Source organism: Marinactinospora rubrisoli (genome assembly GCF_042664915.1).
GTDB classification, from domain to species: Bacteria; Actinomycetota; Actinomycetes; order Streptosporangiales; family Streptosporangiaceae; genus Marinitenerispora; species Marinitenerispora rubrisoli.
On the sequence record NZ_JBHTBH010000001.1, the window covers coordinates 55,338 to 283,214 of the forward strand.

202 protein-coding genes, 1 tRNA gene and 2 pseudogenes (2 of these 205 running past the window's edge) are annotated in these 227,877 nt (G+C 71.6%); 110 read left to right on the forward strand and 95 right to left on the reverse strand.

All coding sequences use genetic code 11. The features are described from left to right. Window positions 1–122: the final stretch of an AfsR/SARP family transcriptional regulator gene (locus ACFQRF_RS00285; protein WP_379867946.1), read on the forward strand. 2,968 nt of this gene lie to the left of the window's left edge; only the last 122 of its 3,090 coding nucleotides appear in the window; its start codon lies beyond the left edge, outside the window; the stop codon is at window positions 120–122. A 25-nt stretch (window positions 123–147) separates the two neighbouring features. On the opposite strand, the gene ACFQRF_RS00290 is transcribed toward ACFQRF_RS00285, so the two are convergent. Beyond that, the gene (locus ACFQRF_RS00290; RefSeq protein ID WP_379867947.1) at window positions 148–795 is read right to left on the reverse strand and encodes a TetR/AcrR family transcriptional regulator; all 648 of its coding nucleotides are present in this window, start codon (window positions 793–795) and stop codon (window positions 148–150) included. Between the two features lie 486 nt (window positions 796–1,281). Here ACFQRF_RS00290 and ACFQRF_RS00295 point away from each other — a divergent pair, with 486 nt between their 5' ends. The 5 genes from ACFQRF_RS00295 to ACFQRF_RS00315 all read left to right on the forward strand — a co-directional run bounded on the left by ACFQRF_RS00295 (window position 1,282) and on the right by ACFQRF_RS00315 (window position 7,048). Further along, complete coding sequence (locus tag ACFQRF_RS00295; protein ID WP_379867948.1) at window positions 1,282–2,205, forward strand: LysR family transcriptional regulator; 924 nt, start codon at window positions 1,282–1,284, stop codon at window positions 2,203–2,205. Between the two features lie 158 nt (window positions 2,206–2,363). Next, window positions 2,364–3,626, forward strand: a complete 1,263-nt coding sequence (locus tag ACFQRF_RS00300) for a CaiB/BaiF CoA transferase family protein (RefSeq protein ID WP_379867949.1) — start codon at window positions 2,364–2,366, stop codon at window positions 3,624–3,626. Continuing rightward, window positions 3,598–4,512 carry an HpcH/HpaI aldolase/citrate lyase family protein gene (locus ACFQRF_RS00305; RefSeq protein WP_379867950.1) on the forward strand — a complete coding sequence of 305 codons (915 nt, stop codon included), beginning with the start codon at window positions 3,598–3,600 and terminating at the stop codon, window positions 4,510–4,512. Before ACFQRF_RS00300 ends, ACFQRF_RS00305 begins: the two co-directional genes overlap by 29 nt. A gap of 210 nt (window positions 4,513–4,722) precedes the next feature. Beyond that, on the forward strand, window positions 4,723–6,066 hold the full coding sequence (locus ACFQRF_RS00310; protein WP_379867951.1) for a CitMHS family transporter: 1,344 nt from the start codon (window positions 4,723–4,725) through the stop codon (window positions 6,064–6,066). Between the two features lie 85 nt (window positions 6,067–6,151). Beyond that, on the forward strand, window positions 6,152–7,048 hold the full coding sequence (locus ACFQRF_RS00315) for a phosphorothioated DNA-binding restriction endonuclease (protein WP_379867952.1): 897 nt from the start codon (window positions 6,152–6,154) through the stop codon (window positions 7,046–7,048). Window positions 7,049–7,068: 20 nt separating this feature from the next. Here the strand turns inward: ACFQRF_RS00315 and ACFQRF_RS00320 are convergent, their stop codons facing one another. Beyond that, entirely contained in the window at window positions 7,069–8,064 is a 996-nt protein-coding gene (locus ACFQRF_RS00320) for a glutathione S-transferase family protein (protein WP_379867953.1), read from the reverse strand. Beyond that, window positions 8,061–8,588 (reverse strand): MarR family winged helix-turn-helix transcriptional regulator, encoded by a 528-nt coding sequence (locus tag ACFQRF_RS00325; RefSeq protein WP_379867954.1) that lies wholly within the window; start codon window positions 8,586–8,588, stop codon window positions 8,061–8,063. The genes ACFQRF_RS00320 and ACFQRF_RS00325 overlap by 4 nt, the downstream gene beginning before the upstream one ends. 115 nt (window positions 8,589–8,703) lie before the next feature. Between ACFQRF_RS00325 and ACFQRF_RS00330 the strand changes: the two genes are divergently transcribed. Both ACFQRF_RS00330 and ACFQRF_RS00335 read left to right on the forward strand, forming a co-directional pair. After that, the gene (locus tag ACFQRF_RS00330) at window positions 8,704–9,363 is read left to right on the forward strand and encodes a GNAT family N-acetyltransferase (protein ID WP_379867955.1); all 660 of its coding nucleotides are present in this window, start codon (window positions 8,704–8,706) and stop codon (window positions 9,361–9,363) included. Window positions 9,364–9,465: 102 nt separating this feature from the next. Beyond that, window positions 9,466–10,227, forward strand: a complete 762-nt coding sequence (locus ACFQRF_RS00335) for an SAM-dependent methyltransferase (protein ID WP_379867956.1) — start codon at window positions 9,466–9,468, stop codon at window positions 10,225–10,227. A gap of 79 nt (window positions 10,228–10,306) precedes the next feature. Here the strand turns inward: ACFQRF_RS00335 and ACFQRF_RS00340 are convergent, their stop codons facing one another. Beyond that, window positions 10,307–10,591 carry a hypothetical protein gene (locus ACFQRF_RS00340; RefSeq protein WP_379867957.1) on the reverse strand — a complete coding sequence of 95 codons (285 nt, stop codon included), beginning with the start codon at window positions 10,589–10,591 and terminating at the stop codon, window positions 10,307–10,309. A gap of 670 nt (window positions 10,592–11,261) precedes the next feature. Between ACFQRF_RS00340 and ACFQRF_RS00345 the strand changes: the two genes are divergently transcribed. From ACFQRF_RS00345 to ACFQRF_RS00375, 7 genes are all read left to right on the forward strand, one after another. After that, the gene (locus ACFQRF_RS00345; RefSeq protein WP_379867958.1) at window positions 11,262–12,473 is read left to right on the forward strand and encodes an ROK family protein; all 1,212 of its coding nucleotides are present in this window, start codon (window positions 11,262–11,264) and stop codon (window positions 12,471–12,473) included. Continuing rightward, complete coding sequence (locus tag ACFQRF_RS00350) at window positions 12,470–13,369, forward strand: carbohydrate ABC transporter permease (RefSeq protein ID WP_379867959.1); 900 nt, start codon at window positions 12,470–12,472, stop codon at window positions 13,367–13,369. Before ACFQRF_RS00345 ends, ACFQRF_RS00350 begins: the two co-directional genes overlap by 4 nt. After that, window positions 13,366–14,298: a carbohydrate ABC transporter permease gene (locus ACFQRF_RS00355; RefSeq protein WP_379867960.1), complete on the forward strand. Its 933-nt coding sequence runs from the start codon at window positions 13,366–13,368 to the stop codon at window positions 14,296–14,298. The genes ACFQRF_RS00350 and ACFQRF_RS00355 overlap by 4 nt, the downstream gene beginning before the upstream one ends. Before the next feature lie 70 nt (window positions 14,299–14,368). Then, window positions 14,369–15,736: an ABC transporter substrate-binding protein gene (locus tag ACFQRF_RS00360; protein ID WP_379867961.1), complete on the forward strand. Its 1,368-nt coding sequence runs from the start codon at window positions 14,369–14,371 to the stop codon at window positions 15,734–15,736. A 320-nt stretch (window positions 15,737–16,056) separates the two neighbouring features. Beyond that, window positions 16,057–18,108 (forward strand): glycoside hydrolase, encoded by a 2,052-nt coding sequence (locus tag ACFQRF_RS00365; protein WP_379867962.1) that lies wholly within the window; start codon window positions 16,057–16,059, stop codon window positions 18,106–18,108. A 2-nt stretch (window positions 18,109–18,110) separates the two neighbouring features. After that, a complete protein-coding gene (locus ACFQRF_RS00370; RefSeq protein ID WP_379867963.1) occupies window positions 18,111–19,862 on the forward strand; it encodes a glycoside hydrolase family 35 protein in 1,752 nt (583 codons plus the stop codon). Between the two features lie 270 nt (window positions 19,863–20,132). After that, a complete protein-coding gene (locus ACFQRF_RS00375) occupies window positions 20,133–20,363 on the forward strand; it encodes a response regulator transcription factor (RefSeq protein ID WP_379867964.1) in 231 nt (76 codons plus the stop codon). A 50-nt stretch (window positions 20,364–20,413) separates the two neighbouring features. On the opposite strand, the gene ACFQRF_RS00380 is transcribed toward ACFQRF_RS00375, so the two are convergent. Next, entirely contained in the window at window positions 20,414–20,815 is a 402-nt protein-coding gene (locus ACFQRF_RS00380) for a VOC family protein (protein ID WP_379867965.1), read from the reverse strand. A 188-nt stretch (window positions 20,816–21,003) separates the two neighbouring features. Here ACFQRF_RS00380 and ACFQRF_RS00385 point away from each other — a divergent pair, with 188 nt between their 5' ends. After that, complete coding sequence (locus ACFQRF_RS00385) at window positions 21,004–22,260, forward strand: right-handed parallel beta-helix repeat-containing protein (protein WP_379867966.1); 1,257 nt, start codon at window positions 21,004–21,006, stop codon at window positions 22,258–22,260. Window positions 22,261–23,071: 811 nt separating this feature from the next. Here the strand turns inward: ACFQRF_RS00385 and ACFQRF_RS00390 are convergent. Together ACFQRF_RS00390 and ACFQRF_RS00395 are read right to left on the reverse strand one after the other, a co-directional pair. Continuing rightward, a complete protein-coding gene (locus ACFQRF_RS00390) occupies window positions 23,072–23,602 on the reverse strand; it encodes a hypothetical protein (RefSeq protein WP_379867967.1) in 531 nt (176 codons plus the stop codon). Between the two features lie 1,074 nt (window positions 23,603–24,676). Next, a complete protein-coding gene (locus ACFQRF_RS00395; RefSeq protein ID WP_379867968.1) occupies window positions 24,677–25,555 on the reverse strand; it encodes a helix-turn-helix transcriptional regulator in 879 nt (292 codons plus the stop codon). Between the two features lie 234 nt (window positions 25,556–25,789). Between ACFQRF_RS00395 and ACFQRF_RS00400 the strand changes: the two genes are divergently transcribed. After that, on the forward strand, window positions 25,790–26,560 hold the full coding sequence (locus ACFQRF_RS00400) for an SDR family NAD(P)-dependent oxidoreductase (RefSeq protein ID WP_379867969.1): 771 nt from the start codon (window positions 25,790–25,792) through the stop codon (window positions 26,558–26,560). A gap of 62 nt (window positions 26,561–26,622) precedes the next feature. After that, window positions 26,623–27,285, forward strand: a complete 663-nt coding sequence (locus ACFQRF_RS00405; RefSeq protein ID WP_379867970.1) for a class I SAM-dependent methyltransferase — start codon at window positions 26,623–26,625, stop codon at window positions 27,283–27,285. Between the two features lie 345 nt (window positions 27,286–27,630). On the opposite strand, the gene ACFQRF_RS00410 is transcribed toward ACFQRF_RS00405, so the two are convergent. From ACFQRF_RS00410 to ACFQRF_RS00425, 4 genes are all read right to left on the reverse strand, one after another. Continuing rightward, entirely contained in the window at window positions 27,631–28,470 is an 840-nt protein-coding gene (locus ACFQRF_RS00410) for a hypothetical protein (RefSeq protein WP_379867971.1), read from the reverse strand. Further along, window positions 28,467–33,110, reverse strand: a complete 4,644-nt coding sequence (locus ACFQRF_RS00415) for an AAA domain-containing protein (protein ID WP_379867972.1) — start codon at window positions 33,108–33,110, stop codon at window positions 28,467–28,469. Before ACFQRF_RS00415 ends, ACFQRF_RS00410 begins: the two co-directional genes overlap by 4 nt. A 1,004-nt stretch (window positions 33,111–34,114) precedes the next feature. After that, a tRNA-Pro gene (locus ACFQRF_RS00420) sits at window positions 34,115–34,188 on the reverse strand. Between the two features lie 64 nt (window positions 34,189–34,252). Further along, window positions 34,253–35,179, reverse strand: a complete 927-nt coding sequence (locus tag ACFQRF_RS00425) for a metallophosphoesterase (RefSeq protein WP_379867973.1) — start codon at window positions 35,177–35,179, stop codon at window positions 34,253–34,255. 194 nt (window positions 35,180–35,373) lie between these two features. On the opposite strand from ACFQRF_RS00425, the gene ACFQRF_RS00430 reads away from it, so the two are divergent. Further along, window positions 35,374–35,829, forward strand: coding sequence for a GatB/YqeY domain-containing protein (locus ACFQRF_RS00430; RefSeq protein WP_379867974.1), 456 nt, complete (start codon window positions 35,374–35,376; stop codon window positions 35,827–35,829). Window positions 35,830–36,019: 190 nt separating this feature from the next. Here ACFQRF_RS00430 and ACFQRF_RS00435 read toward each other — a convergent pair whose 3' ends face one another. Then, window positions 36,020–38,416 (reverse strand): penicillin-binding protein, encoded by a 2,397-nt coding sequence (locus ACFQRF_RS00435; RefSeq protein WP_379868967.1) that lies wholly within the window; start codon window positions 38,414–38,416, stop codon window positions 36,020–36,022. Window positions 38,417–38,893: 477 nt separating this feature from the next. On the opposite strand from ACFQRF_RS00435, the gene ACFQRF_RS00440 reads away from it, so the two are divergent. Further along, window positions 38,894–39,205 carry a WhiB family transcriptional regulator gene (locus ACFQRF_RS00440; protein ID WP_379868968.1) on the forward strand — a complete coding sequence of 104 codons (312 nt, stop codon included), beginning with the start codon at window positions 38,894–38,896 and terminating at the stop codon, window positions 39,203–39,205. A 63-nt stretch (window positions 39,206–39,268) separates the two neighbouring features. On the opposite strand, the gene bagB is transcribed toward ACFQRF_RS00440, so the two are convergent. Further along, window positions 39,269–40,471, reverse strand: a complete 1,203-nt coding sequence (gene bagB, locus ACFQRF_RS00445) for an ATPase BagB (RefSeq protein ID WP_379867975.1) — start codon at window positions 40,469–40,471, stop codon at window positions 39,269–39,271. After that, window positions 40,468–41,496, reverse strand: coding sequence for an ATPase BagA (gene bagA, locus ACFQRF_RS00450; RefSeq protein WP_379867976.1), 1,029 nt, complete (start codon window positions 41,494–41,496; stop codon window positions 40,468–40,470). The genes bagB and bagA overlap by 4 nt, the downstream gene beginning before the upstream one ends. Before the next feature lie 120 nt (window positions 41,497–41,616). Here bagA and ACFQRF_RS00455 point away from each other — a divergent pair, with 120 nt between their 5' ends. The 5 genes and pseudogenes from ACFQRF_RS00455 to ACFQRF_RS27725 form a co-directional block, all read left to right on the forward strand. Continuing rightward, window positions 41,617–41,787 (forward strand): DUF4177 domain-containing protein, encoded by a 171-nt coding sequence (locus ACFQRF_RS00455; RefSeq protein WP_017595461.1) that lies wholly within the window; start codon window positions 41,617–41,619, stop codon window positions 41,785–41,787. A gap of 3 nt (window positions 41,788–41,790) precedes the next feature. After that, entirely contained in the window at window positions 41,791–42,252 is a 462-nt protein-coding gene (locus tag ACFQRF_RS00460) for a RidA family protein (RefSeq protein ID WP_379867977.1), read from the forward strand. A gap of 99 nt (window positions 42,253–42,351) precedes the next feature. Then, on the forward strand, window positions 42,352–43,197 hold the full coding sequence (locus ACFQRF_RS00465; protein ID WP_379867978.1) for an NUDIX hydrolase: 846 nt from the start codon (window positions 42,352–42,354) through the stop codon (window positions 43,195–43,197). 51 nt (window positions 43,198–43,248) lie between these two features. Then, window positions 43,249–44,055, forward strand: coding sequence for an MBL fold metallo-hydrolase (locus ACFQRF_RS00470; RefSeq protein WP_379867979.1), 807 nt, complete (start codon window positions 43,249–43,251; stop codon window positions 44,053–44,055). Window positions 44,056–44,169: 114 nt separating this feature from the next. Continuing rightward, window positions 44,170–44,346, forward strand: a pseudogene (locus ACFQRF_RS27725) (IS982 family transposase); the annotation flags it as partial. 131 nt (window positions 44,347–44,477) lie between these two features. On the opposite strand, the gene ACFQRF_RS00475 reads toward ACFQRF_RS27725, so the two are convergent. Beyond that, window positions 44,478–45,161 carry a Crp/Fnr family transcriptional regulator gene (locus ACFQRF_RS00475; RefSeq protein WP_379867980.1) on the reverse strand — a complete coding sequence of 228 codons (684 nt, stop codon included), beginning with the start codon at window positions 45,159–45,161 and terminating at the stop codon, window positions 44,478–44,480. Window positions 45,162–45,540: 379 nt separating this feature from the next. Here ACFQRF_RS00475 and nth point away from each other — a divergent pair, with 379 nt between their 5' ends. The 3 genes from nth (at window position 45,541) to ACFQRF_RS00490 (ending at window position 48,061) form a co-directional block, all read left to right on the forward strand. Continuing rightward, window positions 45,541–46,197, forward strand: a complete 657-nt coding sequence (nth, locus tag ACFQRF_RS00480; protein ID WP_379868969.1) for an endonuclease III — start codon at window positions 45,541–45,543, stop codon at window positions 46,195–46,197. A 62-nt stretch (window positions 46,198–46,259) separates the two neighbouring features. Further along, window positions 46,260–46,865: an NUDIX hydrolase gene (locus ACFQRF_RS00485; protein WP_379867981.1), complete on the forward strand. Its 606-nt coding sequence runs from the start codon at window positions 46,260–46,262 to the stop codon at window positions 46,863–46,865. 17 nt (window positions 46,866–46,882) lie between these two features. Next, window positions 46,883–48,061, forward strand: coding sequence for a MarP family serine protease (locus ACFQRF_RS00490; RefSeq protein ID WP_379868971.1), 1,179 nt, complete (start codon window positions 46,883–46,885; stop codon window positions 48,059–48,061). 56 nt (window positions 48,062–48,117) lie between these two features. Here the strand turns inward: ACFQRF_RS00490 and ACFQRF_RS00495 are convergent, their stop codons facing one another. The 3 genes from ACFQRF_RS00495 to ACFQRF_RS00505 all read right to left on the reverse strand — a co-directional run bounded on the left by ACFQRF_RS00495 (window position 48,118) and on the right by ACFQRF_RS00505 (window position 50,110). After that, complete coding sequence (locus ACFQRF_RS00495) at window positions 48,118–48,663, reverse strand: CGNR zinc finger domain-containing protein (protein ID WP_379867982.1); 546 nt, start codon at window positions 48,661–48,663, stop codon at window positions 48,118–48,120. 514 nt (window positions 48,664–49,177) lie between these two features. Continuing rightward, on the reverse strand, window positions 49,178–49,744 hold the full coding sequence (locus tag ACFQRF_RS00500) for an ATP-binding protein (protein ID WP_379867983.1): 567 nt from the start codon (window positions 49,742–49,744) through the stop codon (window positions 49,178–49,180). A gap of 18 nt (window positions 49,745–49,762) precedes the next feature. Continuing rightward, window positions 49,763–50,110, reverse strand: coding sequence for an STAS domain-containing protein (locus ACFQRF_RS00505; RefSeq protein WP_379867984.1), 348 nt, complete (start codon window positions 50,108–50,110; stop codon window positions 49,763–49,765). A gap of 223 nt (window positions 50,111–50,333) precedes the next feature. On the opposite strand from ACFQRF_RS00505, the gene ACFQRF_RS00510 reads away from it, so the two are divergent. Next, complete coding sequence (locus ACFQRF_RS00510) at window positions 50,334–52,631, forward strand: DEAD/DEAH box helicase (protein WP_379867985.1); 2,298 nt, start codon at window positions 50,334–50,336, stop codon at window positions 52,629–52,631. A gap of 1,523 nt (window positions 52,632–54,154) precedes the next feature. Here the strand turns inward: ACFQRF_RS00510 and ACFQRF_RS00515 are convergent. From ACFQRF_RS00515 to ACFQRF_RS00555, 9 genes and pseudogenes are all read right to left on the reverse strand, one after another. Further along, window positions 54,155–54,790: a hypothetical protein gene (locus ACFQRF_RS00515; RefSeq protein ID WP_379867986.1), complete on the reverse strand. Its 636-nt coding sequence runs from the start codon at window positions 54,788–54,790 to the stop codon at window positions 54,155–54,157. Between the two features lie 69 nt (window positions 54,791–54,859). Then, window positions 54,860–55,192: pseudogene (locus tag ACFQRF_RS00520) on the reverse strand (Rv3654c family TadE-like protein); the annotation flags it as partial. A 46-nt stretch (window positions 55,193–55,238) separates the two neighbouring features. Beyond that, on the reverse strand, window positions 55,239–55,577 hold the full coding sequence (locus tag ACFQRF_RS00525) for a TadE family type IV pilus minor pilin (protein ID WP_379867987.1): 339 nt from the start codon (window positions 55,575–55,577) through the stop codon (window positions 55,239–55,241). 50 nt (window positions 55,578–55,627) lie between these two features. Beyond that, entirely contained in the window at window positions 55,628–55,882 is a 255-nt protein-coding gene (locus ACFQRF_RS00530) for a DUF4244 domain-containing protein (RefSeq protein ID WP_379867988.1), read from the reverse strand. Window positions 55,883–56,288: 406 nt separating this feature from the next. Continuing rightward, window positions 56,289–57,044 carry a type II secretion system F family protein gene (locus tag ACFQRF_RS00535; protein ID WP_379867989.1) on the reverse strand — a complete coding sequence of 252 codons (756 nt, stop codon included), beginning with the start codon at window positions 57,042–57,044 and terminating at the stop codon, window positions 56,289–56,291. A gap of 885 nt (window positions 57,045–57,929) precedes the next feature. Continuing rightward, window positions 57,930–58,694, reverse strand: a complete 765-nt coding sequence (locus ACFQRF_RS00540; RefSeq protein WP_379867990.1) for a type II secretion system F family protein — start codon at window positions 58,692–58,694, stop codon at window positions 57,930–57,932. Further along, the gene (locus tag ACFQRF_RS00545) at window positions 58,691–59,914 is read right to left on the reverse strand and encodes a TadA family conjugal transfer-associated ATPase (RefSeq protein WP_379867991.1); all 1,224 of its coding nucleotides are present in this window, start codon (window positions 59,912–59,914) and stop codon (window positions 58,691–58,693) included. Before ACFQRF_RS00545 ends, ACFQRF_RS00540 begins: the two co-directional genes overlap by 4 nt. Beyond that, complete coding sequence (gene ssd, locus ACFQRF_RS00550; RefSeq protein WP_379867992.1) at window positions 59,911–61,032, reverse strand: septum site-determining protein Ssd; 1,122 nt, start codon at window positions 61,030–61,032, stop codon at window positions 59,911–59,913. Before ssd ends, ACFQRF_RS00545 begins: the two co-directional genes overlap by 4 nt. Before the next feature lie 1,148 nt (window positions 61,033–62,180). Then, the gene (locus ACFQRF_RS00555; protein ID WP_379868973.1) at window positions 62,181–62,990 is read right to left on the reverse strand and encodes a Fic family protein; all 810 of its coding nucleotides are present in this window, start codon (window positions 62,988–62,990) and stop codon (window positions 62,181–62,183) included. 127 nt (window positions 62,991–63,117) lie between these two features. Here ACFQRF_RS00555 and acs point away from each other — a divergent pair, with 127 nt between their 5' ends. The 6 genes from acs (at window position 63,118) to ACFQRF_RS00585 (ending at window position 71,375) form a co-directional block, all read left to right on the forward strand. After that, window positions 63,118–65,106, forward strand: coding sequence for an acetate--CoA ligase (gene acs, locus ACFQRF_RS00560; protein ID WP_379867993.1), 1,989 nt, complete (start codon window positions 63,118–63,120; stop codon window positions 65,104–65,106). A 611-nt stretch (window positions 65,107–65,717) separates the two neighbouring features. Further along, window positions 65,718–66,167, forward strand: a complete 450-nt coding sequence (locus tag ACFQRF_RS00565; protein ID WP_379867994.1) for a phage holin family protein — start codon at window positions 65,718–65,720, stop codon at window positions 66,165–66,167. Between the two features lie 31 nt (window positions 66,168–66,198). Beyond that, window positions 66,199–67,110, forward strand: a complete 912-nt coding sequence (locus tag ACFQRF_RS00570) for an alpha/beta fold hydrolase (protein WP_379867995.1) — start codon at window positions 66,199–66,201, stop codon at window positions 67,108–67,110. Between the two features lie 39 nt (window positions 67,111–67,149). Next, the gene (locus ACFQRF_RS00575) at window positions 67,150–67,653 is read left to right on the forward strand and encodes a DUF309 domain-containing protein (RefSeq protein ID WP_379867996.1); all 504 of its coding nucleotides are present in this window, start codon (window positions 67,150–67,152) and stop codon (window positions 67,651–67,653) included. 643 nt (window positions 67,654–68,296) lie between these two features. Continuing rightward, window positions 68,297–70,642 (forward strand): sodium-translocating pyrophosphatase, encoded by a 2,346-nt coding sequence (locus ACFQRF_RS00580; RefSeq protein ID WP_379868974.1) that lies wholly within the window; start codon window positions 68,297–68,299, stop codon window positions 70,640–70,642. Between the two features lie 241 nt (window positions 70,643–70,883). Beyond that, window positions 70,884–71,375 (forward strand): SixA phosphatase family protein, encoded by a 492-nt coding sequence (locus ACFQRF_RS00585; protein ID WP_379867997.1) that lies wholly within the window; start codon window positions 70,884–70,886, stop codon window positions 71,373–71,375. Between the two features lie 20 nt (window positions 71,376–71,395). Here ACFQRF_RS00585 and serB read toward each other — a convergent pair whose 3' ends face one another. The 4 genes from serB to ACFQRF_RS00605 form a co-directional block, all read right to left on the reverse strand. Beyond that, window positions 71,396–72,622 carry a phosphoserine phosphatase SerB gene (gene serB / locus ACFQRF_RS00590; protein ID WP_379867998.1) on the reverse strand — a complete coding sequence of 409 codons (1,227 nt, stop codon included), beginning with the start codon at window positions 72,620–72,622 and terminating at the stop codon, window positions 71,396–71,398. A 111-nt stretch (window positions 72,623–72,733) separates the two neighbouring features. Continuing rightward, window positions 72,734–73,369, reverse strand: a complete 636-nt coding sequence (locus tag ACFQRF_RS00595) for a DUF1707 SHOCT-like domain-containing protein (protein ID WP_379868976.1) — start codon at window positions 73,367–73,369, stop codon at window positions 72,734–72,736. A gap of 63 nt (window positions 73,370–73,432) precedes the next feature. Further along, window positions 73,433–74,065 carry a DUF1707 SHOCT-like domain-containing protein gene (locus ACFQRF_RS00600; RefSeq protein WP_379867999.1) on the reverse strand — a complete coding sequence of 211 codons (633 nt, stop codon included), beginning with the start codon at window positions 74,063–74,065 and terminating at the stop codon, window positions 73,433–73,435. Between the two features lie 134 nt (window positions 74,066–74,199). Continuing rightward, a complete protein-coding gene (locus tag ACFQRF_RS00605; protein WP_379868000.1) occupies window positions 74,200–74,976 on the reverse strand; it encodes a hypothetical protein in 777 nt (258 codons plus the stop codon). Window positions 74,977–75,051: 75 nt separating this feature from the next. Between ACFQRF_RS00605 and ACFQRF_RS00610 the strand changes: the two genes are divergently transcribed. Further along, window positions 75,052–75,837 carry an ABC transporter ATP-binding protein gene (locus ACFQRF_RS00610; protein ID WP_379868001.1) on the forward strand — a complete coding sequence of 262 codons (786 nt, stop codon included), beginning with the start codon at window positions 75,052–75,054 and terminating at the stop codon, window positions 75,835–75,837. 299 nt (window positions 75,838–76,136) lie between these two features. Further along, window positions 76,137–77,171 (forward strand): SPFH domain-containing protein, encoded by a 1,035-nt coding sequence (locus ACFQRF_RS00615; protein ID WP_379868978.1) that lies wholly within the window; start codon window positions 76,137–76,139, stop codon window positions 77,169–77,171. Between the two features lie 520 nt (window positions 77,172–77,691). Here the strand turns inward: ACFQRF_RS00615 and ACFQRF_RS00620 are convergent. After that, window positions 77,692–78,072, reverse strand: coding sequence for an ATP-binding protein (locus tag ACFQRF_RS00620; RefSeq protein WP_379868002.1), 381 nt, complete (start codon window positions 78,070–78,072; stop codon window positions 77,692–77,694). Window positions 78,073–78,419: 347 nt separating this feature from the next. On the opposite strand from ACFQRF_RS00620, the gene ACFQRF_RS00625 reads away from it, so the two are divergent. Continuing rightward, a complete protein-coding gene (locus ACFQRF_RS00625; protein WP_379868003.1) occupies window positions 78,420–78,704 on the forward strand; it encodes a DUF397 domain-containing protein in 285 nt (94 codons plus the stop codon). Window positions 78,705–78,891: 187 nt separating this feature from the next. Here the strand turns inward: ACFQRF_RS00625 and ACFQRF_RS00630 are convergent, their stop codons facing one another. After that, entirely contained in the window at window positions 78,892–80,586 is a 1,695-nt protein-coding gene (locus tag ACFQRF_RS00630) for a TIGR04141 family sporadically distributed protein (protein ID WP_379868004.1), read from the reverse strand. A gap of 238 nt (window positions 80,587–80,824) precedes the next feature. Between ACFQRF_RS00630 and ACFQRF_RS00635 the strand changes: the two genes are divergently transcribed. The 5 genes from ACFQRF_RS00635 to ACFQRF_RS00655 all read left to right on the forward strand — a co-directional run bounded on the left by ACFQRF_RS00635 (window position 80,825) and on the right by ACFQRF_RS00655 (window position 90,662). Then, window positions 80,825–82,600 carry an N-6 DNA methylase gene (locus ACFQRF_RS00635; protein WP_379868005.1) on the forward strand — a complete coding sequence of 592 codons (1,776 nt, stop codon included), beginning with the start codon at window positions 80,825–80,827 and terminating at the stop codon, window positions 82,598–82,600. Window positions 82,601–82,623: 23 nt separating this feature from the next. Beyond that, window positions 82,624–84,570 carry a type I restriction-modification system subunit M gene (locus ACFQRF_RS00640; protein WP_379868006.1) on the forward strand — a complete coding sequence of 649 codons (1,947 nt, stop codon included), beginning with the start codon at window positions 82,624–82,626 and terminating at the stop codon, window positions 84,568–84,570. Beyond that, on the forward strand, window positions 84,567–85,880 hold the full coding sequence (locus ACFQRF_RS00645; protein ID WP_379868007.1) for a restriction endonuclease subunit S: 1,314 nt from the start codon (window positions 84,567–84,569) through the stop codon (window positions 85,878–85,880). The genes ACFQRF_RS00640 and ACFQRF_RS00645 overlap by 4 nt, the downstream gene beginning before the upstream one ends. After that, complete coding sequence (locus ACFQRF_RS00650; RefSeq protein ID WP_379868008.1) at window positions 85,877–89,020, forward strand: type I restriction endonuclease subunit R; 3,144 nt, start codon at window positions 85,877–85,879, stop codon at window positions 89,018–89,020. The genes ACFQRF_RS00645 and ACFQRF_RS00650 overlap by 4 nt, the downstream gene beginning before the upstream one ends. 67 nt (window positions 89,021–89,087) lie before the next feature. Continuing rightward, window positions 89,088–90,662, forward strand: a complete 1,575-nt coding sequence (locus ACFQRF_RS00655) for a protein kinase domain-containing protein (RefSeq protein WP_379868009.1) — start codon at window positions 89,088–89,090, stop codon at window positions 90,660–90,662. A gap of 45 nt (window positions 90,663–90,707) precedes the next feature. Here the strand turns inward: ACFQRF_RS00655 and ACFQRF_RS00660 are convergent, their stop codons facing one another. From ACFQRF_RS00660 to ACFQRF_RS00670, 3 genes are all read right to left on the reverse strand, one after another. Further along, a complete protein-coding gene (locus ACFQRF_RS00660) occupies window positions 90,708–91,865 on the reverse strand; it encodes a restriction endonuclease subunit S domain-containing protein (RefSeq protein WP_379868010.1) in 1,158 nt (385 codons plus the stop codon). Window positions 91,866–91,930: 65 nt separating this feature from the next. After that, a complete protein-coding gene (locus ACFQRF_RS00665) occupies window positions 91,931–93,085 on the reverse strand; it encodes an N-6 DNA methylase (RefSeq protein ID WP_379868011.1) in 1,155 nt (384 codons plus the stop codon). A gap of 325 nt (window positions 93,086–93,410) precedes the next feature. Then, window positions 93,411–93,596 (reverse strand): hypothetical protein, encoded by a 186-nt coding sequence (locus ACFQRF_RS00670; RefSeq protein ID WP_379868012.1) that lies wholly within the window; start codon window positions 93,594–93,596, stop codon window positions 93,411–93,413. Between the two features lie 352 nt (window positions 93,597–93,948). Here ACFQRF_RS00670 and ACFQRF_RS00675 point away from each other — a divergent pair, with 352 nt between their 5' ends. Beyond that, window positions 93,949–94,713: a sulfite exporter TauE/SafE family protein gene (locus ACFQRF_RS00675; RefSeq protein ID WP_379868013.1), complete on the forward strand. Its 765-nt coding sequence runs from the start codon at window positions 93,949–93,951 to the stop codon at window positions 94,711–94,713. Between the two features lie 429 nt (window positions 94,714–95,142). Here the strand turns inward: ACFQRF_RS00675 and ACFQRF_RS00680 are convergent, their stop codons facing one another. From ACFQRF_RS00680 to ACFQRF_RS00690, 3 genes are all read right to left on the reverse strand, one after another. Continuing rightward, window positions 95,143–95,769 carry an HD domain-containing protein gene (locus ACFQRF_RS00680; protein ID WP_379868014.1) on the reverse strand — a complete coding sequence of 209 codons (627 nt, stop codon included), beginning with the start codon at window positions 95,767–95,769 and terminating at the stop codon, window positions 95,143–95,145. 575 nt (window positions 95,770–96,344) lie between these two features. Continuing rightward, entirely contained in the window at window positions 96,345–97,220 is an 876-nt protein-coding gene (locus ACFQRF_RS00685) for an alpha/beta hydrolase (protein ID WP_379868015.1), read from the reverse strand. 442 nt (window positions 97,221–97,662) lie between these two features. Next, the gene (locus ACFQRF_RS00690; RefSeq protein WP_379868980.1) at window positions 97,663–98,217 is read right to left on the reverse strand and encodes a TetR/AcrR family transcriptional regulator; all 555 of its coding nucleotides are present in this window, start codon (window positions 98,215–98,217) and stop codon (window positions 97,663–97,665) included. Between the two features lie 418 nt (window positions 98,218–98,635). Here ACFQRF_RS00690 and ACFQRF_RS00695 point away from each other — a divergent pair, with 418 nt between their 5' ends. From ACFQRF_RS00695 to ACFQRF_RS00720, 6 genes are all read left to right on the forward strand, one after another. Then, window positions 98,636–100,114 (forward strand): aldehyde dehydrogenase (NADP(+)), encoded by a 1,479-nt coding sequence (locus tag ACFQRF_RS00695; RefSeq protein ID WP_379868016.1) that lies wholly within the window; start codon window positions 98,636–98,638, stop codon window positions 100,112–100,114. A gap of 124 nt (window positions 100,115–100,238) precedes the next feature. Then, window positions 100,239–101,312 carry an adenosine deaminase gene (gene add / locus ACFQRF_RS00700; RefSeq protein WP_379868017.1) on the forward strand — a complete coding sequence of 358 codons (1,074 nt, stop codon included), beginning with the start codon at window positions 100,239–100,241 and terminating at the stop codon, window positions 101,310–101,312. Window positions 101,313–101,511: 199 nt separating this feature from the next. Beyond that, entirely contained in the window at window positions 101,512–101,967 is a 456-nt protein-coding gene (locus tag ACFQRF_RS00705; RefSeq protein WP_379868018.1) for a Fur family transcriptional regulator, read from the forward strand. Window positions 101,968–102,066: 99 nt separating this feature from the next. Further along, window positions 102,067–103,521, forward strand: a complete 1,455-nt coding sequence (locus ACFQRF_RS00710) for a catalase (protein ID WP_379868019.1) — start codon at window positions 102,067–102,069, stop codon at window positions 103,519–103,521. Between the two features lie 611 nt (window positions 103,522–104,132). Beyond that, on the forward strand, window positions 104,133–105,167 hold the full coding sequence (locus ACFQRF_RS00715; RefSeq protein WP_379868020.1) for a chaplin family protein: 1,035 nt from the start codon (window positions 104,133–104,135) through the stop codon (window positions 105,165–105,167). A 182-nt stretch (window positions 105,168–105,349) separates the two neighbouring features. Continuing rightward, window positions 105,350–106,171 carry an SURF1 family cytochrome oxidase biogenesis protein gene (locus ACFQRF_RS00720; protein WP_379868021.1) on the forward strand — a complete coding sequence of 274 codons (822 nt, stop codon included), beginning with the start codon at window positions 105,350–105,352 and terminating at the stop codon, window positions 106,169–106,171. Window positions 106,172–106,190: 19 nt separating this feature from the next. On the opposite strand, the gene ACFQRF_RS00725 is transcribed toward ACFQRF_RS00720, so the two are convergent. Continuing rightward, window positions 106,191–106,583 carry a YybH family protein gene (locus tag ACFQRF_RS00725; protein WP_379868022.1) on the reverse strand — a complete coding sequence of 131 codons (393 nt, stop codon included), beginning with the start codon at window positions 106,581–106,583 and terminating at the stop codon, window positions 106,191–106,193. Between the two features lie 64 nt (window positions 106,584–106,647). On the opposite strand from ACFQRF_RS00725, the gene ACFQRF_RS00730 reads away from it, so the two are divergent. Together ACFQRF_RS00730 and ACFQRF_RS00735 are read left to right on the forward strand one after the other, a co-directional pair. Next, a complete protein-coding gene (locus tag ACFQRF_RS00730) occupies window positions 106,648–107,022 on the forward strand; it encodes a winged helix-turn-helix transcriptional regulator (protein ID WP_379868023.1) in 375 nt (124 codons plus the stop codon). 42 nt (window positions 107,023–107,064) lie between these two features. Beyond that, the gene (locus tag ACFQRF_RS00735; protein WP_379868024.1) at window positions 107,065–107,910 is read left to right on the forward strand and encodes a class I SAM-dependent methyltransferase; all 846 of its coding nucleotides are present in this window, start codon (window positions 107,065–107,067) and stop codon (window positions 107,908–107,910) included. A gap of 42 nt (window positions 107,911–107,952) precedes the next feature. On the opposite strand, the gene ACFQRF_RS00740 is transcribed toward ACFQRF_RS00735, so the two are convergent. The 4 genes from ACFQRF_RS00740 to ACFQRF_RS00755 form a co-directional block, all read right to left on the reverse strand. Continuing rightward, the gene (locus ACFQRF_RS00740) at window positions 107,953–108,732 is read right to left on the reverse strand and encodes an ArsR/SmtB family transcription factor (protein ID WP_379868025.1); all 780 of its coding nucleotides are present in this window, start codon (window positions 108,730–108,732) and stop codon (window positions 107,953–107,955) included. A gap of 119 nt (window positions 108,733–108,851) precedes the next feature. Then, complete coding sequence (locus ACFQRF_RS00745; RefSeq protein WP_379868026.1) at window positions 108,852–109,328, reverse strand: Clp protease N-terminal domain-containing protein; 477 nt, start codon at window positions 109,326–109,328, stop codon at window positions 108,852–108,854. 120 nt (window positions 109,329–109,448) lie between these two features. After that, the gene (locus ACFQRF_RS00750) at window positions 109,449–110,552 is read right to left on the reverse strand and encodes a hypothetical protein (RefSeq protein ID WP_379868027.1); all 1,104 of its coding nucleotides are present in this window, start codon (window positions 110,550–110,552) and stop codon (window positions 109,449–109,451) included. Window positions 110,553–110,718: 166 nt separating this feature from the next. Next, the gene (locus ACFQRF_RS00755; RefSeq protein WP_379868028.1) at window positions 110,719–111,423 is read right to left on the reverse strand and encodes a class I SAM-dependent methyltransferase; all 705 of its coding nucleotides are present in this window, start codon (window positions 111,421–111,423) and stop codon (window positions 110,719–110,721) included. A 113-nt stretch (window positions 111,424–111,536) separates the two neighbouring features. On the opposite strand from ACFQRF_RS00755, the gene ACFQRF_RS00760 reads away from it, so the two are divergent. The 9 genes from ACFQRF_RS00760 to ACFQRF_RS00800 all read left to right on the forward strand — a co-directional run bounded on the left by ACFQRF_RS00760 (window position 111,537) and on the right by ACFQRF_RS00800 (window position 121,440). Then, the gene (locus ACFQRF_RS00760; RefSeq protein ID WP_379868029.1) at window positions 111,537–112,478 is read left to right on the forward strand and encodes an SDR family NAD(P)-dependent oxidoreductase; all 942 of its coding nucleotides are present in this window, start codon (window positions 111,537–111,539) and stop codon (window positions 112,476–112,478) included. A 105-nt stretch (window positions 112,479–112,583) separates the two neighbouring features. Then, window positions 112,584–112,847 carry a phosphoribosyl-ATP diphosphatase gene (locus tag ACFQRF_RS00765; protein ID WP_465262326.1) on the forward strand — a complete coding sequence of 88 codons (264 nt, stop codon included), beginning with the start codon at window positions 112,584–112,586 and terminating at the stop codon, window positions 112,845–112,847. An 84-nt stretch (window positions 112,848–112,931) separates the two neighbouring features. Next, entirely contained in the window at window positions 112,932–113,786 is an 855-nt protein-coding gene (gene hisG / locus ACFQRF_RS00770) for an ATP phosphoribosyltransferase (protein WP_379868031.1), read from the forward strand. Between the two features lie 309 nt (window positions 113,787–114,095). Then, a complete protein-coding gene (locus ACFQRF_RS00775; RefSeq protein ID WP_379868032.1) occupies window positions 114,096–115,115 on the forward strand; it encodes a LacI family DNA-binding transcriptional regulator in 1,020 nt (339 codons plus the stop codon). Between the two features lie 7 nt (window positions 115,116–115,122). Further along, complete coding sequence (locus ACFQRF_RS00780) at window positions 115,123–116,115, forward strand: 2-hydroxyacid dehydrogenase (protein ID WP_379868033.1); 993 nt, start codon at window positions 115,123–115,125, stop codon at window positions 116,113–116,115. Then, window positions 116,112–117,329 (forward strand): D-mannonate dehydratase ManD, encoded by a 1,218-nt coding sequence (manD, locus tag ACFQRF_RS00785; RefSeq protein ID WP_379868034.1) that lies wholly within the window; start codon window positions 116,112–116,114, stop codon window positions 117,327–117,329. The genes ACFQRF_RS00780 and manD overlap by 4 nt, the downstream gene beginning before the upstream one ends. A 4-nt stretch (window positions 117,330–117,333) precedes the next feature. Beyond that, complete coding sequence (locus ACFQRF_RS00790) at window positions 117,334–118,866, forward strand: mannitol dehydrogenase family protein (protein ID WP_379868035.1); 1,533 nt, start codon at window positions 117,334–117,336, stop codon at window positions 118,864–118,866. 92 nt (window positions 118,867–118,958) lie between these two features. Then, window positions 118,959–120,017, forward strand: coding sequence for an NAD(P)-dependent alcohol dehydrogenase (locus ACFQRF_RS00795; RefSeq protein WP_379868036.1), 1,059 nt, complete (start codon window positions 118,959–118,961; stop codon window positions 120,015–120,017). 55 nt (window positions 120,018–120,072) lie between these two features. Further along, the gene (locus ACFQRF_RS00800) at window positions 120,073–121,440 is read left to right on the forward strand and encodes an MFS transporter (RefSeq protein ID WP_379868037.1); all 1,368 of its coding nucleotides are present in this window, start codon (window positions 120,073–120,075) and stop codon (window positions 121,438–121,440) included. 25 nt (window positions 121,441–121,465) lie between these two features. Here the strand turns inward: ACFQRF_RS00800 and ACFQRF_RS00805 are convergent, their stop codons facing one another. Then, window positions 121,466–122,113 carry a response regulator gene (locus tag ACFQRF_RS00805; RefSeq protein WP_379868038.1) on the reverse strand — a complete coding sequence of 216 codons (648 nt, stop codon included), beginning with the start codon at window positions 122,111–122,113 and terminating at the stop codon, window positions 121,466–121,468. Beyond that, a complete protein-coding gene (locus tag ACFQRF_RS00810) occupies window positions 122,110–123,378 on the reverse strand; it encodes a sensor histidine kinase (protein WP_379868039.1) in 1,269 nt (422 codons plus the stop codon). Before ACFQRF_RS00810 ends, ACFQRF_RS00805 begins: the two co-directional genes overlap by 4 nt. Before the next feature lie 304 nt (window positions 123,379–123,682). Between ACFQRF_RS00810 and ACFQRF_RS00815 the strand changes: the two genes are divergently transcribed. Then, window positions 123,683–124,450 carry an ABC transporter ATP-binding protein gene (locus ACFQRF_RS00815; protein ID WP_379868040.1) on the forward strand — a complete coding sequence of 256 codons (768 nt, stop codon included), beginning with the start codon at window positions 123,683–123,685 and terminating at the stop codon, window positions 124,448–124,450. A gap of 6 nt (window positions 124,451–124,456) precedes the next feature. Next, entirely contained in the window at window positions 124,457–126,955 is a 2,499-nt protein-coding gene (locus ACFQRF_RS00820) for an ABC transporter permease (RefSeq protein WP_379868041.1), read from the forward strand. Between the two features lie 104 nt (window positions 126,956–127,059). On the opposite strand, the gene ACFQRF_RS00825 is transcribed toward ACFQRF_RS00820, so the two are convergent. Genes ACFQRF_RS00825 through ACFQRF_RS00840 form a run of 4 tightly spaced genes read right to left on the reverse strand, consistent with a single transcriptional unit; the run spans window position 127,060 to window position 131,288 of the window. Continuing rightward, the gene (locus tag ACFQRF_RS00825) at window positions 127,060–127,950 is read right to left on the reverse strand and encodes a carbohydrate ABC transporter permease (protein ID WP_379868042.1); all 891 of its coding nucleotides are present in this window, start codon (window positions 127,948–127,950) and stop codon (window positions 127,060–127,062) included. Beyond that, complete coding sequence (locus ACFQRF_RS00830) at window positions 127,947–128,879, reverse strand: carbohydrate ABC transporter permease (protein WP_379868043.1); 933 nt, start codon at window positions 128,877–128,879, stop codon at window positions 127,947–127,949. The genes ACFQRF_RS00825 and ACFQRF_RS00830 overlap by 4 nt, the downstream gene beginning before the upstream one ends. Next, entirely contained in the window at window positions 128,876–130,243 is a 1,368-nt protein-coding gene (locus tag ACFQRF_RS00835; RefSeq protein ID WP_379868044.1) for an ABC transporter substrate-binding protein, read from the reverse strand. The genes ACFQRF_RS00830 and ACFQRF_RS00835 overlap by 4 nt, the downstream gene beginning before the upstream one ends. Before the next feature lie 37 nt (window positions 130,244–130,280). Next, window positions 130,281–131,288 (reverse strand): zinc-dependent alcohol dehydrogenase family protein, encoded by a 1,008-nt coding sequence (locus tag ACFQRF_RS00840; RefSeq protein ID WP_379868045.1) that lies wholly within the window; start codon window positions 131,286–131,288, stop codon window positions 130,281–130,283. Window positions 131,289–131,527: 239 nt separating this feature from the next. On the opposite strand from ACFQRF_RS00840, the gene ACFQRF_RS00845 reads away from it, so the two are divergent. The 3 genes from ACFQRF_RS00845 (at window position 131,528) to ACFQRF_RS00855 (ending at window position 134,872) form a co-directional block, all read left to right on the forward strand. Next, window positions 131,528–132,442 (forward strand): sugar-binding transcriptional regulator, encoded by a 915-nt coding sequence (locus tag ACFQRF_RS00845; protein ID WP_379868982.1) that lies wholly within the window; start codon window positions 131,528–131,530, stop codon window positions 132,440–132,442. A 189-nt stretch (window positions 132,443–132,631) separates the two neighbouring features. Beyond that, window positions 132,632–134,032, forward strand: coding sequence for a xylulokinase (gene xylB, locus ACFQRF_RS00850; protein WP_379868046.1), 1,401 nt, complete (start codon window positions 132,632–132,634; stop codon window positions 134,030–134,032). A gap of 165 nt (window positions 134,033–134,197) precedes the next feature. Continuing rightward, complete coding sequence (locus tag ACFQRF_RS00855) at window positions 134,198–134,872, forward strand: spermine/spermidine synthase domain-containing protein (protein WP_379868047.1); 675 nt, start codon at window positions 134,198–134,200, stop codon at window positions 134,870–134,872. A 121-nt stretch (window positions 134,873–134,993) separates the two neighbouring features. Here the strand turns inward: ACFQRF_RS00855 and trxA are convergent, their stop codons facing one another. Then, window positions 134,994–135,377, reverse strand: coding sequence for a thioredoxin (trxA, locus tag ACFQRF_RS00860; RefSeq protein ID WP_379868048.1), 384 nt, complete (start codon window positions 135,375–135,377; stop codon window positions 134,994–134,996). Between the two features lie 203 nt (window positions 135,378–135,580). Between trxA and ACFQRF_RS00865 the strand changes: the two genes are divergently transcribed. The 3 genes from ACFQRF_RS00865 (at window position 135,581) to ACFQRF_RS00875 (ending at window position 136,841) form a co-directional block, all read left to right on the forward strand. Beyond that, window positions 135,581–135,970, forward strand: coding sequence for a YidH family protein (locus ACFQRF_RS00865; protein WP_379868049.1), 390 nt, complete (start codon window positions 135,581–135,583; stop codon window positions 135,968–135,970). Continuing rightward, window positions 135,967–136,338 (forward strand): DUF202 domain-containing protein, encoded by a 372-nt coding sequence (locus tag ACFQRF_RS00870; protein ID WP_379868050.1) that lies wholly within the window; start codon window positions 135,967–135,969, stop codon window positions 136,336–136,338. The genes ACFQRF_RS00865 and ACFQRF_RS00870 overlap by 4 nt, the downstream gene beginning before the upstream one ends. 140 nt (window positions 136,339–136,478) lie before the next feature. Next, window positions 136,479–136,841 carry a DUF3817 domain-containing protein gene (locus ACFQRF_RS00875; protein ID WP_379868051.1) on the forward strand — a complete coding sequence of 121 codons (363 nt, stop codon included), beginning with the start codon at window positions 136,479–136,481 and terminating at the stop codon, window positions 136,839–136,841. Here the strand turns inward: ACFQRF_RS00875 and ACFQRF_RS00880 are convergent. The 3 genes from ACFQRF_RS00880 to ACFQRF_RS00890 all read right to left on the reverse strand — a co-directional run bounded on the left by ACFQRF_RS00880 (window position 136,814) and on the right by ACFQRF_RS00890 (window position 140,017). Further along, window positions 136,814–137,680, reverse strand: coding sequence for an SURF1 family protein (locus ACFQRF_RS00880; protein ID WP_379868052.1), 867 nt, complete (start codon window positions 137,678–137,680; stop codon window positions 136,814–136,816). The genes ACFQRF_RS00875 and ACFQRF_RS00880 overlap by 28 nt on opposite strands. A gap of 338 nt (window positions 137,681–138,018) precedes the next feature. Then, window positions 138,019–139,251 carry a tyrosine-type recombinase/integrase gene (locus ACFQRF_RS00885; protein WP_379868053.1) on the reverse strand — a complete coding sequence of 411 codons (1,233 nt, stop codon included), beginning with the start codon at window positions 139,249–139,251 and terminating at the stop codon, window positions 138,019–138,021. Window positions 139,252–139,315: 64 nt separating this feature from the next. After that, window positions 139,316–140,017 carry a helix-turn-helix domain-containing protein gene (locus ACFQRF_RS00890; RefSeq protein ID WP_379868054.1) on the reverse strand — a complete coding sequence of 234 codons (702 nt, stop codon included), beginning with the start codon at window positions 140,015–140,017 and terminating at the stop codon, window positions 139,316–139,318. A gap of 119 nt (window positions 140,018–140,136) precedes the next feature. On the opposite strand from ACFQRF_RS00890, the gene ACFQRF_RS00895 reads away from it, so the two are divergent. From ACFQRF_RS00895 to ACFQRF_RS00905, 3 genes are all read left to right on the forward strand, one after another. Beyond that, a complete protein-coding gene (locus ACFQRF_RS00895) occupies window positions 140,137–140,334 on the forward strand; it encodes a helix-turn-helix domain-containing protein (RefSeq protein ID WP_379868055.1) in 198 nt (65 codons plus the stop codon). 84 nt (window positions 140,335–140,418) lie between these two features. Then, window positions 140,419–141,237, forward strand: coding sequence for a bifunctional DNA primase/polymerase (locus tag ACFQRF_RS00900; protein WP_379868056.1), 819 nt, complete (start codon window positions 140,419–140,421; stop codon window positions 141,235–141,237). Then, on the forward strand, window positions 141,230–142,642 hold the full coding sequence (locus ACFQRF_RS00905) for a DUF3631 domain-containing protein (protein WP_379868057.1): 1,413 nt from the start codon (window positions 141,230–141,232) through the stop codon (window positions 142,640–142,642). Before ACFQRF_RS00900 ends, ACFQRF_RS00905 begins: the two co-directional genes overlap by 8 nt. Before the next feature lie 361 nt (window positions 142,643–143,003). Here the strand turns inward: ACFQRF_RS00905 and ACFQRF_RS00910 are convergent, their stop codons facing one another. After that, window positions 143,004–143,225 carry a hypothetical protein gene (locus tag ACFQRF_RS00910; RefSeq protein ID WP_379868058.1) on the reverse strand — a complete coding sequence of 74 codons (222 nt, stop codon included), beginning with the start codon at window positions 143,223–143,225 and terminating at the stop codon, window positions 143,004–143,006. 408 nt (window positions 143,226–143,633) lie between these two features. On the opposite strand from ACFQRF_RS00910, the gene ACFQRF_RS00915 reads away from it, so the two are divergent. The 8 genes from ACFQRF_RS00915 (at window position 143,634) to ACFQRF_RS00950 (ending at window position 151,012) form a co-directional block, all read left to right on the forward strand. Next, window positions 143,634–144,818 (forward strand): helix-turn-helix transcriptional regulator, encoded by a 1,185-nt coding sequence (locus ACFQRF_RS00915; RefSeq protein WP_379868983.1) that lies wholly within the window; start codon window positions 143,634–143,636, stop codon window positions 144,816–144,818. A gap of 875 nt (window positions 144,819–145,693) precedes the next feature. Continuing rightward, window positions 145,694–146,596 (forward strand): ArsR/SmtB family transcription factor, encoded by a 903-nt coding sequence (locus tag ACFQRF_RS00920; protein WP_379868059.1) that lies wholly within the window; start codon window positions 145,694–145,696, stop codon window positions 146,594–146,596. 191 nt (window positions 146,597–146,787) lie between these two features. Then, entirely contained in the window at window positions 146,788–147,555 is a 768-nt protein-coding gene (locus ACFQRF_RS00925) for an alpha/beta fold hydrolase (RefSeq protein ID WP_379868060.1), read from the forward strand. A gap of 202 nt (window positions 147,556–147,757) precedes the next feature. Then, window positions 147,758–148,363, forward strand: coding sequence for a FluC/FEX family fluoride channel (locus ACFQRF_RS00930; RefSeq protein WP_379868061.1), 606 nt, complete (start codon window positions 147,758–147,760; stop codon window positions 148,361–148,363). Then, a complete protein-coding gene (gene crcB / locus ACFQRF_RS00935; protein WP_379868062.1) occupies window positions 148,360–148,725 on the forward strand; it encodes a fluoride efflux transporter CrcB in 366 nt (121 codons plus the stop codon). The genes ACFQRF_RS00930 and crcB overlap by 4 nt, the downstream gene beginning before the upstream one ends. 194 nt (window positions 148,726–148,919) lie before the next feature. After that, window positions 148,920–149,807 carry an ABC transporter ATP-binding protein gene (locus ACFQRF_RS00940; protein ID WP_379868985.1) on the forward strand — a complete coding sequence of 296 codons (888 nt, stop codon included), beginning with the start codon at window positions 148,920–148,922 and terminating at the stop codon, window positions 149,805–149,807. Then, window positions 149,804–150,655 (forward strand): ABC transporter permease, encoded by an 852-nt coding sequence (locus tag ACFQRF_RS00945; protein WP_379868063.1) that lies wholly within the window; start codon window positions 149,804–149,806, stop codon window positions 150,653–150,655. Before ACFQRF_RS00940 ends, ACFQRF_RS00945 begins: the two co-directional genes overlap by 4 nt. Window positions 150,656–150,733: 78 nt before the next feature. Continuing rightward, window positions 150,734–151,012, forward strand: a complete 279-nt coding sequence (locus ACFQRF_RS00950) for a helix-turn-helix transcriptional regulator (RefSeq protein WP_379868064.1) — start codon at window positions 150,734–150,736, stop codon at window positions 151,010–151,012. Window positions 151,013–151,050: 38 nt separating this feature from the next. On the opposite strand, the gene ACFQRF_RS00955 is transcribed toward ACFQRF_RS00950, so the two are convergent. Further along, entirely contained in the window at window positions 151,051–151,698 is a 648-nt protein-coding gene (locus ACFQRF_RS00955) for a class II aldolase/adducin family protein (RefSeq protein ID WP_379868065.1), read from the reverse strand. Between the two features lie 297 nt (window positions 151,699–151,995). On the opposite strand from ACFQRF_RS00955, the gene ACFQRF_RS00960 reads away from it, so the two are divergent. From ACFQRF_RS00960 to ACFQRF_RS00985, 6 genes are all read left to right on the forward strand, one after another. Continuing rightward, window positions 151,996–153,522, forward strand: a complete 1,527-nt coding sequence (locus ACFQRF_RS00960) for an aldehyde dehydrogenase family protein (protein WP_379868066.1) — start codon at window positions 151,996–151,998, stop codon at window positions 153,520–153,522. Between the two features lie 100 nt (window positions 153,523–153,622). Further along, entirely contained in the window at window positions 153,623–155,194 is a 1,572-nt protein-coding gene (locus tag ACFQRF_RS00965) for a GMC family oxidoreductase (protein ID WP_379868067.1), read from the forward strand. A gap of 68 nt (window positions 155,195–155,262) precedes the next feature. Further along, window positions 155,263–156,408: a quaternary amine ABC transporter ATP-binding protein gene (locus tag ACFQRF_RS00970; protein WP_379868068.1), complete on the forward strand. Its 1,146-nt coding sequence runs from the start codon at window positions 155,263–155,265 to the stop codon at window positions 156,406–156,408. Between the two features lies 1 nt (window position 156,409). Next, on the forward strand, window positions 156,410–158,365 hold the full coding sequence (locus ACFQRF_RS00975; protein ID WP_379868069.1) for an ABC transporter permease: 1,956 nt from the start codon (window positions 156,410–156,412) through the stop codon (window positions 158,363–158,365). 4 nt (window positions 158,366–158,369) lie between these two features. Next, a complete protein-coding gene (locus ACFQRF_RS00980) occupies window positions 158,370–159,380 on the forward strand; it encodes an ABC transporter substrate-binding protein (protein ID WP_379868070.1) in 1,011 nt (336 codons plus the stop codon). 198 nt (window positions 159,381–159,578) lie between these two features. Next, on the forward strand, window positions 159,579–160,427 hold the full coding sequence (locus tag ACFQRF_RS00985; protein WP_379868071.1) for a SigB/SigF/SigG family RNA polymerase sigma factor: 849 nt from the start codon (window positions 159,579–159,581) through the stop codon (window positions 160,425–160,427). A gap of 10 nt (window positions 160,428–160,437) precedes the next feature. Here ACFQRF_RS00985 and ACFQRF_RS00990 read toward each other — a convergent pair whose 3' ends face one another. Next, complete coding sequence (locus ACFQRF_RS00990; RefSeq protein WP_379868072.1) at window positions 160,438–160,713, reverse strand: hypothetical protein; 276 nt, start codon at window positions 160,711–160,713, stop codon at window positions 160,438–160,440. Continuing rightward, entirely contained in the window at window positions 160,710–161,807 is a 1,098-nt protein-coding gene (locus ACFQRF_RS00995) for a baeRF2 domain-containing protein (RefSeq protein ID WP_379868073.1), read from the reverse strand. Before ACFQRF_RS00995 ends, ACFQRF_RS00990 begins: the two co-directional genes overlap by 4 nt. 198 nt (window positions 161,808–162,005) lie before the next feature. Here ACFQRF_RS00995 and ACFQRF_RS01000 point away from each other — a divergent pair, with 198 nt between their 5' ends. Then, window positions 162,006–162,191: a hypothetical protein gene (locus tag ACFQRF_RS01000; RefSeq protein ID WP_379868074.1), complete on the forward strand. Its 186-nt coding sequence runs from the start codon at window positions 162,006–162,008 to the stop codon at window positions 162,189–162,191. A 68-nt stretch (window positions 162,192–162,259) separates the two neighbouring features. On the opposite strand, the gene purL is transcribed toward ACFQRF_RS01000, so the two are convergent. The 5 genes from purL to purS all read right to left on the reverse strand — a co-directional run bounded on the left by purL (window position 162,260) and on the right by purS (window position 166,763). Continuing rightward, window positions 162,260–164,557: a phosphoribosylformylglycinamidine synthase subunit PurL gene (purL, locus tag ACFQRF_RS01005; protein ID WP_379868075.1), complete on the reverse strand. Its 2,298-nt coding sequence runs from the start codon at window positions 164,555–164,557 to the stop codon at window positions 162,260–162,262. Between the two features lie 56 nt (window positions 164,558–164,613). Continuing rightward, on the reverse strand, window positions 164,614–165,090 hold the full coding sequence (locus ACFQRF_RS01010; RefSeq protein WP_379868076.1) for a hypothetical protein: 477 nt from the start codon (window positions 165,088–165,090) through the stop codon (window positions 164,614–164,616). Window positions 165,091–165,133: 43 nt separating this feature from the next. Beyond that, window positions 165,134–165,841, reverse strand: a complete 708-nt coding sequence (gene purQ, locus ACFQRF_RS01015; RefSeq protein ID WP_379868077.1) for a phosphoribosylformylglycinamidine synthase subunit PurQ — start codon at window positions 165,839–165,841, stop codon at window positions 165,134–165,136. 157 nt (window positions 165,842–165,998) lie between these two features. Continuing rightward, complete coding sequence (locus ACFQRF_RS01020) at window positions 165,999–166,439, reverse strand: ATP-binding protein (protein ID WP_379868078.1); 441 nt, start codon at window positions 166,437–166,439, stop codon at window positions 165,999–166,001. A gap of 81 nt (window positions 166,440–166,520) precedes the next feature. Beyond that, a complete protein-coding gene (gene purS / locus ACFQRF_RS01025; RefSeq protein WP_379868079.1) occupies window positions 166,521–166,763 on the reverse strand; it encodes a phosphoribosylformylglycinamidine synthase subunit PurS in 243 nt (80 codons plus the stop codon). A 267-nt stretch (window positions 166,764–167,030) separates the two neighbouring features. Between purS and ACFQRF_RS01030 the strand changes: the two genes are divergently transcribed. The 4 genes from ACFQRF_RS01030 (at window position 167,031) to ACFQRF_RS01045 (ending at window position 171,609) form a co-directional block, all read left to right on the forward strand. Beyond that, window positions 167,031–167,630: a sigma-70 family RNA polymerase sigma factor gene (locus ACFQRF_RS01030; RefSeq protein ID WP_379868080.1), complete on the forward strand. Its 600-nt coding sequence runs from the start codon at window positions 167,031–167,033 to the stop codon at window positions 167,628–167,630. Window positions 167,631–168,086: 456 nt separating this feature from the next. Then, window positions 168,087–169,202: a pyruvate dehydrogenase (acetyl-transferring) E1 component subunit alpha gene (gene pdhA, locus ACFQRF_RS01035; protein ID WP_379868081.1), complete on the forward strand. Its 1,116-nt coding sequence runs from the start codon at window positions 168,087–168,089 to the stop codon at window positions 169,200–169,202. Between the two features lie 2 nt (window positions 169,203–169,204). Continuing rightward, window positions 169,205–170,194, forward strand: a complete 990-nt coding sequence (locus tag ACFQRF_RS01040; protein ID WP_379868082.1) for an alpha-ketoacid dehydrogenase subunit beta — start codon at window positions 169,205–169,207, stop codon at window positions 170,192–170,194. Window positions 170,195–170,217: 23 nt separating this feature from the next. Beyond that, window positions 170,218–171,609, forward strand: coding sequence for a dihydrolipoamide acetyltransferase family protein (locus ACFQRF_RS01045; protein ID WP_379868083.1), 1,392 nt, complete (start codon window positions 170,218–170,220; stop codon window positions 171,607–171,609). Between the two features lie 113 nt (window positions 171,610–171,722). Here ACFQRF_RS01045 and ACFQRF_RS01050 read toward each other — a convergent pair whose 3' ends face one another. Then, window positions 171,723–172,097, reverse strand: a complete 375-nt coding sequence (locus ACFQRF_RS01050; RefSeq protein WP_379868084.1) for a hypothetical protein — start codon at window positions 172,095–172,097, stop codon at window positions 171,723–171,725. Window positions 172,098–172,621: 524 nt separating this feature from the next. Here ACFQRF_RS01050 and ACFQRF_RS01055 point away from each other — a divergent pair. Then, window positions 172,622–173,266 carry a GntR family transcriptional regulator gene (locus ACFQRF_RS01055; RefSeq protein ID WP_379868085.1) on the forward strand — a complete coding sequence of 215 codons (645 nt, stop codon included), beginning with the start codon at window positions 172,622–172,624 and terminating at the stop codon, window positions 173,264–173,266. Further along, window positions 173,263–174,663: an MFS transporter gene (locus ACFQRF_RS01060; protein ID WP_379868086.1), complete on the forward strand. Its 1,401-nt coding sequence runs from the start codon at window positions 173,263–173,265 to the stop codon at window positions 174,661–174,663. The genes ACFQRF_RS01055 and ACFQRF_RS01060 overlap by 4 nt, the downstream gene beginning before the upstream one ends. Before the next feature lie 25 nt (window positions 174,664–174,688). Here the strand turns inward: ACFQRF_RS01060 and ACFQRF_RS01065 are convergent, their stop codons facing one another. From ACFQRF_RS01065 to ACFQRF_RS01075, 3 genes are all read right to left on the reverse strand, one after another. After that, window positions 174,689–174,901 (reverse strand): DUF6458 family protein, encoded by a 213-nt coding sequence (locus ACFQRF_RS01065; protein ID WP_379868087.1) that lies wholly within the window; start codon window positions 174,899–174,901, stop codon window positions 174,689–174,691. Between the two features lie 249 nt (window positions 174,902–175,150). Then, a complete protein-coding gene (locus ACFQRF_RS01070) occupies window positions 175,151–176,974 on the reverse strand; it encodes an acyl-CoA dehydrogenase (RefSeq protein ID WP_379868088.1) in 1,824 nt (607 codons plus the stop codon). Window positions 176,975–177,086: 112 nt separating this feature from the next. Continuing rightward, the gene (locus ACFQRF_RS01075; protein ID WP_379868089.1) at window positions 177,087–177,572 is read right to left on the reverse strand and encodes a hypothetical protein; all 486 of its coding nucleotides are present in this window, start codon (window positions 177,570–177,572) and stop codon (window positions 177,087–177,089) included. A gap of 503 nt (window positions 177,573–178,075) precedes the next feature. On the opposite strand from ACFQRF_RS01075, the gene ACFQRF_RS01080 reads away from it, so the two are divergent. Next, on the forward strand, window positions 178,076–179,386 hold the full coding sequence (locus tag ACFQRF_RS01080; RefSeq protein ID WP_379868090.1) for a glycosyltransferase: 1,311 nt from the start codon (window positions 178,076–178,078) through the stop codon (window positions 179,384–179,386). 45 nt (window positions 179,387–179,431) lie between these two features. On the opposite strand, the gene ACFQRF_RS01085 is transcribed toward ACFQRF_RS01080, so the two are convergent. Continuing rightward, window positions 179,432–179,860, reverse strand: coding sequence for a hypothetical protein (locus ACFQRF_RS01085; protein WP_379868091.1), 429 nt, complete (start codon window positions 179,858–179,860; stop codon window positions 179,432–179,434). 28 nt (window positions 179,861–179,888) lie between these two features. Continuing rightward, window positions 179,889–181,007 carry an alpha/beta hydrolase gene (locus tag ACFQRF_RS01090; protein WP_379868986.1) on the reverse strand — a complete coding sequence of 373 codons (1,119 nt, stop codon included), beginning with the start codon at window positions 181,005–181,007 and terminating at the stop codon, window positions 179,889–179,891. A gap of 172 nt (window positions 181,008–181,179) precedes the next feature. On the opposite strand from ACFQRF_RS01090, the gene ACFQRF_RS01095 reads away from it, so the two are divergent. Beyond that, entirely contained in the window at window positions 181,180–181,827 is a 648-nt protein-coding gene (locus tag ACFQRF_RS01095; RefSeq protein ID WP_379868092.1) for a hypothetical protein, read from the forward strand. Window positions 181,828–182,061: 234 nt separating this feature from the next. Here the strand turns inward: ACFQRF_RS01095 and ACFQRF_RS01100 are convergent, their stop codons facing one another. The 7 genes from ACFQRF_RS01100 to dnaK all read right to left on the reverse strand — a co-directional run bounded on the left by ACFQRF_RS01100 (window position 182,062) and on the right by dnaK (window position 191,320). Beyond that, window positions 182,062–182,598 (reverse strand): RloB family protein, encoded by a 537-nt coding sequence (locus tag ACFQRF_RS01100; RefSeq protein ID WP_379868093.1) that lies wholly within the window; start codon window positions 182,596–182,598, stop codon window positions 182,062–182,064. Window positions 182,599–182,654: 56 nt separating this feature from the next. Further along, window positions 182,655–183,908 carry an AAA family ATPase gene (locus tag ACFQRF_RS01105; protein WP_379868094.1) on the reverse strand — a complete coding sequence of 418 codons (1,254 nt, stop codon included), beginning with the start codon at window positions 183,906–183,908 and terminating at the stop codon, window positions 182,655–182,657. 296 nt (window positions 183,909–184,204) lie between these two features. Further along, complete coding sequence (gene clpB, locus ACFQRF_RS01110) at window positions 184,205–186,820, reverse strand: ATP-dependent chaperone ClpB (protein ID WP_379868095.1); 2,616 nt, start codon at window positions 186,818–186,820, stop codon at window positions 184,205–184,207. A gap of 88 nt (window positions 186,821–186,908) precedes the next feature. Beyond that, a complete protein-coding gene (locus tag ACFQRF_RS01115) occupies window positions 186,909–187,328 on the reverse strand; it encodes a heat shock protein transcriptional repressor HspR (RefSeq protein ID WP_379868987.1) in 420 nt (139 codons plus the stop codon). Between the two features lie 5 nt (window positions 187,329–187,333). Then, a complete protein-coding gene (dnaJ, locus tag ACFQRF_RS01120) occupies window positions 187,334–188,482 on the reverse strand; it encodes a molecular chaperone DnaJ (protein ID WP_379868096.1) in 1,149 nt (382 codons plus the stop codon). A 147-nt stretch (window positions 188,483–188,629) separates the two neighbouring features. Next, a complete protein-coding gene (gene grpE, locus ACFQRF_RS01125; protein WP_379868097.1) occupies window positions 188,630–189,424 on the reverse strand; it encodes a nucleotide exchange factor GrpE in 795 nt (264 codons plus the stop codon). A 27-nt stretch (window positions 189,425–189,451) separates the two neighbouring features. Beyond that, on the reverse strand, window positions 189,452–191,320 hold the full coding sequence (dnaK, locus tag ACFQRF_RS01130; protein ID WP_379868098.1) for a molecular chaperone DnaK: 1,869 nt from the start codon (window positions 191,318–191,320) through the stop codon (window positions 189,452–189,454). Window positions 191,321–191,813: 493 nt separating this feature from the next. Here dnaK and ACFQRF_RS01135 point away from each other — a divergent pair, with 493 nt between their 5' ends. Beyond that, complete coding sequence (locus tag ACFQRF_RS01135) at window positions 191,814–193,946, forward strand: (Fe-S)-binding protein (protein WP_379868989.1); 2,133 nt, start codon at window positions 191,814–191,816, stop codon at window positions 193,944–193,946. Between the two features lie 121 nt (window positions 193,947–194,067). On the opposite strand, the gene ACFQRF_RS01140 is transcribed toward ACFQRF_RS01135, so the two are convergent. The 3 genes from ACFQRF_RS01140 to ACFQRF_RS01150 form a co-directional block, all read right to left on the reverse strand. Continuing rightward, complete coding sequence (locus ACFQRF_RS01140; protein WP_379868099.1) at window positions 194,068–194,919, reverse strand: pectate lyase; 852 nt, start codon at window positions 194,917–194,919, stop codon at window positions 194,068–194,070. 469 nt (window positions 194,920–195,388) lie between these two features. After that, window positions 195,389–195,613, reverse strand: a complete 225-nt coding sequence (locus ACFQRF_RS01145; RefSeq protein WP_379868100.1) for a hypothetical protein — start codon at window positions 195,611–195,613, stop codon at window positions 195,389–195,391. Between the two features lie 547 nt (window positions 195,614–196,160). Beyond that, window positions 196,161–196,688: a gamma carbonic anhydrase family protein gene (locus tag ACFQRF_RS01150; protein ID WP_379868101.1), complete on the reverse strand. Its 528-nt coding sequence runs from the start codon at window positions 196,686–196,688 to the stop codon at window positions 196,161–196,163. A 352-nt stretch (window positions 196,689–197,040) separates the two neighbouring features. Here ACFQRF_RS01150 and ACFQRF_RS01155 point away from each other — a divergent pair, with 352 nt between their 5' ends. Together ACFQRF_RS01155 and ACFQRF_RS01160 are read left to right on the forward strand one after the other, a co-directional pair. Further along, window positions 197,041–198,318: a hypothetical protein gene (locus tag ACFQRF_RS01155; RefSeq protein WP_379868102.1), complete on the forward strand. Its 1,278-nt coding sequence runs from the start codon at window positions 197,041–197,043 to the stop codon at window positions 198,316–198,318. Between the two features lie 226 nt (window positions 198,319–198,544). Further along, on the forward strand, window positions 198,545–198,994 hold the full coding sequence (locus ACFQRF_RS01160; protein ID WP_379868103.1) for a GNAT family N-acetyltransferase: 450 nt from the start codon (window positions 198,545–198,547) through the stop codon (window positions 198,992–198,994). A 173-nt stretch (window positions 198,995–199,167) separates the two neighbouring features. Here ACFQRF_RS01160 and ACFQRF_RS01165 read toward each other — a convergent pair whose 3' ends face one another. Next, window positions 199,168–200,736, reverse strand: a complete 1,569-nt coding sequence (locus tag ACFQRF_RS01165) for an MDR family MFS transporter (RefSeq protein WP_379868104.1) — start codon at window positions 200,734–200,736, stop codon at window positions 199,168–199,170. A gap of 208 nt (window positions 200,737–200,944) precedes the next feature. On the opposite strand from ACFQRF_RS01165, the gene ACFQRF_RS01170 reads away from it, so the two are divergent. Together ACFQRF_RS01170 and ACFQRF_RS01175 are read left to right on the forward strand one after the other, a co-directional pair. Continuing rightward, window positions 200,945–201,532, forward strand: coding sequence for a TetR/AcrR family transcriptional regulator (locus ACFQRF_RS01170; protein ID WP_379868105.1), 588 nt, complete (start codon window positions 200,945–200,947; stop codon window positions 201,530–201,532). Between the two features lie 264 nt (window positions 201,533–201,796). Then, window positions 201,797–202,357, forward strand: coding sequence for a C40 family peptidase (locus ACFQRF_RS01175; protein WP_379868106.1), 561 nt, complete (start codon window positions 201,797–201,799; stop codon window positions 202,355–202,357). Here the strand turns inward: ACFQRF_RS01175 and ACFQRF_RS01180 are convergent. After that, window positions 202,317–202,667, reverse strand: coding sequence for a hypothetical protein (locus ACFQRF_RS01180; RefSeq protein ID WP_379868107.1), 351 nt, complete (start codon window positions 202,665–202,667; stop codon window positions 202,317–202,319). The two genes, ACFQRF_RS01175 and ACFQRF_RS01180, sit on opposite strands and share 41 nt — an antisense overlap. 272 nt (window positions 202,668–202,939) lie before the next feature. On the opposite strand from ACFQRF_RS01180, the gene hemC reads away from it, so the two are divergent. The 3 genes from hemC (at window position 202,940) to ACFQRF_RS01195 (ending at window position 205,256) form a co-directional block, all read left to right on the forward strand. Then, window positions 202,940–203,893, forward strand: a complete 954-nt coding sequence (gene hemC, locus ACFQRF_RS01185; RefSeq protein ID WP_379868108.1) for a hydroxymethylbilane synthase — start codon at window positions 202,940–202,942, stop codon at window positions 203,891–203,893. Between the two features lie 106 nt (window positions 203,894–203,999). Continuing rightward, on the forward strand, window positions 204,000–204,308 hold the full coding sequence (locus tag ACFQRF_RS01190) for a DUF6412 domain-containing protein (RefSeq protein WP_379868109.1): 309 nt from the start codon (window positions 204,000–204,002) through the stop codon (window positions 204,306–204,308). Between the two features lie 219 nt (window positions 204,309–204,527). Next, on the forward strand, window positions 204,528–205,256 hold the full coding sequence (locus ACFQRF_RS01195; protein WP_379868110.1) for a YidC/Oxa1 family membrane protein insertase: 729 nt from the start codon (window positions 204,528–204,530) through the stop codon (window positions 205,254–205,256). Between the two features lie 94 nt (window positions 205,257–205,350). On the opposite strand, the gene ACFQRF_RS01200 is transcribed toward ACFQRF_RS01195, so the two are convergent. The 7 genes from ACFQRF_RS01200 to ACFQRF_RS01230 form a co-directional block, all read right to left on the reverse strand. Further along, complete coding sequence (locus ACFQRF_RS01200) at window positions 205,351–206,025, reverse strand: hypothetical protein (RefSeq protein ID WP_379868111.1); 675 nt, start codon at window positions 206,023–206,025, stop codon at window positions 205,351–205,353. Window positions 206,026–206,095: 70 nt separating this feature from the next. Beyond that, window positions 206,096–206,704, reverse strand: a complete 609-nt coding sequence (locus ACFQRF_RS01205) for a hypothetical protein (RefSeq protein ID WP_379868112.1) — start codon at window positions 206,702–206,704, stop codon at window positions 206,096–206,098. 358 nt (window positions 206,705–207,062) lie between these two features. Beyond that, a complete protein-coding gene (locus ACFQRF_RS01210) occupies window positions 207,063–207,434 on the reverse strand; it encodes an STAS domain-containing protein (RefSeq protein WP_379868113.1) in 372 nt (123 codons plus the stop codon). Between the two features lie 374 nt (window positions 207,435–207,808). Continuing rightward, window positions 207,809–208,804, reverse strand: coding sequence for a methylmalonyl Co-A mutase-associated GTPase MeaB (gene meaB / locus ACFQRF_RS01215; RefSeq protein ID WP_379868114.1), 996 nt, complete (start codon window positions 208,802–208,804; stop codon window positions 207,809–207,811). A gap of 25 nt (window positions 208,805–208,829) precedes the next feature. Next, window positions 208,830–211,067 (reverse strand): methylmalonyl-CoA mutase, encoded by a 2,238-nt coding sequence (gene scpA, locus ACFQRF_RS01220; RefSeq protein WP_379868115.1) that lies wholly within the window; start codon window positions 211,065–211,067, stop codon window positions 208,830–208,832. Between the two features lie 37 nt (window positions 211,068–211,104). Next, window positions 211,105–212,991 carry a methylmalonyl-CoA mutase family protein gene (locus ACFQRF_RS01225; protein ID WP_379868116.1) on the reverse strand — a complete coding sequence of 629 codons (1,887 nt, stop codon included), beginning with the start codon at window positions 212,989–212,991 and terminating at the stop codon, window positions 211,105–211,107. Between the two features lie 366 nt (window positions 212,992–213,357). Beyond that, complete coding sequence (locus ACFQRF_RS01230) at window positions 213,358–214,845, reverse strand: hypothetical protein (RefSeq protein ID WP_379868117.1); 1,488 nt, start codon at window positions 214,843–214,845, stop codon at window positions 213,358–213,360. A 169-nt stretch (window positions 214,846–215,014) separates the two neighbouring features. Between ACFQRF_RS01230 and ACFQRF_RS01235 the strand changes: the two genes are divergently transcribed. After that, entirely contained in the window at window positions 215,015–215,497 is a 483-nt protein-coding gene (locus ACFQRF_RS01235; protein ID WP_379868118.1) for a glutathione peroxidase, read from the forward strand. A gap of 39 nt (window positions 215,498–215,536) precedes the next feature. On the opposite strand, the gene ACFQRF_RS01240 is transcribed toward ACFQRF_RS01235, so the two are convergent. Both ACFQRF_RS01240 and dctA read right to left on the reverse strand, forming a co-directional pair. Next, complete coding sequence (locus ACFQRF_RS01240) at window positions 215,537–216,166, reverse strand: YigZ family protein (RefSeq protein WP_379868119.1); 630 nt, start codon at window positions 216,164–216,166, stop codon at window positions 215,537–215,539. Between the two features lie 146 nt (window positions 216,167–216,312). Beyond that, window positions 216,313–217,800, reverse strand: coding sequence for a C4-dicarboxylate transporter DctA (dctA, locus tag ACFQRF_RS01245; RefSeq protein WP_379868120.1), 1,488 nt, complete (start codon window positions 217,798–217,800; stop codon window positions 216,313–216,315). Between the two features lie 237 nt (window positions 217,801–218,037). Here dctA and ACFQRF_RS01250 point away from each other — a divergent pair, with 237 nt between their 5' ends. Together ACFQRF_RS01250 and ACFQRF_RS01255 are read left to right on the forward strand one after the other, a co-directional pair. After that, a complete protein-coding gene (locus ACFQRF_RS01250; RefSeq protein ID WP_379868121.1) occupies window positions 218,038–218,973 on the forward strand; it encodes a TAXI family TRAP transporter solute-binding subunit in 936 nt (311 codons plus the stop codon). A 35-nt stretch (window positions 218,974–219,008) separates the two neighbouring features. Then, window positions 219,009–219,482, forward strand: coding sequence for an NUDIX hydrolase (locus ACFQRF_RS01255; RefSeq protein WP_379868122.1), 474 nt, complete (start codon window positions 219,009–219,011; stop codon window positions 219,480–219,482). Window positions 219,483–219,631: 149 nt separating this feature from the next. On the opposite strand, the gene ACFQRF_RS01260 is transcribed toward ACFQRF_RS01255, so the two are convergent. The 3 genes from ACFQRF_RS01260 to ACFQRF_RS01270 form a co-directional block, all read right to left on the reverse strand. Further along, on the reverse strand, window positions 219,632–221,044 hold the full coding sequence (locus ACFQRF_RS01260; protein WP_379868123.1) for a sensor histidine kinase: 1,413 nt from the start codon (window positions 221,042–221,044) through the stop codon (window positions 219,632–219,634). A gap of 3 nt (window positions 221,045–221,047) precedes the next feature. Continuing rightward, window positions 221,048–221,728 carry a response regulator transcription factor gene (locus ACFQRF_RS01265; RefSeq protein ID WP_379868124.1) on the reverse strand — a complete coding sequence of 227 codons (681 nt, stop codon included), beginning with the start codon at window positions 221,726–221,728 and terminating at the stop codon, window positions 221,048–221,050. A gap of 61 nt (window positions 221,729–221,789) precedes the next feature. After that, window positions 221,790–222,242, reverse strand: coding sequence for an NUDIX domain-containing protein (locus tag ACFQRF_RS01270; RefSeq protein ID WP_379868125.1), 453 nt, complete (start codon window positions 222,240–222,242; stop codon window positions 221,790–221,792). A 235-nt stretch (window positions 222,243–222,477) separates the two neighbouring features. On the opposite strand from ACFQRF_RS01270, the gene ACFQRF_RS01275 reads away from it, so the two are divergent. Continuing rightward, window positions 222,478–223,182 carry a hypothetical protein gene (locus tag ACFQRF_RS01275; RefSeq protein ID WP_379868126.1) on the forward strand — a complete coding sequence of 235 codons (705 nt, stop codon included), beginning with the start codon at window positions 222,478–222,480 and terminating at the stop codon, window positions 223,180–223,182. Window positions 223,183–224,177: 995 nt separating this feature from the next. Here ACFQRF_RS01275 and ACFQRF_RS01280 read toward each other — a convergent pair. Both ACFQRF_RS01280 and ACFQRF_RS01285 read right to left on the reverse strand, forming a co-directional pair. Beyond that, the gene (locus tag ACFQRF_RS01280) at window positions 224,178–224,447 is read right to left on the reverse strand and encodes a DUF6504 family protein (protein ID WP_379868127.1); all 270 of its coding nucleotides are present in this window, start codon (window positions 224,445–224,447) and stop codon (window positions 224,178–224,180) included. Window positions 224,448–224,953: 506 nt separating this feature from the next. Next, complete coding sequence (locus ACFQRF_RS01285) at window positions 224,954–225,439, reverse strand: hypothetical protein (protein WP_379868128.1); 486 nt, start codon at window positions 225,437–225,439, stop codon at window positions 224,954–224,956. 177 nt (window positions 225,440–225,616) lie between these two features. Between ACFQRF_RS01285 and ACFQRF_RS01290 the strand changes: the two genes are divergently transcribed. The 3 genes from ACFQRF_RS01290 to ACFQRF_RS01300 form a co-directional block, all read left to right on the forward strand. Beyond that, window positions 225,617–226,255 (forward strand): TetR/AcrR family transcriptional regulator, encoded by a 639-nt coding sequence (locus tag ACFQRF_RS01290; RefSeq protein WP_379868129.1) that lies wholly within the window; start codon window positions 225,617–225,619, stop codon window positions 226,253–226,255. 205 nt (window positions 226,256–226,460) lie between these two features. Beyond that, window positions 226,461–227,570 carry a DUF418 domain-containing protein gene (locus ACFQRF_RS01295; RefSeq protein WP_379868130.1) on the forward strand — a complete coding sequence of 370 codons (1,110 nt, stop codon included), beginning with the start codon at window positions 226,461–226,463 and terminating at the stop codon, window positions 227,568–227,570. A gap of 211 nt (window positions 227,571–227,781) precedes the next feature. Beyond that, a protein-coding gene (locus ACFQRF_RS01300; RefSeq protein WP_379868131.1) for an RNHCP domain-containing protein crosses the window boundary here: on the forward strand, window positions 227,782–227,877 show its start. It continues 279 nt past the right edge of the window; only the first 96 of its 375 coding nucleotides appear in the window; it begins with the start codon at window positions 227,782–227,784; the stop codon falls past the right edge of the window.

The following is a 227,877-nucleotide window of genomic DNA, read 5'->3' on the forward strand; positions in this document are numbered from 1 at the left end:
CCCAGTTGCCCGCGGAGGTCGTCGACCCCGATGACGCCGCGATGATGCTCGCCGCCGCCACCAAGATCTTCGCCGAACTCGGGGTACCGGAGACTCCGGGGCCCGCCTCCGTGCGGGAGTGAGCGCTACGCCCCGGTGGCACGTGGCTCACGCGGCCGGGACGGGTGGCCGCAGGCCGAAGCTGCGGAAGACCACCTCCAGCATGGCCTGCAGCACGAGTTCCTCCCGTTCGGGCCGGTCGGTCTCGCGGTAGAGGCTCTGCAGCCGCGAGACCACCGCCATCGTCAGGAACTCCGCCGTGGACCAGGGGTCGGCCAGCGGCGCCGTCACCCGCCCGGCCGCCACCTCGCGTTCGTAGACGCCGACCAGCGCCGAGGTCCAGTTGTCCACGAGCTCCTGGTTCCACTGCCGGTTGAAGTCGCGATCGATGTCGGACAGGTCCAGCCCGGTCAGGTAGATCGCGCGCCGGTCCCGCCAGAACTGCACCAGCATGCTCAGCGACCGCTGGAGGTAACGGGCGAGGTCCTCGTTGTCGGCGAGCGGCTGGGCGCCGAAGCGGAGTTCGGCGCTGCGCTGGGTGATCAGCGTCTTGAGCATGTCCTCCTTGGTGGGGAAATAGCGGTACAGCCCCGAGCGCGCGATCCCGGCCCGGGCGGCCACCTCCTCCATGTCGAGGGCGTGCAGGTTGCTGTTCTCCCGGATCGCCTCCTCGGCGGCGTCCAGGATCCGTTTGCGGGTCCGCTCGCGCTTCGGCGGTTGCTGGCCGTGCGGTTGGCGGTGGGTGGAATCGGTCATGGTCGTCTCCGGAGAAACGGGGGCCGGCTGCCGCTGATCGTCGGCAGCGTAGGCAGTGCGGAACGTCACAGCCCTCACTCACAATAGAAATAAGACACGGTGTCTGTTATTTTGAAGCACGGAGTTCCGCACTCGTAGCGCGCAGTGACGAACGGGGCGTGCGCTGCGGTCGGATCCCGAAGAACGTGGTGGCCCCGGCTTCCTGCCGGGGAATTCGCGTCCTTCCCCTCAAAAATGGCTCGGCGGCGCGACACACCCTCCCTGACCGTCCCTCCCGGCGGTTCATCCCGCGTCGCCGAGCCTGTGTACCCATTCTGCTCGGCCCGGTACCGGGCTCCACCTCATGTCATGGCGGACGGGGCCCGCCATGACACAGGCCCCGCACCCTAGCGGTGCGGGGCCTGAACCTTGGGTCTGCCCGGCAGTTCCCATGGTGCCCGGCCGCGCACCGGACCCTTCTCGCCACTGTATCTATGCTGTTCGGCCATGGATCTGTCCCTCCGTCAGCTCTCGGCCTTCGTCGCGGTGGCCCGTTGCGGCAGTTTCACCGCCGCCGCACAGGAGCGGCACATCGCGCAGTCGTCGCTGAGCCGCACCGTCGCCGAGATCGAACGGCTGCTCGGAGCCAAACTCTTCCAGCGAGACACCCGGAACGTCCAGCTCACACCGGAGGGGGCCGAACTCCTCGACGTCGCAGAGGACATCCTCGCGGCGCACCGGGCCGGCATGACGCGGATGGCGCGGTTCGTCAGCGGCGAGCGCGGGGTGGTGACGGTCGCGACACTGCCGTCGGTGGCCGCGGTACTGCTGCCCACCGTCATCGCCACGTTCCGTGCGCACCGGCCCGGCATCGGGGTGCGCATCATCGACACGCACGCCGGCTCGGTGGTCGACCGGATGGCCGACGGCGAGGCGGATCTCGCCATCACCATCCCCGACGGCCTGCCCGAGTGGCTCAGCGGCCGCCCGCTCGTCCGGGACCGGTTCCACGCGGTGCTGCCCGCCGGCCATCCGCTGGCCGCCCGCTCCACCGTGGGCTGGGACGAGCTGGCCGAGGCGGGATTCATCGCGCTGGGCCCCGAGTCCAGCGTCCGGAGCTTCACCGACGCCGCCCTCGCCGAGGCCGGAAGCCGAACGCCGAGCGCCGCCGAGGCGCGCAACGTCGCCGCGGTCGCCGGGCTGGTACGGGCCGGGCTGGGCGTCTCGGCCGTCCCGGCACTGGTACGGACCCTGATGAGCTTCGCCGAGCTGGCCGACGGAGTCGCGGTCGAGCCGGTGGCCGAACGCCGACTCGACCTGGTGCTGCCGGCCCGGCGGCGGATCGCACCGGCGGCACGTCGCTTCGTGGAGCTGCTGGCGGAGCTGCGCGCCACCGGCCATCCGCTGCCGGACGGCGTGGAGTGGGCCTGACGTCGCGGCCCGGCCGCCGGACACCGGCCATGCCCGCCGTGCATCAATCCATCTCGGATTGATGTTGGACAGCGGTCGCCGCGCGCCCGCACGCTGGAGACCCGGCCGCCGCGCGGGCGGCCGGACCCGTGCAGCCGAGCAGGAAGGCGGGACGACCCGTGACCACGCGGCCCGAGGACGGCACCCCCGGCACCACCGACCCCCACGCCCCCGGGTCCGCGGCCCGTCCGGCCTTCGGGCAGTTCGACGGGCTCCGCGTCGTCGAGTTCGCGCACGTGGTCGCCGGGCCGCTCGCCGGCGCCATGCTCGCCGACCAGGGGGCCGATGTCGTCCACGTGGAACCGCCGGGCAGCGGCGACGCGGCGCGCGCCATGGGGCCCACCAAGGACGGCGCCCCGCTGTGGTTCAAGGTCGCCGGCCGCAACAAGCGTTCGGTCACGCTTGATCTGCACGATGAGCCGGGCCGCGCGGTCGCGCGGCGCCTGGTCGCATGGGCCGACGTGGTGATCGTGACGCTGCGCGCCGGCCGGTTGCGGGAGTGGGGGCTGGACTGGGAGGCGGTGCACCGGATCAACCCGCGCGCGATCATGCTGCAGATCTCCGGGTACGGGGCCACATCCTCCCTCGCCGACGCCCCCGGATTCGGCAAGATGGGCGAGGCGCGCAGCGGCGTCGTGCACCTCACCGGCTTCCCCGACGGCCCGCCCGTGCACACCGGGTTCTCCCACGGCGACGCGGTGACCGGCCTCATGGGCGCCTACGCGGTGGCCGCCGCACTCTACCGTCGCGAACGGTCGCCCGACTTCGCGGGCGAATGGATCGACCTCGCGCTGTTCGAGCCGCTCTTCCGGCTGGTGGAGTGGCAGGTCATCCTGCACGACCAGCTCGGCCGGGTTCCCGAACGCTCCGGCAACCAGCTCGCGGTCGCACCGGCCGCCGTCATCAACACCTACCGCAGCGCGGACGGGGAGTGGGTCACCGTCACGTCGGCCACCGCGCGGTCGGTGCGCAACGTGGCGCGGTTGCTCGGGCTGCCGGAGGAGGACTTCGTGACCACCGAGCAGCAGCTCGCCGGGCGGACGGTGCTCGATGACGGGCTGCGGGCCTGGGTGGCCCGGCACACGGTGGAGGAGTGCCTGGCCGGGTTCGCGGCGGCCGAGGTCGTCGCCTCGCGGGTCTACACCGCGGCCGACATCGCCGCCGATCCCGTCTACCAGGAACGCGGCGACATCGTGACGGTCCCGGACCCCGACCTCGGCGACGTCCGGATGCAGGCCGCCATCCCGCACTTCCGGAGCCGGCCCGGCAGGGTGTGGCGGACCGGACCGGCGCTGGGCGCCGACAACGACACGGTGTACCGGCAATGGCTCGGTCTCGACGAGGAGGAACTGCGTGACCTCACCGAACGCGGCGTCATCTGACCGTCCGGAGGCCCGCCTGGGCCGACTGCGCTCGCTGCTGTTCGTGCCCGGGACGCGGCCGGAGTGGGTCCCCAAGGCCATCACGGCGGGCGCGGACGCCGTCATCCTGGACCTGGAGGACGCCGTGCACCCGGACGCCCGGCCGGAGGCGCGCGTCGCCGTCGCCGAGGCGGTCGCCCGGCACCGCGGCGAGATCGCGGTGTTCGTCCGCGTGAACCCGCTGGACGCCTGGACCGGTGCCGAGGACGTGCGCCGGGTGGTCGCCGCGGGCGCGGCCGGCGTCGTGCTGCCCAAGGTCTCGGGGCCGGCCGACGTCCGGCTGGCCGACCGGCTGATCGGCTGGACCGAGGCCGAGAGCGGACGGCCCATCGGGGGCACCGTCCTGCTGCCGCTCCTGGAGACCGCCGCCGGGCTGGCCGCCGCCGAGCGGGTGGCCCGGGCCGCCGCCCGTGTCGGCTACCTCGGCGCGGTCACCGGCCGCGGTGGTGACGTGCAACGGGCCGTCGGGTACCGGTGGGACCGCACCGGCGGCGGCACCGCCGAACTGCGCGCCCGCGTGCTGCTGGACGCGCGCGCCGGCGGAGTCGGCCATCCGGTCGGCGGACTGTGGACCGACATCGCCGACCTGGACGGCCTGCGCGGCTTCGCGGCACGGAACCGGGACCTCGGGTACGAGGGGATGCTGGTGATCCACCCTTCGCACGTGCCGGTGGTCAACGAGATCTTCGGGCCGGACGAGCGGGAACTCGCCTACCTGCGCCGCCTGGTGAGCGCCATGGAGGAGGCCCGCGAACGCGGCGAGAACGTGACGGTGTTCGAAGGCGACATGGTGGACGAGGCGATGCTGGTCACCGCGCGCCGGACCCTCGCCGCCTACGGGGACTGAGCCGTCGGGCGGCGTGGCGGCGCGCGCCACCACGCCGCCCGGCGTTCGCGCGCGGACATTCATGCCCTGAGTGCATCAATGCGTGCGGAACCGGTGTTGGACGGGTGATCAGTCGACTGGTCAGTATGGGCTGGAACACGGCGACTCGTGAAGCGCCTCACACGCTTCGTGCCGTGCCTCCTCCTCCCGTCCCCTCCAGGAGAGCCGCCCATGTTGACATGGATGGGAACGCTGACCATCGCGGCAGTGCTGGCACTGCTACTGACGAACCGGGTGAGCGCCGTCGTGGCGCTGATCGCCGCACCCCTCGTCGTGGCGTTCGCCGCGGGGTTCTCGCCGTCCGAGATCAGCGAGTTCGCGCAGGCGGGCATCGCCGACGTGGCGGGGACCGCGGCCATGTTCGTCTTCGCGATCCTGTACTTCGGCATCATGCGCGACGCCGGGATGTTCGACCCCATCGTGCGCCGGGTGCTGCGCGCCGCAGGCAGCGACCCGGTCACGATCGCCGTCGCCACCGTGGTGCTGGCGATGGCCGCGCACCTCGACGGCGCCGGTGCCACCACTTTCCTCATCGCCGTTCCCGCCCTGCTGCCGCTCTACGACGCGCTGGGGATGCGCCGCCTCGTCCTCGCCGCGCTCGTCGGACTCGGGGCCGGGATCATGAACCTCACGCCGTGGGGCGGTCCCACCGCCCGCGCGGCGAGCACCGTCGGGGTCGACGGGAACGAGATCTGGGTGCCGATGATCCCGGCGCAGGTCGCCGGCATCGTCGCCGTGCTCGCGATCGCGGTCTTCCTCGGCCTGCGCGAGCGCCGCAGACTGGCCGCGGCCGGGTCTCCCGGCGGTCCGGCCACGGCCTCCCGGCCGGACGCGCGGCCCGGCCCCGAGACGCCCGCCGCACCGGAGGCGGAGAACCCCGAACTCGCCCGGCCGCGGCTCTTCTGGGTCAACCTGACGCTGACCGCCGTACTCGTGGGGGTGCTCGTCTCGGGGGTGTGGCCGCCCGAACTCGTCTTCATGGCCGGACTGGTGGTCGCGCTCATGGTGAACTACCCCGGTATGCGCCTGCAGAGCGATCGCATCAACGCCCACGCGCAGGGCGCCATCCTGATGGCGAGCACCCTGCTCGCCGCCGGCGTCTTCCTCGGAGTCATGGACGGCAGCGGCATGGTCGAGGCCATGGCGGTGAGCGCCACCGAACTGGTCCCGACGGCGGTGGGCCCCGGCCTCGCCGTGGTGGTCGGGGCGCTCGGCGTCCCGCTCAGCCTGGTCTTCGGCCCGGACGCCTACTACTTCGCGGTGCTGCCCGTGCTCGCCGAGGTGGGCCAGAGCTTCGGGATCTCCCCCGTGGACATGGCGCAGGCGTCCATCGCGGGACAGGAGACGGTCGGTTTCCCGATCAGCCCGCTGACCGGGTCGTTCTACCTGCTCACCGGCCTCACCGGCGTCTCGATCGGCTCGCACATCCGGTTCCTGCTCCCGTGGGCGTGGCTGGTCAGCCTCATCGTGCTGGCGTGCGCCGTCCTCACCGGTGTGATCCCGGCCTGGGGATGACCCGGCCGCCCCTGCGGCGCGGTGGCCGGAACCTCCCACGCCGCAGGGGTTCTGCCGTCCCCGGCGGTGCGTCTACGCTGTCGCCGTGGACGTGGTCGAGCGAGTGGCGGGCATCCGCATGGGACGCAGCGGCGGCGGTCGGGCGCCGCACAAGCCGTTGCTGCTCCTCTACGCGCTCGGGCGCTTCCAGCGCTCGGGGCCCGGCCCGATCCGCTACGCGGAGGCGGAGGGGCCGCTGAAGCGGCTGATCCGCGATTTCGCCCCGCCTCGCGCGGGCGGGCCGTACTACCCGTTCCACCACCTTGCCAACGACGACGGCGTCTGGGTCGTGTCCAGCGATCGGGGCCCGGGCAGCCCGGGCGCGTCTCCCAAGATGTTGCGGGAGAGCGGAGCGGTGGGCCGCCTCGGCCCGGAGATCGTCCGGGAGCTGGTCGCCCGGCCGGAGGTGCTGCCCGTGCTGGCCAGGGTGCTGCTCGACGACAACTTCGAGCCGTCGCTGCATTCCGACATCTGCCGCGCCGTCGGGCTGGACCTGGCGGACGCCGGATACACCCACGTTCCGGCGCGCGGCGGCCGGCGTCGCGACCCCGTCTTCCGGGTAGCAGTGCTGCGCGCCTACGAGTACATGTGCGCGTTCTGCGGATACGAGGGGCGGCTCGACGATGGTGCGGCGGTCGGCCTCGACGCGGCGCACGTCCGCTGGTGGGCCTTTGACGGGCCGGACAGCGTGGACAACGGCCTGTGCCTCTGCGCGCTGCACCACAAACTCTTCGACAAGGGGGTCCTCGGGCTGACGGACGACCGGCTGATCGCGGTCTCCGCGGCGTTCGTCGGCCGCACTGCCGCGGCGCGCGCTCAGGTGCACGCGCTCGCCGGCCGGGAGCTGTGCGGCCCGGCTCCGGCCGCCACCGGCGTACGGACCGACCACATCGCCTGGCACCGGCGGGAGGTCTTCCACGGTGAACCGCGGGTGCCCGCCTGACCGCACCGCCGGCCGCCCGGTCACACCGGCGGTGGCACCGTCTCATCGGCCGGTGGGGGCGGTGGCGGGGTGCCCTCGCCGAAGGGGCGTCCGCCCAGGGACTCGCGGCCGTGCGGGGTCGTCCAGCCGGAGAGGTCGGGGCCCAAGGGGACGATGCGGCTGGGATTGATCTGGTCGTGCACCGCGTAGTAGTGGCGCTTGATGTGGTCGAAGTCGATCGTGTCGCCGAACCCCGGGGTCTGGAACAGGTCGCGGGCGTAGGCCCACAGCACCGGCATCTCGGTCAGCTTGCTGCGGTTGCACTTGAAGTGGCCGTGGTAGACGGCGTCGAAGCGGACCAACGTGACGAACAGCCGGATGTCGGCCTCGGTGATGGTGTCGCCGACGAGGTACCGCTGGTGCGCCAGCCGTTCCGACAGCGCGTCGAGGCGCTCGAACAGCCGGGTGTAGGCGCGCTCGTAGGTCTCCCGCCGCCGCGCGAATCCGGCGATGTAGACGCCGTTGTTGACGTCGCGGAACACCTCAGCGTTGACCGCGTCGATCTCGGCCCGCAGCGGTTCGGGGTACAGGTCGGGGGCGCCGGGGCGGTGCAGCCCGCGCCACTCGGTGGCGAGGTCCAGCGTGATCCGCTGGTAGTCGTTGGTGACCAGCCGTCCGCTCGGGACGTCCACGATCGCGGGCACGCTCACGCCGCCGGTGTACTCGGGCTCGCGTGCGAGATAGGCCTCGGAGAGGAAGCGGATGCCGAGCACGGGGTCGCGGCCGTCCGGGTCGAGGGTGAAGCGCCAGCTCCGCTCGTCCTGGATCGGGTCGGTGACCGCCAGCGAGATCGCCGGCTCCAGGCCGAGCAGCCGCCGGGCGATCAGCGAGCGGTTGGCCCACGGGCAGGCACGGCTGACGACGAGCCGGTAGCGGCCCGGCTCGACCGGCCAGCCGGACGCCCCGTCGGCCGTGATGCGGTCGGCGAAATGGCTGGGCGATCGCTGGAATTCGGACGTCTGCTCGGTGCCGCTCATCGGTGCGCACTCCCTCCGCCGCCGACCGCCGCCTTCGGTGCGATGGCGTCCGCGCCGCACGCGTCGAACTCCTCCGGGGCACCCCCGGGGGCGAGCCGGGCGAGGAACGCGGCGACCTGGTCGAGTTCGCCGTCCGGGAGCAGCGCGCCGAAGTTGCGCTGCACGCCCGCGAGGTGAACCTCGGCCGCCTCCGCGAGCCGCTCGACGCCCAGGTCGGTGAGCACGGCGTAGACGCCCCGCCGGTCGCCCGGTGCCGGTTCCCGCGTGACCAGGCCCGCCTGGGCCATCCGGTCGACGAGGCGGGTCAGCCCGCCGGTGGTGTAGAGGACGGCGGCGGACAGGTCGCTCATCCGCATCCGGCGGTCCGGCGTCTCCCGCAGCCGCAGCAGCACGTCGTACTCCGCCAGCGCGAGCCCGGCGCCGTCCCTGAGTTCGCGTTCCAGCTGCACCATGAGCCGGCTGTGTCCCTGGAGGAAGTCCCGCCACACCGCGAGCCGGCGCGCGTCCGGCCGTTCCCCGTCCATGTGCCCTCCTGCTTGTTCGTCGTCTTCCAGTATCTGCCTCGGCGGCGGCGCCGTGCCCACGGGCGCGGCGGAAAACCGGTCGCGCCCGGGCGTGCGGGGCCGGACAATCCGTGCCATGGAAGCACGCCACTGGCCCGTCTATGACCTTCGCGTCCGCACACCGCGGCTGGAGCTGCGGCTCCCCGTGCTCACGGAACTGGACGCTCTCGCCGAACTGGCCGCCGACGGGGTGCACGATCCGGCGGTGATGCCGTTCACGGTGCCGTGGACGGATGCCGGGCCGGAGGAAGTGGCGCGCAGCGTCATGCAGTACCACTGGCGGACGCTCGGCGCGAGCACTCCGGCCGACTGGGTGCTGCCGCTCGGCGTGTTCCTGGACGGCGAGATCGTCGGCACCCAGGAACTGAGCGCCCGGCACTTCGCCGTCCTGCGCGAGGTGCACACCGGATCGTGGCTGGGGCGGCGGTACCAGGGCCGGGGGATCGGGACCGAGATGCGCGCCGCGGTGCTGCACCTGGCGTTCGCCGGCCTTGGCGCCGAGACGGCGCGCTCGGCCGCGATGTCGGACAACACCGTCTCCCTGGCGGTGTCCCGGAAGCTCGGCTACCGGCCGGACGGTACCGCGCTGCTGGCGCCGCGGGGCCGCCCGGCGGTGGAGCAGCGCCTGGTGCTGAGCCGGGCCGACTGGTCGGCGCAGCGCTCCGTTCCCGTCGAGGTCGAGGGCCTGGCGCGCTGCCGTGCGCTGTTGGGGCTGGCCGGAGCAGCGGACGGCTGACCGTCCGGTGCGGAGGCGAAAGTCTTCGCCGTTCGCCCCACATGTCGCGAACCTGGGGATCTGCTGTACGAGTGCCGAGCGGCGCCGCTACGCTCGCGGAACATGACCGACACGCCCCCGCCCTCCCGTTATGTCTGGCTGGACTTCAACGCCCCGCTTTCCGACGCGCGCGCCCGGCGGCTGGTCGAGCGGCTGGTACACCCCGCCCCGGCCACCGTGCTGGACTTCGGCTGCGGGTGGGGCGAACTGCTGCTCCGGCTTCTGGAAGCCGCGCCCGGGGCGGTGGGGACCGGCGTCGACACCGACGGCAGCCTGCTCGCCCGCGGACACGCCGCCGCCGTCGCGCGCGGGATGGCCGACCGCGTGTCGTTCGTCGAGGGGCCGGCGGCGACCTGGCGTGAACCGGCCGACCTGGTCGTCTGCGTGGGCGCGAGCCACGCGTTCGGCGACACCGCGGACGCGCTGCGCGCTCTGCGGCGGGCGGTCCGCCCCGGCGGACGGGCGCTGTTCGGTGACGGGTTCTGGGAACGGCCGCCCACGCCCGGCGAGTTGTCGCGGATGTGGCCGAAGGCGTCCGCCGACGACTACCCCGACCTCGCGGGTCTGGTGGACCTGGCCGTCGCCGCGGGCTTCCGCCCCCTGTGGGTCGAGGCGGCGAGCCCCGACGAATGGCACGACTTCGAGTCCGGGTTCCTCGCCGACCGGGAGCACTGGCTGCTCGAACACGGCGACCGGCCCGAGGCCGAGCAGGTGCGCGCGTCCGTCGAGCGGCACCGCGCCCGGTGGCTGCGCGGGTACCGGGGCGTGTGGGGGTTCGGCTACCTGACGCTGGGTGTGCCGTCCGCTCCGTCCGCGGCCGGGTAGCCGGTGTCCGGAGCGGCGGCCCGGCCGTCGCCGTCAACGCCGGAGCGGTGGCCACCGTCACGGCGCGTCGCCGCGAGCATCAGGAACGACGGGCGGCGCGGTTCGTCCGCGAGGGCCGCCGGTCGAGCACCGCGGTGCCGGGCACCGGTTCGGCCACGGCGGTCGGCACCAGCCCGGCGGCCGGCAGGCCGTTGACCAGCGTGCCGAACCGGCGGTGGTACTTTCGCACGCCGTCCACGAACCGGGTCCGGGTCCGCGGACCCTCGCTGGCGTAGTGGTCGACCGCCCACACCCGTTTCGCGGGCCCGGAATCCTCGCCGCCGACCGCGACCCGGCCCGCCATCGGGTCCCGCGCCGTGCACATCGGGTGCTCCACCGAGAAGACCAGCCGGCCGCCGGAATGCGCCAGGTGGCGATGCGCGCCACCAGCCCGGCGTCGTCGGCGACATAGTGCAGCGCGAGGCCGCTCACCACGAGGTCGGCGCGTTCCGGGTGGAGAGTGAAGGGCTCCAGGCCGGCCCGCACGTACCGGACCGCCGGGTGCGGCCGCGCCGGACCGAGCATGCGCGCCGAGGCGTCCACCCGGCACGTGGGACGCGCCCGCGTCGGCCCGCCGGTGAGCCTGCTCGCCGGCGCCGCAGCCGAGGTCGACGACCGACGCGCCGGACACGTCCGGCAGCAGCCGGGCCGGCGCCGGTGTCTCCAGATCCTCGTTGCGCCCGGACCGGGTGTCGCGCAGCCACCGGTAGCCGGTGAAGAAGCGCGGATCGTCGTAGAGGCCGCGGCCGGGGATCGTCATCGGGCCGGTCTCCCGTCCGTGGTCGAGGGCGGTCCGCGTGCGCCGGTCCCGGAGGGAGGTGGGCGGGTCGCCGGTTCGAGTCGATGGTGATCGCCCGGTGTCCGGCGCCGTGGGCGGTGGGCGCGCCCGGGCCCCGGACGGCGATCTCCGCGTGGAACGTGTTCCAGTCACACTATTTACAACCCCTGTAAAAACAGTAATGTGGTCTCCGTCACTTCTCTGAAGGGGGCCGGTGATGCCGCGCAGGGGAAGCGCCGCCGACATCCGGCGGGAGAACCTGTTCGACGTGCTGCGCGGCGTGCACGCCCGGTCCACGGCCAGCCGGTCCGAGATCGCCGCCGAGACCGGGCTGAGCTTCGCCACCGTCACCAGCATCGCCAACGAACTGCTGGAGACCGGCGTGCTGATCGAGGCCGCCCGCGAGCACGGCCGCGGCCGGCCCCGCGCCCGGCTCGCCCTCAATCCCGGGCGCGGCCGGCTGGTCGGCGTGGACGTCGCCGAGACCTACGTGCGGGCCGACCTCTACGACCTCGCCCTCGGCGCCCTCGGGACGGCCGAGGTCGCGCTCGACCCGGCCGTCAACCGGGTCGGCGATGTCGTGCACATGGTCGGCCGGGCGGTCGACACCGTCATCGGAACCGGCCGCTCCACCGTCCTCGGGGTCGGCGTGAGCGTCCCCGGCCAGGTCGACCCGGCCGGCGGAACGTCGGTCTTCGCGCCCAACTGGAACTGGCACGACGTCCCGCTCGGCGCCGCGCTCGGAACGGAGCTCGGACTGCCGCTCGTGCTGGACAACCCGCTCAAGGCCATCACCATCGCCGAGCTGTGGTCGGGAGCCGGCCGCGAAGCCGGTGACATCGTGGTGGTCAACCTCGGCACCGGCGTGGGAATCGGCATCGCGATCGGCGGCGAACTCCACCGCGGCGCCACCAACAGCGCGGGCGAGTGGGGGCACACCACCCTCGCGATCGACGGGCCGCCCTGCCGGTGCGGCGGCCGCGGCTGCGTCGAGGCGTTCGTGGGCGCGCCCGCCATCCTCGGCACCTGGGAGCGGATGCGCGCCGGGGCCGCGGTGCCGTGGTCCGGGCAGGCCGAGGGCATCGCGGCGCTCGCCGCGGCGCTGGCCGAGGGCGATCCGGTGGCCGCCGCGGTCATCGACGAGACCGGCCGGCACCTCGGCGCCGGGCTCGCCAACCTCGTCAACGTGCTCAACCCCGAACTCGTGGTGCTCGCCGGCTGGGTCGGCGCCGCCCTCGGTCCGCCGCTGCTCGCCGCCGTGCGGCGGGAGATGAAACGCCAGGCGCTCAGCCGCCCGCTGGACGCCGCCGAGCTGCGGCTTCGAGGGAGCGACGGCGCCAGCGTCAGCCTGGGCGCGGCGACGTTCGCGCTGGAAGCGTGCGTGGCCGGGCTGCTGGAGGAGCGCCGTTCCGAAGGGGCCGCGCGGTGAGCGCCGCGACGGTCGCGCCCCGCCGGCGCGGCCGGCGCCGCGTCCAGTGGGCGGGCCTGTGGTTCGCCGCCCCGTTCATGGCGGTGTTCGCGGTGGCCGTCCTGGCGCCGCTGGGCTACGCCCTCTACCTCATGCTGTTCCAGGAGCGCCTGGTCGGCGGCACGGTCTTCGTCGGCGCCGAGAACCTGTGGAACGCCTTCACCGACGCGCGGCTGCTGGAGGGCCTGCGCCGGGTCGCGCTGTTCCTGCTCGTGCAGGTCCCCATCATGCTGGGGCTCGCGCTGCTCGCGGCGCTCGCCCTGGACAGCGGGCTGCTCCGGTTCGCCCGGGTGTTCCGGGTCGGGATCTTCGTGCCGTACGCGATCCCGTCCGTGGTGGCCGCCCTCATGTGGGGCTTCATGTACGGCGACGAGTTCGGCCTGGTCGCCGACCTGGAGGGGCTGCTCGGGGTGCCGATGCCCGATCTGCTCGCCGGACCCTGGCTGCTTCCCGCGATCGGCAACATCGTGACCTGGGAGTTCGTCGGCTACAACATGCTGATCCTGTACGCGGCGCTGCGGGCGGTGCCCACGGAGCTCTACGAGGCGGCCGACATCGACGGCGCCGGGGAGATCCGCAAGGCGGTCGCCATCAAACTGCCCGCGCTGCGCGGGGCCATCGGGGTCGCGCTGCTGTTCTCCATCATCGGCAGCTTCCAGCTGTTCAACGAGCCGAACGTGCTTCGGGCCATCTCCCCGGCCGTGTCCACCTACTACACGCCGAACATGTACGCCTACAACCTCGCGTTCAACGGACAGCAGTTCAACTACTCGGCAGCGGTGGCCGTCGTGCTCGCCCTCGCGACGATCGCGGTCGCCTACGTCGCCCAGCTGGTCACCGCGAGGGGGCAGCGATGACGCTCGCCGGTACCCGCCCGCGCACCGCCCGCCGCACCGCTGCGGGCGGCACCCGGCCACACCACAAACCGGCGCGCGGCCGGCGGAGCCGGTCCTCCCTGCCGCTCACCCTGGTCATGGCGGTCATGCTCGGCTACGCGGTCGTCCCGCTGCTGTGGCTGGTCATCAGCGCCACCAAGACCAACGCCGGGCTGTTCACCAGCCCCGGGCTGTGGTTCGCCGACGACGTGGCGCTCTGGGACAACATCGTGCAGACCTTCAGCTACCAGGACGGCGTCTACACCCGCTGGCTCCTCAACACGATGCTCTACGCCGGGGTGGGCGCCGGCGGCGCCACGGTGCTCGCCGCCATGGGCGGTTACGCGCTCGCCAAGTTCGACTTCCCGGGCCGGCGCCTGATGGCCGCGGTCGTGATCGGCGGCGCCGCGGTCCCGCTGACCGCGCTGGCCGTGCCGACCTTCCTGCTGTTCAGCCGACTCGGCCTGGTCAACACGCCGTGGGCCGTGATCATCCCCGCCCTGGTCAGCCCGTTCGGGCTGTACCTGATGCGGATCTTCGCCGCCGAGGCGGTACCGGACTCCCTGCTGGAGGCGGCCCGGATCGACGGCGCCGGCGAGCTGCGGATCTTCCTGACCGTCGCGCTGCGGCTTCTCGCGCCCGGCGCGGTGACCGTCCTGCTCTTCACGCTGGTCGCCACCTGGAACAACTACTTCCTGCCGCTCATCATGATCAACGACCCGCGCTGGTACCCGCTGACCGTCGGCCTCAACCAGTGGAACAGCCAGATCGGCTCCAGCTCCGGCGGCGAGGCCGTGTACAACATCATGCTCACCGGATCGCTCCTGGCCGTCGTCCCGCTCGTCGTCGCCTTTCTGCTGCTCCAGCGGTACTGGCAGTCCGGCCTGGCCGCCGGCAGCGTCAAGCAGTGACGCGTCCCCTCCCGTCCCCGACCGCCCTCTTCCGCCCCGAGCCAGCCCACCTCCCGAGGAAGGCCACCGCATGTCGCGAGCACCACGTCCCATCCCGCCGCGCCGGCGTTGGGCTCCCCGCACGGGAGCCGCGGCCCTGGCGGGCCTCCTCGTCCTCACCGGCTGTGGCGGGCCAGGTGACGGACCCGCCACGGGCACCCAGGAGGACATCGAGGCCGCGCTCCAGGAGGAGACCACCATCACCTTCTGGACCTGGGTCCCCGACATCGGCGAGACCGTGGAACTGTTCGAGCGCGAGTACCCCGACATCACCGTGGAAGTGGTGAACTCCGGGCAGTCGGCGCAGCAGTACACCAACATGCAGAACGCCATCCGCGCCGGGAGCGGCGGTCCGGACGTCGCGCAGGTGGAGTACTTCGCCCTGCCGCAGTTCGCCCTCGCCGAATCGGTGCTCGACCTCACCGACTACGGGTTCGAGTCCCACGCCGACCGGTTCACCGACTCCGCGTGGGAACAGGTGAACGTGGCGGGCGGCGTCTACGGCGTCCCGCAGGACACCGGGCCGATGGTGATGTTCTACCGCGAGGACCTTCTCGACGAGGCCGGGATCGAACCGCCCACCACGTGGGAGGAGTTCGCCCAGGCCGCCCGCGACTACCGGGAGCACGACCCCGACGGGTACCTGACCTCGATCGACCCCCTGGACGCCGGTGGGGTCGACTCCCTGCTGTGGCAGGCCGGCTCCCGGCCGTTCGCGGTCGAGGGCGACAGCACCATCGCGCTCGACCTGGCCGACGAGGGCGCCCGGCGGTTCTCCGAGCTGTGGACGCCGCTGCTCGCCGACGACCTCGTCCACGCCGAACAGGGCTGGACCGAGGAGTGGTGGCGCGGGATGTCCTCCGGCCGCTACGCCATGTGGATCGCCGGCGCCTGGGCGCCCGGGTCGCTGGAGACCACCATTCCCGAGACCTCCGGTTCCTGGCGGGTGGCGCCCATCCCGCAGTGGGAGGAGGGCACACCGGTCAACGCCGAGAACGGCGGATCCTCCGTCGCCGTGCTCAGCCAGTCCGAGAACACCCTCGCCGCCATCGGCTTCGCCCAGTGGCTGAACACCGACCCCGAGGCGGTCCGCTCGCTCAGCCGCGACGCCGGGCTGTTCCCGGCGACCACCGAACTCCTGGAAGACCCCGAATGGCTCGGCCAGGAGAGCGAAGTCATGGGCGGCCAGCAGGCCAACCAGGTGTTCGCCGAGGCGTCCGCGGCCGTCGCGCCCGGCTGGCAGTACCTGCCGATCCAGGTGTACGCCAACAGCGTGTTCGGCGACACCGTAGGCCCGGTCATCTCCGACGGCACCCCGGTCGTCGACGGCCTGACCCGGTGGCAGCAGCAGATCGCGGACTACGGCGAGGAACAGGGCTTCACCGTCACCACGCCGTGACCGGCGAGCCGTCGACGCCGCCCGCCGGAGGCCCCCGTGCGTCGGCGGTGGAGGGGAGGGAGGTGGTGAGCGCGACCAAGGAACACGGAGCGGCGAACCACCGAGCGTCCGGAGCCGTCGACGCCGCCCGCCGGAGGCCCCCGCGCGTCGGCGGTGGAGGGGAGGGAGGTGGTGAGCGCGACCAATGAACGCGAAACGGCGAGCCCCCGGGCGCGACCAAGGAACACAGATCGGCGAACCACCGAGCGTCCGAAGACGGAACGGCGGGCGGGTCCCCGGCCGCCGCTCCGCATCCCCCGTCCGGACCCCAAGGAGGCGTCATGCCCCGGCCGTCCCACCACACCCGTCCCGCACGCACCACACCCGGCCGCGCGGCCACGCCGGCCGCGTTCCTGGCCGGCGTCCTCGCCGTCGCCCTCGCGCCCGCGGCCCCGGCGCAGGCGGCGGCCGACCCCGTCGAGATCCGGCTCGACCCGAGCTACCAGCACCCGGCCTTCGAGGGATGGGGCACCTCGCTGATCTGGTTCGGCAACGTGACCGGCGGCTGGCCGGACCCCGTCCGCGAACGGCTCGCCGACGACCTGTTCGGCCCCGATGGGCTGCGGTTCACCATCGCCCGCTACAACATCGGCGGCGGAGACTCACCGGAGACCGAGCCCTACATGCGCCCCGGCGGCGCCGTTCCCGGCTGGTGGAACCGGCCTCCCGAGTTCGGCCCGCCACCGGACGCCGACCCCGGCTGGACCGAGCCCCGAGACTGGTGGGACCCGGACGATCCCGGCCACTGGAACCTCGCCGCGGACGCCGACCAGCGGTGGTGGATCACGGCCGCCGCCGACCGTGGGGCCGACACCTTCGAGGCGTTCTCCAACTCCGCCCCCTACTTCATGACCGAGAGCGGGTTCACCTCCGGCAACGTCGACGGCAACGAGGACAACCTGCGCGACGACCAGTACGAGCGGTTCGCCGCCTACCTCGCCGGCGTCGTCGAGCACGTCGAGGAGAGCGCCGGCATCGAGGTCGCCTCGCTGTCGCCCATGAACGAGCCCAACACCCCCTACTGGTCCGCGGGCGGCCGGCAGGAGGGTTCGCACTGGAGCCCCGCCGCCCAGCAGCGGATGATCGCGGCCACCCGCGCCGAACTCGACCGCCGCGGCATGGACACCGCGGTCGCCGCCATGGACGAGACCAACCCGGGGGTCTTCCGGACGAACTGGGAGTCCTACGACGCGGCCACCCGCGCCGCCATCGACCGGCTCAACGTGCACACGTACTCGCCCACCCAGCGCACCGGTCCGCGCGACATCGCCAAGGGCGCGGACACTCCGCTATGGATGTCGGAGGTCGATCTCGGGCCGAGCGGTATCCCCCAGGACTTCACCGACATCCGCCCCGGACTGGCGCTGTCGCAGCGCATCACCGGCGACATCAGGGAGCTGGAGCCGAGCGCCTGGGTGCTGTGGCAGGCCATCGAGGACTACGAGAACATGTCGCCCGAGCACGAGAACATGAACTGGGGGCTCATCCAGGTCGACTTCACCACCGACGACCCGGCGGCGGAGCCGGTGCGCCGGAACAAGAAGTTCTACGTCATGGGCAACTACAGCCGGTTCGTGGAACCCGGATCGCACGTCATCGCCACCGACGACGCGGACACGCTCGCGGCGATCGACCCCACCGGGCGCCGGGTCGTCGTGGTGCACACCAACTCCACCGGGGCCCCGCGGGAACTCGACCTCGACCTCTCGGGCTTCGCCGCCATCGACGCCTCCGCGCGCGCCGTTCCGCACACGACCTCGGCCGAGCACGACCTGCGCCGCGGCGCCGCCGTGCCCGTCCGGAACGAGCGGCTGCGCACCAGCGTGCCCGCCGGTTCCGTGACCACCTTCGTCATCGACGGGGTGCGCGGCGTCGACCCGGCCGAGGCGCCGCTGGGCGGTGCCGCCGAGCGTGAGCTGCGCAACGCCAACAGCGGCATGGCCCTCACCGCCACCACGGCCGGCACGGTCGTGCAGCGCGCCCCCGACTCCGCGGATCCCGCGCAGCGGTGGACGCTGGACAAGCGCACCGACGGCTGGACGAACCGCGAGGAGTATCGGATCACCAACACCGCGACCGGACAGGCGCTCGGCCTCGCCGACGGGGAACTCGTCCTGGCGGACCCGGGGGACGACCCCGGTCAGCGGTGGATGTTCTCCGGTTCCGGCGACGGCGGCCACACGCTCGTCAACGCCGCCACCGGCGAACTGCTCGACGTCCTCGGGCAGTCCACGGAGGACGGCGCCCCGGTGGGCGTGTGGCCTCCCACGACGGGGGCGAACCAGACGTGGACCGTCCGCGACCTGCCATCCGGCCAGCGCACGGAGGGGTGACCATGCCGGAATTCACGATCGGAGACCGGGACTTTCTCCTCGACGGCCGGCCCGTGCGCATCATCTCGGGCGCGCTGCACTACTTCCGGGTGCACCCGGAACAGTGGGCCGACCGGCTGGCCAAGGCACGGATGATGGGGCTGAACACCGTCGAGACCTACGTGCCGTGGAACGCGCACGCCCCCGAACCCGGGGAGTTCCGGCTCGACGGCGGGCTCGACCTGCCGCGCTTCCTGGACCTGGCCGCCGAACACGACCTGCACGCCATCGTGCGGCCGGGCCCCTACATCTGCGCCGAGTGGGACAACGGCGGGCTGCCCGGCTGGCTGACCCGTGACCCGTCCATCCGGCTGCGGACCGGCGACCCGCGGTTCCTGGCGGCCGTCGCCGGCTACTTCGACCGGCTGCTCCCGGTGCTCGCCCCCGCCCAGGTCACCCGGGGCGGGCCGGTGCTCGCCGTGCAGGTCGAGAACGAGTACGGCGCCTACGGCGACGACCCTGGATATCTGCGCGCCCTCGCCGACCTGCTGCGGCGCGGCGGAATCGATGTCCCGCTGTTCACCTGTGACCAGGCCGACGACGCCATGCTGGCCCGGGGCGGGCTCCCCGAACTGCACCGCGCCGCCACCTTCGGCGGGCGCGTCGCCGAACGGCTCGCCGCACTGCGCCGGCACCAGCCGGTCGGCCCGCTGATGTGCGCCGAGTTCTGGAACGGCTGGTTCGACCACTGGGGCGGCATCCACCGCACCACCCCGGCCGCCGACTCCGCGCGGGCGCTGGACGAACTGCTCGCCGCCGGGGCCTCGGTGAACATCTACCTGCTGCACGGTGGCAGCAACTTCGGTCTCACCAACGGAGCCAACGACAAGGGCGTCTACCGGCCGACCGTCACCTCCTACGACTACGACGCGCCACTGTCGGAGGCGGGCGAACCGACGGAGAAGTACGCCGCCTACCGCGAGGTGATCGCCCGGTACGCTCCCGTGCCGGAACTCGCCCCGAGCCCCGGCGGCCCCGCGCCCGCGTTCCCGGTCCGCGCCACGTCCGTCGCGCCGGTCCTCGCCCACCTCGGCACCCTGGGGACCCGCACCGACCACGACCGGGCTCCCACCATGGACGAGGTCGGCCAGTACCGGGGTTTCTTGCACTATCGGACCGTGCTCGCCACCGCAGGCCCGCAGGTGCTGTCGGCCGAGGAGGTGCGCGACCGCGCCCAGGTGTTCGTGGACGGCGTGCCGTCCGGTGTGCTCAGCCGCGAGTTCCACGACACCGCGCTGACGCTCGCCCCGGCGCGCGCCGGGGCGGTCCTGGACATCCTCGTGGAGGACCAGGGCCGGGTGAACTACGGTCCGCGGATCGGCGAACACAAAGGTCTGATCGGCCCGGTGGCCGTGGACGGCACCGAGCTCCACGGCTGGCAGGTGCACCGGCTCGACCTCGACGCGCACGCCGAACTGCCGTTCACCCCGCTGGAGGGCCCGGTGCTCGACCCGGCGTTCTACATCGGCGAGTTCGAGGCGGATGGCCCGGTTGACCTGCACCTCGCACTCCCCGGATGGGGGAAGGGGGTGGCGTGGGTCAACGGCTGGTGCCTTGGCCGGTACTGGCGCCGTGGCCCACAGCGCACGCTGTACGTCCCGGGACCGGTCGTGCGCGATGGCCGTAACCGCCTGACCGTGCTGGAGCTGGAGTCCGTCCGGCGGCCGAAGTGGGAGTTCCGCCCCGGCCCGGAACTCGGTCCGATCGAGGAGTGAACCCTTCTCCCGCCCTGGGGGACCAGGGCGGGAGAAGGGGCGGTTCCTGGTTGCGGTTACACACCGTGTTCCACGTGAAACAATGCCGGGCCGGAGCCGGTTCGCCGGGACGGCCATCGGAGCGCTGATTCTCCTGCCCGAACGGCCGCTGCGGCGCGGGGCTACCTGAATCCGCTCCACTCCGCCGCGCGTTCGATGACAGATTCGCGGCTGTCGCTCCACACAACCCGCGGCGTTCCGTGGTGCGCCGTCCGCTGGCAGGTGAGGGCGGTGCTGGTCCAGTGCTGCGGGTCCGCGCCATGGAACCCGTCCGGGAGACGCGAGATACCGACGTATCTGTCGGGGCTGACCAACCGGGAGATCGCCGAACACCGGTATCTCGGTGTCGCCACGGTGAAGACGCACGTGAGCCGGCTGCTCACCAAGCCGGGGGCGCGCGATCGCGTCCAGCCGGTCATCGCCGCCTACGAGCGCGGGCTGGTGGTGGGCGGGCTGGATTGACCGGCGGTCCAGGCGCTCGGAGGTGGTATCCGGCCCGGACCGGCCGGCGGTCACCCCGTCGTAGGCAGCGGTGCGAACAGGTCGATGCCGTTGCCGTCCGGGTCGCGCACGGTCGCGTAGCGCTGGCCCCACGCCGCGTCCCAGGGCTCGTGGTGGCCGGGGTAGCCGACGGCGACGAGTTCGCGGTACACCCGGTCCACCTCGGCCGGGTCGTCGCAGCGGAAGGCCAGGGCGATGTTCGGGCCGCCGCTGGCCGGGGTCCAGTCGGGGGCGAACGAACGAACGCTCTCGACCGTGTCCCAGGCGAGTCGCAACCCGCCCGGCAGGGTCGTTTCGACGTGCGGCTGGGAGTCGGCTGCCGCGGGAATGTCCAGGCCGAGGCGGCGGTAGAAGGCCAGCGAGGCCGCCATGTCGGCCACGACCAGGCCGATCAGGTCACAGGAAATCGTCATGGCGGCAGGCTAGGGCGGTCGCAGGCGCGCGGTCTTGCACGAATCGGCCATGGCCCGTCGCCGGGGCAGCGGACGGCACGCCCGTGATGGCCGCCGGGCAAGAGGCCGAGCGGCCTCTGGCGTGACGCTCAGGCCGGTGCGAAACTGGTTGGAAAGCGCTTTCAATCCCCCAGTTCCAAGGAGGCGCAATGTTCCGGAGCAGACCGCGTGCGGTCCCGTGCGGCCCGGCGGCCGCCGTCCGCAGTGCGATGGTCGCGGTGGCGGCCCTGGCCTCCGTCGCCGCGATGTCCGGGCCGGCCGGTGCCGCACCGGCACCGGCGGCGAGTGCGGACCCCGTTCCCACACTGGTCGTGGCCACCGACGGCGACGATGGCGACCCCGGCACCCTGGAGCGACCGCTGCGGACCGTCCAGCGAGCCGTCGACCTCGCCGGCCCCGGAGACGTCATCGCCATCCGCGGCGGCAGGTATCCGCTGACCACGGACAACATCACCATCACCACCAGCGGGACGGCCGACGCCCCCATCACCCTGACCAACTACGAGGACGAACGGGTGATCATCGACGGCGAGGAGCTGCCGGCCAGCCACACTCCCGTGGGCGGCTCGATCCCGCGGGACCAACGTGGCGCCATCCATCAGGAGGCGGCGCACTGGCGGGTGAGCGGGCTGGAGATCGTCAACGGCCCCTACGGGATCTACTGCAACAACTGCAACGACAACGTCTTCGCCGACCTGGTCACGCGGGACAATTACGAGAGCGGCTTCCAGCTCCAGGGGCAGTCCGCCCGCAACCTGATCCTCAACCTGGACAGCTACGGCAACCGCGACCCGCGCAAGAACGGCGAGAGCGCCGACGGCCTGGCCATCAAGGAGGGCGCGGGCGCCGGCAACGTGGTCCGCGGGGCGCGGCTGTGGAACAACGTGGACGACGGGTTCGACGCCTGGGAGTTCGCCTCGCCCATCACCATCGAGGACAGCGTCGCCTACGGCAACGGCTTCAACCGCTGGAACCTGCCGGACTTCTCCGGCGACGGCAACGGCTTCAAGCTCGGCGGGGGTGATCCCGCGCCCGCCGTCGCGCACGTCGTCCGCAACACCATGGCCTTCGGCAACGCCGCCGACGGCTACACCGACAACGGCAACGCCGGCGCCATGACGGTGTCGCGCAGCACCAGCTACGACAACGCCAGCGAAGGGTTCCAGTTCAGCCGCTCGGCCACCGTCCCGACCCGCAACCTGTCGGTCGGCAACGCGACCGCCGTGCGGCTCGGTTCGGCCGCCGGATCCGGTAACTCCTGGGACATCTCCAACTCGTGGGGTGACGCCGACCTGCTCAGCACCGATCCCGGTGTCCTGACGGGCCCCCGGACCGCCACCGGCGACATCGCCGAGTCGGACTTCCTCCGGCCGCGGAACCACTCGGACCTCGGCGCCCGGCTCTGACCGCCTGAGGCCGGTCGCGGCCACCCGTCGCGCCGTGGCCCCGGCGCGGAAGCGGGGCCACGGCGCGCGGCGCCCGAACCCGCTCGGCGGCTGACGGGTGTTCACCGAACCGGCTGCGGACATGGCGAAGGGCGCCGGGGCGGTGTGTGACAACCGAACTCGGCGCCCTTCTCGCCGCGCTCCACGACGACAAGACCTGCCTTTGATCGAGCGGAATCGGAAACCCGGCCCCGCGCCCGGCCCTGCACATCCGTGATGTGGCGGGCCAGTGCGGTCTCGACCGGCCGGAGCAGCCGAGGCCGATGGACGGCGTTCCCGCGCGCTGCGCCGCCTCCTGTGTCGGTGAACCGCTCGGGTCCGGGCGAGATCCCCGGGTATGGCGTTGACACGTTCCATCACGCCTACTACCGGGTGCCGAGCCCATGCTCGTCACGATCGCAGCGGGAGCCATGACGACGTTCCCTGGCCCCCAGGGAACGCGACGCACGCGAGCAAGCCCTGCACCTATTCCACGTGCGGGAATGTGCGGCTGTGCGTGCCCGGTCGTGACGGACCGGATTCGAGCCGGAGCGCCACGGGCACGCATCCAGGAGGGCCTGTGGGCGTGCGTGCGGCGTCGCGCCCTCGCTCTCAGCGCCGCGAGCCGCCACTTGCTGATCGGCGTACCCGTCAGGCGCTCCCTCGTGGCCTACGGCCACTGACCGACCCCCGGCCCGCGCGCCGCCCACGGCCCGAACATCGGTGCGCCGCCCGCGGGCCGGGGCCGGTGGCGACGGTCCAGAGCACCGGCCCACCCTTCGGGAGACGGCACCTAGTGCAACGCGGCCTGCGCCCGCTCCAGCGCCCGCATGGCGTCGAGCATGTCGTCGGCCGCGGCACGGGTGCCGTCGTCGTCCCGCTGCGTGTCGCGGACGGAGGCGGCGGCGCTGAGCAGCGCGGCGAGCGCGGCACCGGTCAGCTCGATCGCGCGCCCGAGGCGGCCCGCGACCGCGCCCTCGGCCGGTTCCCCGGACTCGCTCCCGACCAGTCGCCCGAGGGCCTGGGTGAGCCGGGTGACCTGCCACTCCGCCAGCGCGAATTCCTCGGTCTCGCTCTCGACGCCGGCCGCCACCGCCCGGCTGTGCGCGGCCGGGCCGAAGTCGGTCGCCCCGGCGTCGATCGCCGCCTGTTCGGCGTCGATCGCGTTGCGTTCCGCGGCGCCGATGAGCGCGTAGGCCAGCTGCACCGCGGCCATCGCGCCCGCCGTCCGGCCGGGCGCGCTCTCGACCTCGATCCCGAACTCCTTCAACAGGACCACCATCCGGTCACCGTTGAGGGGCCGGCCCGTCTGCGTCGTCGTCATGACGATGATCGTAAAGACCGCTTATTACGTACAGCGCAAGAACCGGACAAAACAGGATGGCGGTTTCCGCGATATCAGGTGATGGCTTCCGCCACGGCGCTGGCGCCCCACATTCGGGCGAACAGATCTGGAATTCGTGGCGACCCTAATCGGTCTCGGCCGGACCGCCGTCAGGGCACTGCGGTCCGGACGCCCCGCCGCGGAGAAGGTCAGAACGGCCACCAGGGCGGCGGCCAGCCTCCGGTACCGTCACCCCCGCCCGGGTCGGACGGGCTCGCCGTGGGCTCCGGCGCCGGTGTTCCCTGGCCTGGGCCGCCGGACGGCGGAGCGGTCGGCGCGTCCCCGGGCTCGTCGCCCGGCGGGGTACCGTCGCCGGGCTCCGTGCCCGGTCCGGCCCCGTCGTCGCCCGCCGGATCCCGCGGCTCCTGCGGTTCCTGCGACGTGGGCGGTGCGGGCGCGCTGGGCTCCGGGGCGGAGGGGCTCGGCGAAACGGCCACCTCCTCCACGGCCGACTCCGGAGTCTCCACGGGCGACTCCGAAGGAGACACCGGAGAGTCGGCGACCTCATCGGGCGCGGGCGGCGGCCCGGACGGCGCGTCCGCAACGCGGACCACGGTGTCCGACCCGGCCGTGAAGAGCCATCCCACCCCGCCGCCCGCGATCGCGACCAGGAGGGCACCCGCCACGACGACCACGGCCGAGGGGCGCTCCGTCGAGCCTTCCCGTCCCGCCGAACGGCGCCCCCGCCCCCGCCCCCGGCGCACCGGCGCGGCTCGGCGCGCGGCATGCCGCCCGCGAGCACGACGAGCAGACGACGAGGGGTCGGCCGGGTCCGGGGCGTCCGTCATACCGATCAACTACTCCGAAATGTTCGCTGCCAAGCGGTCTGGGGGTTCGGGAGGGTTCGACGCACCACACACCGATTCGGTTGCCGTGAGCTGGCGTTTCGGCACGTGGGGACCGCCGTAATCTATCGGACCAGCGCCTGCCAGTGGCAACAACCATCCAATGCCGCGGAACCGTACCAGGCGAGGGGGACAGGTCCACGGCCACCCGGACGCGGACGTGGCCGGATCAGCGGCCGTCGGTCCCTGCCGGGCGCGCCGACCGTGCCGCGGTAGGTGCACGCCGGCCGGCGAGGACGGCGAGCGCCTCGGCCGACGCGGTGGACGGATCGGGCGAGTAGACGACCAGCGACTGTTCGGGGTCCTCGTCGACCGAGAGCACCTCGAAATCCAGAAAGATGTCGCCGGCCAGCGGGTGACGCAGGTGCTTGGCGCCCCTGCTGTGGGAGATGACGTTGCGGTCGGCCCACAGCCGGTGGAACTCCGCGCTGTCCCGCGAGAGCGACTGCACGAGATCGGCCAATTGCGGGTCGTCGGGATGACGCCCCGCGTACAGCCGCAGCGCGGCCACGATGTCCCGGGTCGCACGGCCCCAGTCGGCGAACAGTGAGCGGGCCTGCTCGTCCAGGAAGACGTAGCGGGCCATGTTGCGCTCCCGGTAGGGCCGGCCGCCGAAGTCGGTGTACAGGGCGCTGGCCAGCTTGTTGCCGGCCAGGATGTCGAGCCGTCGCCCCTGGATCATCGCCGGCACGTTGTCCATCGCCTCCAGCACGCGGTGCAGGACCGGGCGGACCCGCTGCGGCGCCAGGGGAGGCCGCCGCGTGCGGAGGGAGGGCCGGGCCAGGTCGAACAGGTGGGCGCGTTCCGCGCGATCCAGACGCAGGGCGCGGGCGACGGCGTCCAGCACCGGCTCGGACACGCCTCGTGCGCGACCGCGCTCCAAGCGGACGTAATAGTCCACGCTGACCCCGGCGAGGCGCGCGACCTCCTCACGGCGAAGCCCCGGGACCCGGCGTGCCCCGCCGTTCGGCACCAGCCCGGCCTGCTCGGGGGTGATGCGTGCCCTGCGGGTCCGGAGGAACTCGCGAATCTCGGTGTTGGGCTCCACACGGCAAGGCTACGGGCGCCGGGGCGCTCGCGGCGGGCGGAAGGGGGCACTGCCGGACCCCGTCTCGGCCGTGCCCCTTCGGGCCCACCCGGCCGCCGCCCGTGGTGGTTGCCTGGACATCGAGCCGCCGCATCGCGGTCGGCTCGCCGGTCCGCCCGCCGGCCGGCGCGCGGAGGCCGCGCCGCCGGGGCGCGACGCGGTCCCAGGAGACAGAGCTCAGAAGGAGACGGCACGATGACCGGACATCTGGACGGCACGGTGGCCCTCGTGACAGGAGCGAGCAGCGGGATCGGCGCGGCCACCGCCCGCACGCTCGCCGCGCACGGCGCCCGGGTGGCGGCGGTCGCCCGCCGTAGGGACCGCCTCGACGACCTGGTGGCCGAGATCGGGCGGGCCGGTGGCCGGGCGCTGCCGGTCGCGGCCGACATCACCGTCCGTTCCCAGGCCGAAGCGGCCGTGCGGCAGACGGCCGAACACTTCGGCCGCATCGACACGCTGGTCAATAACGCGGGCCTGATGCTGGCCGGCCCGGTCGTGGGCGCCGACACCGACGACTGGGACCGCATGATCGCGGTCAACGTACGCGGCCTGCTGTACGTGACCCGCGCCGCGCTGCCGTACCTGCTGACAACCGCCGAGCAGGGCCCGCGCCACGTCGCCGACGTCGTCAACATCAGCTCCGTGGGAGGCCGCCGCGCCGCCAACGGGTTCGGCGTGTACAACCTCACCAAGTTCGGCGTGAACGGCTTCACCGACGCGCTCCGGCAGGAGGTCACCCGGCGGCACGTGCGGGTGGGCGTGGTCGAGCCCGGGGGCGTCGTCACCGAACTCGGCTCGCACAACCGGCCTGAGATCCGCGCTGAGGTGATCGATCCGTTCTTCGAGCAGCACGAGGCCCTGCTGCCAGAGGACATCGCCGAGGCCGTCGCCCACATGGTGACCCGCCCGCGTCGCGCCTCGGTCCACGAACTGTGGGTCATGCCGACCGAGCAGCTGACCCCGTGATCGTCCCCTCGGCCCGGGCGACGGGCCGGGGGCCGCCACACGGTCGGCTATCGTTCTCCGTCATGACTGACCCGGACTTCCTGCGCACCGCGCGGGCGTTCTACGACACGATCGCCGCCGACTACGCCGACATGGCCCGCGACGATCTGGAGACCAAGCCGCTGGACCGTGCGATGCTCGCGGCCTTCGCCGAACTCACGCGCTCCACGAACGCGGGCCCCGTCGCCGACCTGGGATGCGGCCCCGGCCGGGTCACGGCGCACCTGCACTCACTCGGAGTGGACGCCTTCGGCGTGGACCTGTCCCCGGCAATGGTCGCGCTCGCGCGACGGGAACACCCGGACCTGCGGTTCGAGGAAGGCTCCATCACCCGTCTTGGGCTGGCCGACGGCTCTTTGAGCGGCATCGTCGCCTGGTACTCCATCATCCACACCCCACCGGAGCGGCTGCCGGAGGCGTTCGCCGAGTTCCACCGGGTACTGGCCCCGGGCGGCCACCTGCTGCTCGCCTTCCAGGTCGGCGACGAGCCCCTGCACGTGGACCGGCCATTCGGCCACCCGGTGGAACTCGACTTCCACCGACAGCGTCCAGACCGGATCGCCACCCTACTGTCCGAGGCCGACATCACCACGACCGCCCAACTGGTACGCCAACCCGACGAGACCGACAAGGGCGCGAAGGTCCCGCAGGGCTACCTACTGGCCCGCCGGCCCGACGGCGCCTGATCCACCGCCATCGACGCGCGGGGGGGGGCGGCCCCTCGGTCGGCTCCCACGTCAACGACGCGAGTTCCGGACTGATCGGCCGCCTGCTGGGCATGGCCGTCGCGACGACGGTCACGACGTGGACGGTGATCCCGACACGGACCGGCGTGACCGCCTTCGTGGTCGCGTCGCTCTCTGCGTCGCGACGCGCTGACGAGCCGATGGCGGCGCATGAGACCGCCGTGGGAGTCGCGCCAACGTGTCAGCCGGCCCGGGTGGGGAACTGCTGGGAATGCCGAATAGCCGCCCCGTGCTGAGACTCGTCTGACGAACCTCGCCCGGGGCGGGGTGGTGTGGTTCGCGTTGTCAGGCTGCCGTGGACTGGGAGTCGGCTATGTCGTTCAGGACCGCGTTGACCACCGGCCAGCACATGTCCAACGTGTCGCGGTCCGGGGTATGAGCCTCACGGATCTCAGCGCGAGGGTGGACGAAATTGCGGTACCTGCGCAGTTCGTGGCAGAAGCGCTCGACGTCGGCGCCGATCCAGCCCGCGTCATGGCAGATCTTGATCAGCGTCTCCAGGCTCACTTTGTCCGGAGACTTGTTGCAGAGCAGTGACACGTCACGTTCCTGGACCACATGGACGAGGACGCCTTCCAAGAGGCTGCCGAGCATGATCACGGCAGCCACGTGAGCGCCGTTGGCGTAGCAGGTGCGTGCCTCGTCGAGGCGGTGTTGGAGGAGCCTGGCCATTTTCTGGTCGCTGATCAGGTCGGTCATGGCTGCTCTGAGCTCGACCGGGCCCTGGCTGCCCGGATGAGCGAGAGAGGGGTCGCAGGCGATGAGGCGGGGTCGGCCTCCGGGGTTCTCCAGGCGTACACCCTCGTGGATAAGGAAGCCGTTGACAGCGGAGATAACGGCAGGGAGCTGGTCCGGTTCGTCGAGGTACTCGCGCGGGTCGGCGAGCCGGAGCAGAACCTTTTCCAGCTCTATGGGGTCCTCGCGGTGTTCGGTGAGTCGGGCAAGGGTCCACTCCTTGCGGTACTCGCCGTCGTACTCAGGCACCCGCTGCCAGCCGGCGTGCTTCAAGAAGCGGGCGATCTCGTAACCCTTGCGGTAGTAGAGGTGCTCGTCGCCGCAGATGACGCGGGCCAGCTCCTCAAGGGTGTTGGCATCCAGGATGCCGAGGGGGGATTGCGGAGTCATGCCGGGCCTTCCGTGCTGGTGCGGTTGATTTCGTCGCCTTCGGCCATATCGAGGGCAGTGGCCGGAACAGTTGTGTCCGGGGTGTCGGGCGCGTCGGTCGATCCCTCGGCCAGTCCCTCGTCGGAGGAGAGGTCGAGCGGGGTCCACTGAGGACTGCGGGATGCGGAGGTCGAACGGGACCGGTCCTCGGCGTCGCCGAACGTGGCCGGATGGATTCCCAATCGATTCAGTTCTTCCCACAGGCCGGACAATGCTTCGTCCGGGTCGAATCGGAACTCGCTTTCGCGGACGCGCCAGAACGTCCAGCCCACCCTCTGGAGTTCACGATCCCGCTGCTGGTCACGCCGGATCTGCTCGGGTGTCGAGTGGTACCGCTCGCCGTCGCACTCCACGGCCAGGCGCCCATGCGCCCCTACGACAACGAGGTCAATGCGTTTGCTGCCCGCCGGGTACTGCGGGATGACGTGATAGCCGCGCCCCTTCAGACGTAGATAGACGTGCTGCTCGAAGAGGGATTCGAATGGCTTCTGTGGAACCGCGGACGACACCTCTCCGATGCCGTCGGAGTTGGCCAGTGCGGCGGGCGGGTTCTCCATATAGGCGAGGAGGTTGAACCGGAGGTCCTCCTTCTTCAGGCGGTCCGGGGGGACCGAGTAGAAGAGCCACATCTGGTCCTGGGCTCGGGATGCGGCGACGTTGTAGGCCTGCCGTTCGCTGCGCGCGCCGCCCGCGATGCGCGGCGGGGCGACAGCGACCATCGATAGCAGGATGACGTGGCGTTCGTCGCCCTGGAACGACGCCGGGGTGCCCACACGGATCTGATGACGTTCGCGCACCGGCGCCGGGATGCGCTCATGGATCAGCTGTTCCAGGAGCTTGACCTGGCCGACCGGACCTTGCAGAGCGATGACGCCCATGGTCTTGTCCCGGTAGGTGGGATCCTGCACGAGCTGGGCCAGGCAATCGGCGATGGCCTCGGCTTCCTTGGGATTGCGGAGCCGGCTGTCGCGGCCCTGAGCGACGGCTCCTTCGACAAACCGCGTCACGAGCGGATCGAGACGCTCACCGCCGAACTGCCGCAGGGGCTGCAGCTTGTTGTTGTAGAAGGTTTGGGAGGACCAGCCGATGATCTCGGGCATGCATCGGAAGTGTTCCTCCAGCCGGATCACCTTCGGAAAGAACGTGGACAGCAACTGGTAGAGGTTGGTGGCGGGGGTGTAGAGCTGGCGCAGCATGGGCGGCATGTCCGGCAGATGGGAGATGAGACGGTCCTGGATCGCCTGAAGACGACCCATGCCGCTGATCGGGGGCGCGCATTGCTTGTCGTCCCCGACGACGATCACGCGGGGAGCAAGCCACAGCAGGAACAGCGCGTCCATGCCGGCTTGACTGGCTTCGTCGACGATGACGACGTCGAATGCGTCTCGCTTGGGCAGCACCATCTCGGCCACCCGCGAGATCGGCATGACCCACGCGGGTACCGCTCCTTGTGCCGTCCTCATGGCATCGTGCGCCGCGGCACGGTATTTCCCCGCATTCCGGCCCTTGCCCTTGCCGTATGAGGCCATGTGGTTGCGGTACGCCTGGAGAGCGGAGCGCTGCTCCTGTGTCATGCGCCGCAAGCAGTGCAGCCGACCCCAAGTGGCGGCAAGTTCACCGGTCAGGTCCTCCAGGTTCCTTTCGCACTCGGCCAGTTCCGCTTCAAGCTGACGCTCGCGGCCCGGGGTGCGCTGGCGGCGTACGAATGCGGAAGCCATAGCCCAGGCCCACGCTTCGGCCAGTGAGTCCAGCCGCGCCTCCCACGCCGGATCATGGGGGTCCTGCGTCAACTGGACGGCGAGCAAGGGGTGTGCCCTGCGGACAGTGTCCAGGAGCACGGCGCAGCGGCGCCGACGATGCTCGCGCCGATGCGCCTTCCGCAGCGCCTCAAGTTCCTTGACGTAGCGGTCGATGTCCTGCTCTCGGATGGCCTGGGCGGCGGCGAGCGCTTCAGCGGAGGGGTGAGAACCCTCCACCGGCGTACGGAGCCGTTCTTCCCATGCGGCCAGCTGAGCCATGGCTGCATTGGCCGCCCGTCGACCGGAGAGGGCAGTCAGCGCGCTGGCGAAGTCCTGCCACGCCGCGCGGGACGGGAGGGCGATATGCAGGCCGTGGCCTACGAGCAGTTCGTCAATGCGCTCGCGGGCGGCGCCGAATGCGTTGACGTGTTCCAGGCGTGAGTATGCCTCGGCGAGAGAGTCCAGGCGGACTTCCACAGGCCCTTCCGGTAGGTGGACCCCGACCTGCTTCCACCACTCAGCGAGTGTGACAGCAGTGGAGAGAGCGTTCAGGTGGGCGAGGATGGAGTCGAGATCCTCCAGCGTCTCGGGCGAGCGACCGTTTACGGTGCACGTATCGAGCAGCTCCTGAGCGGCCCTCTGCGCTTTCGACGCACGGAAGCTGCTGCGAGCGCGCAGTTTGCCGCCCGAGTTCAGATGCGCGCGCAGCGCACAGCCGGCCGCGAACATCGCATCGGCCCGCTCGGCGGAGAGCTTCTCGGGCACGATGACGCGCTTCATCCTGTGCTCGTCCAGCTGATGTGATACGGCGGTGAGTTGATCGGCGAATCCAGACACCCGATTCCACAGGAAGAGGTTTTCGCGAGAGAGCCGGTTCGAGAGGGCCTTGGTGGTCCAGTTGTCCGTATCCCATTGGTCGGCCGATGTCGGCAGACCGAGACGGTGCAGCGCCGTACGGCAGTCACCGACGAGCGAGGCCAGTTCATCGGTGACGGAAGTGTCGAGCTGAGCGAGGTCATCGCGAATGCCAGTGGCTGCGGAGGACAATCCGTCATCGGTGATATGGCTGGCCGCGAGGGCCAGGGCCAGATCCTCGGGTGAAGGCAGGGTGTCCGGATCCGGCAGAGTGCCACCCACGAGCGGCTCAGCCGCTCCGTCGCGCAGGAGGCTCAGCAGTTCCGCCGCCTGCGTCGGAGACAGCGGGGGAACGGAGGGTGTCGATCCTTGATCGGGAACGAGGCCTATCCAGGAGTGACGCGCGGCGTTGTCCCGGACGCGCTGCACTATGGCAGCGAGGGTGCCAGCGTATCCGGGCGAGACCGCTCGGTGATGATAGACCTCCTTTTCTCGTAGCGCGATCACCTGCTCGGTGAGCGTGCCGATCCTGCCCCGCACCTCTTCCCGGCGCGCGGAAAGCCGACGGATCTCATCCTGAAGCTGCTCGGGATCGCTGGCGGCGACCTGGTCAGTCAGGGCATTGATCGTGCGCTCCAGTTCATCCACCCCGTCCTGCCGCGCGGAACTGAGAAGCAGGACGCACAAGTCCCTTACAGCAGACGGAAGTTTGTCCCGCAGAACCGTCAGAGCCTGATCGCGGGCACTGGTCACCAGGACCCGCTGCCCCTGTGCAAGCAGCGCGGAGACCAGGTTGGCGATCGTGTGGGTCTTGCCAGTCCCCGGCGGACCCTGCACCACTACACCCGTGTCGTGCTCCAGGCGCCTTAGCACACTCCGCTGCCGCTCGTTGGTCTTCCCCGGGAAGAGCGGGTCGTCCCCGAGGAGGGACGGAATCTCGCGGTCACCCCAGTTCGCGCGCTCCTCCGGTCCCAGTGTCATCACCAACTGAGCGAGCCCCAAGGGCGCGTGCCTTTCGGAGGCCACCCGATCCGCGATTTGGTCGTAGAAGCTCAGCAGGGCGTTTCTGTCGCGTGGACGCAACAACAGGGCCGGAGCGTAGGTCAGCCGTGCGCCCGCTTCCGGCTCGTGTGGAGGTTGCCACTCGGCGCTGAACGCGACCGGACGCTGCAGCACCCGCTCCTGCCACTGGGCCAACTGCTCCAGTGCCGCCGTGCCGAGCAGGTGGAGCGACTGGGCAGCGATCTCCTCAGCGAGCGCGGCCGAGCGCTCGGGAGCCCAGCCGTCATCGGTGTCGAGAAACGCCTGATCCTCAAGCCGCACCGCGCCTTCGGCCATGAGCCGCACGGTGAGCCGGGCGGTCTTGCGCTCCACCGATGTCTCCACCCGGTGGGTGAGCAAATGGCGATGGACAGCGTCGCCGCGCGGGTCACTCCATGTCAACAGACCGGTGGCCAGGACGAGTTCGAGCTGGTCGTCCTGCTGGGTCAGCTTCTGGTGCCAGTGATAGATCTGCTCGTACAGCTCTCGAAGGGATCGCTCCGCACGTTCCCGCTCCGCCCACCGGCGCCAGCGATCGAGCCACGGACCGTAGGCCCGCAGCACTTCGGCCGCATCTTCTCGGCGGACGGTGTGGTCCTCGGCCTCCTCCCACCACTGACGGTCGCCCGCGGCTCGCACTAGCTCCCGCCCCGGCCCCTCGATCGCGAGCGGCGGATCACCGCCATCGGCGTCCTGGCACTGTTCCGCGGAAACCCATCCATCCAGCACCTCCGGCAGGGGCGGCGGTGCCATTTGCGGCACGTGGTCGAGTGTGAGCAGTAGACCGTCGACTCGGTCTGACGGGCGCCGTACGGAGGCGGGCAGGTTAGCCAGCCATATGCGGTCCCGTGAGCGGCGGTCGTCGCGGAGACGGTTATGGCTGCTCTGTACGACTTCCTTGAGGAAGCCGAGCAGACCGGTGGTCTGTCCAATGACATCAGAATCGTTCGCAGCGCGTCGCGGCACGTTGACCTTGCTCCCCTCGGCTGGTGGCGAACCTTTTACAGTAAGGTCGCTATGCAGGCAGGACAACGTGTTTCCCGAAAATGGCATGATATGTGCGGCGGATAGGCCGGATCGGCATCACGAAAGACGGTCGTGTCAGCAAGCGATGTGAACACCTGGTCGACAGAGACCAGTTCGGCGGCCACTGCGGTGAATGCGCCGGAGGAAATCACATCAGCCACTGGACGAACCGCACTCTCACCAAAGTGTATGGAGTTGCTGAGACCGCTGCTCAGGACATGGGAAGGGGTGGGTGGCGACCCGGAGGCGACGTCGAACGGCAGCGCGGTCGGGCGGCCGGACCCGGATTCGCTCTGAAACGAGATGGCCAAATTTTTCTATGGGACCCTCGAAAATGAGTGGGGTCGCGTGTGGAACACCCCGACTCGTGAAGTAGCGCGGAGAGATACCGCCAGGTGTGTGTGGAACATTGGTGCAATCGCCGGCTCTTTCGCTCGACGGTAAGGTACCGGCCCCATCGAGAAACCCACGTCGAGTTCGCGAAAACGCGGCTTGTCGCCGGAGTTGGTCGGCCGACTCGCTGCCCGAAACCAGCAAGGCCCGCAAGGTCCCACACGCCATGGTGACGGCCGAGGTCACTGACGACCACGGCCTGGCGGGCCGCACGTTGGCCCAGACGGGTGCCGAGCCTTGAGCGACTCACGGCCGCATCATGACTCGTTCAGTACGGCGTCGAGCTGCCTGAGATTCAGCGGCCGCTCGGACACGAGGACTACGGAACGATGCTGCGGTACCCGCACCTCGCCCCGGACAACCACAATGAGATCCGTGCGGCATGGAGTCGCAGGGGTGTCGGCTGAACCGATCCGAAGGGTGCGTTGCACATTCAGCGCACACGGCCGACAGTGCAGATCAGTGCATGAGGGACGAAAAAAATGGTCACCCAGTAGCGAGTACTACTAGGTGACCACCCTGACCAAGGAGAACGCTCCCTGGTCGCTCTGTCGGGGTGGCGGGATTTGAACCCACGACCTCTTCGTCCCGAACGAAGCGCGCTGCCAAGCTGCGCTACACCCCGAAGCAACGAGGAACAGTCTAGCGGACCCGGAGAGTGCCCGCACACGGGTTTGGCGGGTGGGAGATCAACCTCGGGGCTCGCGGGCGGTGAGGTCGAGGAGGGTCGCCTCTGGGCGGCAGCAGAAGCGGACCGGGGCGTAGGGGGATGTGCCGAGGCCGCCGGAGACGTGCAGCCAGGCGGTGCGGTTGCGGCTGAGGCCCCAGGCCCGGCGGCGGTCGATGCCGCAGTTGGTGACCAGGGTGCCGTACAGCGGGAGGCAGAGCTGGCCGCCGTGGGTGTGGCCGGCCAGGAGGAGCTGGTAGCCGTCGTCGGTGAAGCGGTCCAGGTTGGCGGGTTCCGGTGAGTGCATCACGCCGAGGCGGAGGTCGGCGGCGGGGTCGGCGGGGCCGGCGATCTCGTCGTAGCGGTCCAGCTTGATGTGCGAGTCGTGGATGCCGGCCAGGGCGACGTCAAGGTCGCCGGCCTTCACGTGGCCCTTGCGGTTGTTGAGATCCAGCCACCCCGACGCGCTCATGGCCGCGCCCAGGTCCTGCCACGGCAGGTCCGGGACGGTGCGCCGGCGGTAGTCGGACTTGCTGCTGCGCCACAGGTAGCGCGCGGGGTTCTTGAGCTGGGGAGAGAACAGGTCGTTGGACCCGTAGACGAAGGCGCCCGGGCGGTCCAGCAGGGGGCCGAGGGCGTCGATGAACGGGCCGACCGCCTCGGGGTGGGCGAGGGAGTCGCCGGTGTTGATCACGAGGTCCGGGTCGTGGCGGTCGAGGCCGCGGATCCAGTCGATGAGCATCCGGCGGCCAGGGGTCAGGTGGGCGTCGGACAGGTGCAGGACACGCAGGCGCGGGCTGCCGGGCGGCAGCAGGGGGATCTCGTACCGTCGGAGCCGGAACCAGTTGCGTTCCACCACCGACGCGTAGCCGATGCCCACGACGCCGATCGCGCCCGTGATCGCGGCCGCGCGACCCGCCACGCGCAGCGCCTGTCTCGCCTTGCTCACCTTTGCCGCCACCTCCGCCTCCATGCTCTCAGATCGCGCGGCCGCCCGGTGCCGGACGCGACGGGGCGGGCACGGCCGCGGCGCCGGGGCCGGTGCCCGGGAAAATGCGGTGCCCACCTCGGGGGAGGATGGGAGAATCCACCGGTGGCCGCCCTGGTGGCGGAACACGACCACGAACGGAGCGAGTGATCACCATGTCCGGCTTGAAGGACCGTCTCAAGGCCGACCTCACCGCCGCCATGAAGGCGCGGGACGACGTGCGGACCAGGACGCTGCGCATGGTGCTGACCGCCGTGTCCAACGAGGAGGTCGCCGGCACCGCCGCCCGCGAGCTGAGCGACGACGACATCGTGCGGCTGGTCACCCGCGAGGCCAAGAAGCGCCGCGAGGCCGCCGAGGCGTTCGAGAAGGGCGGCCGGGCCGACCGGGCGCGGGGCGAGCGCGCGGAGGGCGAGGTGCTCGCCGAGTATCTTCCGGCGCAGTTGTCCGACGCCGAGCTGACCGAGCTGGTCGCCGCCGCCATCGCCGAGGCCGGCGCCGACGATGTCAAGGGCATGGGCAAGGTCATGAAGATCGTCAACCCGAAGGTCGCCGGCCGCGCCGAAGGCGGCCGGGTGGCGGCCGAGGTCCGCCGCCAGCTCGCCGGGTGACCTTCCCCGGCCGTCCTGCCGCCTGCTGAGATCCGGGACCGGGCTTCCGCCGACGGGCGTCCGGCGGCCCGTGGGCACCCACCGCCGGGCCGCCGGAGTTTCCGGCCCCGGATCTCCGAACGCGCGAGGGGCGCGCGACCAGCGGTCGCGCGCCCCTCGGTGTCTCTTCGCCGCCCGGCGGCGGTCCGGCTCAGTCGTCCCGCCGTCCGCCGAACCCGGCCGGGACCGACCCGGGATCGAACGGCATCTGCCAGCCGCCGCCCGGCTCGTCCGCGGCGTTGCCGCCGCCGTTCCCGTTGCTCAGGAAGACGTTCACCGTGGCCCCCTCGGGCAGCGGCGTGCCCGGGTTCGGGTTCACGGCGGCGACCGTCCCCGCGGGCTGGTCCGAACGGACCGGGTTGCGGGCGACGTTCACCTGGTACCCGGCGCTTTCGAGCGCGGCCACCGCCGCGTCGCGGGGCTGGCCCACGACGTCGGGCACGCCGCCCTCGACGCTGGCCGGTGCGGCCTGCTCCCGTTCGTCGGCGTCCCGGCGCGGCGCCGGATCCGAGGTGGAGCCGAACCGGCGCGGCGCCGGCGGGAAGTCCTCCTCGGGGAGCTTGTCGACCGCCTCCCGCATGGTCTCCTGCCAGATCGGGCCGGGGATCGTGCCGCCGTAGACCGCCCCGTAGTACCGGCCGCCCAGGGTGATGTTGCGCAGCGGGTGGTTCTGCGGGCCCCGCGGGTCGCCGACGAACACCGCGCTGGCCAGGTTGGGCGTGTAGCCGGCGAACCAGGCGCTGGCCGAACCGTCGGTGGTACCGGTCTTGGCCGCCGCCGGGCGGCCGATTCCCAGCCCCTCGGCGGTGCCGCCCCGCAGGGGCTGCTGGAGCAGGTAGGTGACGCCGGCCGCGACGTCCTCATCGATGGCGCGCTCGCACTCGTTCTCCAGCTCGATGGTCCGGCCGGACTGCCGGTCCTCGATCCTGGTGATGGCCTGCGGCTCGCAGCGGATGCCGCCCGAGGCGAACACCGCGTAGGCGTTGGCCACGGTCATCGGGGACACCTCCTCGCTGCCCAGCGTGAAGGAGTTGTTCGACTGGGTGGCGGGGTTGTCGAACGACGTCCCGTCGGCCCGGTGCACGCCCAGCCGTTCCGACATCCTGATGACGTCGCACAGCCCGACCCGCCGCTGCAGGTCGGCGAAGTAGGTGTTCACCGAACCCCGGGTGCCCGAGATCATGTTGTGCGTGCCGCCGCTGCTCTCGTTGGAGTTGCGCACGGTCCACGGGGCGAGAGGCGCGCCCTCGCAGTTGCGCTGCCCCGTGATGGTGGTGCTGGAGCCGGACGAGAAGGAGGTGCCGAAGCCCATCCCCTCCTCCAGCGCCGCGGCCAGGGTGAACGCCTTGAACGTCGATCCGGCCTGGAAGCCCGTGCTGCCGCCACGGTCGGAGTCGGTGGCGAAGTTGATGGAGGTCTCGCCGAGGTTGCTCTCGTCCGGCCCGTAGTTACGGCTCTGCGCCATGGCCCGAATCTCGCCGCTGCCCGGCTCGATCAGCACCTCCGCGGCGACCTTGCGGGATTCGTTCTCGCGGGGGACGTACTTGTCCACCGCGGCCTGCGCGGCGCTCTGCATGTCGGGGTCGAGCGTCGTGTGGATCTGCAGGCCCGCGGTGCGCAGCCAGCGGGCCCGTTCCGTCTCGGTCTCGCCGAACTGCTCGTTCTGCTCGATCTCCTGCACCACGTAGTCGCAGAAGAACGGCTGCTCGCTCGGCATGCAGCCGTTGCTCGGGTCCTGGATGTCCAGTTCCAGATCCTGCGCCTTGGCCTCTTCGGCCTCCTCCGCGGTGATCGCCCGGGTCTGCACCATGCGGTCCAGCACGATGTCGCGCCGCTCCTGGGCGTCGTCGGGGTTGAAGCGGGGGTTGTACAGGTAGGGGTAGCGCACCAGGCCGGCCAGGGTCGCCGCCTGCGGGAGGGTGAGCTCGTCCGCGCTGGTGTTGAAGAAGTGCTGCGCCGCGGACTCCACCCCGTAGGCTCCGTCGCCGAAGTAGGCGATGTTGAGGTAGCCCTCCAGGATCTCGTCCTTGGTCATGCGCTGTTCGAGGGTGACGGCGTAGCGCAGTTCGCGGATCTTGCGGGAGATCGTGGTCTCGCGCGCCTCCTCCTGCTCGGCCTGGGAGGTCGCGCTCTCGATGAGGACGTTCTTGACGTACTGCTGGGTCAGCGAGGAACCGCCCTGGGTGTGCCCGCCGATCGTGCGCAGCGCCGCGCGGAACGTGCCGGTCATGTCGATGCCGCCGTGCTCGTAGAAGCGGCTGTCCTCGATGGCGATGATGGCGTCCTGCATCACCGGCGCGATGTCGTCGAGCTTGACGAGCTCACGGTTCTGGTCGTAGATCTCGGCGATCACGCCGCCCTCGGCGTCGTAGATGATCGACCGTTGGGGTGGCGGTGGCGTCTCCAGCTCGCTCGGCATGTTGAGGAAGCTCGTGGCGACGTTGCGTGCCGTGATGCCGACGCCGCCGACCGCGGGCAGCGCCAGTGCCGCGATGAGGACACCGGCGATGACGCTCACGCCCAGCATCTGACTGATCTTTTGCAGCAATATGCCCTGACCCACCCATCCAGACTACGTGTGGCTCACAACGAATCGAGCGGCAGCGAAGGGGAAGCGGAAGGAGACCGGGCCTCGTGGCGCGGATTTCGGCCCAACCATAACCCGGGCCCCTTGGACCATCTTTCCATGATCGTGGAGTACGCCGGAGATCGCCGACGACAAGGCGTTCGTCACCCTCCGTGTGGGTGAGATGACTAGTTTTGAACAAGGCAATGGCCCAGCCGGGCTATATCAGAAATGGGCCTAATGGGGCCTGTTGGCCGCGCGTCGCGGTCCGTAGTTTCGTGAGCAGCGGCGATGCCGAGGGCCGCGCGTCGAGAGGATCGATCCCCCGTTGAGGCTGGACCCCCCGTCCGGCTTCGTCGCATTTTCGACGTCGTGTTCCCTGGTCAGCCGCTTCGCCGACGACCGCGCCCGTCGGCCGCACCGACAAAAACACACATGCTGATCTTGGGAGTGGGGCACATGTGGATCACGGACTGGACCGCCCGAGCCGTCTGTCGAGAAACCGACCCTGACGCGCTCTTCGTGCAGGGGGCGGCGCAGAACCGCGCGAAACTGATCTGCCGGGGCTGCCCGGTTCGCACCGAGTGCCTGGCCGACGCGCTGGACAACCGCATCGAGTTCGGTGTCTGGGGAGGCATGACCGAACGCGAGCGGCGAGCCCTGCTGCGGCGGCGTCCCGAGGTCACCTCGTGGCGCGAACTGCTGGAGAGCGCCCGGGAACAGTACGAACGCGAGAACGAGGAGGACGACCAGGAGCTCCTCGCCGGCTGACAGCCGACCGCGCCGCGGCGCGCGCCGGGGGGCGCCGGGCGGATGCCGTCCGGCGGTTCGAGGTCACCCCGCTGACCGCCGGGAATCCGCCAGTGCCCGGCCGATCTCCCGCAATCCGGTGAGATCGTGCACGTCCTCCGGCTGAGCGGGCACCTCCGCCACCGGGATCGCCGGATGCGTCGAGGTGAAGTACGCGCGCAGCCGCTGTTCTCTGCTCTCCACACGCACGCGTTCGGCGTGCAGCCGAAGGGCCGACGCGGCGAGCGGGTGGTCGCCGGATTCCTCCAGCGCCTCCGCCGCCGCCAGGCCGCGAACCGCCGACAACTGTGGCACCAGGCTGCGGTGCGTGCGGTTCAGCACCAGTCCGGCGAGGGGCATCCGCTCCTCGCCCAGGCGCTCCACGAAGTAGGACGCCTCCCGTATCGCGTCGCTCTCGGGCGCCGCCACCACCAGGAACGCGGTCCCCGGCGTCTGGAGCAGCCGGTAGGTCTGGGCCGCCCGCTCCTGGAAACCGCCGAACACCGCGTCGAACGCGGTCACGAACTTCTGGACGTCGGTCAGCAACTGGGCGCCGACCACTTTGCTCACCATTCCGGTGACCATCCCGACCCCGGCCCCCAGCAGCCGGAACGCGCGCCCGCCGGTCTTGGCGGGGGCCGAAAGGAAACGGATCAGCCGGCCGTCCAGGAACCTGCCCAGCCGCTGCGGCGCGTCGAGGAAGTCCAGGGCCGACCGGCTGGGCGGGGTGTCCACGATGATCAGGTCCCACTCGTCGGAGCGGCGCAGCTGGCCGAGCTTCTCCATCGCCATGTACTCCTGCGTCCCCGAGAAGCTGGACGAGAGCGACTGGTAGAAGGGGTTCGCCAGGATCTGCTCGGCCCGGGCCGGGTCGGCGTGCGCCTCGACGATCTCGTCGAAGGTGCGCTTCATGTCCAGCATCATGGCGTGCAGGCTGCCCGTTGCCCCGGTCGCGTGGCCGTCCGGGGCGCCGGACGCCTCCGGCAGCGGCACCAGCCGCGGGGTGTTGTCGAGTTCGGTCAGCCCGAGCGACTGCGCCAGGCGGCGGGCGGGGTCCACGGTGATGACGACCGCGTCGCGGCCCATCTCGGCCGCGCGCAACGCGAGCGCGGCGGCCGTCGTGGTCTTGCCGACCCCACCGGAGCCGCAGCAGACGATGATGCGGGTGCGCCGGTCGCTCAGCAGCGCGTCGGTGTCCAGGCGCGGCGGCCGCGCGGCGGGTCCGGGCTCCGGCTCTGGTGTGCTCACGCGGCCCCCTGTGCGCGCAGTTCCCCGGCCAGCCGGTACAGGCCTGCCAGGTCGACCCCCTCGGAGAGGTACGGCAGTTCGTACCGCGGCCGGCCGGCCGCGGCGAGCCGCTCGCGCACCTCGCCCTCCAGGCGGAGCCGGCGGGCGTGCTCGATGATCTCGCGGCTCAGGTCACCCGCCATCCGGTCGGCGTGCTCCAGGCCGGCCGACTTCAGCCCGCGCGCGATGGCCGGCACGTCCACCTCGCCCCGGGCGGCGCCGTCCAGCTCCGCCGGGCCGAGCAGCGGGGGACGCACCATGTTGGTGAGCACCCCGCCGACGTTGAGGCCGACCCGGCGCACCTCCTCGATGCCGTCGAGGCACTCCTGGACCGGCATCTCCTCCAGCAGCGCCACGAAGTGCACCACCGTCTCGGGCGAGCGGATGACCTCCATGACCCGGTCGGCGTGGTTGCGGATGGGGCCGGCTTTGGCGAGGCCGGCGACCTCGGCGTTGACGTTGAGGAACCGCGCCACGCGGCCGGTGGGCGGCGCGTCGAGCACCACGGCGTCGTAGACGAACGCCTCCCGGCCCGCCTCGCTCCCCGAGCGCCGGGCGCGGTCGCGGCGGACGCGGCGGCGCACCGCCTCGGTCGCCTTGCCGGTGAGCAGCACGTCACGCATGCCCGGGGCGATGGTGGTGGCGAAGTCGACCACCCCGAACCGGGTGAGCGCCTGGCCCGCCATGCGCATGCCGTAGAACATCTCCAGATACTCCAGCAGCGCCGCCTCGGCGTCGACCGCGAGCGCGTGCACGTCGCCGCCACCCGGCGCCACGGCCACGCGGCGTTCCTCGTAGGGCAACGGCGGGCAGTCGAACAGCTGCGCGATGCCCTGCCGGCCCTCGACCTCGACCAGCAGCACCTTGCCGCCCTCCGCGGCCAGGGCGAGGGCCAGCGCCGCGGAGAGCGTCGTCTTGCCCGTCCCGCCCTTGCCCGTGACGACGTGGAGGCGGACGCCGTCCCAATCGCGATCACGTGCGCTCACCTCACGGAGTTTATGTGCGTGCGCCGGGAGAGCGCCGAAGGCCCGGCCCCGTCGCCGGGCGGCGTGGCGGGGCCCGGCCCGTCGCGGGATTCCGGGGCCCGAAGCACTAAGGTGGCGCACATGACGAAGTGGGAGTACGCGACCGTGCCGCTGTTGTCGCACGCGACCAAGCAGATTCTGGACAACTGGGGCGAGGACGGCTGGGAGCTCGTCTCGGTCATTCCCGGCCCCTCGGTGGACGGAGATCCGCGCAACCAGCAGCTGGTCGCCTACATGAAGCGGGAAAAGTAAGCCATGGCCACGCCCGAGGAACGCGTCAAGGAGCTCGGTCTCACGATCCCCGAGGTGCCCACACCGGTGGCCGCCTACGTCCCCACCGCGCGGACCGGCGACCTCGTCTACACCTCCGGCCAGGTTCCGCTGGTCGACGGCCGCCTCAGCGACACCGGCAAGGTGGGCGCCGAGGTCACCCCCGAGCGGGCCAAGGAACTCGCCGCCGTCTGCGCGCTGAACGCGATCGCGGCGGTCAAGGCGGAGGTCGGGGAGCTGTCCCGCGTCCGGCGGGTGGTCAAGGTCGTCGGTTTCGTGGCGAGCGACCCCGGTTTCTTCGGCCAGGCCCAGGTGATCAACGGCGCCAGTGAACTGCTCGGCGCGGTGTTCGGCGACGCCGGCCGGCACGCCCGCAGCGCGGTGGGCATGGCCGTGCTGCCGCTGAACGCCCCGGTCGAGGTCGAGATCATCGTCGAGGTCGAGTAGGCCCTGTCGCGCGACAGGGACAGCCCAGCCGCTCCGGAGCGCCGACCGCCGAACGGCGGTCCGGCGCCCGGACCGCGCGTTGCCGGGAGGCCGACGCCCATGACCAGCGACCATCCCCTGCCCGCGGGCGCGGCGGAGTGGGGCCGCGCCGTACTCGCCGGCCGGGAACAGCCGGTGACCCCCCGCCCGGCCGCCACGGTCATGCTGGTGCGCCCGGCCGGGACCGGCATCGAGGTGTACCTGCTGCGCCGCACCCGGTCCATGGCGTTCGCCCCCGGCATGCACGTGTTCCCGGGCGGCGGGGTGGATCCCCGGGACGCCGAACCGCTGGGCGCGGCCGTCCGCTGGGCCGGTCCCGCGCCGGCCGAGTGGGGCCGGCGGCTGGCCGCCCCGGAGCCGCTCGCCCGGGCACTGGTGTGCGCGGCGGTGCGCGAGACGTTCGAGGAGTCGGGGGTGCTCCTCGCCGGGACACCGGACGGCCGGGTCGTCGCCGACACCCGTGGCGACGACTGGGAGGCCGACCGGCTGGCCCTGATCGACCGTTCGCTGCCGTTCGTGGAGTTCCTCGACCGGCGGGACCTGGTGCTGCGCTCCGACCTGCTGCGCCCCTGGGCCCGCTGGATCACCCCGGTGGTCGAGCCACGACGGTACGACACCCGGTTCTTCGCCGCCGTGCTGCCGGAGGGCCAGCTGACCCGCGACGTGGGCGGGGAGGCCGACCAGGTGCTCTGGGCGCGGCCCGCCGACGCCGTGGCCGCCTGGCGGCGCGGGGAGATGGCGATGCTGCCGCCGACCGCCGTCACCCTCGGCGAACTCGCTCGCCACAAGTCACCGGACGCGGTGCTCGCGGCGGAGCGCGAGATCGTCCCCGTCGAGCCGCGGGCGCGGGAGGAGGACGGGCGGATTCGGCTGGTCCTGCCGGAGGGTGTCGACGACCCGGTGTGATACCCGTTGGGTACCCCGCGTACGAGAAACGTCGCGATCGAGTGAGGTGCGATGAGGATCGACGGTTCCGGAACCCTGCGCGCGAGCTGCCTCCTGTGCCCCAACCCCGGCCCGATGACCCTGGACGGCACCAACACCTGGATGCTGCGGGAACCCGGCTCGCGCGGCGTGGCCGTGGTCGACCCGGGGCCGAACGACGAGCGGCACCTCGAACGGGTGGCGCGCACCGCGCAGGAGCAGGGCGCCCAGGTGGTGGTCGTGCTGCTGACGCACGCGCACGCCGACCACTCCGAGGGCGGGCGGTATTTCTCCGAGCTGACCGGCGCACCGGTGCGGGCGGTCGACCCCGGGCAGCGGATCAGCGGCGACGGGCTGGCCGACGGCGAGGTGATCGACGTGGACGGCCTTGAGCTGCGGGTCGTGGCCACGCCCGGCCACACCGCCGACTCGGTCTGCTTCCACGTGCCCGACGACGACGTCCTGCTCACCGGGGACACCGTCCTCGGCCGGGGGACGACGGTGCTGTCGGACCCCGACGGGCTGGGCGACTACCTGGATTCGCTCACCCGGCTGCGCGACCTGGCGCGCGAAACCGGCGTCCGCGCGCTGCTGCCCGGCCACGGCCCCATCGTGACCGAACCGCTCAGCGTGCTCACCCGTTACCTCGACCATCGGACGGAGCGGCTCGCCCAGATCATCGCGGCCGTCAAGGCGGGCGCCGAGACGCCGGCCGAGGTCGTCGCCCAGGTGTACGCCGAGATCGACGCGGCCGTACGGCCCGCCGCCGAGGCGTCGGTGCGGGCGCAGCTTCGCTACCTGGTCCGGCGCGGTGAGGTCCCGCCGGACCTCCTCCCCTAGTCGACCGTTCCGGCCCCGGCGAGCTCGCCGGGGCCCGAACGGACAGGTCCCACCACGCCTGCCCTGGCCTTCCGCATCCATCCGGTCCGCGCCGACGTGCCCGGCTCGGAAACGTTCCCCGGCCGGCCGCGCCGGCGCATCGAGGCGGTCGTCTGGACGCTGACGAACCGGCTCGGCCTTGACCGCATCCGGGACGGGTCATGGGCACGCACCCGTCAGCGGATCCGGGCCCTTAACGCCGTGATCCCGCAAACCGGCTCATCGGCGCCCCGGAAACGGTCACTGATCGCTGACGCCCCCTCGACAGGACACGCCACCCCCACCAGCGATCTCGCCGCCGGCCGGCTTAGGGGCCCGGAAACGACGACGAGCCCGGCAGAGCCGGGCTCGGTCGGTGCGGTGGGACCTCCGCGGGCCGTCGTTCAGCGGGCGCGGCGGCGCATCCGCTCGATGTCGAGCAGCACGACGGCCTTGGCCTCGATGCGCAGCCACCCGCGCAACGCGAATTCGGCGAGCGCCTTGTTCACGGTCTCCCGGGAGGCGCCCACGAGCTGGGCGAGCTCCTCCTGGGTCAGGTCGTGGTGGACGTGCAGGCCATCGTCGCCCTCCTTGCCGAAACGTTCGGCGAGGTCGAGCAGGGCCTTGGCGACCCGGCCGGGAACGTCGGTGAAGACGAGGTCGGCCATCACGTCGTTCGTACGGCGCAGCCGGGCGGCGAGCGCCTTGAGGAGGTGGACCGCCACCTCGGGCTGGCTGGAGATGAACGGCCGGAGGTCGTCGTGGCCGAGACCGGCCAGCACGGCGTCGGTCACGGCGATGGCGCTGGCCGTGCGCGGACGCGGGTCGAACAGCGACAGCTCGCCGAACATCTCGCCGGGGCCGAGCACCATCAGCAGGTTCTCGCGACCGTCCACGGCCGTGCGGGTGAGCTTCACCTTCCCGCTGAGAATCACGTAGAGCCGGTCGCCCTCGTCGCCCTCGGAGAAGAGCGTCTGCCCGCGCCCCAGGCGTACCTCGCTGATCGAGCTGCGCAGAGCGCCGGCGCCCTCCTCGTCCAGGGCCTCGAACAGAGGAGCCCTGCTCAGCACGTCGTTGGTCTCGTCCACCGCTTCCTCCTCGCAACCTGACCGTCAACAGTGTGACGCATATCGCACCCTGCTGTGAAACCAGGTCGTTACCTCGGCTTGTCGACCGGGTGAAATCGCGCTCGCCGTCGCCGACGTCAGTGTCTTGATCTTAGTTGCATCAACGGGGCTTTTCTGCTGCGCCGCGTCGATGCCTGACAATGCGGACATAATCTCGCCGGTTCCAGCCCGAGGTCACGCCGTGGGGGGCGGGACCCGGCGGGGCAGGGATACGTAGGCTTTGGGGGTGTCCCGTGCAACCTCGACCTCCTCCGTAACCGCCGACCGACCCGCAGTTTCCGGCGCTCCCGGCACCGTGACCGGTGAGTCGCGGCTCGCCCTGGTACGGCGCGCCCGACGGATGAACCGGGAACTCGCCGAGATGTATCCCAACGCACACTGTGAGCTTGATTTCACCACCCCGCTGGAGCTCCTGGTCGCCACCATCCTGTCCGCCCAGTGCACCGACCGGCGGGTCAACGCGGTGACCCCCGTCCTGTTCGCCCGGTACCCGGCCGCCGCCGACTACGCGGCCGCCGACCGCACGGAACTGGAGGAGATCATCCGCCCCACCGGCTTCTTCCGCGCCAAGGCCGGCAACATCATCGGACTCGGCCAGGAGCTGTGCGCCCGCTTCGGCGGCGAGGTGCCGGCGAGCCAGGCCGACCTGGTGTCGCTGCCCGGGGTCGGCCGTAAGACGGCCAACGTCGTGCTCGGAAACGCCTTCGGCGTCCCGGGCATCACGGTCGACACGCACTTCGGCCGGCTGGCGCGGCGCTTCCGCTGGACGTCGGCGAGCGACCCGGTGAAGGTGGAGCACGCCATCGCCGACCTCTTCCCGCCCAAGGACTGGACCATGCTCTCCCACCGCATGATCTGGCACGGCCGGCGCATCTGCCACGCGCGCCGGCCGGCCTGCGGCGCCTGCGCGCTCGCCCGCTGGTGCCCCTCCTACGGCGAGGGGCCCACGGATGCGGAGACCGCCCGCAAGCTGGTCCGGAACGGGCCCTTCTCGTGACGGGCGGGCCGGACACCGGCACCCCGGAATGGCTGATCGCGCTCGGCCGAGCAGCCCGCCGGATGCCCGTCCACCGGGCCCTGCGCCCGCCGGAGAACGGCGGGCGCAGGTCGGCGGTCCTCGTGCTGTTCGGCGAGACTGCCGACGGGCCGGACGTGCTGCTGATCCAGCGCAGCACCGGACTGCGGCGGCACCCGGGCCAGCCCGCCTTCCCCGGAGGCGCCATCGACCCCGACGACGACGGCCCGGTGGACTGCGCCCTGCGCGAGGCCGCGGAAGAGACCGGCCTCGACCCCGCGGGCGTGACCGTGCTCGACGTCCTGCCCGAGCTGTACATCTCCCACAGCGGCTTCCGGGTCACCCCGGTCCTGGGCTGGTGGCACGAGCCGAGCGAGGTCCGGCCGACCGACATCGGCGAGGTCGCGGCGGTGGCACGGGTGCCCGTGCGTGAGCTGGCGGATCCCGCCAACCGGGTGCGCGTCCGGCACCCGAGCGGCAAGATCGGCCCGGCCTTCCGCGTGCGCGGCATGTTGGTCTGGGGCTTCACAGCCGGGATACTCAACCAGCTGCTCGTGCTGGGCGGCTGGGAGCGGCCGTGGCTGAACGGGGCCGCCGCGGTCCCGCTCGACGCGCTTCCGCCGGGAGCGCCGGGTGCCGGGGTACCGTGACGCTGATGGGAGGCGAAGTGCTGGACGCGGTCCTGATCGTGCTCGTCGTGGTCTTCGCGCTGTCCGGCTACCGTCAGGGCTTCATCGTCGGGGTACTGAGCTTCGCCGGATTCATCGGTGGCGGGGTCCTCGCCGCGCTCGGCACCCCGCCGTTGATCCAGGCGATCGTGGACCAGCCCGGTCAGCAGGCGCTGATCGCCATCGCCGTGGTGTTCCTCGCCGCGGCCATGGGACAGTTCGTCGCCTCCTACATCGGTGCGCTGGTGCGCAACCGCGTCACGTGGAACTCCGCGCGGGTGCTGGACGCCATGGGCGGCGCGCTCGTCAGCGGCCTGTCCGTGCTGCTGGTGGCGTGGCTGATCGGCAGCGCGGTGGCCAACTCGGCGATCCCGGTGATCAACTCCCAGGTGCAGAACTCCCGGGTGCTGCAGGCCGTGGACTCCGCCATGCCGGATGCCGCCTACCTGTGGTTCTCCAAGTTCCGGCGCATCGTGGACCAGAGCGCGTTCCCGCAGGTCTTCAGCGGCCTCGGCTCGGGCGAGCCGGCCGAGGTCGCGCCGCCCGACCCCGCCGTGCTGAACACTCAGGAGCTGCGCGACGCGAGCCAGAGCGTGGTCAGGGTCCTGGGCACCGCGCCGTCCTGCCAGCGCAGGGTCGAGGGCACCGGTTTCGTCTACGCACCCGAACGCGTGATGACCAACGCGCACGTCGTCGCCGGGGTGCGCGACGAACTGCAGGTGACGACCCGCTCGGGTCAGCAGCTCGCGGCCACGGTGGTCCTCTACGACCCGCAGCAGGACCTCGCGGTCCTGGAGGTTCCCGGACTGCGGCTGACGCCGCTGAGCTTCGAGGAGGAGGCGGCCAAGGGCGACGACGCCGTGGTGGCCGGATACCCGCGCAACCAGGGCTTCACCGTGGTCCCGGCCCGCATCCGCGCCGAGCAGACCGCGCGCGGACCGGACTTCTACCACTCCCAGCAGGTCACCCGCGAGATCTACCAGGTGCGCGCGGTGGTGCAGCCGGGCAACTCCGGCGGACCGCTGCTGTCCCCGGACGGCACCGTCTACGGCGTCGTGTTCGCGGCGGCCACCAACGACCAGGACACCGGGTACGTGCTGACCGCCCGGGAGGTCGCGGCGAACGCCGAGGCGGGCCGTACGGCGACCCAGCCGGTGTCCACCCAGCAGTGCGATTGACGGCCGGGCGGTCCGCGCCCTGATCGGGCCCTGTCCCGGTCCGGGCGCCCCCGGCCCTACCGGCCGGTCCGCGTCCGGCGAGCCCGGTGGTTGGCGACGTTGACCCGGTTGCCGCACCGTTCGGGCATGCAGTAGCGGCGGCGGCCGGCCCGGCTGGTGTCGGCGAACAATCCGTCGCACACCGGCGAGGCGCAGCGCCGGAACCGGTCATGGCCCAGGGCGCGGAGCACGCCGAGCAGGCCGGTACCGGTGAATACGGCCAGTTCGTCGGCGAGGGTCGCGCCGGGCGCCGTCGTCACGCACCACCGCCAGCCGCCGTCGGCGTCCGGTGCCAGGACCGGTCCGGTTCCCGCGCGCGTGACGAGCGCGTTCGCCCCGGCGACGGCCTCCTCCTCGGTACCGGACGCGAGAATGTCGCGGATCTCCCGGCGCAGCGCGTATGTCTGGTCCAGGTCGGTGCCGGTGGGCGGGCGGCCACCGGCCAGAGCGTCAGGGTGGACGCCGTGCTCGGCGAGGAACCGCGCCAGCGCGACGGGGTCCGGCAGGGCCTCGCCGGTGCGGCGCCGGACCACGGGAGAGGTGCTGACCAGAGCGGTCGCCACGTGCGCGCCCCGCGGGTAATCGCCGAACGGTATGCGCACCGCTTACCCTCTCGCCGGGGTAATCGTCATGGCGAGAGCATAAGCCTTACGTAGGCGGGGGTGACCGGACAGGCGGCGTCGGCGAATGGCGGCCTCCGGGCCGGGGCCGCGGCTCAGGCGGAGCGGTGGCGGCCGGTGTGTTCGGCGCCGGGGCCGCCGGTGGTGCCGGTCCTCGGCCCCGGGTGGCGCCCGTGGCGTTGAGGTCGTCCCCGCCGGCGCGCGGCCACGGTGTGCGCGTGTGGGACGACCCGCTCGGCGCTCTCGCCTCGCACCCTTGAGGCGTCCCGCCGATCGCCGCCCACGCCCGCATACGTGCCGCACTCGCCGAGCAGCGGTACGGCGTCCGGCCGGCTCCGGAGCCGTGTGGTGCCGGGGCCGCCGCGCACGCGGAACGGGTGTGCCGGGCACGACGTCCGTGCCCGGCACACCCGTCATACCGCTGCCGGTCGATGGATCCCTTGTGCAAGGGCGGGGGTCACCTGGCGGTTCGGTCGCGCTCCGGCGCCGCGTCGCCTCTTCCCCTCAGTGGCCAGCTCATGCGGACCACGGTGCCGTCACCGTGCGGCTCGATGCTGACCTCGTCGGCCAGGCCGACGATCACGGCCAGGCCGACATCCGGCGAGAGCCCCGACACCCCGCCCGGAGGCGTGGCGATGCCGAGGTAGGCGCTGACCCCGCCCGGTACGTACGGGTCCAGCATGGGGTCGGGCGCGGACTCCTTCGCCGGTGCCCGGTCGGTGACGACGACCTCGAACCGGCCGCTGCCGCTGCCGTTGACCTGGGTCGGCACCGCGCTCTGCGGCCGGTCGGCCGAGCGCGCCCGGGGACCGGCGTCGTCGATGAGTTCGAGCTGGATCGGCTGGTCAGGGCAGTGCACGCGGTGCGCCTCCACCGCGCGCGAGCACGCCTCACCGACCGCCAGACGAACCTCGTCGAGGGCCTGTTCCGAGATGCCCGCCCGCCGGGCCACGGCCGTGGCCATGAGCCGGGCGGTGCGCACGTGCGCGGGCAGCGCGCTGATCGTCAGCTGGACGATTGCCATCGCTCGCTCGTTACGTAACTACTTCGACTTACGCTTCTCGATGGCTTCCTGCACCGAGTCGTAGATCCCGAACACCTTGGTCAGGCCGGTGATCCGGAAGATCTTGAGGATCCGCTCCTGGGTGCAGACGAGGTCGAGCGTGCCGTCGTGGGCGCGGACCCGCTTGAGGCCGCCGACGAGTACGCCGAGCCCGGTGGAGTCGAGGAACTCCACCTTCTCCATGTTGACGACGAGGTGGAAGTTGCCCTTGTTCACCAGGTCGATCAACAGCTCACGCAGCCGAGGCGCGGTATAGACATCGATCTCACCTTCAACGACGACGATCTCAGTGTCGTCTTCGCTGTAGTGATCAAGCTTCAGGTCCACTAGTCCTCCAGCGCCGAACCGCGAGTAAAAACCGCGAGTGATCTCTGCCGGGCGTTACCCCACAGGGCGGCATTCAACCACGCCCGGCCGTTGCATCTGTCTGCTACGCACAAGAAAACCACGCCACCGCGCGACTGTTCCCCGAGATGCCACACTGAAACCGGTAGCCAGGCGGCTGCCGGTCCGGGTCGGTGCCACCCGGGGTCCGCCGAGGGGGGTCGGGATGAGCCGGTGGGAGGCAACGCTTCAGCGGTTGTGGCGTGACCATACCCGCCCGTCCAGGCTGACACACGTGCATCGCGTGCCCGGTGGGCGCGGACTGACCGAAGACTGGCCAGGTTGGACATCACCCTCCCTGGTGGAACGCCTCGCCGAAGCGGGAGTCGCGGCGCCGTGGGCGCATCAGGTGGCCGCGGCCGAGCTCGCCCACGCCGGCAGCAATGTGATCATAGCCACCGGCACCGCCTCCGGGAAGTCGCTCGCCTTCCTGCTGCCGGCGGCCGCCGCGGTCGAGGGCGGCGGCACCGTGCTGTACCTGTCGCCCACCAAGGCGCTGGCCGCCGACCAGTTGCGCGCGCTGGAGGAATTGGCCCCGCCCGGGATGCGCGCCGCCGCCTACGACGGCGACACTCCCGGAGAGACGCGCGCGTGGGTACGCGCGCACGCCAACTACGTCCTCACCAACCCCGACATGCTGCACCGCGGGATCCTCGGCCGGCACGCCGCGTGGGCCGGGTTCCTGCGGCGGCTGCGCTATGTGGTCGTCGATGAGGCGCACCGGTACCGCGGCGTGTTCGGCTCGCACGTGGCCCAGATTCTGCGGCGGCTGCGGCGGGTCTGCGCGCGCTACCGGAGCGAGCCCACCTTCGTCCTGGCCTCGGCCACGGCCGCGGCGCCGGAAGAGACCGCGCGGCGGCTCACCGGCCTGCCGGTGCGGGCGGTGACCGACGACGCCGCGCCCCGGGCGGCGCTCAGCTTCGCGCTCGTGGAGCCCGAACTCACCGGGCAGGCCGGTGAGAGGGGCGCGCCGGTCCGGCGCACCGCCACCGCCGAGGCCGCGGACCTGATGGCGGAACTGGCGCGGGAAGGTGTGCGCACACTGGCGTTCGTCCGCTCGCGGCAGGGGGCGGAGGTGGTCGCGATCTCGGCGCAGCGGGCGCTGAGCGAGGCCAGGGAGCACGATCTCGCCCGGCGGGTGGCCGCCTACCGAGCGGGTTACCTCGCCGCCGACCGCCGCGGTCTGGAGGACGCGCTGCGCTCCGGTGAGCTGCTGGGGCTGGCGAGCACGAACGCCCTGGAACTGGGAGTGGACATCACCGGGCTCGACGCCGTGCTCCTGACCGGGTGGCCGGGAACGCTCGCCGCACTCTGGCAGCAGGCCGGGCGGGCCGGGCGGCGAGGAGAGGACGCGCTCGCCGTGTTCATCGCGCGCGACGACCCGCTGGACACCTATCTGGTGCACCACCCCGAGGCCGTGTTCGGCCGGCCGGTGGAGTCGACGGTGCTGGACCCGGACAACCCGTACGTGCTCGGACCGCACCTGTGCGCGGCGGCCGAGGAGATTCCGCTCACGGAGGGCGATCTGGAGGTGTTCGGCCCGGCCGCGGAGCCGGTCCTGGCCGACCTCGTCGACCGTGGCATGCTGCGGCGGCGGCCGCGCGGCTGGTTCTGGACCCGCCGCGACCGGGCGTGCGATCTCGCCGACATCCGTGGCGCGGGCGGGCCGCCGGTGCAGATCGTCGACGCGGAGAGCGGCCAGCTGCTCGGCACGGTCGACGAGGCGGCGGCGCACGGGGCGGTGCACGATGGCGCGGTGTACCTGCACCAGGGGCTGAGCTACGTGGTGGAGCGGCTGGACCTCGACGACGGGGTGGCACTGGTGCACGGCGCGAACCCCGAGTACAGCACGTGGGCGCGCGACGTCACGGAGATCGAGATCCTGTCCACGCTCCGGGAGCAGCGGTGGGGCGACACCGCGGTGTGCTTCGGCGACGTGCGGGTCGCCCGCCAGGTGGTGGGGTATCTGAAGCGGGACGTGCGGACCGGGTCGGTGCTGGGCGAGCAGCCGCTCGACCTGCCGGAGCGCACGTTGCGATCCCGGGCGGTGTGGTGGACGGTCTCCACGGAGGCGGAGCAGCGGCTGCGCGCCGAGGGCGTCGAATTGCGCGGCGCGGCGCACGCCGCCGAGCACGCGTCCATCGGCCTGCTTCCGCTGTTCGCCACCTGTGACCGGTGGGATATCGGGGGCGTCTCCACGGCGCTGCACGCCGACACGGGCCTGCTCACCGTCTTCGTGTACGACGGGCACGAGGGGGGCGCCGGGTTCGCCGAACGGGGGTTCGCCGCCGCGCGGGAATGGCTCACCGCCACCCGGGCGGCCATCGCCACGTGCGAGTGCACCGACGGGTGTCCCTCGTGCATCCAGTCGCCCAAGTGCGGAAACGGCAACGATCCGCTGAGCAAGTCCGGCGCGGTCCGGCTGCTCGACGAAGCTCTGGGACGTGCCGTGGCGGGGCGCTGACCGCGTTGGGCCGGCGGTGGATCGGCAGGCCGGCGGGCGCCGCGCCCGTCCGGTCCGCCGCCCGTGGACCGGACGGCGGAGGCCGGCGTCCGCGTCGAATTCCCGTGATCGCGCCGATGAGTGATGCAGCATTTCGTCGGGAACAGCCGTTCGGTCGCGGCGATCGAGGTCGGCCTCCCATCGCCGTGCGCGGATCCGGTGGTGCGGGAACGGCGGACCGCAAACCCGCGACGGCGTATCGGCCGGACCGTGGCACGGGAATCGTCGCACCGCCGAAACGCTACGGGTTCCGACCGCACGGCGTTCGGCGGAATATGCCGCATTGCGGCCGGGATGGCCTGACGCAACCGGCCGGTCGGCCGGCGGAATGCCGTGGTCGCAGCGGTATGTCGCCCAATTCGGCGATCTTGAAGTGCGTCGGCCGGGCGTCCGCTTTGTTTCCCCGATCGAGGGACGGCGAAATTCCGCACGGAATTTCTTGGTCGGTGTGATTAGACTTCGCGCGGTCCGGGAATAAACCTGCGGCCACGGCAGGAAGGTGCCGGTCGGCCATTCGACGCTTCGCAGGTGAGGGGAAACCCTCGGCCGTCGACGCGGACGATCTTCGCCGGTCACCATTTCGCAGATCCGGAGTTCCGGTATCGGCGGCCACCGTCGGCCTCCATCCGCCGATTTCCCGGGTCGACGGCGGCGATCCGTGATCGCGTCCGCGGGCCCGATTCGAGACCGGGTATCGGATGGAATGCCGTTTCGGTGGGCTCCTACCTGGTGATTCGTTATCCGTATGTCCGGCGCCATCGGCTCCCGTGCGGTCGTCGTCCGTGTCACACACCGCGTCGACCCCGCGAGAAGCGGCGCATTCTGAATCCGCCCTTCCGAGGTGCGGCCACACCTCCGAACGGCGTTACCACGGCCATTCCCCCCGAATGTTCGTGGCCACCACCTCTCCCTGCCGCGGGCCTGGTCGTTGCCGGTGTACGCGGTATTCGTGCCGTGGTTCGCGGCCCCCGAAAACGCGAATCCGCGGCCGGCGTCGTCGTCAGGTGATCCTGGCCGACAGTTCTCCAGGGGACGACGCCGCACGTCTGGTCGTGTCCGCGGAGGGGCGGGCGCGGCCCCTCCCTCAAGGAAACCGAAATGGATGGCGCGATCCCGTGTCCGAGTGGACCTGGTGGATGTCATGACTACATTCCTGATGGAAGGAGCTGCCCGAGGCAGCGTGAGCGAACAGCCACGTGTCGTTTCTGCGGTGACGTGATCACGGCTCGCCGATAGCGGGCCCACTGCCGCTGGCCGGGAGACCGGCCGGCGGCAGTGAATTCATTTCAGTTCTTCCCGGCGGCATTGTCGGGATCCATTTACGCCGCTCCGGCGATGGCGCTGTGCGCGAAGCCGGTTCCGAAGTAACCTCCGTCCCGGCCGGGGAATCCGCCGAACAGCGCATGACCGCCTGCCGATGCCGCGCGGTGCGGACGGCCCGCCGCGCTCTCCGCGCCCGGCCGTGGCCCTATGGACGCCCGCCATCACCGCCCCCGGACTCGGCGGCGCCCGCGGTATCTCGGCGGGAACCGCGGCCAGCCGATGGTGAGTCGCAGTGCCAGGGTGGCCGCCGCCAGCAGCGCCAGCAGCCAGGCTGAGACCGCCCACGCGAACCGGTGCCGGGCGGCCGGGCCGCCCGCCGGTGCGTATTCGTACCGCGCCTGCACCGGCTCGACGGCCGTGAACGGCGAGGGCTCGGCTCTGGGGCTGGAAGCGGGTGCCGTTCCCGCTGTGGATCCGCCGGACGACGGTCGGTCGCTCGTGGGAGTCACCGGCGTGGAGTCCGGCCGGCCACGGGCCTCGGTGGGAGCCCCGGGACCGGGCGCACGGGGCTCCGGGTCGGCGGGCGGTGCGGCGGAGGCCGGCCGTGGCGAGCCGGGGGCGGCGGCCGCGTTGCCCGGTGCGCCGGCCGGCCGCGGAACCTCGACCCGGGCGGAATCCCTGCCGACCACCAACCGGGTGCCGTCGACCGACCGCAGCTCCACGCCTTCGGCCTCGAACGACACCCGGCCGACGTCCGGCAGTGAGAAGGCGGAGCAGAACAGTGTCGCCCCGGCTGCCAGCCAGATGCGTGACGGCCCACGGCGACGGAGCGGTGGGCGTGCGGGTGGCGCTGTCATCGCGTTCTCCAACCTCGTACTGATGATGTCGGACAGCGGTGGGATGGCATCGGGCTCCGGCGCCGCGGCCTAGGGGCCGGGAACGTGGGCGGCCGGCCCCGCACGCGCGCGGGCGGCGGCGCCCCAGCCGGGCCGTCCGCCACCACGGCTCTCGACGCGAACCTCGACGACCAGCCCCGACAGCCGGCACTCCGTCAGGACGGCCCCGTTCGCCGCCGCCACGGTGCGTGCCGCGGCGCAGGCACGCTCCCCGCCGTGCACCGCCTGGCGGGCGCCCGCCAGCGCCGCGAGATCGGCGGCCCCCGCCGCACGATGCCGTTCGGCCCGAGCACCGCCCACGAGCACGACGGCGGCCGTGGCGAACCAGACCAGGACGCACAGCGCGAGAAGCCACACCATGCCGGCTCCCCGATCCGGCCGCCCGGGCTCGCGTACCGCCGCCCGGCCCTCACAGTGCCGCCGCGCCGGTCGGCTCCACCGGGGTCGCCGCCGTCCCCCGGACGGGGACGGAAACCGGCGCGCCGGGGACGAGGGGCACGGTGACCCGGACGGTGACCCGGGCGAACGCCCCGTCATCGGCGACCTCCACATCGGCCCCCGGCGGCGCGATCCCGGCGACGAGCCGCCGCACGGCGCCGGCATCGTCCCCGCGCGCGGCAGCACGGGCACCGGTCCGTGCCGCGTCGACACAGGCGACCTGGGCCGCCGCGGCTCCGACCGCCGCGAGCGCCACGCCCAGCAGCAGGCAGAGCCCGGGAAGCGCGACGGCGATCTCCGCGGTGACCATGCCGCGGTCCCTCCGGGAACGAATGGCGATCCACCGCACGGCACGGCGGCTCACCCCCCGACCTGGAGAGCGTTGGTCACCATGCCGGTGAGCGTGTCCCGGACCTGGGAACTGGTCAGGATGACGTACAGAACGGCAGCGAAAGCGCAGGCGGCTACCGTTCCGAGCGCATACTCGGCCGTGGACATGCCGTTTTCGCCACGCCCGCGGGCCGCCCGCCGGATGCGGTGGAGGCGTTCGGCGATCACGAGCGGGGCTCGGGACAAGAGGACACGGAATGAGCGGACACGGGACAAGGGGGACACAGCAGCCTCCTTCGTGACGCGGCCGGATCAGGGGCAAGGCGCCCGGCCTGCCCCTCCAGAGTGCTGATCCGCCGGCACGTGCGGAAAGCCGAATTTCTGGCTTGTGGATAACTCGCCGAGTTATCTACAAGCTGGTGTGAGTCGCGTCCACAATGCGATGAGATGTGAGGTGGCGCGCCGCAGGTTGTGCCGGACACGGCAATGCGTGCGCGGGCCCGCTGACCGGTCGCCCAAGGCCCTTCCTGAGACCGTGCGGCGTGGCGCCCCGGCCCGGGACGGTTGCTCAGCGTCCAGCTGACGTCTCGATCCGCTGGCACAGCCACCTGGGAACACTCGCGCGCGCCGGGCAGCACTGAGCGTCGCACCCGACGCCCCGCGGAAGCCGCCCGAGGCGCCGAACCGGGCATCAGGGCATCGCTGACCCATCGACGAGGCCGGCCGCCAGGGGAACGACGCCGATCAGCACGAAGGCCGGCAGGAAGCACAGCCCGAGTGGCAGCACCACGAGCACACCGGTGCGCTGGGATCGGGCGACGGCGTTCGCCCGGGCGGCACGGCGGCACTCGGCGGAGTGCCGATCCAGCAGACCGGCCACCGGCGCGCCGGTACGCGCCGCCCGTGCCAGGGCGCGCGCGAGCGATGCCAGCGCCGGCGGATCCCGGACGTCCCGCCAGGCTTCGGCGGCATCGGCGCCCAGCCGCAGCCGATCGGCGACCGCGGCCAGTTCGGCAGCGAGCGGTCCGCCCACCGCCGCCGCGACGGCGTCCAACGCGTCCGTCATGGTCGCGCCCGCCCGCAACGTCGCCGTCAGCAGATCCACCGCCACCGGCAGCGCCGCGGTGATCCGGCTCCGCCGACGCCGAACCACGGCGGTGTCGCCGCGCCGTAGCCGCCACCAGATGGCGATTCCGACGGCCGAACCGGCCAGGAGCCCGAGCACCGGCCCCAGCACTAGGCAGGCCGTCGCCACCGGCGCGGCCGCGACGAGGACGGCCGCACAAGGGCCGGCCCGCCACGGTCCGCGTCCGGACGCGGGCGCGGGCGCGGGGGACTCCAGCAACGCGGCGAGCCGGTACTCGGCGGGTGAGCGGCCGCCCCCGGCGAGCAGCCAACCGGCCACGGCGGCACAGACCACGGTGAGAGTCGCCGGCAGGCCGGTCATGACGTGCTCCCGCTGCCCGCACTTGCCGCGGCGGGCCACCCACCCGGCCCGGGGCGTGCGTCGCCTAGCGCAGTGGTGCAGGCCCCGAAGTCCCGGAGCGCGGTTCCGGGGACGGATCGCCGACCGGCGGACACGCTGAGCGGCGGTGCGGTCGGCGACGTGGTGGACCGTCGGCTGACGCGCGGCGAGTGCCGGGTTCCGGGGGCCGAGCGGTGGGGCGCGGTGCTGCGGATGTCGATGGACGTCGGCCCTGTGGCCCGGTGAGGCCTGGGCGGCACGGACCCCGGGCCGGTTCGGGCACCGCCTCGCGGGGAGCCGACCCGGCGTACGGTCGGCGGACGCTCCGGTCGGGGGAGCGGCCGACGGGCCGCATCGGTGCGGAACCCGGTCGAAATGGCCATCGCCGTCATCTCGCGTTCCTGGTGTTCGAATGGACCACGGCGGCACAACATGTGTCTCCTCCCGCTGCGCGGCCCCTGGTGCTGTTCGCCAGTGAACGAATCCCGATCAGGTCGGGGAAGGTCTCCGGGGCCGTCGTGGTGTGTCGATGAGTTGGGGGAGCGCCGCCCCACAGGTTCGGTTCGGGGGATCGCTCGGCAGGCGATTCAGCCTTCGCATCTGGTGATCGGGGGCGATGCACCGCTCCCTTGCCCGGGCGGTCGGACGCGACGTGCCGCGTGGATACTCGGGTCGCCGTCGGCGAGAACCCGGCCAAGAGCCGCGAATGCGAGCGCTCCCGGTTCGCATCGGCATCGGCGGATACCGAGCGCGGTGGACCGTTCCCCGGAGTGGCAGGGTGGCGGCCACGCCCCCTCCTCTCGTCGCTCGGTCTCGAGTCCCGAGCACGGTGTCGCGACGGTCCGGTGCTTCCGGCCGGTGCGGGGGTCACTCCGGCTCCAGGACGGCGTGCACCGCGCTTACCATGCGGTGCGTCCACCAGAGTCCGAGGAGATCGAGGGCCAGACCCCCGGCGAAGCAGGTCAGGCCGGCCGGTGTGGTGAGGAGGAAGACGAGTGGACGCCCGCCCAGGGCGGACGCCATGACGAGACCCACCGCCGGGAGGGCCGCCAGGACCAGCGCCGTGGTGCGCGGGCCGGCCAACTGGGCGGAGAGTTCCTGGCGGAGTGCGACGTCCTCGGCGAGCGCGTCGCCCAAGCGGGCGACGACGGCGGCAAGTCCGCTACCGGTGCCGGACGCCACCTGCCAGCATGCCGCCAGATGCCGGAGACCGGCCGCTCCGGGACGGCCGGCGGCGCGGCGGAGCTCCGGGCCGGGGTCGTCGCCCGCCTGCGCCGCCGCCACCGCGGGAGCCAGCTCGCCGGCCACCTCGGGCGGCAGCTCCGCCGCGGCGGCGGCCAGTGCGTCGCCCGGGGACCGTCCGGCGTGCAGTTCGGCCGCGAGCACCCGGCAGAGGTCGACCACGGCGGTCTTCCGGCGCGCTTCGCCCCCGCCCGCTCCGGCGAGGCGGTGCGCGAGCCGGTCCCGCACGGTGGGACCCGCCGGGCGGGCGGCCGCGGAGCGCAGCGCGCGCAGCCGTGCCTCCGCGTGGCCGGGCAGGCCGGCCAGGGCGGCCAGACCGGCGAGCCCGGCGAACAGGGCCGCTGCGGCGGCGGACGTGGCCTCCGCGAACGCGCCGGCCAGCGGCGTCATTCCGGCGGCCCCGAACCGGGATCGGCGGACCGCCACGCATCACCCACCCGGCCGGTCAGCTCGCCGGCCCCCTCGTGGGCGACGACCGAGCCATCGCCCGGGAAGCTCACGGCGGGTACCGCGCGAACCAGTCCCGACGAGCCGCGCCGCAGCACGCACACCTCGGCCACCCGGCGCGGGCCGCCGGGGTCGCGGACCACGTGGACGACGAGCGCTCGCGTGGCGGCGAGCTGGCTGTGCACCGCCTCGCGGCTGAGTCCCGCGGCGCACCCGAGCGCCTCGATCCGGGCGGGGACGTCGACCGCGGCATTGGCGTGCACCGTGCCGCAGCCTCCTTCGTGACCGGTGTTGAGGGCGGCCAGGAGATCGACGATCTCCGCGCCTCGGACCTCGCCCACCACGAGCCGGTCCGGGCGCATCCGCAGCGCCTGCCGCACCAGCTGGTGCAGCGTGACCCCGCCGCTGCCCTCGATGTTGGGCGGGCGGGCCTGCAGGCGCACCACGTGCGGATGGTCGGGGCGCAACTCAGCGGAGTCCTCGACCAGGAGAAGGCGCTCGCGCCGGTCGGCGAGTGAGAGCAGCGCCGACAGCAGCGTGGTCTTCCCGGTGCCGGTGCCGCCGCAGACCAGGAACGCCGCACGCGCGGTGAGCACGGCCCGCAGCAGCCGCGCCCCGGCGGCCGGCACGCTGCCGGCCGCGACGAGCTCGCCGAGCGAGAACACGTGTCGGCGTGGCAGCCGGAGGGACAAGCAGGTGCCCTCTGGCGCCACGGGCGCGAGCACGGCGTGCAGCCGCACGCCGCCGGGCAGGACGGCGTCCACCCATGGGGCGGCGTCATCGAGCCGGCGGCCGGCCTGTGCGGCCAGCCGCTGGGCGAGCCGCCGGACGGCTGCGTCGTCGCGGAAGCGCACGGATCGGGCCGGGTGCAGGCCGCGGCCGTCGTCGACCCACACGTCATCGGGGCCGTTGACGAGCACGTCGGTGACGGTGGGATCGGCCAGCAGCGGCTCCAGCGGGCCCGCGCCGGTGAGGTCGGCACGGAGCAGCCGGGCGATGGCGAGGACCTCCGAGTCGCCGAGGACGCCGCCCTCGGCCCGCAGGGCGGCGGCCACGCGGGCGGGTGTGGGACCGCCGCCCTCGCGCGCCAGCCGGGCGCGCACGGCGTCGAGCAGCTCGGGGTCGGAGACGGATCGTCCCGCGGTGGCGGACGGCGCGGTCACCGGCGGGCTCCCGCGGTGCCGCAGAGTTCGGCCACGAAGGCGCTGCCGAACGCGGCGAGCGGTGAGCCCGCCCGGCCGGCCGGCACGTCGCCTCGCTCCAAGGCGCGGGCCAGCCCCGGTTCGTCGATCAGTTCACCGGCCACTGGAAGGTCCAGCGTGGCGGCGACCACGTCGGCCGCCAGGCGGCCGCGCCCGCACCGCACCACGAGCCGTACGTCCGCCGCGTGCTCCCGGACCACCGGGACCAGCCGCGAGGCGGCGACGACCGCGTGTACGTCGGCGGGCAGCACGACCAGGGCGACCGTGCTGCGCCGGAGCGCCTCCTCAGCGGATGGGCCGAGCGCGCGGGGAAGATCCGCCACCACGAGCCCGGAACCTCGCGCCGCCGAGGCGAGCACCGCCCGCATGGCGGCGGCCGGGATGTCGGCCGCCGTTCCGTGCGACCAGGTGAGCAGGGTGAACCCGCGCACGCTGGGCAGCGCGCCGCGGAGCGCCTGCCAGCTCATGCGGCCGCGCCGGGCGAGGAACTCGGCCCACCGCGCGCCCTCGGCGTGCTCGTGTCCGAGCAGCAGGTCGAGTCCGCCGCCGAGCGGGTCGGCGTCGACCAGCAGCGTGCGGGCGCCGTGCCGTTGTCCGGCCAGGGCCAGCGCGATGGCGACCAGACTCGCCCCCGCGCCGCCGCGCCCGCCCACCACCGCGACGAGCGCGGCCCCCGAAGGCCCGCCATCGGCCGCCTCGGCGAGCAGGTCGACCAGCCGGGTCTCCGCCTCCGGAAGCGCGAGCACCTCGCGGGCCCCGACACGCAGCGCGCTCGGCCACAGCCGGTCCAGGTCTTCGGCCGTATCGTCGGGATGACCGGTGGCGGTGGCGGCCTCAACGACCACGACGTTGGGGTGGCGGTCGGGGTCCAGCCGGGCCAGCGCCGGAACCAGGTCGGCGCCGGCCACCACGAGCGGTGCCCGGTCCCAGTCCCGCCGCGCGTGCGCGGCGGCGTGTGCCACGGTGACCTCGACGTCGGCTGCGGCCGCCAGGCGCAGGAGGTCGTCGAGCAGCCGCGAATCGGCGGTGACGAGGAGCGGCCTCGCCGGTGCGGCCGGCGGCGCGTGGGTGGTGTCCATGCGAAGTGACCTTCCGACGGTGACGGCTGACCACTCCACCGTGACCGGATCGGCCGGTGCGGCGAAAGTTCGATCCACAGCCTGTGGACAGTGCTCCGTCGCCCGACGTCGTCGCCCCGGCGCACCGCAGGAGGGTGCTTGGGGAGCCGGCGGCACGGCGGACGGCAGCGGACCGGCCGCGAGCAGGTTCGGGGCGGGGGACGGTTCGGTGCGTGCGCATGCTGCCGGCGGGCGGGCTCGGTACCGCCGTGATCGCCGAGGTGCCGCCCCGCATGGTGGACGGCGGCCGGCACCCGGCCGCCCGGACCTTGCGGCAGGACCGGCCGGGGCGCGCAACCGGATCGGCGACTCCAACGCGGAATTCGCGGCCACCCGCGCCCGGCTGGACGCCATCATCGCCGCCGCCTCCAGCCGGACCACCGACCGCGGCACCGGCGGCCGGTCGCGTCCCCGGATTCCGGCACGCGCGCCGAGCCCGGACATGGGACGGCCCCCGCCGGGGGGAGAGCGGGGGCCGTCCTCCGGTCCGGCTCCGGGGGGGTAGAGCCGGCGCCGTTATCCAGAGAGGGTCGAGCCGGCGGAGCGTGCACACCGACCTCGCCGGACGGTCATGGGCCGCCGATGGCACCTCCGCGGCCTCGGGGGTGCCATCGTCCGGGATCCTGTGGTCGTCTCGGGTCACTCGGTGCCGGGCGTGCGCGGTGGGGGCCGGGGCGCAATTCCTCCGGGCCACGCGCTCGACACGCTCGCGCGCAAGTAACAAATCTAATACGCAACGTTACCACGGCGATTTGCGCTCTCGGCCGGTAAATGCTTGTTCCCAGGCTCTTTTCATCGCCGCTGATCGGGCGTAGAAAGGAAGTGTCGGTGGGGGTGATCCCCACCGGGATACGGCAGCCGGGTACCCACGCGTCACCACGCCGCGAGAGGCCCGTCCAGGCCAGGTGGCCCCTGGTCGGACTATGGAATTGTACGCCTGCTAGCCCGGTGCGACGTATCCGCGGCGGCGCCTTGGCCCGGACTCGCGTTCGGCGGGCGCCGTTCGCTGTCGGGACTGTGGTCCCTTCTCGGATTTCCGGCGCTATATCGGTATCGCCCCGCGGCCCCTGATCGGAGGAATGGGATTTGGGACGCGCCCGGCGGGCCGGTTATCCGCGGCGAAGCGCCTCGCAGGCCGCCAGGGATTCCCGCGCCCCTGCCGCCACGGCGTGCGAGCAGTGCACCACCCATCCGGTGACGCCCGCGGGCGTTCCCTCCGCGTATCCGCGTATCGCCGCGGCGTATCCGGTTCGCAGCTCCGCGTGGCCCAACTCGGTCGGGACCAGCGACTTCGGGTCGAGGCCGCGCTCCACCAGCGTCAGCCGTTCGGCGGCGCGCGCCACGACGCCGTCCCCCCATCCGAACGGGCGCAGCACCAGCAGTTCGCCGTGGACCAGGGCGCTCACCACCAGCGCCGGGACGGACGCGGGCGCGGCCAGCAGCCACGACAGGGCGTCGAGCCGGCGCGCGACCTCGGCCGCGCCGGGAGCGGGGCCGAGGCCGAACGGGTCCCCGGCGCTCTCCCCGTCCACGCGCGGGCGCCCCAGGCGGTCGGCGGGCACGGCGTCGGCCGCGGCGAGCACGTGCAGCCGTGCCAGCACCTGCCGGGGGGCGCCGCGCCACGTCGCGGCCAGGGTGCCGAGTTCGGCGGACACCCGCAGCGCTCCCCGCACCCGCGGGTCCGTGCCGGTGCCGCCGCGCATCTCCTCCAGGGAGACGTCGGCGCCCTCCAGCTGCGCCGACCCCCGGGCCCCGCGCAGCGCGGCCTCCATCGAGATGTCGGAGCTGTGCCGCCGCAGCACCCGGTGGCCGAGAAGCCGGTCGACGACCGCGCGGGTCTCCCGCACGACGGACTCGACGTCGGGGATCTCCGCGATCCGCCGCAGCGGATCCGCTGATACAGCATTCACGCTCCGCAGCCTATGCGCGAACGCCCGGCGGCCGGCGCCGGCGTTCCGGTTGTGACCCCCGCCACCCGGCTGATGAAGTGGCATGCACCACATGATTTATTGGGACTGGCACCCTCGAAGAGTAAGGAGCACCACAGTGGCTGAGACTCCCCCGGCGTCGGCGCAGGAGACCCAGCAGACGCTGTCCAATCTGCTTCAGGAGTCGCGGCGGTTCCCGCCGCCCGCCGAACTGGCCGCCAACGCCAACGTCGGCGCGGACGCCTACGCCGCCGCCGAGGCCGATCGGCTCGGCTTCTGGGCGGAGCAGGCCGGCCGGCTGCAGTGGGAACGCCAGTGGGACACGGTCCTGGACTGGCAGCCCCCGTTCGCCAAATGGTTCGTGGGCGGCAAGCTGAACGCGGCGGTCAACTGTGTCGACCGGCACGTCGAGGCCGGCCGCGGCGACAAGGTCGCCTACCACTGGGAGGGCGAGCCCGGCGACACCCGCACCATCACCTACGCCCAGCTCAAGGACCTGGTCTGCCAGGCGGCGAACGCGCTGGAGGAGCTCGGCGTCGCCAAGGGCGACCGCGTCGCCATCTACATGCCGATGATCCCGGAGACCGTGGTCGCCATGCTGGCGTGCGCGCGCATCGGCGCGCCGCACATGGTGGTGTTCGGCGGCTTCTCCGCCGACGCTCTCGGCAGCCGGATCGACGACAGCGACGCCAAGGTGGTGATCACCGCCGACGGCGGCTACCGGCGCGGCAAGCCGAGCAGCCTGAAGCCGGCGGTGGACGAGGCACTGCGCTCCCGGCCCGGTGTCCGCAACGTGCTCGTCGTGCGCCGTACCGGCCAGGACGTGGAGTGGACCGAGGGCCGCGACCTCTGGTGGCACGATGTCGTGGACCGCCAGAGCACCGAGCACGCGGCGCCCGCCCACGACGCCGAGGACCCGCTGTACATCATGTACACCAGCGGGACCACCGCGAAGCCCAAGGGCATTCTGCACACCACCGGCGGCTACCTCACCCAGACGTCCTACACGCACTGGGCGGTCTTCGACCTCAAGCCCGAGACGGACGTCTTCTGGACCGCAGCCGACATCGGCTGGGTCACCGGCCACTCCTACATCGTGTACGGGCCCCTCTCCAATGGCGCCACCTCCGTGATGTACGAGGGGACGCCGGACACCCCGCACCGCGGCCGGTTCTGGGAGATCGTGCAGAAGTACGGCGTGACCATCGCCTACATGGCCCCCACCGCGATCCGCACCTTCATGAAGTGGGGCGAGGACATCCCCGCCAAGTACGACCTGTCGAGCCTGCGGGTGCTCGGCTCGGTGGGCGAGCCGATCAACCCCGAGGCCTACATCTGGTACCGCAAGCACATCGGCGGTGACCGGGTCCCGGTGGTCGACACCTGGTGGCAGACGGAGACCGGCGCCATCATGGTCTCGCCGCTTCCGGGCGTGACCGAGGGCAAGCCGGGTGCCGCCATGCGCCCGCTGCCCGGGATCAGCGCCGACGTCGTCGACGACGAGGCCCGGTCGGTGCCGAACGGCGGCGGTGGCTTCATCGTCGTCCGCGAGCCGTGGCCGTCGATGCTGCGCGGCATCTGGGGCAACCCCCAGCGGTACGAGGAGACCTACTGGTCCCGGTTCGAGGGCCTGTACTTCCCCGGTGACGGCGCCAAGCGCGACGAGGACGGGGACATCTGGCTGCTGGGCCGGGTCGACGACGTCATGCTGGTCTCCGGCCACAACATCTCCACCACCGAGGTGGAGTCCGCCCTCGTCTCGCACGCGAAGGTGGCCGAGGCGGCCGTCGTGGGCGCCACCGACCCGGTCACCGGCCAGGCGATCGTGGCGTTCGTGATCCTGCGCGGCGAGGCCGGCGACGGCGGCGAGGCCCTGGTCAAGGAACTGCGCGACCATGTCGGCGCCTCTCTCGGGCCCATCGCCAAGCCCCGGCAGATCCTGGTCGTGCCCGAACTCCCCAAGACCCGGTCCGGGAAGATCATGCGCCGGCTGCTCCGTGACGTCGCGGAGAACCGTACCCTCGGCGACGTCTCCACCCTCACCGACGCCAAGTCCATCGAAACGCTGCGCGACGTGTTCCAGAACACCAGCGGCTCCGACGACTGACCACGAAGCGGCGAGCAGCCGAGCGTCCGGAACCGTCGGCGTCAACGGCCGTAGGCCCGACCGCGCCGGCGGTGGAGGGGAGTGAGGCGGGGAGCGCGACCGGGAGTGCCGAGCGGCGAGCCGCCGAGCGTCCGTAGCCGTCGACGCCTCACGCCGTAGGCCCCTCCGTGTCGGCGGTGGAGGGGAGCGAGGCGGGGAGCGCGACCGGGAGTGCCGAGCGGCGAGCCGCCGAGCGTCCGTAGCCGTCGGCGTCAACGGCCGTAGGCCCGACCGCGCCGGCGGTGGAGGGGAGCGAGGCGGGGAGCGCGACCGGGAATGCCGAGCGGCGAGCCGCCGAGCGTCCGGAGGCGTCGACACCCCCGGCGAAGCCCCTCCGTGTCGGCGGTGGGAGTGAGGCGGCGAGCGCGACCGGGAGTGCCGAGCGTCCGGAGACGTCCCCTCCCGTGGCGTCCGCACCGTTCGACGGTGCGGACGCCATCGCCGTGTGCGTGCCGACGCGCGGCGGCTCCCGGGCCGGAACGATCGCGCTACGCCCGCGGTGTGTGAGATGTCCGTGACGGGATATGTGCAAGACTTCGGAGGACGTTCTCCGAATGAAGGGAGCCACCTCGATGTCCGAGACCCGATCGGGTGGCCAAGCGCCGGTGGACGGCACCGACGACGACCGCTCGCTGGGCGAGCTCGTCTCCGATGTGAGCAGCGACCTCACCCGGTTGGTCCGCCTGGAGGTGGAGCTCGCCAAGCTGGAGGTGTCCCAGGAGGCGCGCAAGGTCGCCACGGGCACCGGACTCTTCGTCGGTGCGGCGCTGCTGGGTCACCTCGTGCTCATCCTCGCCTCGGTCACCGTCGCCTTCGGCCTGTACGCCCTCGGACTCCAGCTGTGGCTGGCGTTCCTGATCGTCACGGCCGGCTACATCCTGCTCGCCGCCGGGCTCGTGCTCGTGGGACAGCGGTACTTCAAGCGCTTGCAGGGCATGCCGCGCACGAGCGCCACGATGGCCTCCTCGATCGCCGCGCTGCGCCGGGAGCGTCCGGCCGCCCCCGGTCCGGCCGAATCCTGACGGCGGCCGTCGCGACGGAGCAGGAAACGGCATGCGTGACGAATCGGTCGTTCTGGTCGAGGGGCCGTGGACGCACCGTACGGTCAGCGCCGCCGGCACCCGGTTCCACCTTGCCGAGGCCGGTGACGGCCCGCTGGTGTTGCTGCTGCACGGATTCCCGCAGTTCTGGTGGGCCTGGCAGCACCAGCTCACGGCGCTCGCCGAGGCGGGCTACCGGGCGGTCGCCGTCGACCTGCGCGGCTACGGCGCGAGCGACAAGCCGCCGCGCGGGTACGACCTCGTCACCCTGGCCGCCGACGCCGCCGGGCTGATCCGGGCGCTGGGCGAGGGCGAGGCGATCGTGGTCGGCCACTCCACCGGCGGCATGCTCGGCTGGACGATGAGCCGGTACTACCCCAAGATGGTGCGGCGTCTCGCCGTCCTGTCGGCGCCGCACCCGCTGCGGTTGCGCGCGGGCATGCTCTCGCCGACCCAGGGATGGTCGAGCCGGTACTTCTTCGGGTACCAAGTGCCCGTGCTGCCCGAACGCCGGCTGCTCGCCGACGACGCCGCCCTGGTCGGCCGCATGCTGCGCGGCTGGTCGCGGCCGGGCTGGCCGGACCCCGGCACCGAGCGGCGGTTCCGCGACGCCTTCCAGATCCCGGGCGTGGCGCACTGCTCGCTGGAGTACCACCGCTGGCTGTTCCGGTCCCAGGTCCGTCCGGACGGGCAGCGTTACCTGGCGCGGATGCGCCGCCCAGCGACGGTCCCCACTCTGCAGATGCACGGCGCGGCCGATCCCTACCTGCTGCCGATCACCGCGCGCGGATCCGGCCGCTACGTCGACGCCCCCTACCGCTGGCGGCTGATCGAGGGCGCCGGCCACTTCCCGCACCTGGAGCGACCGGCCCGGGTGAACGCGCTGCTCACCGGCTGGCTCGCCGACACCGAACCCGACGCCTGACCGCCGGTCCACGAACCGGCCCGACCCCACGGACGCACGATGAGCCGATCCGACCGAGACCGCGACTCCACCGGCCGCGCCCAGAACCGGCGTCCCCGCGACCGCTACGGACGGCCGCTGCCGTACGGGGCGCCGGGTGTGCCGCGGATCCCCGACGACGCGGTGTTCACCCCGCGCGAGGGCCTGCGCGCGGCGCAGCGGCTGCTCGACGACGGGTACGCCTTCCACGCGCACGAGGTCCTGGAGGCGGTGTGGAAGGCCGCACCGGAGCCCGAGCGCGAACTGTGGCGCGGGCTGGCGCAGGTCGCCGTGGGGCTGACGCACGCGCAACGCGGCAACCTGACCGGGGCGGCCCGGCTGCTCCGCCGGGGCGCGGACCGGGTCGCCGGGTACGCAGGGGCCGAGGAGGCCACCCGGTACGGGGTGGACGCGCCCGGCGTGGCCGCGCACGCCCACGCCGTCGCGAACCGGATCGAGGCGGATCCTGAGGGCGCGGTCGACCCGGCGAAGTTGCGGCTGACCGGGCCTGAACCGGCCCGGTGACAGCGGTGCGGCACTCCGGCGCGGGCGCGCCGGAAGAGTGGCGTGCACCATAATCCGATCGATCCGGTGGCCGGGCGCCGCCGGTCCTGGTTTCCTGGTCGTGCGGTGACGCGCGCCCTTCGGCCGCGCCTTCTCGTCCCCGCGCTTCCGCGCCATCGCGCCCGCCCGACCCCCGCGATCCACGGCCTGCCGTGGGCGGAGGACGTCCCGGCCGCCCGCCGTGGCTTATGCGTTCTTTATCCTTAATGTGTGGGTAATATATGATTTGAGAAAAATATTAATCTCCTGGCGTTATACGGGGCGATGTCGTAATTCTCAGATCACTGTGAGATCACAGGTCCCCCGTGTTGCACGGAAAACCGGCCCCGCCCCCCGCTTTTCGGTGTGCCGGTGCGTAGAATCCCCGGCACGGCTTTGCCGCCGCCGTCGCGTCCGGCCGGACGAAACGGTGGTGGTAAACCGTTTACGTCGGTGGTGGCACCGCACGACCCTGCTCAGCGTGCCGTCGGGCTACCGGTCCGGGGCCGTCCCGGACGGCGGCGCGCCACAGCGTGGGTCACGCCGGGCCGCCCGTCGCTAGGAGGACGGTTTGTCTGGGCTCAACCTCGCCGCTGAAGGTGGCACGGCTCTGGCCCTCGACGGCATGAACCTCACGCTGGTCATCGTGGTCCTGGCGGTGGCGCTGCTCGCGCTCGCCGTGGCCGGAGGACTGGTCCGTGAGGTTCTGGCCGCAGGCCAGGGAACGGAGCGCATGCAGAACATCGCGCTCGCGGTTCAGGAGGGCGCGGCGGCGTATCTCAAACGCCAGTTCCGCACCTTGATCATTTTCGTCATCGCCATTCCTCTGCTGCTTCTGCTGCTTCCCGCGGATTCCGAAGCGGTGCGGATCGGCCGATCACTGTTCTTCGCACTCGGCGCCGTCTTTTCGGCGTTGACCGGATTCATCGGAATGTGGCTTGCCGTCCGCGGAAATGTCCGCGTCGCCGCGGCGGCGCGCGACGGCGGCGAGCACGCGGCCATGCGCATCGCGTTCCGCACCGGCGGAGTGGCCGGAATGTTCACCGTGGGCCTCGGCCTGCTGGGTGCCGCCGTCGTGGTGCTGCTGTACCGCGGCGACGCGCCCATCGTGCTGGAGGGCTTCGGATTCGGGGCGGCGCTGCTCGCCATGTTCATGCGTGTCGGTGGCGGCATCTTCACCAAGGCCGCCGACGTCGGCGCCGACCTGGTCGGCAAGGTGGAGCAGGGCATCCCGGAGGACGACCCACGCAACGCGGCCACCATCGCCGACAACGTGGGCGACAACGTCGGCGACTGCGCCGGTATGGCCGCGGACCTGTTCGAGTCCTACGCGGTGGTGCTCGTCGCCTCGCTCGTCCTGGGCCGGGTGGCCTTCGGCGTCGAGGGCCTGGTGTTCCCCCTGCTGGTGCCCATGATCGGCGTCATCACCGCGGTCATCGGCATCTTCGTGGTCGCGCCGCGCGCCCGCGACAAGAACGCCATGGCCGCCATCAACCGGGGCTTCTTCATCTCCGCGATCATCTCCGCCGTCCTCGTCGTCGGCACCGCGATCGCCTACCTGCCGAGCAGCTTCGCCGAGCTCAACGGGGTCGGCTCCGACATCGCCGCGCTCGATGGCAACCCGCAGCTCATCGCCATCGGAGCGGTCCTCATCGGGCTGGTGCTGGCGGCCGCCATCCAGTTGCTCACCGGCTACTTCACCGAGACCAACCGCCGCCCCGTCCGGGAGATCGGCGAGAGCTCGGAGACCGGAGCGGCCACCGTCATCCTCTCGGGCATCTCGGTGGGCCTGGAGTCGGCGGTGTACTCCGCGCTCCTCATCGCCGGCGCCGTCTACGGCGCCTTCCTGCTGGGCGCCGGCAATATCACCATCAGCCTGTTCGCGGTGGCGCTCGCCGGCACCGGGCTGCTGACCACGGTCGGCGTCATCGTCGCCATGGACACGTTCGGGCCGGTCTCGGACAACGCCCAGGGCATCGCGGAGATGTCCGGCGACGTCGAGGGCGCCGGGGCGGACGTGCTGACCAGTCTGGACGCGGTCGGCAACACCACCAAGGCGATCACCAAGGGCATCGCCATCGCCACCGCCGTGCTCGCCGCCACCGCGCTGTTCGGAGCCTTCCGGACCTCGGTGGAGGGCGCGCTCGGTACGGCCGCCGACACCTTCAGCCTCTCGATCGACCAGCCCAACGTGCTGGTCGGCGTGATCATCGGCGCCGCGGTGGTCTTCCTGTTCTCCGGTCTGGCCGTCATGGCGGTGGGCCGCGCCGCCGGACGGGTGGTGCAGGAGGTCCGCGACCAGTTCCGCACCCGGCCCGGGATCATGGACGGCACCGAGAAGCCCGAGTACGGGCGGGTGGTCGACATCTGCACCCGGGACTCGTTGCGGGAACTCATCACCCCGGGCCTGCTGGCGGTGCTCACCCCGATCGCGGTCGGCTTCGCCCTCGGCTACGCCTCCCTGGGGGCGTTCCTCGGCGGCGCCATCGCGGCCGGCGCGCTCATGGCGGTGTTCCTCGCCAACTCCGGTGGCGCGTGGGACAACGCCAAGAAGCTGGTCGAGGACGGCCACCACGGAGGCAAGGGCTCCGAGGCGCACGCCGCGACCGTCATCGGCGACACCGTCGGCGATCCGTTCAAGGACACGGCCGGTCCGGCGATCAACCCGCTGCTGAAGGTCATGAACCTGGTCGCGCTCATCATCGCGCCGAGCGTGGTGCTGTACGCGGGCGAGACGTGGCTGCGCGTGGGCGTCACGGCGATCGCGGTGCTCCTCATCGTGGGCGCCATCGTGTGGTCCAAGCGCCGCTCCGGCGGGGAGACGCCGTCCGCCGCGGCTCCCGCGAGCGTCGGGGCGACGCCGCAGGAGCCGGCCGTGGCGGCACCGGAGGCCCAGGCCGACCCGGCCGCCGCCGAGAGCGTCAGCGCCAACGGCAGCAAGGCACCGCCGTCCACGGGCGGAAACGGGTAACCGTCGCGAGTCGGCCCGGGGCCTGCCGGTCCGCGCACGCGCGCGGACCGGCAGGCGGTCCGTCCCCGGCCGGCGGCGGCACCGGATCGCCGGGCGCTGCCTGGCCCGGTGCCGCCGCCGGCCGGTTCCGTTCACGTGGCAGACTGACAGGCATGTCCGGTACGAAACAGTTGCTGCTCTCCCTCGCCGCCATGGCCGCACTCGTCGCGGTCTTCGCGGTCGTCGCAACGGTGCTCTCGCCGTGAGCGGGCGGCTGGTCATCCTCCGGCACGCCGACGCGGAGCACACCGGAGGCACGGCGGACATCGACCGCGAGCTAACCGGCACCGGGCGCGCGCGGGCGGCTGCCGCCGGGGAGCTGCTGGTGCGCGAGGGCGTGCGGCCGGACCACGTCATCTGCTCGCCGGCCCGGCGCACCCGCCAGACGCTCGACCTCGTGGCCGAGCGGCTGCCCGCCCGGCCCACCGTCGAGTACGAGCCGGCGGCCTACACCGCCGATCCGGACCAGATGCTCGAACTCATCAGCAGGGTCGACCCCGACGTCCGCACGCTGCTCGTCGTCGGCCACAACCCGACGATGGCGCAGCTCGCGCTCGCGTTCACCGACTCGGCCGCCGCGGTCTCCTTCCCGCCGGCCAGCATCGCGGTGGTCGACCTGGAGGTCGGCTGGCTGTACGCGGCGCCGGGCACCGGCACGGGGCGGATCCTGCCCAGACCCACGATCGAGGAGTAGCGGCCGGGCGGCCGCCCGCATCACCCGGCCGACGCGTCGCCCTCGTCGGCCGCCTCGACCTCCTCGCGGGAGATGCCCAGCAGGAACACGATGGCGTCCAGGTAGGGCACGCTCACCGAGGTGTCGGCCTGTTCACGCACCACCGGCTTGGCGTTGAACGCCACACCGAGCCCCGCGGCCCGCAGCATGTCGAGGTCGTTCGCCCCGTCGCCGATGGCCACCGTCTGGCTGAGCGGCACTCCGGCGTCCGCCGCGAACCGGCGCAGGGCGTCGGCCTTCCCGCCCCGGTCGATCACCGGCCCGATCAGGCCGCCGGTGAGCTTGCCGTCCGCGATCTCCAGGGTGTTGGCGGCCGAGTAGTCGAAGCCGAGCCGTTCCACCAGCGCGTCGGTGACCTGGGTGAACCCGCCGCTGACGATGGCGCACTCGTACCCGAGCCGCTTCAGGGTCCGCACCAGGGTACGCGCTCCGGGGGTGAGTTCCAGGCGCTCGCGGACCGCGTCCAGCGCGCCGGCGTCCAGCCCCTTGAGCAGCGCCACCCGGCGCCGCAGCGACTCCTCGAAGTCCAGTTCGCCGCGCATGGCCTCCGCGGTGACCCGCGCGACCTCCTCGGCGCACCCGGCGTACTCCGCGAGCAGTTCGATGACCTCACCCTGGATCAGGGTGGAGTCGACGTCCATCACCACGAGATGCTTGGCCCTGCGGTGCAGCCCGGCCGGCTGCACCGCGACGTCGATCTCCTGGGTCGCCGCCTCCATGGCGAGGTCGGCGCGCAGCCGGTCGGAGTCGGCCCCGGAGACCACCAGCTCGATCGAGGTGACCGGGTAGCTCGCCAGCCGTTCGATGCGGTCGATGTTGGCGCCCGCCCGGGCCACGCAGGAGGTGATGGCGCCGAGCGCGCCCGGGCGCAGCGGGTTCGCCAGGATGGTGACGTGCAGCCGGTCCGGCGCCGCCGCACCGACGCGCCCGCCACCGGGGGCGAACTCCACGTCCATGTCGAGGTTCACGGCGGTCTTCTCGACCGCGCCGCGGACCTCCTCGAACACTCGCTCGCGGTTGACCCCCGGCGCGACGCGCTCGTCGACCGCCAGCAGCGCGCCGAGCACGAGGCGCCCGCCGATCACGACCTGTTCGAGGTCGGAGATGGTGACGGGGTACACGGACAGAGTGCTGAGCAGCCGGGCGCTGACGCCGGGCCGGTCGCGTCCGGTCACGGTGACCAGGAGAGTGGAAGGCACGTGAGTCATGACGTGGTCCAAGTTACTCGGGCACCTCCCACCGACTCGGCAGCAGGTGGTGGATAACGCCTGATGTTCACCTGCCGGTCATCGACCGCGCCGTTCCGGACGACGATGGCGTCAGCCCTGGTCGGACCGCTTTTTCTTCTTCGCCGCCTTGGCCTTGACCTCGATGCCGCCGAACAGGCAGGCGCCGGTGAGCCGGATGGTCGGCGCGTTCGGGTCGGTCACCGCGTCGGTTCCGCGGGTGCTCGTACCGCCGAAGATCGCCGTTGTGCCGTTGATCACCCGCACCCCGTGCGGGACGGTCATCTCCAGCCCGCCGAATAGGACCGCGCACTGCACGATGATCTCGCGCTGCGTCAGCACCGCCTCGCGGAAGTCCAGCGCGACCCCGCCGAAGAGAACGGAGACGTTGGTGCGCGGTTCCACCAGCCAACGGCCGCCACGGTCGGCGCCGCCGAACACGGCGACGATGTTCTCACGCCCCTGGCTGCCCGCCGCGAGCCGCCGGGCCTCGTCGGAGGCGACGGTCATGCCCGCGGTCCGGTTCGCGGTATCCGTGCCCTGCGGGCCGGGAGCGGGCAGGTCACTGGTGATGGGGACGAGGTCGCCGAGGGTCTTCGCGCGGTAGACCGCGTCCAGCCGCTCCTCGTGCTCCTGCGGTGTGAGCCGGCCTTCGGCCAGCGCCTCGCGGAGCCGGTCCGTCACACGATCGCGGTCCGCGTCGGAGGCGCGGACGTGGTCGGGCTCCATGGGCACCGTTCCTCCTTCTGGTCGCGACGGCCGCCGGACGGTGGCCGTCCCGCGGCGGTCAGACTACTGTTCCGCGCTCCCGACGGCGCGGGTCCGCACCTCGATCCCGCTGAGGAAACACAGGCCGGTGAGGACGACCGTCGGCGCGTCCGGCGCGGCGGGCGGGTCGAAGCCGCCGGCGTCGCCGTTCACTCCGCCGAGAATCGCCGACGTCCGGTTCACCACCCGCACACCCGGGGGCACGACGACCGTCAGGCCGCCGAACAGCAGGGCGCACTGCAGCACGACCTCGCGCTGCGACAGGATCGCCTCGCGCAGGTCCAGGTGGACGCCGCCCAGCGCCGCGGAGACGTTGGTGCGCGGCTCGACCACCCAGCGGGAGCGGCGCTCGGCGCTGCCGAGGACCGCGACGATGTTGGCGCTTCCCTTCCCCGGGGCGAGCGGCGGCGCGCCGGACACCGGCTCGGCGGCGGTCTCGGCAGCGGCCGGCGTGGGATCGGGCAGGTCGCGGGTCAGCGGTTCGAGCTCGCCCAGGGTCTTCGCGGTGTAGACCGCGTCCAGTCGCTCCGAGTGCTCGTCGTGGGTCAGCCGGCCGTCGGTCAGTGCGTCGGCGAGTCGCTGGGCGACGTGATCGCGGTCGGCGTCAGAGGCCCGTACGTGGTCGGGCGGTCGGGTGCGCGCGGGATCATCGGTCATGGCCACGAGTATCGGCCGGTACCGGACGGTCCGTTATCCGGAACCGACCCTGGGGTTTCCCTGATTCCGGCCCGGGACGGACGGCACCGCCCGGCCTCGGTGCTCCGTGGGCGGGCGAAGAGAGCGCCGCGCCCTCAGCCGGGTACGACCGCCGTGTAGGCGGCGATCCGGGCGCGCCGGACCGCCCGGTCCAGCAGCCCCAGCGCCGTGCGGCGCGCCTCCATCTGGCTCGCGCTGAGCCCGCGGCCTCCGGAGACGTCGGCCAGCCGGACCACCACCGCGAGCCGGTCGGCGAGCGCCGCCAGCCGGTGCGCGCGCTGCGGGAACCCCGGAGCCAGACCGTCGGTGGGCGCACGGTCCGCGTCCCTGAGGTCGGCCAGGGCTTGGGCGACCTCAGGCCCCCAAGGGGCGATGTCGTCGACCCGGCCGAACAGCGCGGTGCACTCCCGGACGGCCAGGTTCAGCCGGTACTCGGCCTCCGCCAGCTGGATGTACTCGGGCGTGGTGTCGGCGGCGGGGTAAGGCGTCCAGCACACTCCCACGTAGGATGAGCCACGCCGGTCCTCCCGGGGGACCAACCCCAGCTGCCGGTCCGCCACCCGCACCAGCACCGCCTCACGAGCCTCGATCGCCGCCATGTTGAGTTCCGCCGTCCCCACGAGCCCCAATGGATCGCCCGGGACCGGCAGGCACAGCCGGAAGGCGGTCAGGCCCGCGGCGCGCAGTTCGGCGAGCGCCGCGCGCAACGGGGCGCCCGGCTCGAACGGAAGGCCGGCGCCGGCCGGGGCGTCGACGACGTGGGGGCCGGTACGCCGTTCCACCGCGTCGACGGCGTCGTCCAGCCCGGCCTGGCCGGACAGCCATGCGTTGCCCCACGCGACCAGCGGCGCGGATGACAGTTCTCGAAGCATCGATTCAGCGTAGATCGACCACCAGACCAGTGGGTGCGTCCGAGCGGCCGCACCCGGGCGCGACGAAGGAGAGCGATGAACGGGCATGTGCTGCGCATGAGCGGCGTGCGGGTCCGCCGGGGCGAGGCGGAGCTGCTGCGCGGGATCGACTGGACGGTCGAGGAGGACGACCGCTGGGTCGTCATCGGGCCGAACGGCGCCGGTAAGACCACCCTGTTGCGGATCGCCGCCACCCAGTTGTTCCCGACCGAGGGCACGGTCGAGGTGCTGGACGAGCGGCTCGGATCCGGCGACGTCTTCGAGCTGCGTCCGCTCATCGGGTTCGCCAGCGCGGCGGTGGCCGGCCAGGTGCCCGACGTCACCCGCGCGGTGGACCTGGTGATCAGCGCCTCCTACGGCTTCCTCGGCACCTGGGGCGAGGAGTACGACACCCCCGACCACCGGCGCGCGCACGCGCTGCTCGACCAGTGGGGAGCCGCCCACCTCGCCGCGCGCGAGTTCGGCACGCTGTCGGAGGGAGAGCGCAAGCGGGTGCAGATCGCCCGGGCGCTGATGGCCGACCCCGAGCTGTTGCTGCTGGACGAACCGGCCGCCGGCCTGGACCTGGGCGGCCGGGAGGACCTCGTGCGCCGGCTCAGCGCGCTGGCGGGCGATATCGACGCGCCCGCCCTCGCCGTCGTGACCCACCATCTGGAGGAGATCCCGCCCGGGTTCACGCACGCGCTGCTGTTGCGCGGTGGCGCGGCCGTGGCGGCCGGGCCGCTGGAAGAGGTGCTGACGCCCGACAACCTGAGCGAGACGTTCGGGCTGCAGCTCAAGGTGGAGCGCGACGGCGACCGCTGGAGCGCCCGCGCGCTGTGAGGTCCCCTGTGCGGGACGGCGGTCGGTCGGCCGGGCAGGCGCGGGAAACGGGACTGCCGTAACGCCCGGATTCAGTCGGCCGCAACCAGCGAAACTGTCCGGATTCGGCCATTCTTCGGAGGTTTGTTGCGAGGTCGCGGATCCAGGCCGGCCGCGGCGCCCGGAGGGGAGCCTATGATCGCGGCGTGGACGTCTGGCCTCCGCACGCCCGGGAGCCGGATGCCTCCACCCGCCGCCGCGGCCGTGCGCCGTCGCGGCGGGACGGCCGCACCCCCGACCGGAGAGCCGGAGCCGCCCCGATGCTGACCGTCATCATCGTCCTCGTCTTCGTGGCGATCCTGGGGGCCGTCGCGGTGCGCAGCGTGCGCATCGTGCCGCAGGCCGAGCAGGACGTGGTGGAGCGGTTCGGCCGGTACCACCGGACGCTCAAGTCCGGGCTGAACATCGTCATCCCGTTCGTCGACCACATCCGCGAGCGCATCGACATGCGCGACCAGGTCGTCAGCTTCCCCCCGCAGTCCGCCATCACCCAGGACAACCTTGGGGTCGAGGTCGACACGGTGGTCTACTACCGCGTCACCAACGTCTACGACGCCACCTACAAGGTCTCCAACTTCATCACCGCGGTCGAGCAGCTCGCCTCGGCGACGCTGCGCAACGTCATCGGCGGCATGGACCTGGAGCAGACGCTCACCTCCCGGGACCAGATCAACCGGGAACTGCGCGCGGTGCTCGACGAGGCCACGGAGGACTGGGGCATCCGGGTCAGCCGGGTCGAACTCAAGGCCATCGACCCCTCGGAGTCCATCCGGGAGGCCATGGAGAAGCAGATGCGCGCCGACCGTGACAAGCGCGCGGAGATCCTGGAGGCCGAGGGGGAGAAGCAGTCGGCCATCCTGCGCGCCGAGGGCGAGCAGTCCTCGGCCGTCCTGCGCGCCCGTGGCGCCGCCGAGGCGGAGACGGTCCGCGCCAAGGCCGAGGCCGAAGCCATGAAGCTGCGCGCCCAGGGCGAGGCCGACGCCATCGCCAAGGTCTTCCGCGCCCTGCACGACGGCGGCATCAGCAACGAACTGCTCGCCTACCAGTACCTCCAGAAACTCCCGCAGATCGCCAAGGGCGACGCCAACAAGCTGTGGATCCTGCCCTCGGAGATGGGCAGCAACGCGCCGTGGTGGCCCACCGTCCAGGAAGGCATGCAGAACATCGCCGACGCCGTGAAGGACACCCGCACGGGCGCGGAGTCCGTCGTCGACGACGCGGACGACGAACGCGTCATCGACCCCGAACACCTGGCCCGGCTGCAGCGCGCCGCGCGGGACGACGAGGAGCGCTGAGCGCTGCAGCAGAGCGTCGTCCGCGCGGCATGCGGCAGCCGGGCGGGGGCGTCAGGCCGCCGCCCGGAGGCGACTGACGTAAGTGCGGATGAGTGGTCCGGGGTCGTCGAATTGGGTGCCGATGGCCCGTAGGATGCGGTCGAGGGCGGCCAGGTTGGGTGCGGAGACGGTCAGTCCATCCGGCGGTGTCGGCCACGTAGGCCGGTGCGTGGCCGCCGTAGATGGCCTTCCATCGCGGGGCGTGCTGGTCGGCGATCTCGGTAACGGATGCGTGGCGAGTGCGATGGCCGGGCGGCTGAGGGAGTCGCTCGGTCGATGGCGGGTGTGGCCGGTGCGGACACCGCCGCGAGCCGTTTCTGCGGGCGACGGGCAGGCGGCGAGTCCGTACAGAGCAGCCAGGTGAGGACAACCGCGAGTATGGTGTTCAGCCGGATCAGCGGACCGCGCCGCGTGCGGCCATGTCAGCCGGACAAGTTCGTCATGCTGCTGCTTCCTTCTGTAAGCGGGGGCGGGTGCGTCATCAGTGCGACGTGACACGGGCACCGGCGGGCGCGGATCCGTAGTGGGCGGCCGCGCGGCGGATCCAGATCCGGGGGGTCACGAACGTCGCCACGCTGGCGGCGAACGGCCACAGCTCACCGAGCGGAAGCGCGAACCAGACTGCTTTGCCGCGTTCGCCGGTCAGCGGTGCCACCCCGCACCGGCCGCGCGCATAGGCGGTGACCAGGGGCAGGCCGCGCCCGGACTCCACGAGCGGATCAAGTCCGGCGAGGCGGACGGGCGAGGGCAGCGCGGGGAGACCGCGGCCGGAGTCGTGGACTTCGACGACGGCGCACCGCAGGTCACAGCGCCAGGCCAGGGCCGAGATTTGGCCAAGGCCATGTCGGGCGGTCGACAGCACGGAAGAATCGTAAGGTTTCGTGTTCAACCACGTGCTCTACGTGTCCAGAGCTGCCGCCTGAATAATCATTTCGCAATGACTTCTAGATAATTACTCAAGCAACTAGTCGACAGAGTGGCCCATCACGGACCTTCTGCGGAGGGCGAGCACGCATGCGGCAGGAGCAACACAGCCCGATCGCGTCCTGCAACTGACGCCGGAGCCGTTGCATCTGTGAACCGTCATGGAAGAACACGTGCCCCATCGCCCCGTTGGCGGCCGAGCGATCCACCAAGCAAGCTTCAGCACCGGGTCGGCCAACTGCGTTCAATGCCGACCGTCAGCGTCCGGTACTCACGTCATCATCGGTGACAGCAAGCTCGGTGACGTCCCCCGAACTCGTCGTTGCCAACGCGGACTGGGAGGACGTCTGCGACCAGGCCGTCGCCGGGCACCACACCATCCAGGACCCCATCCGCAGCGAGCGCACCACCGACGGTGGACCCACCCTCACCACACCCGACCCCGGCTCCCCCACCCTCACCTTCACCCGAGCCGAGGTTGACGCCTTCCGCGCTGGCGTCCGTAACGGGGAACTCCGTTCCCATGCCCTGGCTGTATTGACCCGAGAGGCGCGAAACGCGTACGCGTGATTGGCCCACGTGCAGCTACAGCGGCCTACCGAGCGCTTGTGCCGTGGGTCGGTCCGGAAGTCCGGCGATCCCCGCCTGCGCGTCGTTGATCTTCATGTCGAGTGCGGTCACGAGGGTGTCCAGGCTCGCTGTCACAGGTGAACGTGGACACCCTCCCTTCATGCCGCAGGAACCGGGAAAGCCTCGTCTAGGCTACGAAACGCTGTCTTCCCACTGAATCCACCGTGCGTTGAGCCGCTGCGATACCGATGACCTCGACCTCGACGTTCCACTGCGCGAGGGTCTTCGCTGTCTGCACCAACGTCACCTGGGAGAAGGGGAACAAGGAGTCGGCGGTGAGGTCGGCGCCATCCTTCAGCAGGATTGCGAAAACCACTTTCGTGGGCTGAAAGCTCTGGGGCCGGCCATGCTCCTTGCGAGCCACGGCCACCTTCTCGGTGAACTGCTGCATGGCCTCCGGAGAGTTCTGCAAGGTCTGCACGGCAACGAGCGCCTGACCGAAGAGGTGGCTCAGCGCGTCGGACCCCTTGGCGCGCTTGACCATGACCAGAACGTTGTCCGGGCTCAGCAGGTCACAGATCTCCACGCCGTTCCCCCGGTGTAGTGCGGTACGGACGTTGTCGCGGTCGAAGCAGAGGTACCCGGGCCGCTGGAGCGGAACGGACTTGTTGTAGGTGCACTCCTTGTCCCCGAGAACCCAGGGGGGCAGATCGACGGACGGTGAATCGGGAATCAGCCGCTCGACATGTGAGCGGATGACCTTCAGATACTCCTGGTCGATCTCGTACCAGGCCCCGTCCATCAGGAAGAAGCGGCGCGAGCCGAGCCGCACCTCCGTCTCGATCCACCTGAGGACGCTGGACGACCAGATCTCGTCGGTCCGCTCGGCGCGGCTGTGCCGGTAGAGGGTGACGGTCCCGTTCCGGAGCGCGGTGAGGCGGCAGCCCCGGCGCTGGACGCGTGCCCGGTCGAGGACGTACGAGAGGCTGAAGTCGTCGGTGGAGGACCCGGCCACCCTGCTGTTGATCTTGACCCGGAACGCCCGGGCGGTGGTGTAGTCGTCCCAATGGTCGGCGGGGACCGCGACGCCAACTCGCCCATCCGGTGCCTGCCCGAGAAGATCGTCAAGCGTGTCCTCCAGACGCGCGAGCAGGTCGCTGTCCCTCACAGGCACGACCTGCTCGACGAACTCCAGCCCCGGGGCAGGGGCCTCCGCGCGCAGCACCTGAGCAATGGCACGGATGTCGGACACCAGGTCGGCGGCATCGACACCGAGCCGCAGGCGTAGGCCGACGCCGCCGTCGGCGCTGGAGATCTGCGCCGGGTTGTCGCGGGAAATCGTGAGTTCGAGTCCGTCCAGCTGGCCGCCGAGGCGGCGCACGATCTGAGCGTGCTCCGCGATGCCCAAGCTCCACACCGCGGCGCCGGCGGGCACCAGGGTGATGTCAGTCCGCCCGCCGCCGGGAGTGTGCGACACGAGATCCCGGATCTTTTCGGGGTTGACTCGGCGCGACGCGAAGCTCAGCCCGAACCGCTGATCCTTCAAGCGATCGGGGACGAGGCGGAATCCCTGGTCATAGCCGATGGCATACACCTCGCCGTCGACCGCGAGCATCAGCAGCCCGGCCGAGCGGTTGACGGGGCGCGACACGACGCATCCCGTGGTGCGGACGATCTCCTCGCACCAGCTGGCGACAGGCTGTTCGAAGCTGCCGATGATGAGAACCGCCGGCACTCCAAGACGGTCGGGAATATCGATCTCCGCATTGACGCGCTCAAGTTGCTCGACGTCGAGAGCGTCGAACATCGCGTTGATCGTCGGAGCGACGCCTTTGAGTCGGTACAGGGTCCGCTTGGAGGTACTGGACGTGCTGGCTGCCATGGTGCCACTCCCTCGGTGGGTGAGATCTAGGCGGGGAAGAACCTGCGGATCCTGGGCGGCGCGTCACGCGACGCAACGGGGTCACCCAGGTGGCTGGGAGCAGGGGCGGACTCTTCGGGGGACTGGAGGTGCGGAGCGCGGGACTCATCGCACTCCGAACATGATGTTTACATCGACGCTCTTTGTCAACGAAGTTCACAGTGTTGCCGTGTCGAGAAGGTGTCGCTAGGGTTGCCCCATGAACCCGGACGAGCGCGATGAGATGACAGCGGCCGCGATCGCACGCTTGGCGGGCGTCAGCCGCGCCGCGGTTTCAAACTGGCGGCGCCGTTATCCGGAATTTCCCAAACCTGTTCGCGGCGGTGCGGGCAGCCCGAAATTTGCCCGGGCCCAGATCGAGGCATGGCTGAAGGCGACAGGTAAGGCCGACCAGTTGGCTACGGCAGGCCAGACCGAGACCGGCACGCAACGCGTCGACGGCCTCGCGCCGTCGCTGGAAGACGAGCGCGACGAGCTCGCCGCGCGCGTTCGGCAAGCGCCGCAGGAGCGGGCCGATGCCGACCTGACCTCGGGGCAGCGGCTGGCCCGGGTAATGGTGTCGCTGCTACCTCGCTCAACGGCCAGCGAAGAACCCGTGGACGTCGACAACGCCGACGCGAACATCGTGCTCGATCCCGCATGCGCCGACGCGACGGCGCTAGCAGCCGTTGCCGACCGCTTCGGTGACCACGTCAAACTTGTCGGTCAGGAGATTGAGGAGTCGGCGGCCTCAGCTGCGGCCTTGAACCTGCGCAGCAACGCTTGGGATGTGCCGTACGAGATCCAAACGGGAGACTCACTGCTGGACAACCGACTCGGCGCCTATCTGGGCAGGGCCAAGGCCGTCATCTGTGAGCCCCCCTTGGACCTCCCGCAGTGGCCATCGGAGGAACTCGTTACCGATCAACGCTGGAAGTTCGGCACTCCAGCACCACGCGATGGCGAACTGGCCTGGGTACAGCACTGCTACGCGCACCTTCGCCCACTCGGCGTGGCCGTCGTCGCTGTGTCGCCGCGCACCTGCATCCAGCCGTCCGGACGGGATATCCGAACAGGACTGGTGCGCTCCGGCGTCCTGCGGGACGTCATCGCGCTGCCCAAGGGGATGGGGTCGTTGCCCAGCACTGATGTGTGCCTTTGGGTTCTGCAACGCCCCTACGGCTCATCGGGCAGCGCGGTTGTGCGCATGACCGACCTGTCGGGATTGGTCGATGCGGCCGAGGTCCCCCATGAATACGCAGCCTGGGAGCGACTCTTCGCCGACGCTGACCCAAGTATCTCCCATGCGGTTCCCCGGCTGGAGCTCCTCGACGGCGACGTCGATCTACGCCCGTCCCGCTACGTTGCCGCACGGCCCGAAGCGAGGGCTGACGACCTGCTCCGAATCACCGAGCGGTTGCGGACTCTCTACTCTGACGTAGGGCGACGCGGCATACCGTCCTTCGCCGCCCCCGCGTCGCCACCCGCCTATCCCCATGTCACCGTCGGCGAACTGGAACGTGCGGGAGCGCTGACGATCCACTCCCGCGACACCCCTCCCCGAGCCGGAGACCTGCTGGTGAGGACTCATGGCCGGCCACCAGTCGTCGCGACCGGCGCGGAGGGAGACGGGCTCGGTATTGCACAGGTCGTGGAATTGGATGCGGAACGATTGGACGCCCATTTCGTGGTGACCTTCCTGCAAACCGATGCCAGCTCGGTGCCGGTGACCAATACGCTCGGGGTACTCAGCCGCGACGAGCTCCGCCGATGTCGCATCCCGCGCATACCTCTGTCCGAGCAGCGACGCTACGGTGATGCGTTCCGCCGCCTGCAGGAGCTACAGGAGGCGCTGTCGACGCTGGCGAGGGTGAGCGCGAGCGTGATCGACCAAACCATTCATGGGCTGACTGTCGGTGTTCTGGCCCCCGACCCGCCCTCACTGAAGAACACTGACGACCTCTACGTAACCGAAGGTGAGACGAGCAAGCTGTGACCTCAGGCCCCACGCACTCCAAGATGGCAAGCGACATCTGGTCGGTCGCTGATCTCCTGCGCGGCGACTACAAGCGCCATGAGTACGGGCAGGTGATCCTGCCGTTCACGCTGCTGCGCCGGCTCGACGCCGTGATGGCGCCGACCCGAGACGCCGTCCGGAAACGGAACGCCACGCTCAATATCCAGAACAAGGAGCGCCTGCTAGAGATCGCGGCCAAGCTGCCGTTCTACAACACCTCCGACCAGGACTTCACGACAATCGCCGGAGACGCACCGAGCACCGCGAAAAACCTGCGTGACTACATCAACGGCTTCTCACCGAACGTGCGCAGGATCCTGGCCCGCTTCGACCTAGACAACCAGATCACTCGGCTGGCGAGCGCAAAGATCCTCTACAAGGTGGTCGGCAGGTTTGCCGAGATGCGCGACCTTGACAAGCTGTCCAACCACGACATGGGCTACGTCTTCGAGCATCTGATCCGCAAGTTCGCCGAAGACTCCAACGAGACCGCTGGTGAGCACTTCACCCCGCGTGAAGTCATCAAGCTAATGGTCAACCTGCTGATCGCCCCGGACGCCGACACGGTCGCCGCCGAGGGCCAGGTCATCAACATCCTCGACCCGGCCTGCGGTACCGGCGGAATGCTGACCGCAGCTGAAGACCACATCAAGTCGATCAACCCGAACGCTCAGGTGTACCTGTTCGGCCAGGAGGTCAACGCTGAATCCTGGGCGGTCTGCCAGTCCGACATGCTCATGCGTAATCAGCGCGGCCGTATTCACTATGGCAACTCCATCAGCGACGACGGCCACCCGGACCAGAAGTTCGACTACATGCTGGCCAACCCGCCCTTCGGTGTGGAGTGGAAAAAGATCAAGGATGAGGTTGAGGACGAGGCGGAACTCGGTCACGCCGGGCGTTTCGGCGCCGGAACGCCTCGCATCAACGACGGTTCTTTCCTGTTCCTCCAGCACATGATCTCAAAGATGGAGCCCACCGAGGGCAAGGGTTGCCGGCTGGCGATCGTGTTCAACGGTTCTCCGCTGTTCACAGGAGCGGCAGAGTCAGGCGAGTCCAGGATCCGTCAGTGGATCCTGGAGAACGACTGGCTTGAGGGTATTGTGGCGCTGCCCGACCAACTGTTCTACAACACCGGTATATCGACCTACTTCTGGATCCTGTCCAACCGGAAGCCCAAGGAACTTCGTGAGAAGGTCATCCTTCTCGACGCACGCGATCAGTGGGAAAAGATGCGCAAGTCGCTCGGCGACAAGCGCAAGCAGATCAACGATGCGCAGATTAAGCACATCACTGACCTGTATGTTGATGCCCGCAAAGTTGCAGCAAATGTCGACCACCCGGACCACAGCAAGGTGCAGATCTTCGACACCCGCGACTTCGGCTATCACCGAATCACCGTCGAACGGCCGCTCAAGCTGCGGTTCGAGATCACCGAGGACAGCTTGTCCGCGCTGGAGAACGCAAAGGCGCTCGCCAAGTGGGATGGACGTGAGGCGCTGGTTGACGCACTTCGTACGTTGATCGGCTCGGTGTGGTGGACGAAGAAGGAGGCAGCTGACGCCCTGCATGCGGCCGTCGTGAGTGCCGGCGCGCTCTGGCCGACTAAGGCGCCGCTGTTGAAGGGGCTCTGGAGTGCGATTTCGGTGTCAGACCCGAAGGGAGAAGTTCAGAAGGCGAAGGACGGTTCGGTCTTGCCGGACCCCGACCTACGCGACTACGAAAACGTTCCCTTGAACGAAGATATCAAGGCCTACGTCGCCCGCGAGGTCACCCCTCACGTGCCGGATGCGTGGATTGATCACGACAAGACGAAGGTTGGCTACGAGATCCCGTTCACGCGTTACTTCTATACATATTCGCCACCACGGCCATTGGCGGACATCGACGCAGAGCTACGTGAGCTAGAAGGACAGATCCAGACGCTGTTGGGTGAGGTGACGGGGTGAGCTCGGGGCTTGATATGGCACTGCCCGAGTCCTGGTCCTGGTCACCGCTCAAGTTCGCAACAACGTTCCTTAATCGCGGAACGGCGCCTGACTATGTGGATGACGGCCCGGTGCGAGTCATTAGCCAAGCTGCCAATCAGGCGACTGGTATCGACTGGGAACGGGCACGCTTCCATAACTATGAGGGAGATCCTCGGAAGCTGAAAGGGTATCTCGTTCCTGACGACGTGCTGATCAATTCAACGGGAACTGGTACTTTGGGGCGTGTTGGCTATTTTGCTGGTGATCCGAGCGGTCTTCCGTGTCTTGCCGATGGGCACGTGACGGTTGCGCGTGCAGATCGAGATGTTGTCGACCCGCGGTACCTGTACTACTGGCTGAGTTCAACAGCTTTCCAGGGCTACGTGTATTCGGCCTTAATTGTTGGCGCCACCAATCAGATCGAACTGAATCGCGAACGTCTCGCAGGGGCGCCAATCAGTCTCCCGCCTCTGGATGAGCAACGTCGCATCGTTGACTTCCTTGACTCTGAAACAGTTCGGATCGACCAATTGATTGCTGGGCAGCGTCGGATGGTTGACGTGATCGAAGAGCGGCGGATCGCGGTAACGTCTCATCTCGTCTTCGGTCGAGATCGTGATGGAGATAGGCGGGATTCGAAAATCCCATCGATCGGACTTATCCCGTCGACGTGGCGCGTGCTGCGCAATAAAATAATCATGCGTGAGGTTATGGATCTGTCGGACACTGGAGAGGAAGAGCTTCTCTCCGTCTCCCATCTGACTGGTGTCACACCTCGGTCCGAGAAAGATGTCACCATGTTCTTGGCGGAGAGCATGGTCGGATACAAGCGCTGCCAACCAGGTGACCTCGTCATCAATACGCTTTGGGCGTGGATGGGAGCTCTTGGCGTATCTCAATATCCCGGGATACTCAGTCCCGCATACGGTATTTACCGTATGACTTCGGATGTGATGGATGGGAAGTATCTCGACTTCTTGGTCCGAACTCCGGAATATGTGACTGAGATGACGAGATTTTCAAAAGGAGTCTGGACTTCCAGGCTCCGCCTGTATCCTGAGGCCTTCTTGGCGTTGAGCGTTCCCATGCCGCCGCGAGACGAACAGGCCCAGATCGTCAATCGGATCGTCAGCGAAACTTACGACCAGGAGCGACTTAAGTCGAAATTGGAGTCGTTCGCCAAAACACTGACCGAGCGTCGCCAAGCTCTGATCACTGCCGCGGTAACCGGCCAATTCGACGTCACGACCGCAAGCGGCCGGTCCCCGTCTGGAGGGGCTGTTGTATGAGTGCTGGACCACATACCGAGCACCCCTTCGAGTCCCGTATCGAGGTTGAGCTGGTCGCGCGGGGCTGGTCTCGCGCGCACGGAACATTCAACGCCGAACTCGGCATCGACACTGGCGAGCTCTACCGTTTCATCGGCGCCACACAGGCGAAGACCTGGAACCGGCTTACCGAGCTCTATGGCGACCAGACCATTGCAGAACGGCAGTTCGCGCAGCGCCTCGCCTCCGAGATCGACGCGCGCGGTGTGCTCGACGTACTGCGTCAAGGCGTGCGCGACCGGGGTGTCCAGATTGACCTCGCCTACTTCCGGCCCGGTCATACCTTGGCTGCTGACGCCCTCGCTGAGTACAACGCAAACGTTCTTACTGTCGCGCGACAGCTGCACTACAGCGTGCGCGAGCCCCAGCTGTCGGTCGACATGGCGTTCTTCGTCAACGGCCTGCCTGTAGCCACCGTCGAACTGAAGAACCCGAACACCGGGCAGAACGCCGACCACGCCATCGCGCAGTACCGACGTCGCGACCCGAACGAGGTGTTCTTCGCCAAGCGCACCCTCGTCCACTTCGCCGTCGATCCGGACCGCGCCTTCATCGCCACCCGTCTGCGCGGCCGTGATACCCAGTTCCTGCCGTTCAACGTCGGTTCCAACGGCCCAGGAGTGTCCGGGGCCGCTGGAAACCCTCCGGCCGCCCCGGACTCCTACAGCGTCGCCTACCTTTGGGAGCAGATCTGGCAGCGTGACAACTGGCTGGAGATTCTGCACCGTTTTATCCACGTCAAGGCGCCGGACAAAAAGGGCGCGAAGACGAACCCGCACACCTCTCCCCGCATCTTCCCCCGCTACCACCAGTGGGACGCTGTGCAGAAGATGGTGGCACACGCGCAGGTGAACGGCGCGGGGCATAACTACCTGGTCCAGCACTCAGCCGGCTCGGGCAAGTCGAACACCATCGCCTGGCTGGCACACCGTCTTTCCAACCTGTTCGACGCCGGCAACCAGCCGGTCTTCCACAAGACGATCGTCATCACGGACCGGGTCATTCTCGACAGGCAGTTGCAGAGGACCATCTTCCAGTTTGATCACACGCCCGGTGTCGTCAAGAAGATCGACGAGGACTCCACCCAGCTGGCCAAGGCGCTCGATGACTCCACATCGAAGATTGTCATCAGCACGCTTCAGATGTACCCGTTTGTCCTGAAGAAGATCGCCGACATGGGGTTGGCCGGAAAGCGTTACGCGGTCATCATCGATGAGGCGCACTCGTCGCAGGGCGGCGAGTCGGCGATCCGGCTCAAGCAGGCGCTGGGAGCCAACGCACAGCCGCGCGAGGAGGACGAGGATGACGCGGAGTACATGACGCGGGTGCGTGGCAAGCAGCCGAACCTGTCCTACTTCGCTTTCACCGCCACCCCCAAGTCGCCGACCTTGAAGCTGTTCGGCACTTTCGAACCGGAGCGGGTGAACCCCCGCACTGGTGAGCAGGGCATGCACATGCCTTTCCACATCTACTCCATGCGGCAGGCGATCGAAGAGGGCTACATCCTCGATGTGCTGGCCAACTACATCACATACGACACCAAGTGGCGGCTGCGTAACGCGGCCGTTGAGCAGGCGGAATCGCGCATCTCTAACCCGGACGTCGACGAAGCCAAAGCGAAGGCGAAGCTGGTCCGTTTCGCCGAGCAGCACCCGAAGTCGCTGGAGCAGAAAGCAAAGCTGATCGTCGACGACTTTCGCGAGAACATCGCCGGACGGCTCAGGGGGCGAGCCAAGGCGATGGTCGTCACCAGCAGCCGCCAGCATGCGCTCGACCTTTACCAGGCGATCCGTAACTACATTACCCTGCGCGGTTTCACCGACTGCGGCACGCTGGTGGCCTTCTCTGGTCAGCTCAAAGACGAGGCGGCGGGTCTGGAGTTCACCGAAGCACAGCTCAACGGCTTCCCGGAGAACCAGCTGCCGGACCGGTTCGGCTACACCAAGGCGGACGACCCGCAGGCAGTCGCACGTGACCAGGACGAGTACCGACTGCTGGTCGTGGCGGACAAGTACCAGACCGGCTTCGACCAACCGTTGCTGTGCGGGATGTACGTCGACAAGCCGTTGACCGGGGTCGCCGCCGTGCAGACGCTCTCCCGACTCAACCGGATCCATCCGATGAAGTCGCAGGACGATGTCCACATCCTGGACTTCGTCAACACGGCCGCTGACATCCAGGCTGCGTTCGGGGACTGGTTCGAGACGACGATCACGGAGCCGAGCGATCCGAATCTGCTCTACACCAAGCAGCGGGAAGTGATGGAGTACGCGCTGCTGGTCGCCTCCGAAATGGAGGCGTTCATCAGGGTCCTTGCTCAGGCCGAACCCGGTCGGATGCCGGACGCCGCTGAACGCAAACTGCATGCCCAACTACACGAATACCTCAAGCCGGCTATTGATCGCTTCGTTGCTCTCGACACCGATGACGAGCGGGACGGCTTTCGGTCTGCCCTGCAGAACTATGTCCGTGCCTACAGCCTTATCGCGCAGATCGTAGACTGGGGGGACAAGGACCTGGAGCGGCTCTACCAGTACGGCCGGGTTCTGCTGCTCCGGCTGCCGGGGAGGCCGTCCACGTCAGTCGATATCGGCGACGCGGATCTGAGTCACTTCCGGCTGGAGTTCACCGGGCGGCACAACGTGTCGCTGTCGGCTGTGGGCGACCGAGACATACGCGGGCATGCCGCTGATGGCGGCGGCAACCACGAGTCGGACATCAAACCCCTCTCGGAGATCATCGAAGAGCTGAACGACCGGTTCGGGGTGGGTCTTGGTACCTCCGACCAGGTCCTCGTCTACCAGCAGGTCGTCGGCCTGGTCGAGGACACGGGGATGCAACAGATCGCGCTCATGAACGACGAAGCCCGTTTCGGGCAGGTCGCCGATGATCGGCTCGACGATATCGTCGCCGAGAACGCTGAGCGCAATACCGAGTTCGTGAAGCTGTACTTCGACAACAACGAGTTTCGCAAGGCGATCAAGGAAGCGGCCCGGAGGCGCGCCTACCGGATTATCACGGAGCCCGTGCGCGATGAGGCTCTCGCTCGGCTGCGTGCCGAGATGCGGCGGGAGACCGGCGGACAGCCAAGCGGCGAGTGATCACCCCGCCTAAGCGGCACTCAGGCGACTCAACCGGGTAGACCCCATTATTTGGGAGGGGCGGAGCGTGACGGAAGAGACGGCGCAGCCGGCTGAAAGACGGCTGTTCGCGGGGCGATACCGATTGGACGGGTCGCTCGGGCGCGGGGGCATGAGCGAGGTCTTTCATGGCTACGACGAACGTCTGGATCGGCGGGTGGCCATCAAGCTGTTGCGTCCTCCCTCTCCAGGCTCCGTCCCCGCCGCGCCGAACAGCCCAGAGGCCGTCGAAATCCTCGATGCCATGGAACGAGATCGCCGGCGGTTCCTGCGCGAGATCCGCACCACCGCTCAGTTGGAACATCCCGGCACTCCAGCTGTTTACGACACAGGTGTCGAAATTGCGTCGGACGGCACCACACAACTGTGGCTAGTCATGCAACTGCTACGTGGCTCGACGCTGGAGGCCACGCTCGACCACACGGACTACCTGGTCTCGCCCCCCAGCCCGGCCTGGGCAGCTGCGATCACAGCGCAGATCGCGGCTGTGCTGGCCGACGTTCACCGGCTGGATATCGTCCACCGGGACATCAAGCCCGCCAATGTGATGATCGTCGACGGTGGTCTGGTGAAGGTGCTCGACTTCGGTATCGCCATCCTGCGCGGAGCAGCAGGGCTGCCGCGGCTGACACAGGTTGACAAGACTGTTGGCACACCGGCGTACATGTCGCCAGAGCAATCCCTCGGCCGCGTGGTAACGTCCGCGTCCGACATCTATTCGCTCGGTTGTCTGCTGTGCGAACTGCTCACCGGCGACGTGCCCTTCCACGCTTCAACCGATGTTCCGCTTCGTGCGCACCACGTGCAGTCGATTCCGCCGTCAGTGCGGGCGCGGCGATCCGAGATCCCGGAGCCCCTGGACGCTCTGGTGGAGTCGATGCTGGCGAAGGATCCGGACGCGCGACCATCCGCGGAGGCGGTTTACGAAGCGCTCGTTCCCTTGACCTCGACAGCGAACGATTGCCTAGGGGGCGACGAGAGCCGCGACCCCACCCGACCGTTTCGTCGACCGTTGTTGGCTCCGCCGAAGCGCCGTGTCCAAGAATCCTCCCGCAGCAAGCTCACCGATGCCGAGTTCGAACGGCTCAGAGACAACGTCGGACTGCTCCTGGACAACGACCAGCCTTCGGAGGCTATCAACCTCCTGGAGGATGGCATCGAGCGCGCCGGGGATGATCGGTTTCTGGAGCTGCAGTTGCGCCATCTCCTGGCCGCCGCGCTGTTCTACGCAGGGAATTACACGCAGGCCGCTTCGCTGTTCGACACCGCGGGACGCGATTACCGCAAGTATCTGCCGTCGGATGACCGGCATGTCATCGACTGCGCCTACCACGCGGGACATGCGTACGCCGAGATCGGCAAGCCGGACAAAGCCCTCCCGCATCTGCGGTTCTACGTGCTGAACGCCCAAGCTGCGACGCAGGACGAAATCCTCGAAACCCGCTTCGTCATCGCCCAGATGCTCGCTGCAGCGGCTCGTGTCGACGAAGCATTGGCCGAAATGAAGGTCATCCGCCCGCTCCTGGTTGAGGCTTTCGGTGCCAACTCGACCCACGTCCGCAACCTCGACAGACAAATTGACAGGATGCGAGCGATCGAGTAACAGGGCACGAAGGTGGCCGCGGGAGCAACCCTACGTATGACTCAATCAACCCGATAAGAAAAGGCAGCGCTCGCGGAGGTTCGCGGGTAGCCGGCCGAGTGAGACATCGTGCAGCAGCTTGTCGAGAAGCGCCTGCAGAGCTCGATTCTCGTCGAGTGTCTGCTGCGACCTGGCGTGCAGCGGATCCGCGACGCGGTGGAACCGGTGGCGCACCTCCGGTTCGGGCCACCGGACCTCCAGTCGCGAGAAGGCGAGCGCGCTGAGTTCGCGCGCCTGCCGGCCTTGGGCAACCTCTGACAGCGCCTTGCTCTGAGAACGGAGTTCGTGTAGCAGCCACCAGTGGTCCGCAGGATCGGAAGGCCGCACGGCGACGACGCCCCGGTGGGGGGCTACTGGAATCAGATTGACCGCGCAGCGAGCTCCTTCTGGGCGAGACGCGAGCAGGATGGTCCCCGGTTCGCACACCGCGCGGGGGTCGGCGGGGCCTTGGCGGCCGTTCTGTTCGAGGTAGGGCAGTGATGCTTGCAGGACGTCGGCGGGCCTGATCCAGGTGGTGCTGACCGCGCCGTCCTTCGGAACGGAATTCGAGGCGGGCTTTCCGGTTCGCGCTTGCGTGACCGTGCCGAACGTACAGGACGTCCACGAGGCGCGCTGCCGCGTGTGACCGGCGTGGTGAGCGTCCGCGAGTCCGACGGCCGTGGTGGCGATCTGGCGGTTGAGCTCCAACTTGGCCTCGATGATGGTGACCAACTCGTGAACCGCGTCGATCTGCCATGGCGGCGGGAGCCGCACCGGCATCTTCTTGAGTACACCGAGCGCCAGTGTCGGCTCGACATGCGCGGAGACATGTCGAGCCGTCCACACTCGGGCAGATGGGGTTTGTAACCAGATCCGCAGCCATCGGATGGCGTACCGGTTCCGCGATCTGATGATGCCGACAGCGCGTGTTGCCAGGCACCCGTCATGCTTTGCGGTGATCAGCGCCGCGTCGCCGGCCCGGTCGCCGACCAACACGACTGCGAGGTCTCCCTCCCGCAAGAGCGCCCGCGTGTGCTGCGGCGCGGCTGGGGGCATCCGGTCCGGCGGTTGGCTGTGTACGCGTCCATGCTGGATGTCGCCCGCCCAGACGCATCTTTGATGGTCGTGCTTCTTCGGGGCGTTGATCCCGTAGGTAATCTCAATATTGCTCACGATGTCGCCCACTGTCGCGCTCTGCCAGGCGTCGGCATCGCTTGACTGGACCGTGTGATTCGCTGGGTAGTTCCGCGTCACTGCTCATCCAGGATGGATCGCAGGCGGCGCTCCAGCGTGTGTGCCTCGTCGAACTGACGAAACAGCTCGCGAGTGAGTTTCTCGACACGCTGGTGCGTTGCCATGTCTCGCTCGGGTCTCTCGGATACATACGTGTGGGGGAGCAGGTCCCACTCGTGATCCGCGATGTCCTTGAGCGAGCGGGAGCTACACCAGCCGGGCTCATCGTGGTAGCGAGTTTCCGCCCTGTCTGCGGCAAGTGTCGTACCTCGCCAGGCGGCTAGTGTCCCAAGGATCTTCTCGGTGCGATCAGGCGCCAGCCGTCGCTGTGCTGTTCCAGCGACCTTTTCGGCTGCCATTCGGGCATCGATGAAGAGGACAGTGCTGCGTTCATCGGTCTCTTCCCAGCTCCAGTGCGGGTCATAGCCCCGGCTAAGGAGCCACAAGCAACAGGCGGCGCGTGTGTGGGAGAACAAGCCGGGCGGTAGCGCAATCACGCATTCGATGAGACCGCGGCGGACGAGCTGTTCACGGATCCTCCGTTCGACCTCTCGGGCACTCGACGCGGCGCCGTCGGCCATGAGGACGACGGCCCTGCCTCCCGGCGCGAGGCTGTGCGCGACATGCAGGATCCAGGCGAAGTTGCCGTTGTCCCGTGGAGGCGGCGTGCCATCGAGCCATCGCGGATCGTTCCAGGCTGGGAGATCCGCGCTCCACGGCCCCATGTTGAACGGCGGATTCGCCAACACGATGTCGTAGGTCTGGCCCGTCGGCTGCGCGAGGCTGTCCGCCGGCAGATCAAGATCCGCTTCGATACCGTGTGTGGTGAGGTTCATCTGGGCGATCTGCAGCGTCTCGGCATGCAAGTCCCGCCCCGTCAGCACGAGGTTCGAATGACGGCCTGTTCGTTCACGAACATAGCGCTCGGCCTCGATGAGCAGCCCGGCCGACCCGCACACAGGATCGTGCATCCGCTGTCCGTTCTGCGGGTCCGCCGCCGCTACCATCAATCGGACCAAGTCGCGGGGCGTGAAATATTGTCCACCCCTGGCCTGCTTGGCGGACAGTTCCTGCAGACACTGCTCCAGGAGATCGCCGAGATCGTCCGCCTGATCGATTTCTCGGATGAGCTCTCGGAGAACTCGGTCTACGGTGTTAGGGAGCTGCGGCACGAAACGGCGGCTCCCCGCAGCACCGTCCAACTTCGATCGTCGCGGCAGCCATTCGAGCAGACAGCGCTGCACATGTGGGGCCAGCGGTCGAGGATCGCGGGTCTGAGCGACAAGCCAGGACCACGAAGGTCTGCTCTCGGACATTTCGAGGGCCTCGCCGCGCAGATAGACCAGGCATACGGCTAGCCAGCAGGCGTCTCGGAGGTTGATTCGATCGCCGAGACTGTGCGTCAACTGCTGGACTCGTAGCGGAACCCCACTCCTTCCGTCCAGCGTTGCCTCGGACTTTCGCCTTCGCACGCGCACCGGCTGTTGGGCCCTTCGATCACATCAAACCAACGGTCGTCATCAGGTTGATGACGAGTGCCAGCGTAGCGGCGAAGGTGGCGGCCCCCGTCTGGATCGCGACGGAGATCTTCGATCCGCTGGCCGTCATCACGATTCCACCCAGAAGTGCCGCAATTACCGCCACGAGGACTGCCACGGTCACGAGCAGCAACTTCCACACCATCTACGGCTCCAACTCTCGATACAGCGCATGACGAACTGGACTCATCGCGCTCCGGGTTTCGTTCGGCCTGGAGTCCCGTCTTCCCGGCCACGAGAAACCGTAGGACAAGCAGTGCCACCAACGTTTGCAGCACGCGGTTTGGGATTTGAGCCCTCATGGGGAGCGGCCAATTGAGCACGCCGCTTGGCGTCTCAGGCGCGTGCCTGCCGCGCCTCCGGGGATGTGTCGGTACTAACACCATCCCCAGGAGTCACAGGGAACCGGCAGTTCGTACACTGTATGCATACGTCAGCCCAGGTGAGGGGTCGGCGCACGCGCTGTGGACGGCGTGCCGGTTGGGCAAGGGTTGTGGATGGAACTGTGGGAGGCGCTCGCCGTCCTGGCGGCGGGAGTCGGGGCGGGTGCGATCAATGCGGTGGTCGGTTCCGGGACGCTGTTCACGTTCCCGGTGCTGCTGGCACTGGGGTTCGCCCCGGTCACCGCGACGGTCTCCAACAGCATCGGCCTGGCGCCCGGGGCGCTCACCGGGGCCATCGGGTACCGGCGGGAACTGCGCGGGCAGCGGTCCCGCATCCTCCGGTTCGGGGTCATGTCGTTCTTCGGGGCCATCACCGGTGGCATCCTGCTGCTCAACCTTCCCGAGGACGTGTTCAAGATCATCGTCCCCGTCCTCATCGCCCTCGCGTGCGTGCTCATCGTGGCCCAGCCACGGCTGAACGCGTGGTTGCGGCGGCGTCGCCCGGCGCGGCCGAACGGGGGGCCGCTGCTTCCGGTGGGCATCTACGGCGCCGGGGTCTATGGCGGCTACTTCGCCGCGGCGCAGGGCATCATCCTCGTCGGACTCATGGGGCTCTCCCTTGACGAGGAGCTCCAGCGCCTCAACGCCCTCAAGAACGCGCTGACCTTCGTCGTCAACGCGACGGCGGCGGTGTTCTACATCACCTTCGCCGACCCCGACTGGCGGGTGGTCGGACTCATCGCCGGGGGCTCGGTGCTCGGCGGCTACTTCGGGGCGCGATTCGGCCGCAAGCTTCCGCCGGTGGCGTTGCGCGTGCTGGTGGTGGTGATCGGCCTGACCGCCGCCGTCCAGCTGCTCTCCGACGTCTTCACCGGCTGACCGGCCCGCGAGCGTCCGGAGCCGCCGCCCGGGCACCGGCCGAGCGGCGGCTCGCACTTCCGGGGATCGTGTCTCTGGTCGCGCTTGCCGCAGGTGTTTCCGGTCGCGCTCGCCGCCTCGCTCTCCTCCACCGCCGACACGGAGGGGCTTCGCCGGGGGCGTCGACGGCTCCGGACGCTCGGCGGCTCGCGCTCCACGGCTCGCCGCTCCGCACTTCCGGTCGCGCTCCCCGCCTCGCTCTCCTCCACCGCCGACACGGAGGGGCTTCGCCGGGGGCGTCGACGGCTCCGGACGCTCGGCGGCTCGCGCTCCACAGCTCGCCGCTCCGCGCTTCCGGTCGCGCTCGCAGCCTCGCTCCCCTCCACCGCCGGCGCGGTCGGGCCTTCGGCCGTTGGCGCCGACGCCTCCGGACGCTCGGCAGCTCGCCGCTCAGCGTCCGGCGAAGTAGCCGCGCCGCTCGGCGTCTTCGATCAGTGCCGTTGCGTAGGCGCCCAGCGTCTCGGACCCCTCGGCGATGATCCGCACCTTCTCCATCACCTGCTCCTTGGAGACGCCGTACTGGACCCAGGTGCCGCCGTCGGTGTGCCAGTTGGCCAGCATGGGCGAGAGCCGGTCCACGGCCTTGGCGAACCGGGCCTCGGGGGTCTTGGCGGCTTCGAACTCCTCCCACAGCGCCCGGACGCGCGCGCCCTGCTCCTCGGGCAGCAGCGCGTAGATCCGGTCCGCGGCGACGCGCTCCCGCTCGCTCTGTGACCGCGAGGCGTGCGCGTCGTAGACGAAGGTGTCGCCGGCGTCGATCTCGACGATGTCGTGGACGAGCAGCAGCTCCACGACCCGGTCGATGTCGGTCCCGGCCGGCGCGTACTCGGCGAAGACCCGCGCCATGAGGGCGAGGTGCCAGGAGTGCTCGGCGTCGTTCTCCCGCCGGGAGCCGTCGACGAGCAGGTTGCGACGCAGGATGCGCTTGAGCTTGTCGACTTCGAGGATGAACCGGAGCTGGGCCGTGAGTCGTTCGTTGTCAACCCCACTGGCGTAGACCGGTGCCGGTTCCGTCACGTAGGTCGCCCTCCTAGAGAAACTTGTCGCACGCCGTGCCCACCGGAGAGGGCACCTGTCCTCGGGAGCGGCGGTAGCGGGAGGTGCTGCGGCCGCCGGGACGCGAGGAGACACGCGTGATCCGTCATCACGTTAACCAAAAGCAGGGAGAGATGCTCGGCTCGTCATGGGGATGATCCCATGCAACGTGGGCCGTCTGACAGGGGAGCGTCCCCCAGGAGAGGCGGTGTGGAGCGGCGTGTGAACGCCCGGCCACGAAATCGTGACCGATGGCGACGCGGGCGGCGGGTGCGCGCCGTGCCGCCTGGCCCGGGCCCGGAGATCCGCGGATCCTCTCTCCGGCACGTGGACCTACCCCTCCTGCTCGACGTGCGGCATCCCGTACCTCCTGGGAAGAACCGTATCGAGTCCGGCGGAGTCGATCACCCGAAACGGTGATACCGGAGGGACCGGAAATCCGGGCGGCCGCGGAGCCCCACGGCAGGGGCGCACACGCGCGGCCGGGCCGGGACCCCGGGAAGGGGCCCGGCCCGGCGGACCGGCCGACGCGTGGCCGCGGACGTGGCGCTTCGGGCTCAGCCGAAACGGAACGTGGTCTCGGCGCCCGACGTCAGGTGCAGGTGGAACCACTCCGTCAGCGCGCGGTCGGCCAGCACACTGCCCGGAGTGGGCGGTCCTGGCTCCAGGCCCGGCTCGGGCCCCATGGTGTGCGCCAGGTCGGGAATGACGATGTGCCGCAGCGTCTGCGCGTGGTGGTGCGGGGCCAGCGCCCGGTACAGCGCCTCACCGCGGTCCGGCCGGATCACCTCGTCCTGCCCGCCGGTGACGATGAGCAGCGGCGGGCGCGGCGTCTGCCGCGTGAGGTCGCCCGACCGCGCGGTGAAGTCCAGCCAGGTGGCGACGTCACGGGACTGCGCGGTCCAGCGGTAGGTCACCCCGAGCCGGCGTTCCCGCGCGGCGAGCACCGGAGCGGGCGCGACGATGGGGTTGACGACTCCCATGGCGCCGATGGGCAGCCGGTTCTCAGCCAGGGCGAGCAGCGCGGCGGCGCCACCGGCGCCCACCCCCATCAGGCCGATCGGGCCGTCGGCCACCGGGAACGTGGCGCGGAGCTCCGCGACCGCCCGGGCGAGCTCCGCCGCGGCCTGCTCGATCACCGGACCGTACAGTTCGATCAGGTAGTCGCTCTGGCCGAGCCGGTTGACCTCGGCGACGCCGCCCTCGGGCAGCCGGGCGCCGAACAACGGCAGCCCGAGGTAGAACCGCCAGGCCGTCAGCGCGGCCATGGGCAGCGTCCCGGCGAGGGCGGCCTCGCTGCGCGGCGGTTCGAAAGCGTGCAGTCCGACGATCATCGGCGCCGACTCCACATGGTGGGCCGGTGGGATCGCCAGGTACGGGACACCGGCGGCGGTCCCGGCGAGCGGCCGGGCGAGCGTGCTGTCTGCTACCACTGAAGGTTCCCTCCCCTGTCGGCACGCCCTGGACCGGGAGCCGTCAGGCCACCGGTGGCGTGCTGTGTACCTCGTGGTGTGGAGCGGGCGAGAAGTGTGGGGGCGGACCGGGGTTGCGTCGGCGAACCGGGCGGATCGCCGATGTGTCGAGAGGTCCGGGGAGACCTGGGGCGCCGTCACGTCACTCCCCCGTGGTGTGCGTGCGGCGACCTGCCGGAATCCGTGCCGCGGGCCGGGGGCGTGCGGCCCGCGGTTCCATACTGCCAGGATGGACGGCGGCGTCCACACGTCGCGGCGAAAATACCCTATCGTCCCGGTTTTTGAGTGTCGCGGGACCTGGGGCGCGTCTGGTGGAGGCCGTCCCCGCCTGATGAGCGAGGCACCGTATGTGCCCGGCCGGCCAGGATCGCGACACGGAGCCGCCGGGGACCCGGGCCCGGGGTCACTCGGCGAGGAAGTGCCTGCCCAGGTAGCTGCGCACCAGCAGCTTCGCCTCGGTGATCAGCTCGGGGTCCCCGTCGGCGTTGTGACGGAACGCCAGCTTCAGCACCGCGTCGGCGGCCTCGACCGCGACCGTGGCCGCTCGGTCCAGCTCCCGGCCGTCGGGCGTATCCGGGAGCGTGGCGACCAGATCGCGGAGCCGGTCGGCGATGACCCGGTTGTTGTCGGCGGCGCCGTCGAGCAGCCGCACGTCGACCACGTCGCCGAAGTGCAGGCTGCGGAAGCCGGGCACCGTCCGGTGCATGTCGATGTACTCGTCGATGATGGCGTCGACGCCGTCGGTCCAGTGGTCGAACTTCTGGTCGGCGAGCCGCAGGCGCACCCGCTCGCTGAACATCTCCAGATAGCGCAGGCCGAGGGCCTGGGTGATGGCCTTCTTGTCGGGGAAGAACTGGTACACAGATCCGATGGCCACCCCGGCGCGCTCGGCGATGCGGGTGGTGGACAACTCGCCGTACCCGCCCTCGTCGAGCAGCTCCGCACAGGCGTCGAGCATGCGGCGCACCCGCGCTTTGCTCCGCTGCTGCGCGGGCAGCCGGCGCAGCGGGGCGGCGGCGGGGTCGGGCGTGGCGACGCACCTGGCGCCGCCGGACTCCGCGGATCCGCCGGCGTCGCGGCGCGGAGCGGGTGCGGCGGAACCGCGGGAAGTCGTCGTCACGTTCCTATGATGCCTTTCCGAATTCATTTGCTTCCCGTACTGTTCCGGTTTTGGCCTGGTCAGCCGACCTGGACGCTGAATTGGCCACTTCCGGCCGTCCGGAGACGTTGGCGGCCACCCGGAACCGCGGGGCCATCGTTCCGCGCACTCCCCGTGGGAAGCGCTTTCCATGCCAGGATGCGAAATGGTTGGCTGGAGGAGCCTCCGTGCCGCGTGAACGGAGGACCAGAACGACCACCAATGGCTGGAGGCCGACGTGCTTGAACGTACCGCGATCCCCGACACCACCGAGGCCGAACTCGACCACGTGCTGACCGCGGCCGCAGCCGCCGCCCCCGCCTTCGGCGCCTTGCGACCGGGCGAGCGCGCGGCCATGCTGCGCGCGGCCGCCGACGCGCTGGACGCCGCGGCCGGTGAACTCGTGCCGATCGCCCAGGCGGAGAGCCGGCTGCCGGAGGCCCGGTGCCGCGGCGAACTCGGCCGCACCACGTTCCAGCTGCGGCTGTTCGCCGACGTGCTCGATGAGGGCGGCTACCTGGAGGTCACGGTCGACACCGCCGACCCCGACTGGGGGATGGGACCGCGCCCCGACGTCCGCCGGATGCTGGTTCCGCTCGGGCCGGTGGTCGTGTTCGGGGCGAGCAACTTCCCGTTCGCGTTCAGCACGGCGGGCGGTGACACCGCGTCGGCACTGGCCGCCGGCTGCCCGGTGGTGGTCAAGGCGCACCCGGGGCATCCCCGGCTGGCCGAGCGCACCGGCGCGGTGCTGACGCGGGCGCTGCGCGACGCCGGAGCGCCCGACGGCGTGTTCGCGGTGGTGTACGGCGAGGAGACCGGCCGGCGGGCCGTACTGCACCCGCGCACCGCCGCGGTGGGATTCACCGGCTCCATCCCCGGCGGCCGGGCGCTGCACGACCTCGCCGCATCCCGGCCGCACCCCATCCCGTTCTACGGCGAGATGGGCAGCGTCAACCCGGTGTTCGTGACGCGCGCGGCCGCGGCGGCCCGCGGGGCGGAGATCCTCGGCGGCTACCTGGACTCCTTCACGCTCGGCGCCGGCCAGTTCTGCACGAAGCCGGGCGTGCTCCTGGTACCGGAGGACACCCCGCTGGACGACCTCGTGGCGAACGCGGCCGGGCGTGCCGCGGCTCCGCTGCTCAACGCCCGGGTGGCCGCCGGTCACGCCGCCCGGCAGGGCGAGCTGGTCGACCATCCGGCGACCGAGGTGCTGGTGCTCGGCGCCGCCGGCGAGACGGGCTGGACGCCCACGCTACTGCGCACGGACGCCGAGGCGCTGCTCGCCCACCACGAGGCGCTGCTGGAGGAGTGCTTCGGCCCCACCTCGCTCGTCGTGGGCTACTCGGACGAGGAGCAGCTGGTGGCGGTCGCCGGTACCCTCCAGGGGCAGCTGACGGCGACGGTGCACGCCGAGCCTGCGGAGCCGGTGGCCGCGCGGCTGCTCCCGGTGCTCACCGAGCGGGCCGGCCGGGTGCTGTGGAACGGCTGGCCGACCGGAGTCTCGGTCACCCACGCGATGACGCACGGCGGACCGTACCCGGCGACCACCTCGGTGCTGCACACCTCGGTGGGGACCACGGCGATCCGGCGGTTCCTGCGCCCGGTGAGCTACCAGTCGGTGCCGCAGGAACTGCTCCCCGAGGCGGTCCGGGACGGCAATCCGCTGGATCTGCCGCGCCGGGTGAACGGCCGCTTGGAGACTCCACGGCGCGGCTGATCCGCCGCCCGCCGGGCCCGGCGCGCCCGGGTCCGGCCGGACACTCTCGCCATACTGACAAATTCACGTCAGAAATATGGCGAAGTGCTTGGCGTGACCCCGGCCTGATCACTAGCGTCACGGCATGACCGAAACCCCTCCCAACCCTGCCGCGACGGCGGAGGAGACCGCCGTGTCCGCCGTCGAGACCCTGATCCGCGACCTGCCCAAGGTGGAACTTCACGTCCACCTGGAAGGTTCGCTGCAGCCGGAGACGCTGCTGGACCTCGCCGCCCGGCACCGGGTGGCCGACATCCCCCGCACACTGGGCGAGATCCGCGACTGGTACGCCTTCCGTGACTTCCCGCACTTCATCGACGTCTACCTGACCTCCGTGCAGGCCCTGCGGGACGAGGAGGACTTCGCCCGGCTGACCCGCGACGTCGCCGGCCGGCTCGCCGCGCAGAACGTGCGGTACGCCGAGCTGCACGTGAGTCTCTACGCCCACCTCATGCGTGGCGTCCCCGCGCACGTGGTCTTCGCCGGCATCGAGGAGGCGCGCCGCGAAGCCGAGAGCCGGTACGGCATCCGGCTGCGGTGGATCCCGGACTTCCCCGGCGACTACGGAGTCGAGGCGGCCGAACAGACCCTGGAGGCGGTGCTGCGCGACGGTCCGGACAGCGTCGTCGGGTTCGGGGTCGGCGGCATCGAGGTGGACCGCGCGCCGTTCGCCGGGGTCTTCGAGCGCGCGCGGGCCGCCGGGCTGCACAGCCTGCCGCACGCGGGGGAGAACGGCGGGCCGGAACGCGTGTGGTCGGCGCTGCGGGACCTGCACGCCGAACGCATCGGCCACGGGATCGACAGCATGCGCGATCCGCGTCTGGTCGAGCACCTGGTGGAGACGCGCATCCCGGTGGACGTCTCGCCCACCTCCAACGTGTGCACCGGCGCGGTCGCGACCCTGGCCGACCACCCGCTGCCCGCGATGCTGGACGCCGGGCTGCTGGTGACCCTCAACACCGACGACCCGCCGATGTTCGGCACCGACCTGACCGGCGAGTACCGCGCCGCGCACCGGCTCGGGCTCTCGGGCGCCGACCTGGCCGGCCTCGCCCGCAACGGGGTGTCCGCCTCGTTCCTCCCGGCCGCGGACAAGCGGGCGCTCACCGCCGAGATCGACCGTGTCCTTGCGGCGTGGTCGGCGGACACGGCCGACTGACGCGCCGGCCCTCGCCGGGCTCGGCACCGGCTCTCGGGCGGAGCAGCGCCGTAGAGCCGGGGACGGCCGGGAAACGGGCGTCGGCAGGATTGCCGGGCCGCCTACCTGGGGATTCATGAGTCGACGCCGGTAGTCCGACACGTAAGCTGGATCTGTTCGTTTTCTTGAACAGATCCAGTTTGCGTTCTAGGGTGAGGGCATGGACGACGCCGCGAACCTCCGTTCGGCCGGGCTGCGGGTCACCGCCGCCCGGGTGGCGATCCTGGAGGCCGTCCGGGCCGGCGACCACCTGGACACCGAGCGCATCACGCGCGACGTCCGGGCCAGGGTCGGCCACGTCTCCACCCAGGCCGTGTACGACGCCCTCCGTGCGCTCACGGACGCCGGACTGGTGCGCCGGATCGAGCCCGCCAGCTCACCCGCGCGCTATGAGGCCCGGGTGGGGGACAACCACCACCACCTCGCCTGCCGGAGCTGCGGCGCCGTGGTCGACGTCGACTGTGTCGTCGGGGCGGCACCGTGCCTGCGGCCGGCCGACCGGCATGGATTCGTGGTGGACGAGGCCGAAGTGGTGTTCTGGGGCGTCTGTCCGGCCTGCCAGGCGAGGGGCGAGGAGCCGGCCGCGCGGACCGCCGCGCCCGGGGAGCCGTCCTGAGAGCGCCGGCTCCCGCGCTCGCCGGCCACACCGGGCCGACCGGTGCCGCGCAGTTCCCGACAAGGCCGGCTTCAAGCCGATTCCGAAAGGTGCGAGCAGTTGACTGAACGGGTTCCCCACACCACCGATGACGCCGGCATCCCGGCACCGAGCGACCAGTTCTCGCAGTCAGTAGGCCCCAACGGCCCGCTGCTGTTGCAGGACCACTACCTGATCCAGAAGATGGCGCACTTCAACCGCGAGCGGGTGCCCGAGCGGGTGGTGCACGCCAAGGGCGGCGGTGCCTACGGCGTTCTAGAGATCACCGAGGACGTCAGCCAGTACACCCGGGCCAGCCTGTTCCAGAAGGGCCGGCGGACCGATCTGCTGCTGCGCTTCTCCACCGTGGCCGGCGAACTCGGCAGCGCCGACACCGCGCGCGATCCGCGCGGCTTCGCGCTGAAGTTCTACACCGAGCAGGGCAACTACGACCTCGTCGGCAACAACACGCCGATCTTCTTCATCCGTGACCCGTCGAAGTTCTCCGACTTCATCCACTCCCAGAAGCGCCGCGCCGACAACCAGCTGCGCGACCACAACATGCAGTGGGACTTCTGGACGCTGCAGCCCGAGTCCGCGCACCAGGTGTCGTTCCTGATGACCGACCGCGGCACCCCGAAGAGCTGGCGGCACATGCACGGCTTCGGCAGCCACACCTTCCTCTGGTACAACGCCGCGGGCGAGAAGTTCTGGGTGAAGTACCACTTCAAGACCGAGCAGGGCGTGCAGAACCTGACCGCCGACGAGGCCAAGGCCATGGAGGCGCAGGACCCCGACGCGCACCGCCGGGATTTGTGGAACGCCATCAGGAAGGGCGACCACCCGTCCTGGAAGGTGAACGTGCAGATCATGCCGTTCGAGGACGCCGCCGACTACCGGTTCAACCCGTTCGACCTCACGAAGGTGTGGCCGCACGAGGACTACCCGGAGATCACCATCGGCCGGTTCACGCTGAACCGGAACCCGGAGAACTACTTCGCCGAGATCGAGCAGGCCGCCTTCGAGCCGTCCAACCTGGTGCCCGGCATCGGCATGAGCCCGGACAAGATGCTGCAGGGTCGGCTGTTCTCCTACCCGGACGCCCACCGCTACCGGATCGGGCCGAACTACCTGCAACTGCCGGTGAACCGCCCGGCCTCGCCGGTGCACAGCTACAACCGCGATGGCGCCATGGCCTACGTCAACGGCGGCGACCCGGTGTACGCCCCCAATACCGCCGGCGGCCCGGTCGCCGACCCGGAGCCGTTCAACGGTTCGGGGTACCACGTGGCCGGTGAGATCGTGCGTTCCGCCTACCAGCCGCACAAGGAGGACGACGACTTCTCGCAGCCGCGCGCCCTGTGGGAGAAGGTCCTCTCCGACTCCGACCGCGCCGGCATGGTGAGCAACATCGTCGGGCACGCCTCGGCGCCGGAGGTCACCGACGACATGAAGAAGCGCGTGGTGGAGTACTGGACGAACGTGCACCCGGACCTCGGGGGCGGCGTCGCCAAGGGACTGGGCGTGCAGGGGTAGGGGCACCTGGTGGCCGCCGGCCACTGAACCCCGGTTCGCTCACACCGGAGGCTCTCGGGCTCGGCCCCGGGCGGGATCGCGAATCCCACCCGGGGCCGACGCGTGTCCGGACGCGGGACAGGGCGGGATGCTCGCATATGGGGGATTCCGCCATTGATTTCGGTAATGGGGGACGTGGGGGTTTCACGAGCCTCTGAAGGTGATTCCCGGATTCGGGGTCCTGCTTTCTGGAGGTATTTACGAAGTGGCATCGTAATTCCGCGGCCGGAAAACAGGACAGGGTGCCCCCGTGCTGCTCGGAGGTCCCAAACGCCGCTGATCCCGGCGTTTCGGGTGCTGTTCTGTGGCGGGTGAGAAAACTGTCGCCGAAAATCGAGCGCGAGATCGGAAAGCTGCTAACGTAGCGGACCGTCGGCAGCCGTCGCGATTCACCGCCCCTTTTCAGGGTGCCCTGTGCCATGCGTCGGCTGATGCGGTCTCCGCTGCTGGTGGGAGGCTGGAATTCCCCCGCTCTCGACATGGCCCGCGAATCACTGAACCCGCTCGTGGTGGCGCTACGGCCTCAAGTTGTTACATCGCGTCATGCTGTCAGCGAAAGGTCATGCCTGAACATGCGTAAGAAGTTGTACTCCTCCGCGTCCGTCACGCTGCTGGCGGCGGGGCTCGTCGGCGGATTCGCCCCGTCCGCGTTCGCGGACCAGGACACGAGCGGCAACGGCAGCGTGCTGGGCGGCAACCAGATCAACGTTCCGGTGGACATCGAGGCGGACCTGTGCGGTAACGCCGTGGCCGCGCTGGGGATCTCCGGAGCCGAGTGCAGCGAGATCGCCAAGGTCCTCTACGCCGCGAGCGAGCAGGGCCAGGGCGGCCAGTACACGAGCGGGAACGGTTCCATCGCCGGCGGCAACCAGATCAACATCCCCGTGAACGTGGCGCTCGACCTCTGCGGCAACTCCATCGGGATCGCCGGCCTGTCCGGGGCCGACTGCTCCAAGGTGATCGAGGAGATCGCCGCGAGCGAGGAGAACGAGCAGTCCACCAGCGGGAACGGTTCCATCGCCGGCGGCAACCAGATCAACATCCCGGTGGACGTGGCGCTCGACGTGTGCGGCAACGCGATCTCGGTCCTCGGCGTCACCGGGGCGGACTGCGACAAGATCATCGAGACGATCCGCGACTCCGAGGGCAACGAGGGCGGGGAGACGTCCACCAGCGGTAACGGCTCCATCGCCGGCGGCAACCAGATCACGGTGCCGGCCGATGTCGCCGCCGACATCTGCGGCAACGCCGTCTCCGTCCTCGGCATGTCCGCCAGCGAGTGCATGGAGCACATCTCCGAGACCGGCCCCGAGGCGCCCGAGGCGCCCGGCGGCGGCGAGGAGCCGCCGCAGGAGCCGCGTGAGCCCGGCACCGAAGAGGACCCCGAGCCCACGCCCGGCACCGAGGAGCGCGAGACCCCCGAGGAGGACCAGCGTGCCGGCGGCGCGCCGGCCGACGACGCCAGGCCGGCCGGCGACCTGCCGGTGACCGGTGCGGCCCTCGGCGGTCTGGTCGCCGCCGCGGTCGCCGCCGTGGGCGGTGGCGCCATCGCGATGTTCGTCGCCCGCCGCCGCAGGACCGCGGCCGCCGCCGACGACGAATCCTGAGGCGGCCACCGCCCGGATCGGCACTGAGCGGCTGATCGGGCGACCGCCCCGGGCCCCCGGCGGCCACCGCCGGGGGCCCGTGATCCGCCCGGCCCCGGCCACTTCGGGGCTTCCTGACCAGGGAACTCGCCAATCCACGGGCCGATGACGGGTCGGTACCGGGATCTCGTAGCCTCGAATACGTGCTTCGGGTCCTGCTCTCCCGCCGGATGCTGGCGTTCCACGCGCTGGTGCTCCTGGCCGTGCCCTCGTTCATCTGGCTCGGCTTCTGGCAGTACGGGCGGTGGGAGGACAAGGCGGCCGCCGCGGCGCTGCAGGAGGCGAACATCGCCGCCGATCCCGTTCCGGTCGAGGAGCTGACCTCGGTCGGCACCGACGTACCCGGAGCGGACCGCTGGCGGGCGGTCACCGTCACGGGGCGCTACGACACCGAGCACGAGCTCCTGGTGCGGCACCGCAGCGGCTCCAGCGGTGTGGGCTTCTACGTGCTCACCCCCCTGGTCACCAGCGACGGCACCGCCGCGCTGGTGAACCGCGGCTGGATCGGCCTGCCGCCCACCGCCGGTGAGCGGCCCGACGTCCCGCCGCCGCCCGAAGGGCAGGTCACCGTCACCGGACGGCTGCAGTTCAGTGAGACGCCGGAGAACACCGGGATCCGGGAGCGGGACGGGCTGCCCGAGGGGCAGATCATGATCATCGAGGTGGCCGACATCGCCGCCGAACTGCCGTACCCCGTCTACGGCGGCTTCATCGAACTCACCGGGCAGGACCCCGCCGCCGACCCGGCGCCGGAACCGGTGCCGGCCCCGGACACCAACATGGGGATGAACCTGTCCTACGCCGTGCAGTGGTGGGTCTTCGCCGTCATCGCCGTCGCGGGCTGGTTCTTCCTGGTCCGCCGGGAGGTGCGGGACGCGGCGGAAGGCTCCGGCGGCTCGCCGGCCCCGGCTTCCGCCGGCAGCGCCACCACGGCACCCGCGCCCCCAGGCCCGGACCACGCCTGAGCCGCGCGGCGCCGCGCCCTCAGGCGGCCGTTCCGAACGGGTTGTCCACCGCGTACCGCCAGACGCCGTCGCCACCGCGGCGGACCACGTCGGTGGCGGTGCCGGTCAGCGCCACCCCGGCTCCATCGGGGCCGGTCCCGTGGATCCGCCAGTCGACGATCAGCAGCGCCGTGCCGCCGGTCCGGTACACGTGCCGAGCCCGCACCTCGATCGGCAGGCCCAGCGCCAGATGCCGCGACAGGGCGGTCCGCAGTGCGGCCCCCGCCGCCGGGGTCCCCGACTCGGGGATGAGGACCGCGTCCGGTTCGTACATCTCCAGCACACGGGTGACGTCGCCGCTGTTGAACCGCGCCGCGAACGCCGCGGGCACGTCCTCGGGACGTTCAGGGAGTGCGTCCGGCTCAGGTGGCATGACAGGGTTCCTCCGGGATCGTTGTGGGCGACCGGGCCGGAACCCGACGCTAGGAGGTGCTCTCGTGGCTCACCGAACGGTTGGTCACCCGCCGTCGCCCGGGCTGCCGGCCGACCCGCGGGCGGACGTCACGCGGCCGGACCCCCGCTGCCCGGTGGAGGTCACGCTCGCCGCGCTGCGCGGCAGATGGACGACGCTGGTCGTCCGCGAGCTGCTGCGCGGCCGGGAGAGCTTCTCCGACCTCGCCGCCGCGCTGCCGGACCTGTCGGCCAAGGTGCTCACGGACCGGCTGGCGCAACTGGTGGCGGCCGGTGTGGTCGACCGCCGCCGGGAGCCCGGGTGGCCGCCGCGGGTGCGTTACCGGCTCACCGAGCGCGGACGTGCTCTCGGGCCGGTGCTGCAGGCCCTCTGGGACTGGGGTGAGGGCGCCGCACGGTGACCGGCCGTCCCGGGAGTCCCCGCCCGCTGCGAGGATGGGGCCATGAGCGATGACCTTCCCTCCGCCGAGGTCGCGCGCGTCGCGCGGCGCCCCGCCGGGCCGGACGAGAGCGCCCGGGCCAGCCGGACGTGGTGGGAGCGCCAGGCCGACGAGTATCAGAGCGAGCACGGGACGTTCCTCCGCGACGCCGGCTTCGTCTGGGGGCCCGAGGGGCTGGACGAGGCGGCGGCGCACCTGCTCGGCGACCCGGCCGACCTGGCCGGCCGGCGCGTCCTGGAGGTCGGTTGCGGTGCGGGCCAGTGCGGCCGCTGGCTGCGGGCCCAGGGCGTGGCCGAGGTCGTCGGCGTCGACGTGTCGTACCGCCAGTTGCAGCACTCGCGGCGCATCGACGACGCCACCGGCGCCGCCCGGCCGCTCGCCGTCGTGCAGGCCGACGTCCAGCGGCTCCCGTTCGCCGACGCCGCGTTCGACGTCGTCTGCTCGGCGTACGGCGCCCTGCCCTTCGTGCCGGATGCGGCGGCGGCGCTCTGCGAGATCGCGCGAGTGCTGCGGCCGGGCGGCCGGCTGGCGTTCTCGGTCTCGCATCCGATCCGCTGGTGTTTCCCGGACGATCCGGGCGAGGCGGGGCTGACCGCACGCGACTCCTACTTCGACCGGCGCGGATACGTCGAGGAGGACGCCGAGGGGCGGGCGGTCTACGTGGAGCACCACCACACCGTCGGCGACTGGGTACGCGCGGTCGCGGCGGCGGGTCTGCGCCTCGTCGACCTGGTGGAACCGGAGTGGCCGGCCGGCCACGAGCGCACCTGGGGCGGCTGGAGCCCGTTGCGCGGCCGGATCATCCCGGGGACGGCGATCTTCGTGGCGGACCGCCCCCAGGCCGGGTGAGCGGGCGGCCCCAGGTCGCCAGGCGCGATCGGAGCCGGCCGGCTACCGCTCCGGGACCAGCCACGGCTCCTGCGGCAGGGGACTGCCCGTCTCGATGAAGGACTTGAGATTGGACAGCACCGCCGGCCACCCGTGCGCGGACCCGTCCCGTTCGGCCTGGTCGCGGTAGTTCTCCTCCGTCACGGTGAGCCGGACGATCTCACCGAACGACTCGATGTCGAAGGTGAGCCTGGAGGGACCGGTGGGGCGTTCCTCCCCCGGCCGGGCCGCCGTGAGTACCAGCCGCACGGGCGGCGAGCTCTCCACGACGGTGCCGACGACGTCGGCGGTCCGGGTGCCGTCCGTACGCCGGTGCTCCCACGAGGAGCCGGGCCGCCAGTCGGACACGTTGCGGTGCCCCCACCACCGTGCGGTCAGGTCGGCGTCGGTCAGGGCGTGCCACACCTTCTCGGGCGTGCTGTTGATATAGGTGACGTACACGAAATCTGGTATGTCGGTCATGTAAAGCTCCTCCGCTCGTTGCCGCACCGTGCTGAGTACCGTCAGGCGCGGGTGCTCGAACTTGTGGATCCACCGGTCCTGGATCTCACGGATCGGAACGGGGTTGAGGTAGTGCAGCTTCTCCCGGCCGCGCCGGACCGTGCTGATCAGGTTGGCCGCCTCAAGGACGCCCAGGTGCTGGGTCGCCGACTGGCGGGTCATGTCGAGCCGTTCGCACAGCTCGCCCAGTGTCTGCCCGTTGTCCTCGTGCAATTGGTCCAGCAGATAGCGCCGCGTCGGGTCGGCGAGCGCCCTGAAGACCTTCTCCATCTCTGTCGACACGCAGCATTATGCAGGTAAATGCCTGCATAATGTCAAGGGGGCCGCGACCATCCCGGTCGCGGCCCGTATGGCAGGACGGCCGCGGCCGTCCTGTCCCCCGTCGTGTCCCTGTAGCGTCCCTAGTCCCCCTGCGTCGCGCCGAGCCGCCGCTCCGCCGCCGTGCGCAGCGCCCGGACGTCCACGCCCGCATCGGTGAGGAGACGCCGCGCGGCGCCGTCCTCGGTGTCGAGCAGGGAGATCAGCACGTGACAGCTGCCGATCGACCGCTCGCGGCGGCCGACGGCGACGTGCAGCGCGCCCGCCAGGGAACGCTTGGCGGCCGGGGTGAACGGGCGGTGGCCGGAGCGGAGCGGCAGCCGGAGCACACCTCGGCGCGGCGGCGCCACGGCCGGGATGGGAAGGTCCTGGACCCGGGCGCGCAGGTCGGCGAGGGAGGCGCCGTGGTCCCGCAGCACCCCGCCGGCCGAGTCGTCCGGCTCGTTCAGCAGGCCGAGGAGCAGGTGAACATCATCGACGACACCGTGCGCCGCGCGCGCGGACTCGCCGCTGGCGTGGATGACGGTCTGCCGGGCGCCGGAGCTGAACCGTTCGAACATGGTTTGTCCCACCTCGTGTGAGTGCGAAGAACCGACGGAGTCAACATAAGTTGACTCCGTCGGTCTTGTCAATAAAAGTTGACGCACTCGCGTGCGGGCGCCTCCGCCGGCCGCGACGGCTCAGCCGGCGAGCACGGCGACGCTGGGAAGGTCGCGATGGCGGTGGTGCGCGTCCGCGATGGCGGCGAGGGCGGGGCGGCCGAGGGTGCGGTAGGCCATGGTCAGGAGTTCGCCGGCCTGCCGTTCCCGGTCCGGGTCGCTGCCGCTGGCCCAGTGCAGGTCGCGTCCCAGGACCAGGGCCTCGGCCGGATCGCCCGCTGCGCAGCGGCGCTTGGCCTCCGCCACCGCCGCATCGGTGGCGGACCGGTCGCCGGTCAAAACCCGCCAGAGGCCGGTGCAGAAGTCGTGGTCGTCCCAGAGCAGTTGCGGGGCTCGGTCCAGCGCCGTCCGGCCGGTGACGAGGGCCCCGGCGCCGTCCAGTGTGGCGATTCTTCGCGGGTCGCCGTGCGCCCGCAGTTCCCGTGGCAGCCGCTCCCAGTCGGCCCGGTGGTACGCCTCGCCCTCCGCGGTGACGTCGTCCGGTTCGAACGACACGAGGGTTTCGCGCAGCAGCCGCAGCCGGAAGGCGCGCGGGGCCCGATCAGGATTGAGCGGCCCGGTCGCGTCGGCGTCCTCGTCGCCGAGGTCGCGCCAGCGCCGTTCCAGGACTCTGCGCACCTCGCGCAGCGGGGTCCCGCCGGGGATCCCGACCCCGCCGCCGTCGTTGTTGTAGTAGCCCGCGACCCCGGTGCAGGTGCGGCCGTCGTCGAACCACAGCCCGAAGTGCAGGCCGTCGGTTCCGCCGTGCATGAAGGTGACGAACTCCGGTGGATCCCGGTAGTAGCGGCCGTGCACCCGTACGTCGAGGCCGGGCCGGGCCTCGCGATGCGGATCGTCGAACAGGTCCATGAGCCCGAACGGGTGCAGGTCGAGGTCCCGCATGGCCCGCTGTTCCTCGGGGGTCAGCGCCCGCAGGAAGGCCCGGAAGGTGAAGATCTCCTCGGGTAGCAGCATCCCCCAGTCGCGCTCGAACCGTGCCTCGACGGCCGGCCGCGCCCGCCGCACGTCCTCCAGCGCGGTCCGGTGGGAGCGCCGGCGGACGTCGTCGGGGGCGTTCCGCGCCTTCCACGCCCCGTAGTCGCGCGCCTCGGCCGCGCTGCTGTTTCTTCCGGCGGTGGGCTCCACGGTCGCTGACCTCCTCGACGGGCGACGGACGGGCACGCCACCGTAGCGGGCCGCGCGGACGGTCCGGTGCCCCGTCCGGGGCCGTCCGGGACTCCGAAGCGACCGAAGCCCCGTCGTCCGGTCGCTCGATGCCGTGGACGACGGGGTGATCAGGTGGTGTGCGGAGTCAGGACTCGGTGCCCTCCTCCGGCTTGCGCAGGTGGAAGATCCAGGCCGGCGGGATGTTGGCGAGGACGCGTTCGCGGCCGATCCCGTAACGGCGCACCCAGTCCTCGATCACCCAGCCGGACCGCACCTGGCGGAGGTAGTCCGCGCGCGGGGCGATGATCGCCTTGACCTGTTTCGTGTACAGGTAGCCGAAGAACGACAGGTGCCCGCCCGGGCGGAGCACGGCGAAGTAGTAGTCCAGGATCTCCTGGACCTCCTCGGCCGTGAAGTTGGCGAACGGCAGGCCGGAGACGATGACGTCGAAGCGCCGGTCGGTGCCGAGGTCGGTGACCAGGCTTTCGTGCACCGTGACGCGGTCGGCCACCGCCGACAGGTCCGGGTCGGTGCCGAGCAGGCCGCGCAAGTGCTCCGCGAAGCGCGGGTTGGGGTCCACCAAATCAAGGGTGTCGCCGGGGCGCATGTGCGCGGCGATCGCGCGGGAGACCGGTCCGGTGCCGGACCCCGCCTCCAGGATGGCGATCGGCGCGGTGGGGTCCGGGCGCTCGTCGACGAAGCGGTTGAGCGCGTGCGCGAGCGCCGGGCCGCTCGGTACCAGCGCGCCGGTGGCGCGGAACGTCTGCACGGCCTGGGTGACGAAGAGCCGCGCGTCCCGAAGGCGGCCGCCCGGGCCGTCGGGGGTGTGAGGGGACTGTGGGATTGCCATGCGGCGACGTTACCCGGAACCGGGCTAAGAAGGCGGTTAGCCGAGGTGGGACGTCCGGTCGCGGCGGGTACCGCCGAGAGTACGCGCCGGAGCGGAGCGATAGCATGCCGGCCATGAGCGGCAGCCAACGGCACCCCCGGACGGCCATGGTCACCGGCGCCTCCTCCGGTATCGGTGAAGAGTACGCCCGCCGGCTCGCCGAGCGCGGATTCGCCCTGGTCCTGGTCGCCCGCCGCGCCGACCGGCTGGAACGGCTCGCGGCCGAGCTGCGCGCCGATTACGGGGTCGACGTCACGGCCATGCCGGCCGATCTCGGCGACGAGGACGGACTCGCCGCGGTCGAGAGCCGGCTGCGGGATGACGGCGACGCGGCCCCGATCGACCTGCTGGTCAACAACGCCGGCCGCGGGCACGGCGGCGACCTGGCCGACCTCGACCCCGCGGCGATCGACGCGGTGATCGGGCTCAACGTGCGCGCGCTGGTGCGGCTGACCCGCGCGGTCCTGCCCGGCCAGATCCGGCGCGCGGAGCGGCGAGCCGTCGAGCGTCCGGAGCCGGCGGAGCGGCGAGTCGCCGAGCGTCCGGAGCCGTCGGCACCCCGGGCGTGGCCGTTCCGGGCCGGCGGTGGAGGGAAGCGAGGCGGTGAGCGCTCAGGCCCGATCGGGGTCCTCAACGTCGCCTCGGTGGCCGCGCTCCTCCCGGCCTCGCCCGGCGGCACCGTGTACGGCGCCAGCAAGGCGTTCGTCCGTAGTTTCAGCCACAGCGTCGCGGTCGAGGCCGCACCGCACGGGGTGACCGTCACCGTGGTGCTGCCCGGGTACGTGCGCACCGACATGACCGTCGCCGTGCAGCGGATGGGGCTCCCCGGGATCGCGTTCGTCGACAAGGAGCGCGTCGTCGTGGAGTCGCTGCGCGCCTGGGCCGCCGGTGCCAGCGAGGTCATCCCCGGCATGCCGTACAAGGCGGCCGGAGGACTGCTGCGGGTGGTCCCGGGCGAGTTGTTCCGGCAGGCCGTCCGCCGCCTCGGCATCCGCCGGATGGGAAACGGGGAGTGACCGCGGGCGATACCGGCATGGCGGCCGGATTCCCGGGGGTGTCCGGGCCTACTCTGGTCCGGGGTGCGCCTACCCTGGTAGGGCACCTCGTCTAGGAAAGTGATCATGAAGACCTTCGAAGAGCTGTTCGCCGAGCTGTCCGAGAAGGCCCACACCCGCCCCGAGGGATCGGGCACCGTCGTGGCCCTTGACGCCGGCGTGCACGCCATCGGCAAGAAGGTCGTCGAAGAGGCCGCCGAGGTCTGGATGGCTGCCGAGTACGAGTCCGACGAGCGCGCGGCGGAGGAGATCTCGCAGCTCCTCTACCACCTCCAGGTCCTGATGCTGGCCCGCGGCCTGCGACTGGAGGACGTCTACCAGCATCTGTAGGTCGACCCCGGCCTCTGTTCCGGGATCGACCATCGCCGTGGACGTCCGACGAGACCAAGCCGACGAGTGGGGGAACCGCCTCCGATGCCCGATCAACTCCGTATCGCCGTGCCCAACAAGGGCCAGCTCGCCGAACCCGCCAGCGCCATGCTCCGCGAGGCCGGCTATCGCCAGCGCAAGGACTCCCGGGATCTGGTCCTGGTGGACCCGGAGAACCAGACCGAGTTCTTCTTCCTGCGGCCCCGCGACATCGCCGTCTACGTCGGTGAGGGGATCCTCCAGGCCGGCATCACCGGCCGTGACATGCTCCTCGACTCCGGCGCGCCGGTGGAAGAGGTGCTGCCGCTCGGGTTCGGCGGCTCCACCTTCCGGTTCGCCGCCCGCGGCGCCGCCGGCCTGAAGGTCGAGGACCTCGCCGGCAAGCGGGTGGCCACGTCGTTCGCCGGTCTGCTGGGACGGTATTTGGCCGAACGCGGGGTCGACGCGCGGGTCATCCACCTCGACGGTGCGGTCGAGAGCTCGATCCAGCTCGGCGTCGCCGACGCCGTGGCCGACGTCGTCTCCACCGGGACCACGCTCCGCAACGCCGGTCTGGAGATCTTCGGGGACCCGATCCTGGAGTCCGAGGCCGTGGTGATCCGGCAGCGCGGCGCCGACGACGACCCGAAGGTCGAGCAGCTGCTCCGCCGGCTGCGGGGCGTCCTGGTGGCGCGGGACTACGTGATGATGGACTACGACGTGCACGCCGACCGGCTGGACGAGGCGGTAGCGCTGACGCCCGGCATGGAGGGCCCCACCATCTCGCCGCTGCACCGCGAGGGCTGGCTGGCGGTGCGCGCCATGGTGCCGCGGCGCTCGGCGCAGCGGATCATGGACGACCTGTGGGACATCGGAGCGCGGGCCATCCTCGTCACCGACATATACGCCTGCCGCCTGTAGCGGCCGAACCGAAGCCGAACCGCCGGACGGCCCGGTGGTGGGGACGTCCCCACCACCGGGCCGTTGCCGTGCCCGGCCCTGACGCGTCCCCGCGCGGTTCGCGGCCGGGCCGTGCCCTCCCTCCCGCGGACCTCGCCGCGCCGCGCCCGGGCGCCGGTCGGCCGGTCCGTGGCCGCCACGACAATCATCGTGTGACTCCATGTTGGGAAAAGAGAAGATCTTGACAATATTGCGCAACTTGTTCCACTCTCTTGGTGTGTCGGCGATCACGTGCGCCGCGGCCACGGGGACCACGGGAGAGGAGGCGAGATGACGGTCACGCTCACTGACGTGGCGAAATCCGCCGGAGTCGCCCTGTCGACCGCCTCCCGCGCCTTCACCGATCCGGAGCGCCTCGCTCCGGCAACATTGCGCAAGGTCTTGTCGGTGGCGCAGGAGCTCGGCTACCGGTCCCCGGCGAGCACCGGCGGCGGCCGCCCCATCGACGACGGCATCACCGTGGCGGTCGTCGTGCCGGACATCGCCAACCCGGTCTTCGGCGCGTTCATCAAGGCGGCGCAGGGCCAGGGCTGGCACCGGCGGCAGACCGTCGTGGTGGCCGACACCGACGGCGGCGCCGAACGCGAGCACGACGTCATCGAGCACCTCCGGACGCGGGTCGACGGCATCGTCGTCTGCTCGCCCCGCCAGCACGCCGAGCAGGTCCTGGAACTGTGCGGACCGGTCCCCGTGGTCCTGGTCAACCGGGAACTCCCGGGCGGCGACTGCGTGCTGAACGACGCCTCCGACGGCCTGCGCCAGACGCTGGACCACCTGGAGGCGCTCGGGCACCGCAGGCTCGCCTACGTCCAGGGCTCGCCGCGTTCGTGGTCCAACCAGCACCGCGTGGAGGTCATCAGCGCCCTCACCGCGGAGCGCGGCCTCGACCTCACGGTCCTCGGCTCGCAGGCCGAGACGGTCGACGGCGGTGTCGCCTCGGCCGCGAGCGTGGCGGCCAGCGGCGCTACCGCGGTGGTCGCCCACAACGACCTCGTCGCGCTCGGCATCATCCGCGGGGCGCGCGCCCTCGGGCTGGACGTGCCCGCGGACCTCAGCGTCGTCGGCATCGACGACGTCCCCGTGGCCGGGATCGGCTCCCCGCCGCTCACCAGCATCCGCACCCAGATGGCGCGCGCCGGCGCGCTCAGCCTCGACCTGGTGCACCGTGCGCTGTCCGGCGAACGCCGGACCCCGCGCACGGTCCGCCTCGCCACCCAGCTCGTCGTGCGCGGCTCCACCGGCCGCGTCCGCGCCCCTGACGGCGCCCGACCCGTGATCCCGACCCCCTGAGGACCTGATGAAGATCGTCATCGCCGACCCCAACCTGCACGCGGTGCGGGCCGAACTGGAACGGGCCCTGCCGAGCGGCGCGCGGCCGTCGTGGCACGGCACCGCCGACCCGGCGGCCGTCACCGCGGACCTCGCCGACGCCGAGGTGTTCGTGGGTTCCCGGTTCACCGCCGCCATGGCGGACGCGGCCCCGAGGCTGCGGCTGGTGCAGGTCGCCGGGGCCGGTGTGGACGGTGTCGACGCGGCGGCGCTGCCCGAGGGCGTGCGGGTGGCCAACACCTACCACCACGAGGACTCGATCGCCGAGTACGTGGTGGCCACGGCGGTCACCCTGCGCCGCGGGCTGGCCCGCCAGGACGCCGCACTGCGCGGCGGCCGCTGGGCGTCCCCGGTCCACGACCGCTCGCTGCCGCAGCCGCGCGCTCTCACCGGCGCGCGGGTCGGCTTCCTCGGGTTCGGCCACATCGGAGCGCGCACGTGGGAGCTGCTGCGGGCGTTCCGGGCCGTGGGCGCCGCGGTCACCCGGACCGGCACGGTCGACGCCGCCGCCACCGGCCTGGAGTGGGCCGGCGACCTCAGCGGCCTCGACCGGCTGCTGACCGAGTCCGAGCTTCTGGTGGTCTCGGTCCCACTGGACGGACGGACCCGGGGGATGATCGCGGCGCGGGAGCTGGCACTGCTGGGACCGGAGGCCGTTCTGGTGAACGTCGGCCGCGGGCCGGTCGTCGACGAGCACGCCCTCTATGCCGCGCTCCGCGACCGGCGGCTGGCCGGGGCGGCCATCGACGTCTGGTACCGGTACCCGGCCCCGGGCGGCGACCCCGCCGCGGCGGTTCCGCCCGCCACCGCGCCGTTCCACGAACTGGACACCGTCCTCATGACCCCGCACATCTCCGGGGTCACCCGCGACACCTTCCTCGGCCGTGCCGCCGACATCGCCGCCAACATCACCCGCCTCTCCGCGGGGGAGCCGCTCCGCAACGTCGTGGAGGCCCGATGAGCGACCGCATCGTGGGCGCCGAGGTCATCCTCACCAGCCCCACCCGCAACTTCGTCACCCTGAAGGTCACCACCGACGACGGGGTCGTCGGCTACGGCGACGCGACCCTGAACGGGCGGGAACTCGCCGTCGCCTCCTACCTGCGCGACCACGTCGCCCCCCTGCTGATCGGCCGCGACGCCCGGCGGATCGAGGACACCTGGCAGTACCTGTACCGGGGCGGCTACTGGCGGCGCGGACCGGTCACCATGGCCGCCATCGGCGCCGTGGACGTGGCACTGTGGGACATCAAGGGCAAGACGCTCGGCCAGCCCGTCTACCAGCTGCTCGGCGGCGCGGTCCGCGACCGCGTCCTCGGCTACACCCACGCCACCGGCTGGGAACTGCCCGCCCTCCTCGACTCGGTGCGCGAGCGGACCGAGCGCGGCTTCCAGGCGGTCCGCGCCCAGATGGGCGTGCCCGGTCTGGACACCGTCTACGGCGTGTTCCGCGACGCGCGGGCCTACGAGCCCGCCGGCCGGGGCGCCGCTCCGGTCGAGGAGGTCTGGGACACCGACGCCTACCTGCGCGCCGCGCCCGAGGTCCTGGCCGGGCTGCGCGCCGAGGTCGGCCCGGAGCTGAAGCTGCTGCACGACGCCCACCACCGGCTCACCCCGCAGCAGGCAGCCCGACTCGGCCGGGCGCTGGAGCCCGTCGACCTGTTCTGGCTGGAGGACGTCACCCCCGCCGAGAACCAGGAGGCACTGCGGCTGGTGCGCCGGCACACCACGGTGCCGCTGGCCCTCGGAGAGGTGTTCAACACCGTCTGGGACTGCCAGCGGCTCGTCACCGAGCAGCTCATCGACTTCGTGCGCACCTGCGTCTCGCACGCGGGCGGCATCAGCCACCTGCGCCGCATCCTCCAGCTCGCCGAGCTGTACCAGGTGCGCGGTGCGCCGCACGGCCCGTCCGACGTCTCCCCGGTGGCGCTCGGCGCCTCGCTGCACGTGGGCCTGGCCACGCCGAACTTCGCCATCCAGGAGTACATGGGCTACGACCCCCTGGTGCACGAGGTGTTCCCGCACGCGTGGGCCTACGCCGACGGCCACCTGACCCCCGGCGACGCGCCGGGGATCGGCGTCGGCCTCGACGAGGAACTCGCCGCGCGCTTCCCCTACGAGCCCGCCTACCTTCCCGTCGCGCGCCGCCGCGACGGCTCGATGACGGACTGGTGAGACCGTGACCACCCTGCCGCAGCCGATCAGCGCCGCCACCCTGCCCGCGAGCGTGCGCGGCCACCACCGCACCGGCCTGGAGACCGGCCTGGTCCACCTGGGCCTGGGCAACTTCCACCGCGCGCACCAGGCCGTGTACACCGCGGCCGCTCTGGCCGAGGAGGACGGGCCATGGGGCGTGCACGCCTTCGCCACCCGCTCCCGCGCGGTCGTGGCCGCGCTGCGGGACCAGGACCTGCTCAGCACCGTCGTGGAACTCGCGCCCGGGAGCACCGCCGTGACCGCCCCCGCCGTGCACACCCGGGCGGACGTCGCCGCGGACGACCCCGGCCTGGTCGTCGCCGCCATCGCGGAGCGGCGGACGCGGGTCGTCACGCTCACCGTGACCGAGAACGGCTACACCTACGCCCCGGCCACGCACCGGCTCGACCTGGACGACCCCCGGGTGCGCCAGGACCTCCGGGACGGCGGCGCCCCGGTCACCGTGATCGGGCAGCTGGTGCGCGGACTGCAGCAGCGGCTCCGGCGGCACGGAGCCCCGGTCACCATCCTGAGCTGCGACAACCTGTCCGGCAACGGCGAACACACCGCCCGCCTCGTGCGCGAGTTCACCGCGGAGCTCCCCGCGGCGGAGCAGGCCGAGCTGCTGCCCTGGCTCGACGAGGCGGTGACCTTCCCGTCGTCGATGGTCGACCGCATCGTGCCCGCCACCACCGACGCGCACCGCGCGACGGTCGCCCGCCGCCTCGGGCTGCGCGACCGCGTGCCGGTGCCGGCCGAACCCTTCAGCATGTGGGTGATGGAGGAGGCGTTCGCGGCCGGCCGGCCCCGCTGGGAGGCGGGAGGGGCGCTGTTCACCGACCACGTCGAACCCTACGAGCTGCTCAAACTCCGGCTGCTGAACGGGACGCACTCCCTGATCGCCTACCTGGGGGCGCTGTCCGGGGCGGCCACCATCCCCGACGCCGTCGCCCGGCCGTTCGTCGAACGCGCAGCCCGCGCCGTCCTGCACGACGAGTACGCGCCCACGCTCGCCGTCCCCGACGGCGTCGACCTCGACCGCTACGTCGCCCAGCTGTTCGACCGCTGGGCCAACACCGCCCTCGGGCACCGCACCAGCCAAGTGGGCAGCGACGGGTCGGTGAAGCTGGCCCAGCGGGTCCCCGAGCCGGCCCTGTTCCACCTCGCGAACGGCCGGATCCCGCAGCACCTCGCGCTGACCGTCGCCGCCTACCTCTGCTGCCTCGCACCGCGGCCCGGAGCCGACCCCGGCCCGCACGCCGCCACCATGAGCGACCCGGCCCGCGACCGGCTCGCCGAACGGTCCGCCCGCACCGCGTCCACCCGCGCGTTCGTCGCCGGCGTCCTCGCGGAGGACCACCTGCTCACCCCGGACGTGGGGGCGGACAGCGCCTTCGTCCACCGGGTCGCCGAACTCGTCGACGTGATCACCGCACACGGCCCCGAGGCCGCCGCCGCCGAGGCGGCCGCCGGCGCGGCCACCGCCACCGCCAGGTCCACGGCCAACCGCACCTGAGCGCCCCGCCGGAGCCCGCACCCGGGCTCCGGCTCCCCGCACCGGCCGATTCCGCGCCGGCCCGCCGACCAGGAAGAACGAGGACGAACGCCATGTCCTTGGCACCCCATGCCCAGAACCAGACCCGCGGGGCCGTCCTGCACGCCGCCGGCGACATCCGCGTCGAGGACGTGCCACTGCCGCCGCTGACCGGCGACGCGGTCCTCGTCGCCGTCGAGGCGGTCGGCGTCTGCGGCTCCGACCTGCACTACTTCGCCTCCGGGCGCAACGGCGCGAACGTCCTGCGCCGGCCCACCGTCCTCGGCCACGAGGCCGCCGGCACCGTGGTGGCGGCCGGCCCGCAGGCGCGCACCCCGGTCGGTGCCCGGGTCGCGGTGGAACCCGCGGTCGGCTGCGGGACCTGCGCCGGCTGCCGGGAGGGCGACTACAACGTCTGCCCGAACGGCACCTGCCTGGGCTCACCGCCCACCCACGGCGCCTTCGCCGAACACGTGGCCGTCCCCGACCGGGCCGTCCACCCGCTACCCGACGGCATCGACACCGAGGCCGGAGCCCTGATCGAACCGCTCGCCGTCGCCGTGTGGGCGGTCCGCCGGGCGGACGTGCGCCCCGGACACCGGGTGCTCATCACCGGAGCGGGCCCGATCGGCCTGCTCGTCGCCCAGGTCGCCGCCGCGGCGGGGGCCACCGAAGTCGTCGTGACCGACGTCAACGACACCCGGCTCGCCGCGGCCCGCCGGATCGGCGGTACGGCCGGGCCTGCCCTCACCACCCTCAACACCGCCTGGGACCCGCTGGAGCTCACCGGCGTGGACCGGCTCATCGAGTGCTCCGCCCATCCGCCCGCGCTGTGGCAGGCGCTACGCACCCTGCGCCCCCGGGCGCGCGCGGTCGTCGTCGGCCAGGCGCCGCCCAGCGTGGACGGGCTGCCGCTGGCCCACCTGCAGCGCTGGGAGATCGATCTCGTGACCGCCTTCCGTTACGCGCACGCCTTCCCCACCGCGATCTCGCTCGTCGCCACCGGCCGGGTCGACACCGCCGCCCTGATCACCGGCCGGTTCGGACTGGACCGCACCGCCGAGGCCCTCACCGCCGCGACGGGCGACCCGGCCCACCTCAAGGTGCTGGTCCGCCCGCACGACGCCCCCTGACCGTCCGCCCCGCTCCACCCGGCGTCCAGCCGGGACCGATCCCGTGGAGGGACCCATGAGCCAATCCGCCTCCCGACCCGCTCCACCGCCCGAACCGGCCGCTCCGGCGGCGCGGCCCGAAGCCGATCCGCGCGCCATCCGCCGCGCGGCCTGGGCCGGTTTCGTCGGCACCACGCTCGAACAGTACGACTTCGTCATCTACGGCACCGCCTCCGCGCTGGTCTTCAGCCAGCTCTTCTTCCCCAACATCTCCCCGGCGGCCGGAATCCTGGCGAGCTTCAGCGCCTACGCCGTCGGCTTCGCCGCCCGGCCCCTCGGCGGGCTGTTCTTCTCGCGGTACGGCGACCGGCTGGGACGCAAGTGGATCCTCGTCGCCACCCTGCTGCTCATGGGCGGCTCGACGCTGCTCATCGGGCTGCTGCCCACCTATCAGCAGATCGGGATCACCGCGCCGGTGCTGCTCGTCGCCTGCCGCTTCCTCCAGGGGTTCGGCGCGGGGGCCGAGCAGTCCGGCGGCGCGACACTGCTCACCGAGACCGCGCGCACCGGCCGGCGCGGCCGGCTCGCCTCCGTGGTGATGATCGGCGCGGCACTGGGCACCGCGCTGGGCGCCGTCGCGTGGATCCTGGTGCAGCTGCTGCCGGACGAGCAGGTCATGTCGTGGGGATGGCGGCTGGTCTTCCTCAGCAGCATCGTGGTCACGATCGCCGCCATGGTGATCCGCCGCAAGCTCAATGAGAGCCCGGTGTTCGAGGACCTCAAGGAGCAGCGGAAGGCGCCGGCGACGCCGGTCCGCGACGTCCTCCGGTACGGCCGCCGGCCGATGCTCCTGGTGCTGTTCATGAACGTCGGCATCAGCGCCCAGTCCTACACCTACCAGGTGTTCATGGCCTCCTACCTGATCACCGTGGTCGGCACCGACCCCGACCTGGTGCCGAAGGTGCTGCTCATCGGCGCCCTGTGCGGCGGGGTCGCCGCGTTCGGGTTCGGCGTGCTGTCCGACCGGCTCGGCCGCCGCCCCGTCTACACCGCCATCCTGACGGCGCTCGTGGTGCTGCCGGCGCCCTCGTTCGTCGCCCTGAACACGGGGTCGACGCTCGCCATCGTGGTCGTCATCATCCTCGGCTTCGTGCTGGCCGGGCAGGGGGCGGTCGGCGTGCAAATGAGCTACTTCCCGGAGATGTTCGGCACCCGGTACCGCTACGCCGGTGTGACGCTGGGGCGCGAGTTCTCCTCCGTCATCGGGGGCGGGGTGGCGCCGCTGATCTGCACGGCGCTGCTCACCGCGTTCGCCGAGTCCTGGGTGCCGGTCGCGGTGTACATGATGCTCGTCATGGCGGTGAGCCTGGTCGCCACGCGGATGGCGCCGGAGACCCGCGACCGCGACCTCACCGTGCTGGAGGACGCCGGCGCGCCGCGGTGAGCGGACGGCGCGCGAGGCGGCCGGGCTAGACCCACCCGGCGTCGTGGGCGAGGATCGCGGCCTGGACCCGGTTGCTCATCCCGAGTTTGGCGAGAATCCCGCTCACGTGGGCCTTCACGGTCGCCTCGCGCATGCCGAGCGCGCGGCCCGCCTCTGCGTTGGACATGCCCCGGGCGACGGCGGCGAGGACGTCGCGCTCGCGCCCGCTGAGCACCTCCAGCCGGCGGGCCGCCTGCTCGGCACCGGCACGCGCCGGGACCGCGAAACGCTCCAGCATGCGCTTGGTGACGCTGGGCGCGAGCATGGCGTTGCCCTCGGCGATCGTGCGCACGGCGGCGATGAGGTCGCGCGGCGGGGTGTCCTTGAGCAGGAACCCGACCGCTCCCGCGCGCAGCGCCCGGTGCACGTACTCGTCGAGGTCGAAGGTGGTCAGCAACGCCACCTTCGGGGGCGTGGGGAGGGCGGCGAGGTCGGCCGCCGCGGCCAGGCCGTCGGTTCCGGGCATGCGAATGTCGAGCAGCATGACGTCGGGCGCGAGGCGCCGCGCCAGGTCGACCGCCTCCGATCCGTCCGCGCCTTCACCGACCACCTCGATGTCGTCGGCGGAGTCCAGGATCATCCGCAGCCCCGAGCGCACCAGCTGCTCGTCGTCCACCACGACCGTGCGGATCACCGCGCCGCTCCCTCGTCCTCGTCGGTCATGCCGCCGACCGGCACGATAGCGCGTACCTGCCACCCGCCATCGGGGAAGGGCCCGGCCGAGAACGTGCCGCCGACGAGGGCGATCCGTTCGCGCAGCCCGGCCAGGCCGTACCCGCCGGAGGGCGGCGGGTCGGCGGTGGGCGCGGCGGCCCGGGGCGGTTCGTTGGCGACCACGATCTCCAGGTCGCTGTCGCCGTACCCCAGGCGGACCGTCACCGGGCAGCCCGGCGCGTGCTTGCCGGCGTTGGTCAGCGCCTCCTGCACCGTACGGTACGCGGTGCGCTCCACCTGGGGAGGCAGGGCACGCGGGGTCCCGGTCGTCCGCCACTCCACGGGCGTGCCGGCCGCCCGCCACTCAGCGATCAGCCGCGCCACGTCCGCCAGCACGGGCTGCGGTGTGGTGGGCGCCTCGGCGGCGTCGCTCTCGCGCAGCACGCCTAGGATCTCGCGCAGCTCCGCGAGGGCCTCGCGGCCGGTCGTGCGGATCAGCCCGGCGGTCTCGGCCGTCCTCGGGTCGCCGGACGAGACCTCCAGCCCACCGGCGTGCAGCACCATGAGGCTGACCCGGTGGGCGACGACGTCGTGCATCTCGCGGGCGATGCGGGTGCGCTCGCTGGTGATGGCCTGCTCGGCCAGCAGATGCCGTTCGCGTTCGAGCCGCACGGCGCGCTCGTGCAGGTTGTCGATGAGCTGGCGCCGGGTGCCCACCCACAGGCCGGCGGTGAGCGGCAGCACCACCATCACGGTGAGCATGAGGACGATGGACGCGGCCGGCACCACCGCGTCGGCGTAGGCCACGCACACGCCGAGGGAGAGCACCGCGGTCCAGGCGGCGAGCACCCGGCGGTCGGTGAACCATGAGGCGTGGGAGTAGAGCGCGACCGGGGCGGCGAAGATGTTGCCGAAGCCGTACAGCAGCACGGCGGCGACGGCGAGCAGGATCTCCGGCCGGGACCGGCGGAACAGGATCGCCGCCGACACCGCGAGGGCGCCGCCGAGGCAGACCGTGGCCGTGATGAGCATCCCCGGCACCCACCCCGCGGCCCGCACCGCGTCGGCGACCGTGTCCAGGGGACCCTGGGGCAGCCCGGCCTGGAAGACCGCCACGACGGGGAACGTGAGAACGGCGAGACCCCAGTCGGCGAACCGGTGGCGCCGGGCCCACGCCCACCGCCCGATCCGGACCGGCCACGCGCCGGACAGCAGGCGGCCGTGCTGCGCTGTCTCGTCGGGCATGCGCCGCAGTCTATGTCGCCCGCCGCCCGGGCATCACCGCAGGCAGGGGCGGTGCGGTGCGGTAGCCGAAAGTCGGTGTCCGCGCCGCGCCGCAGGCCACGGCCGCGCCCGGGACCGGCCGTGGGCCCGCCCGTGCTGCGCGGCCTCCGACGAAAGTCGGGGGCGGGGGACCGCCGGAAGCCGCCGGTCGCCACCGGGGCCCGCCCTTCCGCCGTGCCGGAAATCGGCCGCGCGGCCGAAGCCCCGCCGGCCCGCGCGGACCTAGCGTTCTTCGGTGTACACCCCCGCTGATCAGGAGAGAGACGTGAGCGAGACCGCCGCGCCGGCCGGCGTGCACGACACCGATGTGCCGCCCGCCGTCATCGCGCGAGATCTGACCAAGGTCTACGGGACGGCCGGATCGGCCGTCCGGGCGCTGGACGGGGTGAGCGTGGCGTTCACCCGCGGCGCCTTCACCGCGATCATGGGGCCCTCGGGGTCGGGCAAGTCCACGCTGATGCACTGCCTCGCGGGGCTGGACACCGCCACCTCCGGCACCGTGCACCTGGGCCGCACCGACATCACCCGGCTCAGGGACAAGCAGCTCACGCGGTTGCGCCGGGACCGCGTCGGGTTCGTCTTCCAGTCCTTCAACCTGCTGCCGATGCTGACGGCCGAGCAGAACATCCTGCTGCCGGCGCAGATCGCCGGGCGCGCGGTGGACCGGGAGCGCTTCGACCGCATCGTCGACGTGGTCGGGCTGCGCGAGCGCCTGGACCACCTGCCGTCCAAGCTCTCCGGCGGGCAGCAGCAGCGCGTCGCGGTCGCCCGTGCCCTGCTCGGGGAGCCGGAGGTGGTCTACGCCGACGAGCCCACCGGCAACCTCGACTCGCGGTCGGGCGCCGAGGTGCTGACCTTCCTGCGCGATTCCGCGGCGAGTCTGCGGCAGACCGTCGTGATGGTCACCCACGACCCCGTCGCCGCGGCCTACGCCGACCGCGTCATCTTCCTGCGCGACGGCCGCCTGGTGGACGAGGTGTACGCGCCCACCGCCGAGACCGTGCTCGACCGCCTCGTGAAGCTGGAGTCCTAGACCGCCATGTTCCGAACCACGATGGCCGGCCTGCGCTTCCACCGGGGCCGGCTCGTCACCACCGCACTCGCCATCGCCCTGGGGGTCATGTTCGTCTCGGGCACGCTGGTGTTCAGCGACACCCTCCGGGCCGCATTCAGCGCCCAGGTCATGGGCTCGGCGGACACGCTGGACGCCGTGGCACGGCCCACGGAGGACGGCGCGGACGGCCTGCCGCCCGCCGTGCTCGACGACATCCGGGCGCTGCCCGAGGTGGAGTCCGCCGACGGTGTCGTCCGTGGCGACGCCGCGCTGCTGGACAAGGAGGGCCGGGCGCTCGGCCCCGTCCCGACCGCCGGTGTCTCCGTCGGCGGGGTGGTCCGCCACCGCGCGGACGAGGGGGCGCTGCCCGCCGCCGGCGACGAGGTGGCCCTGGCCACCGTCAGCGCCGACGTCACCGGCTACGGGATCGGGGACACCGTCACCGTGCTCGACGCCGAAGGGGCGCGGCACGAGTTCACGGTCACCGGGCTGGTCGACTTCGGGGCCGACGCGGAGCTGGCCTACCGTGGTGCCGTCGCGTTCACTCATGAGACCGCCGTCGCCATGACCGGCCGCGACGACTACGCCGAGATCGACGTCGTCGGGGTCGCGGGCGCCCCCGACGAGGCCGTGGCCGAGGCGGTCGCCGGCGCCGCCGGTGCGGCCGAGGTCGTGACCGGCCGCGAGCTGGGCGGGGAACTGGCGAGAGCCGCCGGGGCCCCGGCCGACTCGCTGGCCACGGCGCTGATGCTGTTCGCCCTGATCTCGGTGCTCGTGGCGGCGATCGTCATCTACAACACGTTCGCGATCCTCATCGCCCAGCGGCAGCGGGAGCTGGCCCTGCTGCGCTGCGTGGGCGCGTCGCGGGGGCAGGTGTTCCGCAGCGTCCTGCTGGAGGCGCTGGCCGTGGGGCTGGTGGCCTCGGCGGCGGGGGTGCTGGCGGGGATCGCGGTCGGGACCGCCGGTGCGGTGCTGGGCGGCGAGGCGTTCGGAGCGGGCGGCCCGGCGCGGCCGGTCGTGGGTGCGGCACCGGTCATCACCGGCCTGCTGGTGGGCACCGTCGTGACCGTGGTCGCGGCCGTGCCGCCCGCGCGGCAGGCGACGAACGTGCCGCCGTTGTCGGCGCTGCGCGCCAGTGCGGTCGCCGCCGGTCTGGAGAAGGGGATCGGCTGGAAGCGGACCGGTGCGGCAGCCGCGTTCTTCCTGGCCGCCGCGGGCATGCTGGCGGTGGCGCTGCGCGGGCCCAGTGGGCAGCTGGGGCTGGTCCTCGTCACCGTCGCGGGGATGACCTCGTTCGTGGGGGTGGTCATCGCGAGTCCGCTGCTGGTGCGCGCGGTGGCCGCGGCGGCGGGGGTGGTGACGCGCCGCATGGGCGTCACAGGAGCGCTGGCCGCCGACAACGCCCGGCGCAGCCCCAGGCGGGCGGCCACCGCGATGATCGCGCTGACGGTCGGCGCGACGCTCATCACCGGCTACTCGGTGATCGACGCCTCGTTGCGCACCACGCTGGAGGAGCAGTTCGAGCGGGAGTTCCCGGCCGACTACCGGCTGGGCGGCCAGTACGCCGGTGAGGAGCACGCGGGGGTGCCCGCGGACGTCGCGGCGGACCTGAACGCCTCCCCCGTGATCGAACGCGCCATCTCGGTGCGCCGAGCCTATACGGAGCGGCCCGGCGGATCGCTCCCGGTCACCGCCTACGTCGGCGGCCGTCTCGGCACCGACGTCGGTGCCGAGACGGAGGAGGGCGACCTCGCCGATGTGCGGCCCGGCGCCGTCGCGGTGTCCCAGAACGCCGCCGAGGGCGCCGGGGTGGGCGACACCGTCTCCGTCGCGACCGAGACCGGTCCACGTGAGTACGAGATCGCCGCGGTGACCGCGGGGCAGGAGATGTGGGGCGTGACGATGGACCCCGCGGACTTCGCGGCGGCGTTCCCCGATTCCGGCACCGATGCGAGCGTGCTGGTGCGGGCGGCCGGCGACGCGGATCCCGCCGAGGTACGGGACGCCGTGTACGACGCCGTGGCGGAGTACCCGTCGGTCCAGGTCTCCTCGACGGCCGAGAGCCGGCAGCAGATCGACGAGCTCCTGGGCATCGCGTTCCTCACCATCGCGGCCATGCTCGGCCTGGCGATCCTCATCGCCGTCTTCGGTATCGCCAACACCATGGCGCTGTCGGTGCTGGAACGGACCCGGGAGTCGGCGCTGCTGCGCGCCCTGGGCCTGTCCGGCCGCCAGTTGCGCACGATGCTCGGTCTGGAGGCGGTGCTGCTCTGCCTGACCGGCGCGGCGGTGGGCATCGGGCTCGGGGTGTTCTTCGGCTGGGCGGCGGGCGCCGCCACCCTCAGCTCGATGAAGTTCGCCCTGCCGGCCGGGCAGATCGCGGTGTTCATCGCGGTGTCGGTGGCCGCCGGCCTGCTGGCCTCGGCGCTGCCGGCCCGCCGTGCGGCGCGCACCTCCATCAGCGCGACGCTCGCCGGCGCGTGACGGCGGCGCGCCCGGGCGTGGCCGGCCGCCGCCGGCCACGCCCGGGCGCGCGGTTTCAAGGGCGGATCGCCCGGCGCCGCGCGCGGCGCCGGCGGCCGGGGCGGCTACTTGACCGCGCCCATGGAGAGGCCGCGAACGAGCTGCCGCTGGGCGATCCAGCCGACGATGACGATCGGCAGCGACGCCAGCGTCGCGGCGGCCGACAGCCGGGCCAGGAACAGGCCCTCGCTGGTGATGAAGCCGACCATGAACACCGGCACCGTCGCGGCGTGCGCGGCGGTCAGATTCACCGCGAAGAAGAACTCGTTCCAGGAGAAGATCATGCAGATCAGTGCGGTGGCCGCGATGCCGGGGGCCATGATCGGCAGCATCACCGACCACAGGACCCGGGCCAGGCCGGCGCCCTCCATCTGCGCGGCCTCGACCACTCCCTTCGGCACCTCCAGGAAGAACGATCGCAGCATCCACACCGCGATCGGCAGGTTCATGGCGGTGTAGAGGACGACCAGTGTCCAGATGTTGTCCAGCATCGCCACCTGGGCGGCCGCCACGTACAGCGGTACCACCACCGCCACCACCGGCAGCATCTTGGTGGAGATGAAGAAGAACAGCGCGTCGCGGGTGCGCCGGACCGGCCGGACGGACAGCGCGTAGGCGGCCGGTACGCCCAGCGCCAGCACCAGCCCGGTGGAGACGAGCGTGGCGATCGCGGAGTTGCCCAGATAGGGCAGGAAGTCGGCGCCGATGACCGCGCGGAACTGGTCGAGCGTGGGGGCGAACACCGCCCGGGGCGGGACCGTCACGGCGTCGCTCTCCTGTTTGAACGCCGTCATGACCAGCCACAGCGCCGGCGAGACGAACAACAGGCCGATCGCCCATGTGAGCACGGTGAGCGCGGTCCCCCGGGCGTCGCGGCGGCGGCGCGGGGGGTCCGATGGCCGGCGGGGCGCGGACCCGGTGGGGGCGGCCGCGCGTGCGGGGGCTGCGGTGGTCACGAGGTCCCCTCCTGGGCGGACATGAACGAGCGGAAGATGAGGCGCAGCGCCAGAGTGGCCACGATGATCGTGCCGACGACCACCACGACCCCCATCGCGGCGGACTGGCCGATGTCGAAGCCCAGGAAGGCCCGCTGGTAGATGTAGAAGGGCAGGCTCGCGCTGGCCGTCCCCGGGCCGCCCTGGGTCATCATGTAGATGGCGTCGAAGGTGTTGACCACGTAGATCGACCCCAGCAGCACGCCCAGCTCGATGTAGCGGCGCAGGTGCGGCAGCGTGACCGAGACGAACATCTGCCACCGCCCGGCGCCGTCGACCTGGCCGGCCTCGATGACGTCGCGTCCCTGGCTCTGCAGGCCCGCCAGCACGAGCAGCATCATGAACGGGGTCCACTGCCACACCAGGGCGGTCACCACGGACACCACCGGGTACTGCGAGACCCAGTCGACCCCGCCCAGCCCGAACGGGGTCAGCAGGAAGCCGATCAGGCCGAACACCGGGTCGAACATGATGTTCTTCCACAGCAGGGCGGTGGCCACCGGCAGCACCAGGAACGGGGTGATGAGCAGGGTGCGCACGATCCCCCGGCCCAGGAACCGGCGGTCCAGCAGCAGCGCCAGGACGATCCCCAGCCCCATCGCCACCAGCACGCAGGAGGCGGTGATGGCGATGGTGTTGAGGGCCGCGGTGAGGAACTGGGCGTCGGTGAAGACCGCCGCGTAGTTGGCCAGGCCGACGAACGACCGGGAGCCGGGGCGCAGCAGGTTCCACGACTGCACCGAGTAAAAGATGGTGAACAGGAACGGCAGCTGGGTGACGACCAGCATGAACACCAGGGCGGGCAGCAGGGGAGCACGGCGGGACCAGTCGCCGGCGCGTCCGGCCTTCGCCGCGGTGCGCCGTGGCGCCACGGCCGTCGCGCCGCTCATCGGCCCTCCTCCGCGTAGGTGTCGCCGACGCTCTGGGCGTAGCGCTGGCTCTGCTCCAGCGCCTCGTCGACACTGATCCGGCCGGCGATGGCCGCGCTGAGCTGCTGGCTCACCCGGGTGCCCAGATCCTGGAACTCGGGGATGGCGAGGAAGCCGATACCGGTGTAGGGGACCGGGCGCACCGAGGGGTTCTCGGGGTCGGCGTTCTCGATGCCGGCCAGCATGGGCGCGGAGTAGGCCTCCGCGGCCCGCGCGTACTCGTCGATCTCGAAGGTCGACCGCCGGTTGCCGGGAGGGACCCGCTGCCAGCCGTAGGTCTCGCCCACGGTGCGGATGTAGTCCCGGTCGGTCATCCAGGACAGGAACCGCCACGCTTCCTCCTTGTTCTCGGAGGTGGCGGGGATGCCGAGGGACCAGGTGTAGAGCCAGCCTCCGTAGTCGCTCTCGGCGACCGGGGCGGCCACGTAGCCGCTGTCGCCGACGACCCTGCTGGACTCGGGGTCCTCGATGGTGCTGACCATCGCGGTGGAGTCGTAGAACATGGCGGAGCCGCCCTGGCTGTAGTGGTTCAGGCAGTCGCCGAATCCGCTGGTGGCGGCACCGGGCTGGCCGTGCTCGCGGACGAGGCCGACGTAGAACTCGGCCGCCGCACGGAACTCGGGGGACTCCAGCTGGGCGTTCCAGTTCTCGTCGTACCAGCGCCCGCCGAACGTGTTGAGCACGCTGTTGAACGGGCTCAGGACCTCGCCCCATCCGGCGAGCCCGCGCAGGCAGATGCCGGAGATTCCGGCTTCGGGGTCGTCGAGTTCCGCCGCGAGCCGGGCGATCTCCGCCCACGTGGGCCGGTCCGGCATCTCCACACCGGCCTGCTCGAACAGGTCGCGGCGGTAGGCGACGAACGAGGACTCCCCGTAGAACGGGACCGAGTACATGTCGCCCTCGTAGGAGAGGTCGTCGCGGATCGAGGGGATGAAGTCGGCGTCGTCGTAGCCGTCGGTGGCGTCGATGTAGGGCTGGAGGTTCTCCAGCCAGCCGTACTCCGCCCATTGCCGGGTCTCGTAGTTGCTGATCATCACCGCGTCGAACTCGCCGCCGCCCGTGGCGATGGAGGTGGTGATCTTGGCGCGGGCCTCGTTCTCGGGGAGGGCGACGAAATCGACCTCGATGCCGGGGTTCTCGGCGGTGAACCGCGACTGGAGCGAGATGGCGTCCTGCATCTGCGGGTTGGCCACGATGGCGATGACCAGGCGGGTACCGTCACCGGCACCGGACAGGGCGCCCGCACCGGCGCAGCCGGTCAGCAGCAGCGCGGCCGATCCCAGCGCGGCGGCCGGGCGCGTCAGGGTGCGCGTCAGGGTGCGCATCGGGTCGGTCCTCCTCGGGGCGTCATGGGGGTCTCCCTTACCGGAAGGCGTCGCCCGAGGGCACGACCTGGACCTTCACACCCGCGCCGGAGCGCATCAGATCCAGAGCCGCGGGGAAGTCGGCGAGCGGGGCGGCGTGGCTGAGCAGCGGGGCCGTCTCGACCTTCCCGGAACCGATCAGGTCCAGGGCGGCGCCGTAGCTGTCGAGGACGGCCATGGAGCCGACCACCGTGATCTCGTCGTTGTAGATGCGGAACGGGGACAGGTCCACGCGGGCCTCGGCCGCGGCGACCCCGAAGACCAGCAGCCGGCCGCCGCGGCGCAGCGCGCCGAACGCGGCCTCGATGGCCTGCGGGGCGCCGGTGGCGTCGGCGGCGGCGTCGAACCGCTCCCCGTCCAGCGAGGCGACATCGGTGGCGGTCGCGGCCGCCCCGAGCGCGGCGGCGATGCCGAGCCGTTCGGTGTTGCGGTCGACCACGGTCACGTCGGCGCCGCCCCTCTGGAGGAGCTGGAGGAGCAGCAGGCCCATGGTGCCGGCCCCGATGAGCAGGAAGCGCTCGCCGACGGAGACCCCGATGCGCCGCACGCCGTGCACGGCGCAGGAGAGCGGTTCCACGATGGCGGCCTCGCGGAAGGTCATGCCGTCGGGCATCCGGTGGCAGTTGACCGCGGGAGCGGCGACGTACTCGGCGAACGCGCCGTCGACGGTGTCGCCGATGGCGCCCCAGTTGGCGCACAGGTTCCCGCGGCCGGCCCGGCAGAACGCGCAGTGGCCGCAGAAGAGCGAGGGGTCGACGGCGACCCGGTCGCCCACCCGGAGGTCACCGGGGGCGTCGGAGCCGACCGCGACGATCTCGCCGGCGAATTCGTGGCCGGGCACCAGCGGATAGGGGCTGGGCGGGAACTCGCCGTCGGCGATGTGCAGGTCGGTGCCGCAGATACCGCAGGCGCCCACCCGCACCACGACACCGTCGGCTGCGGGCTTGGGGTCAGGGCGCTCCCCGACGCCGATCTTTCCAGGCTGCTCGATGATCGCTGCGCGCACTGCGGCTCCTCACGTCACGGGTCCGGGACCCCGGCACCGCTGACGATCGCTCATATGAGCGGTGGGGGTCACACATGTGATCCAGCTCATTGAAAGCCGGTGGGGAGCGGAATGTCAACGTATGATTGGCAGATGAGCATGATTGGACTCACATGAGCGACCCCGTGCGCGGAGGCCCGGACGGTGCGGCCAGGGCGTCGGTGGGCGCCGAGAAGACCCTGGTCAAGGGCCCCGCGGAGCTGGTGCTCGTCTCGGCGATCGCCCGGCGGTTCTACCTCGACGGGCGGTCCAAGGTGGAGATCGGCGAGGAGTTCGGGCTGAGCCGGTTCCGAGTCGCGCGGGCACTGGAGACCGCGCGGGAGAGCGGCATCGTGCGCATCGACATCCGGCTGCCCGCCCGGCTCGACGCCGAGCTCTCCGATCGGCTGCGCGACGCCTACGGGCTGCGCCGCGCCATCGTGGTATCGGCCCCGGACGATCCCGCGCAGATCCGGCAGCAGCTCGGCGCGGTCGCGGCCGACCTGCTCGCCGAGATCGTCACGGCCGATGACGTCCTCGGCCTGGCCTGGGGACGGACCCTCCAGGTCATGGGGGCGGAGCTGACCCGGCTGGCCCCCTGCACCACCGTGCAGCTCAACGGCGTCCTCTCCGCGCGCTCCGACACCGCCGGCTCGGTCGAGACGGTGCGCCGGGCCGCCCAGCTGTCGGGCGGCCCCGCCTACCCGATCTACGCACCGCTGATCCTCCCCGACGCGGCGACCGCGCGCACCCTGCGCGCCGACCCGGGCATCGCCGCCGCGTTCGCCCACTTCGACCGCCTGACCACGGCCGTCGTCGCCATCGGCGGCTGGGACGAGCGGTCGTCCACCGTCTTCGAGAGCCTCGATCCGGCGGTCCGGGAACACTGCGCCGGCCTGGGGGTGCGCGCGGAGATCTCGGCGCAGCTCTTCGACGCCGACGGAGCCCAGGTGCGCACCGAGCTCGGCGAGCGGGTGCTCAGCGTCAGCGCCGACCAGCTGCGCAGGGTCCCCGAGGTCATCGCCGTCGCCGGGGGAGCCGGCAAGGCGGAGGCGATCGGCGTGGCCCTCAAGACCGGCCTGATCTCCACGCTGGTGACCGACTCCGCCGTCGCGCGGGCGCTGGCGCCCGGCTGATCCCGCCCCCGGGGGGAGGGGTGCGGACGGCGGCGGGGTGTGCTCCAATGCACATGTCGGCACTGGGGCGGTTCATCCGCCTCTGCGGTGGAACCTCCCTCCGGTGCCGAACCGGATCCCCGGGGACCCGGTCGCCGGACCCGGACGTGGCGTGAGCGGACACGGACAACGGATTGGTGGCGGACGGCCATGGGACTTGTCGCCGGCGTGGACTCCTCGACCCAGTCGTGCAAGGTCGTCATTCGGGACGGTGAGACGGGGCGGCTGGTACGCAGCGGGCGGGCCGACCACCCGGACGGGACCGAGACCGATCCGGCGCACTGGTGGGCGGCGCTCCAGAAGGCCCTCCACGAAGCGGGCGGGCTCGACGGGGTCGACGCCATCAGCATCGCCGGCCAGCAGCACGGCATGGTCTGCCTGGACGAGAACGGTGACGTCATCCGGCCGGCACTGCTGTGGAACGACACGCGTTCGGCCCGGGCCGCCGCCGACCTCGTCGCCGAGCTGGGAGCCGGCCACTGGGCCGACGCCGTCGGCCTGGTGCCGGTCGCCTCGTTCACCGTCACCAAGCTGCGCTGGCTCGCCGAGCACGAACCGGAGAACGCCGCGCGCACCGCGGCCGTGTGCCTGCCGCACGACTGGCTGACCTGGAAACTCTCCGGGTCCGCCGACCTCGCCGACCTGGTCACCGACCGGTCCGACGCGTCGGGCACCGGCTACTTCGACGGCCGATCGGACACCTACCGCCGCGACCTGTTCGTCCGCGCCCTCGGGCACGACGCGCTGCTGCCCGAGGTGGCGGCGCCCACGGCCGCCCGGCCCGGGCCCCGCGGCCTCCTGATCGGGCCGGGCGCCGGTGACAACGCCGCGGCGTCACTCGGCCTGGACGCGGGCGGCGACGTGGTGGTCTCGCTGGGCACGTCCGGGACGGTGTTCGCGCGCTCCGAGCACCGCGCCACCGACCCGACCGGGATCGTGGCGGGGTTCTCCGACGCGACCGGAGCGTTCCTGCCCCTGGTCTGCACGCTCAACGCCGCCCGGGTACTCGACGCCGCCGCGCGGATGCTCGGTGTGGGCCTCGACGAGCTCAGCGACCTCGCCCTGGCCGCACGGCCCGGGGCCGACGGGCTCACCCTCGTCCCCTACCTGGAGGGCGAGCGCACCCCCGACCTGCCCGACGCCACCGGGGCGCTGCACGGACTCACCCTGGCCAACTCCACCCGGGAGAACCTGGCCCGCGCCGCGGTCGAGGGCATGCTCAGCGGGCTCGCGGTCGGCCTGGACGCGCTCGCGGCGCAGGGGGTGCGCGCCACGGGCGTGCGGCTGATCGGCGGCGCGGCCCGGTCCGAGGCGGTGCGCCGGATCGCCCCCGCGGTGTTCGGTGTCCCCGTGCTGGTGCCGCCGCCCGCCGAGCGTGTCGCCGACGGAGCCGCCCGGCAGGCCGCCTGGGTGCTGAGCGGGGCGGACACGCCGCCGCAGTGGGCCGACCCGGCCGGGGCCGCGCAGTCCTTCGAGGCGCCGGCCATTCCCGGGCTGCGGGAACGTCACGCCGAGGCCGCCGCGAAGTACCTTCCCGCCCGCCCGGCCTGACGCGCCCGGGCGGAGGGCGGCGCTGGGCGTCCCCGTACCGTGGCCCATGCCGGAGCGCGCGGGGCGCTGACGGTGTCCCGGCTGTGGCGAGTGCACGAATAATGGCGGAACGATGGCTGCTGTAGTGAGTGCACACCGAGCCACAGGTGGAGGGACGGGTCGGAGATGACGAAGAGCGAGGCCGCGCCGGAGCCGCAGGTCATCGATCGCGCGATCGGTGAGACGGGGGGCGAACTGGTCCTGCGCCGGGTGGGCCCGCACCTTGAGATCATCGACAATGGGGTCTTCCTCATGGACACCCGGGACGGCACCTCCGAACGCGAACTGGTGCGGGCCGCCCTGGCGGCCCTGCCGAAGGGGCGAAGCGCCGCGGTGCTGATCGGCGGCCTCGGGGTCGGGTTCTCGGCGCGGGCGGCCCTCGATGACCCCCGCGTCGCGCGGGTGCGGGTCGTGGAGCTGGAGCCCCGGATCGTCGAGTGGCACTCCGGGCCGCTGGCACCGGTGGCCGGGCGCCTGGCGGAGGATCCCCGCTGCGAGATCGTCCGCGCCGACGTCGTCGACTGGCTGGCCGCCACCGATGAGACGTTCGACGCCGTCTGCCTGGACATCGACAACGGCCCCGACTGGATCGTGACCGAGGGCAACGACCGGCTCTACCGGGCGGAGGGCCTCGACCATCTCCTGCGGGTGCTGCGCCCCGGTGGCGCGGTGGCGTTCTGGAGCGCCATGCCCGCGCCGCGGTTCGCGGAACTGCTGGCCCGCCGGTTCGGCCGGGTGCGCACCGTCGAGGTCCCGGTCCGGCGCGGCGAACCCGACGTGGTGTACGTCGCATCCCGCTGACGCGTGGCACCGCCACGCCACCCGGTGCCACGGCAACACGCGGGGCCGTGCCCTCCGGCACGGTCCCCGCGTCTTCGAGGCCCTCGGGAACTCCGGCCGCCGCGGGCCGGACGGTCGTGGGTCAGGCCTGTTCGGCGCTGCCGTCGGCCTGCTGCTTGGCGATCTCCCGCCGGACCTCCTCCATGTCCAGGTCGCGCGCCTGCTTGATCAGGTCCTCCAGGGCCTCCTCGGGCAGCGCGCCCGGCTGCGCGTAGATGACCGTCTTGTCGCGCACCACCATCAGCGTCGGGATCGACTGGATGTCGAAACTGGCGGCGAGCTCCTGCTGAGCCTCCGTGTCGACCTTGGCGAAGGTGAGGTCGGAGTGCCGCTCCGACGCCTTCTCGAAGACCGGGCCGAACATCTTGCACGGACCGCACCACGACGCCCAGAAGTCGATGAGGACGAAGTCGTTCTCGGTGAGCGTGTCGTTGAAGTTGTCCTTGGTCAGTTCGATCGTTGCCACGAAGTCTCCCGGGAGCGGATGGATGCCTTGCCTCTCGTAGAGCGGTCCTGCCCGCAGATTTGTTCCGCAAGCGTCCGGCGGGCGGAGAAAGTGCCGCCGACCACCCGGGAACCCGACAAAACACCTGGTGAATACCGGCTTGGGCGGAAAACCTGATCGCGGCTAACCTCGAAGCTCCGGGTCGGACTGGGGAGGGGCGACCGATGGCAGCAGGACCGTCCTCGACGGGCGGACCCGCGGTACCGGGCGGGGCGGCGGGGCCTGACGGCCGGGAACCCGACTACCGGTTCACACTCGCGAACGAGCGGACGTTCCTGGCCTGGATCCGCACCGCGCTGGCGCTCGTCGCCGGCGCCGCGGCGGTGCTGCACCTCGTGCCGCTGGAGTGGAGCCCGGGCGCCCGGATCACCGTCGGGCTGGCGCTCACCACGCTCGCGGTGATCATCGCCGTCTACGCGCCGCTGCGCTGGCTACGGGTCCAGCGCGCGATGCGCCACGACCGGCCGCTGCCGCTGAGCGCGCTGCCGCTCATCACCACGGTCGGTGTCACCGTGGTCTGCGTGGCCCTGCTGGTCGGGTACTACTGGTCGTGACCCGGCGCGCCGCCACCGGGCGGGACCCCGGCCTGCAGCCCGAGCGCACGCTCCTCTCCTGGCAGCGGACGGTCATCGTCGTCCTCGGCGTCGCGCTGCTCTTCCTGCGCGACCCCTTCGTCAGCACCGCGACGTTCGCCGGCGAGGCCGTACCGCCGAGCCACCGCTTGATCGCGGTGCTCGCCACGACGTTGCCGCTCGCCGTGATCGTGGTGCACGTGCGCCGCCGCTGGCGGCGCGCCCACGGTGGCCGGGCGGACTCCGGCGCGGCCCCGGCGCCGCTCGCGCGGTTCTGGGCGATGGTGCTGCTCAGCGCCAGCGTGGTGGTGCTGGCGGCCGGTGTCGTGGTCACCGCGTTCCGTCCCTAACGGTCCGGCGCGCGCAGGCGGCCGACCCGGCCGAAGGTCCGCCGGAACAGCACTTAGGCTCGGAAGGAAAGATCGGTCTCCGGTGGTCGGCGCATGTCGAGCCGGAGCCGGCGCGTCCGACTTCGCCCGAGGTGCCCTCTGTGGATAAGAAGCGTCTCCCGTTCACGCTGTACCGCGTTCTCGCCTACGTGACGGGCGTCTGGCTGCTGCTGCTCGCGTTCGTCGCGATGCCGATGAAGTACCTGGTCGACCCCGACACGTGGGTGATGCCGGCCATCGCCATCCCGCACGGCTACATCTACATGGTGTACGTGCTCGTGGTGCTGTGGCTGTCGCTGGACCGCCGATGGGCGCCCGGCAAGACCCTCGGCGTCATGATCGCCGGCACCATCCCGTTCCTGGGCTTCTTCATCGAGCACCGGGTCGCCAAGCGCGAGAAGGCGGCGATGGCGGCGGAGTCGGCCGAGGCCCCGGCTCAGTCCGCGCCCACCACCGAGGGCTGAGCCCCGTCCGCACCGCCGGTCGCGCCACCGGACTCCGCCGCGGCGCGCCGGTCGGCGAGTTCCCGCCGCACCAGCGAGACCCAGAACACGATCGCCGCGATGCCGAACACCGCCCACTGCGCGGCGTAGCTCAGGTTGCGGGCGTTCCACGTGATCCCCGTCGGCGGGTCCGGCGGCGGGACGATCCGCAGCCCGGACTCCGCGGCGGCGGACTCCGCCGCGCCGTCGCCACCGGCATCGCCGCCCGGCTCGGCCGCCGCCTGCTCGCCCAGCACCACGTACCCGTCATAGAGCTCGTACGGCCAGGTGTTCACCAGCACGGCGGGGGCGATCCGCTCCGCCTCGCCCTCGGGCACCGACATCGCGCTGTACCCCTCGGTGTTCTCCCCCTGGGGCGGACGCAGCCATCCCGTGACCGTGACCTCCCCTCCGGGCGGCGCCGGCGCCACCCGGTCGGCCCCCACCTGCGCCTTGGGCAACCACCCGCGGTCCACCGCGACGGCGGCGCCGTCCGCGGTGACCAGCGGAGCAACGACGCTGTACCCCTCGTCACCCTCGGGCGACAGCGCTGGAACGACCACCTGCCCATCGGGATCGAACGTCCCGGTGACGCGCACCGCCTCGTTCGCCCGGTCCTGACCCATGTACTCGCCCGGCTCCAGCACCGTCTCCAGCCGCACCGCGGCCGCCAGTTCCTCAACCGGGTTGGTGATCACCTCACGGGAGGGTTCCTGCGCGCGGACGAACTGCCAGTAGCCCAGACCGAAACACCCGAGCATGACGACGATGCCCAGCAGGTGAATGCCGAGCCAGCGGGGTTGCAGAAGCGGGAAGCGCACGCTGTCCAGGCTATGACCGCCTCCCGGCCCGCGGAACGTGACCCCCGGTTGGCGTGGTGAGTGGCGACTTGGTCAGGAGTAGAGGCACAGGTGGCGATTACTTTAAGTAATTCGCCGTGACGGACGGTTGTTTCGGCAGGTGGGTGTGGGTAATCTATGTACCAGCGCGAGAGGAAAACGCGCTTCGTGAGCTTTCAGAGGCCGCGACTCCAGGGGGGAGGAGTCGCTGGCCGTTCCCAAGGCGAGGGCCGTCTCCGTGATTTTGAGGGGGGACACGGAGGCGGCCCTCGCGTTTACCTGTTCGAGGGCGTATAGGCAGCTCAACGTATCTCCTCCCTTCATTGAATCGGCTCGGAGTGGCCTCCTGATCCTTCCCTGATCCTTCGGGCCTCGGTTTTCCGTCCGGACGTCATCATCATGGCGAGTCGCTCGACCGCCTCGCGCTGGATGGTGGGAAGCACGTGGCTGTAGGTGTCGAGGGTGATGGAGATGCTCGAATGCCCGAGCCGCTCGGAGACGATCTTCGGATGCGTCCCGAGGGAGAGAAGCACGGTCGCGTGTGTGTGTCGGAGGTCGTGAAGTCGGATGTCCGGTGGGAGATCGGCCTGTCCGATCCTCGCCAGCTTCTTTCGACAGCGTTTCACCGTGGCCTTGAACGTCCGGCTGAACCGTTCCGGGTGAAGGTGGTCGCCCTCGTGATCGGCGAACACCAGTGCTTCGTCACGCCCGTGCTGGAGTGCGAGCGCAGCGCGCTCCCTCCGGTGCGCCTTGAGTAGGGTCACTGTGTCGTCGTCGAGGTCGATCACCCGGGCCTTGCTCGTCTTGGTCGGCCCTTCATTGAGTGTCTCGCCTCTGCCCTTGGTCTTGACCAGGGTCGCGGACCTCCGAACCGCCATGGTCCGCGCATCGAAGTCGACATCGCGCCACCGCAAGGCGAGCAGTTCGCCGCGCCGGACGCCGGTCATGGCGAGCACGAACCATGCGGCATGGTGGTCGCTGTTCTCCTTCGACCAGCCGAGGAACGTGCGCAACTGGGCGTGGTTCCACGGGCGCATCTCCGGCGCCCGCGCCTCCTTGGTTGTCGGCGGGTCTGCCCGGTCGGCCGGGTTGCGGATTAGTAGGCCATCCCGCACGGCTACGCCGAACGCCTTGTGCAGGATCGTGTGGATCTGCCGGACGGACCGTGCCGACAGTCCTTCCCCGGGGCGGTGGTCCTTCCGGCCACTGCTCTCCAATTCTCGGTAGAAGGCACTGATCCTGGCACCAGTGACCGACGCGAGCGGCAGTGCGCCGAGCGCCGGACGGATGTGCAGCCGGATGTTCTTCTCGTAGCCCGACACGGTCGACGCCCCGAGTCGGAGTCCCTTCGCCCACTCGTCGAGGTAGGCGCCGACCAGCACCTTCGATGGATCGACATAGTCGCCTCGGTCGACCTTCGTCAAAGCCTCGCGCAATGCCTTTTGTGCGGCGGATCGGGTCGTCCATGGCCGGTCGTTCTCGTCCCTGCGGCGGAGCACTCTCTTGGTGGTGCCGTCCGGCAAAGTCGCGACGAAGCGGATGCCGAAGCGCACGGTGCCGTCAGCAAGCGAGTACTCTACGATGTTTCCTTCCCCGGGGCTTCGCCTCTTGGACCTCTTACTGGCCACTCGCGCCCCTTCTGTCCTCAGCCGTGATGTCGTCGAGGTGCTGCGACTCCGGGCGTAGTTCGGGGGGCGTCAGTCCAGCCTTGCGCATCGCGTTCCGGTTGAACCTGATCTCGCGCTCGATCGCCTCGGCGGTGCGTTGCTCCGCTTCGGCAGTCCTGAGGTGTGCCTCCCGTTCAGCGGACGTCGAGGCGGTTTCAGCGGCCTTGCGGGCTCCCTCGGCGCGGCTGTGCGCGCCACTGAGCTGCGCGAAGTAGCGGTCCTGCCAGCGCATGCGGTCGATAGCCTCCGCGCCGGACTGCCACTCGTCGAAGTCGTCGGAAGTGACGAACCAGTTCCCGGAGTCCTTGTCCCGGGTGGGGAAGGGATCATCGCCGGTGAACCACTTTGCCGCCGCCCAGGTGCCAACGGTCTGCCCGGGAAGCACCTCCGTGTGCTCCTCTTGGGCCACCGGGAAGGCGAGAAGCAGCGGAGGAACCCCGAGCGCTCGCGCGAGGACGATCAGTTCGGCGAGCGTCACCGTGGTACGACGACCGCTCTCTAGGTTCGCCAGCACCGACCGCTTGAGGGGCATCCCCAGGTTGGCGCACCGGTCTGCGAGTTCCTGCGCGCTCATGCCCTGGCGCTTTCGGTGTCGGCGGACCTCCTTCGCTACGGCTCCGGCAAGCCGTTCAGACCAGTCATTTTGTGTCATGGGAGCACAATAGCAAGGTGAATTGACATTGAACAACTCATGGATGCAACCTTGGGTCACTTGCTTCATAGAAGCACAAGGTTCGACGATTCTGCTTCCTGGTGACATGGAGGGTGTTCGTGGTCGACAGTGACCTTCGCCGTCAGCTCTTCGCGACGGTGGCCGAGACGGCATCGCTACTTCGTAGCGACGAACGGACCGTTCGCCGCGCGATCGAGGCGGGACACATCCCGGCCGTCAAAGTCAGCAACAAAACGTTGATCCCGGTTGCCGCCTTGCTGCGCCTCGCCGGAGTCGACCTCGACGAGGCGGCATGAGAACGGCGGTGACCAGGGATGCAGCCCTGGTCACCGCCGCGATTCGACTTCCCTTTTCAAGCTCGGCTGAAGCGAGATGCATCCATGCTAGGAACTGACCGCGCCCCCAGCCCAGAACAAGTGGCACAGCGAGCCTCCAGCCTGCTTGGCGCCGCGCTCGCCTACGCGGCTCGCGGGTGGCCAGTGCTCCCCTGCGAACCGGGAGGCAAGGCCCCGGCAGGCGCCCTGGTGCCGCACGGGCTCAAGCAGGCGACGACGGACCCGAAGCGTATTCGGGAGTGGTGGCGCCGCTATCCGGCGGCGAACGTCGCGATCGCTACCGGTGCTCCGGCGGTCGACGTGGTCGACGTCGACAACAAGCCGGACGGTGACGGCTTCGCGGCGTTCGCGCGCCTGGCGCGCGCCGGGGTAATGGTGCGGACGCTTGCGCTCGTGCGCACGCCCTCCGGTGGTTTCCACGCCTACCGGACCGGCACGGACCAACGGTGCGGGCGATTGGCGGCGCACTTCATCGACTTCAAGGCGTCCGGCGGCTACGTACTCGCTCCGCCCTCGACCGTCGGAGGACGCCCGTACGTTCTCGTCGAGGAACGCGCCGAGGGCACCCCGCTCGACTGGCAGCAGGTCAAGCGCATCCTTGAACCGCCTCGACGCCTTCACGTCCCGGCCCGGCGCCTGAGCCGGACCGGCACGGCCGGTCTGGCCGCGTGGGTCGGCGCGCAGTCGGAGGGGAACCGCAACAGCGCTCTGTTCTGGGCTGCCTGCAAGGCTGCCGAGTCCGGTGCTGGGCCTGCCGACTTCGAGGCGCTCGCTCAAGCGGCGCGTGGCGCCGGGCTCGACGAGCACGAGACACGGGCGACGATTCGTTCGGCACAACGGCGTGCGGGGGCGGCCCGTGAATAAGACGACAGAGGCGCTTGCCTACCGCCTTGATGACCTCGACCAGGGCGACACTCTGGGGGGATTGCTCGCCGAATTGCACGCCGCGTTCGTTCGCTATGTCATCTTGCCGACGAATGAAGACGTCGACGCGTTGACGCTGTGGTGTGCGGCAACCCACGCGCAGAGCGTCGCCGACCACGCGCCGCGCCTGGTGATCAAGGCACCGGAGAAACGGTGCGGCAAGTCGCGATGCCTCGACGTTGTCGAGGCGGTCAGCTATCGGCCGATCGTGGCCGTCAACACCACTCCGGCGGCGATCTTCCGGTCGATCGATCCGGAGCAACCGCCAACGCTGATCTTCGATGAGGCGGACACCCTGTTTGGTTCGAAGCACGTTGCCGAGCAGAATGAAGATCTGCGCGGACTGCTCAACGCCGGACACCAACGCGGGCGTCCCGTTCGGCGGGTGGTCGGCCAGAGCGCGAATCTAGAGGTCGCCGAGTTCCCGACGTTCGCCATGGCGGCACTTGCCGGAATCGGGTCCATGCCCGACACGATCGAAGACCGCGCCGTCGTCATCACCATGCGCCGACGTGCCCCCGGTGAGACGGTCGCGAAGTACCGCTACCGCCGTGATCAGGTTCCGCTCTACGAACTGCGCGACCGCCTTACGGCATGCGTGATCAGCCACCTCGGCCAGCTCACCGACGCTGAGCCGAACATGCCCGTCGAGGACCGGGCCGCCGATACCTGGGAGCCACTCATCGCACTCGCGGACGTGGCCGGAGGCCAGTGGCCGGACCGCGCCCGAGCGGCGGCGCTCGCGCTTACCCGCCGGCAGGATGCCGAAGGCGACGAAGGTTCCCCACGCGTGCGTGCGCTCGCCGACTGCCGCGCTGTCTTCGCCGCACACAGCGATCCGCATGCGCTCAAGACTGCGGTGCTCCTCAAAGAGCTGTGTGGACTCGACGACGCTCCGTGGGCGGAGTGGGGAAAGAACGGCCTGACCTCTCGTATGCTCGCCCAGTTGTTGCGCGAGTACGGCATCACGTCGACAACGATCAGGTTTCCCGAAGGCCCGGCGAAGGGCTACCGACGCGCCGACTTCGCCGACGCGTGGACGCGCTACCTGTCCGGCTCCACCGAACCTCCCGGCGTGAGCGCCGTTCCCGCCGTTACACCGTCGTTCGACCAGGTGAACGCGTTACGGGAGCAGAGCGGTAACGGCTTGAGCCGTGACCCCGCAACGAAACGTAACCCGGTGACCAGCCAAAACGAGCATGTTACGGCGGTAACGGATCAGGCTCTGGGGCCGTGCCTGGAATGCGGCGCCTTGATCCCACGCTACGGCCCGCAGGCGATCGGCTCCCGTTGCGCCGAGTGTCGACCGGTCGGCGACCGCCGTGCCCGTGAACAGGAGGAATAGGTAAGTTCGCTCGGTCGACCCCCTTCCCACGCGCGCGTATACCACGTGAATACCATCCGTCAGCCGGAGGGTATTCACGGATCGGTCCAAGCCGCTCTACGCGCGCAAGGCTTGACGCTGGAGTCGCTGGTACCGACGCCAGTTTCGGAACACGGAGACGGTCCAGTACGCGCGGGCCGGAACGGAGCAAGGGCATACGTTGACCCCCGATAACCCTCACTTATCGGGGGTCAGAATCCATCTGTATGGGCCTGCGGCCGTGGTTCCGACCATCCCCCTCGAATGGTCGGAACCACAGCCGTAAGCCGCGCGGCCAACTGGGGAAGATGGCGCCGGGCAGGCGTTGACCGCGCGGCCGTCTCTACTCCCCGGAGTTCACCTGTGCGCGCTTGAGCGCCCGCACCGACAGCCCGGCGGCAAGGGGCGGGTTCCGCAACTGCTGTTCGAGCTTCTCAGCCGTGTCACCGTGCAAGGTCGGTGCGAACAGCGAATCCCGGGTGCGATTGGTCGCCACCCACGCCGCCGGACGGCCGAGATCGTCAACGGAGCGCCACACGTTCCAGTTCGGATACTCGGCGTTCAAGCGGCGCAGGGTCTCAACGTCGTCAGACGGTTCGGGTTCTACGGCCGCGTTCACCGGAGCGCCCCCGTTCCGACCGGCCGGGCCAGACTCCGCAATGCGGCAAGGCCTTGGCGCTGGCGCCGTGCCGTCCACGCTGCGCGCTTGAGCTGCTCGGCGTGCTGGCGACGCTCGGACGCGATCAGGTACGGGCGCACCATCGACGGCGCCGCGTGGCGGGCGCGGTAACGGTGGATAGGGTCTCTCATGTCAGCGCTCCAGGCAGCGTTGGCCACGCCCCCGGACGCCTGGCCGCGTCGCGGGGGTCTTGTGCCCGCAACTCTGCCGCGCTGGCGAGATGCGCGGAGCGGCCTACCTGTAGGCCGATCTGTAGGCCACCATGGGTGCATGTCCCCCACACCGTTCGGCGCGATGATCCGGCGACACCGCGAGGTTCGGGGCTGGTCGCAAGCACGTCTGGCTGAAGTCCTCTGCCAAGCCTCGGGGCGGCCCACCGTCACCCGGCAAGAGGTCTACCGATGGGAAGCCGGACGCCGCGTGCCGCGATTCTGGCTGCCCTTCCTCGCGGAAGTCCTCGACATTCCCCGTGCCACGCTGGAACGCGCGACGGTCGCCAGTGCCACCGCTCCGGACCCGGCCGCGACGCTGGCGGAGCTGATGCCGAAGGCCGATCCGCTCGACCAGCTCTCAGCCGCGACCGGGCGACGCGTCGGGGCGCAAGCGGCCCGTGATCTCGCGGCCCGGGTGCACTCCCTCCGGCTCGCCGACGACGTCTTGGCCGGCCGCGACCTGATCGCACCGGCCCGGCGCGAACTCACGGCCGCACTCCGGCTCTACCGGGACGGCACCCACACGACCGACGTCGGCCGCTCGCTGCTCACGGCAATCGGAGAGCTGGCACAGATCGTCGGGTGGATCGAGTCCGACGCCGGACAGCACGACCAGGCGGAACGGACCTACCGCCTGGGCCTGTCCGCCGCCCGCCAGGCCGACGACTCGACGTTGGCCGCGAACATCGCCGGTTCGCTCGCCTACCAGTGGGCCAACACCGGCCGCGAACGCGAAGCCCTCCCGCTCGCGCTCGCCGCGCTCGCCGAAGCCGGACCGGACGCACACCCCACGACCCGCGCCCTGTTCCACGACCGCGTCGCCTGGGCACACACCCAGACCGGCGACGCCCAGGCCGCCATGCGCGCCCTGGGCGACGCACACGACGTGCTCACGGCCGGCCACCCGGACGAAGCTCCGGAGTGGGCCTACTGGGTCAGCGACGCCGAACTGAACGTCATGGACGCCCGGGTGTACACGGAACTGCACCGCCCCCTGCGCGCGGTGCCCCTGCTCCGGGACGTGCTCACCCGCTACGACGCCGCCCACACCCGTGAACTCGCGCTCTACCTGTCGTGGCTGGTGATCGCCTACGCCGACGCAGGCGAACCGGAAGCCGCCGCAGAGACGGCCGCGCGCATGCTCGCCCTGTCGGCCGACGTGGCCAGCGACCGCACCGCACGCCGAGCGCGCGTCGTGCTCCGCCGCCTCAACGACTTCGCGGACGTGCCCGAGGTGCGAGCGGTGCTTGCCGAGTATGCGGCGTAGGCGTGATCGCTGCCCACATGTCTAGGGCGTCCCCGCTAGGAGCGGGGACGCCCTGATCCTTCCGTGATCCCTCGTGTGATCCTGCCGCTGGTGAACGGCGATGCTCCGGTATGTATCGGCCTGTACCTCGGACCGCCGTTCGCCAGGTCCTGCATGTATCTGGACGATCCCGGATGCGTCCAGATCAGGCGGATACACCGGACACGGAGGCGGCCCTCGCGTTTACCTTTTCATGGGTATCGGCGCTGGTAGATGGCGAGTCGCCTTCACCTCGCGTGGTCGTTCGCTCGCGATTCCGGTGCGGTCCGGCGGCCCCTGTATGCCGGACGCGCACCGGTCGCGGAGTGGACGGGGTCTGCCGGCGGCGGTCGAGGCGGGCTCCTGGTGCGCGTGGCCGTCCGGCCCGGCTTCCCGGGCTTCCGCCGGGGCCCCGCAACGAAACGTAGAGCCGCCGAGCGATGATGAGAAGAGGGTGCGGCGCTGTTTCGGCCGTGGCCGAAAAACGCTGGTCATGCGGGTGGCGGCGCCGACGGTGGTCCAGGGGCGCGCGGCGGCGTGGCGGGAGAGGGTGTACCCCCGATCGCCGAGTTCCCCGTCCGCTGATGTTGACCGAGTTCGGCCAGCGAATTGCCGCATAGTGTGATTCCGGACGAAAGTGGACGAGGCGGGCTGGCTGGTATTGATCACCGTGCGACTGGGATAATGGTGGCGGAATCCCGCGAGCTCGCCTGGCCCGGTCCCGGAACGTGTCCCCACTCCAACGATCTGCTCGTTCGCATGTTCCAGGACACAGCGAAACGGAATGCACGATGCTGCGTATCCACTTTTCTCCCTGGGACTGGGGGAAAGTGCGGATCATTTCTCGACCCGAACCCATGTGGGAGATCGTCCTCAGCCTGTACATGCTGGCCGAAACCTCCGACGAACTCGTCTTCGGGCAGTGGCGACGGCGGACGCTTGCCCAGCTGCCGCCCGACGCCCGGATGCTCCTCGACCTCGTGCCCGCGATGGGCTACTCCCCGGACTTCCTCAGCCCGGTCCTGGGCGGGCACGACGTCGTGGACGGGATCGACGCGGTCCTCGGCACGCCCCGCGGGCGCATCGGTGACGAACTCGGGCTGCGCTTCGGCGACGGCCCCCGGCCCACGTGGACGGAGGGGCTGGTCCGCAAGGAGAGCGCGGCCGTTCGCGGGCTGGGCCACGCGCTCCGTGATTACTACGACATCGCGCTCCGGCCCTACTGGGGCTACATCACCCACATGGCCCAGCAGAGCGCCCAGACCATCGCCGACCGTGACGGGCCGATCGCCTCCATCGCGCGGGCCGTGGCCAAGGGCAACCGGCTCACCACGGCGGAGGTGACCTTCTCGCGCGACCAGGACCTGCACTTGGGCGGGCGAGGGCTGCTGCTCGTCCCGGCCTTCTTCTGTGCCACCAACCCGGTGCCCTTCTACGACCCCTCGCTGCCGCCCGTGGTGATGTATCCGGTCAGCCACGCCCCGATGTCCTTCCTGGCCAGGGCCGCCGAGTCCGGCCGGCCCTCGGGCGACGTGCTGGCCCGGGTGCTCGGGCGGACCCGTGCCGCCGTGCTGCGGACGCTCAGCAGCGCGCACACCACCGGGGAGCTCGCGCGGACCCTCGACATCTCCCTTCCGTCGGCCAGCGAGCACACCTCGCTGCTGCGCGCCGCCGGGCTGGTCGCCAGCGAACGCCGGGGGAACAGTGTCCGGCACCGCCTCACCCCGCTGGGGCTGCAGTTCCTGGATCCGATCCTCTGACGCCCGGACCGGGGTTCCAGGGGGCTTGCGGACGATCCCGCGGCCCGTGTCGCGAGGGCACCATGGTGATGCGGGATCATGGAAGGAGAAACCGCGGTACCGGGCCACCGCGGAGCTGGGATCGCGAGAATTCCTGCTGGATTCTCGGACATCCGGGTACGCTTTTGGCCTGCTGTCCCAGGAGGTCCCACATGGCCGTCGTTCCCCTTCAATACCGGTTTGACGGGCCACGGCGCGCGCCGGTGGTGTTGTTGCTGCCCGCGCTCGGCACGAAGTGGTCGATGTGGGAGCCGCAGATGCCGGAACTGACCCGCACCGCTCGGGTCCTGCGCGTCAACCACCGGGGACACGGCGAGACACCCGCCCCCGAGGGCGCCTACTCCGTCGCGGAACTCGGCGGCGACGTGCTCGACCTGCTGGACCGCTGCGAGGTGGACCGGTGCGCCGTGGTGGGCGCCGGGCTCGGCGGCATGACGGCCACCTGGCTGGCCGCCCGGGAACCCGAACGGGTCGGTCGGCTGGCGCTGCTGTCGTGCGCGGCGCAGCTGCCGCCCGCGGCGCGGTGGCAGCGGCTGGCGGCGCTCGCCCGGTCCGGTGGCACCGTCTCGGTCGTGAGCGAGTTCACCCGCGGATGGTTCACCCCGGGCTTCGCCGACCGGCGGCCGGACATCATCTCCCGGCTGGCCGACGAACTGGAGGAGGTGAGCGGCACCGGGTACGCCGGGTGCTGCGACGCCATCGCCGGCGTCGACCAGCGCGCGCTGCTCGCCCGGGTGCGGGCCCCCACGCTGGTGGTCTCCGCGGTGCACGACCCCGAGACGCCGCCCGGATACGGGCAGCGGATCGCCGCGGGCATCCCGGGCGCCCGGTTCGAGACCGTCGCCGGGGCCGCGCACCTGGTCAACATCGAACGCGCCGACCGGGTGAACGAACTGCTCGTGGAACACCTCGGCATCTGACCCACGTGTGCCGGTGCCGCGCCGGGCACCGGTGCGCGCCGGCGGGTAGCATCGCTGGCGGCGGTGGGGCCCGCCACCGCGCCGGACGCCGGGGCACGCGCCCGGTGCGCGGCGCGGAAACCGCGGTGCGCACCCGCGCCGCCAACGGTCCCTGTCAGTCGAGCCGGGCGATGTCACGTCGCCGTCCCTGACAGGAGCACGCATGTCCCACTCACCGCCGGAACACGCGGTCCCCATCGATTCCGACGTCGACCTGCACGTCGCCGAACAGCGCCGGGAGATCCGCGACGCCCTCTGGGCCGTGCTCGGCGCCGTCTCCGCGGGCGGCGCGCTGGGCGCGGTCGCACGGTACGCGCTGATCCGGGCCGTCCCCGACCCGCCCGGCGGGTTCGCGTGCTCCACGTTCACGGTCAACGTCATCGGCTGCTTCCTCATCGGCGTGCTGATGGTCCTGGTCACCGACGTCTGGACCCGGTACCGCCTGCTGCGGCCGTTCGTGGGGGTGGGGGTCCTCGGCGGATTCACCACCTTCTCCGCCTACGTCGTCGACGCGCAGACGATGCTGGCCGCCGGGAACGCCGGTGCCGCCCTGGGATACCTGGCCGGGACCCTCGCCGGGGCGCTGGCCGCCGTCGGCGCCGGAACCGCGCTGACCGCCGCCGCCGTCGCCCTGCTGCGCAGGTGGCGTGGATCGGAGCCTCCGTGGCGAGTGAACGGGGGGACAGCGCCTCCGTGGCGGAACGGGGAGAGCCGGTCTCCGTGGCGGAACGGGGAGAACCGGCCTCCCGTGAACGGGGACGACGCGTGACGACGCTGCTGCTGGTGGCCCTCGGCGGCGCGCTCGGCGCGCCGTTGCGCTACCTGACGGACCGCGTCGTGCAGGCCCGGCACGATTCCGTCTTCCCGTGGGGCACGTTCGCCGTGAACGCCACGGGCAGCCTGCTGCTCGGCCTGGTGGCCGGCCTCGCGCCTCCGGGTTGGCTGACCGCTCTGCTGGCCACGGGCTTCCTCGGTGCGCTCACCACCTTCTCCACCTTCGGTTACGAGACGGTGCGCCTGGCCCGCGACGGCGCGTGGTTCTTCGCCTACGCCAATGTGCTGGGCAGTGTGAGCGCCGGGCTCGGTGCCGCGTACGTGGGGCTGGCGGTCGCCCAGGCGCTGGCCGGCTGACCGGTCGCGCTGGGGAGGAGTTCTCTCGTGATAGTCGACCATAGCCGAGATGTAGTACATGTGCTATCAATGGTCCTAGAACGTGGATGAAACGAGGAAGCCCTATGACACTGGCGAAAGAGGTGCACACGGTGACCCCGTTCCCGTCACCCCCGGACCCACCCGGGCGCGACACCGTGCTGCGGGTCAGCGGCATGCGCATGCGCTACGGGCAGCGGGACGTCCTGAAGGGCGTCGACTTCATCGCCCGGCGGGGCGAGGTGCTCACCCTGCTCGGCCCCAACGGGGCGGGCAAGACCACGACTATCGAGATCTTGGAGGGCTTCCGGGCGCCCTCCGCCGGTGCGGTCGAGGTGCTGGGTACCGACCCGGCACGCGGCGATGAGCGGTGGCGTTCCCGCCTCGGGATCGTGCTGCAGTCCTGGCGGGACCACGGCAAGTGGCGGGTGCGCGAACTGCTCGCCCACATGGGCCGGTACTACGCGCCCTACTCCACCGCCGAGCGCCGCCGGCCGCGCGACGTCGGTGAACTCATCGAGACGGTCGGCCTCGCCGAGCACGCGGACAAGCGCGTCTCGACCCTGTCCGGCGGCCAGCGCCGCCGCCTGGACGTCGCGATCGGCATCGTCGGTCGGCCCGAGATGCTGTTCCTGGACGAGCCCACCGCCGGGTTCGATCCCCAGGCACGCCGGGACTTCCACGACCTGGTGCACCGCCTCGCCGACGAGGACGACACCACCATCCTGCTCACCACGCACGACCTCGACGAGGCGGAGAAGCTCGCCGACCGCATCCTCATCCTGGCCGGTGGCCGGATCGTCGCCGACGGCAGCGCCGACCAGCTGGCCCGGCAGGTGCGGCAGGACGCCGAGGTGCGCTGGACCCGCGACGGCCAGCGGTTCGTGCACCCGACCCCGGACGCCACCCGCTTCGTCCGGCAGTTGCTCGCGCAGCACGATGACGTCGCAGACCTGGAGGTCCGGCGCCCCAGCCTGGAGGACGTCTACATGGAGATGGTGCGGCGGCACGAGGGCGGACAGGCCGACGCCGCCGCCGAGCGGTTCGAGGAGGCGGCCCGATGAGGACGCTGTACACCGTCCGGCTCGGGCTGGCCCGGGGCTGGATCGAGTTCCGGCAGACGCTGACCAGCTCGCAGGACCTGTGGTCCTACTTGGGCAACAGCGTGGTCTTCATGGCCGTCCTGCTGTTCCTGCGCGGTGATGTCGTCGATGGCACGCCGATCTCGGTGGCCGCCATGTCGATGCCGGGTGTGCTCGGCATGCTCATCGTGTTCGGCGGGGTGCTGTCGATGACGCAGCTGCTCACCACCGAACGGGAGGACGGCACCCTGCTGCGGGCGAAGGCGATGCCGCACGGCATGGGCGGTTACCTGGTCGGCAAGCTGCTGCATGTGTCGCTGGTGACCATCGCCAGCATGGCGATCGTCGTGCTGCCCGGCCTGTTCGTCATCGACGGCCTGATGGAGCGCGGGGTCGCCGGGGCGCCCACGCTGGTCTGGGTGACGCTGCTCGGGCTGCTCGCCACGCTGCCGTACGGCGCGATCCTCGGGGCGCTCTTCAACAGCCCCCGGGCCGCGGTCGCCATCATCATGCTGCCGCTCATGGCACTGATCGTGATTTCCGGGATCTTCTTCCCGATCACCGTGCTGCCCGAGCCCGTGCAGTGGATCGCCCAGGTGTTCCCGCTGTACTGGCTCGGTCTGGGCCTGCGTTCGGCGTTCCTGCCGGACACGGCGCTGCCGGCCGAGATCGGCGAGTCGTGGCGGCACCTGGAGACCGCAGGCGTCCTGGGCCTGTGGGCGGTGGTGGGACTGGCCGTCGCACCGTTCGTGCTGCGCCGGATGGCGCGCCGGGAGTCCGGGACCAACCTGGAGCGGAGTCGGCAGCGCGCGATGCAACGCGTCGGCTGACCCGCCGTAACGCCCCTGCCGCCGGTCGCGCCCGCACGCGCGGCCCGGCCGGCGGGCCGGAACCTAGGATGGAGCGCCGTGGCGGACACGCGGGACACGGGTACACAGCGGAGGACGAAGGCGGGCGTGGCGGGCGAGACCATATACAACCGCATCGCCGTGCTGCGTACGGAGCGCGGGATCTCCCGTCGGCAGCTGGCCGAGGCGCTCGGTGTGCACTACCAGACCGTCGGCTACCTGGAGCGGGGCGAGTACAGCCCGAGTCTGCACCTCGCGCTGCGGATCGCCGCCTACTTCGAGGTCCCGGTCGAGGTGGTGTTCTCGACGGCCCCGTTCCCCCGGATCGGCAGCACCTAGCCGTTACGTCCTGCCAGCGCGGGGCGCGGGGCGCCGGGCTACGGCCAGATGTCCGGCCCGCCCCATCCGTAGCCGTCGCGGCGGCGGATGTCGGCGAGCTCGTCCTCGGAGAGCACCCGCGGCTCGCCGATCGACCGGGCCCGGATGTACACGCCGCACAGCCATTCCAGCAGCCGGGCGTTCTCCAGGGCCTGCGCCAGGTCGCGGCCGACCGCCACGCCGCCGTGGTTGGCGAGCAGCGCCGCGCGCTTGGCCTTGAGGGCCTTGCACACCTGATCGGACAGCTCCGCCGTTCCGTACGTGGCGTACGGCGCGACCGGGATGGCGCCACCGAGCGCGGCGGCGCGGTGGTGGACGGGCGGGAGTTCGGCGAGCGCCGCCGACACCGCGGCGGTGTTCTCGCCGTGCGCGTGCACCACGGCCCCGGCGTCGGTCGTACGGTAGACGCCCATGTGCAGCGTGGTCTCGGCCGCGGGCTCGCGGCGCCCCTCCAGCAGCCGGCCGTCGAGGGCGAGCACCGGGCAGTCGCCCGGATCCAGCCGGTCGAGGGCGACCCCGGTGGGCGTGAGCACCACGAGATCGCCGGACCGGACGCTCACCGTGCCGGCACCGCCGCCGGCGATGCCGGCCTCGGCCAGCCGACGCGCGGTCAGGCAGACGTCCCTGCGTTCTTGCTCCAGCAGCATGATTCCCCGAACGGTCACCGGGCGGGTCAGGGCTCGGTCAGGTTAGGCTCACCTGTCCACCGTAACCCGGCAGGTCGGGGGCTCGTCCAGTGGGGCGAGGCAGTGGTGCTCCGGCCGGCCCCGCCGCGCGATCACCGTGTGTAGTCGTCGCCGGGTGGCGGTCGTGACTCCGGCCGCCGTTCGGCCGGCCGTCGGCCGAGATTTCCGCAGCTCTTGAGGCTGGTGGCGCTAGATGTCGGAAATGTAAAAGAAATCGGGAAGCTGTTTGTCCTGATTTTTGCCGGGCACATCCGTTGCGTGACGCAACCCTACGTAACGCTGCCCACCCGGCCGTACCTCTCGCCCCCGGGGGCGACGGCGGCCGCGAGCCTGTACGTCGACGGCGCCTGGCGGGCCGCGGGGGCGGGCGGGGTGCGCGAGATCCGCAACCCCTGCGACGCGTCGGTGCTCACCGTGGTGAGCGAAGCCGGCACCGCCGACGCCGCCACGGCCGTCGCCGCCGCCCGCGCCGCGTTCGACGGCACCGACTGGCCGCGCCGCTCCGCGGAGGACCGTGGCGCGATCCTCAACCGGATCGCCGACCTGCTGCAGCGCGACCGCGCCGAGATCGCGCTCATGGAGTCCCTGGACACCGGCAAGACCATCGCGGAGGGCGAGATCGACGTCGACGATGTCACCGCCGTCTTCCGCTACTACGCCGGTCTCGCCGGCAAGGACGCCGGCCGGATCATCGCCGCCCCCGAAGGGGTCTCCAGCCGGGTCGTCTACGAGCCCGTGGGCGTCTGCGCCATGATCACACCCTGGAACTACCCGCTGCTCCAGCTCGCCTGGAAGATGGCACCCGCCATCGCCGCCGGCGCCACCATGGTGATCAAGCCGAGCGAGATCACCCCCGTCACCACCGCCCGACTGGTCGACCTCACCACCGAGGCCGGCGTCCCCCCGGGTGTCGTCAACCTCGTGCTCGGCGCCGGCGGCACCGTCGGGGCGGCCCTGGTGGAGAGCCCCGACGTCGACCTCGTCTCGTTCACCGGCGGCCTGGCCACCGGCCGGCGCATCATGGCGAGCGCCGCCGCCACCGTCAAGAAGGTCGCCCTGGAGCTCGGCGGCAAGAACCCGAACATCGTGTTCGACGACGTCGACCTCGACACGGCGGTCGACTACGCGCTCAGCGCCGCGTTCTTCCACTCCGGCCAGGTCTGCTCGGCCGGCGCCCGGCTCATCGTGCACGAGGCCGTCCACGACGCGTTCACCGCCGAGCTGGCCCGCCGGGCCGACCGGATCCGCATCGGGTGCGGCCAGGAGAAGGGCGTCCAGGCCGGGCCGCTGGTGTCGGCGGAACACCGGGCCAAGGTCGAGGCCGCCGTGGCACGCGGGGTCGAGGAGGGCGCCCGCGTGATCGCCGGAGGCGGCCGGCCCCCAGAGCCGGAGCTGGCGAAGGGCTACTTCTTCCGCCCCACCGTGTTCGTCGACTGTCACCGCGGCATGGACATCGTCCAGCAGGAGGTCTTCGGCCCGGTCGTGACGGTAGAGACGTTCCGCACCGAGGCCGAGGCCATCGCGCTCGGCAACGACACCGAGTACGGCCTGTCCGGCGCGGTGTGGACCGGGGACACCGCGCGCGGCGAGCGGGTCGCCGCGGCCCTGCGGCACGGGACCGTCTGGATCAACGACTACGGGCCCTATTTCCCCGGCGCGGAGTGGGGTGGATTCAAGCGCTCCGGCATCGGCCGTGAGCTCGGCCAGGCCGGGCTGGACGAATACCGCGAGGCAAAGCACATCTACCGCAACCTGGACCCCCGGCCGCAGCGCTGGTTCTCCTGACCCCCACCCCTGGCCGGGCGCGCACCCGCACCACGCTCCGCCTGCCGGGCCCCGGCCGTGCACCCCATGTCCCCCGATGGAACAGACGAGGAGTAGCCGAGTGTCCGCAGCGGAAACCACGTTCGACTACGTGATCGTCGGTGGCGGCACCGCCGGATCGGTGCTGGCCAACCGGCTGACCGAGGACCCCGACAGCACGGTCTGCGTCATCGAGGGCGGCCCCTCCGACGTGGGGCTGGAGCGGGTGCTCCGGCTGCGGGACTGGCTGGACCTGCTCGGCGGCGACCTCGACTACGACTACCCCACGGTCGAGCAGCCCCGGGGCAACTCGCACATCCGGCACTCCCGCGCGCGGGTGCTGGGCGGCTGCTCCTCCCACAACACCCTCATCAGTTTCCGGCCGTTCGCCCAGGACCTCGACGAGTGGGTCGCCGCCGGCGCGACCGGCTGGGACAACGCCACCGTGCAGTCCTACGCGGACCGCATCCGGTGCAACATCGTCCCGGTCGCGCCGAAGGACCGCAACGACCTCGTCCGGGACTGGATCACCGCCTCGGCGAAGGCCACCGGGGTCCCGATCGTCGAGGACTTCAACGCGCTCACCTCGCACGGCGGCGGCTTCCACGACGGTGTCGGGTTCCTGTCCGTCGCCTACGACCCGTACAACGGCCACCGGTCGTCGGCGTCGGTCGCCTACCTGCACCCCATCATCGGCCGGCGCCGGAACCTCGCCCTGCTCACCGAGACGTGGGCCGGGCGGCTGGTGCTCACCGGCGACCGCGTCACCGGAGTCGAGGTGCGCACCCCCTCGGGCGCGCGGCGGACGATCACCGCGGACCGGGAGGTCATCCTGTGCGCGGGCGCGATCGACACCCCACGGCTACTGCTGCTCTCGGGGATCGGCCCGGCGGCCGACCTGCGCGCCGTCGGCGTCGACGTCCGGCACGACCTGCCCGGGGTCGGGGAGCACCTGCTCGACCACCCGGAGTCGATCATCATGTGGGAGACGCACGGGCCCGTCCCGGAGAACACCGTCATGGACTCCGACGCCGCCCTGTTCGTCCGGCGTGACACCGGCGACCCGCGGCCGGACCTGATGTTCCACATCTACCAGATCCCGTTCGCCGACAACACGGCCCGGCTCGGCTATGACGTGCCGGAGCACGCCATCTGCATGACGCCGAACATCCCGCGGTCCCGCTCGCGCGGGAAGCTGTGGCTGACCAGCCCCGACCCGGACGTCAAACCGGCGCTGGACTTCCGCTACTTCACCGACCCCGAGGACTACGACGCGCGGACGATCGTGGACGGGCTGAAGATCGCCCGGGAGATCGCGGCCACCGAGCCGTTCCGGTCCTGGCTCAAGCGTGAGGTCGCCCCCGGCCCGGCGATCACCACCGACGAGGAACTGTCGGAGTACGGCCGGCGGGCCGCGCACACCGTCTACCACCCGGCCGGCACCTGCCGGATGGGCGCCGCCGACGACCCCACCGCGGTGGTCGACCCCGAGCTGCGGGTACGCGGCCTCCGCGGGCTGCGGATCGCGGACGCGTCGATCTTCCCGGCCATGCCCTCAGCCAACCCCATGGTCACGGTGCTCGCCGTCGGCGAGCGCGCCGCCGACCTGGTCCGCGCCGGCGACGGCCCCCGTGCCGGAGAGCGGAACCACTGACGACCGGCCGCCACCCCCTCCGGCGGGGACCCGCCCCCGCGCCGGAGCGGCCAGCACAGGAGAGCGACATGACGTTACCCACCGCCGTCCCGACCCGCCCGCCCACCGACGCGCCGAAGATCGCCGTCCGCGGCCTGTGGAAGATCTTCGGCCGCGGAGCCGACGCCGTCGTCGGCTCGGAGACCGCACTGCTGGACCGCGACGCCATCCGGGAGCGCACCGGCTGCACCGTGGCCGTGCGCGACGTCTCCTTCGACGTGCTCCCCGGCGAGATCTTCGTCGTCATGGGACTGTCCGGCTCCGGCAAGTCCACCCTCGTCCGCTGCGTCACCCGCCTGATCGAGCCGACCGCCGGGCAGGTGCTGCTGGACGGCGCGGACATCGGCGCCGCGGCGCCGCAGGAACTGCGCGAGCTGCGCAGGCACAAGCTCGCCATGGTCTTCCAGCACTTCGGCCTGCTGGCGCACCGCCGGATCCTCGACAACGTCGCCTACGGCCTGGAGGTCCGCGGCATGCCCCGGGCCGAGCGCCACCGGCGGGCCCGGGAGATGATCGAGATGGTGGGCCTCACCGGGTACGAGGACTACCGGCCCGGGCAGCTCAGCGGCGGCATGCAGCAACGGGTCGGCCTGGCCCGCGCCCTCGCCGTGGACCCCGAGGTGCTGCTGTTCGACGAGCCGTTCAGCGCCCTGGATCCGCTCATCCGGCGGGACATGCAGCAGGAGGTGCTGCGGCTGCAGCGCGAACTGCGCAAGACCGCCGTCTTCATCACCCACGACCTGTCGGAGGCCCTGCGGCTCGGCGACCGGATCGCCATCATGCGCGACGGCGAACTGGTGCAGGTCGGGACCGCGGAGGAACTGGTCGGCCGGCCCGCCGACGACTACGTCCGTGACTTCGTCCGCGACGTCGCACGCACCGACGTGCTCACCGCGCGGTGGCTGATGCGGCCGCCCCGTCCGGACGAGCCGCTGGACGGCCCCGTGACGGCGCCCGGCACCGTGGTTCGCGAGATCGTGCCGCTGCTCGCCTCGGGCGGCGCGCCGGTGCGGGTGATGGCCGGCGACCGGCTGCTCGGGGTGGTCGGCGGCACCGACGTGCTGCGGGTCATCGCCGAGGACCAGGCCGAGGAGGCCGGCAAGACGGGCGGCGGGCCGCTCCCGGCCGCCGGGCACGCCGGACCCCCGGGCGCCGAGCGGCCGGTGGAGGCGTGACGTGACCACCGCACAGCCCGACGTCGCGCGTGGCCTGCCCGGCACGGCCGGCACGGTGGCCGGCATCGCGCGCCGCCTCGGCAGGCCGGTGGCGGCGCTCGGCGTTCTCGCGGTCCTCGTCGTCGGCTACGCGGCACTGGGCGGCCGCTTCCCCTTCCCGGACGTCTACGCCGCCCTGCCCACGGGCTACGCGTGGGCCGAACCCGCGGTGCTGTTCGACCGCGGCTACGCCTGGATCGTCGCCAACCGCAACACCAGCCCGCTGTTCCTGTACGGCTTCAACCACCTCTCCGTCGGGTTGGGCTCCGCCGTCATCCTCGTCGACCAGGCGCTCACCCTGCTGTCCTGGCCCGGCGTCACCGTGCTCGGCACCCTCGCCGCGTGGCGGGCGGCCGGCGCACGGGTGGCGCTGCTGGTCCTCGCCGCCTTCGCCGTCTTCGGCCTGACCGGCCTGTGGAACGAGGCGATGACGACGCTGGCGCTGATCACCACCTCGGTGCTGCTGGCGCTGCTCGTCGGCATCCCACTCGGCATCGCCGCCGGCCGCAGCGACCGGGTCGACCGGCTGACACGTCCGGTCCTGGACTTCATGCAGATCATGCCGGCGTTCGCCTACCTGATGCCGATGCTGCTGCTGTTCGGGATCGGCAACCCGGCGGCGGCCGTCGCCACCACCGTCTACGCGATCCCGCCCGCCGTGCGCATCACCGCCATGGCCGTCCGCAACGTGGACGCGGGAGCCGTCGAGGCGACCACCTCGCTGGGGTCCACCCCTTGGCAGTTGCTCACCAAGGTGCGGCTGCCGCTCGCCCGGCGCACCATCCTGCTCGGCGTCAACCAGACGATCATGCTGGCGGTGTCCATGGTGGTCATCGCCTCGGTCATCGGCGCGGGCGGGCTGGGCGACGCCATCTACCAGGCGCTGAACAAGGTCAACGTCGGCCGGGCGTTCGAGGCGGGGATCGCGATCGTGCTCATGGCCATCGCGCTGGACCGCGTCACGGCCGCGGCCGGGAACGGCGGGCCCACGCGGCGGGCCCGATCCGGGCCGGTCATCGCCGTCGGCGCGCTGGCCGCCGTCGGCGCGGTCGCCGGACGGCTCGCGGGGGTGAGCTGGCTGACCGAGTGGCCCGACGCGCTGCGGGTGAGCATCGCCGGTCCGGTCAACGCGCTGAACGAGGGAGTGCAGGCCCTCGCCGGCGACGCGACCGCGGCGCTCGCCGCCATCACACTGGACCTGGTGCTCGACCCGCTGCGCGGCCTGCTCACCGACTCCCCGTGGTGGCTGGTCGTGCTCGCCGCGGCCGCGCTCGGGCAGGTGCTCGGCGGCGTCCGCACCGCGGCGGTGAGCGGAGTGACGGTGCTGCTCACCGGCCTGCTCGGCGTGTGGGAGTACAGCATGGACACGCTCTCCCAGGTCATCGTGGCCGCGCTGGTGACCGTCGCGGCCGGGTTCGTCATCGGCGTCCTGGCGGCGCGCAGCGACCGGCTGGCCGCGCTGCTCCGCCCCGTTCTGGACGCCATGCAGACCCTGCCGCCGTTCGTCTACCTCATCCCGGCGGTGGCGCTGTTCGGGATCGGCCGCATCCCGGCGCTCGCCGCCGCGGTCGTCTACGCGCTGCCGCCCGTCGTGCGGCTGGTGAACGACGGCATCCGCGGCTGCTCCCCGGGCGCCGTGGAGGCCGCGGTGTCCCAGGGCTCCAGCCGCTGGCAGCTGCTGACCAAGGTGCAGCTCCCGCTGGCCCGGTCGTCGCTGCTGCTGGCCGTCAACCAGGGGATCATGATGGTCCTCGCCATGGTGGTCATCGGCGCGCTGGTCGGTGCGGGCGCGCTGGGCTACGGCGTGGTGTTCGGGATGGCGCAGAACCAGCTCGGGCTCGGCATGACGTCCGGCCTCGCCATCGTCTGCCTGGGCCTGTTCCTCGACCGGCTGACCCAGAGCGCCGTCCGGAGGTGAGGAGATGAGACCGATCCCGCAGCCACAGCCGCGCACACCGGCACGGCGCACCCGCCACCGCTCCCGTGGGAGCGTGCTGCTCCGCGCGGCCGTCCTCGGCCTGGCGCTCGTCCTGGCCACGTCCTGCGCGGTGCGCACCACCTCGATCCTGCGCGACCCCGGCACCGTGCGCATCGCGCTGAACTCCTGGGTCGGCTACGAGGCCGACGCGGCCGTCATCGAGTACCTGCTGGAGAACGAGCTCGGTTACCAGGTGCAGCTCGTGCAGATCGACGAGCAGCCGGCGTGGCAGGCCCTGGACCAGGGCGCCGTGGACGTCATCCTGGAGAACTGGGGCCACGAGGACCTGATGGCGACCTACGGTCCGGATGGCAACGGCACGGTCGTGGACGGCGGGCCGACCGGCAACATCGGCCAGATCGGCTGGTACCTGCCGCGCTACCTGGTCGAGGAGTACCCCGGCATCGACACGCCCGAGGGGCTGCGCGAGCACGCCGAGGTGTTCCGCACCCCCGAGAGCGGCGACCAGGGCCAGTTCCTCGCCGGCGCGCCCGGGTTCGTGACCAGCGACCAGGGGCTGATCAACCACTACGACCTGCCGTTCCAGATCGTCTACGCCGGTTCCGAGGCGGCGCAGCTCACCGAGGTGCGCAACCGGTACCAGCGGCGCGCCCCGATCCTCTTCTACTCCCAGGACCCCAGCTGGGTCCAGAACGACCTCGACCTGGTGCGGGTCCGGTTCCCGGAGTGGACGGAGGGCTGCGACGCCGATCCCGAGGACGTCTCCTGCGACTACCCGCGGTACGAGCTGAACAAGATCTTCCGCGCCGGATTCGCCCGGGACGGCGGAGCCGCCCACGAGCTGATCCGGAACTGGACCTGGAGCAACGCCGACCAGAACGCCGTCGCCCAGCTCATCGCGGGCGACCGGCTCGACCCCGAGGAGGCCGCGGCCCGCTGGGTGGCCGAGCACCCCGACGTCTGGCGGCCCTGGATTCCGGCCGGCGCCCGCTGAGAGGAGGGCGGCGCCCGTTCCGGATCTCCGGGTGCCGCCCGGTTTCATAGGTCTCAACGAGGTAACAACAGGGGGACTAGACTCGAAGAGGCCGGGCCCGCCGAGCGGGTCCACGCGGAGGGGCGCGCAGCGGCGCAGGACTCTCGGCGGCCGTCCGGTACTTCGGGTGCACCGCAGGACCGTTCCCAGGAGTCGGCCATGCCCATTGTGGACGCAGGAACCAGGGCGCCGGTCACCGCACGATCGGCGCGCCGTACCGACACCTCGCCCGCTCCTTCGTCGCACAGCGAGCGTGACGCCGAGGTCGCCGCCCTCTTCACCCGGCTGCGCAGCCTGCCGGAGGGCGATTCCGAGCGCGACGAACTGCGCGAACGCGTCGCCGAGCACTACCTGAGTCTGGCCCGCAGCATCGCCTCCCGCTACGCGCACCGCGGCGAACCGCAGGAGGACCTCGAACAGGCCGCGCTGCTCGGGCTCGTGAAGGCCATCAACGGTTTCGACCCCGACCTCGGGCACGACTTCATCGCCTACGCGATGCCCATGATGACGGGCGAGGTCAAACGGCACTTCCGGGACCGCACCTGGGCGGTGCGCGTCCCGCGCCGCCACCAGGAGCGCCGCACCGAACTCAACCAGACCATCCGCCGCCTCACCCAGAGCCTGGGCCGCTCGCCCACGACCCGCGAACTTGCGGCCGAGATGCGGATGTCGGTGGACGACCTGTCGGAACTCATGGAGGCGTCCGCCGCCTACAGCGCGCTGTCCCTGGACTCCCCCGCCGGGGAGGACGAGTCCGCCGGCGGCAACCTCGGCGACACGCTGGGCGGAGTCGACACCGACCTGGAGTCGGTGGTGGACCGTGAGTCGCTCCCTCCGCTGCTGAACTCCCTCCCCGAGCGGGAGCGCCGCATCGTGCTGCTGCGCTTCTTCGGTAACAAGACGCAGAGCCAGATAGCGGAGGAGATCGGCGTCTCGCAGATGCACGTCTCGCGCCTGCTGTCCGCCGCCCTGGCCCGGCTGCGCGAGGGCATGCTCGGCGAGGAGTGACCGCCCGGCGTCACCGCTCGTACCGGATGCGCTGACTCACCCAGTAGATGTTGAATCCGGTCCCCACCAGGGCGGCCCCCAGGACGACCGCCAGCGGCGGCGAGTGCGCCCATGTGACGGCGAGCACCGTCCCGACGAGACACACCAGCGCCCCGAAGACGGCCAGCACCAGCCGGAACCACAGCGCACTCGCCGGCCGCTCGATACTGCCCAGCGGTCCCTTCACCCGGCCCCGCCGCAGACCTTTCCGGTTGCGGGGGACGCGCCGGGGTGGTCGTTCGCTCACTCCTCCATCGTAAAACGCAGCAGAGCGCCGACTCCCGCGCCGTCGTCGGAGGCCGGAAGCACCGTGAGGCCGGCCGCCTCGGCGTGCGCCGCCCGGATCAGCAGCGCGCCGGCCGGCGCGCTCACCACCGCTCCGGGGCCGGTGAGGGCGTCGCGGTCCGCGGCCACCTGCCGCGGATCGTCCAGGGCGGCCCACAGCTCCCGCTCGGTCAGCTGATCGGGCCGAAGCAGCAGCGTGCCGACCTGTCCGGCGCGCAGCGCCGCAAGCGTCGCCTCCAGCCCCTCCGCGGCCCGTCCGGACCGGGACGTCTCCGCGCGGAAGTCCGCCGCGACCGTGTCGCGGAGCAGCGCCGCCGTCTCGCCGAGCCGCCGCTCCACGGCTTCCCGGAGGGCGGCCATGGCGTCGTGGTCGCCCCGGCCGCCGGGCAAGTCGACGAGCAGTTCCCGCGTGCGCTCGCCCAGGTGGCCCCGGAGCTTCTCCAGCGCACGCTCGTCGCCACCGGCGAACACCGCCACCGCTCCCACATCGCTGACCGCGCGCTCCACGTCCTCGGCGACCTGGGCGGCGTTGGTGTCCCAGAGCCGCTCGGCGCGCCGGTGGTACTGGCGCTGCGCCATACCGCCGCGCCGGACCTTCTGGACGTGCAGTGAGCCGCCGCTGAACGACCGCTCGTCCGCCAGGCCGCCGTACCTGCCGTAGGCGGCGATGTCGGCCCCCAGCCGGTCGGCCGCCACCACGACGTAGGGCATCGCGTCCTGGCGGTCCACCACCAGGTCCAGGGGGTCGGGAACCGGCAGCCACGAGGCATGGTTCCGGCGTGGGGGCCGACTGAGCGCGTACGCCGCCACCACGCGGCCGTCGCGGGCGAACAGCGCCTCACCCTGCGGCCCCGGCACCCCGGTCGGTCCTCCCACGGAATCGTCCAGCGCCCGCAGGGTGTCCTCGTCGGCTCCGTGCTCGGCGAGTTCCGCCCGCAGTCCCCGCCAGCGGAGTTCGATCTCCTTCGCGGCGTCCTCCGTCGGGGTGGTGTCCAGGTAGACGGAGGCCATCGGCCCGGAGCCGGTGTACAGCGCATCGAGAAATCTCAGGTCCATGATCTCGGGTCCGCGCCCAGTGGGCGTCCCCGGTTCACCTCCAGCTTGTACGCGCGATGACTCCTTCGGTTCCCCCCTGCTGCCCAGCGAGCCACGTCGCATGCACGCGCCCGACCACGCCGGACGTGCGCCGGTTTTCCGGCCTGGCGGGCGGGTAGGCGCACCGCCGACAGCGACGGCAGCGCGAGAGGGGGAACCATGGAGCGCGGCAGCGCCAAACACGGACCCAAGCTCGACGACCAGATGCAGCGCGAGGTGGAGGGAGCCCTGCACAGCGGCGAGCCCACGCGCGCCCACGAGGAACTGGAGCCGGAGCCGATCGAAGACATGTCGGCGTCGCCGGAGGAGACACCCGACGAGGAGCGGCGGGAGGACGGCCGGTAGACCGCCGCAACGCCGGTGGCCCGCGTCCGTCCCGGACGCGGGCCACCGGCGCGGTTCGGGCCGCCGGATCAGTCCCCGTTCAGTACGCTCGGCAGGGTGCTCTCGTAGGCGGTGCGCAGTTCGGTCAGCGGGATCTCGAAGCCGCCCCCGGCGTGACGGACCCGCAGGGATGTTCCGCCTACCGTGCCGATGCGGGTGGCGGGGACCGCGTGGCGCTCACAGGTCTCGTGGAACTCGGCGTCGTCGGCAGGGCGGACCGCGACGATGGCGCGGGCCGCGGACTCGCTGAAGAGGCCGACGAACGGGTCACCGGAAAGGTCGACCGTGCAGCCGACGCCACCGCGCAGCGCCGACTCGGCCAGGGCCACGGCCAGGCCGCCGTCGGACAGGTCGTGGGCGCTCGCGATCACGCCGAGGGACGCGCCGGCCGACAGGACGCGGGCGAGTGCGGACTCGGCGCGCAGGTCGACCTGAGGTGGCAGGCCGCCCAGGTGGCCGTGGATCACGTCGGCCCACGCGGAGCCGCCGAGTTCCTCCCTGGTCGTGCCGAGCAAATAGAGCCGGGCGTCCGTCGTTTCCGCGGGGAAGGCGCTGGTCAGCCGGTCCCGGACGTCGCCGATCACGCCGAGCACACCGATCACCGGGGTCGGGTTGATCGCCGTGGCGCCGGTCTGGTTGTAGAAACTCACGTTGCCGCCGGTCACCGGGGTGCCCAGCTCGTGGCAGCCGTCGGCCAGGCCGCGGGTGGCCTCCGCGAACTGCCACATGACGCCCGGGTCCTCCGGGGAGCCGAAATTCAGGCAGTTGGTCACCGCGTGCGGGCGCGCTCCGGAGGCGGCGACGTTCCGGTACGCCTCGGCGAGCGCGAGCTGGGTCCCCGCGTAGGGGTCCAGGCGGGTGTAGCGGCCGTTGCCGTCGGTGGCCAGCGCGACGCCGCGGTCGCCGTGGTCGGTGATGCGGATCATCCCGCCGTCGTCAGGGGTGGCCAGCACGGTGTTGCCGAGCACGTACCGGTCGTACTGGCTGGTGACCCAGCTCGGGTCGGCGATGCCGGGGGCGGCGAGGACCTGGAGCAGTTGCGTGCGCAGCTCCGCGTCGTCCGCCGGGCGCGGCAGCCGGTCCGGGGTGTCGGCCTGCAGGGCGTCCTGGTCGCTCGGGCGGGCGATCGGGCGCTCGTAGACCGGCCCCTCGTCCGACGCCGTGCGCGGCGGCATGTCCACCACGGTCTCGCCGTGCCAGGTCATGACCAGGCGGCCACCGCGCTCGGCCTCTTCCGGCGTCACGTCGGTCACCTCACCGATCACGGTGGCCACGACGTCCCATTTCGCGCACACGTCCATGAACGCCGCGAGCTTGTCCGGCGACACGATCGCCATCATCCGCTCCTGCGACTCGCTCATGAGGATCTCCTCCGGCGTGAGCCGCGAGTCGCGCAGCGGGACCCGGTCGAGTTCGATGCGCATGCCACCGGTACCGCCGGCCGCCAGTTCGGTGGTCGCGCAGGAGACACCGGCGGCGCCGAGGTCCTGGATGCCCACGACCAGGTCCGCGGCGAACAGCTCCAGGCTGCACTCGATGAGCAGCTTCTCCAGGAACGGGTCGCCCACCTGGACACTCGGCCGCTTGGCGTGGCTCTCCTCGTCGAACGTGGCGCTGGCGAGGACCGAGGCACCGCCGATGCCGTCGGGGCCGGTGGTGGCGCCGAACAGCACCACCTTGTTCCCCGGGCCCGGTGCCTGGGCCAGCTTGATGTCCTCGTGCCGGAGCACGCCCACGCACAGTGCGTTGACCAGGGGGTTGCCGACGTAGCCGGGGTCGAAGCCCAGTTCACCGCCGATGTTGGGCAGCCCCAGGCAGTTGCCGTAGAAGGAGATGCCCGAGACGACCCCCGGCAGCACCCGGCGGGTGTCGGGGGCGTCCAGCGGGCCGAACCGCAGCGCGTCCATCACCGCGACCGGGCGCGCGCCCATGGTGAGGATGTCGCGCACGATGCCGCCGACCCCGGTGGCCGCCCCCTGGTGCGGTTCGACGTAGGACGGATGGTTGTGCGACTCGATCTTGAACGTGACCGCGTAGCCGTCGCCGACGTCCACGACCCCCGCGTTCTCGCCCATGCCGACCAGCAGCGCGTCATTGCGCGGAGCCTTCTCCGCGAACTGCCGCAGGTGCACCTTGGAGCTCTTGTAGGAGCAGTGCTCGCTCCACATGACCGAGTAGATGGCCAGCTCGGCGGAGGTCGGCCGGCGGCCGAGGATCTCGCGGACGCGCGCGTACTCGTCGTCCTTCATGCCCAGCTCGGCGTAGGGCTGGGCGGCCTCCGGCGAACCGGCGGCCTTGGCGACGGTGTCGAGTGCTGCTTCGGGCATGGGATTTCCGTTCGGGATGCGGGCGTGACGAGCGAAAACGGGAAACGGGGCGGCGGTCAGGCCGGGGCGCCGGCGTGCGCCAGGATGAGGCCGGCCGTGGAGTCCTCGGTGTACGGCTGGGCGCTGCCCTGCACGATCACCGAGCCGTCGGTCAGCGCGGAGTCGGTGAGCGGGACGTCCTCGGGGTCGGTGGCCCCCTGCGGCAGCATCCGCCCCCACCCCGCGTCCAGCAGGTGGTTGTACACGGCCTCGACCGCCTGTTCCCCCTCGGCGGAGTCGCTGGTCAGGGCCACCGGCCGGTAGCACTCGCTGACGTCGCACTGCTGGCCGAGGTCGGTGTACTCGACCCCGTCCGGGGCGTCGCCGAGCACCGAGAGGTCCGGCGCGGGCTCCGCCTGTGCGGCCGGTTCCTGGCCGGAGGGCTGCGCCCCCCAGCCGTTGACGAGGCCGACGGCCATGGTGGAGACCAGCCCGACCGTGACCAAGCCGACCAGGATGAGCATGGCCCTTCTGGAACGCAGCAGCGCCATCATCGGGAAACGCCCTCCCCGGGTGGTGCGGTCGAGGTCTCCATGGTCAGCCGGCGGTGGCCGTCGCCCCCACGGGGCCTTCGGCCAGGTGCGCCAGCAGCGAGGTGAAGAAGCCGAGGCCGTCGACGGAGGGGCCGGTCAGCGCCTCCACGGCGTGCTCGGGGTGCGGCATGAGGCCGACCACGTTGCCATGCTCGTTGGTGATGCCGGCGATGTCGCGCTGCGCGCCGTTGGGGGCGCTGTCCGCGTAGCGCATGACGACGCGCCCCTCGGCCTCCAGCCGGTCCAGCGTGGCGGGGTCGGCGACGTAGCTGCCCTCGCCGCTCTTCAGCGGGATCAGGATCTCCTGGCCGACGTGGTATCCGCCGGTCCACGCGGTCGCGGTGGACTCCACCCGGAGGAGCTGGTCGCGGCAGATGAAGTGCCGCGAGGAGTTGCGGGTCAGCGCCCCTGGCAGCAGGTGACTCTCGCAGAGGATCTGGAAGCCGTTGCAGATGCCCAGCACCGGCAGCCGGCCGGAACGGGCGGCCGGCACGATCTCGCTCATGATCGGCGCGAACCGCGCGATGGCCCCGCACCGCAGGTAGTCGCCGTAGGAGAAGCCGCCCGGCAGCACGACCGCGTCCACGCCCTGGAGGTCGGCGTCGCCGTGCCACAGGGAGACCGGGATCGCGCCGGCGATCCGCAGCGCACGCGCCGCGTCCCGGTCGTCGAGGGAGCCGGGGAAGGTGACGACGCCCACACGGGCAGCCATGGGCACTCTCCGTTGCGTGTCGCGGTAAGGAGTGGACGGCGCGAGGCGTGTTCGTCAGGACGCCCCCGCCGTTCACGAGCGTACCCGCTGACCTCGCTCCCCGGTGCGACGAGGCGCCGACCCGGCCCGCGACCGGCCGTTCTCCGGCGCCGTTCGGCTAGCCGACGCCGGCCGGCCGCGGCGGGCGCCGGTACGCGGGACGCGGCGCGCAGTCCAGCCGCTTGCGCAGGCGGACCACCGGCCCGAGGCCGTCATGGCCGATCGTCACCTGGTCGACGAACGCCCGCATAAGAAGAATGCCCCTGCCGGATTCCGCTTCCAGATCCGGCAGGGGCACCTGCGCTACTTCGAACCGTGGCCCGGTGTGCGCGATCTCCATCTCGCAGTACCGGGCTTGCACCCGTGTGACGACACGGTAGTCGGCGGCGGCGTGCCCGTGGTCGATGACGTTCGCGCACGCCTCGGAGCCCGCGAGCAGGAGGTCGCCGCGGCACTCGGCGCAGACCGAGCTGGTGCGGAGCGCCTCTTCCATGACGTCGCGCATGACGGCGACGCTGTACGCCTTCCGGGGTAGTGCGATCGCGAATCTCACGTCCATCGGCTCCCCCTGACCGGCCCGCACAACACCAGAGCGTTCCCGCGCCGTCGGCGGTGAAACGGCGGCCGTGCGGCGGCGGGGCTACTCGACGCGCAGTTCGAAGTCCTCGATGACGGGGTTCGCCAGCAGGGTCTCGGCGAGCCGGCGGACGTCGGCGAGCTTGGCGTCGTCCACCTCGCCGTCCACCTGCACCTCGAACCGCTTGCCCTGGCGGACCTGGGCGATGCCCTCGAAGCCGAGGCGGCCGCAGGCCCCGACGATGGCCTGCCCCTGGGGGTCCAGGATCTCCGGCTTGAGCATGACGTCCACGACGACGCGGGCCACGGGGTCCTCCACAGATATGCCGCACTTCACTTCTACCGACGGGCGGCTCCACCTACGCTGGTAGGAGAGAGCACGAAGAAGCGTACGGCACCCGTGCAGGGCCGCGAGGCGTGCGCCGAAAGACCCCGCTTATACCCGATCCGACGCCATCAGTGGGCGATTCTCGGGGTCTCGTGATGTTCGTCACTCATGTGTCTGTCAACATGCAAGGGCTCTCCAAGCGTCTACCAAGGTGGTAGCGAACCACGGTCGTCCCTAGGGGGAAACTTGACGACCATCGAACTCGAACGCGGGCCCGCAGCCCCGGACACCGTTGAGGAGCTCGATTTCGAGACGGCGGTCACGCCGTTCGCCGAGCAGCTCTATCCGGTCGCGCTGCGAATGACCCGCAACTCCGCGGACGCCGAGGACCTGGTGCAGGAGACCTTCGCCAAGGCGTTCGCCAACTTCCACCAGTTCCGCGCCGGCACCAACCTGCGTGCCTGGCTGTATCGCATCCTCACCAACACTTTCATCAACGGTTACCGCAAGAAGCAGCGCGAGCCGCGCCAGGAGACCACCGACGAGATCAAGGACTGGCAGCTCGCCGCGGCCGACACGCACGCCTCCAGCGGATCCCGCTCCGCCGAGGCCGAGGTGCTCGACAACCTTCCCGACTCCGCGATCCGGCACGCGCTGGCCCGGCTGCCCGCCGACTTCCGGCTCGTGGTCTACCTGATCGACATCGAGGGCTTCTCCTACAAGGAGGTCGCCACTCGCATGGACACCCCGCTGGGCACCGTGATGTCCCGGCTGCACCGGGCCCGCCGCCAGCTGCGCGGCGAACTCGCCGACTACGCCCGCGAGCGGGGTCTCCAACCGGCCTGACCCGGCCGACGGCGCCCGGGTCGTTCGCCGGGCGACCCTCCGTGACGAAACCACCCGAAACGGTCGCCCGTTCCGCCGTCCACTCGTTGACGTGCCGGGCTGACCAGGCAACACGGTCAACTACTCTCCGTAATCGCACATGACCACCGGTCGCGCGCCGCGCGGCCGGCGCCGCGCCGACCCGGGGCCGCATAGCGGTGGCCCCAGGGGTCGGCTTTTCTTTGTTGGACGACCGTGTTTTTGCTAGGAAGCCCTGGTAGTTGGTGGTTTCGCGGTTCTACGGGATCATGAGGCGGTCAGCGAAAAGGTGTCGTTGGGGCTTGCGTCCTCGGTGGTGACTTCTGTCACGATGACGGTAGGGCCGCCCGCACATGCCCGTTACCCCGGGTGAGCGGGTGGAGAGCCGGCCGACCAGCGGTACCCCGCACATCGGCCCTGAGACCCGAGGAGCGACAGGTGTCCATCACCACCGCGCAAGAGGAACCGGAGCTCGTTCAGCTCCTGACTCCCGACGGGGAGTTCAGAGAGCACCCCGACTACCCGCTCGACCTCACGGCCGAACAGAAGCGCGGTCTCTACCGCGACATGGTGCTCGTCCGCCGCTTCGACTCCGAGGCCGTCGCACTGCAGCGTCACGGCGAGCTGGGGCTGTGGGCCTCCCTGCTCGGCCAGGAGGCGGCCCAGATCGGCTCCGGCCGGGCGCTGGACGCCGACGACATGGCCTTCCCGTCCTACCGCGAGCACGGCGTGGCATGGTGCCGCGAGGTGCCGACCAGGAGCCTGCTGGCGCTCTTCCGCGGCGTCACCAACGGCGGCTGGTCGCCGGACGAGCACGGCTTCCACCTCTACACGATCGTGATCGGCACCCAGGCGCTGCACGCCACCGGGTACGCCATGGGCGTGCAGCGCGACGGCGCGGTGGGCGACGGTGGCAGCGCCGTCATCTGCTACTTCGGCGACGGCGCCACCAGCCAGGGCGACACCAACGAGGCGTTCAACTTCGCCGCCGTCAACAACGCGCCGGTCGTCTTCTTCTGCCAGAACAACCAGTGGGCCATCTCCGAGTCCAACGAGCGCCAGACACGGGTCCCGCTGTACCGCCGCGCCTCCGGCTTCGGGTTCCCCGGGGTGCGCGTCGACGGCAACGACGTGTTCGCCTCGCTCGCGGTCACCCGGTCCGCGCTGCAGCACGCCCGCGAAGGCCAGGGGCCGACGCTCATCGAGGCGTTCACCTACCGGATGGGCGCCCACACCACCACCGACGACCCCACCCGGTACCGGGTGGGGGCCGAACTGGAGGAGTGGAAGCTCAAAGACCCCATCAGCCGGTTGCGCACGCACCTGACCGCCACCGGCGCCGCGGACGAGGACTTCTTCGCCGCCGTGGACGCCGAGGCCGAGCGCCTCGGCGAGCGGGTCCGCCAGGAGTGCCGCTCGCTGCCCGACCCGCAGCCCACGGACATCTTCCACGAGGTCTACGCCGAACCGCACGGCCACATCGAGCGGCAGCGGGCGGAGTTCGCCGACTACCTCGCGTCCTTCGAGGGCGCCGGTGCGGAAGGGGGCCGGTGACCATGGGAGCCGCTGCCACGAAACTCACCATCGGCAAGGCCATCAACGAGGGGCTGCGCCGCGCCATGGAGACGGACCCCAAGGTCCTCATCATGGGCGAGGACGTCGGCCGGCTCGGCGGCGTCTTCCGGGTCACCGACGGCCTGCACAAGGACTTCGGCGGCGACCGGGTCATCGACACCCCGCTGGCCGAGTCCGGCATCGTCGGCACCGCGATCGGTCTCGCGCTGCGCGGTTACCGCCCGGTGTGCGAGATCCAGTTCGACGGATTCTTCTTCCCGGCGGCCAACCAGACCTTCACCCAGCTCGCCAAGATGCACCAGCGCTCCGGCGGCCGCATCCGGCTGCCCGTCGTGCTGCGCATCCCCTACGGCGGGGGCATCGGCGCGGTGGAGCACCACAGCGAGTCCCCGGAGGCGTACTTCGCGCACACCGCGGGCCTGCGCGTCATCACGGTGTCCAACCCGCGGGACGCGTACTGGATGATCCAGCAGGCCGTCCGGTGCGACGACCCGGTGGTCTTCTTCGAGCCGAAGCGCCGCTACCACGAGCGGACCGAGACCGACCTGTCCGGCACGCTCGACTCGGTCACCGGCATGGGCGCCGCTCACGTGGCGCGCCCGGGAACCGACGTCACCCTGCTCGCCTACGGGCCCATGGTGAAGACCGCGCTGCAGGCCGCCGAGGCCGACAGCGAGCGCTCCATCGAGGTGATCGACCTCCGCTCGCTCTCGCCGGTGGACTACGACACCGTCTTCGCGTCCGTACGCCGCACCGGACGGGCCGTGATCGCGCACGAGGCGCCGGTCACTCTCGGCCTCGGGGCCGAGATCGCCGCGCGGATCACCGAGTCCTGCTTCTACCACCTGGAGGCCCCGGTCATCCGGGTCGGCGGGTTCGACACGCCGTATCCGCCCTCCCGGCTGGAGGAGCACTACCTCCCGGACCTCGACCGGGTCCTCGACGGCGTCGACCGCGCCTTCGACTTCTGACGAGAGCCAGGTGACGTGAGGGAATGACCCAGCAAGGCGTGCAGCAGTTCCGGCTGCCCGACGTCGGTGAGGGCCTCGTCGAGGCCGAGATCCTCTCCTGGAACGTCCGGCCCGGCGACGAGATCACCGTCAACCAGATCATCTGCGAGATCGAGACCGTCAAGGCGGTCGTGGAACTGCCCAGCCCGTTCGCGGGCACGGTGCGTGACGTCCTCGTGGACGCCGGCACCACGGTGGAGGTGGGCACTCCGATCATCAGTGTGGACACCGGCGGTGGCGAGCCCGGGCAGCCGGCCGAGGAGGAGCCGCAGGACGAGGCGCGCGAGCCCGTGCTGGTCGGCTACGGCGCGAAGGCCGGCGCCACCCGCCGCCGTCCGCGCCGCCGTCCCGGCGCCCCGCCGAACGGCGCTTCCGCGCCGCGCCCGGGTGCGCCCGAAAGGCCCGCCGCGGTGCCGCCGCCCCAGCCGCCGGTGGCCCCACCGCCGCGGCCCGCGCCCGGCGCCCGGGCCGGCGGACCGCCGGTCCCGGCCAAGCCGCCGGTGCGCAAACTCGCCAAGGAACTGGGCGTGGACCTGCGCAGCGTCACGCCCACCGGGCCCGGCGGGACCGTCACCCGGGAGGACGTGCAGCGGGAGCACAGTGTCGCGGCGGCGGAGCCGTCGGCCGCGGCGGCTCCCGAAGCGGCGCCGACCCGGCCGGCCGCACAGGCGGATCGCGAGGAGCGGGTGCCGATTCGCGGGGTGCGCAAGCACACCGCGGCGGCCATGGTGAACAGCGCCTTCACGGCGCCGCACGTCACCGAGTTCCTCCAGGTCGACGTCACGAAGACCATGAAGGCGGTGCGGCGGCTGCGGGAACGGCCGGAGTTCGCCGGGCTGCGGGTCTCTCCGCTGCTCCTGGTGGCGCGGGCGCTGCTCACCGCGGTCCGCCGCCATCCGGAGCTCAACGCCACGTGGGACGAGGACGCCCAGGAGATCGTGGTGAAGCGCTACGTGAACCTCGGCATCGCGGCGGCCACCGACCGCGGGCTGGTCGTCCCGAACATCAAGGACGCCGACCGCCTGCCGCTGCCCGACCTGGCGCGCGAGCTCCAGGAGCTGGCCGAGACCGCGCGGGCCGGCCGCACCACGCCGGCCGCGATGTCCGGCGGGACCATCACGATCACCAACGTGGGGGTCTTCGGCGTGGACAGCGGGACGCCGATCCTGAACCCGGGCGAGGCGGCGATCCTGGCCGTCGGCCAGATCCGCGACATGCCGTGGGTGCACAAGGGCCGGCTCAAGGTGCGCAAGGTGACCACGCTGGGGCTGTCGTTCGACCACCGCCTGGTCGACGGCGAACTCGGCTCGAAGGCGCTGCGCGACATCGGAACCTGGCTCACCGACCCGGAGGCGACCGCCCTGGCCTGGGGGTAGCGTCCGGCAGTCCGAGGGCCCCGGCGATGGATGTCGCCGGGGCCCTCGTCACGTTGTTCGCGGGCCGGCGGCCGATCCCGGCTCCGGCCGGTACGGTGCGCGCCGAACCGCCCTCAGGCCACCGAGAGGCCGGCGTGATGCCGTCCGCGCTGCGCGACGCGGCGGCGCGGGAAGGGGCGGAGCAGGGCGGCGGCGCCGGCGGGGTCGCAGGCGGGGTGGGTGATGAGGCCGCCGCCCAGGACGTCGCTCCAGATGAACTTTCCGTCGCGGCACCAGACGTTGATGCCGCGGCGCACCGAGATGACGGCGAGGTCGGCGGTGCCGGCCTGGTACATCGGCCGGGACGTCGCGGCGGTGGCGAGTTCGTTCCACAAGGCGGCGATCGCCCGGTCGGCCCGGAAGGCATGCCGGGGTGGGCGCCTCACGCGCGAGGCCTCCGCCAACTTCACCCGGAATGCTCTTGGGTTGTTCAGCCGCGGATGGCTCAAGGACGTCTCCTCATGTGGCTCGGGGGGCGCGGCCGTGCGCGGACGAAAGGCTTCCGTACCGCGGCAGCTGCCGCTACGGCCCGATCGCGGGCCTTATCCTGCGCTGACCCCCGCGGGGGCGGGTGCCAGGGCCGCTGCCAGGGCAGGCGGCGACCTGCGATCTCTCCACCAAGATGAGAGGGGGCGCGAGGCTTTGTTACCTCGCGGTTATGCTTGCGAATCCGGATAGTAGCAGGAATTCCCGCCGGTAGGGCGCTCCGGGGAAATGTTGTGCACGTCACGTGTGGTGGGTAGGCGCGCCTCGGTTCCCCGGGGAGTGTTTTCGCTGTTCACAGCATTATCCACAACCTGTGGACAAGTGGCCGCTCGCGGAGGGTGAGCGGGTCTGCGCGCAGATCCCCCGTCGTGGGGGCTGTTCGCCGCCCGCCGGATGTGGTGTGTCACATCCCTCATGTAGTGACAAGCGGGGGTTCGCCCGCTATTCATCCCATGTGGGGATTATCGGCGGTTAGCATAGATACAACATGCATCCCACGTCTTCCGCCACAGACCGCACCTACCACTTCACCAAGGACGCCATCCTCAGTCGGCGGTACGCCGGCGGCGAACTCATCAGCGAAGGGGACATCGCCGCGGACGTCGGCGTCTCCCGCACCCCGGTCCGCGAGGCGCTGCTCCGGCTGCAGGCCGAGGGGCTCGTCCGGCTGTACCCCAAGCGCGGCGCGCTCGTCGTCCCCGTCTCCCAGCAGGAGGTTGACGACGTCATCGAGACCCGCCGGCTGGTCGAGGGGTTCACAGCCGAGCGCGCGGCGGCGGCACCGGCCGAGCGCCGCCGCGAACTCGTCGCCCGGCTCGACGCGCTGCTGGAGCGCATGGCCGAGCTGGTGCCCACCGACCGCCGCGGTGTCGTCCTCGCCGACCGCGAGTTCCACCGGACGATCGTCTCCGCCGCCGGGAACGAGATCCTGACCGCCCTGTACGAGTCGCTGCGCGACCGGCAGCTGCGCATGATGGAGGAGGGCAGCCGCACCGTGGAGCGCATGCGGCGCAACATCGAGGACCACGGCGTGATCCGCGCGGCCATCGAGTCCGGTGACGGCGAGCGTGCCCGGGCGGCCGTGCACGCCCACATCGACGCCGCCGCCGAGCTGCTGGGAGCCCGCCGATGAGGCTGCCGGCCGGGCGCCGTTCCGCGAACGGCGCCCAGAGAAGAACACCCGCGCGCCGCCGCACGGCCGGCACCGCCGCCTCCCGCGCCGCGGCCGAGCCGGCGGAGGCCGGCGCACCGGCCGCGCCCGTCACCCACCGGCCCGCCGCCGAACCGCCGGGCGGGGCACGCGCGTGGCTGGTGTGGGGCACCGCGGTCGCCGTCTACTTCGCGGCCATGTTCCACCGCAACGGGATGAGCGCCGCGGCCCTCATGGCCCAGGAGCGGTTCGACACCGGCGCCACCCTGCTGTCGATGCTGCCGGTGCTGCAATTGGCCGTCTACGTCGCCTGCCAGATCCCCGGAGGGGTGCTGGCCGACCGGCTCGGACCGCGCGGCTCACTGCTGATCGGGCTGGCGGCCATGGTGGGCGGCACCGCCCTGTTCGCGGTGGCGCCCACGATCCAGGCGGCGATCGCCGGCCGGATCCTCATCGGGTTCGGTGACGCCCTCGTCTTCCTCAACGTGATCCGGCTCGGCGCCCTGTGGTTTCCGCGCCGGGAGTACGCGGTGGTCAGCGCGCTCACCGGTCTGGTCGGCGGGCTGGGGCAGGTGGCCAGCGTCGCGCCGCTCTCGGCGCTGCTGCGCAACCTCGGCTGGACGCCGGCCTTCCTGGCCGCCAGCGGGGTCACCTCGGCGCTGCTGGTCCTCGTCCTGATCCTGGTGCGGGACCGCCCGGCGGGATTCCCGGCCCCCGGGCGTGCCGAGCGCATCTCGGTGCGTGCCAGCCTCGCCGAGGCGTTGCGGGCACGCGGCCCCCGTGTCGGCATGGCGCACCACGCCGCCGCGATGACGTCCTACACCATGCTCGCGGTGCTCTGGGGGTACCCGCTACTGGAGCAGGGGCTCGGGCTCGACCCCGGCACCGCGGGGGCGCTGTTCACCGGGGCGGCGCTCGCCCCCATGGCGCTGGTGCCCTTCCTCGCCCGCCTCACCGGGGCGCGGCCCGGGCTGCGCCGGCCGCTCGCGCTCACGCTGACCTGGACCGTCAGCCTTGGCTGGCTCGCCGTGGTCGCCTGGCCGGGCGGACTCCCGCCGCTGTGGGCCACCGGAACCGTCATCGTGCTGAGCGCGGCCGGCTCGGTGATCGCGCCGTCGCTCTCCTTCGACTACGCGCGCGACGGCATGCCCGCACAGCGCACCGGCGTGGCCGCCGCACTGGTCAACATGTGCGGGTTCGCGACCGTGGTCGTGGCCACGATCGCCGCGGGTGCGCTCCTGGACGCCCAGGACGGGCCCACCGGAGGCGAGGCGTTCCAGGTGGCCTTCACGCCGATGGCGGCCATGCTGCTGGCCGCGACGGCGGTGCTCACCGCGCTGCTGTGGCGCTACCCCCGGGCGGGCACCGGGCGGCCCTGAACGGCGGGCCGCCCGGGGAGCCCGGTCAGGGGCGGTGCCGGTCGCCGGGCAGCCGCTCCTCCGTCTCGCGGCCACTGCGCAGCGTCATGAGGATCAGCGTCAGCACGACGACGGCGATGCCCGCCAGCATGAGGATGACCCCGATGGCCCCGAGATCGATCCCCTGGACATCGGCCGTGATGCCGAACCTGAGCACGGCACCCACCACGACCAGGAATATGCCGAGCCCGATGCCCATCGATTACCTCCATGACACGACGTCGCGATCAGGGTGAAGCCAGCGTGCGGAATGCTCCTAGCTTCTACCCCGTTCCCGTGCGTGCATTACCGGATCTCGACGCCGACTTGACGAACCGGCGCTAGCGGGACGGCCGAAACCGTCCCGCCCGCGCCGGTGGGCCGGTCCGGGCACCGGCGGAGCATCGCTCCTGCTCGGCAGGGTGGGCGGAGAGGGGCGCCCCGGTCGCGGCCGGTGGCCGGAGGCGGATCAGAAGGCGGACTCGGGCAGCTCCATGAGGTCCAGCGTGACCCGCTGTGCCACGACGCGCTCGGCGGACAGCCGCGGCAGCACCTGGTCGGCGAAGAACCGCGCCGCGGCCACCTTGCCGGTGTAGAAGTCGCGGTCCGCCTCACTCGCGCCGTCGAGGCGGTTCAGCGCCACCTCGGCCTGACGCAACAGCAGCCACGCCAGCACCAGGTCCCCCAGCGCCAGCAGCAGCCGCGTGGTGTTGAGGCCGACCTTGTACAGCTCGCGCACCTCCTCGGCCGAGCGCAGCGCGTCGCCGACCATGGCGTCCACGATGGCCTTGACGTCCGCGGCGGCGTCGGCGAGGGCGGCCCGCTCCGACTTCAGCCGGCCGTTGCCGGCGTCGCTGGCCGCGAACGCCTGGATCTCGGCCATCAGCCGGCCGAGCGCCTGCCCGTTGTTCTTCACGATCTTGCGGAAGAACAGGTCCTGCGCCTGGATGGCCGTGGTGCCCTCGTAGAGGGTGTCGATCTTGGCGTCCCGAATGTACTGCTCGATCGGGTAGTCCTGCAGATAGCCGGAGCCGCCGAGGGTCTGCAGGGACTCCGCCAGCAGCGCGTAGGAGCGCTCCGAGCCGAAACCCTTGACCAGCGGCAGCAGCAGGTCGTTCAGCGCCGCCGGATCCGAGGCGTCCTCGCCCGCGTGCTCGGCGATGCGCACCGCGTCCTGCTGGGTGGCCGTGTAGATGACGAGCGCCCGCAGCCCCTCGGCGTAGGCCTTCTGCGTCATCAGGCTGCGCCGGACGTCGGGGTGGTGCGTGATGGTGACCCGGGGGGCGGTCTTGTCCGTCTGGCGGGTGAGGTCGGCGCCCTGCACGCGCTCCTTGGCGTAGGCGAGGGCGTTGAGGTAGCCGGTGGACAGGGTGGCGATGGCCTTGGTGCCGACCATCATCCGCGCGTACTCGATGACGAGGAACATCTGCCGGATGCCGTCGTGCCGGTCGCCGACCAGGTAGCCGACGGCCGGGTGCTTCGCCCCGAACGTGAGCTCGCAGGTGGTGGACGCCTTCAGGCCCATCTTGTGCTCGACGTTGGTCACGTAGACGCCGTTGCGCTCGCCCGGCGACCCGTCCTCGTTGACCAGGAACTTGGGGACGAGGAACAGCGAGAGCCCCTTCGTGCCCGGGCCGGCCCCCTCGGGGCGGGCCAGCACCAGGTGGAAGATGTTCTCGGTCATGTCCTGCTCGGCCGCGGTGATGAACCGCTTGACGCCCTCGATGTGCCAGGTGCCGTCCTCCTGCTGGACGGCTCTGGTGCGCCCGGCTCCGACGTCGGATCCGGCATCGGGCTCGGTGAGCACCATGGTGCCGCCCCAGCCGCGCTCGATCGCCTGCTCGGCGAACCAGCGCTGCCACGCGTTGCCCTCGTGCCAGAGGATGTTGGCGAACCCCGGCCCGCCGGCGTACATGTGCACGGCGGGGTTGGAGCCGAGGATGAGTTCGGAGGCGGCCCAGACCAGGGAGCGCGGCGCGCCGACGCCGCCGAGTTCGCGGGGCAGGTCCAGCTGGTACCAGCCGGCGTCCATGTACGCGTGGTAGGAGCGCTTCAGGCTCTCGGGAATCGTGACCGTGTTCGTCTGCGGGTCGAAGACGGGCGGGTTACGGTCGGCGTCCTCGAACGACTCGGCGAGGACGCCGGTGGCGAGCCGCTCGACCTCTTCGAGAATGGTGCGGGCCGTGTCCTCGTCCAGCTCCTCGAACGGGCCGGTACCCAGCACGTCCTGGCGCTTGAAGACTTCAAACAGATTGAATTCGAGGTCACGGAGGTTGCTCTTGTAGTGCGTCATGGCGCGCTCCGCTGTGTCCTGGCCGCAGTGTGTGCACACGCGATCTACTGGCTGGTAACAAATTCAGGTTACTACCCAGTAGGGGCAAGCGCCAGTGCGATGTGCGGTGTGCTCAGGTGCCGATCGCCATCACCCGCGCGATGGCGTCCAGCAGCGCGCCCACCTCGGGCAGCGGCCCCTCGCCCAGCTCGAACCGGCGCCCGTCACGGGTCCAGCGGGCCAGCCGGGTGCGCCGCACGGTACGCGGTCCCCGGACGGCGCTGTCGGCCTCCAGCAGGAAGAACTCCGGGTCGGACGGACCGAGGAACGGATCCGAGGTGCGGGTCCCGCAGACCAGGTAGGCCTCGCCCGTGCGCAGCGGCTGCGGTAGCACCACCACGCCCGCCTCCATCGAACCCCGCTCGGCGTACAGGGCGGACAGCCCGGTCGGCGGCAGCCGGTCCGCCTCGGGAAGGCTCGCCCCGGCCCGCAGCCATGCGCCGCGCAGCCCGTCGGCGAGTTGGCCGTCCCGCGCGAGCGTGATGAAACGGTGGTCCAGGTGGAAGGTGATCGCCCGCAGGACCACGTGGGTGAACTCGTCGTGATGCCGACGGGGCACGTCCTCAATTCGGCCCAGCCCCCGCCCGACCCGCATTCGTCCGCCTCCCCATGCCGCCGCACGCACCGTCGAGTGAGATTGTCACAGAATCGCGACCCGTCAGAATGGGCGGCGGCGCGCACTCCATCCGTAACGTGACCTTTTCGTGCCCGACGCCGCGCGGCCACCGGTGCGTCACCCCCGCCGAAGGCGGTGGGAACACCGCCCCCGGCACCGCCCCCGGCACCGGCCGGCCGCGTCGCCGCCGAGGCCACGACGGCGGCCGGGCGCGGAGACGGCGCGAGCCGCGCCGGGAACGGGAGGTTCGTTGATCGCCGCGATTGATTGTACGAAAGTCCTGAATTGCCAGAGAAATCGATAGCAGGTCGAACGTGGCCGCAAAGGACAACAAAACGGGTCCCTTTGCGTTTCGTGACGGTCCGTCCGGGGTCGATCTAATGATCCGGAAGCAACTTGTATCGTTTCGTCGGAAAGAGCGGACGACTGCGGGCGGAGGCGGGTCCATGGGCGAGCGGAGACTGACGGTGCTCTTCCTCCCGGAGAGCGCCTACGGTCCCACGAGCAACTGCGTGGGCATCGGTGACGTGCTGCGCGACCGTGGGCACCGGGTCGTGTTCGCCTCCGAGCGCGCGTGGGCCGGACGGCTCGCCGGCCACGGCTTCGAAGAGATCCTCATCGACATCGAGTCGACGCCGGGCGACGACCGCGACGGGAAGTCCCAGCTCTTCTGGCAGGACTACGTCGACACCCTCACGCCGGAGTTCCGCCGGAGCACCTACCAGCAGCTCGAAACGGTGATCGCCCGGATGTGGGCGACGCTGATCGACGGCGTCAAGCGGGCCGAACCCCAGCTCCGGCGGGCCATCGCGGAACTGCGTCCGGACGTCGTCGTCGAGGACAACGTGGTGCTCTTCCCCGCGTTGGCCACCGCCGGCGTGCCCTTCGTCCGGATCGCGTCCTGCAACCCCCTGGAGGTGCCGGGGACCGACGTCCCGCCCATCTTCTCGGGCTACCCGTCCAACGACCGCAGCCAGTGGGGCAGATTCCGGGCCGAGTTCGAGCGCACGCACCGCCGCCTGTGGGAGGACTTCAACGCGTGGGTGCAGCGCCAGGGCGCCGACCCGCTGCCCGACCTGCGGTTCATGCCCGAGGCGGACGTCAACCTCTACCTCTATCCCGAGGTCGCCGACTACGTGGACCGGCGGGAGATGAACCCCAACTGGATCCGGCTGGAGTCGTCGGTCCGCCGCACCGACGAGCCGTTCGAGCTGCCGGAGAAGATCGCGCAGGGCGAGGGGTCGCTGATCTACTTCAGCCTCGGCACCCTGGGGTCCGGGGACGTCCGGCTCATGCAGCGCCTGATCGACATGCTGGAACACACCGTCCACCGGTACATCGTCGCGCTCGGCCCCCGGCACGCGGAGCTGCGGCTGCCCCCGAACGTGTGGGGCGCGGAGTTCGTCCCGCAGACCAGCATCCTGCCGATCGTGGACCTCGTGATCACGCACGGCGGCAACAACACCGTCACGGAGGCGTTCCACTTCGGCAAGCCGATGGTCGTGCTCCCGCTGTTCTGGGACCAGTACGACAACGCCCAGCGCGTGCAGGAGCTGGGCTTCGGCGCGCGGCTCGACCCGCACCGGGTCACCTTCCGCGAGCTGCACGAGGCCGTCGAGCGGCTGCTCGGCAACGCCTGGATGCGGCAGCGGCTCCGGGAGATCGGGGCGGAGATCCGCGCACAGGACGGACTCCGCCGCGCCGCGGACGAGATCGAGCGCGCCGGTGTCACGCACGCGGCGCGGACCACGGTGTGATCCGGCGCGGCGGGCCGGGCGGGGGCGATCACCGCCCCGGCACCGTCAGGCGGGCCGGATCGGCCGGAACCGCGCCTCCGGGTCGGCGTCCAGATAGGGGGGCGATTCCGCCCACAGCGCCAGGCTCGCGCCGTCCCGGCGGATGACCGCGGTATAGCGGAACCCGTCGGCGGGGTCGCTCGCCACGACGTCCCCGCCGCCGTCGGGGAACCGGCGCAGCGAGCTCTCCCAGCCGCGTGCTCGCCAGGCGGTGTGCAGCGCCTCCAAGGCGGCTCCCGCCGCTCCGGAGCCCACCCGGCAGACGTAGGTGGCCGAGGCCGTGAAGGCGATCTCGTCCGGCCTCCCCATGGCGGCCGCATCGGCCTGCGCCGCGTCCGCCACCATGAACTCCAACGGCTCCGGCAGCAGCTCGCCGAGAGCGGCGCCGCGCTCCATGGCCTGCCGCGCCGCCGCGGCCTTGTCCCTGGTCTCCATCCAGCGCTCCTTGTCCTGTGGGTCGGCTCTATCCTCGCGGCGGCCCCGACCGCCCGGGCGGCCGCCGCGCCCCGTGCCGCACCCTTGGGTGCTGCGGTCCTGCGGTGGGCGTCCTCCTGGAGGTGGAGCGGCGGCCGACCCTGCCGCCGAACCAGTCACCGAGCCGTGCCGCCGGACCACCGGCGGTCCAGGCCGGGGGCGCCGTCACGCGGTCGAGGAGGCCGAGGGTGATGTAGACCGTGTTGAGGAAGGCCAGACTGCCCTCCGTGCCGTAGCCGAGATGACCGACGCCCCCGGTCGCGACCCGTCGGGCGCGGAACGAGGGATGGGCCGGATTCGGGCCGTGCACCAGGGCGGGCGTGTGGACGACCGGGTCGACCGGCGACGCCGCCGCGAGCACCCTGGCCGGGTCGAACCGGAGGTCGGCGACACTGCGGACGTGTCGCCCGAGCCCGGGACTTCCGGCCACCAGGATCGTGTCGACGGCGTCCGTCAGGTCGGCCGCGGCGGCGGCGTGGCCGACCACCACCGAGCCGTAGCTGTACCCGATGAGGGTGGTGTCGCCGCGGTCCGGCACCCGGTTGGCGGCCCGCAGCCCCTTCAGGAAACGGGTCAGGGCGGGATGGCCGTCCCGCGCGTAGCTCGCCGACATCGCATCCGGGACCAGGCGGTCGGGCGACTTGTAGCCGAGCCAGTAGACGGTCGCGGTGTTGCCGGGTTCGGTCTGCGCGTCCGCGCGGATCCGCAGCCGCCGGAGGAAGTCGAGGGCGAGCCGCAGGTACTTCACGTCCCGGGTGTTGCTCGCCGTGCCCGGGACGAAGACGGTGGTGTTGACGGCGTGGTCCGGGTCGCCGAAGGAGATCGCGACCCGCGTGTCGGTCCCGCCGACCGTGCTCGGCGGCCGGTAGTACAGCAGGAGCGCGCCGTCCAGGTCGATCTCCGTGCGCAGCCGGATCGCGTCGGTGTCGCCGGTGCGGTCGATGTAGTCGTCCAGCACCGCGCGGTTGGCCCGGTCACGGACCACGGACGGCAGGCCGTCGAGCCCGCCGATCTCGCCCGCGCGGTGCGCCAGGAAGTCCGCCCGCGTCCGCTCGTCGAGCCCGAACCACCAGCTGCGGATCCGCTCCGGAGATCCTTCGGGCGGCACGGCTTCCAACAGGGCTCCCGGGGGCTCGCAACGATGCGGGGATCCGGCGTCCGCCGACGCCGGCACCATCATGCCAGGGCGACCAGGAATCGGGTGATCGACCGCTTACCGGACATCCGGCGGGCGCACTACCATCGTCGCGGTTATCACCGGCGGTGGTGGGAGGGCGCACATGGCGGACACGGACGACGATGCGCTGCGGGCGGCCCTGGCCGCGGCCCGGGAACTGCCCACCGAGGCGGAACGCCAGGCGGCCCGCGACCGCGCGGTCCGCGCGTACGCCCGCAAGGGGGTGGTGCGGCTCGGCGCGCTCTTCGGTCTCTTCGGGATCCCGTTCGTACTCGCTCTCATCGAGTCCGTGGGGCTGCTGCCGCAGCCGTTCACCACCCAGCCGCTGGCGGTCGTGGGCGCGGTCGGGGCGACGCTGGGCGGCGTCTACGCGTGGGCGTACGGGGCGAAGCAGTTCTTCCGGATCAAGGACCGCATCACCGATCGCCGGGCCGGACACCCCCGGTCCACCCACCCGGCCCCGGCCGGGAGCCCGGACCGCCGCCCGGCGGCACAGGAGGCACCGCGCGCCGCCACCACGGGTGCGCAAGCCCGCTCCGCCACGGCGGCACCGCCCGCCGCCGCGCGGCCCGCACCGGCCGCGGCGGACGGCCCGCCCCAGGGGATCGCCGCCGCCCTCACGCGGCGCACGGCGAAGGGCGGGGGAACGACCGCCCCGGCGCGGGCCTCCGAGTCGACCGCCCCGGCCAGGCACGAGCCGGGCCGCCGCACCGCGGGTCCGGAACAGCGGGGGCGGGGCACTTCTCGCTGAAAGACCGTTCCGGGCCCCGCCGGGCTCGCGCGGACCCGGACCAGGGGCCCTCGGCGGTCCTAGACCCCCTGTGGTGACAGGCCGGGCGGGCCGATCTGGGACTCTGGGCGATCCTGGGTCATCGTGGTCATGGTGCCGCGCCAGGCCCGGGTGCACGGGAGCTGGGCTCGCTGAAGCGATGGCGAGTGATGTTCGGCAGGGACGTTGCCAGCGGGATTCTGGCTGCCATCGGTCTCACACGAGGCGGAACTCGTCCGATCGAAAGATCCGCCACACGTCGGTCGCCGGCCCGCCGCCGGGGGTGACCGGCCCGAGGCGCTCCGCGCGTTCGCAAGCGGCCTTCACACCATGCTCGAAGTCGGTGAATCGGGTGCCTTTCCGCTTCGTGCGAGTCCACTGCCCCTTGTCCCAGTTCGGCGCGGCCTTCTGAAGGAGCCGCCGCGCGTCGCCAGGGGTGTGACAACCACGTACGTCCTCGGAAAAGTGCAGGAGGAGCCAGACTTCGAAGCTGGGTTGTGAGACGGCGGTGTTGATGATCTGTCGCTCCGTGGATGCCTTTCGAGCGACCGTGGAAGCGTCGGAGACGTCGCGGTTGTCGCTATCGAAAACCGCCCATATGTGGGTATAGTCACCGCTTCCGCGGGTGATCGCCTCGCGCACGATTCCCATGGCGTCCCGTTTCGAAGCCTTACGCACATCGACGATCTGGCCGCGCCGACGTAACCCCGTGAGGTATTCCACCTCCGTTTCACCTTCGCACACCAAGAGCATGGCCGGTTTTGGAGTGCGTGGCGGTGGCCGCCTGAACCGCGTTTCTCGTCGGGGAGTCACTCCACCTGATTCCTGTCCCGGATCGCGAGCGCGACGGCGAAGAGGTCGTCATCGATATGTGGGACAGCACCATAGCGCCCGGCGAGATAACGCCGCATCCGGTTCTCGTCCTCGTCCGGTCGGTAGCTGGACAGCGGAAAGAGTTCCGTGCAACCGGATTCGTCTTTCTGGACCAGCCATATCTCCTCACGGCGGAGAACCTCCGTGCCTCGGATGTGCCCCAGAAGTGCGGTGTCGTGGCTGGTGAACACGAGCTGGGCATGCCTGGGGTTCGCTTCGGGGTCGCGGAAGGATTCGATCAGCCGGGCCGTCAAAAACGGGCTCAGGCTGCCGTCGAGCTCGTCGATGGCGAGGAGCCAACCGTGCTTCAGAGCCTGAAGGGCGCGCAGGCCGATGTCGAGCAGCGCGAGAGTTCCATGGGACTGGTCGTCCAGTGTCAGTGGATGTTCGGTCTCCACACCGCGGTGGTGGAAGATCAACTCGCCGCGTTCTCGTTTCCGCAGTAACGAGTCCTCGGGTGTGCGTTCGCTACGACGAAATTCCAGGTGGCTGATGCCGGTATCGGCGGCACTCAGCAGTTCGGTGAGTCGGCTCAGTAGTTCGTCATTGAATTTCGATGACGTTGAGAGGCGGAACCGCAGGTCGGCCGTGTCCAGGGAACGTTTCATTGCAAATCGATCACTGAACCACCCGTAGACCGACCGGATGGCCTCGTTCTTGACCCGTGACCGTGCCGCGACCGAGAGGAGGAGGACATTCTGGGCTATGTCGATGACGGAGGCCATGTCGATCAGATCGCGGGCGGTTTCGGAGCTGTAATCATCCCCGTCACGTTCGAACACTATCTCTCTGTCATTCGATCGATAGAGGTAGAGCCATTCCGAGATCACGCGGGTGTCGTCGACACTGAAACCATAGGTATAACGGTGCTCTGCGATCCTCAGGTCGACGATGTAGGTGGACGGCCGAGCGAGGTGGATCGGGTCCAACGCGAAGGGACGGCGTCGGATGCGCGAGTCGGGCTCGCTCTCGCGGAACGACCAGCGGATCATTCGGGCCATGAAGCTCAGGGCGTCCAGCACGTTGGACTTGCCCGATGCGTTCGGGCCGAAGACGCCGGTGACGGGGAGGGGGGTCCCTTCCGCGCAGGGCTCGCCCTCTTCCCATGCGTCGGATGCCGGGTCCGTCAACAACAGTTGTTGCTCATCACGGAGTGACCGATGGTTCGCCACACGGAAACTCAGTAGCACAGCCCCTACTTTCCGGATCGGCATCGCAAACCGCTACAAACCACTCACGCTTGTACTCGAATGACACCGTACGGCATCGAAGTGGCCGTCGGTTGCTTCTTTCTGTTGATTCGCCGTCACGGAGCGTATGAATATCCGAGGTGAGAAGCCTGGAAAGCGTGACATATGACCCCGAAGAGGCGGCAGGTTCCATGCGGGTCCCGAATGCTCCGTTGACGCATCGAGGGCGACGGTGCATAGACATGCCAGCGGGGTCCGGCGCGCACCTGCGCGCTGGACCCCGCCGGGGGCACACATCAGGACGCCGGTACCGCCTCCGGCTCCTTCGGTCCGACGGACAGGGCGTCCTTGGACTCGTCCAGGTCCACCAGCACGGTGTCGCCCTCCCGCAGTTCACCGGCGAGGAGCTCGCGGGCCAGCGGGTCGCCGATGGACGCCTGCACCAGACGGCGCAGCGGACGCGCGCCGTAGACCGGGTCGTAGCCGGTCAGAGCCAGCCACTCCCGGGCCGCCGGGGTCACCTCCAAGTGGAGCCGGCGGTCGGTGAGGCGGCGGGCCAGGCGGTCGATCTGGAGGTCGACGATCCTGGTCAGCTCGCTGGTGGACAGCGCGTCGAACACGATCACGTCGTCCAGCCGGTTGAGGAACTCGGGCTTGAACGTGGCCCGCACCGTCTGCATCACCTTCTCGCGGCGGGTCGCCTCGTCCAGCGCCGGGTCCACCAGGTACTGCGACCCGAGGTTCGAGGTGAGGATCAGGATCGTGTTTCGGAAGTCCACGTGCCGGCCCTGGCCGTCGGTCAGCCGGCCGTCGTCGAGGACCTGCAGGAGGGTGTCGAACACCTCGATGTGCGCCTTCTCGACCTCGTCCAGCAGCACCACCGTGTACGGCCGGCGGCGCACCGCCTCGGTGAGCTGGCCGCCCTCCTCGTAGCCGACGTACCCGGGCGGCGCGCCGACCAGCCGGGACACCGAATGCTTCTCGGAGTACTCGCTCATGTCGATCCGGACGATCGCCCGCTCGTCGTCGAACAGGAACTCCGCCAGCGCCTTGGCCAGCTCGGTCTTGCCGACGCCCGTGGGGCCGAGGAAGAGGAACGAACCGGTGGGCCGGTCCGGGTCCGAGATGCCGGCGCGGGCGCGGCGCACCGCGTCGGCCACCGCCCGCACGGCGCGGTCCTGCCCGATCAGCCGCCGGCCGATCTCCTCCTCCATGCGCAGCAGCTTGCTGGTCTCGCCCTCCATGAGCCGACCCACCGGGATACCGGTCCAGGAGGACACGACGTCGGCGACGTCGTCCGCGCCGACCTCCTCCTTGACCATGGTGGACTCCCGCCCGCGCTCGGCCTCCTCCTCGGCCGAGGACGCCTCCTCCAGCTGCTTCTCCAACTGCGGGATGTCGCCGTACATCAGCCGGGACGCCGCCTCGAAGTCGCCGTCGCGCTGCGCGCGCTCGGCCTGCCGGCGCAGCTCGTCCAGCCGTTCCTTCAGGTCGCCGACCCGGTTCAGCCCGGCCTTCTCCTGTTCCCAGCGCGCCACCAGGGCGTTCAACTGCTCCTGCTTGTCGGCGAGGTCGGCACGCAGCCGGTCCAGACGCTGCCGGCTGGCGGGGTCGGACTCCTTCCCCAGCGCCATCTCCTCCATCTTCAGCCGGTCGACGGCGCGCTGCAGCTCGTCGATCTCGACCGGCCGGGAGTCGATCTCCATGCGCAGCCGGGACGCGGCCTCGTCGATCAGGTCGATGGCCTTGTCCGGCAGGAACCGTGCCGTGATGTAGCGGTCGGACAGCGTCGCCGCCGCGACCAGCGCGGAGTCGGCGATCTGCACCTTGTGGTGCGCCTCGTACCGTCCCTTCAGCCCACGCAGGATCGCGATCGTGTCGGCCGCGGACGGCTCGCCGACGAAGACCTGCTGGAACCGGCGCTCCAGGGCCGGGTCCTTCTCGATGCGCTCGCGGTACTCGTCCAGCGTGGTGGCGCCGACCATGCGCAGTTCGCCGCGGGCCAGCATCGGCTTGAGCATGTTGCCCGCGTCCATCGCGCCCTCGGCCGCGCCCGCACCCACCACGGTGTGCAGCTCGTCGATGAACGTGATGATCTGGCCGGCGCTCTCCTTGATCTCGTTGAGCACCGCCTTGAGGCGTTCCTCGAACTCGCCGCGGTACTTCGCGCCGGCCACCATGGCCGGCAGGTCCAGCGAAATGAGCCGCTTGTCGCGCAGCGACTCCGGGACGTCGCCCGCCACGATCCGCTGCGCCAGCCCTTCGACCACCGCGGTCTTGCCGACCCCCGGCTCGCCGATGAGCACCGGGTTGTTCTTGGTGCGCCGGGACAGCACCTGGATCACGCGGCGGATCTCGGAGTCGCGCCCGATCACGGGGTCGAGCGCCCCGGCGCGGGCCTGACCGGTCAGGTCGACGCCGTACTTCTCCAGCGCCTGGTAGGTCTCCTCGGGGTTCTCGGAGGTGACCCGGCCGTGCCCGCGGACGCGCTCGAACGCCTCCAGCAGGGCCTCGGGGGTGGCGCCGGCGTCTCGCAGCAGCCGGGCGGCCTCGCCGCCGTCGGTGGCCAGCCCCACCAGCAGGTGCTCGGTGGAGACGTACTCGTCCTCCAGCTGCTTGGCGCGCTGCGCCGCGGTGTTCATCGCCATGATGAGCTGGCGGGAGCTCGACGGCGCGCTGACCGTGGAGCCCGCGGCCTTCGGCAGACCGGCGATGGCCTGTTCCACCGCCCGGTCCAGCTCGTCGGGGTTGGCCCCGACCTCCTTCAGCAATGGGCGGATGATCCCCTCGCCCTGGTTCACCAGCGCGGCGAGCAGGTGAACCGGCTCCACCTGCGGGCTGCCGTCCGAGGTCGCGCGGCGGATCGCCACCGACAGCGCTTCCTGGCTCTTCTTGGTGAGTTTGTAGTCCATGACTGGCCGCCCCCTCTACACGTGCGTTCCTCGGCTGTCGGCGGTGCGGGCCACGGCTCCGGCGGGACCGGGCCGGGCGCACCCGTCGCTACTGCTCCGGTGGCGGAACCGGGTGGTTGAAGATCGTGACCCGCGTCCGCCGCACCGGCAGCAGATCCCCGCCGCCCGACTGCGCGGCGGTGCGCCGGGAGACCGCGGCGCGCGCGGCGTCCAGCTCGTTGGCCAGGTGGAACAGGTGCTCGCGGAGTTCGGCCACCTCGCGCTGCAGCTCCAGGATCCGCTTGATGCCGGCGAGGTTGATGCCCTCCTCCTGGCTGAGCCGCTGCACCTCCCGCAGCATCTGGATGTCGCGCATGGAGTACCGCCGGCCCCGGCCGGACGCCCGTCCCGGCGACACGAGGCCGAGCCGGTCGTACTGGCGCAGGGTCTGCGGGTGCAGTCCTGAGAGCTCGGCCGCCACAGAGATGACATAGACCGGCGTCTCGTCGCCGAAGCCCGGATTGCCCATCATGGTCACACCCCCTTGGCCCGCGCTTCGAGGTCGCGGCGCGGATTCTGGTCGGCCGTCGCTGCCCGGAAACTCTCCAGGGCCTCACGCGCCGCGCTGCTGAGGTTCTGCGGCACCGCAACCTCCACGGTGACCAGCAGGTCCCCGGTCGTGCCGTCCCGCCGCGGGGAGCCCTTGCCCCGCACCCGGAACGTACGCCCGTTGGGCGTGCCCGGGGGGATCTTCACGGTGACCGGGAAGCCGTTCAGGGTCGGCACCCGCACATCGGCGCCGAGCACCGCCTCGGGGAAGGTCACCGGGACGGTGATGGTCAGGTTCTCGCCGGACTTGCCGAACAGGGGGTGCGGCTGCACGTGTACCACCACATAGAGGTCGCCGGCCGGTCCGCCACGCTCGCCCGGCGCGCCCTTGCCCTTGATGCGGATGCGCTGGCCGTCGCTGACACCCGCCGGGATACGGGCCTGGATCGTGTGCGTGCTCTTGCCGCGTCCGCTGCCGTGGCAGGTGGGGCACGGGTCGTCGACGACCAGCCCCCGCCCACGGCACTCCGGGCACGGCTCGGACAGCGAGAAGCCGCCCAGGTTCTTGTTCTCGTGGCCGGTGCCGGTGCACCGCGGGCACACCCGCGGGGCGGTGCCGGCCTTGGCGCCGGTGCCGCTGCACGTCGGGCACGCGGCCTCGCTGCTCAGCTGGAACGACCGGGTGACCCCGTTGGCCGCCTCGGTGAACGTCAGCTTGGTCTCGGTCTCGACGTCGGCGCCGCGCCGCGCCCTGGTCGTGGTGCGGCCCCGGCCGCCGAAGAGCCCGCCGAACAGGTCGCTGAGCCGCTCCCCGCCCGGCGCGCCGCCCTGGCCGCCGAACAGGTCGCCGAGGTTGAAGTCGCCCGCCGCGGTGCCGCCGCCCGGGCGGTAGGAGCCGCCGAACAGCGAGCGAGCTTCGTCGTACTCCTTGCGGCGCTTGTCGTCGGACAGCACGTTGTACGCCTCGGAGATCTCCTTGAACCGGTCCTCGGCGGCGCTGTCACCCCGGTTGGCGTCGGGGTGGTACTTGCGGGCGAGCTTGCGGTAGGACTGCTTGATCTCGTCCTTGGTGGCCGTCTTTGAGACTCCGAGGACCTTGTAGTAGTCCTTCTCCAGGTAGTCCTTGGTGCTCATCGACGCTTGCCTTCTCCCGCTCTCGCCTCAAGGGTCTGCTGATGTGGCCGGGACGCTCCGGCGGCGGACCGCGGTGCCGCGCACCACCCCGGCGGGGCAGGGCGCGGCACCGGTGTCCGCGGTCTCGCCGTCGGAGACCGTCCTTCCCTACGTGCGCGGCTCGTCCCCGTCGGCCGGCCGCTCCCGTGTCGCGTTCTCCGCCGCGGCGTCCTCCGCCGCCGCGGGCTCCCCGGCCACGGGTCCGTCCGCCGGGACCTCGGCCTCGACGCTCTCGGCCTCGGCGGTGCCGGTCTCGGCCTCCTCGTCCGAGGGGCCGGCGACCACGACCCGGGCCGGCCGCAGCACCCGGTCGCCGACGAGGTACCCCGGCTGGAACACCTCGATGACGGTGGGGACGGTCACGCCCGGGGTCGGCACCAGGGTCAGCGCCTCGTGCACGTTCGGGTCGAACTCGTCGCCCTTCTCCGCGTACTTCTTCAGCCCGAGCTTGCCGACCAGGGCTTCCAGTGACTCTCCCACGGACTTGAAGCCGCCGGTGAGCTCGTCGTGCTCCCGGGCGCGGCCGATGTCGTCCAGGATCGGCAGCAGTTCGCCGACCACCTGGGCGACCGCCTGCTCCCGCACGGCGACGCGGTCGCGCTCGACCCGCCGGCGGTAGTTGGCGTACTCGGCCTGGACCCGCTTGAGGTCGTGCACCCGCTCCTCAAGCTCGGCACGCAGTGCCTCCAGCTCCTTCCGGTCCGCCACGCCACCGGCGGACTCGTCCGCCCGCGGCTCCCGGGGCGGCGCCGACTCCCCGGCCGGCGCCTGCTCCGCGGCGCCCTCGGCGGCCGCCGCCCCCTCAGGGGTGCGCAGTTCGCCCGTGTCGGGGTCGATCCGCCGCTTGTCGCGGATCACCGGTCCCTGGTGCTCGCGGCCGTTGTCGTTCTCCGGCAGCGCCATTCGCTGCGCCTCCTATCGCGTCGTGACTCAGGCGTTGCCGTCGCGCTTGCCGTTGTCCTCGTCGACGATCTCGGCGTCGACGACGTCGTCCGCGCCGGACTGGGCGCCCGCGCCGGCCTGCGCACCCGCCTGCGCCCCGGCGGCGTCGCCGCCCGCCTGCTGGCTCTGGCCGTAGATGGCGGAGCCGATCTTCTGGCTGGCCAGGGCGACCTTCTCGCTCGCGGAGCGGATGGCGTCGATGTCGGAGCCCTCCAGCGCCTTCTTCAGCTCGCCGACGGCGCTCTCGGTCTCGGTCCGGACGTCCGCCGGGATCTTGTCCTCGTTGTCCTTGATGACCTTCTCGGTCTGGTAGACGAGCGACTCGGCGTTGTTGCGGACCTCGGCCTCCTCGCGGCGCTTGCGGTCGTCCTCGGCGTACTGCTCGGCCTCGCGCACCATCCGGTCGATGTCGTCCTTGGGCAGCGACGAGCCACCGGAGATGGTGACCGACTGCTCCTTGCCGGTGCCGAGGTCCTTCGCGGTGACGTTCACGATGCCGTTGGCGTCGATGTCGAAGGTGACCTCGATCTGCGGCACACCGCGCGGCGCCGGCGGCAGGCCGGTCAGGTCGAAGACGCCGAGCTTCTTGTTGTACTGCGCGATCTCGCGCTCACCCTGGTAGACCTGGATCTGCACCGAGGGCTGGTTGTCGTCGGCGGTGGTGAAGATCTCCGACCGCTTGGTCGGGATCGTGGTGTTGCGCTCGATGAGCTTGGTGAACACCCCGCCCTTGGTCTCGATGCCCAGGGACAGCGGGGTGACGTCCAGCAGCAGGACGTCCTTGACCTCGCCCTTGAGCACGCCCGCCTGCAGGGTGGCGCCGACCGCCACGACCTCGTCGGGGTTGACGCCCTTGTTGGGGTCCTTGCCGCCGGTGAGCTCGCGCACCAGGTCGACCACGGCGGGCATCCGGGTGGAGCCGCCGACCAGCACCACGTGGTCGATCTTGTCCACGGTGATGCCGGCGTCCTTGATGACCTGGTGGAACGGCGCCTTGGTCCGCTCCAGGAGGTCGGAGGTCAGCCGCTGGAACTCCGCGCGGGTGAGCTTCTCGTCCAGGTGCAGCGGGCCCTCGGCCGAGGCCGTGATGTAGGGCAGGTTGATCGCGCTCTCGCTGGAGCTGGACAGCTCGATCTTGGCCTTCTCGGCCGCCTCGCGGAGCCGCTGCAGCGCCATCTTGTCCTTGGACAGATCCACGCCGTTGCTGTTCTTGAACCGCTCGACCAGCCAGTTCACGATCGCCTGGTCCCAGTCGTCGCCGCCGAGGTGGTTGTCGCCGTGGGTGGCCTTCACCTCGACCACGCCGTCGCCGACTTCGAGCAGCGAGACGTCGAAGGTACCGCCACCGAGGTCGAAGACGAGGATGGTGGCCTCGTCCTCCTTCTCCAGGTGGTAGGCGAGCGCGGCCGACGTCGGCTCGTTGATGATGCGCAGGACGTTGAGGCCGGCGATGGTGCCGGCTTCCTTCGTCGCCTGACGCTGGGCGTCGCTGAAGTAGGCGGGAACCGTGATGACGGCGTCGGTGACCTCTTCGCCCAGGTACGCCTCGGCGTCCCTCTTCAGCTTCTGCAGCACGAAGGCGCTGATCTGCTGCGAGTTGAAGGTCTTGCCGTCGATCTCCGTGGTCCAGTCGGTGCCGATGTGCCGCTTGACCGACCGGATGGTCCGGTCGACGTTGGTGACCGCCTGACGCTTGGCCACCTCGCCGACGAGTACTTCACCGTTCTTCGCGAAGGCCACGACGGACGGGGTGGTCCGGGCGCCTTCGGCGTTGGCGATGACCGTGGGCTCGCCGCCCTCCAGGACCGCGACGACCGAGTTCGTCGTTCCCAGGTCGATGCCGACCGCACGTGCCATGAGTACGTCCTCCGTCAAAGTTGAGTCTTACGGGCGCAGTATTGCTCCGTGGATTCGCCACTGTCAAATCACTTGAGTCGTGTCGACTCAATGTTTCGCACGCACCTGGTCAACGTGGCGGCCGGTGCGGATGTTCCCGGGCGGGCGGATCTCCAAGCCGGATCCGGGGTGGAACCGGGGGTGGGGTCGGGGAGGTCTCGGGGTCGTGCCCCGAGTGCGCGGCGACCTGTCCGGATGTGCCGGCCGGGATCCGGGCTCACTAACGTAGGAGGTGTCCGGCCGGAACGCCGTCGGGCCGCGCCCGTCGGATGCGGGCCGGACGGCGGTCGGCCGCACGTTCCTACTCGCTAGTAACATGTGTGGGGTCCGGTGTGCGGCGCACCGGGGAAGCAGACCACTGCAGGACCCGCAGAATGGGAGGCCGCGGCTCGTGAGCGCTCTGAAACTGGGCCTGGTGCTCGTCACCCTGGCTGTGTCGGTCGCGGCGACAGCCATGTTCGTGCTGGGCGTGGTCCGCATGGTGCGGATCGTCCGCCTCGGCCGGCCCGCCCCCGACCGCCTGGGGCCGTTCTGGCCCCGGCTGCGGAACATGCTCGTGGAGACGGTCGGGCACACCAAGATGCTCACCTGGACCGTGGTGGGCGTGGCGCACTGGTGGGTGGCGTTCGGCTTCCTGCTGCTGGTGCCGACCCTGGTGCAGGCGTACGGGCAGTTGTTCGACCCCGCCTTCGTGCTGCCGGTCATCGGGCACTTCGCGCCGTTCGAGTTCGTCACCGAACTGTTCTCGCTGGCCACCGTGATCGGCATCCTCGTGCTCGTCGCCATCCGGCAGATCAACCATCCGCGCCGGCTCGGCCGCCGGTCGCGGTTCGAGGGCTCGAACTTCCCGCGCGCCTACTTCGTCGAAGCCGTGATCATCGCGATCCCGCTGCTGATCCTCGGCCTGCGCGGCATGGAGGGCGTGCTCCAGGGCGTCGGCTCCTACAACGCGCACTTCGCGATCAGCTACCCGCTCGTGCTGGCGTTCTCCGGCCTGTCCACGGCGGCGGTGCAGAACTGGATCTTCGCCCTGGCGACCCTGAAGATCCTCATCTCGATGGCCTGGTTCGCGGTCGTGGCCCGCAACCTCACCATGGGCGTGGCCTGGCACCGCTTCGCCGCGTTCTTCAACATCTACTTCAAACGCGACCCGGAGGGCGGCCCCGCGCTCGGCCCGGCGCGGCAGATGCTCGACCGGGAGGGCAAGCCGCTCGACTTCGAGGAGGCCGACCCCGACGAGGACCCCTTCGGCGCCGGCAAGATCGAGGACTTCACCTGGAAGGGCCTGCTCGACTTCACCACCTGCACCGAGTGCGGCCGGTGCCAGTCGCAGTGCCCGGCGTGGCACACCGGCAAGCCGCTCTCCCCCAAGAAGGTCATCATGGACCTGCGGGACCACGCCTACGCCGCGGCGCCGTACCTGATGATGGACGAGAAGGAACGCGAGAACGTCCCGGAGGACGTGCTCTCCCTGCTGGAGCGCCCCCTCGTGGGCACCGAGGAGGAGAACGGCGTCATCCACCCCGACGTCCTGTGGTCCTGCACCAACTGCGGCGCCTGCGTGGAACAGTGCCCGGTCGACATCGAGCACGTGGACCACATCCTCGACATGCGCCGCTACCAGGTGATGATCGAGTCGAGCTTCCCCTCCGAGGCCAGCACCCTGCTGAAGAACCTGGAGAACAAGGGCAACCCGTGGGGGATGAGCGAGACCAAGCGCCTGGACTGGGTCGAGGAACTGGCCGCCCTCGACGACCCCATCGAGGTGCCGGTGGTCGAGGACAAGCTCCCCGAGGGCACCGAGTACCTGTTCTGGGTCGGCTGCGCCGGCGCGCTGGAGGACCGCGCCAAGAAGACCACGAAGGCCATCGCCGAACTCCTGCACATCGCCGGCGTGAAGTTCGCCGTACTCGGCGGCATGGAGGCGTGCACGGGGGACCCGGCGCGGCGCCTGGGCATGGAGTTCATCTTCCAGATGCTCGCGCAGCAGAACGTGGAGACGCTCAACGAGGCCGGCGTCACCCGTATCGTGGCGAGCTGCCCGCACTGCTTCAACACGCTGGGCCGGGAATACCCACAGCTCGGCGGAGACTATGAGGTGGTGCACCACAGCCAGCTCCTCGCCAAGCTGGTCGAGGAGGGCCGCCTCACCCCGGTGCGGCCGATCGAGGAGAAGATCACCTACCACGACCCGTGCTTCCTCGGGCGCCACAACAAGGTCTACACCCCGCCGCGCGACATCATGGCGCAGGTCCCGGGTGTGCAGACCGTGGAGATGCACCGCCACAAGGAGCGCGGCTTCTGCTGCGGCGCCGGCGGCGCGCGGATGTGGATGGAGGAGCGCATCGGCAAGCGGATCAACACCGAGCGCGTCGACGAGGCGCTGGGCACCGACCCCGACACCGTGTCGACCGCCTGCCCGTTCTGCCAGGTCATGCTGGGCGACGCCATCAACGAGAAGAAGGCAAAGGGCGAGGCCCGGGAGACGCTGGAGGTCGTCGACGTCTCCCAGCTCCTGCTCCGCTCGGTGAAGGACGGCGGCCCCGGCACCCCCGCGAGCGGCGCACCGGAGAAGGAGAGCGTCTGATCGCCGCCGGTACGTGACACACCGAGGGGCCGCGCCGCACGGGCGCGGCCCCTCGGCAGGTGGGTGCCTGGGGCCGCGGAGTGGGGGAGATGGCTCCGCGGACCCAGGCTTCGGGGTGGGGCTACTGGTAGCTGATGTCGGACTCGGAGTACAGGCAGTGCGTGCCGTCGGGGCCGTCGCCGATCTCGTCCGGCTCGCCGTCGGTGACACCCTCGTAGCGCTGGCACGGGGTGATGTCACGATCGTCGTCGCCGATGATGGTGACGCCGGAGAAACGGGCGGTGTCGCCGTAGTTGGAGTTGATGCCGACCAGGCGGTTGCCGGGCGCGATCGCCGTGACGTTCTCCAGAACGACGTGCCGCTCGTGCTGGGTCGAGCAGTTGCCGCAGGACCGGTACAGCGTGCCGAAGTCCTCCACCTCGAAGTCCTGGATGATCACCGTGCCGGGTCCGTTGTGCTGGAAGACCTTGTCGTCGGCGTTGCGGGCGCCGCCGCCGACGATGGTCATGGTCACCGACGAGGAGTCGCCGCGGGAGGTGGCGGCGTCCTCGCCGACGTCCTCCCACCAGACGTTGCGCAGGGTGCAGGTGCCCTCGCAGTGCACACCGTCGGCGGCGGGGGAGCCGATGATGACGTTGGACAGCGTCGCGCCGTCCGCCAGCCGGAAGATCGGGTCCTGACCCTCGTCCTGGCCGTCGCCGCCCAGGTCTCCGGTCCCGTAATAGCGGGCGTTGCCGCCGTCGAGGGAGTCCTCGACGGGGATCGTCTCGTCGGTGGGGCGCTCGTCGGTCGGGGTGGGCCATTCGGCCATCGGGGCCGGGGCGCTCGCGGCGTCGGTCACGGTCATGTCGGGAGCCGCCTGGCGCGCGGCCTTCGGGGCGTCGGCGTAGGCGGTGCCCGCCGTGAGGCCGCTGACGGCGAGTGCGGCCGTCGCGACGAGGCCGAGAAGGGTGTGTCCCGTTCTCCTGCTCATGTGTCTGCTCCTTCGGCTTCCGGCCGGGGGCCGGTTCACCAGCGGGGAAGGGTAAGCGCTTTCCCGACCAGCGCGGGTGCGGGTCGACCGCGAACCGGGGGCCGGTCCCGCGAGGCCGGGTATCGGGCTGTGGTCGATTATGCGACTCGGCGGGACTCGGCGGGAGTGAGTGACGTGAGTCACCTGCTTTTATGGCGCCTTGTTCGCTCTGGGCGAAAAATCGGCGGCTCTGGTGCCGAGGTGGTGCGAGGAGGCGCCCATGGGAGGGCTCCCGGTGGTCAGCGGTTGCTCGCGCTGTGTCATGGCGGCTACGTACAGTGATAGGTTTCGGTTCGTCGGAATCCGTGACCGGAATCGACGCACACGGTGGGGAGGGCGCTACCCGGCGGGGACTCTGGTGTCCCGCGGGTGGCGTCAGGGAGGTGCGCCGGCATCGCCGGGCACGTCCGGCGGGGGTGGCGCGGCCGTCTCAGCGCCGCGTGGTGCGGCGCCGACGGCGGCGCTGCTTCCCCCGGGCCCGTGCGGCGGCGCGGGACTCGGCTTCGGGCTCCCGGGCGACCCCGAGAGCCCGGTCGATCTCCTCGACGGTGAGCCGTCCCTCCGCGGTGGCGACCACGGTGAGGAGATCGGAATAGAGCTCGATCTCGGCGAGCGCCACGTGATCATGAAGGCGAGTATCGAGGTTGGAGTTCACCGGCACCCACCTCCATCGAAAAGTCCAGTGCGAAGGCGGCGTTGCACCGCCTCTCGGATTCGCGCGGCCCACCGGCCGTTCCTCGGACCAGGCTACGAGGCGGTAGCCCGGCGCCGCATGACCCAGAGGGACCATTCTTGAGTCATCCGCCGATGTAGTTCTGTGGCGGCATCCATTCACGGCATTCCGGGTGCCGAACGGACTAGGGCCACCCGAATCGCGGGCGCCGCTTTCCCGCGCCATGCGGCGAAACCGGGCGGCGCGATCCGGCCCGCCACCTGCGGCGGAGCGCGGTCAGCGGTGCGCGGAAGCGCGCATCGGGGGGTGTGCGGAAAGGAACGCCGCGCGGTGGAAAACCGCGGGGCGCGATCCGGCCGGGTGCCACCGATGGTGACCACTCCGCCGCCGGACGGCACCATGCGTTCCCGCTCCGGGAATCCGCGCGCACCGCGTGGCGGCTCTCGGCGACATTGGCCGCCGTCCGGGCGTGCGTTTCCGGGAAGCACGCCATTTCGGCGCGTCCACTGTCCCCGTCGATCGGGTGGCCCTAACGCCACCGAACGTCACGGTGCCACTGTGCGTATCGGGCGTATTTCTCCGGCGTGGCGGCGAACAGCGCACGGTCCTCGTCGGTGAGTTCCCGGACGACCCGGCCGGGCACGCCCGCCCACAGGGTCCCCGACGGCACGGTCTTCCCCGGCGGGACGAGGGCACCGGCGGCGACCAGTGATCCCGCTCCGACGCGGGCGCCGCCGAGCACGATGGCGCCGATCCCGATGAGCGCGCCCTCCTCGATGACCGCGCCGTGCACCATGGCCTTGTGCCCCAGGCTGACCCGGTCGGCCAGCACGACGGGCTCCCCGGGGTCGGAGTGCAGTCCGCACTGGTCCTGGACGTTGCACCGATCGCCGACGGTGATGTCCTCGGTGTCCGCGCGCAGCACCGACCCGTACCAGACGCTGCTGTCGGCGCCGATGCGCACCCGGCCGACCAGCACCGCGCCCGGGGCGATCCAGGCGTCGGGATGGACGTCGGGGCTCCCGAAGTCGGCGTCTCCCACCATCGGACCGCTCATGCGCAGGGCCTCCCAGCCGGTGTTCGTGGGCGTAACAGAACGGCGTACGGGCCCCGCACGCCGTAGATCGCGCATACCTTAGTCAGGGGCGCTCCTGCGGCCGACACGCGGGGCGGCCGGCGAACCATCCACACGTGCTATTGAGGGTGGAAAGTCGACCCACTACCGTGGACCCGCCCAGAGTGGCCACATCCTCACGCTTCGCACGCACTCTTCCCCCTGCCACGCGTTGCCCGTCGTTATCCCAAAAATGTGGAATGAACGACACCCATGCGTTCTCGGGTCGTTATGGGAATGATAGGCAGGGGGCTGGGGCACCCTCCCAACTCGCAGCCGACCTGGTTAGTAGGACATGAACGAGCACAGCACAGAGATACTGCCGAACCTGCTTCGCGAAGACGCCTTCCCCACTGTGCGTAAGGGAGGCTACGACAAGCGTCAGGTCGACGACTTCATCGTGCGTAACCACAACCAGACCCGCGACCTTCAGGAGCGTCTCGCTCGGGCACACGACGAGCTGGAGCAGAAGCGCCGCGAACTGGCCGAGGCACTGCAGAAGGCCGCGGTCAAGCCGGAACACGAGCAGATCAGCGAACGCATGGCCGAAATCCTGCGCATCGCCGAGGAGGAGGCCAAGGACAAGCGGGCCAAGGTCGAGGAGGAGGTGGAGCGTATCCGGAACGAAGCCAAGGGCGAGGCGAAGAAGAAGATCAAGGACGCCGAGGCGCACGCCGAACGCGTGCTCGCCAGTGCCCGGGACCAGGCGCAGGAACTCGTCACGTCCGCCAGGCAGGAGTCGGAGCAGTTGCGCTCGCAGGCGCAGCAGGACTCCGAGCGTGTGGTCACGCAGGCCGAGGCGCGGGCGAAGAAGATCAACGACACCGCCGACCGCCGCCTCGCGACGCTGACCGCGACGCACGGCGAGGCCGTGCGGCGACTCACCGACATGCACGGCACCCTGGCCGAGCTGCTCAAGGCGGAGAAGGCCGCCGGGCCGCTGGAGGCGGGTCTGCAGCGGGACGACAAGGCGGCCACCGCGCCCGCTGCCGAGGCAAAGCCCGCCGCGAAGGAGGCCCAGCCGGCGCAGCAGCGCGCGGTTCCGGCTCAGCCCGCGCAGCAGGCGGCACCGCCGCAGCAGGCCGCCAAGCCCGCGCAGCCCGTCAAGCCGGCCCAGCCCGCGCAGCCGGCCAAGCCGGTGGCCCAGCCCGGGACGCAGGAGGCCGCCCGCCCCGCGCCGCAGCAGCAGCCGCGGCCGGCGACGGGGCCGCAGCCGTCACAGAGCGGTGCGCAGCAGCCGCGCCCGAACACCGGGCCGCAGCCGTCGCAGGGCAAGCCGCCGCAGCAAGAGGAGCAGGCGGCGGACGACGCCACCGTCCGCCTGGACCCGGCCGACGTGCAGCAGCCGAAGGCCGCGCCGGAGGGGCCCGTCTCGCAGCCGGTCCGGAACATGCCCGGCCGCCCGCAGGGCTTCCGCTACTCCGGCCCGCCGCCCGAGGGCGCCGCGCCGCAGCGGCCGGGGAACGACCCGGGGATCACCGCGATGTACCACCGTCAGGGGGAGCCGTCGGCGCAGCCGCCGGCGGCCCCGGGAACGGACACCGACGAGGGGATCCGCGTCATCCGTCCGTGACACGGGCGTGCCAACCGATCCGAAACAGGTCGCAGCCCCGGGACGGCACCGTCCCGGGGCCGACGTCGTTCCGGGGGCCGATACGCTCAGCGCGGCACCGAGTCGCGGGCGCCGGAGGCGGTCGCGGTTTCCGGGCGCCGGCCACCGTACGGCCTGCTCACGTATGCCCTGCAATGCAGGCCAACGTCGGTCTTACAGAGGCCTGTCGGCTACCATGCCGAAAGCCATGATTATCCGTGCGGCAATCCGTTCTGACCTCGGGGCCATCCTGCGCCTCCTCCGCGATCTCGGCGACTCGACGCCGACGCAGAGCGGCACCGTGCGCATGTCCTCGGCCGCCGTCCGGGCGTGGACCCGCATCGAGACCGACCCGCAGCGCACGGTGCTGGTGGCCGAGCGCCGGGGCCAGATCATCGGCACCCTCGACCTGATCGTGGTCGCCAACCTCACGCACGACGCCCAGCCGTGGGCCATCGTCGACAACGTGGTGGTCGACGCCGCCTGCCGCCGCCGCGGCATCGGGCGTGCGCTGGTGGAGGACGCGCTGAACCGCGCCGGGGAGGCCGGCTGCTACAAGGTCGAGCTGCTGTCGCATGAGAGCCGGACCGGCGCGCACGCCTTCTACCGGGCGATGGGCTTCGAGAACTCCGCCGAGGGCTTCCGGCGCTACATCTGAGCGGGCCCGCCCGTGCGGGCCGCCGGGAACGCCGCCATGGGTGCTCCCGGCCGCTGGTGTCTTCTGGTCGCGCTCGCCGTCTCGCTTCTCTTCGCCGCCGGCACGGGGAGGGCTTCGCCAGTGGTGCCGACGGCTTCGAGCGCTCGGTGGCTCGCCGCTTGTGTGTGTGGGGATCAGCCGTTGCCGGCGCGCAGTGGGACCGGACGCAGGAAGAGCACGACCACGAACCCGACCGCGGCGATGGGGATGCCTGCCAGGAAGACCGTGTGCATGGCGTCGCTGAACGCGGTGACGACGAGGTCGCGTGCCGCCGGCGGCAGCGCCTGGATCGCCTCGGGAGAGCCGGCGGCCGCGGCGGCTCCCGCACCGCCGGCCCCGGCGAGCGGCGCGAGTTCGGCGGTCAGCCGGTTGGCCATGATCGCGCCGAACGCGGCCACGCCCACGGCGCCTCCCAGGTTGCGGAAGAACGACACCGCCGACGTCGCGGCGGCGAGGTCGGCCCGCGGCAGCGCGTTCTGGGTCGCCAGGATGAGGATCTGCATGGACAGCCCGAGGCCGAGCCCGATGAGCGTGACTCCCAGGGCCACCAGGACCAGGCTGGAGTCCAGCTCCACCAGGGTGAGCGTGCCGTACCCGGCCAGGATCAGCAGCGTGCCGACGACGGGGTAGACCTTCCACCGGCCGGTGCGGCTGACCAGTCTTCCCGAGGAGATCGACGCCGCGAGCAGCCCCAGCACCATGGGCAGCGTCATGAGCCCGGAGGCGGAGGGGCTCATCCCCTTGACGATCTGCAGGTACTGCGGGAAGTAGATCATCACGCCGAACATCGCCATACCGATGGCCAGCGAGGCGAGCGAGGCGAGCACGAACGTCCCGTCGCGGAACAGCCGCGGCGGGATGATCGGGTCGTGCGCCCGGCGCTCCGCCAGGACGGCCAGCGCCAGCATCACCAGCGCCGCCGCACCGAGCAGGTAGCTCGGGACCGAGTTCCAGGCGAACTCCTTGCCGCCGAGGCTGAGCAGCAGCATCACCGCGCTGGCGGCGCCGACGATGAAGGTGGCGCCCCACCAGTCGATCCGGGTGTCGCCGCGCTCCTGGGGCGACAGCCGCAGCAGCGCCTGGATCACCACGAACGCCACCGCCGCCACCGGGACCGTGATGAAGAAGCACCACCGCCAGCCCAGCGCGCTGTCCACCAGGAAGCCGCCGAGCAGCGGGCCGGCCACCGTGGAGACGCCGAACACCGCGCCCATGTACCCGGAGTAGCGGCCGCGCTCGCGCGGCGGGACGACGTCGCCGAGGATGATCTGCGGCAGTGTGGCGAGCCCGCCGGCGCCGATGCCCTGGACGAAGCGGGCGGCGATCAGCCACGTCATGTCCTGGGCGAACCCGGCGGCCACCGAGGACCCGATGAACACCACGAGTGAGATCTGGAACAGCAGTTTGCGGCCGTAGATGTCGGACAGCTTGCCCCAGAGCGGCGTGGACGCGGTCATCGTGAGCAGCGTTGCGCTGGCCACCCACGAGAGCTGGTCCTGGCCGCCCAGTTCGCCGACGATCGTCGGCAGGGCGGTGCCGACGATCGAGTTGCTGAGCATCGAGGTCAGCATGGCCAGCATGAGGCCGATCAGGACCTCGATGATCTGCCGTTCCGTGTACCGCGGCGCCGGGTCGTCCCCCGCGGCGTGCGGTCCGCCGCCGTCTCCCGCTCGCCGCGCCGCTCGTTCTCCGAGCTCTGTCACCGAACCCCCATCAACGTGTTCCGGGCATGACCGACCCCGCCGGACGAGCGGGGAGGAATGTGGGTACAACCCACGGTACCGGTATAAGTAAACACTGTTGACTTGTCAAGTCGGGGTGTTATTGTGCACAGAATCCGCAGCGTCCCCCGACCCGCGGAAAACGTGGCACGTGGGACCGCAGCGCAGGCCAGAGACGAGGGACCGTGAGATGAACCGGCCGGACGTCGCCGAGGAGTGCGTCGAGCGGACGCGGGTGCGCGATCGGGCTGCCACGCGCCAACGCATCCTCGACAGCGCCCACGAACTGTTCACCACCGAGGGCTACGACCGGGTGTCCTCGCGGATGATCGCGGCACACGCCGGCGTCAACGTGGCGCTGATCAACCGGTACTTCGGCGCGAAGCGCGGGCTGCTGGCCGAGGTGATCGCCGCGGAGGCGGTGTTCCCCCGGATGTTCGAGGGCGACCCGGCGACGCTGCCGCGCCGGCTCGCCGAGCATCTGGCCGACCGGATCCTCGGCGAGCCGAGTCCGCTGCACCGCGCCCTGGAGGCGTCGGCCGCCGACCCCGATCTGCAGGCCGTCTACCAGGAGCGGCTGCGGGAGGCGATCGTCGAACCCATGGCCCGTTTCCTCGGCGGGCCGGACGCCCGGGCGCGCGCGTCGATCGCGGCCGGCGTGGTGATAGGTGTGGGCATGCTGCGGCGGATGGAGGGGGCCACGGCGCTGCGCGAGTACGATCGCGCGGCTCTGGTCGCCCGCCTGGAGCGGCTCTTCGTCGGCTGCCTCATCGAGTGAGACGGTCGCCGCGGTCCAGGAATGGGCCAGCGAACCGCAATTCCGGATTGCCGTTCCACGCCGTCCCGCCGGCCGGTCTTGACCGTGCGCTGGTGAACTCGGGGTGCGGTCGTCATGCGGACGTCGCCGAACGGCAATGTTTCGCTGAAGACATGCGGTGCACCGGGCGTTACCGAGATAACGCGATGTGCTGTGTTCTCCTGGCAACGTTGCCGGTCGGCGCCGTCCCGGCGCGGCCGGTGGACGTTCGAGGGGGGATCAGCCATGCGCGTTCTGTCGAACTCCGGTCACCGAGGGCATGCGGTGCGGCCGGGGCAACGCGGCCGCACCGCGCTGACGGCGGTGGCCGCCTTCACGGCGCTCGGCCTGCTGCCGGCGCCGGCCGTGGCGGCCGAGGAGGCGGGTGAGCGGCGCCGGCCGCCGGCCGCGGTGGTCGCGGTCCGCCACGCCGTCAGCCAGGTCGGCAAGCCCTACCGGTACGGCGGCACCGGCCCCGAGGCGTTCGACTGCTCCGGCCTGGTGCAGTGGGCTTACGGGAAGGTCGGGGTGCGGACCGGCCGGACCACCTACGATCAGTTCCGGCACGGGAAAGTGGTGCCGCGCAGCAAGCTGAGACGCGGGGACCTGCTGTTCTTCTACAGCGGGCCGAGCCATGTGGGGCTGTACGTGGGACGCGACCAGAAGGGGCGCGAACGCATGGTGCACGCCGGCCGGACCGGGAATCGGGTGCAGGTGGTCGATATGGCCGACTACTTCGACCGGCACTTCGTCGGTGCGCGGCGGATCATCGGGCGGAACCGGCCCGTGGCGGAGCCCCAAGGCTGATGGCGCGCGCCCGCACCGGTGTCGGGAACGACACGGGACCGTCCCCGGCGTGCAGCGTCCGGTCGCCGCCCGCGGGCGGCGCGGCGTCGGCGAACAGCGCGTACCGGGTGCGGGGGGCGGCCTGGACGGCCACGACCCCGCCCTCTTCCGCCGCCAGCGCGCACCGGCCCGCCTGCCCGACGGTCTGACGGTGGCCGGACGCGTAGACGACGGTCACCGGCCCGTACCCCGCCTGCTCCGGAGCGGCGGCGGCCACGGCTCCGGCGATGGCGGCGGACATCGTGGCGAGGTTGGTGGGGCGGATCGGCACGGTTCTCATCCTCATTCACAGAGTCGCGATGTCACTCACTGTATATATTCGCGACTCTGTGTCACCGTGCCGAAGGGTGTGCGGCGTGTCGTGCGAAACGTCGCCGTCGGGTGCTGAAACGTCCGTCCGCACCGCGGATCGGACGACGGTTCCGCCGTCGGTGCCGATGGTCGGATCCGGCCACCGGCCGACCTCGGCCGCCGCCCGGCGCCGGGCGGCCCAACCTGGGCGAACGCACCCCACGGCGAAACGCCGCTGCCTATCGTGGATGGGTGCTCACTCATGACGCGCTGTTACGCATCGGTACCCGCACTACCCCGATGGCCCTGGCACGGGCTCGGCACGTCCAGGATCTCCTCCTGAAGGCCGCCCCCGAGATCACCACCGAGATCGTGGGGATCCCGGCCCCGGACGAGCACCGGAGCCGAGCCCCGGCCGCCCGCGGCGCCCGGGCGGTCCTCGGCGAGATCGACCGCCGGCTCCTGGGCGGGCAGGTCGACCTCGCCGTCCTCAACATGGCGGACATCCCCGGAGACGTCCCCTTACCCGCCGGCGTCACCTTCGGGGCCTACCTGCCCCGCGAAGACGTCCGCGACGTCCTCGTCTTCCGCTCCGGCTCACCCCTGCGCACCCTCGCTGACGCACCCCCGGGGACCGTCATCGGCACCTCGTCCGTCCGGCGCACCGCGCAGCTGCTCCGGCACCGCCCGGATCTGCGGGTCCGCCGGGTCCGCGGCGGCCCCGACCCCGCCGACCGGCTCTCCCTGCTGGACGAGGATTCCGGCTACGAAGCGCTCGTGCTTCCCCGCACCGCTCTGGAGCACGGGAGCATGGCCGGCCGCCGGGCCGAGCTCCTTGTCCTCGACGTGATGTGCCCGCCCGTCGGCGCCGGGGTGACCGGCGTACAGTGCCGGGTCCGCGACACCGGCATCGCCGACCTGCTGTACGGCATCGACGACAGCACCACGCGCACGCACATCGCCGCCGAACGCACCCTCCTGCACGGGCTCCGCGGACACGGCGGCAGCCCGATCGCGGGGCACTGCCGCACGCTGCCCGACGGCCGGCTGTCGCTGCGGGGCATGGTGTTCACCCGCGACGGCCGGCACGTCATCGAGGTGTGTGAACGGGACGATCCCGACCGGCCGACCCGGCTCGGCACCCGCGTCTCGGCGGCGCTCCTGCGCAGGGGAGCGCGCGCCGTCATCGACGGCGTGCCGCGCTGACCCGCCCCGGCCGGTGCCTGCGGCGGGCGGGCACCGGCCGGGGCCTCCGCGCGCCGGGCCCCGCTATCCTGAGCGCGTAACGCCCCCTGCCGGGAAGGAGAACGCCGTGCCCATCTGCCACGCGGTTGCGCACGTGCTGCTTCTCGGCACCGACCTCGACACGCTGCTCCCCCTGGGCGGCCCGGTCGTCGGCCCGGTCACCCTGCTGGCCATGGTGGCGGTCGGCGCGGCCCTCGCCTGGGTGACCGTGCGCGGCGGCCGCTCCAGGCCGTGCGCCGACAGCGACGTGCGGACCCGCTGCGGTGCCATGCTGCGCCGGTCGGAGCGAGGGGCGTTGCTCGCGTTCCGTGACCCCGACGCCCCCGGTCGGCCGCGACCGCGCGCACCCGGTGCCGCCCCGGCGGCCGGATGCTGATTCCGGCGGAGGCGCCGTCCGCGCCACCGCGCGGCCTGCCGGCCGCGTTCCGCCGGAGGTTCCCCGCGCGTGCCGCGGGGTGCCGCCTCGCCATCGGGTGCTGACCGCGCCGTGCGTCCACGGCCGCCTTCTGGCGGCACGACCCCGGCCCACCTTCCGCGCCGGCCCGCCGCTCAGGTGTCCGTTCTTCCCCCACCAGTCGAGGGCTTCGAGGTCCAGATGTACAGTTTCCCGCCGATCGCGGCCGCGATCGGTCTCGCCCATACCGTCGTCACCGGTCTCACCGGGTACTTCGAGCCGATGTTCGGGGCCTCGGCCGCGGCCGTCGCCGTCATCGCGCTCACCGCTCTCGTGCGGCTGGCCGTGCTGCCGCTGAACTACGCCCAGGTACGCGGCGAGAAGGCGCGTGCCCGCATCATGCCGCGGCTGCTGAAGGTCCGCGAGACGCACGGTGACGATCCACAGCGGATGACCACCGAGATGCAGAAGATCTACACGGAGGAGGGGGTCTCTCCGCTGGCCGGTTGCCTGCCGATGCTCGCCCAGATGCCGGTGTTCGTCGCGCTGTACGGGCTCTTCATCACCCCCGAGATCGGCGGGGAGCCCAACTCGCTGCTGACCCGCACGCTCGGCGGGGTTCCGCTGGGCTCGGCCCTGCCGGAGGCCTTCGCCGCCGGTGGCCCCGGGCCGGTGGTCTTCGCGGTCCTGCTGGCGGTGGTCGCCGTGGTGGCGTGGGCGTCCCGGCAGTGGCTGACCCTGCCGCAGCTCCGGCAGAACGCCGTCGCGGGGCAGCCTCAGATGCCGGGCCTCGGCGCGATGAGCTACCTGCCGTTCATCACCGTGGCGATCGCGGCGTTCGTGCCGCTGGCCGCCGGCCTGTACCTGGCCGCGACGACGGCGTGGACGGTCGCCGAGCGCATCGTGCTGCGCAACGTCATCCCGGACTGACCGGACCGGGCGGGGCGCGCGGCGCGGTCACCGCGGCGCCCGCCCCGCCGTCACCGGCGGGCTCCGCCCCGGCTTCTGCGGATTCGGCGGTCCGTCAGTCGGTCCAGAGAGCCACCTGGATGACGTGCACGTCCGTGGCGGTCGCGATGATGAGGGCGGTTCCGTAGTCGCCCCAGTCGGTTCCGAGGGGGCCCCGGTCGAAGCGTGCGGCAAAGGTGGGGAACCCCTTGGCGCTGAGCGTGGTGGCCGCCGCCCACCGGGCGCCGCCCACGAGCTCGCCGACACACCGTTGCCAGGGGCGGGTCAGCGTCTGTTCCCAGGACGGCGCGATGTCGTCCCGGCGGACCCACACGCTGCTGCGGCGGAACAGCAGCCACTCGTCCAGCCACGTCGACAAGGCGTCGTCCACCGTGCCCCACGCCGAAGGCGGGAAAGTGACGGGCGCGCTCCGCTCGGGTGGTCCCAGCTCCAGCTCCTGGGTGCCGTCGAGAGGGAAGGCGCCGGGCGGCGCGCGGAATGCGGTGCCGAGCATGCGTTCGGCCAGCCCGGTCGGCGGGGCCTCCACCGGCCGGTCCCGGCGTTCATGGAGGAAGACGATCCGGTAGTGCCCCTGCTCCCATCGGATCTGCAGCGCCTGGGCATAGGTGTGGCCGAGTAACCTCCGGAGAGCGGCGCCGCGCGCGGATATCGGGGCGGACCAGAACGCCGCCAGCTGCTCCGGCCAGTACACGTCGGCCCCCGGCTGAGCGGACGGGACCTCGATGCGCACTGGACTTCTTCCATCGACCGGCGGAGTCGCCGGGCGGGACGCTGGGCGCCACCGGCCCGGTCGCGCCATTCTAGAGCGGCAGGTTGACGCATGCGAGCCGCGCGCCCGCCTGCCCCGCGATGCCCGGGAGGGTGTGGGTGTGCTCGCCGTGGACGACGATCGACCGCGCCTCGCCCGGGCGCACCCGCCAGGGCACCGTGGTCTCGCCGGCGGCGGTGCCGGACTCGTCGCTGGTCAGGTCCAGCCACATCTCGTTCGCCGGGTTGGCGTACAGCGGGTCGCCGGACGGCTGCACCGGGTCGACGAGGTTCTGGTACCGCGGCCCGGCGTCGGCCGGGCTCGCGCCGCACGCCCCGGTGGCCAGATGGGCGCTGTACGCGCGGCTGGGCAGCAGCCCGTTGAAGGAGACCCAGAACTCGGTCTGGGCATGGTCCGGGTGGATGCCCAGCGTGTCCGCCGCGGTGGGTTCCGGGACCACGCCGACCGCGACGTGCGAGCCCGCGGGGACCGCGGGGTCGTAGGTCACGGCGACGACACCGTCGGCGAACGGGCGGAAGTGGTCATGGACGACGACGGGCTGCGGGAACGCGGCGTGGGCGGTGGCGGCGTCGCCCACGACGAGCGCCGGCGCGACGGCCAGCGCGGCGAACGCGGCGGATACGGTGCGGTGCTTCGGCACGACGGGTCCCCCTGTCGATCGGCGGCAGACGCGTATTGTGTCCACTTCGTCACCTTACGTGTCCGGAGCCGATTAATCGACGATGTCGTAGCCGTGCGCCGGCCTCATGTCGCGGTGGGGCGGGTCGGCGGGCGAGGCGGGCCCGAACGGCCGCAGCCCGGTGGCCGCACGGCGTGGGAGGCCGGGCGAGGGCCCCGGGATCGGACGGGGGCACGCGGAACGCCGACGGCGTGCCCCCGCCTCCCGCCGCGCGGGCGGGAACGGTGGCACGCCGTCGGCCGGACTTCGATTCGATCGGAGGGGGTGCGGTGGGGCGCCGGGCGACGGGGGACGCCGGCGACTCGGTCACGGCCTCCGGTCAGCCGGCCTGCTTCTTGGCCTCCAGCGCCTCCATCGCGATGACCGCGGCGGGCACCGTGCGGTGCACCGGCACCTGGCGGTGCAGGCCGACCAGCCGCACCACCTTGGTGACGCGTTCGTTCGGCGCGGCGAGCGCCAGGCTACCGCCCCGCTCCTTCACGGCGCGGTAGCTGTTGATGACGGCGTTCAGCCCGCTGGAGTCCATGAAGTCCAGTCGGGAGAAATCGAGGATCAGCCACGGACCGTGTGCGTCGATGGCGGACAGGACATGCTCTTGGAGGTCGCCAGCGGTCGCGATGTCGAGTTCACCTTCGACCTGCACGATCACACTGTGGTTCTCGACCCGGGTGCTCAGCCCAAGCCTGTGCACGTTTACTCCTCCCAGCCCCACGTCAGTTTGAGGGGTCCCCTTGTAACCATAGGGCAACGGCGCAATCCGGTGCGGCCACCCCGAGGGCCGACACCCGCGCGCACGGCGGAGGACGGCCGGAGGATGAACACGCCACTCGGCGGGTCGATCGGACCCGCCGCCGCTCCGCCTGTTCCCGTAAGGCTCTGAGCACACACGGTATTAGCGGATCGCGCGGACGGGAATGGAGATGGCAGAGAAATTTTCCCGTAGCGTCCGCCAATTGCGGCAGTTGCGTGATGTGGCGGTGCATACCGCCCGGGTAAATGGGATGAATATTAACGTTCCGGACAATTGACCTCGGGGGTGTCGGCCACCCGCCGGACCGCCCGTCGTCACCGAGCGGAGTCGTCGGTGAAGGCGGCGAGCAGCCGTTCGGCGCCCAGGGTCGCGGTCAGCTCCCCGGAACGCACGCGCGCCTCCAGCTCCGCCGAGCGTTCCCGCACCCCGGGATGCCGGTGCAGCCGGTCCAGCAGCTGTTCGCGCACCTGCGCCCACATCCAGTCGACCTGCTGGGCGGCGCGCTTCTCGGCGAGCTCGCCGGTGCGGCGCAGTGCGCTCTGGTGGTCCAGCACCGCGGCCCACACCTCGTCCAGGCCGGTGCCCTCCAGCCCGCTGCAGGTGAGCACGGGCGGCGTCCAGGCCGGACCGGGCGGTCGCAGCAGCCGGAGCGCCCGGGACAGTTCGCGGGCGGCCGCCCGAGCCTCGCGCACGTGCGGGCCGTCGGCCTTGTTGACGGCAACGATGTCGACCAGCTCCAGCAGGCCCTTCTTGATGCCCTGGAGCTGGTCGCCGGTACGGGCGAGGGCCAGGGCGAGGAAGCAGTCGACCATGTTGGCGACCGTGACCTCGGACTGGCCCACACCGACGGTCTCGACCAGCACCACGTCGAAGCCGGCCGCCTCCATGAGCAGCATGGTCTCCCGCGTGGCACGGGCCACCCCGCCGAGCGTGCCGGAGGTGGGCGACGGCCGGACGAACGCGTTCGGGTCGGTGGCGAGCCGGGCCATGCGGGTCTTGTCGCCCAGGATGCTGCCCCCGGTACGGGTGGAGGAGGGGTCGACGGCGAGGACCGCCACCCGGTGCCCCTGCGCGGTGAGCCGGCTGCCGAGCGCGTCGACGAAGGTCGACTTGCCCACCCCCGGCACCCCCGTGATACCGACCCGGTGCGCGGTGCCGGTGTGCGGCAGTAGCCGGACCAGCAGCCGCTGGGCGAGTTCGGCGTGGTCCGGCCGCCGCGACTCCACCAGCGTGATGGCGCGCGCCAGCGTGGGCCGGTGTCCGGCCAGCACACCCTCGGCGTACGCGTCGATGTCGACGCTGCGGCTCATCGGGGCACCTCCGCGGCGCGCGGTCTCACGATCCGTGCCCGAGCCGCTCGGTGAGCCGGTCGAGCAGGCCGAGGGCCGCATCGGCGATGACCGTGCCCGGCGGGAAGATGGCGGCCGCTCCGGCCGCGCGCAGCGCCTCGTGGTCGGCGGGCGGAATGACGCCGCCGACGACGATCATGATGTCCTCGCGCCCGAGCGCCGCCAGCTCGTCGCGCAGGGCCGGCACCAGGGTGAGGTGCCCGGCGGCGAGCGATGACACCCCGACGATGTGGACATCGGCCTCCACCGCCTGCCGCGCCACCTCGGCGGGCGTCTGGAAGAGCGGGCCCACGTCGACGTCGAAACCGAGGTCGGCGAACGCGGTGGCGATGACCTTCTGCCCGCGGTCGTGCCCGTCCTGCCCCATCTTGGCCACCAGAATGCGCGGGCGGCGCCCCTCGTCCTCCTCGAACCGGGCCACGCGCTCGGCGACCGAGTCCAGCCGCGGGTCGTTCTCGGCGGCGGTGCCGACCTCGTCGCGGTACACACCGGAGATGGTACGGACCTGACCGGAGTGCCGCCCGAACACCTTCTCCATGGCGTCGGAGATCTCGCCCACCGTGGCGTGCGCCCGGGCGGCGTCGACCGCCGCCGCGAGCAGGTTGTTCTCCAGGGTCAGGCCGTGCGGGGTGCCGGCGGCGGCGCGGGTCAGCCGCTCCAGCGCCGCGTGGACGGCGGCATCGTCGCGCTCGGCCCGCAACCGGCGCAGCTTCTCCAGCTGCTCGGCGCGGACCCGGGTGTTGTCGACCTTGAGCACGTCGATGTCGTCGCGGTCGGTGGTGCGGTACCGGTTGACGCCGATGACGGGCTGGCGGCCGGAGTCGATGCGGGCCTGGGTGCGCGCCGCGGCCTCCTCGATGCGCAGCTTCGGGATGCCGGCGTCGATGGCCCGCGCCATGCCACCGGCCTCCTCGACCTCGCGGATGTGCGTCCAGGCCCGGGCGGCCAGCTCGGCGGTGAGGTGCTCGACGTAGGCGCTGCCGCCCCACGGGTCGATGACGCGGGTAATGCCGGACTCCTGCTGGAGCACGAGCTGGGTGTTGCGTGCGATCCGGGCCGAGAAGTCGGTGGGCAGCGCCAGGGCCTCGTCCAGCGCGTTGGTGTGCAGCGACTGGGTGTGCCCTTGGGTGGCCGCCATGGCTTCGACGCAGGTGCGCACCACATTGGTGAAGACGTCCTGCGCGGTGAGCGACCAGCCGGAGGTCTGCGAGTGGGTGCGCAGGGAGAGCGACTTGGGGTCGTGCGGGCCGAACTCCCGGACCAGCCGCGCCCACAGCAGCCGGGCGGCGCGCAGCTTGGCGACCTCCATGAAGAAGTTCATGCCGATGGCCCAGAAGAACGAGAGCCGCGGTGCGAAGGAGTCGACCTGCAGCCCGGCGTCGCGGCCGGCCCGGATGTACTCCACGCCGTCGGCGAGGGTGTAGCCGAGCTCCAGGTCGGCGGTGGCCCCGGCCTCCTGCATGTGGTAGCCGGAGATGGAGATGGAGTTGAACCGCGGCATCCGCTGGGAGGTGTAGGCGAACACGTCGGAGATGATCCGCATCGAGGGCTGCGGCGGATAGATGTAGGTGTTGCGGACCATGAACTCCTTGAGGATGTCGTTCTGGATGGTCCCCGACAAGGCCTCCGGCGACACCCCCTGCTCCTCCGCGGCCACGATGTAGAGCGCCATCACCGGGAGCACCGCGCCGTTCATGGTCATCGACACGCTCATCCGGTCCAGCGGGATGCCGTCGAACAACTGACGCATGTCGAGGATGGAGTCGATGGCGACCCCGGCCATGCCGACGTCTCCCGCCACGCGCGGGTGGTCGGAGTCGTACCCGCGGTGGGTGGCGAGGTCGAACGCCACCGACAGGCCCTTCTGGCCGGCCGCGAGATTGCGGCGGTAGAACGCGTTGGACTCCTGGGCCGTGGAGAATCCGGCGTACTGGCGGATGGTCCACGGCTGGTTGACGTACATGGTGGGGTAGGGGCCGCGCAGGTACGGCGCGATGCCGGGGTAGCCGCCGACGAACGAGAGCCCGTCGCGGTCGGCCCGGGTGTAGAGCGGCCGGACGCTGATGCCCTCGGGGGTCTCCCACACCAGGGAAACGGGCCCCTTGCCCGTGGCGGCGGACACCGCTTCGCGCCAGGCCGCCCCCTGCCCGGCGGGCGCGACCGGGGTGCCGGGCTCGACCCGGCTGAAGTCCGGGACGGCCTCGGAGGCCGGAAGGGTGGTCATGCTGCCCTACCTTCGTGAGTACGCAGGGACCGGAGCATCAGGCCGCCACCTCCAGGAAGTCGGCGAGTCCTGTCAACAGGCTAAGCACATCACCGCCGGCGGTGACGGCTCCGTCCACCGCCTGTGCACGACCCGCGTCCGGCCGGCCGGCGATCAGCACCCGCTCGGCCCCGGCGCCGCGCAGCGCCTCCGCCGTCGCGGCCGCGTGCTCGGCGTAGACCGCGTCGCTGGAACAGATGCAGGCGACCCGCGCGCCGCTGTCCGAGAACGCCGCGGCGGCGGCCGTCGGGCCGTCCAGGGCGCCGGCCTCCACCGGTTCCAGCCCCCCGGCCCGGAACAGGTTCGCCGCGAACGTGGCCCGCGCGGTGTGGTCGGCGACCGGCCCGAGGGTCGCGAGGAACACGCGCGGCCGTTCGCCGGTGGCCGCCAGGTGGGCGTCCGAACGGTCCCGCAGCGCCTCGTACTCCTCCGCGTAACGGTGCCGGGGCAGCGCCGGGGCCGCCGCGGGCACGTCCGGTGCGGGCTCGCGCCGGACGGCGGGTTCGGCGAGGTCCGGGAACTCGCTGACACCGGTGAGCGGGGTACGGCGGTGCGCCAGGTCGGCGCGCCGCCGCTGCCACATCTCGCGCAGGTCCTCGGCGACGAGCCCCGAGGAGAGCGCGGCGGCCGCGCCGCCAGCGGCCTCCAGCCGCTGGAGGTACGCCCAGCCCTTCGCGTACAACTCGGCGGTGAGGCGCTCGACGTAGAACGACCCGCCCGCCGGGTCGGCGACCCGCGCCACGTGCGCCTCCTCCAGCAGCAGCGTCTGGGTGTTGCGGGCGATCCGGCGAGCGAAGTCGTCGGGCAGTCCGAGGGCGTCGTCGAACGGGCGGACCGTGACGGCGTCCGCCCCGGCCACCCCGGCGGCGAACGCGGCGAGGGTGGTCCGCAGCATGTTCACGTAGGGGTCGCGGCGCGTCATCATGGCAGCCGACGTCACGGCGTGCAGGCGCATGGCGCGGTGCCGCTCCGGCAGGCCGCACACCTCGGTGACGCGGTGCCACATCGCGCGCGCCGCCCGCAGTTTGGCGATGGTGAGGAACTGGTCGGCGGTCGCCGCGAAACGGAACTCCAGGCGGGCGGCGGCGTCGGCGAGCGGCAGGCCGGCGGCGGTGAGGGCCCGCAGGTACTCGACCCCGGTGGCCACGGCGGCGCCCAGCTCCTGGGCCTCCGAGCCGCCGGCGTCGTGGTAGGGGGTGGCGTCCGCCGTCATGAGGAGCAGCTCGGGGCGGCCGGCCGCGCGGTCGGCCGCGAACGCCGCCGCGTCCCGCACATCGGCCCGCTCGCCGGTGCGCGCCGCCGTGCCGATCGGGTCGATGCCGAGGCCGCTGCGCACCGCGCTCGGCGGTACGCCGCGCTCGGCGTGCGCGGCGAGCAGCGCGTCCGCGGCGGCGGCGTACGCGCCACCCGCTTCCAGGGTGACCGGGGCGAAGTCGAGATGGACGTCGGCCAGGACGTCGGGGACGGCGTCCGGGGGCACCCCGGCCGGGCCGGCCACCAGCCACAGTGACGTGACCCCGTTCTCCAGGTCGGCGAGCACCGCCCGGCGGGTCACCGCCGGATCCGGGTGTGCGTGCCGCTGCCGCACGTCCCAGCCGTGCGCGACGGCCCCCTCGGGACGCCCGCCCCGGGTGAACGGCGGCAGTCCGGGGTAGCCGGAGTCGAGGTCGTCGCCGGGAACGTAGAGCGGCCGGACCGTGATGCCGTCGTAGGTCGTGTGGGCCAGCCGGAGCTCCGGGGCCGCCTCATCGGGTCCGATCTCCGCCCCGCTCCGGCGCAAGACCTTGGCCACCAGCCGCCGCCACTGTTCCGGATCGGGCTCCGGGAAACCCTCGGCGAAGTCCGGCGGCGCGTCGGTCGGGGGTCGGTTATCCGGCATGCTCATATTTCGAGATCGTAGAGAAGTCTGCTCGAAACCGGCAGTAGCCGGGCGGCGCTCCCCCGGGGCCGGGGCGGCCCCGAGGGAAGCGGCCGGGGTGCGGGCGGGCCACCTGGCATCGCCAGGACGAGGGAGGCCGGGCACCTGCCGGGGGGTGGATTCCCGTGACACGCGCGGTCGGTCGGCGATCGAGACGGCGGGGGCGTCCCGGCCGATCCTGTCGCGTGGGCGGGAGCCGAGTCCGGCAGCGACCGTGTCCGCCTCCTCGCGGGAGCGCGCCGCCAGGTCGGGGCTCTTCGGGGAGGGAGTGCCGCCGCTTTGCGCGCTCTCCCGACCAATTTGGTGGAGATGTGGGGTTCGTTCCCACCCGGCTCAGCGCGGGGTGGCCGTGCCCGACGGCGCGGCCGGGCGGTGCGCCGTCGGGTGGTCCTCCGCAGGTGGGAAGACGAAACGCTGCCGATCCTGGACGACCAGCGCGTAGCCGTCGTCCGTCACGGCCTCGACGTATCCGGTGAACGCGTCGGCGAGGAGGTCCTTGCTGGCCGCCTCCAGCACGACCTGCACGTCGTCGTTGTCGTCGGCGCCACGGGAGTCCCCGTACACGTATCCGGCCAGCGCGAACGTGGGCGAGATCGCCCGCTCGGCACCGTCGTCGAACTGCCAGCGGATCTCCCCGGCCGCCAGGTCCAGGCCGATCATCGTCGTCTCGCCGCTGCTCTGCGGGACGAGCAGGGTGCCGGTGGTGCGGTCGAACACCGTGCCGGTCACCGGCGTGGCGCCGAAGGCGCGGTCCACCGGGTTCGCGCCGGGTTCGCGCAGCGACCACAGGACCTCGCCGGTGCGCAGGTCGTGCAGCGACAGCCGGGACCTGGCCTCGGGCACCCCCCAGCGGATGAGAACGGTCGGGCGGCCGTCGTCCGGCTCCGTGCCGCCGGATTCTCCGGACCCGGCGTCCGCACTCGCTCCGCCGGACGGTTCCGCCGGATCGGGACCGCCGGACCCGCGTCCCTCGGAGCCGGGCGCGGTGCCGGGGAGATCATAGAAGCCCACCAGCCGGGGGAGCGGCTGGGGGAGCGCGCGCCCCGGCGCGATCTCGGGATCGTCGGCGGACGCGCGCCACAGCAGGTCGCCGTCCGCTCCGAGATCCCGCGCCTGCAGCCGGCCGGTGCCGTCGTCCAGGAACAGCACGTCGCCACGTGCGGCCACGGGGACGCCCGTACGCTCGGTATCGCCGGATCCGTCGCCGTCGCTCCCGGCGTCCTCGCCCGTCGGCTCCTCGAAGGCGAACGTCCAGGCCGGGTCGCCGTCGGTGTCCCGCACCGCGAACTCGCCGTAGGGGGCGTCGGCGCTCCATCCGGAGGGACGGCGCACCACCCAGCCGTCCAGGTAGCCGTCGCGCGGATCGGACCCCGACCACACCGTCTCCCCGTCCGCGTCCACCACCGTGGTCGTGGTGCGGTCGCCCTCGCCGGAGGTCACCGCGAACACATCGGCTCCGCCACGGTCGGTGCGGAAGCTCTCGACCCGCTCACCGCTCTCCCACAGCGCGGCGCCGTCGGCGGCGCGCTGCAGCAGGTGCCGTTCCTCGCTGTTGGAGCTGATGAGGAAGGCGTCGCCGACCGACTGGATCCGCACGCCCATCGGGTCGTCGAGGATGTCGGGCCCGTCGCCGCCGGCTCCGTGCAGTACCCGCACCGGCTCGGCACCGAGCCCGGGCGGGACCGGGCCGGAGAACGCGGTGGGGACCGGACGCGGCGACGCGGGCGCGGGCTCCGATGGCGCGCCTCCCGTGCACGCCGCGACGGCCAGCAGCAGCACGAGACCCCCGCTGCGCACCAACGGGGTCCGCCAGCCGCGCATCGGCGGTCACTCCCTAGGACGACGACATGTAGCCGAATCCTAGAACGCCCGGCCGCCGGGCGACACGCCCCGTGGCCGGTCGCTCACCGGCGTGTTGATCCGCGGGTCCGGGCGCGGGTGTTGCGGGCCGACGGCCCAGAATCGAGGCGGCCCGCCTAGGGTCGGAACCATGACTATTCACGACACCGAGCTGCGCACCCTCGAAGGGGAGCCCACCGCGCTCCCTGCCGACCGGCTGCTGCTCATCGTCAACACCGCCTCCAAGTGCGGCCTCACCCCGCAATACGCCGGCCTGGAGCGGCTGCACGAACGCTATGCCGGGCGCGGCTTCTCCGTGGTCGGCGTGCCCTGTGACCAGTTCATGGGGCAGGAGCCCGGATCGGCCGCCGAGATCCGGGAGTTCTGCTCGCTCACCTACGGCGTGACGTTCCCGATGCTGGCCAAGACCGAGGTCAACGGGCCGGGCCGCCACCCCCTCTACGCCGAACTGACCCGGCACCCGGACACGGAGGGGGAGGCCGGCGACGTGCAGTGGAACTTCGAGAAGTTCCTCGTCGCCGCGGACGGCACGGTGCTGGCCCGGTTCCGGCCCTCCGTCGAACCCGAGGACGCCCGGATCATCGAGGCGATCGAGGCGAACCTGCCCGCCTGAGCCGCCGCGGACGCCGGGGTGCCCGACCCGGCCCCGGCGTCACGCCTCGCCCGGCGGCACCTCGACCGTGGTGCTCCCCGTGGCCTCGCACAGCGCCGCGCCGCCGGTGACCTCGGCCAGCCACGCCTCGAAGGCGGGCACGTCGTCCTCGGCGAGGGCCACGTCGAGCCGGACGTCGGCGCCGTACTCCACCGCGAGCACGTGGTGCCGCGAGCCGCGCAGGTCACTTTCCAGCCGGCCGGCGAGCAGGTAGTCGGCCAGCACGGCCACCACCGGGAGCGTGCGCCGGTCCACGACCCCCACGGCGTCGAGCGCCGCCGACACCGTGCCGCCGTAGGCCCGGACCAGGCCACCGGCGCCCAGCTTGACGCCGCCGAAGTAGCGGGTGACCACCGCGACCGTGTCGGTGATCCCGCGGTGGCGCAGCACCTCCAGCATCGGCAGGCCGGCCGTCCCGGACGGTTCACCATCGTCGCTGGACCGTTGCGTCCGCGCGTCCGGGCCGATCACGTACGCCGTGCAGTTGTGGGTGGCGTTCCAGTGCAGCCGCCGCCGTTCGGCGATGAAGGCGCGCGCCTCCGCCTCGTCGGCGACCCGGGCCAGTGCGCAGCGGAACCGCGACCGCCTGACCTCGGTCTCGAACTCGCCGTCGCGTCTGATGGTCCTCATGGCCGTTCCGATCGTACGCGCCCGCGTCCGGCGGTCCGGCGGCCATGGCCGCCCGGAGAACGCGACGGGCGCCCGCGCACCTGGGGGAGGTGCGGGGGCGCCCGTCCGGGAACCCGATCGGCACGGCCGGCGCGGGGCCCGCCGGCTCAGCCGGCCGGGGTGGGCTCCTTGCCGGCGTCGGCCCGCGCCGCGGGCGTGCCGTCCGCGGCGGCCGGCGCCGGCTCGTCGGCGGAGACGGTGCCGGTGCTCTCGTCCTCTCCGCGGTCGGGGCGCATCAGTGCGTCCATGTCGATGAGGTTCGGGTTGTCCAGGACCTCGCGGAGGCGGTCCCGGTCCAGGTCGTTGTTCCAGCGGGCGATGACCAGGCTGCCGACGCCGTTGCCGATCAGGTTGGTGAGCGCGCGGGCCTCGGACATGAACCGATCGATGCCGACGATGAGCGCGATGCCGGCCAGCGGGATGACGCTGTCGAAGGCGGCCAGGGAGGCGGCGAGCGTGACCAGCCCGGCGCCGCTGACGCCGGCCGCGCCCTTGCTGGAGAGCAGCATGAAGAGCAGCAGGCCGATCTGCGTCCACACCGAGATCTCGGACCCGGTGGCCTGGGCGATGAAGATGGCGCCCATGGTCATGTAGATCGCGGTGCCGTCCAGGTTGAAGGAGTACCCGGTCGGGATGGTCAGGCCGACCACCGACTTCTTGGCGCCCGCGGCCTCCAGCTTGACCATCATGCGCGGCAGGACGGACTCACTGGAGGAGGTGCCCAGCACGATCAGCAGCTCGTCGCGGATCAGCCGGATGAACTTGAACAGGTTGAAGCCGGTGAACCGGGCGATGAGGCCCAGGAAGACGACGATGAACAGCACGCAGGTCGTGTAGAAGCTGAGCATGAAGTAGGCGAGACTGCCCAGGATCTGGCCGCCGTACTCGCCGATGGTGTACGCCATGCCGCCGAACGCGCCGATGGGCGCGGCGTACATCACGATCTTGATGACGCCGAACATGACGTGCGCGCAGGTGTCCAGCGCGCGGATGGCGCCCTTGGCACGGCCGCCGAGCATGGTGAGCGCGCAGGCCACCAGGATCGCCAGCACCAGGACCTGGATCAGCTGGCCGTCCACGAACGCGGAGAAGAACGAGTCCGGCACCAGGTGGAGGATGAAGCCCGAAATGCCCTCGCCGCCGGTCTGCGACGCCTCGTCCAGGGTGTCGGCGGCGTCGGCCTCGTCGAAGCTCAGGTTCAGGCCCACACCGGGACGCAGGATGTTGACGGTGATGAGGCCGACCGTCAGCGCCAGCAGCGTGGTGGCGATGAAGTAGGTCAGCGTCTTGAGCGCCAGCCCGCCGGCCTTCGCGAGGTCGCCGAGGTTGGCGATGCCCACCACGACGGTGCAGAAGATGGTCGGCGCGATGACGACCTTGACGAGCTTGATGAACAGGTCCGCGAGCCACTTCATGCCCGACGCCTGCGCCGGGAAGGCCACACCCACGATGATGCCGAGCGCGATGGCGACCAGCACCCAGAAGTAGAGCTGGTGGTAGAAGCGCTTGCGGGGGCCGCTCGTGGCGTCCTGCTTCGGGGGATCGGCCGGGGAACCGCCGTCGCCGGGCCGGACCGCTCGTCCAAAGGCGGGCACGGGGCACCTCCATTCACTGCGTTCGATGTGCGGGGCGTCACGTGATGCTCCTCACCGACCCCCGTAACAGGCAAGCCACGGGGTCGAAACTTCAGATTCATCTGACATTTCGCGCCGGTGTGTAGCCGGACATCACCATGGGTGATGTGTGGGGAGATGCGGAGAAATGGGGCTTTGCTGGGCCGGTGGCCCGCCGCCGCCCGGAGCGCCCCGGCGCGGCCGACATAGGCTGACCACGTGCCCGGACATCCCGTCGTCACCCGCCGTGCGGCCCTGATCGGCGCCATCGCGGCGCTGGCCGGCTGCTCGGCGCCGGACGGCGCGTCCGGGCCGGCCCGGCTGGTCCTGGCCACCGGGCCGCCCGGCGCGGTCTTCCGCGAGATCGGGGCGGCGCTCGCCGAACTCCTCGACCGGCGGCTCCCCCGGACCCGGGTCACGGCGCTGCCCAGCAGCGCCTCCACCGAGAACCTGCGGCTGCTGCGCGAGCGACGCGCGCACATCGGGTTCTCCAGCCTGGACGCCGCGGTGGGCGAGAGCGGCGAGCCCCCGGCGGGTCTGTCCGCGCTGGGCCGGGTGTACGACAGCCACCTGCACCTGGTGGTGGCCGCGGACTCCCCGATCGACTCCTTCGCCGACCTCGCCGGGCGCCGGGTGTCGTTCGGCGCGAAGGAGTCGGGAACCGAGTTCACGGTGCGCCGCCTGGCCGAGCTGACCGGACTCGATGTGCGGGCCGTCCACATGGACCAGGCCGCCTCGGCCGACGCGCTGACCGCCGGCGAGATCGACGCGCTGTTCTCGCTGACCGGCATCCCCACACCCGCGGTGTCCCGGCTCGCCGAGCGCAGCCAGATCCGGTTCGTGCCGCTGCGCGAGGAGGCGAACCGGCTGGCCGACGCCTATCCGAGCACCTACATCCCGGCCACCATCCCCGCCACCGCCTACCCCGGCGTCGCAGCGTGCGACACGGTGGCGATCCCCAACCTGCTGGTGGCACGCGACGACCTGGCGGAGGAGGTGGCCTACGTCGTCGCCAAGACGGTGTTCACCGAGTCCGCCGCGATCGCCGCCGACCGCCCGGAGGCGGCGCACATCAACGTCCGCACCGGCATCGCCACCGGACCGGTGCCCCTTCACCCGGGTGCGGTGCGCTGGTTCCGCGAACAGAAGGCGTGAGCCCGCGGGGCGCAGGGCGCCAGTAGGGTCGGGTCATGGCGACCCCCGATTTCATCGTCGAACTGCGCAAGCTCGTCGGCCACGGGCCGCTCTGGCTGATGGGGGTGACCGGCGTCGTCGTGGACGAGGCCGGGCGGATCCTGCTGCACCGCAGGGCCGACAACGGCGAGTGGTCGACCCCCGGCGGCATCCTGGAGCCCGGCGAGCAGCCCGCGACGGCGCTGGTCCGCGAGATCCTGGAGGAGACCGGTGTGCACGCCGAGCCGCTATGGGTCTCCAGCGTGGTGACCGAACCGCCGTTCAGCTACGCGAACGGCGACCAGGTGCAGTACCTGGACATCGCCTTCCGCTGCCGCCCGGTCGGCGGCGAGCCCCGCGCCGACGGCGACGAGTCGCTGGAGGTCCGGTGGTTCCCGATCGACGGGATGCCGCCGCTGCCGCGGCACATCCACGCCAGGGTCCAGCGCGCACTGGCGAGTGACGGCGGGGCGTGGTTCGTGGGGCGGTGACCGCCGCAGGTGGCATTGGGTTCGGATCGCTGCGGAGCAGTGACGAGGTACGCGCGGGACTGCAGGTCGCGCATCACCTGATGTATGAACCGCACAGATCGGTCAGGTAGCGCAGTCCTAGCTCGCCATCGGCCAACCCCGCACTCCGGTCACTCCGATTCCACTTCCATCGGCGCCGCCGGCAGCCGGACCGTGACATCCAGCCCGTACCCGTCCCCATGCGGCCGCGGCAGCCCCGGCTGCAACGCCAGTTCCCCGCCGGCCGCCTGTACCAGTTCCGCGCAGATGGCGAGCCCGAGGCCGGTGCCCACCACGTTCTGGTGCTTCGGCGCCCGCCAGAAGCGGCGCAGTGCGTTCTGCCGCTCTTCCGGGTCCAGGCCGACGCCGTCGTCGCTGACGTGGATGGCGACCCGGTCCCCCTGGCGGGCGCGTAGCACGACGCGTTCGCCGCCGGACAGTCTGATGGCGTTGCTCATCAGTTCGTCGAGGATGCTGCCCAGTCCGCCCGGTGGTTCCAGCAGCCGTAGGCCAGCGGGGACGTGTGTCTCCAGGTGGAGTCCGCGCTCCGCCGCCAGGGTCCGCCACCGTTCCAGCCGGGTCTCCAGCACCAGGTCCAGGTCCACCGGCTCGGCCTTGCTGAAGCTCTCCAGGCGGGTGGCGGCGAGGAGGGCGTTGAGCATGCGGTTCATCGCCTTCGCCTCCTCCACCGCGTCGTCGTAGGCGGCCCGCGCTTCCGGTTCGGTGAGGTAGGGGGACAGGTTCTCGACCGCGAGGCGGAGGCTGGCCAGCGGGTTGCGCAGCTGGTGGGAGGCGTCCGACACGAACGCGCGCTGGCGGTGCAGGGAACGCTCCACCACGTCCACCATCGCGTTGAACGACGCGGCCAGCCGGCGCAGCTCCGGCGGGCCGCCGGCCGAGTCCGCTCGTACGGTGAGGTCGCCCTCGGCGATGGCGGCCGTGGCCTCGTCCAGGGTCCGGACCGGGCGGAGCACCCACCGCGACACCGGCCAGGCGACCGCGGCGAGTCCGGTCAGCGGGACCAGCTCCAGCAGCGCCAGCGCGCCCCAGTTCTGCAGGATGGCGGAGCGCAGTTCGTCCGTGGGCGACACCAGCACCACGGCGCCCACCACCTCGCTGTCCCGGCCCACCGGCTCGGCGAGGATCAGTGGGCGGTCGTCCCACGGCCACACGGCGGTCGGCGGTTCGGGACGGTACCCCGCGAGCGCCTGGGCGAGCACCGGGCGGGTGCCCAGAGCGGCGAGCGCCTCGGTGACCCGGCCGCCCGAGCTGGAGCTGATCACCACCTCGCTGGACGGATCGAGCAGCGCGACCGGAATCCCGTACAACTCCTCGTAGCGTTCCAGCTCCATGCGCAGCGCCTGCGTGCGGCCGGTCGCGAGCGCGGAGTCGGCGAGTGAGGCGAACCGGCCGACATCGTTGAGCCGGTCGACGTACATCTCTTCCGTGCGCTGCTGGGCCACCAGCGTCGCCAGTGGTACCCCCAGCGCTCCCACCAGCAGGAAGGCCAGCGGCAGCAGCACGACGAGCAGTCTGCGCAGCACGACTCAGCCCGAGTCCGCCCCGGCGGTCAGCCGGTAGCCGACGCCGCGTGCCGTCTGGATGCGCACGCGCTCCCCGAGTTTGCCGCGCAGCGCCGCGATGTGGGTGTCCAGCGTCCGGGACGACGACTCCCAGGCCGCCCCCCACACCTGGTCGAGGATCGCCTCCCGGCTGACCACCGTGGGGGCGCGCGCCGCCAGCAGGGCGAGCAGGTCGAACTCCTTGCGGGTGAGCGACAGTGGCGCGGAGTCCAGCACCGCCTCGCGCGCCCGCACGTCCACCGAGAGGGGGCCGACCGTGAGCGGCGGCTCGGGTCGGCCGGCCGCCGAGCGCGCGGCCCGGGTCCGGCGGAGCACGGCGTCGATCCGCGCCAGCAGCTCGGCGATCCCGAACGGCTTCACCACGTAGTCGTCGGCCCCGGAGCGGAGCCCGCGCACCCGCTCGCGCTCCTCGGCCCGCGCGGTGACGGCGATGATCGCGGTCTCCGGGCGCTCGCGGAGCCGGCGGAGCAGGTCGATGCCGTCGGCGTCCGGCAGCCCGAGGTCGAGCAGCACGACGTCCGCCGCCGGCGCGCGCAGCGCGGCCGCGGCGGTGGACACCCGGGTGACGTCGTAGGCGGCGTTGCGCAGCGCGGTGACCAGCCCCCGTGCGACGCGGTCGTCGTCCTCGACCACGAGAATGCGCATCGCCTGACATCGTAGAACGACTCCCGGCCGCCCCCGCCGAGCCGGGTCCGCAGCGAACGGGTCAGCCGCCGTCCGGCCAGCCGTGCAGGCCGAAGCCGACCCCGGCCAGCGCGCCCGCGACTCCGGTCGCGCAGTAGTCGACGAGGTCGGACGGAAGGGCGGCCAGCGGGAACCATTCGACCGCGTCGTGCTTGTGCGGCTCGGCGTTGTACGGCTCGCCCGCCCATTCCCGCGCGACGAAGAAGAAGCCGACCCGGCCCTCCGCGCTGCGGTGGTGGCACACGTGCCCGAACCGCAGCGCCGCCGGGTCGATCCGCACGCCGACCTCCTCCCGCGCCTCCCGTGCCGCCGCCAGGACGCTTTCGCCCGCCTCCAGGTGGCCGGCCGGCGGCTGCCACTGGCCGTCGGCGAAACCGGTGTGCGCCCGGCGCAGCAGGAGCAGTGCGTCGTCGCGGAGCAGCAGGACGTGCACGTCCACCAGGGCCTTGTAGCGGGCCGTCGGAACCTCCGTCATGGCCGTCGAGTCTGCCGTGCCACCGCCGCCCACGCCACCGCCGAGACCTGACAGGTGCCCGTTAGATGCGGGACGGGCCGACGGCGTTCCGTCGGTTTTCCCACACCACGAGCGGCTTGCGACAGCGCTTTCCCCGCCGTCAGGGTGGTGCCCACCTCGGCGCCGGATGAGCGGCGCCGGGGCGGCACGGACCACGGTGGACGGCCGTGGCGGGACGGAAGGGGCGAAGCGCGGCATGCGAGCACGGGAGCGTCTGCTGGGCGCGGTGGCGGTCGGATCGTGTCTGGTCCTGGCGGGATGCGGTTCGGAGGGGGAGTCGGAGGAGTCGCCCGACGCCGCCGCCAGCGCGGAACCGGCGGCCGGTGGCTGGGAGGACGGCTTCCCCGAGGACGTCGAGGTGATCATCGAGCTGGACCAGCCGGCGGGTGCGCCGCAGCGGGAGGCCACCGACGCCTTCTTCCAGACCTACGCGGCGCTGTACCAGTCGGCGTACGGCGGCGGCGAGGACCGCGCGTTCATCGACACCTGGCTGCAGGACGACAGTCCGTCGGTGGAGTCGCTCAACCTGTTGCTCGACGAGTGGGCGGAGGCCGGGGCCGCCCCGGCCGGCAGCATCCGGCTCTACGACGGCCTGGTCGGCGCCTACTCCGCGGATCTGGTGCAGATCGACTTCTGTGTGGACCAGCGCTACCTGAAGCTCAAGGACCTGGAGAGCGGCGACGTCTCCGATCTGCCGAACTCGCCGGCGTCCGGCATCGCGACCGCGAACGCCATGTACGAGCTGAACGACGCCGGGGAGTGGGAGGCCGTGGCCTTCGGCTTCAGCGACGTGGGCGATGTCCCGACGAACGAGTGCGTGGCCGAGGACGGCGGCGGGGAGGAGCCCGAGGGCGAGGACTCCGGCGGCGACGGCGCCGCGGAGGACCAGGCCGACGCCTGACGCGGACCCGGCCGGCCCGCCGCCAGGACGCTCGGCCGTGCCGCACCTCCTGGTCCCAGAGGTGCCGCGGCCGGCTGTGCGGCCGCCGGTACTGCTCGGCGATGTCGTCCGGGTCGAAGGCCGTGCCCGGCGTGACGACCCCGCCCACGGCGACGGAGGCCGCGCGCCCGCCGGTCCGTACCATTCACCACGTTGACCGCCCATCCGTCCAGGTGCGTCCGCGCGGTCAGGTCGCCGGGAGCGCCGGGCCGGATCACCGCGGCGTTGTACACCACGACGTCCGGGATCCCGAGCTCGGCACCGGCCGCGGTCGCGGTGACGACCTGTACCCCCCAGAGCCGCGACGTCAGCGGCCACGCTCCCCACGCTCCGCTCGCTCCGGGCGAGGAGGGCGATCGGCACGCCCTCCCGCGCGAACCGGCGGGCGACGGAGCGGCCGATGCCCGGACCCGCTCCGATGACCAACGCTCGCGGCATGGCCGACTCCTCAAGTTCCCGCTCGATGGCGTCGAGGACAACGGGACGCTACGGCTTGACACGGGTGTGAAGGTCAAGCGCGGTGGGGGGAGGCCGGATGCGCGTCGGGGATCTGGCGGGTGAGACCGCGTGAGTCGGCGTCTGCTCCGTTACCGCGAGCATCGGGGCCCGCCGCGGTCGGCACGGCATGCCACGGCCAGCGTGAGCACACCGAAGCGGACGCCGAGACGGTGCGCCGCATCCGCTCCCTGCTCGCCGGGGTCGGCCGACGTCGGTGATCGCGCGGCTGCTGGATCAGCCTCCATGAGGAGCGCGCCCGGATGGCGCGGGAGGTCACGCGGCTGCAGGGGCCGCAGGACGCGCTCGACGACCTCCTCGCCGCGTCGCGCGCCGACCGCGCGGAGGGAGCGTGGATCCGCGTCGAAGGCGGTGACGGGCGGCGAAGGGGCCGCGGGCTCACGCCGACCGTGCCGGCCGGCCGGGCGAGCACCCGCCGGACCGGCCGGGATCGCGAAGCGTCAGTTCCAGAGGCGGCGCATCGTCCAGTTGTTCGTGGCCGTGTCGAGGCTGATGTCGGCGATGTTGGCCTGGCCGTGGTCGGACTCCGCCGCCACCCGGACCAGACGGACGTCGGTGCCGTTGCGGGCGCCGAACTCGGGGGTGTGCGGGGCGCTGTCCCAGGTGCCGATGATCCGGCGGACGCGATACATGTGGCCGCGCCAGGCGAAGAGCGCGGGGTGGCCGCCGGTGGTCGACCTGACGTCGATCCGTTCGTTGTAGAGACTCACAGGCCGGAATTATAGTCGAACATACGTTCGATGGCCAGCGTCGTTCACCGAGTCGGCCGTGCCGCCAGCCTAGGACGCGACCGCGGCGCCCTCTCGGCGTGTCGCTGAAGTCCGTCCGCTCCCGCCGCCGTGACCTGCGCTGACGCGGCCGATTACGCGAATCCTGCCGGGCGCGGCGTGTCGCGGGCGAGAGCCGGCGCGGCGTCCACCTCATTGCGAACACGGCGGCACGGGCCACGTCGGCCATCGGCCGGTGGCCGGTCCGGGTCGCGGTTGATGAGCAGGTGCCCGACGCCGTACGCGGCGGCTGTGGCTCGGCCGCGAGGACCGCCGGCACCGCCCCCTCGTCGTCGAACGGCGCGTCGATCAGCGGCGGCAGCTCCACGGGGCCGCCCCGGCCGGTCTCCTTGATCGCGGTGCGGATCTGATGCACCGGACGGTCGGTGGGCACCGTGAGCATCGGCCGGTGCGCGAGCGCGCCGATCTCCCGGCCGCCGCGCCGGACATCAGCCGGCCGGTGGATCCGCCAGGAGCACGCCACGATCGGCGGCGACGTCGAATCCCAGCACCGGACGGCAGTGGTCGCCTTCCGGGTCCATCAGTACCGGTCTGCCGAGCCGACGGCCGATGTCCCGCAGGAACCGGCAGAAGAGGTCGAGCCGGTCCGGTCCCTGAAGCTCCCGCAGATCCACGTCGAAGTCGATCTCCTCCGCCGCCTGGAAACGGAAGATCGCCAGGACGTCCGGCGACGGCCGGACCCGCAATTCGGCGCACTCGGCGTGGGCCGGGCGGGCGAACACCGCGTCCGCCCGGGGGACCGGCGGCACCGTCGCGCCCTCGGAGTACCGGCACTTCCAGGGGCGCTCCCCGACGAGATCGAGGAGGATCTGCAAGTCCGCCACCGAGGTGCGCGGGACCCGCGGATTCGGCAGCGGGCCCATGAGCCCGGGATCGACGTCATGCGCGACGTCGGTCCACAGCGGATCGGCCACCTCGCCATGGTGCCCGGTGGCCCGGCCCGAGACCACCCGTGGCGCAGGCCACGCCCGGCACCGACCGGGTGGTATGTCCGTTCCATTACGCTGAGGGAGATGTGTGGACCGGCGGCGCCGGAGCGGACCGGCACCGCCCGGAGCCGGACCGACGACCACCGCACGAGGGAGTACCGCATGGCTGACGAGACCGACCGGCGAGCCGCCTCCGCTTCGGACCTCGACTCCCTCTCGGTCCCCGACCGCCTGCTGACCGTCGCCACCCGGCTGTTCGCCGAGCGCGGGTTCGAGCGCACGTCGGTGCAGGAGCTCGTGGACGCGGCCGGGGTGACCAAGGGCGCGATGTACCACTACTTCAGCTCCAAGGAGGACCTGCTCTTCGCCGTCTACCAGCGGGTCCTCGCGATGCAGACGCGCCGCCTGGAGGGTTTCGCGACGGCCGAGGGGCCACTCCCCGAGCGGCTGCACGCCGCGGCGGCCGACGTCGTCCACACCACTGTGGACAACCTCGACGACACGGTGATCTTCTTCCGTTCGCTGCACATGCTCTCGGAGGAACGGAGCGGCGCCGTGCGCAGGCAGCGCCGCGAGTACCACGAGCGCTTTCGCGACATGATCCGGACCGGCCAGCGGCAGGGGGACTTCCGCACCGACATCCCCGCCGACCTGGTGGTGAACCACTTCTTCGGTGCCGTGCACCACCTGGGCATGTGGTACCGCCCCGACGGCGAACTGTCGGGGGCGGCCATCGGCGGCTACTACGCCGACCTGCTGCTGGCCGGCCTCCGGCCCGAGTCGCGGCCGGGCGGGAGCTGATCGGCGGGCCGGCCGCGGCCTGACTTCTCGGGCGGAGCATGCGCGCAGGGACGTCCGTCGTGCCCTGTTCGGCATGGTATTTCCCCGGACTTTGCCCCTTTTTTCGGAACTGTTGACGTCCCACCGCCCTCCCGGACGTTGCCGTACCCCCTCCCGTGCGCGATTTCTGGAAGGTGACAGCGTCCGGAAGCGGGGGAGCCGATTCATGACCGACACGGTGCGCCGAAGGCCCGGCACACTCGACCCGGAGCCGCCCGCCGCCCTAGGGCCCGAGGCGGAGACCCTGCTCGGGGCGGCGGTCGCCGGTCTGGTCCTCGCCGCGAGCCCGCTCCTGGTCGCGCCCGGCGGCGTTTCGCCCCCCGGCTTCGGCGACATGGGGCCGCTCCTCTTCGGCGCCGCCGCCGAGCAGCGGGTGCTGCCGCTGCTCGCCTTCCTCGCCGGTGCCGTCGGGACGCTCCTGGCGGACCACCGGGTCCGGCGTGGTGAGCGCGCCGTCGCCGTGTGGCTCGGCTCCCTGCGGCCCCTGGCGGTGCTCGCCGTCCTCGGCGCCCTGCACGGGCTGCTGCACCCGGGCGACGTGCTGTTCCCGCTCGTCGTGATCGCGGTGGTGGTGCTGTTCCCCGTGGCCTGGCTGCCCGGCTGGATCGTGCTGCTGGCCGGCGTGCTCGGCACCGTGCTCGGCGTCACGGTGATGGGCGGGCACTGGGTGATTCCGGGGATGCTGCTGCTCGGCATGGCCGCCGTCCGCCACCCGCCCGCCGCCTGGCCGCCGCGCGATGCGCGGGACCTGTGGGCGGTGCTGCTGATCGGATCCGGAGGCGCGACCGGCATGCTGCTCGGCTATGGGGTACATCCCGGCGGCCCCTACCAGACGCAGATCCAGAGCCTCACCGGCCTGCTCACCGCCGCCGCAGGCGCCGCGGCGGTGCTGCTGGTGCTGCGGCTGCCGCTGGTCGGCGCGGCGCTCGCGTGGGTGCTGCGCCCCCTCGGGCGGATGCCGGTGACCTGCTACCTGACCGCGACGCCCGCGGTGGCCCTGCTGGGCCGGTCCGTGGTGCCGCCGGACGCGGGCCCGCACCCGGTGGTCACCGTCGCGGTCACCGTCCTCGTCGCGCAGTTGTGCTGGGGCCGGTGGTGGCTGGCGCGGCACGAGGAGGGGCCGGTCGAGGGGTACTGCCGGCGGCTGACCGACCGGAGGACGGTCCGCACCGGTGCGGTGCGGCCGCGGACCGCGGGCGCGGCCGACGGCGGCGACTGGTCCCTTCGGCCGGCCGTGCACCCCACGGCGCGGTCGCGGAAAACCCGTTGCCTGTGACCGGCTGCGCGGGGTTCACTGTCGAGGCGGACCACGGTCCGTCCCGTTTCCCTGCCAAGAGAGGTGGCCTATGGCCCGGCGTGCTCCGAGCGTACTTCGCGTCTTCGTCGAAGGGCCGGATCTCTGACCAGCACGGACCGGTCCTCCACGGAGACGGCGGGGAGCGCTCACGCGTTCGGCTCACCCGCCTCTCACGCAAGGAGCACCCTACGTGTCCCGACGCGATTCCCGTTCCCGCGCCCATCGGCGCCCGGAATCGTTCCGCTGCCTCAACTGCCGGCTGGACGTGCCGCTGACCGCTCTCGGA

Excerpts from the sequence above, each read along its gene's own strand:
- ACFQRF_RS00290 (WP_379867947.1), bottom strand. The coding sequence starts at position 795 with ATGACCGATTCCACCCACCGCCAACCGCACGGCCAGCAACCGCCGAAG.
- ACFQRF_RS00295 (WP_379867948.1), top strand. The coding sequence starts at position 1,282 with ATGGATCTGTCCCTCCGTCAGCTCTCGGCCTTCGTCGCGGTGGCCCGT.
- ACFQRF_RS00310 (WP_379867951.1), top strand. The coding sequence starts at position 4,723 with ATGTTGACATGGATGGGAACGCTGACCATCGCGGCAGTGCTGGCACTG.
- ACFQRF_RS00320 (WP_379867953.1), bottom strand. The coding sequence starts at position 8,064 with ATGAGCGGCACCGAGCAGACGTCCGAATTCCAGCGATCGCCCAGCCAT.
- ACFQRF_RS00325 (WP_379867954.1), bottom strand. The coding sequence starts at position 8,588 with ATGGACGGGGAACGGCCGGACGCGCGCCGGCTCGCGGTGTGGCGGGAC.
- ACFQRF_RS00330 (WP_379867955.1), top strand. The coding sequence starts at position 8,704 with ATGGAAGCACGCCACTGGCCCGTCTATGACCTTCGCGTCCGCACACCG.
- ACFQRF_RS00335 (WP_379867956.1), top strand. The coding sequence starts at position 9,466 with ATGACCGACACGCCCCCGCCCTCCCGTTATGTCTGGCTGGACTTCAAC.
- ACFQRF_RS00340 (WP_379867957.1), bottom strand. The coding sequence starts at position 10,591 with ATGTGCACGGCGCGGGACCCGATGGCGGGCCGGGTCGCGGTCGGCGGC.
- ACFQRF_RS00345 (WP_379867958.1), top strand. The coding sequence starts at position 11,262 with ATGCCGCGCAGGGGAAGCGCCGCCGACATCCGGCGGGAGAACCTGTTC.
- ACFQRF_RS00355 (WP_379867960.1), top strand. The coding sequence starts at position 13,366 with ATGACGCTCGCCGGTACCCGCCCGCGCACCGCCCGCCGCACCGCTGCG.
- ACFQRF_RS00360 (WP_379867961.1), top strand. The coding sequence starts at position 14,369 with ATGTCGCGAGCACCACGTCCCATCCCGCCGCGCCGGCGTTGGGCTCCC.
- ACFQRF_RS00365 (WP_379867962.1), top strand. The coding sequence starts at position 16,057 with ATGCCCCGGCCGTCCCACCACACCCGTCCCGCACGCACCACACCCGGC.
- ACFQRF_RS00370 (WP_379867963.1), top strand. The coding sequence starts at position 18,111 with ATGCCGGAATTCACGATCGGAGACCGGGACTTTCTCCTCGACGGCCGG.
- ACFQRF_RS00380 (WP_379867965.1), bottom strand. The coding sequence starts at position 20,815 with ATGACGATTTCCTGTGACCTGATCGGCCTGGTCGTGGCCGACATGGCG.
- ACFQRF_RS00385 (WP_379867966.1), top strand. The coding sequence starts at position 21,004 with ATGTTCCGGAGCAGACCGCGTGCGGTCCCGTGCGGCCCGGCGGCCGCC.
- ACFQRF_RS00390 (WP_379867967.1), bottom strand. The coding sequence starts at position 23,602 with ATGACGACGACGCAGACGGGCCGGCCCCTCAACGGTGACCGGATGGTG.
- ACFQRF_RS00400 (WP_379867969.1), top strand. The coding sequence starts at position 25,790 with ATGACCGGACATCTGGACGGCACGGTGGCCCTCGTGACAGGAGCGAGC.
- ACFQRF_RS00405 (WP_379867970.1), top strand. The coding sequence starts at position 26,623 with ATGACTGACCCGGACTTCCTGCGCACCGCGCGGGCGTTCTACGACACG.
- ACFQRF_RS00410 (WP_379867971.1), bottom strand. The coding sequence starts at position 28,470 with ATGACTCCGCAATCCCCCCTCGGCATCCTGGATGCCAACACCCTTGAG.
- ACFQRF_RS00430 (WP_379867974.1), top strand. The coding sequence starts at position 35,374 with ATGTCCGGCTTGAAGGACCGTCTCAAGGCCGACCTCACCGCCGCCATG.
- ACFQRF_RS00440 (WP_379868968.1), top strand. The coding sequence starts at position 38,894 with ATGTGGATCACGGACTGGACCGCCCGAGCCGTCTGTCGAGAAACCGAC.
- ACFQRF_RS00455 (WP_017595461.1), top strand. The coding sequence starts at position 41,617 with ATGACGAAGTGGGAGTACGCGACCGTGCCGCTGTTGTCGCACGCGACC.
- ACFQRF_RS00460 (WP_379867977.1), top strand. The coding sequence starts at position 41,791 with ATGGCCACGCCCGAGGAACGCGTCAAGGAGCTCGGTCTCACGATCCCC.
- ACFQRF_RS00465 (WP_379867978.1), top strand. The coding sequence starts at position 42,352 with ATGACCAGCGACCATCCCCTGCCCGCGGGCGCGGCGGAGTGGGGCCGC.
- ACFQRF_RS00470 (WP_379867979.1), top strand. The coding sequence starts at position 43,249 with ATGAGGATCGACGGTTCCGGAACCCTGCGCGCGAGCTGCCTCCTGTGC.
- nth (WP_379868969.1), top strand. The coding sequence starts at position 45,541 with ATGAACCGGGAACTCGCCGAGATGTATCCCAACGCACACTGTGAGCTT.
- ACFQRF_RS00485 (WP_379867981.1), top strand. The coding sequence starts at position 46,260 with ATGCCCGTCCACCGGGCCCTGCGCCCGCCGGAGAACGGCGGGCGCAGG.
- ACFQRF_RS00500 (WP_379867983.1), bottom strand. The coding sequence starts at position 49,744 with ATGGCAATCGTCCAGCTGACGATCAGCGCGCTGCCCGCGCACGTGCGC.
- ACFQRF_RS00510 (WP_379867985.1), top strand. The coding sequence starts at position 50,334 with ATGAGCCGGTGGGAGGCAACGCTTCAGCGGTTGTGGCGTGACCATACC.
- ACFQRF_RS00515 (WP_379867986.1), bottom strand. The coding sequence starts at position 54,790 with ATGACAGCGCCACCCGCACGCCCACCGCTCCGTCGCCGTGGGCCGTCA.
- ACFQRF_RS00525 (WP_379867987.1), bottom strand. The coding sequence starts at position 55,577 with ATGGTCACCGCGGAGATCGCCGTCGCGCTTCCCGGGCTCTGCCTGCTG.
- ACFQRF_RS00535 (WP_379867989.1), bottom strand. The coding sequence starts at position 57,044 with ATGACCGGCCTGCCGGCGACTCTCACCGTGGTCTGTGCCGCCGTGGCC.
- ACFQRF_RS00540 (WP_379867990.1), bottom strand. The coding sequence starts at position 58,694 with ATGACGCCGCTGGCCGGCGCGTTCGCGGAGGCCACGTCCGCCGCCGCA.
- ssd (WP_379867992.1), bottom strand. The coding sequence starts at position 61,032 with ATGGACACCACCCACGCGCCGCCGGCCGCACCGGCGAGGCCGCTCCTC.
- ACFQRF_RS00565 (WP_379867994.1), top strand. The coding sequence starts at position 65,718 with ATGTCCGAGACCCGATCGGGTGGCCAAGCGCCGGTGGACGGCACCGAC.
- ACFQRF_RS00570 (WP_379867995.1), top strand. The coding sequence starts at position 66,199 with ATGCGTGACGAATCGGTCGTTCTGGTCGAGGGGCCGTGGACGCACCGT.
- ACFQRF_RS00575 (WP_379867996.1), top strand. The coding sequence starts at position 67,150 with ATGAGCCGATCCGACCGAGACCGCGACTCCACCGGCCGCGCCCAGAAC.
- ACFQRF_RS00580 (WP_379868974.1), top strand. The coding sequence starts at position 68,297 with ATGAACCTCACGCTGGTCATCGTGGTCCTGGCGGTGGCGCTGCTCGCG.
- serB (WP_379867998.1), bottom strand. The coding sequence starts at position 72,622 with ATGACTCACGTGCCTTCCACTCTCCTGGTCACCGTGACCGGACGCGAC.
- ACFQRF_RS00595 (WP_379868976.1), bottom strand. The coding sequence starts at position 73,369 with ATGGAGCCCGACCACGTCCGCGCCTCCGACGCGGACCGCGATCGTGTG.
- ACFQRF_RS00600 (WP_379867999.1), bottom strand. The coding sequence starts at position 74,065 with ATGACCGATGATCCCGCGCGCACCCGACCGCCCGACCACGTACGGGCC.
- ACFQRF_RS00605 (WP_379868000.1), bottom strand. The coding sequence starts at position 74,976 with ATGCTTCGAGAACTGTCATCCGCGCCGCTGGTCGCGTGGGGCAACGCA.
- ACFQRF_RS00610 (WP_379868001.1), top strand. The coding sequence starts at position 75,052 with ATGAACGGGCATGTGCTGCGCATGAGCGGCGTGCGGGTCCGCCGGGGC.
- ACFQRF_RS00615 (WP_379868978.1), top strand. The coding sequence starts at position 76,137 with ATGCTGACCGTCATCATCGTCCTCGTCTTCGTGGCGATCCTGGGGGCC.
- ACFQRF_RS00630 (WP_379868004.1), bottom strand. The coding sequence starts at position 80,586 with ATGGCAGCCAGCACGTCCAGTACCTCCAAGCGGACCCTGTACCGACTC.
- ACFQRF_RS00635 (WP_379868005.1), top strand. The coding sequence starts at position 80,825 with ATGAACCCGGACGAGCGCGATGAGATGACAGCGGCCGCGATCGCACGC.
- ACFQRF_RS00640 (WP_379868006.1), top strand. The coding sequence starts at position 82,624 with ATGGCAAGCGACATCTGGTCGGTCGCTGATCTCCTGCGCGGCGACTAC.
- ACFQRF_RS00650 (WP_379868008.1), top strand. The coding sequence starts at position 85,877 with ATGAGTGCTGGACCACATACCGAGCACCCCTTCGAGTCCCGTATCGAG.
- ACFQRF_RS00670 (WP_379868012.1), bottom strand. The coding sequence starts at position 93,596 with ATGGTGTGGAAGTTGCTGCTCGTGACCGTGGCAGTCCTCGTGGCGGTA.
- ACFQRF_RS00675 (WP_379868013.1), top strand. The coding sequence starts at position 93,949 with ATGGAACTGTGGGAGGCGCTCGCCGTCCTGGCGGCGGGAGTCGGGGCG.
- ACFQRF_RS00690 (WP_379868980.1), bottom strand. The coding sequence starts at position 98,217 with ATGCTCGACGCCTGTGCGGAGCTGCTCGACGAGGGCGGGTACGGCGAG.
- add (WP_379868017.1), top strand. The coding sequence starts at position 100,239 with ATGACCGAAACCCCTCCCAACCCTGCCGCGACGGCGGAGGAGACCGCC.
- ACFQRF_RS00705 (WP_379868018.1), top strand. The coding sequence starts at position 101,512 with ATGGACGACGCCGCGAACCTCCGTTCGGCCGGGCTGCGGGTCACCGCC.
- ACFQRF_RS00715 (WP_379868020.1), top strand. The coding sequence starts at position 104,133 with ATGCGTAAGAAGTTGTACTCCTCCGCGTCCGTCACGCTGCTGGCGGCG.
- ACFQRF_RS00725 (WP_379868022.1), bottom strand. The coding sequence starts at position 106,583 with ATGCCACCTGAGCCGGACGCACTCCCTGAACGTCCCGAGGACGTGCCC.
- ACFQRF_RS00735 (WP_379868024.1), top strand. The coding sequence starts at position 107,065 with ATGAGCGATGACCTTCCCTCCGCCGAGGTCGCGCGCGTCGCGCGGCGC.
- ACFQRF_RS00745 (WP_379868026.1), bottom strand. The coding sequence starts at position 109,328 with ATGTTCGAACGGTTCAGCTCCGGCGCCCGGCAGACCGTCATCCACGCC.
- ACFQRF_RS00755 (WP_379868028.1), bottom strand. The coding sequence starts at position 111,423 with ATGGCAATCCCACAGTCCCCTCACACCCCCGACGGCCCGGGCGGCCGC.
- ACFQRF_RS00760 (WP_379868029.1), top strand. The coding sequence starts at position 111,537 with ATGAGCGGCAGCCAACGGCACCCCCGGACGGCCATGGTCACCGGCGCC.
- ACFQRF_RS00765 (WP_465262326.1), top strand. The coding sequence starts at position 112,584 with ATGAAGACCTTCGAAGAGCTGTTCGCCGAGCTGTCCGAGAAGGCCCAC.
- hisG (WP_379868031.1), top strand. The coding sequence starts at position 112,932 with ATGCCCGATCAACTCCGTATCGCCGTGCCCAACAAGGGCCAGCTCGCC.
- ACFQRF_RS00775 (WP_379868032.1), top strand. The coding sequence starts at position 114,096 with ATGACGGTCACGCTCACTGACGTGGCGAAATCCGCCGGAGTCGCCCTG.
- ACFQRF_RS00780 (WP_379868033.1), top strand. The coding sequence starts at position 115,123 with ATGAAGATCGTCATCGCCGACCCCAACCTGCACGCGGTGCGGGCCGAA.
- manD (WP_379868034.1), top strand. The coding sequence starts at position 116,112 with ATGAGCGACCGCATCGTGGGCGCCGAGGTCATCCTCACCAGCCCCACC.
- ACFQRF_RS00795 (WP_379868036.1), top strand. The coding sequence starts at position 118,959 with ATGTCCTTGGCACCCCATGCCCAGAACCAGACCCGCGGGGCCGTCCTG.
- ACFQRF_RS00800 (WP_379868037.1), top strand. The coding sequence starts at position 120,073 with ATGAGCCAATCCGCCTCCCGACCCGCTCCACCGCCCGAACCGGCCGCT.
- ACFQRF_RS00810 (WP_379868039.1), bottom strand. The coding sequence starts at position 123,378 with ATGCCCGACGAGACAGCGCAGCACGGCCGCCTGCTGTCCGGCGCGTGG.
- ACFQRF_RS00820 (WP_379868041.1), top strand. The coding sequence starts at position 124,457 with ATGTTCCGAACCACGATGGCCGGCCTGCGCTTCCACCGGGGCCGGCTC.
- ACFQRF_RS00830 (WP_379868043.1), bottom strand. The coding sequence starts at position 128,879 with ATGAGCGGCGCGACGGCCGTGGCGCCACGGCGCACCGCGGCGAAGGCC.
- ACFQRF_RS00835 (WP_379868044.1), bottom strand. The coding sequence starts at position 130,243 with ATGCGCACCCTGACGCGCACCCTGACGCGCCCGGCCGCCGCGCTGGGA.
- xylB (WP_379868046.1), top strand. The coding sequence starts at position 132,632 with ATGGGACTTGTCGCCGGCGTGGACTCCTCGACCCAGTCGTGCAAGGTC.
- ACFQRF_RS00855 (WP_379868047.1), top strand. The coding sequence starts at position 134,198 with ATGACGAAGAGCGAGGCCGCGCCGGAGCCGCAGGTCATCGATCGCGCG.
- ACFQRF_RS00865 (WP_379868049.1), top strand. The coding sequence starts at position 135,581 with ATGGCAGCAGGACCGTCCTCGACGGGCGGACCCGCGGTACCGGGCGGG.
- ACFQRF_RS00890 (WP_379868054.1), bottom strand. The coding sequence starts at position 140,017 with ATGACACAAAATGACTGGTCTGAACGGCTTGCCGGAGCCGTAGCGAAG.
- ACFQRF_RS00900 (WP_379868056.1), top strand. The coding sequence starts at position 140,419 with ATGCTAGGAACTGACCGCGCCCCCAGCCCAGAACAAGTGGCACAGCGA.
- ACFQRF_RS00915 (WP_379868983.1), top strand. The coding sequence starts at position 143,634 with ATGATCCGGCGACACCGCGAGGTTCGGGGCTGGTCGCAAGCACGTCTG.
- ACFQRF_RS00920 (WP_379868059.1), top strand. The coding sequence starts at position 145,694 with ATGTGGGAGATCGTCCTCAGCCTGTACATGCTGGCCGAAACCTCCGAC.
- ACFQRF_RS00925 (WP_379868060.1), top strand. The coding sequence starts at position 146,788 with ATGGCCGTCGTTCCCCTTCAATACCGGTTTGACGGGCCACGGCGCGCG.
- ACFQRF_RS00930 (WP_379868061.1), top strand. The coding sequence starts at position 147,758 with ATGTCCCACTCACCGCCGGAACACGCGGTCCCCATCGATTCCGACGTC.
- ACFQRF_RS00940 (WP_379868985.1), top strand. The coding sequence starts at position 148,920 with ATGCGCATGCGCTACGGGCAGCGGGACGTCCTGAAGGGCGTCGACTTC.
- ACFQRF_RS00945 (WP_379868063.1), top strand. The coding sequence starts at position 149,804 with ATGAGGACGCTGTACACCGTCCGGCTCGGGCTGGCCCGGGGCTGGATC.
- ACFQRF_RS00955 (WP_379868065.1), bottom strand. The coding sequence starts at position 151,698 with ATGCTGCTGGAGCAAGAACGCAGGGACGTCTGCCTGACCGCGCGTCGG.
- ACFQRF_RS00970 (WP_379868068.1), top strand. The coding sequence starts at position 155,263 with ATGACGTTACCCACCGCCGTCCCGACCCGCCCGCCCACCGACGCGCCG.
- ACFQRF_RS00980 (WP_379868070.1), top strand. The coding sequence starts at position 158,370 with ATGAGACCGATCCCGCAGCCACAGCCGCGCACACCGGCACGGCGCACC.
- ACFQRF_RS00985 (WP_379868071.1), top strand. The coding sequence starts at position 159,579 with ATGCCCATTGTGGACGCAGGAACCAGGGCGCCGGTCACCGCACGATCG.
- ACFQRF_RS00995 (WP_379868073.1), bottom strand. The coding sequence starts at position 161,807 with ATGGACCTGAGATTTCTCGATGCGCTGTACACCGGCTCCGGGCCGATG.
- ACFQRF_RS01000 (WP_379868074.1), top strand. The coding sequence starts at position 162,006 with ATGGAGCGCGGCAGCGCCAAACACGGACCCAAGCTCGACGACCAGATG.
- purL (WP_379868075.1), bottom strand. The coding sequence starts at position 164,557 with ATGCCCGAAGCAGCACTCGACACCGTCGCCAAGGCCGCCGGTTCGCCG.
- ACFQRF_RS01010 (WP_379868076.1), bottom strand. The coding sequence starts at position 165,090 with ATGATGGCGCTGCTGCGTTCCAGAAGGGCCATGCTCATCCTGGTCGGC.
- purQ (WP_379868077.1), bottom strand. The coding sequence starts at position 165,841 with ATGGCTGCCCGTGTGGGCGTCGTCACCTTCCCCGGCTCCCTCGACGAC.
- ACFQRF_RS01020 (WP_379868078.1), bottom strand. The coding sequence starts at position 166,439 with ATGGACGTGAGATTCGCGATCGCACTACCCCGGAAGGCGTACAGCGTC.
- ACFQRF_RS01040 (WP_379868082.1), top strand. The coding sequence starts at position 169,205 with ATGGGAGCCGCTGCCACGAAACTCACCATCGGCAAGGCCATCAACGAG.
- ACFQRF_RS01045 (WP_379868083.1), top strand. The coding sequence starts at position 170,218 with ATGACCCAGCAAGGCGTGCAGCAGTTCCGGCTGCCCGACGTCGGTGAG.
- ACFQRF_RS01055 (WP_379868085.1), top strand. The coding sequence starts at position 172,622 with ATGCATCCCACGTCTTCCGCCACAGACCGCACCTACCACTTCACCAAG.
- ACFQRF_RS01060 (WP_379868086.1), top strand. The coding sequence starts at position 173,263 with ATGAGGCTGCCGGCCGGGCGCCGTTCCGCGAACGGCGCCCAGAGAAGA.
- ACFQRF_RS01065 (WP_379868087.1), bottom strand. The coding sequence starts at position 174,901 with ATGGGCATCGGGCTCGGCATATTCCTGGTCGTGGTGGGTGCCGTGCTC.
- ACFQRF_RS01070 (WP_379868088.1), bottom strand. The coding sequence starts at position 176,974 with ATGACGCACTACAAGAGCAACCTCCGTGACCTCGAATTCAATCTGTTT.
- ACFQRF_RS01080 (WP_379868090.1), top strand. The coding sequence starts at position 178,076 with ATGGGCGAGCGGAGACTGACGGTGCTCTTCCTCCCGGAGAGCGCCTAC.
- ACFQRF_RS01085 (WP_379868091.1), bottom strand. The coding sequence starts at position 179,860 with ATGGAGACCAGGGACAAGGCCGCGGCGGCGCGGCAGGCCATGGAGCGC.
- ACFQRF_RS01095 (WP_379868092.1), top strand. The coding sequence starts at position 181,180 with ATGGCGGACACGGACGACGATGCGCTGCGGGCGGCCCTGGCCGCGGCC.
- ACFQRF_RS01100 (WP_379868093.1), bottom strand. The coding sequence starts at position 182,598 with ATGCTCTTGGTGTGCGAAGGTGAAACGGAGGTGGAATACCTCACGGGG.
- clpB (WP_379868095.1), bottom strand. The coding sequence starts at position 186,820 with ATGGACTACAAACTCACCAAGAAGAGCCAGGAAGCGCTGTCGGTGGCG.
- ACFQRF_RS01115 (WP_379868987.1), bottom strand. The coding sequence starts at position 187,328 with ATGGGCAATCCGGGCTTCGGCGACGAGACGCCGGTCTATGTCATCTCT.
- dnaJ (WP_379868096.1), bottom strand. The coding sequence starts at position 188,482 with ATGAGCACCAAGGACTACCTGGAGAAGGACTACTACAAGGTCCTCGGA.
- grpE (WP_379868097.1), bottom strand. The coding sequence starts at position 189,424 with ATGGCGCTGCCGGAGAACGACAACGGCCGCGAGCACCAGGGACCGGTG.
- dnaK (WP_379868098.1), bottom strand. The coding sequence starts at position 191,320 with ATGGCACGTGCGGTCGGCATCGACCTGGGAACGACGAACTCGGTCGTC.
- ACFQRF_RS01135 (WP_379868989.1), top strand. The coding sequence starts at position 191,814 with ATGTTCGTGCTGGGCGTGGTCCGCATGGTGCGGATCGTCCGCCTCGGC.
- ACFQRF_RS01140 (WP_379868099.1), bottom strand. The coding sequence starts at position 194,919 with ATGAGCAGGAGAACGGGACACACCCTTCTCGGCCTCGTCGCGACGGCC.
- ACFQRF_RS01150 (WP_379868101.1), bottom strand. The coding sequence starts at position 196,688 with ATGAGCGGTCCGATGGTGGGAGACGCCGACTTCGGGAGCCCCGACGTC.
- ACFQRF_RS01155 (WP_379868102.1), top strand. The coding sequence starts at position 197,041 with ATGAACGAGCACAGCACAGAGATACTGCCGAACCTGCTTCGCGAAGAC.
- ACFQRF_RS01160 (WP_379868103.1), top strand. The coding sequence starts at position 198,545 with ATGATTATCCGTGCGGCAATCCGTTCTGACCTCGGGGCCATCCTGCGC.
- ACFQRF_RS01170 (WP_379868105.1), top strand. The coding sequence starts at position 200,945 with ATGAACCGGCCGGACGTCGCCGAGGAGTGCGTCGAGCGGACGCGGGTG.
- ACFQRF_RS01175 (WP_379868106.1), top strand. The coding sequence starts at position 201,797 with ATGCGCGTTCTGTCGAACTCCGGTCACCGAGGGCATGCGGTGCGGCCG.
- ACFQRF_RS01195 (WP_379868110.1), top strand. The coding sequence starts at position 204,528 with ATGTACAGTTTCCCGCCGATCGCGGCCGCGATCGGTCTCGCCCATACC.
- meaB (WP_379868114.1), bottom strand. The coding sequence starts at position 208,804 with ATGAGCCGCAGCGTCGACATCGACGCGTACGCCGAGGGTGTGCTGGCC.
- scpA (WP_379868115.1), bottom strand. The coding sequence starts at position 211,067 with ATGACCACCCTTCCGGCCTCCGAGGCCGTCCCGGACTTCAGCCGGGTC.
- ACFQRF_RS01225 (WP_379868116.1), bottom strand. The coding sequence starts at position 212,991 with ATGAGCATGCCGGATAACCGACCCCCGACCGACGCGCCGCCGGACTTC.
- ACFQRF_RS01230 (WP_379868117.1), bottom strand. The coding sequence starts at position 214,845 with ATGCGCGGCTGGCGGACCCCGTTGGTGCGCAGCGGGGGTCTCGTGCTG.
- ACFQRF_RS01235 (WP_379868118.1), top strand. The coding sequence starts at position 215,015 with ATGACTATTCACGACACCGAGCTGCGCACCCTCGAAGGGGAGCCCACC.
- ACFQRF_RS01240 (WP_379868119.1), bottom strand. The coding sequence starts at position 216,166 with ATGAGGACCATCAGACGCGACGGCGAGTTCGAGACCGAGGTCAGGCGG.
- ACFQRF_RS01255 (WP_379868122.1), top strand. The coding sequence starts at position 219,009 with ATGGCGACCCCCGATTTCATCGTCGAACTGCGCAAGCTCGTCGGCCAC.
- ACFQRF_RS01265 (WP_379868124.1), bottom strand. The coding sequence starts at position 221,728 with ATGCGCATTCTCGTGGTCGAGGACGACGACCGCGTCGCACGGGGGCTG.
- ACFQRF_RS01270 (WP_379868125.1), bottom strand. The coding sequence starts at position 222,242 with ATGACGGAGGTTCCGACGGCCCGCTACAAGGCCCTGGTGGACGTGCAC.
- ACFQRF_RS01275 (WP_379868126.1), top strand. The coding sequence starts at position 222,478 with ATGCGAGCACGGGAGCGTCTGCTGGGCGCGGTGGCGGTCGGATCGTGT.
- ACFQRF_RS01290 (WP_379868129.1), top strand. The coding sequence starts at position 225,617 with ATGGCTGACGAGACCGACCGGCGAGCCGCCTCCGCTTCGGACCTCGAC.
- ACFQRF_RS01295 (WP_379868130.1), top strand. The coding sequence starts at position 226,461 with ATGACCGACACGGTGCGCCGAAGGCCCGGCACACTCGACCCGGAGCCG.